264 protein-coding genes, 13 tRNA genes and 21 pseudogenes (2 of these 298 only partly in view) are annotated in these 230,686 nt (G+C 26.7%); 212 read left to right on the top strand and 86 right to left on the bottom strand.

The genetic code is table 4. The features are described from left to right. A protein-coding gene (locus tag ACZ91P_RS12510) for a hypothetical protein (protein ID WP_465156603.1) crosses the window boundary here: on the top strand, window positions 1-93 show its final stretch. 963 nt of this gene lie to the left of the window's left edge; the window shows 93 of its 1,056 coding nt (coding positions 964-1,056); its start codon lies off the left edge, out of view; the stop codon is at window positions 91-93. Between the two features lie 29 nt (window positions 94-122). On the opposite strand, the gene ACZ91P_RS12505 is transcribed toward ACZ91P_RS12510, so the two are convergent. Both ACZ91P_RS12505 and ACZ91P_RS12500 read right to left on the bottom strand, forming a co-directional pair. Continuing rightward, window positions 123-614, bottom strand: a complete 492-nt coding sequence (locus tag ACZ91P_RS12505) for a lipoprotein (RefSeq protein ID WP_465156601.1) — start codon at window positions 612-614, stop codon at window positions 123-125. A 12-nt stretch (window positions 615-626) separates the two neighbouring features. After that, a complete protein-coding gene (locus ACZ91P_RS12500) occupies window positions 627-1,535 on the bottom strand; it encodes a hypothetical protein (RefSeq protein WP_465156599.1) in 909 nt (302 codons plus the stop codon). A 973-nt stretch (window positions 1,536-2,508) separates the two neighbouring features. Here ACZ91P_RS12500 and ACZ91P_RS12495 point away from each other — a divergent pair. The 7 genes from ACZ91P_RS12495 to ACZ91P_RS12465 all read left to right on the top strand — a co-directional run bounded on the left by ACZ91P_RS12495 (window position 2,509) and on the right by ACZ91P_RS12465 (window position 6,519). Continuing rightward, the gene (locus ACZ91P_RS12495; RefSeq protein ID WP_465156597.1) at window positions 2,509-3,576 is read left to right on the top strand and encodes a hypothetical protein; all 1,068 of its coding nucleotides are present in this window, start codon (window positions 2,509-2,511) and stop codon (window positions 3,574-3,576) included. A 394-nt stretch (window positions 3,577-3,970) separates the two neighbouring features. After that, window positions 3,971-4,537 carry a hypothetical protein gene (locus ACZ91P_RS12490; protein ID WP_465156595.1) on the top strand — a complete coding sequence of 189 codons (567 nt, stop codon included), beginning with the start codon at window positions 3,971-3,973 and terminating at the stop codon, window positions 4,535-4,537. A gap of 8 nt (window positions 4,538-4,545) precedes the next feature. Further along, window positions 4,546-4,875 (top strand): hypothetical protein, encoded by a 330-nt coding sequence (locus ACZ91P_RS12485; protein WP_465156594.1) that lies wholly within the window; start codon window positions 4,546-4,548, stop codon window positions 4,873-4,875. 233 nt (window positions 4,876-5,108) lie between these two features. After that, window positions 5,109-5,432 carry a hypothetical protein gene (locus tag ACZ91P_RS12480; protein WP_465156592.1) on the top strand — a complete coding sequence of 108 codons (324 nt, stop codon included), beginning with the start codon at window positions 5,109-5,111 and terminating at the stop codon, window positions 5,430-5,432. A gap of 23 nt (window positions 5,433-5,455) precedes the next feature. Then, window positions 5,456-5,905 (top strand): hypothetical protein, encoded by a 450-nt coding sequence (locus ACZ91P_RS12475; RefSeq protein WP_465156590.1) that lies wholly within the window; start codon window positions 5,456-5,458, stop codon window positions 5,903-5,905. Window positions 5,906-5,929: 24 nt separating this feature from the next. Next, window positions 5,930-6,097 carry a hypothetical protein gene (locus tag ACZ91P_RS12470; RefSeq protein WP_465156588.1) on the top strand — a complete coding sequence of 56 codons (168 nt, stop codon included), beginning with the start codon at window positions 5,930-5,932 and terminating at the stop codon, window positions 6,095-6,097. Window positions 6,098-6,231: 134 nt separating this feature from the next. Then, window positions 6,232-6,519: a hypothetical protein gene (locus tag ACZ91P_RS12465; RefSeq protein WP_465156586.1), complete on the top strand. Its 288-nt coding sequence runs from the start codon at window positions 6,232-6,234 to the stop codon at window positions 6,517-6,519. Window positions 6,520-6,537: 18 nt separating this feature from the next. On the opposite strand, the gene ACZ91P_RS12460 is transcribed toward ACZ91P_RS12465, so the two are convergent. The 6 genes and pseudogenes from ACZ91P_RS12460 to ACZ91P_RS12435 all read right to left on the bottom strand — a co-directional run bounded on the left by ACZ91P_RS12460 (window position 6,538) and on the right by ACZ91P_RS12435 (window position 9,672). Further along, complete coding sequence (locus tag ACZ91P_RS12460) at window positions 6,538-6,723, bottom strand: hypothetical protein (RefSeq protein ID WP_465156313.1); 186 nt, start codon at window positions 6,721-6,723, stop codon at window positions 6,538-6,540. Then, window positions 6,716-6,904 carry a hypothetical protein gene (locus tag ACZ91P_RS12455; RefSeq protein WP_465156311.1) on the bottom strand — a complete coding sequence of 63 codons (189 nt, stop codon included), beginning with the start codon at window positions 6,902-6,904 and terminating at the stop codon, window positions 6,716-6,718. Before ACZ91P_RS12455 ends, ACZ91P_RS12460 begins: the two co-directional genes overlap by 8 nt. Before the next feature lie 4 nt (window positions 6,905-6,908). Beyond that, window positions 6,909-7,415, bottom strand: a complete 507-nt coding sequence (locus ACZ91P_RS12450) for a hypothetical protein (protein ID WP_465156584.1) — start codon at window positions 7,413-7,415, stop codon at window positions 6,909-6,911. Further along, window positions 7,415-8,095, bottom strand: a complete 681-nt coding sequence (locus ACZ91P_RS12445; RefSeq protein WP_465156582.1) for an ERF family protein — start codon at window positions 8,093-8,095, stop codon at window positions 7,415-7,417. The genes ACZ91P_RS12450 and ACZ91P_RS12445 overlap by 1 nt, the downstream gene beginning before the upstream one ends. 240 nt (window positions 8,096-8,335) lie before the next feature. Next, a pseudogene (locus tag ACZ91P_RS12440) lies at window positions 8,336-9,316 on the bottom strand (IS30 family transposase). A gap of 203 nt (window positions 9,317-9,519) precedes the next feature. Further along, window positions 9,520-9,672 carry a hypothetical protein gene (locus ACZ91P_RS12435; RefSeq protein WP_465156580.1) on the bottom strand — a complete coding sequence of 51 codons (153 nt, stop codon included), beginning with the start codon at window positions 9,670-9,672 and terminating at the stop codon, window positions 9,520-9,522. On the opposite strand from ACZ91P_RS12435, the gene ACZ91P_RS12430 reads away from it, so the two are divergent. The 4 genes from ACZ91P_RS12430 (at window position 9,653) to ACZ91P_RS12415 (ending at window position 12,469) form a co-directional block, all read left to right on the top strand. Further along, on the top strand, window positions 9,653-10,606 hold the full coding sequence (locus ACZ91P_RS12430) for a hypothetical protein (protein ID WP_465156579.1): 954 nt from the start codon (window positions 9,653-9,655) through the stop codon (window positions 10,604-10,606). The two genes, ACZ91P_RS12435 and ACZ91P_RS12430, sit on opposite strands and share 20 nt — an antisense overlap. Next, complete coding sequence (locus ACZ91P_RS12425; protein ID WP_465156577.1) at window positions 10,549-11,061, top strand: hypothetical protein; 513 nt, start codon at window positions 10,549-10,551, stop codon at window positions 11,059-11,061. The genes ACZ91P_RS12430 and ACZ91P_RS12425 overlap by 58 nt, the downstream gene beginning before the upstream one ends. Window positions 11,062-11,514: 453 nt before the next feature. After that, window positions 11,515-11,922, top strand: a complete 408-nt coding sequence (locus tag ACZ91P_RS12420; protein ID WP_465156575.1) for a hypothetical protein — start codon at window positions 11,515-11,517, stop codon at window positions 11,920-11,922. Window positions 11,923-11,941: 19 nt separating this feature from the next. After that, the gene (locus ACZ91P_RS12415; RefSeq protein WP_465156573.1) at window positions 11,942-12,469 is read left to right on the top strand and encodes a hypothetical protein; all 528 of its coding nucleotides are present in this window, start codon (window positions 11,942-11,944) and stop codon (window positions 12,467-12,469) included. A gap of 34 nt (window positions 12,470-12,503) precedes the next feature. On the opposite strand, the gene ACZ91P_RS12410 is transcribed toward ACZ91P_RS12415, so the two are convergent. The 14 genes from ACZ91P_RS12410 to ACZ91P_RS12345 all read right to left on the bottom strand — a co-directional run bounded on the left by ACZ91P_RS12410 (window position 12,504) and on the right by ACZ91P_RS12345 (window position 21,720). Next, complete coding sequence (locus ACZ91P_RS12410; RefSeq protein ID WP_465156571.1) at window positions 12,504-13,124, bottom strand: hypothetical protein; 621 nt, start codon at window positions 13,122-13,124, stop codon at window positions 12,504-12,506. Between the two features lie 370 nt (window positions 13,125-13,494). Beyond that, on the bottom strand, window positions 13,495-14,553 hold the full coding sequence (locus ACZ91P_RS12405) for a hypothetical protein (protein WP_465156569.1): 1,059 nt from the start codon (window positions 14,551-14,553) through the stop codon (window positions 13,495-13,497). Then, the gene (locus ACZ91P_RS12400) at window positions 14,553-15,458 is read right to left on the bottom strand and encodes a hypothetical protein (protein ID WP_465156567.1); all 906 of its coding nucleotides are present in this window, start codon (window positions 15,456-15,458) and stop codon (window positions 14,553-14,555) included. The genes ACZ91P_RS12405 and ACZ91P_RS12400 overlap by 1 nt, the downstream gene beginning before the upstream one ends. Window positions 15,459-15,461: 3 nt before the next feature. Next, window positions 15,462-15,704: a hypothetical protein gene (locus tag ACZ91P_RS12395; RefSeq protein ID WP_465156565.1), complete on the bottom strand. Its 243-nt coding sequence runs from the start codon at window positions 15,702-15,704 to the stop codon at window positions 15,462-15,464. Between the two features lie 13 nt (window positions 15,705-15,717). Continuing rightward, the gene (locus tag ACZ91P_RS12390; RefSeq protein ID WP_465156563.1) at window positions 15,718-15,987 is read right to left on the bottom strand and encodes a hypothetical protein; all 270 of its coding nucleotides are present in this window, start codon (window positions 15,985-15,987) and stop codon (window positions 15,718-15,720) included. Window positions 15,988-16,002: 15 nt separating this feature from the next. Further along, a complete protein-coding gene (locus ACZ91P_RS12385) occupies window positions 16,003-16,557 on the bottom strand; it encodes a hypothetical protein (RefSeq protein WP_465156561.1) in 555 nt (184 codons plus the stop codon). After that, complete coding sequence (locus tag ACZ91P_RS12380) at window positions 16,557-16,940, bottom strand: hypothetical protein (protein ID WP_465156559.1); 384 nt, start codon at window positions 16,938-16,940, stop codon at window positions 16,557-16,559. The genes ACZ91P_RS12385 and ACZ91P_RS12380 overlap by 1 nt, the downstream gene beginning before the upstream one ends. A 42-nt stretch (window positions 16,941-16,982) precedes the next feature. Beyond that, window positions 16,983-17,252, bottom strand: coding sequence for a hypothetical protein (locus ACZ91P_RS12375; RefSeq protein WP_465156557.1), 270 nt, complete (start codon window positions 17,250-17,252; stop codon window positions 16,983-16,985). Further along, the gene (locus ACZ91P_RS12370; protein ID WP_465156555.1) at window positions 17,246-17,680 is read right to left on the bottom strand and encodes a hypothetical protein; all 435 of its coding nucleotides are present in this window, start codon (window positions 17,678-17,680) and stop codon (window positions 17,246-17,248) included. The genes ACZ91P_RS12375 and ACZ91P_RS12370 overlap by 7 nt, the downstream gene beginning before the upstream one ends. An 86-nt stretch (window positions 17,681-17,766) precedes the next feature. Further along, entirely contained in the window at window positions 17,767-18,858 is a 1,092-nt protein-coding gene (locus tag ACZ91P_RS12365) for a hypothetical protein (protein WP_465156553.1), read from the bottom strand. 39 nt (window positions 18,859-18,897) lie between these two features. Beyond that, a complete protein-coding gene (locus ACZ91P_RS12360) occupies window positions 18,898-20,124 on the bottom strand; it encodes a hypothetical protein (protein WP_465156551.1) in 1,227 nt (408 codons plus the stop codon). 487 nt (window positions 20,125-20,611) lie between these two features. Beyond that, window positions 20,612-21,010: a hypothetical protein gene (locus tag ACZ91P_RS12355; RefSeq protein WP_465156549.1), complete on the bottom strand. Its 399-nt coding sequence runs from the start codon at window positions 21,008-21,010 to the stop codon at window positions 20,612-20,614. Continuing rightward, a complete protein-coding gene (locus ACZ91P_RS12350; RefSeq protein WP_465156547.1) occupies window positions 20,991-21,374 on the bottom strand; it encodes a hypothetical protein in 384 nt (127 codons plus the stop codon). Before ACZ91P_RS12350 ends, ACZ91P_RS12355 begins: the two co-directional genes overlap by 20 nt. A gap of 61 nt (window positions 21,375-21,435) precedes the next feature. After that, complete coding sequence (locus ACZ91P_RS12345; RefSeq protein ID WP_338988664.1) at window positions 21,436-21,720, bottom strand: hypothetical protein; 285 nt, start codon at window positions 21,718-21,720, stop codon at window positions 21,436-21,438. A gap of 1,863 nt (window positions 21,721-23,583) precedes the next feature. Here ACZ91P_RS12345 and ACZ91P_RS12340 point away from each other — a divergent pair. The 12 genes from ACZ91P_RS12340 (at window position 23,584) to ACZ91P_RS12285 (ending at window position 32,792) form a co-directional block, all read left to right on the top strand. Continuing rightward, the gene (locus ACZ91P_RS12340) at window positions 23,584-24,066 is read left to right on the top strand and encodes an LSm family protein (protein WP_465156545.1); all 483 of its coding nucleotides are present in this window, start codon (window positions 23,584-23,586) and stop codon (window positions 24,064-24,066) included. 19 nt (window positions 24,067-24,085) lie between these two features. Continuing rightward, the gene (gene nusA, locus ACZ91P_RS12335; protein ID WP_465156543.1) at window positions 24,086-25,501 is read left to right on the top strand and encodes a transcription termination factor NusA; all 1,416 of its coding nucleotides are present in this window, start codon (window positions 24,086-24,088) and stop codon (window positions 25,499-25,501) included. Window positions 25,502-25,520: 19 nt separating this feature from the next. Next, window positions 25,521-25,796: an RNase P modulator RnpM gene (gene rnpM / locus ACZ91P_RS12330; protein ID WP_465156541.1), complete on the top strand. Its 276-nt coding sequence runs from the start codon at window positions 25,521-25,523 to the stop codon at window positions 25,794-25,796. Between the two features lie 2 nt (window positions 25,797-25,798). Beyond that, the gene (locus ACZ91P_RS12325; protein ID WP_465156539.1) at window positions 25,799-26,104 is read left to right on the top strand and encodes a L7Ae/L30e/S12e/Gadd45 family ribosomal protein; all 306 of its coding nucleotides are present in this window, start codon (window positions 25,799-25,801) and stop codon (window positions 26,102-26,104) included. A gap of 23 nt (window positions 26,105-26,127) precedes the next feature. After that, a complete protein-coding gene (gene infB, locus ACZ91P_RS12320; RefSeq protein WP_465156537.1) occupies window positions 26,128-27,981 on the top strand; it encodes a translation initiation factor IF-2 in 1,854 nt (617 codons plus the stop codon). Window positions 27,982-28,060: 79 nt separating this feature from the next. Next, the gene (locus tag ACZ91P_RS12315) at window positions 28,061-28,516 is read left to right on the top strand and encodes a DeoR family transcriptional regulator (RefSeq protein ID WP_465156535.1); all 456 of its coding nucleotides are present in this window, start codon (window positions 28,061-28,063) and stop codon (window positions 28,514-28,516) included. A gap of 37 nt (window positions 28,517-28,553) precedes the next feature. Further along, a complete protein-coding gene (locus tag ACZ91P_RS12310; protein WP_465156533.1) occupies window positions 28,554-28,682 on the top strand; it encodes a hypothetical protein in 129 nt (42 codons plus the stop codon). Between the two features lie 23 nt (window positions 28,683-28,705). Then, complete coding sequence (locus tag ACZ91P_RS12305) at window positions 28,706-30,769, top strand: fructose-specific PTS transporter subunit EIIC (RefSeq protein ID WP_465156531.1); 2,064 nt, start codon at window positions 28,706-28,708, stop codon at window positions 30,767-30,769. Between the two features lie 70 nt (window positions 30,770-30,839). Further along, window positions 30,840-31,772: a 1-phosphofructokinase gene (gene pfkB, locus ACZ91P_RS12300; protein ID WP_465156529.1), complete on the top strand. Its 933-nt coding sequence runs from the start codon at window positions 30,840-30,842 to the stop codon at window positions 31,770-31,772. A gap of 388 nt (window positions 31,773-32,160) precedes the next feature. After that, on the top strand, window positions 32,161-32,277 hold the full coding sequence (locus ACZ91P_RS12295; protein WP_465158999.1) for an ATP-binding cassette domain-containing protein: 117 nt from the start codon (window positions 32,161-32,163) through the stop codon (window positions 32,275-32,277). A gap of 18 nt (window positions 32,278-32,295) precedes the next feature. Further along, a complete protein-coding gene (locus tag ACZ91P_RS12290) occupies window positions 32,296-32,460 on the top strand; it encodes a hypothetical protein (protein ID WP_465156527.1) in 165 nt (54 codons plus the stop codon). A gap of 62 nt (window positions 32,461-32,522) precedes the next feature. Next, complete coding sequence (locus ACZ91P_RS12285; RefSeq protein ID WP_465156525.1) at window positions 32,523-32,792, top strand: hypothetical protein; 270 nt, start codon at window positions 32,523-32,525, stop codon at window positions 32,790-32,792. On the opposite strand, the gene ACZ91P_RS12280 is transcribed toward ACZ91P_RS12285, so the two are convergent. Continuing rightward, window positions 32,789-32,953, bottom strand: a complete 165-nt coding sequence (locus ACZ91P_RS12280; protein WP_465156523.1) for a hypothetical protein — start codon at window positions 32,951-32,953, stop codon at window positions 32,789-32,791. The two genes, ACZ91P_RS12285 and ACZ91P_RS12280, sit on opposite strands and share 4 nt — an antisense overlap. 240 nt (window positions 32,954-33,193) lie before the next feature. On the opposite strand from ACZ91P_RS12280, the gene ACZ91P_RS12275 reads away from it, so the two are divergent. The 11 genes and pseudogenes from ACZ91P_RS12275 (at window position 33,194) to ACZ91P_RS12225 (ending at window position 40,833) form a co-directional block, all read left to right on the top strand. Next, complete coding sequence (locus ACZ91P_RS12275; protein ID WP_465156521.1) at window positions 33,194-33,457, top strand: hypothetical protein; 264 nt, start codon at window positions 33,194-33,196, stop codon at window positions 33,455-33,457. Between the two features lie 137 nt (window positions 33,458-33,594). Then, the gene (locus ACZ91P_RS12270; RefSeq protein ID WP_465156520.1) at window positions 33,595-34,056 is read left to right on the top strand and encodes a PTS transporter subunit EIIC; all 462 of its coding nucleotides are present in this window, start codon (window positions 33,595-33,597) and stop codon (window positions 34,054-34,056) included. Next, window positions 34,057-34,578: a PTS transporter subunit EIIC gene (locus ACZ91P_RS12265; RefSeq protein WP_465156518.1), complete on the top strand. Its 522-nt coding sequence runs from the start codon at window positions 34,057-34,059 to the stop codon at window positions 34,576-34,578. 180 nt (window positions 34,579-34,758) lie between these two features. Continuing rightward, window positions 34,759-35,172 (top strand): PTS transporter subunit EIIC, encoded by a 414-nt coding sequence (locus ACZ91P_RS12260; RefSeq protein WP_465156516.1) that lies wholly within the window; start codon window positions 34,759-34,761, stop codon window positions 35,170-35,172. 239 nt (window positions 35,173-35,411) lie between these two features. Continuing rightward, a complete protein-coding gene (locus ACZ91P_RS12255; RefSeq protein WP_465156514.1) occupies window positions 35,412-35,645 on the top strand; it encodes a hypothetical protein in 234 nt (77 codons plus the stop codon). Window positions 35,646-35,757: 112 nt separating this feature from the next. Beyond that, a pseudogene (gene rlmN / locus ACZ91P_RS12250) lies at window positions 35,758-36,794 on the top strand (dual-specificity RNA methyltransferase RlmN). Window positions 36,795-36,796: 2 nt separating this feature from the next. After that, window positions 36,797-37,558 carry a PP2C family protein-serine/threonine phosphatase gene (locus tag ACZ91P_RS12245; protein WP_465156512.1) on the top strand — a complete coding sequence of 254 codons (762 nt, stop codon included), beginning with the start codon at window positions 36,797-36,799 and terminating at the stop codon, window positions 37,556-37,558. Between the two features lie 94 nt (window positions 37,559-37,652). Beyond that, complete coding sequence (locus tag ACZ91P_RS12240) at window positions 37,653-38,669, top strand: protein kinase domain-containing protein (protein WP_465156510.1); 1,017 nt, start codon at window positions 37,653-37,655, stop codon at window positions 38,667-38,669. 6 nt (window positions 38,670-38,675) lie between these two features. Then, window positions 38,676-39,545: a ribosome small subunit-dependent GTPase A gene (gene rsgA, locus ACZ91P_RS12235; protein ID WP_465156508.1), complete on the top strand. Its 870-nt coding sequence runs from the start codon at window positions 38,676-38,678 to the stop codon at window positions 39,543-39,545. Between the two features lie 12 nt (window positions 39,546-39,557). Beyond that, on the top strand, window positions 39,558-40,238 hold the full coding sequence (gene rpe / locus ACZ91P_RS12230; RefSeq protein ID WP_465156506.1) for a ribulose-phosphate 3-epimerase: 681 nt from the start codon (window positions 39,558-39,560) through the stop codon (window positions 40,236-40,238). Then, on the top strand, window positions 40,225-40,833 hold the full coding sequence (locus ACZ91P_RS12225; protein ID WP_465156504.1) for a thiamine diphosphokinase: 609 nt from the start codon (window positions 40,225-40,227) through the stop codon (window positions 40,831-40,833). Before rpe ends, ACZ91P_RS12225 begins: the two co-directional genes overlap by 14 nt. A gap of 40 nt (window positions 40,834-40,873) precedes the next feature. Here the strand turns inward: ACZ91P_RS12225 and ACZ91P_RS12220 are convergent. The 3 genes from ACZ91P_RS12220 to ACZ91P_RS12210 all read right to left on the bottom strand — a co-directional run bounded on the left by ACZ91P_RS12220 (window position 40,874) and on the right by ACZ91P_RS12210 (window position 41,999). Further along, window positions 40,874-40,958 (bottom strand) — tRNA-Leu (locus ACZ91P_RS12220). 103 nt (window positions 40,959-41,061) lie between these two features. Further along, window positions 41,062-41,259 (bottom strand): 50S ribosomal protein L28, encoded by a 198-nt coding sequence (gene rpmB, locus ACZ91P_RS12215; protein ID WP_465156502.1) that lies wholly within the window; start codon window positions 41,257-41,259, stop codon window positions 41,062-41,064. A 434-nt stretch (window positions 41,260-41,693) separates the two neighbouring features. Further along, on the bottom strand, window positions 41,694-41,999 hold the full coding sequence (locus ACZ91P_RS12210) for a hypothetical protein (protein ID WP_465156500.1): 306 nt from the start codon (window positions 41,997-41,999) through the stop codon (window positions 41,694-41,696). A 284-nt stretch (window positions 42,000-42,283) separates the two neighbouring features. Between ACZ91P_RS12210 and ACZ91P_RS12205 the strand changes: the two genes are divergently transcribed. The 21 genes from ACZ91P_RS12205 to ACZ91P_RS12105 all read left to right on the top strand — a co-directional run bounded on the left by ACZ91P_RS12205 (window position 42,284) and on the right by ACZ91P_RS12105 (window position 49,236). Continuing rightward, on the top strand, window positions 42,284-42,502 hold the full coding sequence (locus ACZ91P_RS12205; protein WP_465156498.1) for a hypothetical protein: 219 nt from the start codon (window positions 42,284-42,286) through the stop codon (window positions 42,500-42,502). A gap of 11 nt (window positions 42,503-42,513) precedes the next feature. Next, entirely contained in the window at window positions 42,514-42,852 is a 339-nt protein-coding gene (locus tag ACZ91P_RS12200) for an Asp23/Gls24 family envelope stress response protein (protein ID WP_465156496.1), read from the top strand. Window positions 42,853-42,963: 111 nt separating this feature from the next. Beyond that, a complete protein-coding gene (locus ACZ91P_RS12195; protein ID WP_465158998.1) occupies window positions 42,964-44,583 on the top strand; it encodes a DAK2 domain-containing protein in 1,620 nt (539 codons plus the stop codon). Between the two features lie 90 nt (window positions 44,584-44,673). Then, window positions 44,674-44,749 (top strand) — tRNA-Cys (locus ACZ91P_RS12190). Between the two features lie 41 nt (window positions 44,750-44,790). After that, window positions 44,791-44,867 (top strand) — tRNA-Arg (locus ACZ91P_RS12185). A 22-nt stretch (window positions 44,868-44,889) separates the two neighbouring features. After that, window positions 44,890-44,966: transfer RNA gene (locus tag ACZ91P_RS12180), tRNA-Pro, on the top strand. 16 nt (window positions 44,967-44,982) lie between these two features. Then, window positions 44,983-45,058: transfer RNA gene (locus ACZ91P_RS12175), tRNA-Ala, on the top strand. 31 nt (window positions 45,059-45,089) lie between these two features. Next, window positions 45,090-45,166: transfer RNA gene (locus tag ACZ91P_RS12170), tRNA-Met, on the top strand. 1 nt (window position 45,167) lies between these two features. Then, window positions 45,168-45,244: transfer RNA gene (locus ACZ91P_RS12165), tRNA-Ile, on the top strand. Window positions 45,245-45,276: 32 nt separating this feature from the next. Further along, a tRNA-Ser gene (locus ACZ91P_RS12160) sits at window positions 45,277-45,369 on the top strand. A 50-nt stretch (window positions 45,370-45,419) separates the two neighbouring features. Continuing rightward, window positions 45,420-45,494, top strand: a tRNA-Met gene (locus ACZ91P_RS12155). Window positions 45,495-45,496: 2 nt separating this feature from the next. Then, window positions 45,497-45,572 (top strand) — tRNA-Asp (locus tag ACZ91P_RS12150). A gap of 5 nt (window positions 45,573-45,577) precedes the next feature. Further along, window positions 45,578-45,653, top strand: a tRNA-Phe gene (locus ACZ91P_RS12145). Window positions 45,654-45,870: 217 nt separating this feature from the next. Next, window positions 45,871-46,440: a hypothetical protein gene (locus ACZ91P_RS12140; protein ID WP_465156494.1), complete on the top strand. Its 570-nt coding sequence runs from the start codon at window positions 45,871-45,873 to the stop codon at window positions 46,438-46,440. A gap of 23 nt (window positions 46,441-46,463) precedes the next feature. Further along, window positions 46,464-46,682 (top strand): hypothetical protein, encoded by a 219-nt coding sequence (locus ACZ91P_RS12135; protein ID WP_465156492.1) that lies wholly within the window; start codon window positions 46,464-46,466, stop codon window positions 46,680-46,682. Window positions 46,683-46,790: 108 nt separating this feature from the next. Continuing rightward, window positions 46,791-47,351: a hypothetical protein gene (locus ACZ91P_RS12130; protein WP_465156490.1), complete on the top strand. Its 561-nt coding sequence runs from the start codon at window positions 46,791-46,793 to the stop codon at window positions 47,349-47,351. A gap of 6 nt (window positions 47,352-47,357) precedes the next feature. Continuing rightward, window positions 47,358-47,627: an amidohydrolase family protein gene (locus ACZ91P_RS12125; RefSeq protein ID WP_465158997.1), complete on the top strand. Its 270-nt coding sequence runs from the start codon at window positions 47,358-47,360 to the stop codon at window positions 47,625-47,627. A gap of 44 nt (window positions 47,628-47,671) precedes the next feature. Beyond that, window positions 47,672-47,854, top strand: coding sequence for a 6-phosphogluconolactonase (locus tag ACZ91P_RS12120; protein WP_465156488.1), 183 nt, complete (start codon window positions 47,672-47,674; stop codon window positions 47,852-47,854). Between the two features lie 11 nt (window positions 47,855-47,865). Continuing rightward, window positions 47,866-48,219, top strand: coding sequence for a sugar phosphate isomerase family (locus tag ACZ91P_RS12115; RefSeq protein WP_465158996.1), 354 nt, complete (start codon window positions 47,866-47,868; stop codon window positions 48,217-48,219). Between the two features lie 32 nt (window positions 48,220-48,251). Continuing rightward, window positions 48,252-48,413 (top strand): hypothetical protein, encoded by a 162-nt coding sequence (locus tag ACZ91P_RS12110; RefSeq protein ID WP_465156486.1) that lies wholly within the window; start codon window positions 48,252-48,254, stop codon window positions 48,411-48,413. Between the two features lie 211 nt (window positions 48,414-48,624). Further along, complete coding sequence (locus tag ACZ91P_RS12105; RefSeq protein WP_465156484.1) at window positions 48,625-49,236, top strand: hypothetical protein; 612 nt, start codon at window positions 48,625-48,627, stop codon at window positions 49,234-49,236. A gap of 48 nt (window positions 49,237-49,284) precedes the next feature. Here ACZ91P_RS12105 and rpsD read toward each other — a convergent pair whose 3' ends face one another. Beyond that, a complete protein-coding gene (rpsD, locus tag ACZ91P_RS12100; RefSeq protein ID WP_465156482.1) occupies window positions 49,285-49,899 on the bottom strand; it encodes a 30S ribosomal protein S4 in 615 nt (204 codons plus the stop codon). Between the two features lie 291 nt (window positions 49,900-50,190). On the opposite strand from rpsD, the gene ACZ91P_RS12095 reads away from it, so the two are divergent. From ACZ91P_RS12095 to ACZ91P_RS12065, 7 genes are all read left to right on the top strand, one after another. Next, window positions 50,191-51,906 carry a septation ring formation regulator EzrA gene (locus ACZ91P_RS12095; protein WP_465156480.1) on the top strand — a complete coding sequence of 572 codons (1,716 nt, stop codon included), beginning with the start codon at window positions 50,191-50,193 and terminating at the stop codon, window positions 51,904-51,906. A 15-nt stretch (window positions 51,907-51,921) separates the two neighbouring features. Next, the gene (gene thiI, locus ACZ91P_RS12090) at window positions 51,922-53,121 is read left to right on the top strand and encodes a tRNA uracil 4-sulfurtransferase ThiI (protein WP_465156478.1); all 1,200 of its coding nucleotides are present in this window, start codon (window positions 51,922-51,924) and stop codon (window positions 53,119-53,121) included. Between the two features lie 161 nt (window positions 53,122-53,282). Beyond that, window positions 53,283-53,453, top strand: coding sequence for a hypothetical protein (locus ACZ91P_RS12085; protein ID WP_465156476.1), 171 nt, complete (start codon window positions 53,283-53,285; stop codon window positions 53,451-53,453). 64 nt (window positions 53,454-53,517) lie between these two features. Continuing rightward, complete coding sequence (locus tag ACZ91P_RS12080; protein ID WP_465156474.1) at window positions 53,518-56,565, top strand: DNA polymerase III subunit alpha; 3,048 nt, start codon at window positions 53,518-53,520, stop codon at window positions 56,563-56,565. After that, complete coding sequence (locus tag ACZ91P_RS12075) at window positions 56,566-57,081, top strand: copper homeostasis protein CutC (RefSeq protein ID WP_465156472.1); 516 nt, start codon at window positions 56,566-56,568, stop codon at window positions 57,079-57,081. A 242-nt stretch (window positions 57,082-57,323) separates the two neighbouring features. Next, the gene (gene pta / locus ACZ91P_RS12070; protein WP_465156470.1) at window positions 57,324-58,304 is read left to right on the top strand and encodes a phosphate acetyltransferase; all 981 of its coding nucleotides are present in this window, start codon (window positions 57,324-57,326) and stop codon (window positions 58,302-58,304) included. Between the two features lie 18 nt (window positions 58,305-58,322). Then, on the top strand, window positions 58,323-59,513 hold the full coding sequence (locus ACZ91P_RS12065) for an acetate kinase (protein WP_465156468.1): 1,191 nt from the start codon (window positions 58,323-58,325) through the stop codon (window positions 59,511-59,513). A 91-nt stretch (window positions 59,514-59,604) separates the two neighbouring features. On the opposite strand, the gene ACZ91P_RS12060 is transcribed toward ACZ91P_RS12065, so the two are convergent. Both ACZ91P_RS12060 and ACZ91P_RS12055 read right to left on the bottom strand, forming a co-directional pair. Continuing rightward, window positions 59,605-60,186 carry a phosphatase PAP2 family protein gene (locus ACZ91P_RS12060; RefSeq protein ID WP_465156466.1) on the bottom strand — a complete coding sequence of 194 codons (582 nt, stop codon included), beginning with the start codon at window positions 60,184-60,186 and terminating at the stop codon, window positions 59,605-59,607. 14 nt (window positions 60,187-60,200) lie between these two features. Beyond that, the gene (locus ACZ91P_RS12055; protein WP_465156464.1) at window positions 60,201-60,464 is read right to left on the bottom strand and encodes a hypothetical protein; all 264 of its coding nucleotides are present in this window, start codon (window positions 60,462-60,464) and stop codon (window positions 60,201-60,203) included. 535 nt (window positions 60,465-60,999) lie between these two features. Between ACZ91P_RS12055 and ACZ91P_RS12050 the strand changes: the two genes are divergently transcribed. From ACZ91P_RS12050 to ACZ91P_RS12030, 5 genes are all read left to right on the top strand, one after another. Continuing rightward, complete coding sequence (locus tag ACZ91P_RS12050) at window positions 61,000-61,728, top strand: hypothetical protein (protein ID WP_465156462.1); 729 nt, start codon at window positions 61,000-61,002, stop codon at window positions 61,726-61,728. Between the two features lie 77 nt (window positions 61,729-61,805). After that, window positions 61,806-62,945, top strand: coding sequence for a hypothetical protein (locus tag ACZ91P_RS12045; RefSeq protein ID WP_465156460.1), 1,140 nt, complete (start codon window positions 61,806-61,808; stop codon window positions 62,943-62,945). Between the two features lie 113 nt (window positions 62,946-63,058). Beyond that, entirely contained in the window at window positions 63,059-64,222 is a 1,164-nt protein-coding gene (locus ACZ91P_RS12040; protein ID WP_465156458.1) for a DNA recombination protein RmuC, read from the top strand. Between the two features lie 159 nt (window positions 64,223-64,381). Further along, the gene (locus ACZ91P_RS12035; RefSeq protein ID WP_465156456.1) at window positions 64,382-65,203 is read left to right on the top strand and encodes an aldo/keto reductase; all 822 of its coding nucleotides are present in this window, start codon (window positions 64,382-64,384) and stop codon (window positions 65,201-65,203) included. A gap of 52 nt (window positions 65,204-65,255) precedes the next feature. Next, window positions 65,256-65,861, top strand: coding sequence for a lipoprotein (locus ACZ91P_RS12030; RefSeq protein WP_465156454.1), 606 nt, complete (start codon window positions 65,256-65,258; stop codon window positions 65,859-65,861). A gap of 88 nt (window positions 65,862-65,949) precedes the next feature. Here ACZ91P_RS12030 and trpS read toward each other — a convergent pair whose 3' ends face one another. After that, window positions 65,950-66,972 carry a tryptophan--tRNA ligase gene (gene trpS, locus ACZ91P_RS12025; RefSeq protein ID WP_465156452.1) on the bottom strand — a complete coding sequence of 341 codons (1,023 nt, stop codon included), beginning with the start codon at window positions 66,970-66,972 and terminating at the stop codon, window positions 65,950-65,952. Between the two features lie 182 nt (window positions 66,973-67,154). Here trpS and eno point away from each other — a divergent pair, with 182 nt between their 5' ends. Together eno and ACZ91P_RS12015 are read left to right on the top strand one after the other, a co-directional pair. Further along, window positions 67,155-68,531: a phosphopyruvate hydratase gene (eno, locus tag ACZ91P_RS12020; protein WP_465156450.1), complete on the top strand. Its 1,377-nt coding sequence runs from the start codon at window positions 67,155-67,157 to the stop codon at window positions 68,529-68,531. A gap of 172 nt (window positions 68,532-68,703) precedes the next feature. Beyond that, window positions 68,704-68,880 (top strand): hypothetical protein, encoded by a 177-nt coding sequence (locus tag ACZ91P_RS12015; protein WP_465156448.1) that lies wholly within the window; start codon window positions 68,704-68,706, stop codon window positions 68,878-68,880. 126 nt (window positions 68,881-69,006) lie between these two features. Here the strand turns inward: ACZ91P_RS12015 and ACZ91P_RS12010 are convergent. The 3 genes and pseudogenes from ACZ91P_RS12010 to ACZ91P_RS12000 form a co-directional block, all read right to left on the bottom strand. Next, window positions 69,007-69,764: pseudogene (locus tag ACZ91P_RS12010) on the bottom strand (FGGY-family carbohydrate kinase); the annotation flags it as partial. Window positions 69,765-70,799: 1,035 nt separating this feature from the next. Continuing rightward, window positions 70,800-71,108 (bottom strand): hypothetical protein, encoded by a 309-nt coding sequence (locus ACZ91P_RS12005; protein WP_465156446.1) that lies wholly within the window; start codon window positions 71,106-71,108, stop codon window positions 70,800-70,802. A gap of 327 nt (window positions 71,109-71,435) precedes the next feature. Further along, complete coding sequence (locus ACZ91P_RS12000) at window positions 71,436-72,008, bottom strand: UPF0236 family transposase-like protein (protein ID WP_465158994.1); 573 nt, start codon at window positions 72,006-72,008, stop codon at window positions 71,436-71,438. A gap of 1,218 nt (window positions 72,009-73,226) precedes the next feature. Between ACZ91P_RS12000 and ACZ91P_RS11995 the strand changes: the two genes are divergently transcribed. From ACZ91P_RS11995 to ACZ91P_RS11925, 15 genes are all read left to right on the top strand, one after another. After that, window positions 73,227-73,511 carry a hypothetical protein gene (locus ACZ91P_RS11995; protein WP_465156444.1) on the top strand — a complete coding sequence of 95 codons (285 nt, stop codon included), beginning with the start codon at window positions 73,227-73,229 and terminating at the stop codon, window positions 73,509-73,511. Next, window positions 73,466-73,918, top strand: coding sequence for a hypothetical protein (locus ACZ91P_RS11990; protein ID WP_465156442.1), 453 nt, complete (start codon window positions 73,466-73,468; stop codon window positions 73,916-73,918). The genes ACZ91P_RS11995 and ACZ91P_RS11990 overlap by 46 nt, the downstream gene beginning before the upstream one ends. Window positions 73,919-73,936: 18 nt before the next feature. Next, window positions 73,937-74,335: a hypothetical protein gene (locus ACZ91P_RS11985; protein WP_465156440.1), complete on the top strand. Its 399-nt coding sequence runs from the start codon at window positions 73,937-73,939 to the stop codon at window positions 74,333-74,335. A gap of 11 nt (window positions 74,336-74,346) precedes the next feature. After that, window positions 74,347-74,589 (top strand): hypothetical protein, encoded by a 243-nt coding sequence (locus ACZ91P_RS11980; protein WP_465156438.1) that lies wholly within the window; start codon window positions 74,347-74,349, stop codon window positions 74,587-74,589. Window positions 74,590-74,821: 232 nt separating this feature from the next. Continuing rightward, window positions 74,822-75,322, top strand: coding sequence for a hypothetical protein (locus ACZ91P_RS11975; protein WP_465156436.1), 501 nt, complete (start codon window positions 74,822-74,824; stop codon window positions 75,320-75,322). Beyond that, the gene (locus tag ACZ91P_RS11970; RefSeq protein ID WP_465156434.1) at window positions 75,315-76,049 is read left to right on the top strand and encodes a hypothetical protein; all 735 of its coding nucleotides are present in this window, start codon (window positions 75,315-75,317) and stop codon (window positions 76,047-76,049) included. Before ACZ91P_RS11975 ends, ACZ91P_RS11970 begins: the two co-directional genes overlap by 8 nt. Before the next feature lie 98 nt (window positions 76,050-76,147). After that, a complete protein-coding gene (locus ACZ91P_RS11965) occupies window positions 76,148-76,672 on the top strand; it encodes a hypothetical protein (RefSeq protein WP_465156432.1) in 525 nt (174 codons plus the stop codon). Between the two features lie 103 nt (window positions 76,673-76,775). Continuing rightward, a complete protein-coding gene (locus ACZ91P_RS11960) occupies window positions 76,776-77,213 on the top strand; it encodes a hypothetical protein (RefSeq protein WP_465156430.1) in 438 nt (145 codons plus the stop codon). Window positions 77,214-77,368: 155 nt separating this feature from the next. Then, window positions 77,369-77,596 (top strand): hypothetical protein, encoded by a 228-nt coding sequence (locus tag ACZ91P_RS11955; protein ID WP_465156428.1) that lies wholly within the window; start codon window positions 77,369-77,371, stop codon window positions 77,594-77,596. 102 nt (window positions 77,597-77,698) lie between these two features. Further along, on the top strand, window positions 77,699-78,259 hold the full coding sequence (locus tag ACZ91P_RS11950; RefSeq protein ID WP_465156427.1) for a hypothetical protein: 561 nt from the start codon (window positions 77,699-77,701) through the stop codon (window positions 78,257-78,259). Between the two features lie 186 nt (window positions 78,260-78,445). Further along, complete coding sequence (locus ACZ91P_RS11945; protein ID WP_338990188.1) at window positions 78,446-78,628, top strand: hypothetical protein; 183 nt, start codon at window positions 78,446-78,448, stop codon at window positions 78,626-78,628. A 45-nt stretch (window positions 78,629-78,673) separates the two neighbouring features. Beyond that, the gene (locus ACZ91P_RS11940) at window positions 78,674-78,913 is read left to right on the top strand and encodes a hypothetical protein (RefSeq protein WP_465156425.1); all 240 of its coding nucleotides are present in this window, start codon (window positions 78,674-78,676) and stop codon (window positions 78,911-78,913) included. A 13-nt stretch (window positions 78,914-78,926) separates the two neighbouring features. Further along, on the top strand, window positions 78,927-80,180 hold the full coding sequence (locus tag ACZ91P_RS11935; RefSeq protein WP_465156423.1) for a hypothetical protein: 1,254 nt from the start codon (window positions 78,927-78,929) through the stop codon (window positions 80,178-80,180). 145 nt (window positions 80,181-80,325) lie between these two features. After that, window positions 80,326-80,739 (top strand): hypothetical protein, encoded by a 414-nt coding sequence (locus tag ACZ91P_RS11930; RefSeq protein ID WP_465156421.1) that lies wholly within the window; start codon window positions 80,326-80,328, stop codon window positions 80,737-80,739. Between the two features lie 140 nt (window positions 80,740-80,879). Continuing rightward, the gene (locus tag ACZ91P_RS11925; protein ID WP_465156419.1) at window positions 80,880-82,631 is read left to right on the top strand and encodes a hypothetical protein; all 1,752 of its coding nucleotides are present in this window, start codon (window positions 80,880-80,882) and stop codon (window positions 82,629-82,631) included. 134 nt (window positions 82,632-82,765) lie between these two features. Here ACZ91P_RS11925 and ACZ91P_RS11920 read toward each other — a convergent pair whose 3' ends face one another. The 3 genes from ACZ91P_RS11920 to ACZ91P_RS11910 all read right to left on the bottom strand — a co-directional run bounded on the left by ACZ91P_RS11920 (window position 82,766) and on the right by ACZ91P_RS11910 (window position 84,171). Further along, on the bottom strand, window positions 82,766-83,044 hold the full coding sequence (locus ACZ91P_RS11920) for a hypothetical protein (protein WP_465156383.1): 279 nt from the start codon (window positions 83,042-83,044) through the stop codon (window positions 82,766-82,768). Between the two features lie 9 nt (window positions 83,045-83,053). Further along, window positions 83,054-83,254, bottom strand: a complete 201-nt coding sequence (locus ACZ91P_RS11915) for a hypothetical protein (RefSeq protein ID WP_465156417.1) — start codon at window positions 83,252-83,254, stop codon at window positions 83,054-83,056. 131 nt (window positions 83,255-83,385) lie between these two features. Then, a complete protein-coding gene (locus tag ACZ91P_RS11910) occupies window positions 83,386-84,171 on the bottom strand; it encodes a hypothetical protein (protein WP_465156415.1) in 786 nt (261 codons plus the stop codon). Between the two features lie 401 nt (window positions 84,172-84,572). Here ACZ91P_RS11910 and ACZ91P_RS11905 point away from each other — a divergent pair. The 17 genes and pseudogenes from ACZ91P_RS11905 to ACZ91P_RS11825 form a co-directional block, all read left to right on the top strand. Next, window positions 84,573-85,550: pseudogene (locus tag ACZ91P_RS11905) on the top strand (IS30 family transposase). Between the two features lie 715 nt (window positions 85,551-86,265). After that, the gene (locus tag ACZ91P_RS11900) at window positions 86,266-86,943 is read left to right on the top strand and encodes a hypothetical protein (RefSeq protein ID WP_465156413.1); all 678 of its coding nucleotides are present in this window, start codon (window positions 86,266-86,268) and stop codon (window positions 86,941-86,943) included. Between the two features lie 131 nt (window positions 86,944-87,074). Continuing rightward, window positions 87,075-87,662, top strand: coding sequence for a hypoxanthine phosphoribosyltransferase (gene hpt, locus ACZ91P_RS11895; protein WP_465156411.1), 588 nt, complete (start codon window positions 87,075-87,077; stop codon window positions 87,660-87,662). 38 nt (window positions 87,663-87,700) lie between these two features. Next, window positions 87,701-88,357: an ECF transporter S component gene (locus ACZ91P_RS11890; protein ID WP_465156409.1), complete on the top strand. Its 657-nt coding sequence runs from the start codon at window positions 87,701-87,703 to the stop codon at window positions 88,355-88,357. Between the two features lie 486 nt (window positions 88,358-88,843). After that, on the top strand, window positions 88,844-89,530 hold the full coding sequence (locus ACZ91P_RS11885) for a GDSL-type esterase/lipase family protein (RefSeq protein ID WP_465156407.1): 687 nt from the start codon (window positions 88,844-88,846) through the stop codon (window positions 89,528-89,530). A 37-nt stretch (window positions 89,531-89,567) separates the two neighbouring features. Continuing rightward, window positions 89,568-90,143 carry a dephospho-CoA kinase gene (gene coaE / locus ACZ91P_RS11880; RefSeq protein ID WP_465156405.1) on the top strand — a complete coding sequence of 192 codons (576 nt, stop codon included), beginning with the start codon at window positions 89,568-89,570 and terminating at the stop codon, window positions 90,141-90,143. Continuing rightward, window positions 90,143-90,862, top strand: coding sequence for an RsmE family RNA methyltransferase (locus tag ACZ91P_RS11875; protein WP_465156403.1), 720 nt, complete (start codon window positions 90,143-90,145; stop codon window positions 90,860-90,862). The genes coaE and ACZ91P_RS11875 overlap by 1 nt, the downstream gene beginning before the upstream one ends. Before the next feature lie 12 nt (window positions 90,863-90,874). Continuing rightward, window positions 90,875-91,441: a hypothetical protein gene (locus ACZ91P_RS11870; protein ID WP_465156401.1), complete on the top strand. Its 567-nt coding sequence runs from the start codon at window positions 90,875-90,877 to the stop codon at window positions 91,439-91,441. Between the two features lie 43 nt (window positions 91,442-91,484). Next, on the top strand, window positions 91,485-92,147 hold the full coding sequence (locus ACZ91P_RS11865; protein ID WP_465156399.1) for a lipoprotein: 663 nt from the start codon (window positions 91,485-91,487) through the stop codon (window positions 92,145-92,147). 52 nt (window positions 92,148-92,199) lie between these two features. Continuing rightward, on the top strand, window positions 92,200-92,676 hold the full coding sequence (locus tag ACZ91P_RS11860) for a Gfo/Idh/MocA family protein (protein WP_465156397.1): 477 nt from the start codon (window positions 92,200-92,202) through the stop codon (window positions 92,674-92,676). Window positions 92,677-92,975: 299 nt separating this feature from the next. Continuing rightward, window positions 92,976-93,134 carry a hypothetical protein gene (locus ACZ91P_RS11855; RefSeq protein ID WP_465156395.1) on the top strand — a complete coding sequence of 53 codons (159 nt, stop codon included), beginning with the start codon at window positions 92,976-92,978 and terminating at the stop codon, window positions 93,132-93,134. Next, window positions 93,121-93,787, top strand: a pseudogene (gene deoC, locus ACZ91P_RS11850) (deoxyribose-phosphate aldolase). The gene ACZ91P_RS11855 and the pseudogene deoC overlap by 14 nt, the downstream one beginning before the upstream one ends. Before the next feature lie 144 nt (window positions 93,788-93,931). After that, window positions 93,932-94,660 (top strand): aldose epimerase family protein, encoded by a 729-nt coding sequence (locus tag ACZ91P_RS11845; RefSeq protein ID WP_465156393.1) that lies wholly within the window; start codon window positions 93,932-93,934, stop codon window positions 94,658-94,660. Window positions 94,661-95,685: 1,025 nt separating this feature from the next. Continuing rightward, window positions 95,686-95,835 (top strand): hypothetical protein, encoded by a 150-nt coding sequence (locus ACZ91P_RS11840; protein WP_348735186.1) that lies wholly within the window; start codon window positions 95,686-95,688, stop codon window positions 95,833-95,835. Next, window positions 95,835-96,083, top strand: coding sequence for a hypothetical protein (locus tag ACZ91P_RS11835; RefSeq protein ID WP_465156391.1), 249 nt, complete (start codon window positions 95,835-95,837; stop codon window positions 96,081-96,083). The genes ACZ91P_RS11840 and ACZ91P_RS11835 overlap by 1 nt, the downstream gene beginning before the upstream one ends. A gap of 334 nt (window positions 96,084-96,417) precedes the next feature. Next, the gene (locus tag ACZ91P_RS11830) at window positions 96,418-97,056 is read left to right on the top strand and encodes a DNA adenine methylase (RefSeq protein WP_465156389.1); all 639 of its coding nucleotides are present in this window, start codon (window positions 96,418-96,420) and stop codon (window positions 97,054-97,056) included. A 177-nt stretch (window positions 97,057-97,233) separates the two neighbouring features. Further along, a pseudogene (locus ACZ91P_RS11825) lies at window positions 97,234-97,584 on the top strand (DUF3627 domain-containing protein); the annotation flags it as partial. 165 nt (window positions 97,585-97,749) lie between these two features. Here the strand turns inward: ACZ91P_RS11825 and ACZ91P_RS11820 are convergent. Then, window positions 97,750-98,727: pseudogene (locus ACZ91P_RS11820) on the bottom strand (IS30 family transposase). 406 nt (window positions 98,728-99,133) lie between these two features. Between ACZ91P_RS11820 and ACZ91P_RS11815 the strand changes: the two are divergent. The 3 genes from ACZ91P_RS11815 (at window position 99,134) to ACZ91P_RS11805 (ending at window position 100,539) form a co-directional block, all read left to right on the top strand. Continuing rightward, window positions 99,134-99,919: a hypothetical protein gene (locus tag ACZ91P_RS11815; protein WP_465156387.1), complete on the top strand. Its 786-nt coding sequence runs from the start codon at window positions 99,134-99,136 to the stop codon at window positions 99,917-99,919. Between the two features lie 131 nt (window positions 99,920-100,050). Further along, window positions 100,051-100,251 (top strand): hypothetical protein, encoded by a 201-nt coding sequence (locus ACZ91P_RS11810; protein ID WP_465156385.1) that lies wholly within the window; start codon window positions 100,051-100,053, stop codon window positions 100,249-100,251. Window positions 100,252-100,260: 9 nt separating this feature from the next. Further along, entirely contained in the window at window positions 100,261-100,539 is a 279-nt protein-coding gene (locus ACZ91P_RS11805; protein ID WP_465156383.1) for a hypothetical protein, read from the top strand. A gap of 134 nt (window positions 100,540-100,673) precedes the next feature. Here the strand turns inward: ACZ91P_RS11805 and ACZ91P_RS11800 are convergent, their stop codons facing one another. From ACZ91P_RS11800 to def, 15 genes are all read right to left on the bottom strand, one after another. Then, window positions 100,674-101,399: a hypothetical protein gene (locus ACZ91P_RS11800; protein ID WP_465156381.1), complete on the bottom strand. Its 726-nt coding sequence runs from the start codon at window positions 101,397-101,399 to the stop codon at window positions 100,674-100,676. Beyond that, window positions 101,362-102,984, bottom strand: a complete 1,623-nt coding sequence (locus ACZ91P_RS11795) for a hypothetical protein (RefSeq protein WP_465156379.1) — start codon at window positions 102,982-102,984, stop codon at window positions 101,362-101,364. The genes ACZ91P_RS11800 and ACZ91P_RS11795 overlap by 38 nt, the downstream gene beginning before the upstream one ends. After that, window positions 102,984-104,237 carry a hypothetical protein gene (locus ACZ91P_RS11790; protein WP_465156377.1) on the bottom strand — a complete coding sequence of 418 codons (1,254 nt, stop codon included), beginning with the start codon at window positions 104,235-104,237 and terminating at the stop codon, window positions 102,984-102,986. The genes ACZ91P_RS11795 and ACZ91P_RS11790 overlap by 1 nt, the downstream gene beginning before the upstream one ends. Before the next feature lie 13 nt (window positions 104,238-104,250). Then, entirely contained in the window at window positions 104,251-104,520 is a 270-nt protein-coding gene (locus tag ACZ91P_RS11785; RefSeq protein WP_465156375.1) for a hypothetical protein, read from the bottom strand. A gap of 15 nt (window positions 104,521-104,535) precedes the next feature. Then, a complete protein-coding gene (locus ACZ91P_RS11780) occupies window positions 104,536-105,471 on the bottom strand; it encodes a hypothetical protein (protein WP_465156373.1) in 936 nt (311 codons plus the stop codon). A 12-nt stretch (window positions 105,472-105,483) separates the two neighbouring features. After that, window positions 105,484-105,795, bottom strand: a complete 312-nt coding sequence (locus ACZ91P_RS11775) for a hypothetical protein (protein ID WP_465156371.1) — start codon at window positions 105,793-105,795, stop codon at window positions 105,484-105,486. Between the two features lie 9 nt (window positions 105,796-105,804). Then, the gene (locus ACZ91P_RS11770) at window positions 105,805-107,019 is read right to left on the bottom strand and encodes a hypothetical protein (RefSeq protein WP_465156369.1); all 1,215 of its coding nucleotides are present in this window, start codon (window positions 107,017-107,019) and stop codon (window positions 105,805-105,807) included. Window positions 107,020-107,113: 94 nt separating this feature from the next. Beyond that, a complete protein-coding gene (locus tag ACZ91P_RS11765; RefSeq protein ID WP_465156367.1) occupies window positions 107,114-107,971 on the bottom strand; it encodes a hypothetical protein in 858 nt (285 codons plus the stop codon). Window positions 107,972-108,357: 386 nt separating this feature from the next. Next, window positions 108,358-108,816: a hypothetical protein gene (locus tag ACZ91P_RS11760; protein ID WP_465156365.1), complete on the bottom strand. Its 459-nt coding sequence runs from the start codon at window positions 108,814-108,816 to the stop codon at window positions 108,358-108,360. Between the two features lie 11 nt (window positions 108,817-108,827). Then, a complete protein-coding gene (locus ACZ91P_RS11755; protein ID WP_465156363.1) occupies window positions 108,828-108,986 on the bottom strand; it encodes a hypothetical protein in 159 nt (52 codons plus the stop codon). A 219-nt stretch (window positions 108,987-109,205) separates the two neighbouring features. After that, window positions 109,206-109,697 (bottom strand): hypothetical protein, encoded by a 492-nt coding sequence (locus ACZ91P_RS11750; protein WP_465156361.1) that lies wholly within the window; start codon window positions 109,695-109,697, stop codon window positions 109,206-109,208. Then, window positions 109,652-109,936: a hypothetical protein gene (locus ACZ91P_RS11745; RefSeq protein ID WP_465156359.1), complete on the bottom strand. Its 285-nt coding sequence runs from the start codon at window positions 109,934-109,936 to the stop codon at window positions 109,652-109,654. Before ACZ91P_RS11745 ends, ACZ91P_RS11750 begins: the two co-directional genes overlap by 46 nt. Before the next feature lie 518 nt (window positions 109,937-110,454). After that, on the bottom strand, window positions 110,455-110,694 hold the full coding sequence (locus tag ACZ91P_RS11740) for a hypothetical protein (RefSeq protein ID WP_465156357.1): 240 nt from the start codon (window positions 110,692-110,694) through the stop codon (window positions 110,455-110,457). A 353-nt stretch (window positions 110,695-111,047) separates the two neighbouring features. Further along, the gene (locus ACZ91P_RS11735; RefSeq protein ID WP_465156355.1) at window positions 111,048-112,808 is read right to left on the bottom strand and encodes a ribonuclease J; all 1,761 of its coding nucleotides are present in this window, start codon (window positions 112,806-112,808) and stop codon (window positions 111,048-111,050) included. 168 nt (window positions 112,809-112,976) lie between these two features. Then, the gene (def, locus tag ACZ91P_RS11730; protein ID WP_465156353.1) at window positions 112,977-113,558 is read right to left on the bottom strand and encodes a peptide deformylase; all 582 of its coding nucleotides are present in this window, start codon (window positions 113,556-113,558) and stop codon (window positions 112,977-112,979) included. Between the two features lie 100 nt (window positions 113,559-113,658). On the opposite strand from def, the gene ACZ91P_RS11725 reads away from it, so the two are divergent. The 3 genes and pseudogenes from ACZ91P_RS11725 (at window position 113,659) to ACZ91P_RS11715 (ending at window position 114,902) form a co-directional block, all read left to right on the top strand. Then, window positions 113,659-114,015 carry an RsmD family RNA methyltransferase gene (locus tag ACZ91P_RS11725; protein WP_465156351.1) on the top strand — a complete coding sequence of 119 codons (357 nt, stop codon included), beginning with the start codon at window positions 113,659-113,661 and terminating at the stop codon, window positions 114,013-114,015. Between the two features lie 71 nt (window positions 114,016-114,086). Beyond that, window positions 114,087-114,663, top strand: a pseudogene (gene gmk / locus ACZ91P_RS11720) (guanylate kinase). A 17-nt stretch (window positions 114,664-114,680) separates the two neighbouring features. Further along, window positions 114,681-114,902 carry a transcription antitermination factor NusB gene (locus tag ACZ91P_RS11715; protein ID WP_465156349.1) on the top strand — a complete coding sequence of 74 codons (222 nt, stop codon included), beginning with the start codon at window positions 114,681-114,683 and terminating at the stop codon, window positions 114,900-114,902. Window positions 114,903-115,008: 106 nt separating this feature from the next. Here ACZ91P_RS11715 and ACZ91P_RS11710 read toward each other — a convergent pair. Next, window positions 115,009-115,407 (bottom strand): annotated as a pseudogene (locus ACZ91P_RS11710) (transposase); the annotation flags it as partial. 123 nt (window positions 115,408-115,530) lie between these two features. Next, window positions 115,531-115,905 (bottom strand): UPF0236 family transposase-like protein, encoded by a 375-nt coding sequence (locus ACZ91P_RS11705; RefSeq protein WP_465156347.1) that lies wholly within the window; start codon window positions 115,903-115,905, stop codon window positions 115,531-115,533. Window positions 115,906-116,539: 634 nt separating this feature from the next. On the opposite strand from ACZ91P_RS11705, the gene ACZ91P_RS11700 reads away from it, so the two are divergent. The 9 genes from ACZ91P_RS11700 (at window position 116,540) to ACZ91P_RS11660 (ending at window position 122,188) form a co-directional block, all read left to right on the top strand. Next, entirely contained in the window at window positions 116,540-117,139 is a 600-nt protein-coding gene (locus tag ACZ91P_RS11700; RefSeq protein WP_465156345.1) for a phage terminase large subunit, read from the top strand. Window positions 117,140-117,196: 57 nt separating this feature from the next. Further along, window positions 117,197-117,664, top strand: coding sequence for a hypothetical protein (locus tag ACZ91P_RS11695; RefSeq protein ID WP_465156343.1), 468 nt, complete (start codon window positions 117,197-117,199; stop codon window positions 117,662-117,664). A gap of 48 nt (window positions 117,665-117,712) precedes the next feature. Continuing rightward, window positions 117,713-117,841 carry a hypothetical protein gene (locus ACZ91P_RS11690; protein WP_265575310.1) on the top strand — a complete coding sequence of 43 codons (129 nt, stop codon included), beginning with the start codon at window positions 117,713-117,715 and terminating at the stop codon, window positions 117,839-117,841. Continuing rightward, complete coding sequence (locus tag ACZ91P_RS11685) at window positions 117,841-118,119, top strand: hypothetical protein (RefSeq protein WP_465156341.1); 279 nt, start codon at window positions 117,841-117,843, stop codon at window positions 118,117-118,119. Before ACZ91P_RS11690 ends, ACZ91P_RS11685 begins: the two co-directional genes overlap by 1 nt. After that, entirely contained in the window at window positions 118,112-119,503 is a 1,392-nt protein-coding gene (locus ACZ91P_RS11680; protein ID WP_465156339.1) for a hypothetical protein, read from the top strand. Before ACZ91P_RS11685 ends, ACZ91P_RS11680 begins: the two co-directional genes overlap by 8 nt. A gap of 32 nt (window positions 119,504-119,535) precedes the next feature. Next, window positions 119,536-119,679, top strand: a complete 144-nt coding sequence (locus ACZ91P_RS11675; RefSeq protein WP_465156337.1) for a hypothetical protein — start codon at window positions 119,536-119,538, stop codon at window positions 119,677-119,679. A 32-nt stretch (window positions 119,680-119,711) separates the two neighbouring features. Next, a complete protein-coding gene (locus tag ACZ91P_RS11670) occupies window positions 119,712-120,638 on the top strand; it encodes a hypothetical protein (RefSeq protein ID WP_465156335.1) in 927 nt (308 codons plus the stop codon). Continuing rightward, entirely contained in the window at window positions 120,614-121,825 is a 1,212-nt protein-coding gene (locus ACZ91P_RS11665) for a hypothetical protein (RefSeq protein ID WP_465156333.1), read from the top strand. The genes ACZ91P_RS11670 and ACZ91P_RS11665 overlap by 25 nt, the downstream gene beginning before the upstream one ends. A gap of 174 nt (window positions 121,826-121,999) precedes the next feature. Continuing rightward, a complete protein-coding gene (locus tag ACZ91P_RS11660; RefSeq protein ID WP_465156331.1) occupies window positions 122,000-122,188 on the top strand; it encodes a hypothetical protein in 189 nt (62 codons plus the stop codon). A gap of 310 nt (window positions 122,189-122,498) precedes the next feature. Here the strand turns inward: ACZ91P_RS11660 and ACZ91P_RS11655 are convergent, their stop codons facing one another. Together ACZ91P_RS11655 and ACZ91P_RS11650 are read right to left on the bottom strand one after the other, a co-directional pair. Continuing rightward, window positions 122,499-122,669: a lipoprotein gene (locus tag ACZ91P_RS11655; RefSeq protein ID WP_465156329.1), complete on the bottom strand. Its 171-nt coding sequence runs from the start codon at window positions 122,667-122,669 to the stop codon at window positions 122,499-122,501. A 19-nt stretch (window positions 122,670-122,688) separates the two neighbouring features. Next, on the bottom strand, window positions 122,689-122,829 hold the full coding sequence (locus tag ACZ91P_RS11650) for a hypothetical protein (RefSeq protein ID WP_465155577.1): 141 nt from the start codon (window positions 122,827-122,829) through the stop codon (window positions 122,689-122,691). Between the two features lie 881 nt (window positions 122,830-123,710). Between ACZ91P_RS11650 and ACZ91P_RS11645 the strand changes: the two genes are divergently transcribed. The 7 genes from ACZ91P_RS11645 (at window position 123,711) to ACZ91P_RS11615 (ending at window position 128,158) form a co-directional block, all read left to right on the top strand. Continuing rightward, window positions 123,711-123,893: a hypothetical protein gene (locus ACZ91P_RS11645; RefSeq protein ID WP_465156327.1), complete on the top strand. Its 183-nt coding sequence runs from the start codon at window positions 123,711-123,713 to the stop codon at window positions 123,891-123,893. 5 nt (window positions 123,894-123,898) lie between these two features. After that, a complete protein-coding gene (locus ACZ91P_RS11640) occupies window positions 123,899-124,687 on the top strand; it encodes a hypothetical protein (RefSeq protein ID WP_465156325.1) in 789 nt (262 codons plus the stop codon). Window positions 124,688-124,693: 6 nt separating this feature from the next. Further along, complete coding sequence (locus ACZ91P_RS11635; RefSeq protein WP_465156323.1) at window positions 124,694-125,632, top strand: hypothetical protein; 939 nt, start codon at window positions 124,694-124,696, stop codon at window positions 125,630-125,632. Next, window positions 125,622-125,759 (top strand): hypothetical protein, encoded by a 138-nt coding sequence (locus ACZ91P_RS11630; RefSeq protein ID WP_465156321.1) that lies wholly within the window; start codon window positions 125,622-125,624, stop codon window positions 125,757-125,759. Before ACZ91P_RS11635 ends, ACZ91P_RS11630 begins: the two co-directional genes overlap by 11 nt. 7 nt (window positions 125,760-125,766) lie before the next feature. After that, a complete protein-coding gene (locus ACZ91P_RS11625) occupies window positions 125,767-127,071 on the top strand; it encodes a hypothetical protein (RefSeq protein WP_465156319.1) in 1,305 nt (434 codons plus the stop codon). 23 nt (window positions 127,072-127,094) lie between these two features. Next, window positions 127,095-127,736: a hypothetical protein gene (locus ACZ91P_RS11620; RefSeq protein WP_465156317.1), complete on the top strand. Its 642-nt coding sequence runs from the start codon at window positions 127,095-127,097 to the stop codon at window positions 127,734-127,736. 134 nt (window positions 127,737-127,870) lie between these two features. Then, entirely contained in the window at window positions 127,871-128,158 is a 288-nt protein-coding gene (locus ACZ91P_RS11615; RefSeq protein WP_465156315.1) for a hypothetical protein, read from the top strand. Window positions 128,159-128,174: 16 nt separating this feature from the next. Here ACZ91P_RS11615 and ACZ91P_RS11610 read toward each other — a convergent pair whose 3' ends face one another. From ACZ91P_RS11610 to ACZ91P_RS11550, 13 genes and pseudogenes are all read right to left on the bottom strand, one after another. After that, a complete protein-coding gene (locus ACZ91P_RS11610) occupies window positions 128,175-128,360 on the bottom strand; it encodes a hypothetical protein (RefSeq protein WP_465156313.1) in 186 nt (61 codons plus the stop codon). Then, a complete protein-coding gene (locus ACZ91P_RS11605) occupies window positions 128,353-128,541 on the bottom strand; it encodes a hypothetical protein (protein WP_465156311.1) in 189 nt (62 codons plus the stop codon). Before ACZ91P_RS11605 ends, ACZ91P_RS11610 begins: the two co-directional genes overlap by 8 nt. A 223-nt stretch (window positions 128,542-128,764) precedes the next feature. Next, the gene (locus ACZ91P_RS11600; protein ID WP_465156309.1) at window positions 128,765-129,052 is read right to left on the bottom strand and encodes a hypothetical protein; all 288 of its coding nucleotides are present in this window, start codon (window positions 129,050-129,052) and stop codon (window positions 128,765-128,767) included. Beyond that, complete coding sequence (locus ACZ91P_RS11595) at window positions 129,052-129,237, bottom strand: hypothetical protein (protein WP_348736449.1); 186 nt, start codon at window positions 129,235-129,237, stop codon at window positions 129,052-129,054. Before ACZ91P_RS11595 ends, ACZ91P_RS11600 begins: the two co-directional genes overlap by 1 nt. Window positions 129,238-129,285: 48 nt before the next feature. After that, window positions 129,286-129,684, bottom strand: a pseudogene (locus tag ACZ91P_RS11590) (ERF family protein); the annotation flags it as partial. Window positions 129,685-129,715: 31 nt separating this feature from the next. Beyond that, window positions 129,716-130,369 (bottom strand): hypothetical protein, encoded by a 654-nt coding sequence (locus ACZ91P_RS11585; RefSeq protein WP_465156301.1) that lies wholly within the window; start codon window positions 130,367-130,369, stop codon window positions 129,716-129,718. Window positions 130,370-130,626: 257 nt separating this feature from the next. Continuing rightward, window positions 130,627-130,776 (bottom strand): single-stranded DNA-binding protein, encoded by a 150-nt coding sequence (locus ACZ91P_RS11580; RefSeq protein ID WP_465156299.1) that lies wholly within the window; start codon window positions 130,774-130,776, stop codon window positions 130,627-130,629. Between the two features lie 2 nt (window positions 130,777-130,778). Beyond that, window positions 130,779-130,916: a hypothetical protein gene (locus ACZ91P_RS11575; RefSeq protein ID WP_465156297.1), complete on the bottom strand. Its 138-nt coding sequence runs from the start codon at window positions 130,914-130,916 to the stop codon at window positions 130,779-130,781. A 1-nt stretch (window position 130,917) separates the two neighbouring features. Then, window positions 130,918-131,091, bottom strand: coding sequence for a hypothetical protein (locus ACZ91P_RS11570; protein ID WP_338988935.1), 174 nt, complete (start codon window positions 131,089-131,091; stop codon window positions 130,918-130,920). 192 nt (window positions 131,092-131,283) lie between these two features. Beyond that, window positions 131,284-131,568: a hypothetical protein gene (locus ACZ91P_RS11565; RefSeq protein WP_465156295.1), complete on the bottom strand. Its 285-nt coding sequence runs from the start codon at window positions 131,566-131,568 to the stop codon at window positions 131,284-131,286. A 521-nt stretch (window positions 131,569-132,089) separates the two neighbouring features. Then, a complete protein-coding gene (locus ACZ91P_RS11560) occupies window positions 132,090-132,329 on the bottom strand; it encodes a hypothetical protein (protein WP_465156293.1) in 240 nt (79 codons plus the stop codon). Window positions 132,330-132,624: 295 nt separating this feature from the next. Then, entirely contained in the window at window positions 132,625-132,852 is a 228-nt protein-coding gene (locus tag ACZ91P_RS11555) for a hypothetical protein (protein WP_465156291.1), read from the bottom strand. A 131-nt stretch (window positions 132,853-132,983) separates the two neighbouring features. Beyond that, window positions 132,984-133,424, bottom strand: a complete 441-nt coding sequence (locus ACZ91P_RS11550) for a hypothetical protein (RefSeq protein ID WP_465156289.1) — start codon at window positions 133,422-133,424, stop codon at window positions 132,984-132,986. A 305-nt stretch (window positions 133,425-133,729) separates the two neighbouring features. On the opposite strand from ACZ91P_RS11550, the pseudogene ACZ91P_RS11545 reads away from it, so the two are divergent. The 3 genes and pseudogenes from ACZ91P_RS11545 to ACZ91P_RS11535 all read left to right on the top strand — a co-directional run bounded on the left by ACZ91P_RS11545 (window position 133,730) and on the right by ACZ91P_RS11535 (window position 135,790). Next, a pseudogene (locus tag ACZ91P_RS11545) lies at window positions 133,730-134,664 on the top strand (IS30 family transposase). Between the two features lie 207 nt (window positions 134,665-134,871). Then, window positions 134,872-135,336, top strand: coding sequence for a UPF0236 family transposase-like protein (locus ACZ91P_RS11540; protein ID WP_465156287.1), 465 nt, complete (start codon window positions 134,872-134,874; stop codon window positions 135,334-135,336). A 1-nt stretch (window position 135,337) separates the two neighbouring features. Beyond that, entirely contained in the window at window positions 135,338-135,790 is a 453-nt protein-coding gene (locus ACZ91P_RS11535; RefSeq protein WP_465156285.1) for an ABC-2 transporter permease, read from the top strand. A 109-nt stretch (window positions 135,791-135,899) separates the two neighbouring features. On the opposite strand, the gene ACZ91P_RS11530 is transcribed toward ACZ91P_RS11535, so the two are convergent. Then, a complete protein-coding gene (locus tag ACZ91P_RS11530) occupies window positions 135,900-136,049 on the bottom strand; it encodes a hypothetical protein (protein WP_465156283.1) in 150 nt (49 codons plus the stop codon). A 43-nt stretch (window positions 136,050-136,092) separates the two neighbouring features. On the opposite strand from ACZ91P_RS11530, the gene ACZ91P_RS11525 reads away from it, so the two are divergent. The 9 genes from ACZ91P_RS11525 to ACZ91P_RS11485 all read left to right on the top strand — a co-directional run bounded on the left by ACZ91P_RS11525 (window position 136,093) and on the right by ACZ91P_RS11485 (window position 148,668). Then, complete coding sequence (locus tag ACZ91P_RS11525; RefSeq protein WP_465156280.1) at window positions 136,093-137,229, top strand: hypothetical protein; 1,137 nt, start codon at window positions 136,093-136,095, stop codon at window positions 137,227-137,229. Between the two features lie 63 nt (window positions 137,230-137,292). Further along, on the top strand, window positions 137,293-139,257 hold the full coding sequence (gene uvrB / locus ACZ91P_RS11520; protein ID WP_465156278.1) for an excinuclease ABC subunit UvrB: 1,965 nt from the start codon (window positions 137,293-137,295) through the stop codon (window positions 139,255-139,257). 39 nt (window positions 139,258-139,296) lie between these two features. Beyond that, window positions 139,297-140,220: an HPr(Ser) kinase/phosphatase gene (gene hprK / locus ACZ91P_RS11515; RefSeq protein ID WP_465156276.1), complete on the top strand. Its 924-nt coding sequence runs from the start codon at window positions 139,297-139,299 to the stop codon at window positions 140,218-140,220. Window positions 140,221-140,241: 21 nt separating this feature from the next. Then, entirely contained in the window at window positions 140,242-141,447 is a 1,206-nt protein-coding gene (locus ACZ91P_RS11510; protein ID WP_465156274.1) for a prolipoprotein diacylglyceryl transferase, read from the top strand. Next, window positions 141,431-142,372, top strand: coding sequence for a thioredoxin-disulfide reductase (gene trxB, locus ACZ91P_RS11505; protein ID WP_465156272.1), 942 nt, complete (start codon window positions 141,431-141,433; stop codon window positions 142,370-142,372). Before ACZ91P_RS11510 ends, trxB begins: the two co-directional genes overlap by 17 nt. A 63-nt stretch (window positions 142,373-142,435) precedes the next feature. Continuing rightward, window positions 142,436-143,674 (top strand): phosphoglycerate kinase, encoded by a 1,239-nt coding sequence (locus ACZ91P_RS11500; protein ID WP_465156270.1) that lies wholly within the window; start codon window positions 142,436-142,438, stop codon window positions 143,672-143,674. Between the two features lie 120 nt (window positions 143,675-143,794). Continuing rightward, on the top strand, window positions 143,795-146,185 hold the full coding sequence (gene secA / locus ACZ91P_RS11495; protein WP_465156268.1) for a preprotein translocase subunit SecA: 2,391 nt from the start codon (window positions 143,795-143,797) through the stop codon (window positions 146,183-146,185). A 64-nt stretch (window positions 146,186-146,249) separates the two neighbouring features. Next, the gene (gene whiA / locus ACZ91P_RS11490; RefSeq protein ID WP_465156266.1) at window positions 146,250-147,185 is read left to right on the top strand and encodes a DNA-binding protein WhiA; all 936 of its coding nucleotides are present in this window, start codon (window positions 146,250-146,252) and stop codon (window positions 147,183-147,185) included. 64 nt (window positions 147,186-147,249) lie between these two features. Continuing rightward, on the top strand, window positions 147,250-148,668 hold the full coding sequence (locus tag ACZ91P_RS11485) for an APC family permease (protein ID WP_465156264.1): 1,419 nt from the start codon (window positions 147,250-147,252) through the stop codon (window positions 148,666-148,668). Here ACZ91P_RS11485 and ACZ91P_RS11480 read toward each other — a convergent pair. Further along, a complete protein-coding gene (locus ACZ91P_RS11480) occupies window positions 148,594-148,992 on the bottom strand; it encodes a rhodanese-like domain-containing protein (protein WP_465158993.1) in 399 nt (132 codons plus the stop codon). The genes ACZ91P_RS11485 and ACZ91P_RS11480 overlap by 75 nt on opposite strands. A 131-nt stretch (window positions 148,993-149,123) precedes the next feature. Here ACZ91P_RS11480 and tpiA point away from each other — a divergent pair, with 131 nt between their 5' ends. From tpiA to ACZ91P_RS11400, 16 genes are all read left to right on the top strand, one after another. Further along, window positions 149,124-149,861, top strand: coding sequence for a triose-phosphate isomerase (tpiA, locus tag ACZ91P_RS11475; RefSeq protein WP_465156262.1), 738 nt, complete (start codon window positions 149,124-149,126; stop codon window positions 149,859-149,861). Between the two features lie 122 nt (window positions 149,862-149,983). Beyond that, on the top strand, window positions 149,984-151,516 hold the full coding sequence (locus tag ACZ91P_RS11470) for an ABC-F family ATP-binding cassette domain-containing protein (protein WP_465156260.1): 1,533 nt from the start codon (window positions 149,984-149,986) through the stop codon (window positions 151,514-151,516). Beyond that, entirely contained in the window at window positions 151,500-151,823 is a 324-nt protein-coding gene (locus tag ACZ91P_RS11465; RefSeq protein ID WP_465156258.1) for a GIY-YIG nuclease family protein, read from the top strand. The genes ACZ91P_RS11470 and ACZ91P_RS11465 overlap by 17 nt, the downstream gene beginning before the upstream one ends. A 23-nt stretch (window positions 151,824-151,846) precedes the next feature. Continuing rightward, a complete protein-coding gene (locus tag ACZ91P_RS11460) occupies window positions 151,847-151,996 on the top strand; it encodes a hypothetical protein (protein WP_465156256.1) in 150 nt (49 codons plus the stop codon). Then, a complete protein-coding gene (locus ACZ91P_RS11455) occupies window positions 151,984-152,472 on the top strand; it encodes a hypothetical protein (protein ID WP_465156254.1) in 489 nt (162 codons plus the stop codon). Before ACZ91P_RS11460 ends, ACZ91P_RS11455 begins: the two co-directional genes overlap by 13 nt. A 43-nt stretch (window positions 152,473-152,515) precedes the next feature. Beyond that, window positions 152,516-152,839 (top strand): hypothetical protein, encoded by a 324-nt coding sequence (locus ACZ91P_RS11450; protein ID WP_338991858.1) that lies wholly within the window; start codon window positions 152,516-152,518, stop codon window positions 152,837-152,839. Between the two features lie 144 nt (window positions 152,840-152,983). After that, a complete protein-coding gene (gene uvrA, locus ACZ91P_RS11445) occupies window positions 152,984-155,821 on the top strand; it encodes an excinuclease ABC subunit UvrA (RefSeq protein WP_465156252.1) in 2,838 nt (945 codons plus the stop codon). 9 nt (window positions 155,822-155,830) lie between these two features. Further along, window positions 155,831-156,955: a folylpolyglutamate synthase/dihydrofolate synthase family protein gene (locus ACZ91P_RS11440; protein ID WP_465156249.1), complete on the top strand. Its 1,125-nt coding sequence runs from the start codon at window positions 155,831-155,833 to the stop codon at window positions 156,953-156,955. Between the two features lie 3 nt (window positions 156,956-156,958). Further along, complete coding sequence (locus ACZ91P_RS11435) at window positions 156,959-157,663, top strand: folate family ECF transporter S component (protein ID WP_465156247.1); 705 nt, start codon at window positions 156,959-156,961, stop codon at window positions 157,661-157,663. A gap of 165 nt (window positions 157,664-157,828) precedes the next feature. Beyond that, window positions 157,829-159,076 carry a DnaD domain protein gene (locus ACZ91P_RS11430; protein ID WP_465156245.1) on the top strand — a complete coding sequence of 416 codons (1,248 nt, stop codon included), beginning with the start codon at window positions 157,829-157,831 and terminating at the stop codon, window positions 159,074-159,076. A gap of 28 nt (window positions 159,077-159,104) precedes the next feature. After that, entirely contained in the window at window positions 159,105-160,016 is a 912-nt protein-coding gene (locus tag ACZ91P_RS11425; RefSeq protein ID WP_465156243.1) for an ATP-binding protein, read from the top strand. 306 nt (window positions 160,017-160,322) lie between these two features. Further along, window positions 160,323-160,721 carry a substrate-binding domain-containing protein gene (locus ACZ91P_RS11420; RefSeq protein WP_465156241.1) on the top strand — a complete coding sequence of 133 codons (399 nt, stop codon included), beginning with the start codon at window positions 160,323-160,325 and terminating at the stop codon, window positions 160,719-160,721. A gap of 33 nt (window positions 160,722-160,754) precedes the next feature. After that, complete coding sequence (locus ACZ91P_RS11415) at window positions 160,755-161,219, top strand: substrate-binding domain-containing protein (protein ID WP_465156239.1); 465 nt, start codon at window positions 160,755-160,757, stop codon at window positions 161,217-161,219. Between the two features lie 3 nt (window positions 161,220-161,222). Beyond that, a complete protein-coding gene (locus ACZ91P_RS11410) occupies window positions 161,223-161,978 on the top strand; it encodes a PstC family ABC transporter permease (RefSeq protein WP_465156237.1) in 756 nt (251 codons plus the stop codon). Between the two features lie 100 nt (window positions 161,979-162,078). Then, the gene (locus tag ACZ91P_RS11405) at window positions 162,079-162,567 is read left to right on the top strand and encodes a hypothetical protein (protein WP_465156235.1); all 489 of its coding nucleotides are present in this window, start codon (window positions 162,079-162,081) and stop codon (window positions 162,565-162,567) included. Continuing rightward, window positions 162,534-162,788: an ABC transporter permease subunit gene (locus tag ACZ91P_RS11400; RefSeq protein WP_465156233.1), complete on the top strand. Its 255-nt coding sequence runs from the start codon at window positions 162,534-162,536 to the stop codon at window positions 162,786-162,788. Before ACZ91P_RS11405 ends, ACZ91P_RS11400 begins: the two co-directional genes overlap by 34 nt. 641 nt (window positions 162,789-163,429) lie before the next feature. Here the strand turns inward: ACZ91P_RS11400 and ACZ91P_RS11395 are convergent. The 12 genes from ACZ91P_RS11395 to ACZ91P_RS11340 form a co-directional block, all read right to left on the bottom strand. Continuing rightward, window positions 163,430-164,563 carry a hypothetical protein gene (locus ACZ91P_RS11395; RefSeq protein WP_465156231.1) on the bottom strand — a complete coding sequence of 378 codons (1,134 nt, stop codon included), beginning with the start codon at window positions 164,561-164,563 and terminating at the stop codon, window positions 163,430-163,432. Continuing rightward, entirely contained in the window at window positions 164,563-165,816 is a 1,254-nt protein-coding gene (locus ACZ91P_RS11390) for a hypothetical protein (RefSeq protein WP_465156229.1), read from the bottom strand. The genes ACZ91P_RS11395 and ACZ91P_RS11390 overlap by 1 nt, the downstream gene beginning before the upstream one ends. After that, window positions 165,764-166,099 carry a hypothetical protein gene (locus tag ACZ91P_RS11385; RefSeq protein WP_465156227.1) on the bottom strand — a complete coding sequence of 112 codons (336 nt, stop codon included), beginning with the start codon at window positions 166,097-166,099 and terminating at the stop codon, window positions 165,764-165,766. The genes ACZ91P_RS11390 and ACZ91P_RS11385 overlap by 53 nt, the downstream gene beginning before the upstream one ends. 374 nt (window positions 166,100-166,473) lie before the next feature. After that, entirely contained in the window at window positions 166,474-166,980 is a 507-nt protein-coding gene (locus ACZ91P_RS11380; protein ID WP_465156225.1) for a hypothetical protein, read from the bottom strand. 53 nt (window positions 166,981-167,033) lie between these two features. Further along, complete coding sequence (locus ACZ91P_RS11375) at window positions 167,034-167,435, bottom strand: hypothetical protein (protein WP_465156223.1); 402 nt, start codon at window positions 167,433-167,435, stop codon at window positions 167,034-167,036. Between the two features lie 12 nt (window positions 167,436-167,447). Continuing rightward, window positions 167,448-169,007, bottom strand: coding sequence for a hypothetical protein (locus tag ACZ91P_RS11370; protein ID WP_465156221.1), 1,560 nt, complete (start codon window positions 169,005-169,007; stop codon window positions 167,448-167,450). 73 nt (window positions 169,008-169,080) lie between these two features. Next, complete coding sequence (locus ACZ91P_RS11365; RefSeq protein ID WP_465156219.1) at window positions 169,081-170,301, bottom strand: hypothetical protein; 1,221 nt, start codon at window positions 170,299-170,301, stop codon at window positions 169,081-169,083. A gap of 17 nt (window positions 170,302-170,318) precedes the next feature. Continuing rightward, window positions 170,319-170,777 (bottom strand): hypothetical protein, encoded by a 459-nt coding sequence (locus ACZ91P_RS11360; RefSeq protein WP_465156217.1) that lies wholly within the window; start codon window positions 170,775-170,777, stop codon window positions 170,319-170,321. Window positions 170,778-170,951: 174 nt separating this feature from the next. Then, window positions 170,952-171,188 (bottom strand): hypothetical protein, encoded by a 237-nt coding sequence (locus tag ACZ91P_RS11355; protein ID WP_465156215.1) that lies wholly within the window; start codon window positions 171,186-171,188, stop codon window positions 170,952-170,954. Beyond that, window positions 171,188-171,469, bottom strand: coding sequence for a hypothetical protein (locus tag ACZ91P_RS11350; RefSeq protein ID WP_465156213.1), 282 nt, complete (start codon window positions 171,467-171,469; stop codon window positions 171,188-171,190). Before ACZ91P_RS11350 ends, ACZ91P_RS11355 begins: the two co-directional genes overlap by 1 nt. Then, window positions 171,447-171,932: a hypothetical protein gene (locus ACZ91P_RS11345; protein ID WP_465156211.1), complete on the bottom strand. Its 486-nt coding sequence runs from the start codon at window positions 171,930-171,932 to the stop codon at window positions 171,447-171,449. The genes ACZ91P_RS11350 and ACZ91P_RS11345 overlap by 23 nt, the downstream gene beginning before the upstream one ends. After that, complete coding sequence (locus ACZ91P_RS11340) at window positions 171,896-172,180, bottom strand: hypothetical protein (protein ID WP_465156209.1); 285 nt, start codon at window positions 172,178-172,180, stop codon at window positions 171,896-171,898. Before ACZ91P_RS11340 ends, ACZ91P_RS11345 begins: the two co-directional genes overlap by 37 nt. A 1,281-nt stretch (window positions 172,181-173,461) precedes the next feature. Between ACZ91P_RS11340 and pstB the strand changes: the two are divergent. From pstB to ACZ91P_RS11270, 14 genes and pseudogenes are all read left to right on the top strand, one after another. Next, window positions 173,462-174,231, top strand: a pseudogene (pstB, locus tag ACZ91P_RS11335) (phosphate ABC transporter ATP-binding protein PstB). A gap of 172 nt (window positions 174,232-174,403) precedes the next feature. Further along, window positions 174,404-175,402 (top strand): type I glyceraldehyde-3-phosphate dehydrogenase, encoded by a 999-nt coding sequence (gap, locus tag ACZ91P_RS11330; protein WP_465156207.1) that lies wholly within the window; start codon window positions 174,404-174,406, stop codon window positions 175,400-175,402. A gap of 189 nt (window positions 175,403-175,591) precedes the next feature. Continuing rightward, a complete protein-coding gene (locus tag ACZ91P_RS11325; RefSeq protein WP_465156205.1) occupies window positions 175,592-176,047 on the top strand; it encodes a hypothetical protein in 456 nt (151 codons plus the stop codon). Window positions 176,048-176,204: 157 nt separating this feature from the next. Continuing rightward, complete coding sequence (metG, locus tag ACZ91P_RS11320) at window positions 176,205-177,785, top strand: methionine--tRNA ligase (RefSeq protein ID WP_465156203.1); 1,581 nt, start codon at window positions 176,205-176,207, stop codon at window positions 177,783-177,785. A gap of 22 nt (window positions 177,786-177,807) precedes the next feature. After that, a complete protein-coding gene (gene mnmG, locus ACZ91P_RS11315) occupies window positions 177,808-179,685 on the top strand; it encodes a tRNA uridine-5-carboxymethylaminomethyl(34) synthesis enzyme MnmG (RefSeq protein WP_465158991.1) in 1,878 nt (625 codons plus the stop codon). Window positions 179,686-179,700: 15 nt separating this feature from the next. Further along, complete coding sequence (cysS, locus tag ACZ91P_RS11310) at window positions 179,701-181,038, top strand: cysteine--tRNA ligase (RefSeq protein WP_465156201.1); 1,338 nt, start codon at window positions 179,701-179,703, stop codon at window positions 181,036-181,038. Between the two features lie 4 nt (window positions 181,039-181,042). After that, window positions 181,043-182,337: pseudogene (gene trmFO / locus ACZ91P_RS11305) on the top strand (methylenetetrahydrofolate--tRNA-(uracil(54)-C(5))-methyltransferase (FADH(2)-oxidizing) TrmFO). A gap of 83 nt (window positions 182,338-182,420) precedes the next feature. Beyond that, entirely contained in the window at window positions 182,421-183,155 is a 735-nt protein-coding gene (gene rlmB / locus ACZ91P_RS11300; RefSeq protein WP_465156199.1) for a 23S rRNA (guanosine(2251)-2'-O)-methyltransferase RlmB, read from the top strand. Window positions 183,156-183,189: 34 nt separating this feature from the next. Further along, window positions 183,190-183,465, top strand: coding sequence for a hypothetical protein (locus ACZ91P_RS11295; RefSeq protein WP_465156197.1), 276 nt, complete (start codon window positions 183,190-183,192; stop codon window positions 183,463-183,465). Between the two features lie 347 nt (window positions 183,466-183,812). Beyond that, complete coding sequence (gene rpmG / locus ACZ91P_RS11290; protein WP_004028373.1) at window positions 183,813-183,962, top strand: 50S ribosomal protein L33; 150 nt, start codon at window positions 183,813-183,815, stop codon at window positions 183,960-183,962. Between the two features lie 11 nt (window positions 183,963-183,973). Beyond that, the gene (gene secE, locus ACZ91P_RS11285; RefSeq protein WP_465156195.1) at window positions 183,974-184,411 is read left to right on the top strand and encodes a preprotein translocase subunit SecE; all 438 of its coding nucleotides are present in this window, start codon (window positions 183,974-183,976) and stop codon (window positions 184,409-184,411) included. Window positions 184,412-184,442: 31 nt separating this feature from the next. Beyond that, on the top strand, window positions 184,443-185,096 hold the full coding sequence (gene nusG / locus ACZ91P_RS11280; RefSeq protein WP_465156193.1) for a transcription termination/antitermination protein NusG: 654 nt from the start codon (window positions 184,443-184,445) through the stop codon (window positions 185,094-185,096). A gap of 46 nt (window positions 185,097-185,142) precedes the next feature. After that, entirely contained in the window at window positions 185,143-185,736 is a 594-nt protein-coding gene (locus tag ACZ91P_RS11275; RefSeq protein WP_465156191.1) for a DNA-3-methyladenine glycosylase, read from the top strand. A gap of 9 nt (window positions 185,737-185,745) precedes the next feature. Beyond that, entirely contained in the window at window positions 185,746-186,324 is a 579-nt protein-coding gene (locus ACZ91P_RS11270) for an HNH endonuclease signature motif containing protein (RefSeq protein WP_465156189.1), read from the top strand. A gap of 35 nt (window positions 186,325-186,359) precedes the next feature. On the opposite strand, the gene ACZ91P_RS11265 is transcribed toward ACZ91P_RS11270, so the two are convergent. Then, window positions 186,360-186,800, bottom strand: coding sequence for an isochorismatase family protein (locus tag ACZ91P_RS11265; protein ID WP_465158989.1), 441 nt, complete (start codon window positions 186,798-186,800; stop codon window positions 186,360-186,362). A gap of 159 nt (window positions 186,801-186,959) precedes the next feature. On the opposite strand from ACZ91P_RS11265, the gene rsmG reads away from it, so the two are divergent. The 28 genes and pseudogenes from rsmG to ACZ91P_RS11125 all read left to right on the top strand — a co-directional run bounded on the left by rsmG (window position 186,960) and on the right by ACZ91P_RS11125 (window position 211,034). Continuing rightward, complete coding sequence (gene rsmG, locus ACZ91P_RS11260) at window positions 186,960-187,634, top strand: 16S rRNA (guanine(527)-N(7))-methyltransferase RsmG (RefSeq protein WP_465156186.1); 675 nt, start codon at window positions 186,960-186,962, stop codon at window positions 187,632-187,634. A gap of 83 nt (window positions 187,635-187,717) precedes the next feature. Continuing rightward, entirely contained in the window at window positions 187,718-188,488 is a 771-nt protein-coding gene (locus tag ACZ91P_RS11255) for a ParA family protein (protein WP_465156184.1), read from the top strand. Further along, the gene (locus tag ACZ91P_RS11250) at window positions 188,478-189,374 is read left to right on the top strand and encodes a ParB/RepB/Spo0J family partition protein (RefSeq protein ID WP_465156182.1); all 897 of its coding nucleotides are present in this window, start codon (window positions 188,478-188,480) and stop codon (window positions 189,372-189,374) included. Before ACZ91P_RS11255 ends, ACZ91P_RS11250 begins: the two co-directional genes overlap by 11 nt. A gap of 33 nt (window positions 189,375-189,407) precedes the next feature. Beyond that, entirely contained in the window at window positions 189,408-190,508 is a 1,101-nt protein-coding gene (ychF, locus tag ACZ91P_RS11245; protein WP_465156180.1) for a redox-regulated ATPase YchF, read from the top strand. Window positions 190,509-190,631: 123 nt separating this feature from the next. Continuing rightward, window positions 190,632-190,979: pseudogene (locus tag ACZ91P_RS11240) on the top strand (2-C-methyl-D-erythritol 2,4-cyclodiphosphate synthase); the annotation flags it as partial. 26 nt (window positions 190,980-191,005) lie between these two features. Then, on the top strand, window positions 191,006-192,454 hold the full coding sequence (gene gltX / locus ACZ91P_RS11235) for a glutamate--tRNA ligase (protein WP_465156178.1): 1,449 nt from the start codon (window positions 191,006-191,008) through the stop codon (window positions 192,452-192,454). A gap of 7 nt (window positions 192,455-192,461) precedes the next feature. Further along, window positions 192,462-193,691: an HD domain-containing protein gene (locus ACZ91P_RS11230; protein WP_465156175.1), complete on the top strand. Its 1,230-nt coding sequence runs from the start codon at window positions 192,462-192,464 to the stop codon at window positions 193,689-193,691. Window positions 193,692-193,709: 18 nt separating this feature from the next. Further along, window positions 193,710-194,264 carry a DNA-directed RNA polymerase subunit delta gene (gene rpoE / locus ACZ91P_RS11225; RefSeq protein WP_465156172.1) on the top strand — a complete coding sequence of 185 codons (555 nt, stop codon included), beginning with the start codon at window positions 193,710-193,712 and terminating at the stop codon, window positions 194,262-194,264. A gap of 84 nt (window positions 194,265-194,348) precedes the next feature. Beyond that, a pseudogene (locus ACZ91P_RS11220) lies at window positions 194,349-195,909 on the top strand (CTP synthase). Window positions 195,910-195,977: 68 nt separating this feature from the next. Further along, entirely contained in the window at window positions 195,978-197,279 is a 1,302-nt protein-coding gene (locus ACZ91P_RS11215; RefSeq protein WP_465156169.1) for an adenylosuccinate synthase, read from the top strand. Further along, window positions 197,279-198,571, top strand: coding sequence for an adenylosuccinate lyase (gene purB, locus ACZ91P_RS11210; RefSeq protein WP_465156166.1), 1,293 nt, complete (start codon window positions 197,279-197,281; stop codon window positions 198,569-198,571). The genes ACZ91P_RS11215 and purB overlap by 1 nt, the downstream gene beginning before the upstream one ends. Window positions 198,572-198,587: 16 nt before the next feature. After that, the gene (gene pth / locus ACZ91P_RS11205; RefSeq protein ID WP_465156163.1) at window positions 198,588-199,157 is read left to right on the top strand and encodes an aminoacyl-tRNA hydrolase; all 570 of its coding nucleotides are present in this window, start codon (window positions 198,588-198,590) and stop codon (window positions 199,155-199,157) included. Next, window positions 199,147-199,629, top strand: a complete 483-nt coding sequence (locus ACZ91P_RS11200; RefSeq protein ID WP_465156160.1) for an SAM-dependent methyltransferase — start codon at window positions 199,147-199,149, stop codon at window positions 199,627-199,629. The genes pth and ACZ91P_RS11200 overlap by 11 nt, the downstream gene beginning before the upstream one ends. Window positions 199,630-199,793: 164 nt before the next feature. After that, on the top strand, window positions 199,794-200,054 hold the full coding sequence (locus ACZ91P_RS11195; protein ID WP_465156158.1) for a hypothetical protein: 261 nt from the start codon (window positions 199,794-199,796) through the stop codon (window positions 200,052-200,054). Between the two features lie 402 nt (window positions 200,055-200,456). Continuing rightward, window positions 200,457-200,792, top strand: a complete 336-nt coding sequence (locus tag ACZ91P_RS11190) for a hypothetical protein (RefSeq protein WP_465156156.1) — start codon at window positions 200,457-200,459, stop codon at window positions 200,790-200,792. A 70-nt stretch (window positions 200,793-200,862) separates the two neighbouring features. Beyond that, window positions 200,863-201,738, top strand: coding sequence for a hypothetical protein (locus tag ACZ91P_RS11185; RefSeq protein ID WP_465156154.1), 876 nt, complete (start codon window positions 200,863-200,865; stop codon window positions 201,736-201,738). Window positions 201,739-202,106: 368 nt separating this feature from the next. Beyond that, a pseudogene (locus ACZ91P_RS11180) lies at window positions 202,107-203,233 on the top strand (arginine deiminase). A 96-nt stretch (window positions 203,234-203,329) separates the two neighbouring features. After that, window positions 203,330-204,335, top strand: a pseudogene (argF, locus tag ACZ91P_RS11175) (ornithine carbamoyltransferase). Between the two features lie 35 nt (window positions 204,336-204,370). Then, window positions 204,371-205,144 carry a hypothetical protein gene (locus ACZ91P_RS11170; RefSeq protein WP_465156152.1) on the top strand — a complete coding sequence of 258 codons (774 nt, stop codon included), beginning with the start codon at window positions 204,371-204,373 and terminating at the stop codon, window positions 205,142-205,144. Further along, window positions 205,129-205,326: a hypothetical protein gene (locus tag ACZ91P_RS11165; RefSeq protein WP_465156149.1), complete on the top strand. Its 198-nt coding sequence runs from the start codon at window positions 205,129-205,131 to the stop codon at window positions 205,324-205,326. The genes ACZ91P_RS11170 and ACZ91P_RS11165 overlap by 16 nt, the downstream gene beginning before the upstream one ends. A gap of 63 nt (window positions 205,327-205,389) precedes the next feature. After that, window positions 205,390-205,857 (top strand): annotated as a pseudogene (locus ACZ91P_RS11160) (hypothetical protein). A 36-nt stretch (window positions 205,858-205,893) separates the two neighbouring features. Next, window positions 205,894-206,826, top strand: coding sequence for a carbamate kinase (gene arcC / locus ACZ91P_RS11155; RefSeq protein ID WP_465156146.1), 933 nt, complete (start codon window positions 205,894-205,896; stop codon window positions 206,824-206,826). 368 nt (window positions 206,827-207,194) lie between these two features. Further along, entirely contained in the window at window positions 207,195-207,518 is a 324-nt protein-coding gene (locus ACZ91P_RS11150) for a hypothetical protein (protein ID WP_465156143.1), read from the top strand. Between the two features lie 17 nt (window positions 207,519-207,535). Further along, on the top strand, window positions 207,536-207,742 hold the full coding sequence (locus ACZ91P_RS11145) for a hypothetical protein (RefSeq protein WP_465156140.1): 207 nt from the start codon (window positions 207,536-207,538) through the stop codon (window positions 207,740-207,742). Between the two features lie 59 nt (window positions 207,743-207,801). Further along, entirely contained in the window at window positions 207,802-208,620 is an 819-nt protein-coding gene (locus ACZ91P_RS11140) for a hypothetical protein (RefSeq protein WP_465156137.1), read from the top strand. Between the two features lie 151 nt (window positions 208,621-208,771). Further along, window positions 208,772-209,888, top strand: a pseudogene (gene ald, locus ACZ91P_RS11135) (alanine dehydrogenase). Between the two features lie 554 nt (window positions 209,889-210,442). Next, complete coding sequence (locus ACZ91P_RS11130) at window positions 210,443-210,805, top strand: hypothetical protein (RefSeq protein WP_465156135.1); 363 nt, start codon at window positions 210,443-210,445, stop codon at window positions 210,803-210,805. Window positions 210,806-210,938: 133 nt separating this feature from the next. Next, window positions 210,939-211,034 carry an IS3 family transposase gene (locus ACZ91P_RS11125; RefSeq protein WP_422397511.1) on the top strand — a complete coding sequence of 32 codons (96 nt, stop codon included), beginning with the start codon at window positions 210,939-210,941 and terminating at the stop codon, window positions 211,032-211,034. A 194-nt stretch (window positions 211,035-211,228) separates the two neighbouring features. Here the strand turns inward: ACZ91P_RS11125 and ACZ91P_RS11120 are convergent. After that, window positions 211,229-211,891: pseudogene (locus ACZ91P_RS11120) on the bottom strand (HAD-IIB family hydrolase). A gap of 900 nt (window positions 211,892-212,791) precedes the next feature. On the opposite strand from ACZ91P_RS11120, the gene ACZ91P_RS11115 reads away from it, so the two are divergent. The 6 genes and pseudogenes from ACZ91P_RS11115 to ACZ91P_RS11090 all read left to right on the top strand — a co-directional run bounded on the left by ACZ91P_RS11115 (window position 212,792) and on the right by ACZ91P_RS11090 (window position 217,640). Further along, entirely contained in the window at window positions 212,792-213,130 is a 339-nt protein-coding gene (locus ACZ91P_RS11115) for a hypothetical protein (protein ID WP_465156132.1), read from the top strand. Between the two features lie 374 nt (window positions 213,131-213,504). Beyond that, complete coding sequence (locus ACZ91P_RS11110; RefSeq protein ID WP_465156128.1) at window positions 213,505-213,630, top strand: hypothetical protein; 126 nt, start codon at window positions 213,505-213,507, stop codon at window positions 213,628-213,630. Between the two features lie 38 nt (window positions 213,631-213,668). Beyond that, the gene (locus ACZ91P_RS11105; RefSeq protein ID WP_465156126.1) at window positions 213,669-213,791 is read left to right on the top strand and encodes a hypothetical protein; all 123 of its coding nucleotides are present in this window, start codon (window positions 213,669-213,671) and stop codon (window positions 213,789-213,791) included. A gap of 83 nt (window positions 213,792-213,874) precedes the next feature. Further along, a complete protein-coding gene (topA, locus tag ACZ91P_RS11100) occupies window positions 213,875-215,869 on the top strand; it encodes a type I DNA topoisomerase (protein ID WP_465156123.1) in 1,995 nt (664 codons plus the stop codon). A gap of 117 nt (window positions 215,870-215,986) precedes the next feature. Next, the gene (locus ACZ91P_RS11095; RefSeq protein WP_465156120.1) at window positions 215,987-216,310 is read left to right on the top strand and encodes a S1 RNA-binding domain-containing protein; all 324 of its coding nucleotides are present in this window, start codon (window positions 215,987-215,989) and stop codon (window positions 216,308-216,310) included. Window positions 216,311-216,366: 56 nt separating this feature from the next. Further along, a pseudogene (locus ACZ91P_RS11090) lies at window positions 216,367-217,640 on the top strand (glucose-6-phosphate isomerase). Window positions 217,641-217,676: 36 nt separating this feature from the next. Here the strand turns inward: ACZ91P_RS11090 and coaD are convergent. After that, window positions 217,677-218,099: a pantetheine-phosphate adenylyltransferase gene (coaD, locus tag ACZ91P_RS11085; RefSeq protein ID WP_465156117.1), complete on the bottom strand. Its 423-nt coding sequence runs from the start codon at window positions 218,097-218,099 to the stop codon at window positions 217,677-217,679. Between the two features lie 241 nt (window positions 218,100-218,340). Between coaD and ACZ91P_RS11080 the strand changes: the two genes are divergently transcribed. From ACZ91P_RS11080 to dnaB, 12 genes are all read left to right on the top strand, one after another. After that, on the top strand, window positions 218,341-220,008 hold the full coding sequence (locus tag ACZ91P_RS11080) for a ribonuclease J (protein ID WP_465156115.1): 1,668 nt from the start codon (window positions 218,341-218,343) through the stop codon (window positions 220,006-220,008). A 102-nt stretch (window positions 220,009-220,110) separates the two neighbouring features. Next, on the top strand, window positions 220,111-223,113 hold the full coding sequence (locus ACZ91P_RS11075) for a DNA translocase FtsK (RefSeq protein ID WP_465156113.1): 3,003 nt from the start codon (window positions 220,111-220,113) through the stop codon (window positions 223,111-223,113). A gap of 159 nt (window positions 223,114-223,272) precedes the next feature. Next, window positions 223,273-224,139: an energy-coupling factor transporter ATPase gene (locus ACZ91P_RS11070; RefSeq protein WP_465156109.1), complete on the top strand. Its 867-nt coding sequence runs from the start codon at window positions 223,273-223,275 to the stop codon at window positions 224,137-224,139. Continuing rightward, window positions 224,127-225,044 carry an energy-coupling factor transporter ATPase gene (locus ACZ91P_RS11065; RefSeq protein ID WP_465156106.1) on the top strand — a complete coding sequence of 306 codons (918 nt, stop codon included), beginning with the start codon at window positions 224,127-224,129 and terminating at the stop codon, window positions 225,042-225,044. Before ACZ91P_RS11070 ends, ACZ91P_RS11065 begins: the two co-directional genes overlap by 13 nt. 5 nt (window positions 225,045-225,049) lie before the next feature. Beyond that, window positions 225,050-226,021 carry an energy-coupling factor transporter transmembrane component T family protein gene (locus ACZ91P_RS11060; RefSeq protein WP_465156103.1) on the top strand — a complete coding sequence of 324 codons (972 nt, stop codon included), beginning with the start codon at window positions 225,050-225,052 and terminating at the stop codon, window positions 226,019-226,021. Next, entirely contained in the window at window positions 226,021-226,761 is a 741-nt protein-coding gene (locus tag ACZ91P_RS11055) for a tRNA pseudouridine synthase A (protein WP_465156100.1), read from the top strand. Before ACZ91P_RS11060 ends, ACZ91P_RS11055 begins: the two co-directional genes overlap by 1 nt. 126 nt (window positions 226,762-226,887) lie before the next feature. Beyond that, window positions 226,888-228,003 (top strand): hypothetical protein, encoded by a 1,116-nt coding sequence (locus tag ACZ91P_RS11050; RefSeq protein ID WP_465156097.1) that lies wholly within the window; start codon window positions 226,888-226,890, stop codon window positions 228,001-228,003. Between the two features lie 92 nt (window positions 228,004-228,095). Then, window positions 228,096-228,172, top strand: a tRNA-Ile gene (locus ACZ91P_RS11045). Window positions 228,173-228,190: 18 nt separating this feature from the next. After that, a tRNA-Ala gene (locus ACZ91P_RS11040) sits at window positions 228,191-228,266 on the top strand. A gap of 181 nt (window positions 228,267-228,447) precedes the next feature. Beyond that, window positions 228,448-229,257, top strand: coding sequence for a hypothetical protein (locus tag ACZ91P_RS11035; protein WP_465156094.1), 810 nt, complete (start codon window positions 228,448-228,450; stop codon window positions 229,255-229,257). Window positions 229,258-229,378: 121 nt separating this feature from the next. Beyond that, a complete protein-coding gene (rplI, locus tag ACZ91P_RS11030; protein WP_465156092.1) occupies window positions 229,379-229,828 on the top strand; it encodes a 50S ribosomal protein L9 in 450 nt (149 codons plus the stop codon). Between the two features lie 3 nt (window positions 229,829-229,831). Continuing rightward, on the top strand, window positions 229,832-230,686 hold the 5' portion of the coding sequence (gene dnaB / locus ACZ91P_RS11025) for a replicative DNA helicase (RefSeq protein WP_465156089.1). It continues 522 nt past the right edge of the window; 855 of the gene's 1,377 nt are visible here — the first part of the coding sequence; the start codon lies at window positions 229,832-229,834; its stop codon lies off the right edge, out of view.

Below are 230,686 nucleotides of genomic sequence, written 5' to 3'. Positions count from 1 at the left end.
AAAGATATAACAATAGATGTTTCTAATCCAAATGTTTTGGGAATTAGAAATAAAGGCGATAGTACAGTTAAAATTACAATTAAACCAAGATAAAAATAAAAAGAGATGTAAAATCTCTTTTTCTATTCTCCGTTAACTTTTACATTACCATCATTATCAATTATTAAGTCGGGTAATTTTTGTTCTTCACCATTTCAACGATAGATTGATTTAAAGTAAGTTCCATCGTCTTTATTTCAACTACTATATTCTTTATTTGCAATTGTATGTAAATCATTACTTACTCTGTGTAATTCTGCATTACTATATGATTTATCTATTAAACTATTGGTTCTGTCTAAACCAACATCTTTATATTTTTTTAATGTTCATTTATCTAATTTTAGGCCTTTTCATATAATAAAATAATATTTATTATTGCCAATTTCTTTAAATGGTTTTTCTTTGGGCACTATTCATTCTAAAATACCATCTTTTGTAGTTATTTTATTCTTTTCTTTTTCTTTTGCTAATTCTTCGGGTGTATATTCTTGTTGTGTATTACAAGCAACTAAACTTGTGGTACTTGTTCCTACTAATGATATTGTACTAATGATACTTAATAATTTTTTCATATTTTAATTCCACTATACTATAGCTGCTATTAATTCTGGTTCTGCCATTTCTCAAATTGATGAAAAAATACTAATAGCTTTTTCACAAAATAATTGAAAAACATCTTCATGTATTAATACGCTACCGTTTTCTATTTGATTAAATAAAATATTAAAAATTTGTTCCCCTGTCATTCAAATTTCTGTAGTTTGATCTATAATAAATTCAGCTTCACTGTCTCTTAATGGATCTCTAACATAATAAGTATCTTCAAGTATATTTTCTTTATTTGGTTTGATTCCAACAATTAATGCAGCATGAGGGTTGCTATTATATGCTTCTTCTTCTTCATCATATTCTTCATTAAATAAACCACCAAATATAACAGGAGTTTGTCTAGAAAGAGATTCCCATATTAAATGTCTTATCCACATTCTTTTTTCTATATCATTTAATCTATTTCAAAATAATTGTTTTAAATCAATTTTATTTAAATTAAATACGAAACTTTTCTCAATTATCGGGTTTATTTTTAACATTTCAATTACATTTGATAATGAAATACCATCATTTTCATTTTTTTGAAAAAAACTTACAATTTCTTTTTGTTCCGTTTCTTTAAGATCTTTATTATTAAGAATATTATTATCAAATATATTTTTTAAAATTGCCATAACACACCATGAATCAGTTATTTGAAATTGCATTGGTTTTTTCATGCTAGTTTTTCTTAAATCAATTAACACATCTTCTAATATTGGATATGTTATTTCTTGTCTTTTAACTCTATTTAAATTTTTTAAATTATTTGTTTGTAAATAACTAATTTCATTATTTTCTAATTTAGTTTCTTCTTTTTGATAAGGACTAGCGGCAATTGTTGTTGGTACAGCGCTTCCACTAATTGTTAATACACTTAATAAACTAAGTAATTTTTTCATACTTGTTTTTCTCCTTTTCTTTATCTTGAAACCTTTTATCAAGATTTACCAGTATTGTATATGTATATATATATATATACAAGCAAAATTAGCGCTTATTTTAATAAATTTATCTTTTAAAATACTCTTAATTACGCGTTTTAAGGGCTAAATTAGCAATAAAATATATTAAGTTTATTTTTTTTTTTTTTTTGTATTAAAGTATTGTATTGGTAAAATAGTATGATATTATTATTTTAGTTAAATAAAAAATAAAATGACCCTACATTATTCTTGCCTTATGTTATATACTAATAAATAATTATTTCAATTTCATTATAATACTTTTATATTATTTGTTTAGTATTTGTATACAAAATATATTGTAATTGTGAACTATTGGTATATAATTAAAAGCATAGGTTTAATCTTTTTTCCGTAAAAAAGACTTATGCTGACTTGTTATTCGAACAAGAATAAAAAAAGAGAGGTTTATAAAATGGCACTTACAAAAGAACAATTAATCGAACAAGGTTTAAGTGAAGAAATTGCAGATAATATTTTAAATGAATTTCATAATGAAACAAAACAAATTAAGATATGATTGAAAAATCAACTGAAAATAAGAATGATGAAATTGAAACTATTAAAGAAAAAGGAGCATATACTCCTGATGAAATTAAAAAAATAACTGATTATACACTTAAAAACCTTAGATAATAAGGGAGTGAAATATTATGGCAACAATTAATTTGCCACAAGTATCTTTTACATACAAGGTAATACAACAGGTCAAAAAGCCTATGTTGATATGGTTAATGCATTATTGCGTGGACCTTTATATAATGAATATGCAAGTATTATGCAGTATGCAACAGCAACCGCAGAACAAGTTGCTTGATTACCAAATGCAGGATAAGTACTATATAATTTAACTCATCGTGTAGTATGACAAGATGATTATTCATTACCAAATGGTGGGACAACTCAAACAATGGGATTAACAAGAATTCCAGTTCCTATTAATAAAAGATTTAATTTAAAATTAATGAATGAAGCTTTTGACTTAGCATTAATAGAACAAAATAAATTTGTTAATTTAGAATGTGAATTAATTCAGGCTATTTATGATTATTGTTTAGCAGATGGTCAATATGAAGTAATTCCATTTCGTAGTTATATAGCTGAAAATGCTGATGATGCAAATAAAGCATTCTTTACATTAAATGAAACTTTGATTGAATTAACAAATCAAATTAGTAATTTATATTTTGGTTTACCAACAGATAAAATGTTTATGGTTTTAGGACGAAGAGAATATTTAGGATTAACACCTGCTTATTTAAAAGTAATTGGTTCACAAGCTCAATTAAAAGCAATGGTTAATGGTGAATTATATGAAAATACTGCAATGGGTATTCCAGTATCAAAAAGCTTTTATTTAGAAAAAACATATACAAAAGGACAAGTTAATCGTGATAAAGGTTATAATTTTACTAATGTAAATGGTTTAATTATTAATAAACAAGTATGAGCTTATCCAATTAATATGGATACTATATTAGTATCTAATTTAGAAAATAAACCTTTAATAAGTAAATTTGTAAATTTAATTAATAGAGTTAATCAAGTTAAAAATAAAATATTAAAGCCAATTAATTATATTAGTGATAAATATAATAAAATTACAAATAAAGTTGAAGATATTTATCAGTGATTAAATCTATTTACTTATTTAGATTTAATTAAAAAAGGTCATAAAAAAGAAATACAACAAATATTAAGTCAATTAGAAAAAGATAATAATATTAAAAATAGAGAACAATTTAAAAATGAAAATTATTTAAATACTAATTGACAACCTTTAAATAGTAGTTGACTTGATAGTGGTATATTTAATATTATAAATAAGTTAACTTTAACAGGTAATTTAACTATTTTAATATATACAAAAACAGCAAAACATCCGAAATTTTATAGTCCATATGTTTATCCTAGTGTTCCAGTTGAAATTTGAAAATTATTAAGTAATGCTGTATCTAATGCAGGAACTTTATTTTAACGTTATTGATTAAGAAAATGATTACCTAGTCATTTAAGAAATTATATTAAAAAACGATTACCGCAAGCATTAAAAGAAAAATACCCCAAAGGAACTACTAAATTAACATTACCAACAGTTCAAAAATTACAACAAATTAAAAACTTTATTAATAATTTAAAGATTGGACATTTTAATTTTAATTTTGCTGGTGAAATTAATAATAAAAAATGGTATCGTGAACGTCGAAGTGATGTTAAAAATATTAAGAATTTATATAAAACACCAGTTAAAAATATGTTTTAGAAAACTAATCAAACTATTAAAACAATTAAGAAAAGAAGAACAAGAATTAATAGTTATAAGTCAAGTAATTTAAAAAATAAATATCGTAATCAATTAAGAGGTGTTTTATATGGAAAATAATTTAAGTAATTTGTTATTTATAACAGTTGAAGATGTTAAAGAAAGTAAACTTTGACAACCTATTAATGATAGAAAACAATCTGCTTATAATGATAATTTAATTTATAATGCTATTTTAAAAACTAGTTTATGAATGGATAGATTATGAGGTGGGACAATTTCCGATAAAATTAATAAAAAAGATTTATTTCCATGAGTAAAAAAAGATAATACTGGTTTAATTGAATATGATAAATGATTAAGTTATATTCAATCTGCTTGTTTATTAGCAGTTATTAATTGATATTTACCAAAAGGAGTAAATGATTTAACTGGTAGTGCATCATTTTCACAAGGTGGAGTTGCATATTCACAAACTAATGACCCTGAGGCAAATGAAAATATTACTCGTGATGTTAAAAATGCTTTAAAATTAGCAGGTGAAATTATTGATATTATATCTAGTAAAACAGTATCTAGACCTTATAATTATAGTTTAGATAATTATTCTCATCCATGAGAAGAATATAAACATATTAGTAAAAAACTTTTTATCCAACATTATTATTTTGATTAAAAGAACGATTGCAAACAGATAATTCAATAAATATTTTTTATCCAACTGTTAATGATTTTTCTAAAATTGATTATAACGAATATATTAAACTTATTGTTCCATTTGATAATGATAGTATTTATTATGAAAATAATGTCTGAAAAACAAAACAAGGTGGTGATATCCCAACAAATATTATTAAAGATAGTGATTTAAATAAAAATTATATTGAAAAAGTTGATGGTAAATATATTGTAAAAACATCACAAGATATTAATCTTAAACAAGATAAATTAATAAGTGGAACAAATATTAAAACTATTAATGGTAATTCATTATTAATGGTAATTCATTATTAGGTAGTGGTGATATACCTATTAATGATGATAGTTGAGAATTAATTAATTATCCAGAAGCAAACGAAAAATTAACATTTAAAATTCCAAATTATGATTTAAAAAAATATTACTATAAAATATCAATTTCAATAACAGATTATGCATCTGCTAATAAATTTGTAACATATTATTTTGAAACAATATCACAAAAATCAATTTTTATATTTTTAGCAGATAATTCATATGAAAGAATAATGATTAAGCAAGATGGATCAATTAAAAATGAAACAAATAATATTGTTATTAAAGATTTAACAATTAAAAGAAAATTAATAAATAATAGCGAATTAATGTCAGATGAACCACATTCTATTTATAATCGTGATATGGATACTGATTTTTCAAAAGAAACATCGGATTCTTATGATATAGTGATAAGAAAAATAAATAGTGCAACAACTATTAATGAATTAAACTTACTTGAAAAACACCCAGTATGAAGAATTATTTCAAATAATAGAAATGATATTAAAGAATTATTTAATAAAAAATGATTAGAATTAAATAAAAATGAATAAAAAATTAAATGAGGTAAATAATTATGAAACAAGATAAAACAACTTGATTAAAGGATGCCTTACCTTGAAATTGATTTAAAAAAGACCCTATTCCGACTTATAATTGAACTCATAAAGATATTAGAGAATGAGAAAGGAAATATAAAATTCGTAGTTGAGTAGTTAGTTTTTATACATTGATATTTTTAGCATTAAATTGTTGATTAGAATATGGCATGATTAATGCAATAAAAGATAATATTAATTGATATAATTATGGTCAATATTGAGGTAATGGAATTGCCATATTATTAACACCTTTATTTACACACGGAATTCAGGATATATTTGTTGCTAGTAGTAAACCAAAAGTAGATATGAAAATTGATATTCCACGATTAAAAGTTTCTAAAACGGGATTAGTATTTACAATATTACCTTTAATTACTTTAATAATTTCTTTAATTATCATTTGAATTGATAAATCAAAATAAAAAAAAGACCATTTACGACATTGTTTGGACTGCCGTATTAATCCGTGTGTCATTCAACCACGAATAGCAAAACAATGAAATAATTTAGATGGCATAACAGAAGAAAAATTAAAAAATATACAAAATGAAAATATTAAAAAACAAAAACAAGAAGAAAATAAACAAGAATTAAATATAAACAATAATAATTAAATTTTATTAAAATAGACTATATATAGGGGCGGTTGATATTTTTGGGTGGTTATATAGTTTATTTTATAAATTATTTTGTTCTGAAAGGATAGATGGCCACTGTTTGAGTAAGGATAAGAAAGGAATTAAATAAAATGAATGAAACATTAATGATTGCTTTACTTGTGTTAGCAGGTGCAGGTGGAATGGGTAGTCTTGGTATTCTTGGATTATCTGCTAAAAAAATTAAAAAATATAAAGCAGAAATTAGAGAATTAAGAACTGCTGTTATTGCCCACGAAAAACATTTACTAGGACCTGAATATGCAACAAAATTAGCATTAAAAATAGGTCAAATTAAAAATGTTAAAAAGCAAGTTAAAGTAAACAACAAAAAACAAGAACAAAAAGATGCTATTAGACAACTAACAAATAGTATTTAAAAAAATAACCAATTAAGGTTATTTTTTATTTGTTTTTAAGATAATTAAATTATTTTCACCATATTTATTGATTAAATATTCTCAGTCTCAGGTTGAATTGATATTTACATCTTCAATATCAGTACCAGTTATATATTCACCAAGGGGATTTTTACAAGGGCGATTACCTTGTTCTGAACGATAACATAAAATATATTTATTCATGTTTATCAACGCCTTTATTGTGTTTTATATAAAAATTAATAAGATATTCTATTCGTTGTGAATAAGTAAAGTCATTGAATTCATTTCAAACTTTTTCTTCATTTTCATTTAAGTAAATATTAACATTACGAATTTTGCAAGAATAATATTTTCCTGTTTTTTGATTAAATGAATGTTTCATAATATTAACCCTTATAATTAGCAATAATAATGGCATCTCCTATATGATGAGATATTTTTTCATTATTATATTTTCAACCTTTACCATATTGATAAGTTAAATTATTATCTTTACTAAATTCTTGAATACAATTATATTTACTTAAATTTTCTATATTTTTAACAACTGATTTAGTATGGCGTGGTGATATTCAATTAATATATATTTCTCATTCAGTAAAATATCATTCTGCTTCTCCTAATAATCTTAATAAATCATCGCGGTCTTTTGAACCATTAGCATTTGTGTATAAGCAATTTTCAATATTCACAATTGCTGTGCAACTTTCAAGAATTAAATAGTTATTTTCATCATCAGCATAATAATATTTATCTACTAAATCATAAATAAATTCATAATGTTTTTTTCAATCTTTATTTATAACTTCTTTTTTGTCTAATAAAATATTATCTTGATATATAAGAATAGCAGTAGTACCAGTACCTGATGGGTCAATACCAATTTTTATCATTATCTTAAAAATCTTTCTTTAAATTGATAATAAAAATCTTCACTTTGTTTTCTAATCAGAACTGGTGATAATTTTTCAACATTTAATTCTTCTTTTAATCAATTTTTACCTTTTGAAATAATATCTTGTTTTATTTTTGTATTTGTAATAAAATCTTTAATATTATTAAAATGCTGTTCACTCATTCAATTTGGATTTAAATTGTTAATAATTTCTTTAATAACTTGATTACTATTTTCTTTACTTATTTCAGTAGAATCAGGGTCTAATTCATCGGTTGCTATTCCAAAAGTTTTACATAATCAATAATGAGCCCTATAAGTTAAAGCACTACCAATTGCTTTTACAATATCTGAATTTTGTGCTGATAAAATAATTCCTAATTCTAATTTTTCACTACCTTTATAAAGTGTTAATAATCCTTTTGAATAATAATTTGTTAATTTTCCACCTTTACTACTTTGTGTTTCTGTAAAAGTTGGTTCTCCAACTGCTTGAATAGTATAAGTTATACCTTGTTTACGTAATTGTGGTTTTAAAGTTTGATAGAGGTCACTTTCTGTAAAATAATTATAATTATTATGTTCATTTCTGGCATTTTTACCAACAAAAAGATTTATATCAGATTGAATTTCTCCAATACTTTCAATTAATGTTTTTGTTTTAGTTTCTTGTGGCATTTTCTCATTCCTCTCTTTCTTGTCAGATTAAAATTGCTTCTTTAATTTGTTCTAAATTTTGTTTAGTAAGGCGCTGTGTAGATATAAACGGCAAATTTATATCTTGTTAAGTTAATAATAAAATATTTTTAATAAATTGCAACAACTTTTTCAGAAAAAATTAAATTTTTGTAATTTTATCTTATTTTATTCATATTTAAGCACACTAAAAAATAATTTATTAAATTTTAACTAATAAATTTATTTAAAATTTTGTAAAAACATTGTCTTTGCACTTAGTCAATTTAAACATGGTCGGAGTTTATCATTTATAACATTAACTACTCAATCTATCATTTTTTGACTAATATTATTAAAATCAATTCCCTTAGAAAGTCAATATCTAAATTCACCGTTCATATGCTCAATTAATGGTTTTTGTTGTGGTTTACCGGAGTCACAAAAATAAACTTGTGTCTCAGCAAATATTTCCATTTCTTTTCATTTACTAAATTCTTTTCCACGATCTGTTATTATTCCTTTAATTTTTCCAATTAAATTATTATTTTTAGTAATATCTTTAAATTTTTCTAAAACTTCATTAGCAGTATTATTTTTTAATTTCATTACAAAATAATTTTTACTTGATTGTTCTACTAAAACTAAATTACTAGATTGATGGTCTTTTCCTACAACAGTATCCATTTAAAATCATCCAACATTAGAAACTTTATTTTCAATATCTCAAATTGATTTAAAGTTAATTAATTTACCACGATTATCAGTTTTTCCTTTTGTTTTATATTTTTTACCACGATGGGGTAAATTTTCTTTTTTTAATCCAAATTCACCTAAGCGAATTCATTTATACAATGTTTTAACACAAGCAGGAAATTTAACACCAAACTCCAAGAAATAACGATAAATTAATTGTTTGGGTGTATCGTGGTATTTATTAAATCTTATTTTAATAAAATCTAACTGCTCTTTTGTAAATCTAGGTAGTTTTTTAATGCATTTTTTACGTTTTTGTTTATAATCTTTTTGTGCTTGATATGGATTATAATCTTGTATATTTTTAAATCGATTTATTTCTCTTTTAACAGTATTAACTCCACGACCCGTTTGTCGTCATATTTCAGATAAATTAATTGTGCCATTTTTCTTTTTACAAGTATCAAATAATAATAAATCCTTAAATAAATCTCATTCATCAAATATTAAATGTTTAAATTTTCTCATTTTTATACAAATTCCCTTCATTTTTTCTTATAATCTATTATATATAAAATAAAGAGGTTAATAAATATGCAACAATTTAGTAAAGTTAACAACAAAAAACGGATTACTAGTTATAAATATTTAAATAAAAAATATGATTTGAATTTTAGTGACTATAATTTTGGTTTTGATTAAGAAGTATTTAAAGACTTTGTTGGTGATAGTTATGCCCGATATTTTACTTCACCAACTTTTTTTAAGTTTGTTTCAGCGGGTCCTGGTACTAATAAAACATGAAATCATTTAGCAGAAAAATTATTTTTTGCTTGTAATTTTACTGATGCTTCATCTAATATTTTGTGAAGATACGCCAACACCCACGAAGATACTACATTTGGCGATACAATTAATGTGTGTAACTATCTATATGATAAATATGGGATTGATATAGGACCCAACAATGAAAATGGCATTGTTTGACCTAAAAATGTTAAAGAAGGTGGCGAAATTGTTTTTCCTAGTGGTGTTCGAATTGCTTTTGCGGGTTATTCTAATGGTAATAAAATTATGGGGAAAGTTGGTAAAGGTAGTGGTATTATATCAGCATGAACTGACGAAATGATACATGCTGAAGAAAAAGAAATATTAACTGATAAAGAACTAGATAAAAGATATAATAATTTAAGAGTTTCAATGTTTCGTTCTAAAAGTTTAAAAGTATCTTATGAAAAATATACTGATGATGATGGTAAAAAACAATATAATTTAGATAATCCTATTCCTATAAAAGAATTATCTTGGACATTTCAAGAATGAGATAATATAACAAAAAAATATATAACAGTAACAACATATTTTCATAAAACATATTCTAATCAATTTACTTTTAATCCTTTTGATAAATACCATGTTTTTTATAAAAAATTTGTAACACCATTTTTACCTTTAAATGAAAGAATTAAAAATATTTTAAAAGAACACAATCAGGTATATTCAGAAAACAAACAAGCATTTAATGGTTCGGGTATTTTTAATTTGCGTTTAACTATGGGTGCTGTTTGAAATAAAATACCTGATATTACTAAAAAAATTGTTTTAGCAAATAAAGAAGAACGACCCGATTTATTTGAACTTGAATACTACGGTTTTGAATATAACGATAATGACCCCAGTATTTATGTTTTACGAAATTATCGTAAATATATTAAAGAATATAATTTACAAGATTTTTATAATGTAGTTAAGACCACACGGTGTTTTTATTTAGTGGTTATAAAATTAATGAAAATAATGAATATGATAAATATTTAATTGAAGAAAATATTGTTACACCAAAAAACGCAATGAATTTAAATGAAATAGTTAAACATTACGGGGAATGAATAATTAATACATTTGATAAATTTGATGGTTTTGAATATGCTACATTTCATTATGATATTAATGCACACGACTTTATGCAAAAATTACAAGAAGATATTTACCCTTATTTGGGTTATAAAATTAAAATGTTTAAAGCTAAAAAACATCAGACATCCCTTAACAAAGAAGCAGGTATAATCAATCGTGTGACATGAATAAGAAAAATGTTTGTTCAAGGCAAAATATATGGCATGTTGGATAACTTCCCATTTTTAGATAAGTGTATTAGTGAACTAAGATTTAATGATACCAAAACAAACACACCTGATATTAAAATGTACCATGACCCATATGATGCTTTGTTTTATGGTTCTTATCCGTATCATTTTAAAATGGGAATTTAAAATATTTATGTTAATACTATTGAAATAAAATTAAAGAATATTTCACTTAACTTTTATCTATATGTTTATTAAATCTGAAATAGCAGATTTTTTTAGGTTTTGGGCGAGCGGTTGATTTTCTTAAATTTTTGTGATAAAATAATTTACAAGTTAAAAAAGATTTTGAGGTTCTTTCAAACAAATTTGGGAACCTTTATAAAATTCTTCGCTTAACGCTTAGAATTTTTCCCAAGTATTTTAAAAAGCGCGGCAAAAGTTTTTTTAAACTTTAAGGCATTTTTCACAAACTTATGAAAATAACCGCGAGCCCAAATTAGTAATAAAATATAATTATAATAACAATCATTCTAAACAATCTCCTTTCTAAAACATATTTAAAAATGCTTATATATATATATAATGTCAATAGATCTTGATAAAAAGTTTCAAGATAAAAAAGGGAAAATACAAATAATGAAAAAACTTTTAAGTTTATTAAGTGTATTAACAATTAGTAGCTCTGCAATCCCAACAACAATTGCTGCAAGGCCTTATCAAAAAGAAAATAATAACAACAATCTAAGAGAAACAATGGAATCAGATTCAAATAATTTAGAAACTTCAAATAGAAATAAAAGAGAAGATGAAATTACTTACGTTTCCGAACTTTTAGATATTAACTTAGAAGTAGCAGTATCAACTGTTGCTCAAACAGAATCTTTATCTTGTGGCCCAGTAATAGCAGAGTCAATTTTAAGATCTTTAGGTCTTAGAAATTTTAGAACGCCAGATACTCTATTATATTCATGTCAACAACATTTAATTGGTAATATGGAAACAACATTGCAAACAGTAGCTAATTTCATTAGCTTTAACAATTAGAGTTGTTAAATGTGATTAAATGAAAAAAATATTAAGTCCTTTAAGTTCAATCACTTTAATTTGAACAAGTAAAACAAGTTTAGTTGCTTGTAATACAACACAAGAATATACAAAAGAACAATTAGCAAAATTAAAAGAAGAAAATCAAATAAATACAAATAAGCAAGAAATAAAAGACAATTTAGAATGAATGGCGCCCCAAGAAAAACCATTTAACAAAATTGATAATAAATGATATTTTGTTGTGTGGCATGGTAATGTAAATGATGATTGAAAAATTATTAAATTTAAATATGATAAGTATGAAAAAAATAAAGTACTTGATAAGTATAATAATTATGAACTTCAATTATTTCAAACCGGAAAAGCAGGACAAGGTTATTGAAAAAGTATTTGTTTAGTTGATAATAATGGAATATCCAAATATTTTGCGTGAAGTTTTTATCCTAATTATTTTAAATCAGTTTATCGTTGAAATAATGATAGTAAACCAAACACACTAATTATTGATCCAAAAACCGGACAAATAAAAGTTAAAAGAGAATAAAAAAATATAAAAAGTCATTTATTAAAATGACTTTTTATATTTCTAATGTAATTAATGAAATTTTTTCATTATTTTTATTAAATAATTGTAAATTATTAATATTAATTTGTTCTTTTTCAGTAAAAATTGTAATATCATAATTTCCATAATCCCATATCCCAGATATTTCAATTTGATTTAAAATAAATAGTTTAACATCATAAGTTATTTTAATACTATTTTCAACTAAATTTTTAGTCATACTTGTCCAAACCGCCTTAGAATAAATTAATCTATATCGTTGTGAAAAATAGTTTAAATATTCTTCTATTTTGTAGTTAGAAACAATTAAATTAGTTAAATATTTGCCATATTCTCCATCTGATAATTTAATTTCAGCAGGAATAAGAGAAGGAATACTATTTGTTTCTAATTTATTTGTTATTGATAATCAATTAAAATAATTTGCTTCTAATTGATAAATGGGGTTTTCTGAAATATCATTATTTTTAACATTTACTTTAATTTCATTATTTTTGTTGTTATTAATATTAACTTGTTGCTTTAAATTTCAATCTGTAATTTGCCCAGTTTTAGGTGAAATAAAAGGTAGATTTGGCTCAATATCATTATTTCAACGATAAACTGATTTAAAATAATAGGATAAAAACTTCACGCAAAATATTTGGATATTCCATTATTATCAACTAAACAAATACTTTTTCAATAACCTTGTCCTGCTTTTCCGGTTTGAAATAATTGAAGTTCATAATTATTATACTTATCAAGTACTTTATTTTTTTCATACTTATCATATTTAAATTTAATAATTTTTCAATCATCATTTACATTACCATGCCACACAACAAAATAATATTTATCATCAATTTTGTTAAATGGTTTTTCCGTTGCATTAACTTCTTCTAAATAATTTATTGATGTTGGTGGAGTAGAGCCACCACTAAAATTAAAATATGATGAATTTAATTTAACTTTACAATGTTCAAATTCTCAATATCCAGTTTCTACCTCTCTTGGATTAAATATTAATTCAAAATAATAAGGGGCAAATAATTTAACATCATCATTATAGCCTTTATTAATTGCATATTTACTATATTTGTAGGATTACCTTTTTTATCGTATTTTGCCCCTTGAAATTTTCTATCATAATTATATCGATATGTTAAATAATTTAATAAAACTTTTTCTAAACCATTATTTTTTATTAAACTTAAAATATCATCTGGTTGAATATATATTTTTGCAATAAACCACGGTAAAAAACTTTCGGTAAATCAATATTGAAATATTCGTACATTAGGTTTTGTTTCAATTGGCATTGATAGTAAGGGTACTAAGTTAGCATTTTGAATAATTGATTGTGGATAAGAATAAACACCATTGATATTGCCTCAACACTTAATATTTCCAAATAACATTGATTTAGGGTATTTAATTTCAATGCCAGTAAATACTGTATCTTCTGGCAATGATTTTTGTAAAACTAAATGAATACTATTCTGATTTTTTCACTTAAAATCAGTTATTTTAACTAAGTGGGTAGATTTAATAATATCAATGCCTTCAGGTGAATAAGGACGCTTATATTCTTCAATAATATAACATTCATTTTTATTGTTTTCGGTAATTGGTTCATTAATAGAAACTATTTTTAAGTCATAGGATTCTAAAAATTCTTTATCTTGTTTTGAAATATCATTGATTAAAATATCTTTTTCATCAATCATTACATAACTTGTGCTATTATCTTGGACTGTGGTGTTTTGTTGAATTTGTAATTTAAAATTAAAATCACTAATTTCATAACCAGTTATTTTAATATATTCATCTTTGTCAATAAAACCTATTTTAACGCTATTTTGAGAATAGTTTAAGGTTGCTTTTTGTTTTGTCTTAACAAGATTATTAATTTTATAAATATATAAGGTTCTTGCACGGGCTTCTGTAAATAATTGTTCTAAATCGGGGTCGCTGTACTGCGATTGACTAGCAAAATCTAACGGAATACTATCAATTGAATAGTCAATTGGTTCATCTTTTTCTGCTAATTGTGCTAACATTTTTTCAGATGGTTTTAACATTATTCTTGTTCTCCTTCTTCATTATGAATATTGATAATAGTTTCGTTGTTTTTTAATTGTCTGTTTAAAGCAGCATTTACTGGTAAGCGAACATCAACAATATATATCATTTGTTCGTATGATGCGTTTGTTTGAATATTTACACCAGCAACTTCTGCCTGAGTTTGTTGTGCTCCCTTAGCAATGGCGGGAACATGATGTCGATTTATTTTATAGTAATTTGTTAATAATCAATCATATATTTTAGTTAATTGCTCACCTTTAAAATTACCAGCAATATAGTCTACTGGTTGAAAATTACTATCAGGGTCTCCTTCAACTAATAACAAGTCATTTTCAATAAATGATGCCAGCATTTTACTAATTTCTTGGTCAACCACACCAGTAACTCCATTAGTATTAATAGTAAATTTACCACTATTTAATAATGGATCTAACATTATCTTTTGAGCAATAATATCTAAAATACTAGCAAATTGTTTACCATAACGAGCAGAAGGCTCAAAATTAGGGTTATTAGGAATAATTTGAATTGGAATAAAATTAAGTGGTAATATTTCTTCTCTTTGTAAAGTTGTATAGTTATTTCATTTAACATCATCAATATATAAATCGGTAATAGTACTATATAATCGTGTTTTTAACTTTCTAATAACTTTAACTTGTTTAGTTACAGCATCAATCTCTAATTTTTCAGTAATAAAAATACTCTGGTCATTTTTAATATAAGGGTCATAATCAAAAGTGCAAGATACTAAATTACCTAATTCATCATACTGGTCATTGTAAAAATCAATAGTAATAAAATTAAGTTTTGAATTATTAGCAAAAATAAAATATGCACCGTTACCCTTCTTATTAATTTTATATTCGTTATATCAATTCTTATTGGTAAAGTCCTGCATTTTTTAAAAGCTATTAATTAATTTAGTATCTATTTTTTGATTAGTAAGTGGATTATAAATGCTAATTTCTAAATCTCGCGGATTTAAAAAATTAGCATTATCTTCACAAATTCTTTTTTCTAAAATCTCATTATGTTTTTGAACAGTAACATTTTTACGATTAGTAATCGTTGATGCTAAATTAAGATAATAACTATCAATATCATATTCTTTTTTTAATTTCTTTTTTGCTAATAACAATCCCATTTATATCACCTCTTTATTTTTTATCTTCTTTTTTAATAACATCTTCAATACTATCTTGTTTTTGTTGTTTGTTATGAGTTTTGATAAATCTAATAGTTTCAATAATTAAAACTATAATTCCTGCTCCAATAAGCATTGCTGAAACAATAACATATGCTGGTCAAGAAATATCCAATGTTTTTTCTCCGATAAAACAAATAATAATTCCGGCAATAAAAAACAATGATGAAACTCCAAAGATTTTCAAAAACATAATCATATCTTTAATAGTTACTTTTGGCATAATACCATCTCCTTCCTAACTTACTTTTTTTCTTTCAATATACAATCCTTTAATTTCAACACTATTTGATATTGATGATAATTTAAACTCACCGTCGGAAAATAATTGAATGGTAATTCAACGACTTGGATTATTTCCATATGATATTCCACTTGCTAATTGACCTTTAAAGTTTATATGCGTAATTATATATAGTTCTATCTCAAGCGTTGTATAACACCATAAACGATAATAATATTCTGACTTATTAAAATTTTTAATTTTATATCCTTTAGAATCTTGAACAAAATCACTAGTATCAACAACTTTTCAATCATTTGATATTTTAGGTAAATTTTTTTTCTGTAAATAAAATTTATCTAAATATTTAGTAGTACCAAATGTATAATCAGTACTTTCAATTCCCGCAACTGTACTATCAATAATCATATAATCAGCAGTATTTTTACCACCTTCAAAACTAGGGTCTCAAATTCTTAATTCCCCGTTTTCAGCATTAAAATCAGCATTAACACGACCACTACTATTAGGTAATAAAGTTATTTTATTTTGTTTTAAATCTGAAACCATTAATTCATAAGCAGTATTTTTAATAATTGTTTTATTATCAATTTTAATATCACTACCGCCACTTTGTTTTGTTTTTCAGACACCATTTTTTCATAAATAGTATCATTATCAAAGGGAATATTTATTTCATTATTGTTATTTTTAACAATAGTTTTATTGTCAATCTTAGTTTTTTCTTTTTCTATTAAAGCATCAACTTCTAATTGAGTATAATATGCTTCTAAATCAATCATTGTTAAATCAATACCTTCTTCTTGAAAAGTACGAAACATTTTCTTTAAAGTTGTTAAATTAGCCAATGATTTTGCATAGATAGGCAATAGACCTTGTCAAGTAATCATAGGGTCATTTTGCGATGAATAATTAATATCACCAACACTCATATTTGCCGAAGTAAAAAATTCAATTGGAATGCGGTTAAATGTTTAATGCTCAATCGTAATAAACACCATATTAATACAAATTTTCTTTAATAATGGATCTTTAAATGTTTCAAACTTTAGTTTTGAAAATGGATAGTTTAAGTAAGAATTAATCATATTTTGGGCTCTTAAAGCAAATGTTTTAAATCATAATTCTACATCACCTTTTAAAAACTTATTATAACGAACTGGAACTTGTGTAATTTTACCTGTCATTGGAATAAAATTATTATAATTTTCCAAAGTAATATTTTGTCATAATTCATTTAACATTTAATCATCTCCTTATCATTTACTTTTTTAGAATATATTTTCTTTAATATAAATTTTTTACTATTTAGTAATGTTTTTGTTTTAATTGTTTTGTTTAAATCTTGTTTTGTTCTGAGTTGTTTATATGCTTGAAATACTAGTCCATTACCTAACAAACTAGTAACCACACTATCTTCTAGCGTATTTAACAATTTATCTTTATTAAAGTTATTTTTAAATTGTTCTTGCATTTTTAATATCTTAGCAATTGTCCGATATATTTTAAAACTATCTTTTACTACTTGCTGATAAACAAGTGGGGCAAAAGAAACTAAATTAAACAAACTTGTTTTTTTAAATCCCCAACAAATAAACCACTCACTGTTCATATAGAATTTAAACCGTTCAGGAGCCAAAACAAACTGTTCTGCTTTGATTAAAGTTGTCATAACGACAATAGGGACATATTTAGGATTTTTATAATATATTGTTAAAGCAACTTCGCCCGCAACTGATAAAGGAACAATTTTAACTGCTAAAAAAAATCAGAACCATAAGCAAAAGGTAATAATTGACCTTTTTTAATAGCCTTAGTTTCAAATTTAGATAATATTTTTTTAGTTTTATCAGTAATTTTACTAATTACTTTTTGTTTAATAGTAATTATTTGTTTTTCAATTGGGGCTAATAATTTTTTAGTTACTTTTTGAATATAAAAATTTGGGTTTAAATGATTTAAAATTTTATTTAATTTAATTGGTGTTTGATGAAAAATATTTAATAATTTATTATTATATATTTTACTGTTCCTCATTAAATTAGCATTTAATAGTAGATTTTTACCAACACCTTTTTTATGAAGATTAGTCATAATGTTATATAATTCATTAGTATTAATTTTACTTATTTTATCAATATTTAATCCATATTCAGACAATCATTTATTAGCATTTATTTCATTTATGCGTGGTATTTTTTGAACTAATGTAGGACTTATTTTTTGAATATTTTTTTCAATTTTTAATAAATTATTAATTGTCTCTAAATTAGAAACTTTAAAACCTTTATAAAAATCATTTCGGGCTAATTTTCCAATTGTATATAATAAAGTTTCATTATTAGCCTGCTTTGTAAAATCAAATATTAATTTATCAGATAAAATCTTTTTACCTGTAACTTGCCTTACAACATCTTCTAAGTTATTAGCAGTTATTAAACCTAATTTTTCAAGTAGTTTAGTTTCTTTTGCTAATTTTAAAATTCTAGTTGTTCGAACAGCACGCGTTAATTTGCCAATTCCCCCAATTGCTGGTAACAAATTTAAGGCGGTACTTTTTGCTGTTACTTCTGATGTTAATTTATCATATATTTGATTTACGGCAAAATCGGTTGCTGTTTCTACTCCAAACGAGATAAATGCTGCGGCAAAATTAGATAATCCCGCACCAAGACCAACAGCCGAAGCAATACCACCAGTTAAAACTGATAAACCAAGAGCTAAAACTTGAATTCCTAAAAATTCTAATAACTGTAAACCAAAACTTTTTTCTTGTTGTTGGATTAACAATCTAGTTGGAATTTTTTTAACAGCATAAATAAGGGCTGTTTTAGATGTTCCAATTGGCATATCATTTATCAAACGAAAAAGTACTATTTTTTAGTACTATTAAGAATTTTTAATTTTAACATCAATCGGATTTGTTTGACCAGTAGCGTTGTTTTTATCTTCAATTTGCACTGCAACTGTTTTATCATTTGTAATATCAATTGGTCAATCTTCACTTTTACTTTCAATAAAGTAATCAAAATCATTTTCAGTTAAAGAAACATCTACTGCTTTAACTGCTTTTAAAACAACATCTTTAAATTGTGGTTTTAACTGTTCGGCTTTTGCTTTTGTTGGGTCTGTAACATGAATATTTGGTTTATTTATTTTATTAATTTTACTAATATCAATTTTTGAAACAATATGTTTAATAATTCCTTTTGGTTCAACCAGTGCTCCACCTAAATATAAAACTCTTTCCATAATCAAAGTATTACCCATTCCAGCACCCAATGCAGCTGCACCAACTCTTAATGGAGTATGGTCTTTTTTGTGTAAGATAAGAGGGTCATATTTTTTACTAAATTTAAAGGCAATTGCATTAACACCATCTGGTAAAAGAGTAATTGTTCCTTCTGTACCATTTTTATTAATAATTGGTAATTTTTTAGGAACCATATAATATGTTGTTTCTTCAACAGTTTTCATTGCTCCGCTTGTTTCAATTACATTGTTTATTTGGTCATTTGCTCCAAGTTGTAACTGTAATTTATTACGAATTCCACGAATAAAATCAGCCGAACCTAAAACAACTGTTTCTGAAGGGGTAAATCCATTTTCATATATTTTATTCATAATTTCATCGTGAATTTGTAAAACATTAGTATCATCTGCTTTTTGGCCTTGAATGGTTGTAACTACTCCTTTATTAATAATTTCTAAAATTTTATTACGTTTATAAGCAACCTCAGTATCCATTGCTTGTTCAATATCAGCAGCCCAAAGATTAGGGTCAAAATCACTTTCTACAGGGTCTAATTTACGAGCAAAAGTTAAAATTGTATCTAATTCAACAATTCCATCATCAAATTCTACTTCTGAATAATTTAATAATTTATCATCAGTATTAAATACTTTCTCATCTTTACCAAAACCTTCATTATATTTAATATTTTTCTTTCTTTTATATGATAAACTAAATTTACTTGCATCTTTTCATGCAAATAATGCTTCTCAACTAAATTTTTGTTGATAAGTTTGTAAATATCATTGTTCAAATGTTTCTTGATCTCGTTTTGTTGCTTGATTAGCAATATCTCCGAAAATTCTTTGTGGGTTTTGTGCCATAATTTACTTCCTTCTTTCTATTTATTAAATACATTGTCTGTATCTAAAATATTGTTTTCTTTGTTTTCTACTTTTGGTACGCCCCCAGTATTAACTGTTTGTACCTTAATTAATTCATCATAAACACTTTGCAATTGTGTTTTAATGATTTCAATATCATCAGTAATATAATAAGACTTTAATAAAACATTTTTAAATTCTTAATTATCAGTTAAAGAATTAATAAAGTCAATTACTTCAATTTGCTTTAATTGAATTGTTTCTTGTTCAATTTGTGAAGTTAATTCAGTATTTTTTGTTTGTAGTTCGTTGGTTTGCTGATTACTATTTTCTAAATTAATTGCATTAAATTCTTCAACTTCAGCAGTATTTTCTAAAATAATTTCAGCAGTTTTAATATCTAAACTACCATCTTAATTTTTAATAGGTTCACTATTTTCATTAATAAGAACATATTTTACATTTTTTAATGCCATTGTTTTTCCTCCTATTTTTTAATATTTGTATTTGTTCTTTTTCTAATCGCTTTTTGTATAATTTCAAAACTGTCTACTCTAAAAGACAAAAAATAGCGTTTAGTTTTTATATTTAACTGATTAAATACTGAGCCTTTAATTTTTATCTCATCATCTTTTTTTAATTTCAAAAACTCAGTTAAAATAGATGGGTTATATATTGATAATGTTGAGTAATTTAATCTTTCTCACTGACATTTAGCTGAACAAGCATCAACTTCAAAACCACCAGAAACCAGTGCCTTAATCTTAGTTTTAATCGGATTTTCATGTAATCTAACAGTTAATTCTAACTTATTAACTTTTTTATTTTTTATTTTAGGTTTATTAGTTATTGATTTTTTAGGTAAATTACTTTTTGTTTGTGCCATTTTTTTCTACTCCTTTTGCTAAAAAATACTGTAAATGTTTTCAAGCATCGTGTTCGTGTTCTGACATTTTAATATTTCCTTTATAAATATAATTTTTCTTAATGACTGGTGATTGTAAAATATATTTTAAATTAAATAGATATTTGCATAAAACTTTTAAACCACCAATAAATTTAGGAGTAGATAATGGATTTTTTATTTTTAAACCCTTATGAAGTTGATAATCTTCAATTATTACAATAACTTTATTTAAATAAGAACAAATTTTATTTTTAAACTCATTTAATATTAAATACATATTATTTATTACTTCTTTTTCATTTTTGGAATTAAAAGTAATATTATTAATTATTTTCTTTTGCAAAACATTATAAATAATAATACAAGTTTGTCCAATTCCAGCAGGTCAATTGCAATAATATATTTTAATTTATTTGTTTTATTTTTTTGTCAATTTGTAATATTTTTCATCCATCGGATGCTAAATCTAAAATATCGTTAATTTTATAATATTGCATATATGAAACAATAACATCTCACTTGTCTTTAAATAAATTTAAGTACATTTTGGCTCATTCTAAACATTGCAAATCATAATGCTTTTTATGATGTGAAATACGACAATTAATAGGTTGACAATTAACTCAATCAAATGATGTTGTTATTTCATTTCAAGTTTTATTAATATATTTACTTTTATATTCTGTCATTTATCTATACTCCTTAATTCTTTTTATTTGTTGTTCAAATTTCATCATTAATATCATTTACTGTTACCAGATAAGCTTGTATCATTAATTTTTGTAATTTATTTTTAATTTTTTTATTTCATTTTTTCATCAAATATTTTTCTTTCTGTAAAAAAATATAATATTCCTTTATTGGTTAATATTTTGATATTTAGTAAATAATTTATTTTAATATTTAATTACTTCGCCGCCGGCTCCACTTTGAAGGTGGGCGGGGGCGGATAGGATATTTTGATAGAGTTTACCCCCATACGGAAATAAACAAAAAACAGTTTACCCAGTTATTAATTACGCTTGATCCATCCCTACACAACTTTATATAAAGAAAATAACCTTTTGGAGTTCCAACCCTCTTGTTTTTTAGTGTCCGATATAGTTTTTGGGTTTAACAACACTCTTTTTATGAAAACAAGCCAAAAAACACATGCTCTGACATTTCGCGAGTGATTAATCTTGCCGAGAATTAAAGAAATAAATAGTAGTAGTAAATCCAATCGCTTTCACACTTTCTTTGAGGCTTTGTGCCATAGATGAGTTATCCATCTTTAAGCATCAAAATATTAAATTTTAAGTGCCGCATTATTCATCGGATAATACCTTTATTGAAAGGATTTATAAAAATATCGTTTATTTTGTGGAGGAAAAACAGAATTTAATCTGTTTTTTTATAATAAAAGTTCTAAATTTAAAGATACTATCCGATGAATAATGCAAATAAATTTATGTTTTTTAATATAAAAATAAAAAAAACAATCTCACAAGAGTTGTTTTTTGCCGGTTCATCGTACAGGACGCCTTTTAATAAAATTTTTACTTGTTTCCTGTTTAATTCTTCATTATATTTTAAGATAATGTGTTGATTATTATAACTTACTTTGTATAAATTTAATAATAAATAGAAAATAAAAATAAGAATCATTAACATTAGTTTAGTAATTAAAGATAAATGATTTAATGATATTAATAATAAAGGCATAATAAGAATAAAATAAACACTTAAAACTGAACAATAATAAATTCACTCTCTTTTTAAATTAACTACAATACTAGTTTGTTCTGTCAATGAACTAAAATTTTGGGAATAGGTACGGTTTTTCATTATTTTAAATAAAAATTTTTGTTTATCATTTTTAATTATATATAGTTGTAAATATCAATCCATAACATTAACAATTACACTGATACTTATTAATATTAAAATGTTAATAATAAATCAATGCCAATTAATCTTTCAACTATAATGAATTAAAAGTGAAAAAAATAAAATTATTAATATTGTTGTAATTAGACGCGATAATAAACTATTTTTAAAGTTATTTTTATTAATAATCATCAAAATCTTATTGATTTCAACAACCAGTTATAACTGGTGGAAATCATAGCATTCTAAAAATTACCCCATTTTTTAATCAAAATTGACGCCCTAGTAAACAACCTGCAACTTGAACTCCTCGTGTGTTGTTTATACATTAAAATAATTAATATTCTTTTCATTATTAACTTTCCTTTCCTTTTGAATTTAGCATTATTTTTAAAAATTATTGTGTTAGTAAAGTGAAAAATCATAACTTTCTCTTAAGTTTATTATAACAAATACAAGTCGTTTATATAGGGGCAAGATATCTTAGAAAAGAACTGAAAATATGATGTAACACTTTATTTTTATTCTACCTTTCCTAATTTATCTTCTTAATTTTGTTGCATTTTTATTAATAAGGTATTATAATAATAAAGTAATTAAAATAGGTCAAGAAAGAGCACAATTGTGCTCTTTCTTTAATGCCATAAATTTAGTTATGTTTGATTAAGAAAGGATGGTGTTGAATGGAACATTTTATACAACAAGAAACAAAATTGAAAGCAGCTTTGGAAAATTATTTAGCAAAGCAAAATTTAACTTTGTTTGCAATTAATTATTTACAAGAGTTTGACACAAATGTTGTACAAGTGTTAATTGAAGATAAAACAACTGTGCTTGATTTAGATCACCTAACAGTTATTAGTGAAGAAATTAATGAATTGGTTGATAGTCTTGATTTATTTTCAGAAGAATACTTGTTAGAGGTTTCAACAACAGGTGCTGAGCGACCATTACGAAATTGAAATGAACTACAACAACATGTTAAGGAGTATGTTTATTTAGAATTTAACGAAAAAGTCAATAATTTAGTTGAAGTTACTGGTGAATTATCAATGGTTGATCAGCAACAAAATCTTACTATTACTTATTTTGTTAAAGGTGCTCGCAAAACCTTACAAACAAATTATCAAAATATTAAATTTGCGCGTTGTGCGGTTAAATTTTAAGAAAGGAATGTTATATAGCATGATTGATGGTGCAAAATTATTGGCAACAATTGATGAAATTGTTAGTGAAAAACAAATTAGCCGTGATTTAATTTTAGATTCAATTAAAGAAGGAATTAGGAAGGCTTATGAAAAACATTTTGATCCAGAAGCAACAATTATTGTTGAGATTGATCAAAAAACAGGACAAATTAAAGTTGAAAAAGAATTAACTGTTGTTAAAAAAGTAGAAGATGATTTATTAGAAATTGGTCTAAATGAAGCCAAAGAAAAATATGGTGAGCAAATTACAATTGATAATAAAGTTTATGAATCAGTTAATTCAGAAGAATTTTCACGATTAGCAATTTTCCAAGTTGGCCAAATTATTAAACAACAAATTAAAGAAGCAGAAAAGGATTCAATTTTTGATGAATATATTATCCAAAAAGGGCACTTAATGACAGGTGTTGTTATTGCTGCTGAAGAAAAATACTTATTAGTTGAAGTCGAACGAACATTTGCTTATATTCCTCGAAAAAATTTGATCTTTTCTGACCATTTTGAAGTTGGCCAACCAATTACTTTTTTAGCAGAAGATGTTGTTAAATCAAAAAATGCAGGACAAATTACTGGTTCACGAACAAGCAATGATTTTTTATATCGTTTATTAGAACGTGAGATTCCAGAAATTTTTGAGCAAGTAATTGAAGTAAAAGCAATTGCTCGTGATCCTGGGCGTCGTAGTAAGATTGCTGTTTATAGTACAAATGAAAATATTGATCCAATTGGTGCTTGTGTTGGTAGCAAGGGCAGTCGAATTAATAAAGTAACAGCTGAATTACAAGATGAAAAAATTGATATTTGTATTTATAATGATAATAGTCAACAATTTATTATTAACTCATTATCCCCCGTAAAAGTAATTTCAATTACAACTAATGATGAAGGAAAAGAAGCTGACGTTGTTGTTCCTGATGAGCAATTATCATTAGCAATTGGAAAAGGCGGAAGTGCCGCAAAATTAGTTGCAAAGTTAACAAAATGAAAACTAAATATTATGAGTTATAGTGAAGCGTTAACGAAACAAGTTGAAATTTTATGAAATGGAAATTTAACAACTGATGAACTTAGTGCGTTACAAGTTAAATTAAAAGATAAAATTAAACCAAAAGCCAATGTTGAAACAAATACTGTTGATATAACAGCCAGTTTACCAGTTGAAGAATTTGAAATTATTGAAGAACAAATGGCTGAAGAAACAATGATTTTAGATGAAGAAAATTATCATGTTGATGATTTAACAGAATCAACTCCTAAAGTATTAGAAAATGAAATTCAAGAAATTGAAGACAATCTTTCTTATTTTGAGAGTGAACAATTTGAAAATCAAGATGATGATGACGATGAAATTAATTATAACGACTATGATAATTATTATGATCAAGATAAGTAATTAACTAGGAGGGATATCGATGACAAATCATAAAAAAATTCCCTTACGAAAATGTGTTGTTTCACAACAAATGTTACCAAAAAAAGAATTGGTACGAATTGTTAAGACATCAAACGGGGAAATTATTATTGATCCAACCGGAAAGGCCAATGGACACGGTGCTTATTTACGACCAACATTAGAGATTTATGAAAAAGCAAAAAAGAGTCACGCGTTAGAACGTGCTTTAAAAACAAAGTTAACCGATCAATTTTACGAAATGTTATATTGTGAAATTAGCGAAGGTTGAGATTAACGATGATAGATCAAAAAGGATATAGTTATCTTGGTCTAGCCAAACGAGGGGGTAAACTAATCAGAGGGGCTTGTTTGTTAACTGCCATTCAACAAAAAACTGTTTATTTAGTATTAACAAGCAGTGATGTTGGTGCTACGCAAGCAAAAAAATATCAACAAAAATGTTTTTATTATAAGATCCCTTATTTTAATTGCCTTGATTTCAATTTAACCCAACAAGCTTTAGGAACAAATAATGTTAAAATGATTGGTATTAGTGACCAACATCTTGCCCAACGGTTGCTGACATTATTAAATAATTCTTAAAATTCAAAAAGGAGGAGGAACAGATGAGTAGTCAAAATAACAAACAAAATAAAAAAACATTAGCTAAAAAGCAACGAAATCGGATTCAATCACAATTAAAAAGGGTCGAAGCACATGTTACCGAAGGAGTTTTTGTTTATGATGAGGAATTAACTATTGCTGAGTTTGCCCAAAAAATTAATAAACCCGTTAGTGAAATTATTAAATACTTTTTTAGTAAGGGGATAATGTTAAATCAAAATACTTTTTTAACTGAAGATCAATTGGGAGAGTTATGTTTAGAATTCGGGTTAGATTTTAAACGTGAAAAATCAGTAACACATGAAAACTTAATTGAAAGTTTTGAAGTTAATGATGACCCTGCTTCGTTAGAAAAACGACCACCAATTGTCACAATTATGGGCCATGTTGATCATGGGAAAACAACTCTATTAGATACCATTCGTAATACTAATGTGGTAAGTACAGAACATGGGGGAATTACACAACATATTGGGGCTTATCAAATTAAAACGAAACATGGTGAAAAGATTACCTTTGTTGATACTCCTGGACATGAAGCTTTTACACAAATGCGCGCACGAGGGAGTGCAGTAACAGATATTGTTGTCCTAGTTGTTGCCGCTGATGATGGTGTAATGTTGCAAACTAAAGAAGCCATTGATCATGCCAAAGCAGCTGGCGTACCAATTATTGTTTTTGTTAATAAAATGGATAAAGTTGGAGTAAATTTAGATAATATTTTAATGCAATTATCACAAGAAGAATTAACTCCAGAAGAGTGAGGAGGAACAACTCCTTATGTTAAAGGAAGTGCTAAACAAAAACAAGGAATTGATGAATTATTAGATACAATTTTATTAATGGCTGATTTAATGGAATTAAAAGCAAATCCAAATCGTTTTGCGTTAGGAACAGTGCTTGAATCACACTTAAATCGTGGCTTAGGACCAGTTGCAACACTATTGGTGCAATCAGGAACATTGAATATTAAAGATGCCTTAGTTGTTGGTTATACTTTTGGTTATGTTCGTGATTTATCTGATGAGAGTGGTAAAAAAATTAAATCAGCAGGACCATCAACTCCAGTTATGATTCATGGTTTAAATGAAGTACCAAATGCTGGTGACCGTTTTATGGTTTTTCGAGATGAAAAATTAGCACGTGAAATTGCTTTAAAACGAAAAACAATTGATACAATGAATAAACGTTATAAAAATCAAAATTTCTCGTTAGAAAGTTTATCAGCCCAAATTAAAGATGGACAATTAAAACAAATTAATATTATTTTAAAAGCTGATACTCAAGGAACAGTTGAAGCGGTAAAAGCAAGTCTATTAAAAATTAATATTCCAGGTGTAAGAATTAATGTTTTACGAGCAACTGTTGGGGCAATTTCTGAAAGTGATGTAACATTAGGTTTAGCTAGTCAAGCATTTATTGTTGGTTTTAATGTTCGTCCAACAGCTCATGTTCGGAAAAAAGCCGAAGATGAAGGTGTTGCAATTCGTTTGCATACAATTATTTATAAATTAACTGAAGAAATAGTTGCCGCAGCGGAAGGAATGTTAGATCCAGAAATGGTTGAAGAAGTGTTAGGACAAGCGGAAGTACGTCAAATTTTCCGTCATTCTGATATTGGAACTATTGCTGGTTGTTATGTTACTGATGGTATTATTCCACGAAAATCACGAGTTCGAGTTTTACGTGATGGAGTTATTGTCTATAGTGGTAAATTGGCATCATTAAAACATGTTAAAAATGATATTAAAGAAGCCAAAACAGGGGCTGAATGTGGGTTAACAATTAAAAACTATAATGATTTAAAAGAGCAAGATGTTATTGAAGCTTATACTGAGAAAGCCGTTACAAAGTAATGGTTTTTTTGGTTGTTTTATGTTATTTTTGGTTGTTTTTGGTTAAAAATAATATATAATTACAATTGGTGAGAAGATATTGCAGTTATCACCAACAACATTACGCCGTGATTTAACGGAAATGGAGCAACAAGGGTTATTAAAACGAGTCCATGATGGTGGTATTAAATTACAAAAGAGTTATGAGGTTCGGATAGAAAAACAATTAAATGAAAAAATCCAACAGCATGCAAAAGAAAAATATTTAATTGCTCGCCATGCGGTTAAAAAAATTAAACCAAAAATGTGTCTTTATTTGGATGTTGGTTCATTAACCTTAGCATTAATTAAGTTATTACAAACAGCAGATGATTTAATAATTATTACTAATTCAATCTTCCATGTAGAACTATTAGCTTTAGGAGGATTTAATAATGTTTATGTCTTGGGAGGAAAATATAAACACCAAACAGGAGCATTATATTGGTTGAGAAGCCATTACGACTTTACAAAAATATCAAATTGATTGTGCTTTTTAAAGCGTGAATGGGATTAATGGTCAGGATTTATCTACGACCGACCCAGATGAAGCAATGATTAAAGCAGAGGTTATTAAACGAGCAACAAAAAGTTATATTCTTGTTGATTCATCAAAATTTAACATTAAATCATTAGTAAAATTCGCTTCTCGTTCGGAAGTTGAAATTATTACAAGTTCATAGAAAGGATCAAAGGATAAAAAAATATGAAAATAATTGATTATTTTACTGAAGCAACAACCTTTTTAAAAACTTCTGCGACAGATAAAGCTGAAGTCTTTGCAACATTAGCAACAGCATTAGTTAACAATGAAACAGTTACTGATTCAGCAAAGCTAATTAAAGCTTTAGAAAAACGTGAAACAGAAGGTCCAACGGGGGTTGGTGATGGTTTAGCAATTCCCCACTGTTCAAGTAGTAGTGTTACTAAACCATCAATTGCAATTATGACATTAGAAAAGGCAGTTGATTGACAAAGTTTAGATAACAAACCAGTTGATATCATTTTTATGATTACTACGCCAGAACAAGGAGGAGAGCAACATTTACAAGCACTAGCAAAATTAGCTGGTTTTTTAGGAAAAAATGAAGTTGTAACCCAAATTCGTGCGGCAAAAACTTTTGCTGATATTCTTAAAGCATTTATTGAACCATTTACTAACCACGATAAAGTGAAAACCAATGGTCACTATGATGTTATTGGTATTACAGCTTGTCCAACTGGAATTGCCCATACTTATATGGCAAAAGAAAAAATGGAAGAAGCAGCAAAGACAATGGGCTTAACAATTAAAGTTGAAACGCAAGGGCGTAGCGGTAATGAAAATGTTTTAACAACAACCGACATTGCTAATGCAAAAGCAATTATTCTTGGGATTGATAAAAAAATTACGGGAATGGATCGTTTTAAGGGTGTTTCATATTTAGAAACAAGTACAAAAGATGTTATTTACCATGGCTCTAATGTTATTCAAGATGCTTTGAATGGTAAACGTTTAACAATTGGCAAAGGTGGCAAAGGTGGTAACCATGAAGTTGGTGAATTAAGTTTAAAAAACTTTAAAGATGTAACAAAAAACCTCTTAGGAGGAGTTTCACGAATGTTACCATTTGTGGTTGCTGGAGGAATTATTTTAGGAATTGGTTTCTTATTAGATTCAGGTAAAACAGGAAAAGATTTTGGAGTAACTCGTGATATTGCTGCATGATTTTCAGGATTAGGAAAAGTAATCTTTGGTATGATGGTTCCAATTTTAGGTGCTTATGTATGTTACTCGATTGTGGGATCACAAGGATTATTACCCGGAATGACAGCAGGATTAATTGCTAATGCTCCTGGAATGTTATATGATGCAGAAAATAAAACGGGATGAGCAAATACATGAGGGCGATTATTCCCTGATTCAATTTCAAACTTTAACTCAGGATTTTTTGGAGCCTTAATTGGTGCTTATCTTGTTGCCTTTGCTGTATATGGATGTCAAAAAGGATTTGCTCGGTTCCACCCATCACTACGAGGAGTTCGTGATATTGTATTAATCCCTGTTCTAACAGCTTTAGCAGCAGGAGTCTTAATGTTTGGTTTAAATATCCCACTAGGATATTTAAACTACGGTTTAAGTTTAGGTTTAAAAGCAATTGCTGATTATAATTTAAATGCTTTAATTGGAATTATTATTGGTTTAATGATGGCTGCTGATATGGGTGGACCAATTAATAAAGCTGCCTATGTGTTTGGAACCTTAACAATTGATGCTACACAAACAGCTTATGAAGGAATTCGCTCAACGAATGGGGGAACAGTCTTTATGGCTTGTGCAATGTTAGCAGGAATGGTACCACCATTAGCATTAGCCCTATGTACAAGAATGTTTAAAAAATATTGAACAAAAAAAGATGTTGAGCAAGGAAATACTAACTATTTCTTAGCCGCATGTTTTATTACCGAAGGGGCAATTCCATTTGCTGCTGCTGACCCAAAACGAACAATTCCATCAATTATGGCTGGAAGTGCTATTACTAGCACAATTGTTAGTGGTTTTGGTGTAACCTTAGCAGCACCGCACGGAGGGGTTTTTGTCTTTCCGCTATTGCAAATTCAAGATAATGGTAAAAATTGATTTAGTATTGCTAATCATGGTGCTTCAATTGGAGTAGCAGTCTTAATTTCAGTTATTGCACTAATTATTGGAAGCTTTATTAGTGCCTTGATTCTTGGATTTTGAAGAATGCATGATGTTAAAAACAATAAAATTACTTTAGCAATTTAATTTAAAAAGTAAAAACCCAACTCATTGGGTTTTTATAATACTAAAATAAAAAGGGAAGGAGTACGAAAAAATGATTTATACATTAACATTAAATCCCGCAATTGACCAAGTTATTGAAGTCTCTAATTTCCAGGTAGGAGAAACTAATAAAGCGATTAGTGAGTATGAGGTAATTGGTGGCAAAGGAATTAATGTTGCCGTAATGTTGCAACATTTAGGATATTCAACTACAGCATTAGGCTTTTTGGGGCGTGATAATATGGAAATGTTTAAACATTATTTGATAGAGCAAAAGGTTGGTGCTTGTTTTCATGAAGTTAATGGCAAAAACCGAACTAATATAAAAATTAAAAGTTTAGAAATAAAACAAGAAACAGAATTAAATGGTCTTGCTTTTTCTGTTAGTGCTGATGATGTTATGGCATTGTTAACAATTCTTAAAACAGAATTAACCAAAAATGATTGTTTAATTATTTCTGGTTCATTACCACGCAATTGTCTATCTGATTTATATCAAACAATTAGTACTTACTGTGAAGAAAATGAAATCTTACTTGTTGTTGATGCAACAAAGGATGTTTTATTATCAACTTTATCAGCTAAACCATTCTTAATTAAACCAAATTTAGCGGAATTAAATGAACTATTTGAAACAAATTACCAATTTACTCAAAAAGCAGAAATTGTTGCTTTAGGAAAAAGATTGCAAGAACAAGGGGCACAGAATGTTTTAATTAGTAGTGGTAAGGATGGGAGCATTTTAATTACTCCAACAAATGTTTATGTTGGTAATACTGCAACAGGACAATTAATTAATTCAGTTGGCGCTGGTGATTCAATGGTTGCTGGATTTGTTGGAGCATATTTAGCAACAGATGATTATCAAGAAGCAATGTTAACTGGTATTTGTGCTGGATCAGCGACAGCATTTAGTCAAGGGATTGCTGACAAATTGTTAGTGGAAAGTTTAAAACAACAAATCAAAATTAGTACTTTTAAATAAAAAAATGATATTTAATAATATCATTTTTTTATTTTATGTCATATTGTTCATTGCTGTTACAATTATGGTTTATGCCCAAAATATATCTTTTTAAATCTTGTTAATGAATATTTATGATACCAAAAATTGTTGGAATTGAGAATTTTACTTTCCTAAGATCAATTATAATACTTCTTTGGAGAGTATAAAATGAAATCTTTTTTCTTGAAAATGGTATAGTTTGGCAAATTACGCTTTATTTACGATAAAGTTAAAATGAAAATCTTTTCCTTAATGGTAAAATAAGGAAAAATTTACTTTAAAGTAGGAGGATTTTATGGCAATTATCTTAGAAGCCAAAGCTATTAGCAAAAAATACCATTAAAAATTTTTTTAAAAAGATGTTAATATAATCCATCAACATGAAAAAATTGGTTTAATTGGTGCTAATGGAAGTGGTAAAACAACATTAAGCGAGATTATTGCTGGTGTGCGAAAGCCTAATAATGATGAAATTATTTATTAACCAAATTTAACCACTGGAATGCAGTTTCAAAATTCCCAATATCCACCTGGGTCAACAATAATGGATATGATTAAATATTATTGTAAAGTATTTCAGTTATCTTTCCAGCAGGATGAAATTAAACAATTAATTAGCACTTATCAGTTAACAGAAGTTGCTAAAAAAAGATTGTTAAATTATTAGGAGGTCAGCAACAGCGATTAAACATTTTATTGTCAGTTATTCATCAGCCACAATTACTAATTTTGGATGAAGTTTCAACTGGCTTAGATATTGCAGTTAAAGAAACTATTTTTCAATTTTTAGAACAAAATATTATTAATCAACGAGCAATGTTGCTCGTATCAGACAATATGGAAGAAATTGAACGTTTTTGTGAGCGGGTTATCTATTTATCTGCAGGAAAAATTAAAGCTGATTTAGCAGTAACTGATATTCTTCAAAAGTATGGTAGTGTTTTTAACTATACAAAAGAGATGTTTGAAAATGAACAAAATAAAGACTCTTTTAATTAAGAGTCTTTATTTTTATTAGCACTTTGATTGTAGTCTTCGGTAATTGCGTTAGCCGCCTTAATCTTATTTTCTAAATTTGGATGAATTTTTAATAAACTTCGAAAAATGATATCAGATATTAAAATTTGAAAAGTATTTTTATTATATGTTAACAGAGACAACATAGAAACTGCTTTCATCAACCGTACCATGAAAGTTATTTTCATAATATTAACTAATTCTATTTTACAACATATTATACGAATAATAAAGTGGAAAATAATTTGTTAATTTAATAAAAAATGCAAATTATGAATATTTTTCAATAAAATTATTCTATAATGTAATTATAAAATAATGAAAATTTATATAAAAATCCAAATGTAAGCAAGTTATTTTAATAGAAAGAGTAAAAAAAGACAATGATGTTAAGTTTATCGCCACAACATATTACCTATTTATCAATTTTAATTTTTGGAATTATCGTGGGGACAATATTGTTAATTAATTGAATTTTCCAAAAGAAACGATTAGCTAATAGCGGAGATTATTATGCTAAAAATAATAAAAATTTAGATTTATGAAATTATATTAAACGTAATATTGCGTTATATAGTTCTTTTTTTTATTATGTTATTAGTATTTCCGCTTTTTTTATTGGTTTTATAAAATTATCATTATTTTAAAAAAAGAAAAAACTTTGCTTTGTAGTAATTAACCTAACTTTAAGTTAGTTAAATTATATAATTATTTAGGAAATATTAATTTATTATTTTAAAAGGAGAAATCAAAAATGAGTGAGAAAGCCAAGCTTAAACCTTTTATGTCAAAGGCTTGATGAAAACAATCAAATCAAAGGACAATGGGGACTTTAAGTAAATTAAGTAAAGCATTTTTATTACCAATTGCGTTGTTAACAATTGCTGGAATCTTCTTAGGAGTTGATGCGACTATTTCATCAAAAGTTGATCCTGCTTCAGCAGCTTGATACTTTGGAAATTTTTTAAATAAAATGGGAGATATTACCTTTGGCAATTTGCCAGTATTATTTTGTATTTCTGTTGCAATGGCCTATACGGAGGATGCTGGAGTAGCAGCATTGACTTCAGTGGTCGGGTTTTTAGTTTTTAATGCAATTCAGTTGTCATTATTAAATGAGGCATATGCTCATATTCAATATGTTGTTAATATTGAGAGGGGTGCTTCACCAATTATGGGATTAACTGTTGAAGGTTTAACATCAGCCAGTCCAACTTTACTAACGGGTGAACAATTATTGGAATAAATGAGAACCAATGATATTTATAAAGAATTAGTGAAAGGGAATGTTACTGTCACAATTGTTAGTTCAGCACGAGTAACTGATCAATTTAACTTGTTATTTTACACTGGTCAAACATGAGCAGTTCAAAATAAATTATTAACTTCTAATTTAGGAATTAATTCATTAAATACTGGTGTTTTTGGAAGGATTTTTGTTGGAGCGATTGCGGCTTTCGCTTATAATCGTTTTCATAAAACACAATTACCTTCAGCGTTGAGTTTTTTTAGTGGGACAAAATTAGTTCCAATTATTATGTTTATGGCAGTAATTCCATTAGCTTTTATTTTTATGATTATTTGACCATTAATTGAAACTGGACTAGCATGATTTGAAAATAACTTAGGAAAATTACCAGTAGGGTTAGATTCTTTAATCTTTGAGATTTTTGAGCGATCATTAGTGCCATTTGGCTTACATCATGTGTTCTATTCACCATTATGATGAACACAAGCCGGGGGGAAGTATGGCAGATTTAATCGCTAATGTTTCAAAAGACCCTTTAAGTTATATGGCTTTCCTTAAAGATTTACAAGGAGCTGGGGTTATATTGATGCTAATATTGATTTAAGTACAATTACAGTTAGAGCAGCACAAGCAGCAATTACTAGTTGAGTATCAGAACTAAATGCTTCAACAATAGCAGCAGTTGGTGATTAAACAATTATGTATAAAGTTATTGCTAATCCAAAAATTACCTTTACAATGGTTCAACATATGGAGTTAAATTTAGGACGATTCCAAACTGGGAAGTTCCCATTTATAATGTTTGGATTATCAGCAGCAGCAGGAATGTACTTTAGTGTTCCAAAAGAAAATCGAAAACAAGTAATGGGAATTTACTTTTCAGCAGCCTTTACTTGCTTCTTAACAGGAATTACAGAACCAATTGAATTTACTTTCTTATTTGTAGCACCATGGTTATTTTATGGTGTTCATATGCCTTTATGTGCAATTTCATTTATGTTAATGGGATTATTACATGTGCATACATCAATGACCGTTTCAGGTGGATTTATTGACTTTATTGTCTTTGGTATTATTCCATTTGTTGGTGGTAAAGGAACAAACTTCTATTAAATTTTTGCAGTTGGAATTACATATATTGGAATTTATTTTGCAGCTTTCTACTTCGCAATTAAATATGGGAAAGTTCAAATTCCTGGTCGTGATGGTATCACAAAACTATATACTAAAGCTGATTTTAAAGCAAAAAAAGTACTAATGAAACAACTTCATCAGCACCAGCAAAGGGTGATGCGGCAAAAAGAGAAAGAGCACGTAAAATTATTGAATTTTTAGGTGGTGCTGATAATATTATGGCAGTTGACTCATGTGCATCACGTTTACGAATTACAGTTGTTGATAGTAAACTTGTCAATCAAGATGGAATTAAAGGATTAGGTGGCAGCACCGGAATGCTTATTCGTGGTCAATCGGTTCAAATTATTTATGGTGGAGAACAAGAAGTAATTAAACCGTATATGCGTGAATTATTAGCTGAAATGCGTAATAATAAAGAGACAGCGAATTTAAATTCAAAACAGGGTTAAAATTAAATAGATATCAAAAAAACATTAATTTTTTAATTAATGTTTTTTTGTCTATTTTAACAAATGCTATTTTGTGATAAAATTATAATATATAAAAATGGAGTGGAAAATAATGACATCAATTTTTGGATATCCAAAAGAGGAATTACAATTAGATTTAGTTGCGCATGGTTTTAAGAAGTATTTAGCAGAGCAAATCTTTGATTGAATATATGTCAAAAACATATATTCTTTTGATGAAATGACAAATATTTCTAAAACTGATCGTAATAAATTACAAGAATACTATACGATTGAGCCATTAAAAATTGTTGTTCAACAACAGTCAAAAGATGGAACAGTAAAGTTTTTGTTTCAGTTAGCAGATGGTTATAAAATTGAAACAGTTTTAATGCCTCAAAGTTATGGTAATTCTGTTTGTGTTACAACACAAGTTGATTGTAATATGGCGTGCACTTTTTGTGCCTCAGGACTATTTAAAAAACCCAGAATTTATCAAATGCCGAAATTGTTCAACAAGTTATGATGGTTAATCGTTATTTAGCAACAACAAATGAACGTGTAAGCCATGTTGTTGTAATGGGAATTGGCGAACCATTTGATAATTTTGATAATACGCTTAAGTTTGTCATCATTATTAATGACTCAAAAGGTTATGAAATTGGTGCGCGCCATATTACAATTTCTACTTGTGGGTTAGTTCCAAAAATTAAACAATTTGCAGAATTAAAGACCCAAGTTAATTTAGCAATTTCATTACATGCTCCAAATAATACGATTCGTAATCAATTAATGCCAATTAATAAAGCTTATTCAGTAGAAAAATTAATGGATACAGTTCGTTATTATATTGAGTTAACTAATCGGCGTGTTACTTTTCAGTATATTTTAATTGAGGATGTTAATGATAGTCGTGAAACAGCATTAGAATTAGCAAAGTTAATTCAAGGATTAAATGCTTATGTTAATTTAATTCCTTATAATACAGTTGCAGAAAATGGGTGTCAACGCAGTACAAAAATTAATCAATTTTTTTAAACTTTATAATAGCAAAAAATTAATTGTATTGTTCGTCGTGAATTTGGGCACGATATTGATGCTGCTTGTGGTCAATTACAAGCTAAAAATGAAGGGATTATTAGAAAATAATTATGCAAATACGGTTTGGATACAAAACTGATATTGGTGCTTATCGTAGTAGTAATCAAGATTACTTTGATTTTGCCAATAATAGTTTTAACAATTATATTGCCATTGTTTGTGATGGGATGGGTGGTCATCAACATGGCGAAGTTGCCAGTAAAATGGCTGTTGATAGTTTGGTGGAACATTTTAAACGGACAAATTTTAATCATTTGTCCGATGAAGAAATTAATAAATGGTTTCGTCAAACAATTTTAGCAATTCAACAGGAAATGGTTACTTATGCTCAAATTTATCCTGATACAAGTGATATGGGAACAACAGTTGTTGCTGCCTTAATTGCTAATGGAAAAGTATATGTTATTAATATTGGTGATTCACGGTTATATAAATTACATCATGATAAAATTTATCAAATTACTACTGACCAAAATATGGAAAATTCAACAGAATATCGAGAAAAACAAGAATTAGAATTTCAAGGTCAATATAAAAAACAATATAATATGCATACTTTTTGAAAAGTATTAACAAGTGCTTTAGGACCAACAAAGAATTTAAAAATTGATACTTATGTTATTGAAGATATTAAAGGACAGTATTTATTAACCACCGATGGAATTCATGATTATGTTGATAAAATTGATTTAATTGAAACATTAAAATCAGCAAATAAATTAAACGATAAGGTTAAAATTTTAATTGATCGGGCATTAGAAAATCTATCAACTGATAATTTAACCGGAATTGTTTTTGAAATAACAGATTAAAGCACTGTTATTTTTATTTGTTGTTTTTTTTCTTTTTAGTTTTTTGTGTTATGATGTTTACAAGTTAAAATAATAAGGTAAAAGGGTGCAGAAAATGGAACAAATCACAATTGGAACAGTGTTACACAATCGTTATCAGGTTTTAGCTAAAATTGCAGATGGTGGTATGGCTGAAGTTTTTGAAGGATATGATATGTTATTAAAGCGGCATGTTGCAATTAAAATTATGACATTAACATTATCAAAAAATAAAGAAGCAGTAGAACGTTTTAATAAAGAATATAATTCAATTGCGCAGTTTTTCCATAATAATGTGGTTAAAGTTTATGGTTCATTTCAGGCGTATGATCGTCATTGTTTAGTTTTGGAATTAGTTAAAGGTTATACTTTGAAAGATCGTTTACTAACATTAGGTCCTTGCACTGTTAAAGAATTATTATATTTTTTTGATGAAATTAATTTAGCTATTACGGAAGCTCATCATAATGATATTATTCATCGTGATATTAAACCAGAAAATATTTTGATTTCATATGATGGTAAAATCAAGGTTGCTGATTTTGGGGTTGCAATTTTAGAAAATAGTGAAGATTTAGAATGTGGCAAAATCATTGGAACATCAAAATATATGGCACCAGAAATTGTCCACCAATCAAAACCAGCAACAAAACGCAGTGATATTTATGCTTTAGGCATTATGTTATATGAGTTAGCTGTTGGGATGGCTCCTTTTGTTGGAAAAAATCCAACTTTTGTTGCAGTTAAACATGTTAAAGAATTGCCACTACGACCACGGTTAGTAAATCCCTTAATTCCACAAAGTTTAGAAAATGTTATTTTAAAAGCAATTGCGAAAGATCCAAGTGAGCGGTTTCAGACAGTAGTAGATTTTAATACTAGTTTACAAGCAATTGAAACATCAGAACATCGCTCGGAAAAACCTTTAAAGTTATCAAATATGTTTGAAGTAAAAGGTAAGCAGTGTAAGATTTATGATCGGTATTATTCTTATCCATGATTTTTAAGAATTAAGGTTGCTTGATGATTTAGTTTCTTACTAGTTTGTTTCATTATTGCCTTAGTTTGTCTTTGCTTGTTTTTACCAGGGTAGAATAATATGCATGAAACAGGAATGATTATTTGCATTGTTAGCGAGTTTTGTTATGTTAAAAATGATATTGACCATCAAATTTATGCTTGCAAAGCAAAAGGATTATTTCGTCATCAAGAAATTAAACCAGTTGTTGGTGATTATGTTCAATTTGAAATTCAAAATGACAAGCAAGGAATTATTTATCAAATTGAACCGCGTAAAAATGAATTATACCGGCCACGAATTGCTAATGTTGATCAAGTTATTATTATTACAGCAATGGCAGAACCGGCTTTTAATTCATATTTATTAAATAAATATTTAGTATTTATTGAATACAAAAGTTTAAAACCAGTTATTGTTTTTACTAAAAAAGATTTAGTGAAAACAGATGAACTTTATCAAAAATATTTTAACTGATATCCAAAGTTAGGTTATGAAGTTTATTTTATTAGTAATAAAAAAGATGATAAAAAAGTATGACAACAATTTGAACAACTTTTTCAGAATAAAATCACAGTGTTAACTGGGCAAACTGGTAGTGGGAAAACATCAACTCTAAATACGCTATTACAAGCAGAGATAATTAAAACGCAAGAAATTTCTAAAGCATTAGGCCGCGGTAAACATACAACGACGGCTAGTGCATTATATGAGTTATTAGATGGAATGATTGCTGATACACCAGGTTTTTCAACATTTGATTTAAGAGATTATAAAAAAGGAGGATTAGCCCGCTCTTATCATTTATTTAATCAATATGCTAATGAATGTAAGTTTCGAACTTGCTTGCATTTACATGAGCCACATTGCAAAATAAAAGCATTAGTTCAAGCAGATGTTATTCCACAATTTTTTTATAATGATTATGTTTGCATTATGCAAAAACAATAGAAAGAGGTAATGATGAAAAAATATTTTGTTGCACCAAGTGTTTTAAGTGCAAATTATTTAATCCTACAAGAAGAGTTAGCAGCAATTAAGAAAGCAGGTGCTCAATGAATTCATTTTGATGTAATGGATGGTGATTTTGTACCAAATTTAACTTTTGGTTCAAAGATTTTAGCTGATATTACTAGTTATAGCGATTTATATCTTGATTGTCACTTAATGGTTAAAATTAAAAATAGTAGTGTTGAAAATTACTTGCTGCCCTTTATTAAAGCAGGTGCATCAGCAATTACTTTGCATTATGAAGCATTAATTGAACCACAATTAACTGAATTTTTAAGTTTACGAACAAAATTAAACATAAAAATTGGGTTAGCAATTAAACCATCAACTCCAGTTGAAATTATTTACCCGTATTTAAATTGTCTTGACTTAGTCTTAGTAATGACAGTAGAACCTGGTTTTGGTGGTCAAGCTTTTATTCCAGCAGCAGCAGCAAAGATTAAAATTTTACGACATTATCTTGATCAAAATAATGGCAAAACACTAATTGAAGTTGATGGGGGAATTAATGCTGAAACTGCAACCCTTTGTAAACAATATGGGGTTGATGTGTTAGTAGCGGGTAGTTATTTATTTGGCCATGTTGATTTAGCAGCAAGGTTGAAAGGATTATTAGCAGATGAAAGCAAATAAAGTTTTAATTGTTTGTTCAGAAACAAATTTAGATTTACAGCAGTATCAAGATTATTATAAAATTGGTGTGGAACGAGGTGCCTTAGATTTAATTAAAACTTTTGATACTTTTGATCTTTTTTGTTGTGACCAAGATAGTTTAACAACAACAGAAGCAAAACTAATTACTAGTAAAGCAAAAGAGTTATTAATAGTTTCCCAAATTAAAGATTATATTGATGGTGAATTAGCCTTACAAGAAGCGTTAAAATTAAAACCACAAGAAATTATTTTTATTGCACAAGGTAATCGCTTTGATATGGAGTTAAGTTGTTTTAACTTTATTTATCGCTATAATATTATTTTTATGAATGATAATACTTATGCTTATTTATTAAAACCAGGAATGAATGAAGTTTATCAAAAGGCAGGTTATCGTTATTTTTCATTATTTAGTTTGCAAGCAGCAACTGTGACAATTAGTAATTTAAAATATAATGTTAACCAATTAAAATTGTCAGAATTATCGCTTAATGCAGTTAGTAATGAATTTCTTACGTCAGTCGGGAATATTGATGTTTTAACAGGACAAGTTGTTGCAATTTATAGTAAATAAAAATCGGTTTTAAAAACCGATTATTTTTTGCTTTAAAATTTGGTACCCATGATCGGGCTCGAACCGATACGAATTTCTTCGGTAGATTTTGAGTCTACTGCGTCTGCCAATTCCGCCACATGGGCATTTGTACCTTTAAATTTTATCGTATTTTAGAGAAAAAAAGCATAAATTTTAAAATTTATGCTTTCTTTTTTATTATTTTGTGACTGTGTCCTTGAACTTTATTTATTGCGCAATTTGACCTTTACGCTTTAATGCTTTTAAAGTTCTTGTTGCAACACGTAATGTTTTAACTTCACCATCAACAATAATGCTTACTTTTTGTAAATTAACATTTCATTTACGACGAGTTGCATTTAACGCGTGTGAACGTTTGTTTCCTTGTAAAGCGCTTTTACCAGTAATTTCACATTTTCTTGCCATAATTTCACTCCTTTATATCTACATACAATAAAATAATAACTAATTTTTAAATTAAAAGCAAGTATAAATATAATTTGGGTGAGTATAATTTTTATAAAAACCTTTAGTTTTTGCTAAATTTAAATTAAAAAATGGATAAAACTATTGTTAAGAGTGTTATCTATCTTTATCTTATCTTGAATTTTCTTCAACTTGTGTTACCTGTTCTGGTTGATTTTCTTGTTAATTCATATTTTTTACTTGTTTGTTAATTGTAATAATACTCTTTTTTTGTAAATCTGTTAAATGTGGTTTGGGAGGAACAGGTGGTTTGCTTTTTTGATTGTCTTGTGCTTGAATCGTACTTGGTCCTGTTTGTGATTCTAAATTTAATAATTCTTGATTAGATAATTTTAAACGTGGTGGTTTTGCAATTGGATTTATTTTTGATTTAGTTAAATATCATTGGGTATTTTTTGTGCATCAATTATTGCTTTGTCTGTATTTAATACAAAGTTATTAAGTTTAGTTCTTAAATTTTGATAAGTACCACAAATTGTTTCAATAATTTCTTTTCCATTTGGAATAATTTCTTCATTTTTATGTTGAAAATGAGGAAAAATTACTTCTTTATATAATTCATTTGCAACATTTTTAATATCTGATAATTCTTCTAAATTTATTGTTTCTTTTAGATTTTTATCTTTTTTTATTATTTTAAGATATTTATTTTCTAACTTGTTAAAATCTTTTAAAATCACTATCCACTTTATCTAAAATAAATAAAAATTTTATTTTGTTAATATGTTTACACCTTTTTTATTGTACAGTAACGTTATTTACTAATTAAAATAGTCATACACTACTTAATATAATAACTCATTTTATTAAAAAATAATATTTTTTATAATATCGTAAGTTATTTTATAATTGAAAATTGTTTAGTTACTTAGTATTTAGTAAATATTTTACTTAATGATTGAATTTTAAAAGGTGGTAATTAACTTTAATTTATAGTAAGATTACATCTAGGAGGGAAAATGTTATGATTGAAATGACAGTACAAAAAACAAGTGAACAAGGGAATAATCATTATTCTTTTACTCAAACTTTATCATTTGATAATACAATTGGAGGAAAACGTAATCAAGAATCATTAAACCATAGTATTGCTCATGCAATAGCTTCTTTAAGAGTACAACATGGATTTTCTTGAGAGGATATTAATGAATGTATTAAAATTAATAATGTTAATTTAGTTTAGTGGTGATTTTTATGATTGAAAAAATTAATGTAGCTAAAATTGCAGATTTAGTTCATGCAGCAGTAATTACAGTTCCTGGGGTCGCTGGATTCGCAAAGGTTGATGATACTGAAAATAATGAAGATAATGTGATAATGCTACTTAAAGATTACCCACAGTCAATTAAATTGAGACAAGATGGTCGTAATTTTTATATAGATATCTTTATTATTTTGCTAAAAGGAGTAAATATTAAAGATATTGCCCGAGAAATACAAATTAGGATTAAATATGAATTAGAAAAACTGGATATTTATTCGAACGATATTATGATTTATGTGAATGTAAATATTCAAGACTTATTAATTTAGGTAGGAAATTTATTAAAATGAGATATTTGAATGATGCAAGATTTACAGTTATATCACTTAGGAGAACTAAAAAAGGGAAATTAATTGATGAAAAATGTAAAGGTGATAGAAATGGAATTTAATGCAAAATCTTTTAAAGATTCACTGATCAGCGGTTATAATAATTTATATAATTTTTATCCAGAAATTGATAAATTAAATGTTTTTCCAGTTCCTGATGGCGATACGGGAACAAATATGAATTTAACGATGACTAATGCTGTTAAGGAAATTAATGAACTCAATTCGGAGTCAATTAGTAAGGTTGCTGATGTTTTTGCACGTGGCTTAATTATGGGAGCTCGTGGTAATTCAGGTGTTATTTTGTCACAGATCTTTCGTGGTTTTGCCAATGGTTTAAAAGAATTTGATGAATTAAATTTTGATTCAGTTAAAGCAGGAATTTCACAAGCAAATGAGGTTGCTTATAAAGCGGTAATGAAACCGGTTGAAGGAACAATTTTAACTGTAATTCGTGAAACTGCGGAACATGTTTCAACATTAGAAAAAGAAATTCCTGTTCCAGAGTTATTCCAAAATATTGTTGATTTTGCAACTGAGTCATTGAATCATACTCCGGAGTTACTGCCAGTTTTAAAAGAAGTTGGTGTTGTTGATTCAGGTGGTTTTGGTTTAGTAAAAATATTTGAAGGCATTACAGAATATTGAAAAACAGGAAAAATTGTGCCACAACGAAAAAAACAGGTTGAAAATACTGGTGAAAATGTTGTTATGGATTTACAAAATGAAGAATTTGGTTATTGTACTGAAGCAATTGTAATGTTAGATCATAAGCATATTAATAAAATTAATGTAATGCAAATTCGCCAAACATTAGAAGATCAAGGTGGAAAATCAATTGTTGCAGTTGTTGATAATGATATTTTAAAAGTTCATGTCCATACTTTACTTCCTGGTTATATTTTAACTTTTTTACAACAACATGGTGAGTTTAAGAATATTAAAATTGAAAATATGAATTTACAAGCAGCCAAACATGTTAAAACAATTAAAATTGATCGGCAATTGAAAAATCCGGCCGCTATTATTGCTGTCACACCATCAAATGGCATTGCTAATTTTTTCAAAACTGATTTAAATATTCAATTTACAGTTAATGGTGGAGCATCAATGAATCCATCAACGGATGATTATTTAAGTGCAATTGAAGCAGTTGATGCGGTTGATGTCTTTATTTTACCAAACAATAGTAACGCAATTTTAGCAGCGCAACAAGCAGCAAAAGTTGAACGTAAGTCCAATGTCTATGTTGTGCCAACAACATCAATTCAAGAAGGAATGGTAGCAGCTTTATCATTTGAACCGGGAGAGACACCGAAAAAGATTTATTCAACATTAAAAGCAAGTCTTAAAAATGTGACAAGTTTGTCAATTACTGTTTCAGCAAAAACAACTTCAATTGATGGTGTTAAAATTAACAAAGGAGAATATATGGGAATTATTAATAAAAAAATTATTTGTTCATTTCCAACCTTATCACAAACAATGAAATACTTGTTTGGCCGAGCAATTACAAAATCAACAGAAATTGTTACAATTTTTGCTGGTGAAGAAGCAGAAACACTCGATATTAATGCAATTCGAAAATATTTAGATGAAAGTTTTGATGTTGAATATGAATTTATTGATGGTGATCAAACATTATACCAGTTTTTAATTGCTGTAGAATAAATAAAAATAATAGAATGAATTTAAGTTTTTTATTTATTTATCTTGAAATGAATTATGAATATGATAATATAGTAGGGGTTTAGATTTTATGGCACTATAGCCAAGGTGGCTAAGGCATGGGACTGCAACTCCCCGATCGTCGGTTCGAATCCGACTAGTGCCTCCATTTAAATCTGCTCAACATTTAAATACTGCTTTATTTCTTATGCGCCCATAGATCAATTGGATAGATCGTTTGACTACGGATCAAAAGGTTGAGGGTTCAAATCCTTCTGGGCGCGCCATTTATTTAAATGTTATTTTTTTCGGAAAGTAGCTTAGCTTGGTAGAGCACTCGGTTTGGGACCGAGGGGTCGCAGGTTCGAATCCTGTCTTTCCGACCATTTTTTATACTATTTTGGGCCCGTAGCTCAGCTGGGAGAGCACCTGCCTTGCACGCAGGGGGTCAACGGTTCGATCCCGTTCGGGTCCACCATTAACTTTAGTAAAGCAATTAAACTTGATATGGCGGGATAGCTCAGCTGGTTAGAGCGCTCGGCTCATACCCGAGAGGTCAAGAGTTCAAGTCTCTTTCTCGCTTCCATGGACCCTTAGCTCAGTTGGTTAGAGCATCCGGCTCATAACCGGATGGTCACTGGTTCAAGTCCAGTAGGGTCCACCATTTATTATTTAGTTGCTTTCCAAGCATTTTTTGGAAGATTACCCAAGTCTGGTTGAAGGGATCGGTCTTGAAAACCGACAGGCGGTGAAATCCGCGCGGGGGTTCGAATCCCTCATCTTCCGCCATTTTTTAAAAAAACTTGCAATTAAAAGTTAAGTTATGATAGTATTAAAATTGTGGGGTGGAGCAGTGGTAGCTCGTTGGGCTCATAACCCAAAGGTCGCAGGTTCAAGTCCTGCCCCCGCAACCAATGGTCTTGTAGTGAAGTGGTTATCATGCCTCTCTGTCACAGAGGAGATCGCGGGTTCAAGTCCCGTCAAGACCGCCAATCGTGGTTCAGTAGCTCAGTTGGTAGAGCATTTGATTGAAGCTCAAAGTGTCGGCAGTTCAATTCTGTCCTGAACCACCATTGAATTTAGTTAAAAATAACCCTAGACTCTAAATTAATCGTAGATTAGTTTAGAGTTTTTTATTTTTGTTATATAATTAATAAAGGTGATGGGAATGTTTTCAAGATTGACAAAAGATATAACCTTTTATTTAAAACGTGAAGAGTGAAAGTTTGCGTTAAATGAAGACAATTTTAAATATAACCACGCTTTGTCTTAGACCGTTATCAGAAAAAGATGGGAACTAAGAATTTCCGTAATTTTAAATATTGAATTTTTAAACGTTGAATTTTAAAAAATTTTGCTTATACCCAAGATTTTATTCATCGGTTTTATAAATATCAACGGAAATTAGATTTAGTGCTAACTGGTCGTGAACAAGAGTTTATTTATAATGTTGAAGAAGTTAATTTTACATTATGACGTCCCTTAAAAGTTTTACCAGTGGCATTTGATTTACAACCAAAGGAAAAGTGCCATTTTAAAAATAATTCTATTAATATTCATCTTTTTACAACCCATAAAGATATTAAGTTTTTTTGTAAGGGTGTTCTATTAATTACTAATAAGCGGTTTATTATTGATGGTTTAGATAAGAATAATAATAAGAAAGTAGTTCAATTTAATTTAACAGATATTTCAAATGTTGAATTTATTGATATTGGTGTTAAAATTACGGTTGGAAAGCAAACTTATTTGATTCGGGAAAATAATCATATGTTAATTTTAGCATTGCTTTTTCGTTACTTGGGGCATAAGAAAGTTATCTTTGATCTTAAAAAACTACCACTAAATTTTAAGTTTTAAGATAGAAAGATGAGAGAGACAAAATGATTTTAAAAAATGCGAAAATAATTTGTGAAGAAGAAGTAATTTCAAATGGTTGAATTGAAATTAAAGATAATAAAATTATTAAAATTACAGCAGGTCATACTGACCAAAGAGGTTATGATTTACAACAAGCAATTATTATGCCTGGTTTTATTGACTGTCATGTGCATGGTGGATATGGTGAAGATACTGAAAAAGGCACAATTGCTAGTTTTTAAAAATTTGATCAAGCAGTACCACAAGAAGGAATTGCCAAATATTGCCAAGCAATTATTACTGGCAGTGATGATACTTTAACAAAAATTTTAACGGTATATCAAGATTATATGAAAAATTATAATAAGGGCCCGCAAGCACGACAAATTGGTGCCCATTTAGAAGGACCTTTTATTTTCCATAATTTTAAAGGTGCACATGATGAAACATTATTACAAGAACCAAACATTCACCTGTTAGAAAAATGAATAGAAGCTTCAAGTAATAACATTCGGATTGTCACATATGCGCCTGGAGAAGAAAATGGTACTTTTACAAAGTTTTTATTAGAACATCAAATTTTACCATCAATTGGACATTCAAATGCAACATATGATTTAGTCGCAAAACGAATAGCAATGGGAGTCCACCATGTAACACACTTATATAATGCTATGAGCAAATATGATCATCGTCAGCCTGGTGTTGTTCCTGCTGCATTAAATTTTGATGAAATTTTATGTGAATTAATTAGTGATGGAATTCATATTAATCCAAACATCATTAATTTAACTTATAAAATTAAAGGAGCAAAAGGAATTTGCTTAGTAACTGATGCAATGCTTGCAAAAGGATTACCTGATGGTGAATATCAATTTGGGCCATTGCCAGTTGTTAAAACTGGACAATAAGTTGTCATTAAAGGCGCAACTACAATTGCGGGGTCAGTTGCAACCTATGATTATTGTGTTCGTAATTTTCAGCAGTTTACTAATTGTTCATTCCAAGATTTAGCATTAGTTACTAGTACTAATATTGCTAAACAATTAGGAATTTATTCAACGACTGGTTTAATCGCTGTTGGTAAATTAGCAGATTTAGTTGTGTTAGATGCTGACTTAAAAGTTTTAATGACCTTATGTGAAGGTGAAATTGCTTATTCACAACATCATTTAACACAAAAATAGAAATTTGTTTTAATAAATTATAAAACAATAGGGAGGAATAAAAAATGAAATTAATTATTGTTAAAGATAAAAATGCAATTGGGAAAGTTGTTGGACAAATTTTTGTAAATTATGTGCAGCAAAATCCAAAAGTTGTTTTTGGTTTAGCAACTGGTTCATCACCAGAAACAACTTATCAATATATTATTGAAGATTATAAAAAAATAAGACAGACTGTAATAAAGTAACAACTTTTAACTTAGATGAATACATTGGTTTAGAACCAAGCCATCCACAAAGTTATCGTTACTTTATGAATGAAAAATTATTTAATCACTTAAATATTAATAAAAAGCATACTTATGTACCATTAGGGACAGGTGATTATATTGCTTATGCGAAAGAATATGATAATTTAATTGCAAAAGCAGGGGGAATTGACTTACAATTATTAGGTCTTGGTACTAATGGGCATGTTGGTTTTAATGAACCACCAGCAGATTTTAATTCTTTAACAGGTGTTGTTGATTTAGTTCCTTCAACAATTGAAGCTAATGCTCGTTTTTTACTTCACCAGGTGATGTTCCCAGCAAGCAGTGTCAATGGGCATTAAATCAATTTTAAATGCAAAAAAAATTATTTTAATTGCTAATGGTAAAAAAAGCACACGCGGTTAAGCAACTAGTTGAAGGTAAAATTAGTAAGTTATGACCTTGTACAGCTTTGCAAATGCATCAAGATGTTAGTGTTGTAGTTAATAAAGGAGCTGCTGGATTATTACAAACACGAGGAATTAATCTTAGTTAAAAATGAATTGAAAGAAAATTTAATAATTTTAACAAAAACCTTTTTTGTTCAAAGAAATACTTTTTTAGCAGAAGTATAACAATATCAGTGAAAAAAATTGGACCTAGTAATTATTCAAAATAGTTTTTTATTAAAACTTTTTTGAGTGATACACTTTATAAGTACTATTTACTAAATAGATAATAATTAAAACACGCTCTTAATTTCAAGATTGGGAGTATGCTCTATCACTGAAATTGAACAATTATTATCACAGTCATATGCTGAATGAGTTAATTATTTATTAAAAAAATATGGGCCAGTTGCAAAAGATTACTTTTCTGATTTTGGTTATACTAAAAAGACAAGTGAAATCACGCGGGGAAATGAAGGCTTATATATTCATCATATTGATGAAGAAAAAGCAATTATGTTATCAACTGCGACATATGCAAAGAAAAATCCATTTGATTATCAAAAAGCTGATCATTTAGTCTATTGCAATTTATTAGAATATTTAGTTTTACATATTAAAATTGTTGAATATCCAAATCCAGCCCAAAATCCGGGTGAAACCTGTGGGGTAGGCGGAATCTATAATTATATTGTTCCTGAATTAAATGATATTTATAGTGGAATTGTTTATAAACAAGCTTGAAAACAAAAAGTGACAGAAATTATTTTGCCACTTAAAAATGATTATTTTAAATGCATCAAACAACTAGTAAATCTTAATTTTGATTATGCTTTACTAAAATCTTTTAATACTAAATATGGTTTGTGAAGTAATGATAAAAATAAACAAATCTATAAAAGATTGAAAAAACTAGGAGCAACAAGCTAATATGTAAAACTTTAATAAATAAAAAAAACATCTCAAAAGAGATGTTTTTTAAACTAAACGGTTGTATCATTCAACAATTAGTGCTTCATTAATATTACTATTTAGTTCTTCACGAAGAGGGAAACGAACATATGTTCCTGTCATTTTAGTTTTATCAAATTTAACAAATTCTAATGTACTAACTTGACTATCTAAACTTTCTAAAATCTTAACATTTTTTTGTGAACTTTCTTTTACACTAATCACATCACCAGGTTTACAATTATACGATGGAATATCAACTTTCTTTCCATTAACAAGAATATGAGCATGATTTACTAATTGACGAGCTCCTGCTCTTGTTTGTGATAGTCCCATACGATGCAGGATGTTATCTAAACGTGATTCTAACATAATTAAGAAGTTTGTTCCGGCAATCCCTTTCATTTTTTTTGATTTACTGTAAGTGTTACGGAATTGACGTTCTGTTAAACCATACATATAACAAACTTTTTGTTTTTCATGTAATTGTAATCCATAATTTGATAATTTTGAACGACGTTGTCCATGTTGACCAGGTGGTGTTGTTCTTTTTTTCCCTTTTGAAAACTCTTTGTCGTTTTCTAAGATACTAAAACCATATCTTCTTGCTTTTTTAAATATACTTCCACGATAACGTGCCATTAAAAAAACCTCCTATATATCATTATGACATACAAAAAAATTCATTGAATTGCTCTAATAAAGGAAATTTTTTGCTTCGCCCGAACAGCTAGGGTTACTTTAACATTAAATCTTAATTAATAAAAAACTAAGAACATTACTATGCAATTCTGCTGCTTCTCTGTATTGTCTAGAAAATATTGTATAATAAAATCAAGGATAATTCAATATTTTTTTCTAATTTTTAATGTAATATCTTTTGCAAGTGCTATAATTCAATTGATATATAGTAATGATTGGGGGCTAGGCAAAATGGAAAATATTATTAATAATCCAATTAAATTAATATTATTAATTTTATTTTTTGTCTGCTTGTTACTATTAATAATAACATTAGTGTTCTGAGGGCAAAAGCGTTATTTAAAAACAATTGAAATTAAAGTTTTACAAAAATTTGATATTTTAAAACGATTACCGTTAAAACATAAAATTTTTCGGATTTCTGAAATTGCTCGTTATAATAATCGCTATGCAAAAGACTTGATTATCTGACGAACAAAGTATGAAATTATTTATGAGAAAAAATTAATAAGTTGTTTAGAAGTATTTCGTAAATTATATCAAATTAATAAAACAACATCCAAGAAAATGCCGAAAGTAGCAGTACAAAAAATTATTCCGTTGTTAAAAGAATTAACTTTATTGGAAGAAGAAGCTCGTCGGTTATTAGATGAAATTAACAGTCAATTGCGAATTGAATTATTACAACGAGATTATATTTTGGCACATAAGAAAATGTTTAATTTTTTGTTAGAAGATGCAGTTAAATTGCAAATGAATGTATCTTTAGATTCTAAAAAAATTAGTGATTTTGAACGAAATATTGAAAGTATGTTTGATGAATTTGAAGATTATTTAACAGCGGGTGATTTTGTTAAAACAGAACAAATTTTATCCAATATTACTACTTCCTTAACTATTTTTGCTGAAATTTTAGACAATATTCCACAAATTAAAACCTTGTTAACAAAAGTGGTTCCAAATAAACTTTCTTTATTAAAAGATAAATATGTTCTTTTTAATAAAGATGAAAGTAGTCGTGATTTATTAAAGTATAGTTTTGATGAATTAATTCAAAAGACTGATAAAACTAAAATTTTAATTTCTAAATATATTGATAACTTGCAATATAAAAAAGCAACCAAGAAAACAATTGAAATTATTAATCAAATTAGTTATTTTGATCAAAGTATTGAACACCAAAAAGCAATTATTTCATGTTTTAAAAAATATTATCAAGTTGTAATAGATTATATTAATAAAATTGAACGGAGTTTTAATGCAATTTCTCGACAAATTGAGGCATTACGTAGTTCATCAACATTAACGGCACATGAAGAAGGCATTTATCGTGAAGCAATGGGAAAAACAAAAAATTTAACACATGATACTAACCGCTTAGTCTTAGAAATTAATCGTAATGGTCGCGATTATGTTAATTTTAATCAAGAATTAGTACATTTATTAGAAAATGCTGTTGTAACTCAAGAAGCATTAGAAAATGTTGTAAAGATTATTGAAAAGCGTAATTTTGCAGAAACTGAAATTCGAAAAACAATTCATTTGTTAGAAGTGGTTTTGTTACAAGCTGAAGTCCGCTTAAATCAATTACAATATAAAAAATTATTAACAAAATATGAAAAAGCAATTAGTGATTATCGACAATCCTTGGAAAAAATTAAACGAATATCATTTGATGTTAATAATCCTAGTGAAGTTGATGAAGTAACAGGTAAACTAAATCGTTTGAAAACAGAAGTTTTAAAATTGTTTGAAAAAATTAAAAATAATATTTTATTAGATTTATTATCACAAGAAACATTAGTTTATGCACAAAAATTTATTTTAACAAATGATGATGTTGATGACCAGTTACGTAATGCTCAGATTGCTTATCGCGATGGTGATTATGATGACTCATTATTTTTAGCGTTAAAAATTATTCATGAAGAACAAGGAAAAATATAGAAAATGGAGTATAAAATGAATTTTGATGTAATATTAATTCGTTATGGAGAATTAACAACCAAAGGGAAAAATCGTAATTATTTTACAAGAGTTTTAGTTAATAATATTAAAACAAAATTAACAGGATATGAAAATCAATATCAAATTAAAAAAGAATTTGATCGTTTATTTATTGAACTATTAGATGCAACGGTTAGTATGGAAATTGTTAACATTGTTAAAAATGTTTTTGGTTCTTCATCGTTATCATTAGCCAAAAAAGTTGCTTGTGATTTATCAGAGATTGCTAATTGTGCAATTAATATCGTAAATTATTATCAACCAGCAACTTTTAAATTAGAAGTGCGCCGAAATGATAAGACTTTTCCACTGACATCAACGGAAATTAAGCAACAATTAGCACCAAAAATATTACAACAAACAAAGGTTAAAGTTGATGTTCATCAATCAGTTTTGCAAATTGATATTGAAGTACGCCGAACATTTACATATGTTTTTGTTAATAAGATTAAAACAATTGGTGGTTTACCAGTTGGAATATCTGGGCGAGGATTAGTAATGTTATCAGGAGGAATTGATTCACCAGTTGCAGCTTTTTTAACAATGAAACGGGGAATGAATATTGAATATTTACATTTTGCGACACCGCCACATACGACAGAAAAAGCATTACAAAAGGTTAAAACTTTAGTTCAAAAATTAAATTATTACGCTGGTCAAAATCAGCAACGATTGCATGTGGTTAATTTTTCAATGTTACAACATGAATTAATGCATATTCCTGATGCTAGTTATCGAATTATTATTATGCGAAGAATGTTTTATCGTATTGCTAATTTATTAGCTAAAGATTTAAAATGTCAGGCAATTATTACTGGAGAATCATTAGGACAAGTTGCTTCTCAAACAATTGAAAGTATTAATACAATCAATGATGTTTCTACATTGCCGATTTTGCGGCCAGTATTGTGTTTTGATAAAAATGAAATTATTGATATTGCAAAACAAATTGATACTTATCAAACATCAATTTTACCGTTTGAAGATTGTTGTAGTTTATTTGTTCCAAAGAATCCTGTTACAAAACCACGTTTAAAACAAGCAGAATTTCAAGAAAAGAATTTAATGTGAACAGAAATTATTGATGTTATAATTAAAAAAAATATAACAACATATGTGGTTGGTAAGGATGTGATTTATGAAGAAGAAAACTAGTTTTTTCAAAAAAGAAAGAAGTAGCAAAACAATTAGTTAATAAATCTGAATTACAAAAAGCAAAACAATCACGAACAAACTTATTAGAAGAAACAATATTAATTGATGAAGAATTTTCAATTATTCGTGATGTTAAAGATAAAGATATTAAAATAATAAATATGAAGAAAGAACAAAATTCTTTTTATAATGAAAATGCAATTGATTTAGAAAAAGAATTATTAAAAGAAATCGTTCCAAAGAAAAAAGCCCGTTTATGACGTTATTTAGTTTTTGGGATCTTAGCGCTTTTAATTGTAATTATGATCATTATTATTGCAATTAAATTATAAAATTAGGTCACAATTGTGGTTTTTATTTTCTTTTTCGCTAGAATGATAGGAGAGTGAGGTAGCAATGATGACAATTTCCCATTTAAATGTTCGAACAAGTTATAGTTTATTATCATCTTTAATTACTTTTGATAAATATTTTAATTATGCTATGACAACTAATTTATCATCATTGGCAATTTGTGATAATAATATGTTTGGGGTTTATGAATTTCACCAGCTTTGTCAAAAAAATAAAATTAAACCAATTATTGGCTTAAATGTTATTATTTTTTTGAATGATATTCCTTATAATATGAATTTATTTGCTCGTAATCAAAATGGTTATTTTAATTTAGTTGAAATTTCATCTTTAATAATGATTAATGCTGAACATAAGCAAAATGTAACATTAGAGGAAATTAGTAAATTTTTAACAACAGATGTTAAGATTATTATTAATTATACAACAGATAATTATCAACCTGAGTTATATCAAACGCTAAGAAAAATTTTAAAAGTTGGAACGGATTTATATTTAGGTATTAATAATGGGAATTTATCGTTGTTAGAGTCGTTGCAAGCATTAGTTGCAAATGAACAAATTATTTGAAATAATAAAGTACAATATTTTACAAGTGAAGATTTTACTGCTTATAAAGTTGTTGATACAATTAAAACACAAACTTTATTTAAAGAAAGTAAGATGAAAGATTTATATGGTTGAGTTTCACCACCGCCCCTTTATCAACAATATTTTGACAATATTAAAACATTTATTACGACAATTGATGTTTTTCCTTTGCATAAAGGGACTATTTTTGATAATTTATTATGTTATCCAACCCCAGAAGGGCAGACCGCACAACAGTTTTTACAAGAAATTTGTCAAACAGCTTTAAAACAAAAAAAAATTAATGGTTCTAAAACAACATATCTGCAACGATTAACTTATGAATTAACGGTGATTAATAAAATGGGTTTTAATGATTATTTTTTAATTGTATGAGATTATGTTCGTTATGCAAAACAACAAAATATTTTTGTTGGTCCTGGCCGCGGTAGTGCTGCTGGTAGTCTTGTAAGTTATTTATTAAATATTACAACAATTGATCCAATTGCTTATAATTTACTTTTTGAACGATTTTTAAATCCAGAGCGAAAAAGTTTACCAGATATTGATATTGATTTTGAAGATGATAAACGAGAAATGGTTGTTGAATATTTATTTGAAAAATATGGTAGTGAACATGTTGCCCATATTATTACTTTTCAAACAATTGGGATGAAAATGGCAATTCGAGATATTTGTCGAATTTTTGATATCGCAATTGAAGAAGCAGATAAAATGAGCAAAGCAGTTCCATTAGAATATAATTATCATTATGAAGAAGCAATTAATGCTAATCCTCTTTTTGAAATTTATCAGAAGAAATATCCCCAAGTGTTTTTGCATTTAAAAAAAATTATTGGTTTACCACGTCAAACAGGGACCCATGCAGCAGGTGTTGTTTTAACACAACAACGCTTACAAACAATTATTCCAATTAAAGAAGGCTATAATGGAATTTATCAAACACAATATTCAATGAATTATTTAGAAGAATTAGGAATTCTAAAAATGGATTTATTAGGATTACGAAATTTAACAATTTTACATGATGTGATTGATAATATTTACCAAGAAACAAAAGTAAAATTAAATATTGACACCTTACCATTAAATGACCAAAAAACTTATCAATTATTAGCGCAAGGGGATACAAAAGGGATTTTTCAATTAGAATCACCAGGGATGACGAAGGTTTTAGTTGATATGGTTCCAGACCAATTAGAAGATATTGTTGCAACGTCTTCATTATATCGTCCTGGTCCACAAGATAATATTCCTTTGTTTATTAAACGAAAAAAAAATTTGGTAAAAGTTACTTATATTGATGAACGTCTAACTGAAATTTTAGTACCAACTTATGGCATTATTGTTTATCAAGAGCAAGTTATGCTAATTGCTCAAAAAGTTGCTAATTTTTCACTAGCTAAAGCTGATGTGCTTCGTCGTGCAATGGGGAAAAAAGATGCATCAATTATGAGCCAAATGAAAACTGAATTTATTGAAGAGGCTGTTAAAAATCATTATGTTGAAAAAATAGCACAAGAAATTTGAGAATTAATTTATAAATTTGCTGACTATGGGTTTAATCGGAGCCATGCAGTTGCATATTCATTGTTAGGTTATCAAATGGCCTATTTAAAAGCAAATTATCCTTCCCAGTTTTTAGCTAGTTTATTGACACATGTTATTGGGGATGAACATAAAACAAATGATTATATTGCTTTAGCAAAAAAGAATCATTTAACAATTGTGCCACCAAATATTAATGCTCTATATTGACAGTATCATACAATTGATAATCAAATTTGTGTTCCATTATTAATTATTAAACAAATTGGTTTTGCTTTTTTTAATAAAATTGCCCAAGAGTATCAAACTAATGGGATGTTTATGGATTTATATGATTTGTTTATTCGTTTATATAAGAAAGGCTTAAATCGAAAAACTTATGAGGCATTATGTTTTTCTGGAGCATTAGATGTTTTTAAGTTGAACCGGATTACCTTATTTAATAATTACCACCGGATTCTTACTTATATTGAGTTGATTAAAACACAAGAAGAGAATGAAAATTTGATTGTTGATTTTTCATTAGCTGAAAAACCAGAACTAGTAATTGAACCAAACGATGAAGTTATATGTCTAGAAAAAGAATATGAATTTTTAGGATTTTATTTATCGAATCATCCATTAAAATATATTCGTGAAAAAGCAGGGTACCAAGATAAAACAACATTAATTAGTAATTTACGTTTAAGTTTAGGATCAACAAATATTTTAGTTCTCGTGAAGCGAGTAAAAGTAATTACTGATAAAAACAACAATAAAATGGCATTCTTAGATTGTTATGATGAAAGTGGCGAAATTAGTATTACTGCTTTTGCTGGTATTTATAAAGATTATGCTAATTTGTTAAAAACTAATAATGTCTTATTATTAAATATTAAGTTAGGAGCATATAATAATAAAATTAATGGGATTATTAATCGCATTAAATTTATTAGTGGAGAGCAAGAATAAATGTTTATTGAAGTTATTGCAAGAAACTACGAAGAATGCCAAATTATTGAACAAGCTGGAAATATTGACCGAATTGAATTATGTGCTGATTTATCGCGCGGAGGGTTAACACCATCTTATGCAGTTATTCAAGAATGTACTGAACGAATTAAAGTTCCTATTCGGATAATGGTTCATCACCGTGATGCTGATTTTTATTGTCCGGCTGATGAATATTTTCAACTTAAAAAAGATATTGCTTATATTAAAACAACAAAGGCAGAAGGTATTGTGGTCGGTATTTTAACACCTACGCATCAAATTGATTTATTACGGATGGAAGAATTAATTGCCTTAGCACATCCATTAGCAATTACTTTTCACAGGTCTTTTGATTTAATTGAAGATAAAATTACTGCTATTCAACAATTAGTTCAATTAGGAATTAGCACAGTTTTAACCCAAGGTGGGATAACTCCAATTATGAAAAATTTAGTAACTTTACAAAGTCTTCGGAATTATGGTGTTCAAATTTAAGGAGATAGTGGTATTAATTTGACTAATTATCGCGAAATTAGTCATTATTATGATGCGATTCATCTTGGCAGTGCTGTGCATTATGACGGGACTTGAAATACTGCCCTTGATATAGTAAAACTTCAACAATTAAAATAGGAAAATTTTTAATTAATTATAATTAATTTGCTACTTTTTCTAAAAACTTTTAAAAAAGTAATATAATTATTTGGTAATGATTAATAGCAGAAAGGAATAAAAAAATGAACATTTTAAAAAACATACTTGAAAAAATTAATACCTTTTCTCACAAAATAAAAATTATTTTTCCAGAAGGAAATTCTGAACTAATTCAAACAGTAGCGAAACAATTAATTGGTACAAATATTACGCCAATTCTTGTTTTTGCAACACGAGCAGAAGTTCCTATAACAATTGATGAATTACAAAGCGAAGTTATTGTTGCCGAAGAGCAAAATGAAACAGAATTAGCAGAATATTTCGTTGAATTACGAAAAGGAAAAATTTCATTATTAGAAGCTAAAGAATTAGTTCGTGAATGTAATTATTTAGCAATTTTATGAGTTAAAAAAGGTCTTGCTGATGGAATGGTTGGTGGGATTACTTATGATACAAAAGATATTATTGGTCCAGCATTGCGAATTATTAAAGCAAAACCAAGTGTAAAATTAGTTTCATCATTTTTTTTTATGGTTCGAAATAATGAATGTTATATTTTTACTGATTGTGCTTTGAATATTGATCCAACGGCTGAGGAATTAGCAGATATTGCTTATTTAGGATATGAAGCTAGTCAAGTTTTTGGTTTTCAAAAGCCAAACATGGCATTATTATCCTTTTCAACAAAAGGTTCATCAGGGCGTGGGACTTCTGTTGATAAAGTCCGTACTGCTTATGAACTTGTCCAAGCAAAGAATTTAAAAAATTGTTCTGTTGATGGTGAGTTTCAATTTGATGCCGCGTGAGATGATGCTATTCGTAATAAAAAAGCGCCGTCATCAGTCTTAAAAGCACCTGTTGATATTTTTGTTTTTCCAAATTTGGATGCGGGAAACATTGGATATAAAATTGCCCAACGATTAGGGGGATTTGAAGCAATTGGTCCAATTGTTATTGGATTAGACCGCCCAGTTAATGATTTATCACGTGGTGCTACTATTAATGACATTTACAATACTGTTTTAGTGACAGCATATTTATGTATATATAAATCAAATGATTAGAAAGGAAAAAAAAGAAAAATGATTTTAGTAATAAATGCGGGTAGTAGTTCAATGAAATTTCAATTATATAAAGTTGATTCAGCAAAAAATTATGAAGTAATTTGTAAAGGATTAGCTGAACGAATTAACATTGATGGAATTTTTACCCTTAAATTTAATGGTCAGGAGTTTCAAACAAAAGAAAATTTTTCAGACCATAAAGCAGCAGCGAAAGTTTTAATCGCTAAATTAAAAGAACATCATATTATTCAAGATTTTACTGACATTCAAGGAATTGGACATCGAATTGTGCATGGTGGTGAAAAGTTTACACAATCAATAATTATTAACGATGAAGTATTTGCAGAAATTAAACGAATGGTAACATTAGCTCCGCTGCATAATCCACCAGCAATTGCTGCCATTGAAGCTTTTCGTAAGATTGTTGATGTTCCAAATGTTGCAGTATTTGATACTTCATTTCATACAACAATTCCTGAAGAAAATTATTTATATTCAGTTCCCTATGAATGATATAGTAATTATCAAGTCCGTCGTTATGGTTTTCATGGCATTTCTTATCGTTATATTACAAAACGATTAGCTGAAATTTTACAAAAACCAATGACTGAAGTTAATGCAATTATTTGTCATTTAGGCAATGGTGCTTCAATTTGTGCAGTTAAAAATGGTAAAAGTTTTAATACTTCAATGGGTTTAACCCCATTAGAAGGATTAATTATGGGGACACGAAGTGGCGATATTGACCCTTCAATCCACCAATTTATTGCAAATCAAACTGGTGCAACATTAGATGAAATAACTAATATTTTAAATAAAGAATCTGGTTTATTAGGAATTTCGGGAGTATCATCTGATTTACGTGATGTTTTTAAAAGTAACACGGATAATCAACGTAGTAAATTAGCATTGTTAATGAGTACAAAAAGAATTGCAAAATATATTGTTAGTTATGCTAATGATTTAAAAACAAAACCAGATGCAATTGTTTTTACCGCTGGAATTGGTGAAAATTCTGATGAAATGCGCCAATTAGTTGTTAATGAAGTTACTTTATTAAACTTAAAATTATCTTCGTCAGCAAATCAAAGGTCATATGAAACGGAAAATCTAATTTCAATTCCAAAAGCAGATGTTCTTGTTTATGCAATGCGAACAAATGAAGAAGTAATGATTTGTGAAGATACTTATCATTTAATTAATTCATAAGATAATTTTATTATTATTTAAAATATAATTCTTCACGATGAAAAGGTTTAGATGCTATTAGCATCTAAACCTTTTCATTTTAGTCCATTTTTTAAATTAAGTGTTTTGCAAAAATTTTATTAATACTAAAATGAACAACTAAAATTATGGCAGTTGAAAAAATAAAGGTAAATGCAGTGTCAGAAATCCAGTGGAATCTTTCCATTACAACAGCAAAATTTATTGCTAAAACATGAATTAATCAAATAATAAAACATAATTTTATTTTTCAGTTAATTTTATTGTTCTGCTTATTTTTTAAAAATAAAAGAATAATTGAGCCAGTACAATATGTAGCATTAATATGACCACTTGGGAAAGCGTATTTTCATGAAGTTTTAAATGTTGGCATATTAACATTACTAAATAAACCAATTGGTGGTTTTCACCAAGGATATTGTCATTCTGAGGGAATATTATTAAGATAACCGTTACCTAAGTTATATCCAAAATGAAAACCCGATTTAAGATAAGCAGCTAAGAATTCAGGATGGGCATCAATTAAATCACCCAAAATAGCATTATAATAATAGATTCGATGTGTTGCACCTTTTAAAATCACAATAATAATATATGTACTAATTAAAAGACTTAATCCTTTAGTTGCTTTTATTCATGTTTGTTCTGTTAACAAACGGTTAGTTTTAACTAACCCATAGCAAACATAATAAAAACCAATTCCAATAAGAATGATTGGTAAAGAAAAACTAAAATAGCACTTGTTAATTTATACTTATAATTATCAAATAGAAGATAGTCAATTCCAGGTCCAAAGCCTTCGTTAAGACTTGGAATTAAGGCTAAATTAACAATATTACCAATAAGTCATGCTCCTATGGCTAGGAAATAATAGATTATAGTAATCAAATAATTTTTTATAAATTTTTGCTTTTCTTGTTTTATTTTAAGCAAAAACCATGTTTCTAATAATATTGTTAGATAAATGATAATTACAATAACAATTTCAGTATTTCCTAATTGATCATAAAAACGGACTCAATATTTAACAAATTCATTTGATAAAGGTTTTGCAAGTTCAGCAGCAATTTGGTAGTCAATTTGATATCATCCCGTTGCAATAAGAACTCCTAAACTAATAAGAGAAATTATGAATAATGGAATTGCAAAAAAATAAATATTTCATTTTTTAATAAAAAAGATGTTATTTTTTTTGTTGCATATAGTTTCCTCGTTTTTTCTTTCATTGTTGTTAATTAAATAGGAATTTAGTAAAAAATATAGGTTCTTTTCTTTTTAATTATATATTAAAAAATAAAATTTTAATTTTAATTTTAAAACTTTTCACGGTATAATTACTTAGAACATGTTATTAATAATTAAAATGATAATTATAATTACTTTAATTATTGGTTCACAATAGGGTTTTAAATTAAATATAATAAAAGATATAATTTAAAATAAAAGGAAATATGTGTGGGTGATTAAAATGAAAACAGATTTCAAAAAGTATTTTCAAGTATTTTTTAATATATATTTTATTTTGTTTACTTTATATTTTGGAATTTCGTTATTTTTGCCTTGTTTTGTACCACATTATACAAATTGAGCATTTGTTAGTATTTCATTAAATTTAACTTATATTGTTTTAATAACGGGTGCTTTTTTATTTTTCTTAGCTGTTTTAATCCAAATTTTAAGTGATTTTAAACATTATAAACGGATCATCTTACAATGATATAATATTTTAAAAGTTAATGTTATTGTAATTTTATTATGATTAGCAAATATTTTTTGATTATCATACACTATTTATTGAAATATTACGATAACAGGATTACTTAGTCGTTTTACACAGTTTTATTTTCAACTTTATCAATCAATTTTAATTTCGTTTTATTTCTTTTATGCTTTATTTATTATTTCCTTTTTTATTGCTTTAGTCATATTACGGATTTATTTAATTTATTGGTATAAAATTAATGATTTAATTTATTTTAATCCGTTTCTTAATCTAAAATTATTTTTAAATATTTTGGAACCGTATCTTTTTATGCGATATCGAATTAATATATTAGTTATTTTTTTATTAAAAAAACTAATTATTATTTCATTTATTATTGCAAATATTATTAAAACATATCGATTAATTCTTTTTAAAAAGGAAATAACCCCACCACAACAGGGCAGTATTATTACCAAAATTTTAACAAAATAATGTTTTTAAAATTAATAAACTAATTTTAATATTAACTATGTAATAAAAATTATTGAAAAACAAAGGAGAATAAAATAATGAAAAAATTAATGATGATTTTAGCATCAGTATCACTAATAAGCCCAATTGTTGGGACAGCAATTGCATGTCATAGTCCTAAAACTGGGGCTGAAATTAATACAACAGGAATACCAACTGTTGGTACTATTAAAGCAAATTTAAAAAAAGCAGGTTATAATGTTGATAACTTAGATGTTGATTTAGCGCCAGGAATGAAAACAGCAATTATTCGTTTTATGCCAGATGTTCCAAATCGCCCATTTTTAACAAAAAAAGTTGATTTAAAATGAACAACAAATGATATTAGTAAAATTATTACTGTTACATCATTGCCATATGATAATGGTTCTGGTACAAAATTAACCATCGATGAAGTGTTAACTGTTGTTAATAGTTTAAATGGAACAAATTTTACTTTTTTTGATATTGAAATAAATCTTGATCAAGAAATTAGTCAATGAGTAATTACGCCAAAAACAGGTGGTAATTTTATTGGTTCAGCAGTTGAAATTGTTAATGAACCAATTACATTTTCGCAAGAATTTCCATTAAAAAATATTGGTGATATTTATCTCGTTGATGCAGTCTGAGCAGATTATAAAAAAGACCCTGAGGGTACAACAATGAATATAACAGCAGCAATTATGGAGTTTGTTGGGGACCGAAATCCTTTCGCAAGTTTATATAAAGATGCAATGTTAAAAGCGATGATGGGAGCTTTAGATCGTGGAATTGAAATATCAATTAATCAAGATAATGGGGAAGGGACTTTAAAAATTACAACGGAAGTTGAGCATGTTATTAATCATTCAACACTAACTGCCAATTTTACAGTCAAGACAACACCACGTAAGTTTTTAACGCAAGATAATGTTAAACCAACAGAAAAATTAATCCCTGTTAAATTAGATAAGATTTATACAAAAGAAACTGAAAACGAACTTCGTTATGATCTTGTTACAAAGCTATTAGGAAAACAATTTGCTGATCAATATCAGGAGATTTGATATAATGAAATTTGAGTAACTTTTAATGAGGATGGTAAAGGAGCAACTATTGAGGCTAAACCAGGTTCAAAAATTTTAGCAGCTTCTGATACTTTAGCTTCTTTAATGACAAAAATCCCAGCTTATAAATTAAATGTTACATTTGAATAAAAAGAAAAAATAAACTCATTAATCTTATGAGTTTATTTTTTTATTTGAACAGGCTATAATTAAAATTATTGCGGAATACAATAAAACATTAAAATATTTAGGGGGGGAATACAATGACAACAATTTCATATGTTTTATTAGGAATTATTTTAGTTATTTTAGTTACTTTTCTAATAATTTATTTAGTAAAAACACATAAAAAACCGCTTGTAAATAATGATTCAGCATTATTACAGAAAGATATTCAAGCATCAAAAGAATTATTAGAGAAACAAGGATTAGGATTACAAAATCAACTTTCTGAACAAAAAAGAGAATTATTAACTTTAATTAGTGAATTTCAAACAAATTCAGTTAAAAATGATACTAAATTTAATCAAAACTTAACAATTTTAAACGAAGGATTAAGTAATTTTCAAAATAACTTGTCAAAGCAAGATACTGACTTAAAAAATAATTTAAACCATCAAGGTGAAATTATTTCTAAATCATTTACTGATGTTTTATCAAATTTAAAAGTTTTAAAAGAATCAACTACAACATTAAAAGAAGTTGAAGAAAAAGTTAAAACTTTAAATGATATTTTTTTAAATAATAAAAAACGAGGTAATTTAGGTGAATATTTATTAGAAAAAGTTTTAAGTGATATGTATGGTGAAAGTCATCAAGGATGAGACCGCCAATATAAATTGCCGACAGGAACTGTTGTTGATGCATTAGTTAAAACTGGTGGAGCAAAAGAAAACATTGCTATTGATGCAAAATTTCCATTAACAAATTATAATAAATACTTAGAAGCAAGTGATACCGCAATTAAAAATAAATATTTAAATCTTTTTAAACAAGATTTAAAAGATCGAATTAATGAAGTTGCTAAGTATATTAATCTTGAAAATGAAATTTCAAGTGCAATTATGTTTGTTCCTTCCGAAGATTTATTCGCATTTATTTATGGCCAATTTCCAGATGATATTATTACTTTTGCATTTAAAAAACGGGTGTGAGTTACTTCACCAACAACATTATCAGCAATTTTATTTGTTTTAAAAAAACATATGCGTGAAGTTGCTTTTAATCAAAATATTGAAGTTATTAAAACTAATTTATTAAAAATAAAAGGCGAATTTGATCGTTGAGTTGAACGTTGACAAGAGTTTACGAAAAATTTTGCAAAATTTAATACTAATATTGAACAATTAAATATCACACATAATAAAATTCATAGTCAATATCAAAAAATTTTAAATGAGCAACAGTTAGAACAACCAGCATATTAAAATGAATGACGATAAAAGAAAAATATCTTAGAAGTAAGATATTTTTTAATAATTTTTGAAATTAATTGTTAACAGAATTTCAATTTTGTTTTCCTTGTTATTGATTTTAATTAAAGTTATAATTATGTAAAGGTCAAAACAAGGAAAGGAAGAATAAAAATGAAAACACTAACAATGAAATTAAAACTTTTTAATGGCGTTGAAATCCCATTAATTGGGTTAGGTACATATAAAATGACTGATGAGCATGAAGTTTATCAAGCTGTTATTGCCGCATTACAAAATGGTTATCGTCATATTGACACTGCTCAAATCTATGGAAATGAAGAATTAATTGGCAAAGCAATCAAAGATAGTGGTGTTCCACGAAAAGAAATCTTTTTAACAAGTAAGATTTGAAATGCTAATCATAAGTACGATGTGGCATTACATGAAGTAGATAACATACTAACACGATTAGATACGGATTATTTAGATTTATGTTTAGTTCATTGGCCCACTGCCGAACGAAATGAATGTTTTCGTGCGTTAGAGACAGAGTATAAAGCAAAAAAAATTCGTGCAATTGGAGTCAGCAATTTTGAAGTTAGCCATTTACAAGAGTTAATTGCAATTAGTAAAATCAAACCAATGGTTAATCAAATTGAATTTCATCCTGGTTTAAATAATACTGATGTTGTTAAATTTTGCCAAGCAAACAACATTATTATTGAATCATGAGCAACTTTAATGCAAGGACAATGTATGACAAATTCAACTGTTCTTAAAATTGCAGAAAAACACCAGAAAAGTACTGCCCAAATTTGTTTAAAATGAGCAATACAACAAAATATTGTTGTTATTCCAAAATCAACCCATAAGGAACGTATTATTGCTAATAGTGAACTAGATGATTTTATGTTAGATGATGAAGATATGGCAGCATTATTTGCTTTACCACAGGTAAGATTAGGAGCTGATCCAAATAATTTTAATTTTTAATCACTATTTTTTGTTATAATTTAAAAGATAGTTTATCAAAAGGAATGATTCGATGAAAAAATTGCTTAGTTTTTTTGGAACGATGATAATGTTTACAACTTCAAGTATTTTAACGATTAGTTGTATTTATCCAGAACATTATTATATTCCAACCCAAGATGCAACATTGCAGCCAGTGGTTGGCAAGTTTTTAACACATTTTATGTTACAACCCATTAATGATCAAGATGAATATTGAGTAAAACATCAAAATGATAATACAATTTTCACAATGTTTTCAAAAGAAAGAAAAGCTCATACTTTATGACCAATTATTAATTATTATTTTAATAATCCTTCAAATGTTCTAGCATTTGAGCTACCAACAACTAATGTTTTATTTAAAACATATATTGCAAGTATGTCAACCCATTTTCCAACAGCTAATCAATTATATCGTGATTTTATTTTGTTTCCGTTAATTCGTAATACAACGGAGTATACTTATACGACGGGACAAACAACAATGGAAGAATATATTTTAGATGGTAGCCATTTTTCAACAACGATTTATTATTTAACAATTAGTTTAAATTCAAATGTTTTTTGAAGTTATGAACTTAATAAAGATTTACAAGAATATTTAATTAATTATATTCAGAATCATTGTGAGAATTAAATGAATTAAAATACCAAATTCAAAACTAAATATAACAAAAATAAACACATAAATTTTATACTTTATGTGTCTATTTTTTATTTAAAGGCTACTTTTTTTTATAATTTAATCCAACAACATTTTTAACTTTTGTTATTTTTTTATTAGCAATTGCTCGTGCTTTTGTTGCTCCTAAATCAATTAATTCATCAATTGTTTGATCTTGCATTAATTTGTGGTATTTTTTTTGAATTGGTTCTAAAACTTCAATAATTGTATTGGCAACTTGTTCTTTTAATTGGTCATAATCGTGTTGAACAAATTCCTTAACAGCTGCTTCAATTGTTACTTTTTTTAAAACAGCATAAATTGTTAAAAGATTACTTACGCCTGGTTTTTGCTCAGGATTATAAGCAATTTTTCCTTCTGAATCAGTTACGGCACTACGGATTTTTTTTCGAATTATTTCGGGTGCATCTAATAAACCAATAAAAGACTTAGGATCATTGGAAGACTTACTCATTTTTTTAGTTGGATTTTGTAAATCCATAATTTTACCACCAATTGGCGGAATAAAGTCGGTCGGAATTTTAAATAAATCTTGTTGATAACGATTATTCATTCGTTCGGCAATATTTCGTGTTAATTCAATGTGTTGTTTTTGGTCTTTTCCAACTGGAACTAAATCAGCATCATATAATAAAATATCCGTGGCCATTAAAGTTGGGTAAGTTAATAATCCGGTTGGAATAAATTCAGTTCCATTTTCTGCTTTCATTTTTATTGATTTGTCTTTAAATTGTGTCATTCGTGATAATTCCCCAATAGTTGTATTGCACAATAAAATATGTGCTAATAAGGTAACTTCTAAGACATCTGATTGAACAAAAATAATTGCTTTTTGTGGGTCCAAACCACATGCATAATATAATGCAACCATATTTTTAATGTTATTTCGTAATTCTTCTTTGCTAATTGGAATTGTAATTGCATGTAAGTTTGCCACAAAAATAATTAAATTATTATCTTTTTGTAATTCAATAAAATTTTTTATCGCCCCAATATAATTTCCTAAAGTTAATTGTCCTGTCGCAGTAATGCCTGAAACAATTGTTGGTTTTTTTTGTTCCATATGTTCTCCCTTCTTGTCCAAATTTAATAACATATTTAATAATATCATAGCAAATATTTTAGTTTTTCCAAAAGAAAAACAATAAAAGTAGTATTTTTCTTGGATTTTCAACCGATTTTGTTTACTATTTTTTGAACAAATAATATAATAACATTATACACTTAGAAGGAGAGTAAAAAATTATGTCGAGAATTGAGAAAATTAATGCTCGTGAAGTAATTGATTCACGAGGAAATCCAACTATTCAAGTTGAAGTTTGAACAGAATTTGGCGGATATGGTTCAGCAATGGTACCATCAGGAGCTTCAACTGGAAGTCGTGAAGCATTAGAATTAAGAGATGGTGATAAAGGACGTTACCAAGGGAAAGGTGTTTTAAAAGCAGTTGGGAATGTTAATACAAAAATTGCCGAACAACTGGTTGGAATGGAAGCAACAAACCAAGTTGAAATTGATCATGCCATGATTACATTAGATGGAACTGATTTTAAAAAGAATTTAGGTGCTAATGCAATGCTAGGAGTATCAATGGCTGTTGCAAAAGCAGCTGCTTCGGAATTAGAAATGCCATTATACAAATATTTAGGTGGTGTAAATGGGAAAAAACTACCTGTTCCAATGTTGAATATTATTAATGGAGGAGAACATGCTGATAGTGCAATTGATTTCCAAGAATTTATGATTATGCCAGTTGGAGCTGAAACTTTTAAAGAAGCTTTAAGATGATCATCAGAAATTTTTCATACTTTAAAAAAATTCTTACATGATAAAGGTGATATTACTGCTGTTGGTGATGAAGGTGGTTTTGCTCCGCATTTTAATTGAGCATATAAAGATCAAACTTTAGTTTCATTTCAAACAAAAACACCAGCTGAGGTTGCCTTAGATTTAATTGTTGAAGCAATTGAAAAAGCAGGATATAAATCAGGCAAAGAAGGTGTTATGATTGCAATGGATTGTGCTTCATCAGAATTATATTTTGATGATAAAAAATATCACTTTAAGAAAATTGAAAAAGTTACTGGTAAAAAATATGCCATGACAACAGAAGAATTAATTAAATATTTAGACAAATTAGTTGATAAATACCCAATTATTTCAATTGAAGATGGTTTAGCAGAAGGTGATTGAGCTGGTTTTGAATTACAAGTAAAAACAATGGGACATAAAATTCAAATTGTTGGTGATGACTTATTTGTTACAAATCCAAAAATTACAGCAGAAGGGATTGCTCGTAACGCCGCAAATTCTGTTTTAATTAAATTAAACCAAATTGGAACAGTTACTGAAACAATTGATACAATTCAATTAGCACAAAAAGCAGGTTGAACAGCAGTTGTTTCACATCGTTCAGGAGAAACAGAAGATTCAACAATTGCTGATTTAGCAGTCGCTTTAAATACTGGTCAAATTAAAACAGGAAGTATGTCACGAAGTGATAGAATTTCAAAATATAATCGTTTATTAGCAATTGAAGATGATTTAGGAACAGTAGCTGAATATGATGGAATCAAAACATTTTATAATTTAAAAAAACATGTTGCTGATTTAAAAAAATAACCTTATAAAAGGTTATTTTTTTATTATGATTATATAAATATTTATGGTGATAAAAGAACGTAACAATACCAAATATTTGAAATTTTAAAAAATAGTTGAAACATCGTTTTGATACTATATGTAATAATATGATAGTATTATATTGTATTGGAGAGGGGTAATAAAAATAAAATTGGCGAGCAATAATTTAAAAAAACAAATTAATAGTAAAATTAAAAATATGGATATTGATTTGAAATATGAAAAGAAAAAATTAGAAATTAATTCTCATAAAATTGTTGTCTCCATAAATGAAATTAAAAACAACCCTATTTTTAAAGAATTATTTATTAATTTATCAGATAAATAAAAAATGTGAGTAAAAATATACTCACATTTTTTTATCTTAAATTTAAAAATATGCTATAAAATTTGATATCATATGCATTTTATTTAAAATTAAAAATATTTTAACTTACTTAATAAGCGTATTAATTTATTCGATCTCTTTTAATCAGTTTAAAGTACGCTTAACAGCAACTTTTCATCCTTTAAATAATTTTGCTACAATTTCTTGTTTTAATTTAGCATGATATTTTTTCTAACAGCGGATATTTTTTTAATTTCTGCTGGTGATGTTCAGAATCCAACAGCTAATCCGGCTAGAAAAGCAGCTCCCATGGCTGTGGTTTCAATATTTTGCGGGCGAATTACTTCAACTTGTGAAATATCAGATTGAAATTGCATTAAATATTCATTTTGACTAGCACCAACGTCAACTTTAATTCGTTTAATTGGCTGTTGTAAATCTTCAGCCATGGCAGTAATGACATCATATGCTTGATAAGCAAGTGATTCTAATGTTGCTTTAACTAAATGTTCTCGTTTTGTTCCACGCTCTAATCCAAAAATTGCACCACGTGAATAAGAATCACAGTAAGGTGATCCTAACCCGGTAAAGGAAGGAACAACATAAACTTGCTGGTCACCTTGAACAAGATTAGTATATCAATCTGTTTCACTAGCATGATAAACAATTTTAATTTGATCACGAAGTCATTGAATAGCAGCTCCAGCAACAAAGACTGACCCTTCTAAGGCATAAGTAATTTTGTTTTGATAATCTAAGGCTATTATTGTTAATAAGCCATTTTTTAATGTAACTGGTTTTTCACCAGTATTCATTAAAATAAAACATCCCGTTCCATAAGTGTTTTAAACTTCCCCTGGCTCTAAACATAATTGCCCAAATAGTTATATGATTTAATAACTTGTAAAAAATAACATTCATAACAGCAATTACAACTAAAATTATAATAATTGCTATAATCGGCCATTTTAAAGCACTTAAATCATTTCCTCTTGCTTCAGGATTATCAGCGTTTCGCATTATTGAAATTAAAATAATAATTAATTTTCAAATTGCAAAAACAACTGCCAAACCCATTATTACTCCCAAAACAACATTGCTTCATAATATAACAACATTCATTATTCCACTAAAATCTTCTGTGTTGTTTGATTTCATATTTTCATCCTCCTTTGTTGTTTTAAAAATTTGCTTTTACTGAATTTGTTTCTTTTTTTATAATAAATATTTTTCTTTTTTCGATAATATTGCTGTTGATTATTAAAGTAATTTTTAATGATTATGAAAGGATTCATGAATTGGGATACCTATAAGAACAAAAAAATAATATATTAATATTGTTTTCATTATAAATATTATGAATATATTTACAAAATGGGCAATTAATCATTTCTGCACCTCTTTCTAAAAACAAGATATTAATTATCTTGTTTTGTGTTATTTTAATTATTTATGTTGTTTTTCTTTTTTATTTTCAATTAGTTCTCAAATAAAAAATAACAAATCAAATATTATTTTTCCAATAAAAAGAATATCCACAGCAACAAGTATAATGTATATCATTAAACAAAAAAAAGCTATCTGTATTCCTCATTCGTTATACTGAAAACTAAATCATGGTCATATTTTAAAATAAAAAAACAAAAATGTTGTTATTGTTATCAATAAACTCGTTAAACAAATTTTAAAAATATCATTTTTTCATACTTTTTTAAAAAATTTTTTCACATTAAATTATTGGCTGTATGTATTATTTAAGGGTTTTAATTAATATCTTAAAAATTGTGGAATAAAAATACCACTTACTTATTTAAGTTATATTACTTTTAATTTTATTGTCAACAATATTTTAACATTTTTTAAATTTTTCCACGACAAAAATACATGTTTATTAAAATTATTTAATTTATTAGATAAAATTAATAAAAATATAAGTTTGGTTGTAAATTATTATTTACAAAATTATTAACTGAATAATTAATTCTATTTTCTTCTAATGGTTTATTAGTATTAAATAAATTAATTTTATTTTTAAAATTTATCATACTAGTATTTAATTTATTTTTAAGAGTTTTTTCATGATAAGTTGCTTTTTTAACCAAAACACCTTTACAGTAATGTGATATATCACCCTCAATATGACAACCAATATTATTTCATAATGTTTGATTTCTGACACCTTCTTCATTATTTTTAATTAATTTAATTGTTTCTTTTAAGAATTTCATTTTTGATTCTTTTATAAAAGAAGCACTGTTTTCTAAGCGTTCTAATAATTCTTCATATTTACCATTTAAAAAATAATCGACTGCTTTATGGTATGTTTCTCTGTTTTCTTTGTTTTTACTTTGTTAAGGATATAATTTTTTAAATCTACTTGTAAGATGAAATTTATCTATCGTGTAATGTACTTTATTTTTAGGAAAATATTCTTAAATAAATTTTGCCATATTTTTAAGTTCAAGGTGCACCATCTCCTAATACCATAAATTCAATATTGTCATTAATATCATAATAACTTGTAATTAATGTAAGTAATTTACTAACAAAATTAATTAATTTACTATTTTTTTAATATATTCTGGAATATTATCTAGTTCTATAACTCCTAATTTATTTGCAATTACAGGTCTTTTTTTAGTTGATTTTGTTTTATCAAAACCAGTATGAACAGTTGAAAATATACTATGTTTTTTTATTTTTTCTTTCCCCTTTTTATTTTCATTTCAAATTTTTAAATAAGTTCCATCAATTTGAATATATAAAGTATGAGGTACATTTATTTTTTTATCAGTTTTATTAATATAATATTCTTTATCAATTTTTGCATTTTTCATAATATTTGAAATTGTTTTTATACAAATTTTTACATGTTTCATAGTATCTAAAATATCTTGATATGTTTTTTTATTGCCAATAAATGATAATATTTTTTCTTTAACATAATTATCTATTCTTTGTCATTTTTTAATTCCTAAAAGTTTATCCAAAGGAAAAATATATTCTTCTTTACCTGTTTCTTGATTAATTTTATAATATTTTCTTCTTTTAAAAGTTATTTTCCCATTTAAAATAGTTAATTTTCTTGGTTTTATTTCTTTTACTTTATAATTTTTAAATTCTTTTAAAGTTTTATCAATTTTATAATTTTTAAAAATTCATTCATCACAATCTTCTAAACTTTGTTGAATAATTTCAATACTTTGTATATTTAATAAATTAATAAAATTCTTTTAAAAATTGTTATCAACATTTATTATTTTTATACCCTCTTTTCTATAGTTTAGGACTTTAGCACAAAAATAATGAAAATGCAAAAAAAGATATTATTTTTTATTTATTGTGTTATAAATAAAGTTTTAATTATTAGCAAATTAATTTAACTGAAAAAAGTAAAATAATTTACTTTTTTTTATTTTGATGTGTAAATTGTAAATTCAAATGTAGCACTTTATTGAAAAAGAATAAAGTGCTTTTTATTTTGTAAAAAATACTTATATTTATTGGATTAATCGTTAGATAGTATCTTTTACACTTAATAAAATATGTTTTTTCAGAAAAATCCATCCTTTCTCTTTTCTTAAAAAATTTTGAATAATTGTTTTATTTAGTTGTTAATTAATTGTTAAATATAATTACTAAAAAATATATTTAATAAACAAAGAATTAAAAAAGATAATGAGATAAAAAAATAAAGATACTATCTAACGATTAATCTAAAATTTAATCTTTAAAACTTAATATTTTTTGATGCTTAAAGATGGATAACTCATCTATGGAACGAAGCCTTAAAGAAAGTGTGAAAGCGATTGGATTTACTACTCCTATTTATTTCTTTAATTCTCGGCAAGATTAATCACTTTCGAAATGTCAGAGCATGTGTTTTTTGGCTTGTTTTTATAAAAAGAGTGTTGTTAAACCGAAAAAAACAATATCGGACACTAAAAAAACAAGAGGGTTGGAACTCCAAAAGGTTATTTTCTTTGTATAAAGTTGTCTAGGGATGGATGAAGCGTAATTAATAACTGGGTAAACTGTTTTTTGTTTATTTCCGTATGGGGGTAAACTCTATCAAAATATCCTATCCGCCCCCGCTCACTCCCCAAAGTGAAGCGAGCGACGAAGTAATTAAATACTAAAATAAATTATTTACTAAATATCAAAATATTAACCAATAAAGGAATATTATGTTTTTTTACAGAAAGGAAAATATTTGATGAAAAAATGAAATAAAAAAATTAAAAATAAATTACAAGAATTAATGATACAAGCTTATCTGGTAACAGTAAATGATATTAATGATGAAATTTGAGCAACAAATAAAAAGAATTAAGGAGTATAGATAAATGACAGAATATAAAAGTAAATATATTAATAAAACTTGAAATGAAATAACAACATCATTTTATTGAGTTAATTGTCAACCTATTAATTGTCGTATTTCACATCATAAAAAGCATTATGATTTGCAATGTTTAGAATGAGCCAAAATGTACTTAAATTTATTTAAAGACAAGTGAGATGTTATTGTTTCATATATGCAATATTATAAAATTAACGATATTTTAGATTTAGCATCCGATGGATGAAAAATATTACAAATTGACAAAAAAATAAAACAAATAAATTAAAATATATTATTGCAATTGACCCTGCTGGAATTGGACAAACTGGTATTATTATTTATAATGTTTTGCAAAAGAAAATAATTAATAATATTACTTTTAATTCCAAAAATGAAGAAGAAGCAATAAATAATATGTATTTAATATTAAATGAGTTTAAAAATAAAATTTGTTCTTATTTAAATAAAGTTATTGTAATAATTAAAGATTATCAACTTCATAAGGGTTTAAAAATAAAAAATTCATTATCTACTCCTAAATTTATTGGTGGTTTAAAAGTTTTATGCAAATATCTATTTAATTTAAAATATATTTTACAATCACCAGTCATTAAGAAAAATTATATTTATAAAGGAAATATTAAAATGTCAGAGCACGAACACGATGCTTGAAAACATTTACAGTATTTTTAGCAAAAGGAGTTGATAAAAATGGCACAAACAAAAAGTAATTTGCCTAAAAAATCAATAACTAATAAACCTAAAATAAAAAATAAAAAAGTTAATAAGTTAGAATTAACTGTTAGATTACATGAAAATCCTATTAAAACTAAGATTAAGGCTCTTGTTGCTGCTGGTGTTGAAGTTGATGCTTGTTCGGCTAAATGCCAGTGAGAAGGATTAAATTACTCAACATTATCAATATATAACCCATCTATTTTAACTGAGTTTTTGAAATCAAAAAAAGATGATGAGATAAAAATTAAAGGCTCAGTATTTAATCAGTTAAATATAAAAACTAAACGCTATTTTTTGTCTTTTAGAGTAGACAGTTTTGAAATTATACAAAAAGCGATTAGAAAAAGAACAAATACAAATATTAAAAAATAGGAGGAAAAACAATGGCATTAAAAAATGTAAAATATGTTCTTATTAATGAAAATAGTGAATCTATTAAAAATGAAGATGGTAGTTTAAATATTAAAACTGCTGAAATTATTTTAGAAAATACTGCTGAAGTTGAAGAATTTAATGCAATTAATTTAGAAAATAGTAATCAGCAAATCAACGAACTACAAACAAAAAATACTGAATTAACTTCACAAATTGAACAACAAATAATTCAATTAAAACAAATGAAGTAATTGACTTTATTAATTCTTTAACTGATAATGAAGAATTTAAAAATGTTTTATTAAAATCTTATGATATTACTGATGATATTGAAATCATTAAAACACAATTGCAAAGTGTTTATGATAAATTAATTAAGGTACAAACAGTTAATACTGGGGGCGTACCAAAAGTAGTAAACAAAGAAAACAATATTTTAGATACAGACAATGTATTTAATAAATAGAAAGAAGGAAGTAAATTATGGCACAAAACCCGCAAAGAATTTTCGGAGATATTGCTAATCAAGCAACAAAACGAGACCGAGAAACATTTGAACAATGATATTTACAAACTTATCAACAAAAATTTAGTTGAGAAGCTTTATTTGCGTGAAAAGAAGCAAATAAATTTGGTTTAACATATAAAAGAAAGAAAAATATTAAATATAATGAAGGTTTGGGAAAAGATGGACAAGTATTTAATACCGATAATAATCTTCTAAAATATTCAACAGTAGAATTTGAAGATGGAGTTGTTGAATTAGATACAATTTTAACTTTTGCTCGTAAATTAGACCCTGTAGAAAATGATTTTAATCCTAATCTTTGGGCTGCCGATATTGAGCAAGCAATGGATACTGAGGTTGCTTATAAACGCAATAAAATTTTAGAAATTATTAATAAAGGAACAGTTAAAACTATTCAAGGCAAAAAAAGCAGATGATACAAATGCTTTACAAATTCATGATGAAATTATGGATAAAATATATGAAAACGGCTTTACTCCATCAGAAACAATTGTTTTAGGTTCGGCTGATTTTATTCGTGGAATTCGTAATAAATTACAGTTACAACTTGGAGCAAACAACCAAATAAATAGTGTAATCACAACAAGTGGAGCAATGAAAACTGTTGAAGGAACAACATACTATATGGTTCCTAAAAAATTACCAATTATTAATAAAGATGGTTCAGAAGGAACAATTGAATTATTACCAGATGGTGTTAATGCAATTGCCTTTAAGTTTAGCAAAAAATATGATCCTCTTATTTTACACAAAAAAGATCATACTCCGTTAAGAGTTAATGCTGCTGCGTTAGCTACTGGAATGGGTAATACTTTGATTATGGAAAGAGTTTTATATTTAGGTGGAGCAGTGGTTGAACCAAAAGGAATTATTAAACATATTGTTTCAAAAATTGATATTAGTAAAATTAATAAATTAGATAAACCAACTATTCATGTTGCAGACCCAACAAAAGCAACAGCCGAACAGTTAAAACCACAATTTAAAGATGTTGTTTTAAAAGCAGTAAAAGCAGTAAATAGTTCTTTAATTGAAAGTGATTTTGATTACTTTATTGAAAGTAAAGGTGAAGACTGACCAATTAATATTACGAATGATAAAACAGTTGCAGTTCAAATTGAAGGTAAAAACAACGCTACTGGTCAAACAAATCCGATTGATGTTAAAATTAAAAATTCTTAATAGTACTAAAAAATAGTACTTTTTCGTTTGATAAATGATATGCCAATTGGAACATCTAAAACAGCCCTTATTTATGCTGTTAAAAAAATCCAACTAGATTGTCGATCCAACAACAAGAAAAAAGTTTTGGTTTACAGTTATTAGAATTTTTAGGAATTCAAGTTTTAGCTCTTGGTTTATCAGTTTTAACTGGTGGTATTGCTTCGACTGTTGGTCTTGGTGCGGGATTATCTAATTTTGCCGCAGCATTTATCTCGTTTGGAGTAGAAACAGCAACTGATTTTGCTGTAAATCAAATATATGATAAATTAACATCAGAAGTAACAGCAAAAAGTACCGCCTTAAATTTGTTACCAGCAATTGGTGGAATTGGTAAATTAACGCGTGCTGTTCGAACAACTAGAATTTTAAAATTAGCAAAAGAAACTAAACTACTTGAAAAATTAGGTGTAATAACTGCTAATAATTTAGAAGATGTTGCAAGGCAAGTTACAGGTAAAAAGATTTTATCTGATAAATTAATATTTGATTTTACAAAGCAGGCTAATAATGAAACTTTATTATATACAATTGGAAAATTAGCCCGAAATGATTTTTTAAAGGTTTTAAAGTTTCTAATTTAGAAACAATTAATAATTTATTAAAAATTGAGAAAAATATTCAAAAAATAAGTCCTAAATTAGTTCAAAAAATACCACGCGTGAATGAAAAAATGCTAATAAATGATTGTCTGAATATGGATTAAATATTGATAAAATAAGTAAAATTAATACTAATGAGTGATATAACATTATGACTAATCTTCATAAAAAAGGTGTTGGTAAAAATCTACTATTAAATGCTAATTTAATGAGGGGCAGTAAAATATATAATAATAAATTATTAAATATTTTTCATCAAACACCAATTAAATTAAATAAAATTTTAAATCATTTAAACCCAAATTTTTATATTCAAAAAGTAACTAAAAAATTATTAACCCCAATTCAAAAACAAATAATTACTATTAAACAAAAAGTAATTAGTAAAATTACTGATAAAACTAAAAAAATATTATCTAAATTTGAAACTAAGGCTATTAAAAAAGGTCAATTATTACCTTTTGCTTATGGTTCTGATGTTTTTTTAGCAGTTAAAATTGTTCCTTTATCAGTTGCGGGTTAAGTTGCTTTAACAATATATTATAAAAATCCTAAATATGTCCCTATTCTCATTATGACAACTTTAATCAAAGCAGAACAGTTTGTTTTGGCTCCTGAACCGTTTAAATTCTATATGAACAGTGAGTGGTTTATTGGTTGGGGATTTAAAAAACAAGTTTGTTTAATTTAGTTTCTTTTGCCCCACTTGCTTATCAGCAAGTAGTAAAAGATAGTTTTAAAATATATCGGACAATTGCTAAGATATTAAAAATGCAAGAACAATTTAAAAATAACTTTAATAAAAATAAATTGTTAAATGCGTTAGAAGATAGTGCAATTACTAGTTTATTGGGTAATGGACTAGATTTCAAGCATATAAACAACTCAGAACAAAACAAGATTTAAACAAAAAAATTAAAACAAAAACATTAATAAATAGTAAAAAATTTATATTAAAGAAAATATATTCTAAAAAAAGTAAATGATAAGGAGATGATTAAATGTTAAATGAATTATGACAAAATGTTACTTTGGAAAATTATAATAATTTTATTCCAATGACAGGTAAAATTTACAAAAGTTCCAGTTCGTTATAATAAGTTCTTTAAAGGTGATGTAGAATTATGATTTAAAACATTTGCTTTAAGAGCCCAAAATATGATTAATTCTTACTTAAACTATCCATTTTCAAAGCTAAAATTTGAAACATTTAAAGACCCATTATTAAAGAAAATTTGTATTAATATGGTGTTTATTTTAATTGAACATTGAACATTTAATCGTATTCCAATTGAGTTTTTTACTTCGGCAAATATGAGTGTTGGTGATATTAATTATTCTTCACAAAATGACCCAATGGCAACATGACAAGGTCTATTGCCTACCTATGCAAAATCATTGGCTAATTTAACAACTTTAAAGAAAATGTTTCGTACTTTTCAAGAAGAAGGTATTGATTTAACAATGATTGATTTAGAAGCATATTATACTCAATTAGAAGTTGATGCTTTATTAGATAAACTTGTTATAGAAAAAATTAAAGATGAAAAACTTGCAAAAATAAAATAAGAAATTTTAGATGAATTAAAAAAATCAATTGTTATACCAAAAGTTCCAGATTGAGAAATTGTTGATACTAGTGATTTTAAAGTTGGTCAAAAAGGATATACTATTCCTAATTTTGATAAAGAAAATTATATTTATAGAATTTGAGCCTCAGGAAAAGATAGCAAAGGAGATTTAAAAAGTCAAGGGATGTTGCAAACAAGGCATAGTTTTAGACAAACAATAGGTGTTATATATGATCAAATAGGTGTTAATAGTGCATGTTTAGCATTATCTATTAATCCTGATGGATTGATTAATATTGGAGTTAATGGTCCAGCAACATTTAGACCTTTGGGATTTGTGTTTATTGAAAGAAAAAAAGTAAATTAGAAAGGAGATGTTATTATTCCAAAAGTAGAAGTTAAAGATGTAATTATGTTTTTGAAAATATTTGGAATTTCATCATTGTTTTTTATTGCAGGAATTATTATTTGTTTTATAGGAGAAAAAACATTAGGTATTTCTTGACCAGCATATGTTATTGTTTCAGCAATGCTTATAGGAGCTGGAATTATAGTTTTGATTATTGAAACAATTAGATTTATCAAAACACATAACAAACAACAAAAACAAGATAGTATTGAAGATGTTATTAAAAAAGAAGATACAAAATAAAGAGGTGTTATAAATGGGATTATTATCAGCAAAAAAGAAATTAAAAAAAGAATATGATATTGATGGTTATTATCTTAATTTAGCATCAACGATTACTAATCGTAAAAATGTTACTGTTCAAAAACATAATGAGATTTTAGAAAAAAGAATTTGTGAAGATAATGCTAATTTTTTAAATCTGCGAGATTTAGAAATTAGCATTTATAATCCACTTACTAATCAAAAAATAGATACTAAATTAATTAATAGCTTTTTAAAAATACAGGACTTTACCAATAAGAATTGATATAACGAATATAAAATTAATAAGAATGGTAAAGGTGCATATTTTATTTTTGCTAATAATTCAAAACTTAATTTTATTACTATTGATTTTTACAATAACCAGTATGATGAATTAGGTAATTTAGTATCTTGCACTTTTGATTATGACCCTTATATTAAAAATGATCAGAGTATTTTTATTACTGAAAAATTAGAGATTGATGCTGTAACTAAACAAGTTAAAGTTATTAGAAAGTTAAAAACACGATTATATAGTACTATTACCGACTTATATATTGATGATGCTAAATGAAATAACTATACAACTTTACAAAGAGAAGAAATATTACCACTTAATTTTATTCCAATTCAAATTATTCATAATAACCCTAATTTTGAGCCTTCTGCTCGTTATGGTAAACAATTTGCTAGTATTTTAGATATTATTGTTGAAAAGATAATGTTAGATCCATTATTAAATAGTGGTAAATTTACTATTAATACTAATGGAGTTACTGGTGTGGTTGAGCAAGAAATTAGTAAAATGCTGGCATCATTTATTGGAAATGACTTGTTATTAGTTGAAGGAAACCCTGATAGTAATTTTCAACCAGTAGACTATATTGCTGGTAATTTTAAAGGTGAGCAATTAACTAAAATATATGATTGATTATTAACAAATTACTATAAAATAAATCGACATCATGTTCCCGCCATTGCTAAGGGAGCACAACAAACTCAGGCAGAAGTTGCTGGTGTAAATATTCAAACAAACGCATCATACGAACAAATGATATATATTAGAGAAATTAAATTAACTGAATTTATTATTAAGTTAATTAAATATGATAATGCTATTTTAAACAGTAAAACATTCAATATTAAAAATATTGACGAGTTAATTGTTGATGTTCGCTTACCAGTAAATGCTACTTTAAACAGACAATTAAAAAACAACGAAACTATTATCAATATGCCTAATGAAGAAGGAAAACAAGAATAATGGCAAAATATTGTAAAAATTGTGAATGTCCAGTTAATTTAATTAACTCTGATTATTGTTTATTTTGTAATACGGTCTTATTGAAAAATGACATCTAAACATATAAACAATTTAGAAAAAATAAAAGAAAAAGAGGAAAAGAATAATGTTGAAACCATCTGAAAAAATGTTAGCACAATTAGCAAAAAATGATGAACCAATTAACTATTCAATTGATAGTATTCCATTAGATTTTGCTAGTCAATCGCAGTACAGCGACCCTGATTTAGAACAATTATTTACTGAAGACCGTGCTATAACCTTATATATTTATAAAATTAATAATCTTGTTAAGACAAAGCAAAAACCAATCTTAAACTACTCTCAAAATAGCGTTAAAATAGGTTTTATTGACAAAGATGAATATATTAAAATAACTGGTTATGAAATTAGCTATTTTAACTTTAAATTAGAAATACAACAAAATACCACAGTACAAGATAATAGCACAATTTATGTAATGATTGATGAAAAAGATATTTTAATTAATGATATTTCAAAAAAGACAAAGAATTTTTAGAATCCTATGACTTAAAAATAGTATCTATTAATGAACCAATTACCGAAGACAATAAAAATGAATGTTATATTATCGAAGAATATGAAAGACCTTATTCATCTGATGGTGTTGATATTATTAAATCTATTCATTTAGTTAAGGTGACTGATTTTAAATGAAAAAACCAAAATAGTATTCATTTAGTATTACAAAAATTATTACCCGAAGATACAGTATTTACTGGGATTGAGATTAAATACCCTAAATCAATGTTATTTGGAAATATTAAATGTTGAGGTAATATTAATGGTGTTTATTCTTATCCTTCATCAATAGTTGAAAATGCTAATTTAGTACCGTTGCTATCTATGTCTATTGAAACAAAACCTAATTTAAGAGTATTTCAATATTGATTTACCGAAAGTTTTTTACCGTGGTTTATTGCAAAAATATATATTCAACCAGATGATATTTTAAGTTTAATAAAAAATAATGGTTTAGAAAAAGTTTTATTAAATTATTTAACTTATCGTTATAATTATGATTGAAAATTTCAAGGTGCAAAATATGATGAAAAAGGAAATCCCACTAATAAAGCGGCTGAATTACGTCAAAAATTTGAAGGACAAAAACCAGAAGATGTTATTGATGGTTTATTTGAAAATTGAAAATTAGACAATCCAAGTGAATTACATAAAAGATATGTAAAAAGAATTAAACAAGTGATATACATGTTATCAAATTATACATATAGTAAATATGCAATTAATAAAGGCTATAATGATGATGTTAAATTATTTGCCCCTTATTATTTTGAATTAATATCTAATCCAAGAGAGGTAGAAACTGGATATTGAGAGTTTGAACATTGCAAAGTTAAATTAAATTCATCATATTTTAATTTTACTGGTGGTTCTATTCCAACAACACCAATAAATTATTGAGAAGAGGTTTATTCAAATGACAAACCATTTAATGAGAAAGATGATAAATGATATTTTGCTGTGTGGCGTGGTGATAAAAATGCTGATTGGCGTATTATTAAGTTTAAAAATAATGAAATGACTATTAAAATTGATAATTCTAATAATCGGCAATTGCAGAAAACTGATTTAGGTATGGGAAGAGATTTATATATTACAAATGATTCAGGGTTTGTTAAATATGTGACACATTGAACAGATGATAATGGTTCTTACTTTAAATCAGTTTATCGTTGAAATAATGATAGCGAACCAAATACACCGTTTATTTTACCTAAAACAGGACAAATTACAGATTGAAATTTAAAAAATCAAAATAATATTAATAAAAATGATGAAATTAAAGTAACTGTTAAAAACAAAGATATTTCAGAAAACTATATTTATCAATTAGAAGCAAATTACTTTAATTGATTATCCATAACAAGTGAATTAGAAACAAATAATATACCTTCTCTTATTCCTGCTGAAATTAAACTATCTGATGGTGAATATGGCAAATATTTAACTAATTTAATTGTTTCTAATGACAAAATAAAAGATTATTTAAACTATTTTTCTCAATGAAATAAATTACTTTATTTTAAATCAAATTGAGTGAGTATAACTAAAAATTTAGTTGAGGACAGTATTAAAATAACTTTTTTAAAACACGAAAAACTATTTAATTTAAATCAAATCGAAATATCTGGCATATGATGTTATGGGAATTATGATATAAATATTTTTATTGAAAAAATAAATGAAAAAATTACTGAAGGAAAAGATATTAACTTAGAATTAATCAAAAATTGTCCTATCGGAACTAAAGTCAGTGGAAAAGACAGAAATACATATTTACAATTAATCGAAGATAATGAATGATATTTGTATAAAAATGGCATTGAAAATGAAAACTCATATTCAAATATCGCAGTTGTTAATTTTTAAAAAAAATCAAATAGTTTAATATTTTCCTATCCACCCACAAAAGAACAAATTAATATTAATAATTTAAAATTATTTAATAAAAATAATGAAAAATTATCATTAATTACATTAGAAATATAAAAAGTTATTTAGATTTATAAATCTAAATAACTTTTTAATTTATTTTCAACATATATATTTGGTTCGCTATCATTATTTCAACGATAAACTGATTTAAAGTAAGAACCATTATCATCTGTTCAATGTGTCACATATTTAACAAACCCTGAATCATTTGTAATATATAAATCTCTTCCCATACCTAAATCAGTTTTTTGCAATTGCCGATTATTAGAATTATCAATTTTAATAGTCATTTCATTATTTTTAAACTTAATAATACGCCAATCAGCACTTTCATCAACACGCCACACAACAAAATATTATTTATTATCAATTTGATTAAATGGTTTTTCTTGATATGCTATTCATTCTAAAATACCATTTTTTGTTTTTATATTATTTTTTTCTTTTAAATCTGCTAATTCTTTTTTGCTATATTGTGGTTTATTAAAAGCAACTAAATTTGTTGTATTTGTTCTAATTAAAGTATTTGTTTCCAAAAGACTTAATATTTTTTTCATATTTTAATTCTACTATACTATAGCTGCTATTAATTCTGGTTCTGCCATTTCTCAAATTGATAAAAAAATACTAATAGCTTTTTCACAAAATAATTGAAAAACATCTTCATGAATTAATACGATACCGTTTTCTATTTGATTAAATAAAATATTAAAAATTTGTTCCCCGTCATTGAAATTTCTGTAGTTTGATCTGGAATAAATTCAGCTTCACTGTCTTTTCATGGATCTCTAACATAATAAGTATCTTCAAGTATATTTTCTTTATTTGGTTTGATTCCAACAATTAATGCAGCATGATAAGAGCTATCACATCCTTCATCATTATATTCGTCGTCATCAAATAAACCACCAAACATAATAGGAGATTGTCTAGAAAGAGATTCCCATATTAAATGTCTTATCCACATTACTTTTTCTATTTCATTTAATTTATTTCAAAATAATCGAGTTAAATCAATTTTCTTTAAATTAAATCCCAAATTTTCCTGAATTATCGGGTTTGTGTTTAATATTTCAATTACCTTTGATAATGAAGCGCCATCATTTGCATTGTTTGGAAAAAAACTTGCAATTTCTTCTTGTTCTATTTCTTTAAGATCTTTATTATTAATAATATTATTACTAAATATATTTTTTAAAATTGCAATAACACATCATCAATCATGTATTTGAAATTCCATTGGTTTTTTCATGCTAGTTTTTCTTAAATCAATTAACACATCTTCTAATATTGGATATGTTATTTCTTGTCTTTTAACTCTATTTAAATTTTTTAAATTATTTGTTTGTAAATAACTAATTTCATTATTTTCTAATTTAGTTTCTTCTTTTTGATAAGGACTAGCGGCAATTTTTGTTGGTACAGCAGTTCCACTAATTGTTAATACACTTAATAAACTAAGTAATTTTTTCATTTTTTATAATTTCCTATCTTTTATCTTGAAACTTTTTTCAAGATCTATTGACATTATATATATAAGCACTTTTAAATCTATTTTAGAAAGAAAATTATACAAATGATTATTATTGTGATTATATTGTACTAAATCTGGGCTCGCGGTGATTTCCATAAGTTTTGCGAAAAATGCCTTAAAATTTAAAAAATTTTTTGCCGCGCTTTTCAAAATATTTGGGAAAAATTCTAAGCGTTAAGCGAAGAATTTTATAAAGGTTCCCAAATTTGTTTGAAAGAACCTCAAAATCTTTTTTAACTTGTAAGTTATTTTATCACAAAAATTTAAGAAAATCAACCGCTCGCCCAAAACCTCAAAAAACTATAAATTAACTTTGTATATAAAAGAAAGGATTTTTTAAAATGGATAAAACAAAGCATCATTTTACTTTTAAAGAAAGAATAATATTAAAAGATTTATTAGAACTTGATTCTTTAAAAAGAAAAAATGGTAAATCCAATATATCTAAAATAGCAAAAATATTGCATAAAAATCGCAATACAATTAGACGAGAAATAAAAAGGTTAAATGATAATGAATATGACGCTAAATTAGCACACGAAGATTATTTACAAAAACGACAAAAATGTTTTAAAAAATAATCATTATTGCTAAATATTTTAGAATGACTAGATGAAAAATATAACAAATTTCATGATTCACCAGAACAAATCTGTAAAAAATATGAAAAAGAGTTTGGTGTTAAATTTCCCATATGTTTTAAAACTTTATATAAATATATTCATTTGGGATTTTTAAATTTCAAGAAAGATAATTTGTATTTTCACGGTAGAAAATATAAAACAAAAAATAGGATTCATAATCGCGGGAAAATAAGAAATTTTAGAATTATTGAAGAAGCAAAACATGATAAATATGAATTTGGTTGATTTCAAATGGACACTATGGTTGGTAAAAACAATAGTATTTGTTTAGTTTTAATCGAAGAATTAACGAAATTTAAAATCATTGAACCATTAAAAGAAAAAACAACAAAAGAAGTTACAAAGGCATTAAAACGAATTTTTTCTAATAGATTTTTTAAAGATAGATGCAAAGGAATAATAACAGATCAAGGCAAAGAATTTGCTGATTGAGAAAAAATTGAAAAAATAACAAATGCTAAAGTATATTTTTGTGATGCTGGAACTCCAACTCAAAAACCCAAAGTTGAAAGAGCAATTCGTGATTTTAGACATTGATTTTCCAAAGGAATTGATTTAAGTATTTATTCAAGAAATTATTATCAAGAAGTTGCTAATATAATAAACTCTAAACTTAAAAAATCTTTACATTGACTATCTTCAAAAGAATTTTTTATACAAATGTTTAATTTTTAATATAATTACCTATAAAAATTTTAATCATTTTATTTTTTAGTGTGCCAAAATTCATAAATTTAAAACAAAACTACTAAATTTTTTTAAAATAAATTATATTGAACATTTATTTTATTGGTGTTATAATAAAATTAAGTAGAGTGTTACACTTCATAGTACAATTTACATAATTATATTTAACAATTAACTAACAACTAAATAAAACAATTATTCAAAATTTTTTAAGAAAAGAAAGGATGGATTTTTCTGAAAAAACATATTTTATTAAGTGTAAAAGATACTATCTAACGATTAATCCAATAAATATAAGTATTTTTTACAAAATAAAAAGCACTTTATTCTTTTTCAATAAAGTGCTACATTTGCATTTACAATTTACAGATGTTTTTATTTTTATTTATAGTATGTAAAGAATAAGGTCAAAGTATTAAACATATCAAATTTAAGGAATTATTATTAATGAAAAAATGAAAAAAACTAATTTATACTATTAATACTGCATTGATTTTACTAGTAATATTTTTACTGAGTTTTATTTTATGAATATTATATACTGTGTTTCACCTAAGCCTAAGCAAGGGAAAAACAGCATTGATTTAGAATATCAATATGTTCTCCTAATTCAACTTGATTTTATTAAAGTGGTTATAATGGCTTATGAATTGATAATTATCAAACAACATATCTTGAAAAAAATTTAACAAATGCTTTTTAAATGCAAGCACAAAATACTGATTTACCATTTTATACGCAAGAAGTTTTTAAGTCTTATGAAGAATTATCTAATTTTTGATATGATGAAACAAAACAAGGATGACAACAAGTTATTAATACTTTTTGTCCAGATTATCAAGAAGAATTAAAAGCATTATTAGTAAAATTTTATAATTTTATTAATAATATTTGATCAAAAGATATTGTTAAAAAATTTGTTAGAATATTAAGAATTAATGATAATCGTGGTTCGGTTGTTGGTTCTACATATTGAGAAGGGTTTAAACAAACTATTACACTTGAACGAAATATCTTGCTTTGTAGTCATAAAGTAAACGAATTTAACTTTTGGCGAAATGGCTGATGAAGCTCTGGTGAAATTTTTAATGTTATTTTTCATGAATTGGGGCATACCGTTGATATTAATTTTAGTCGTCAAGTCAATGTTATTAAAGAAATTAAAGTTTTTTTAGCAAATAAAATTGAGAATAGCCAAGGTTTAACGCAAAAACAAATTTTAAATTTATTTTATTTAAGTAGTTATTCTTTTAATAATCTTGATGATTTTGTTGCAGAAGGATTTGTATATTTATTTTTAGCAAGTTATACTTTGAAAATAAAAGCGTGAGAATTATGACACGAATTTTGAGCATCCTATTTACCAAGATTAATAAAATAAATTACATTTAGTTTTAAATTTCTGGATTATTTTTTTAAGATTAAGTATCTTTTAATTAAGCATTAATTGTATTATAATATACTATAATTATATTATTAAAATAAATTATTAATATTTAGTGAGGCAGAAAAATGAAGATACATCCCCTTGTAAAAGAAATTTTAATTACTACTGAAGAAATTGATGAAAAATGTTTTGAATTAGGCCAACAAATTAGTCATTATTATCTTAATGAATATCCAGCAAAAGATAATACGATTTTATGCTTAGGATTATTAAAAGGATGTATTCCTTTTATGGCAAAATTTATTTCTTATTTAGTTGGTATTGAATGTGAAACGGAATATATGGTTGTTTCATCTTATTTTGGTGGTATTAAGAGTAAAGATACGCCCCAAATTTTACTTGATTTACCAATGCCAATAACAAATCGCGACATTTTATTAGTCGAAGATATTATTGATAGTGGTAAAACAATTAAAATGATTAAAGACTATTTATATCTAAAAGGAGCACGTAGTGTAAAAGTTGTTACTTTATTAGATAAAAAAGCTGGTCGGAAAGTAGATTTAGTTGCTGATTGATATGGATTTGATGTTCCACCTGCTTTTTTAATTGGCTTTGGTTTAGATTATCAAGAACGTTTACGTAATTTGCCATATATTGCGATTGCTGATCAGAAAAAAATAGCAACATGAAAATGAGACATAAAGGACTAATAGACAATTAAATGATTTAGTTATCATTGGAGGAATAAATGAAAAAAGTAACGACAAGAATGATTACAATTAATAGTATTATTATTTCAATTTTTTTATTGTTTGCTTTAGTTCCATCATTAGGATATATTACGATTGGTCCAGTTAGTTTAACCTTAATGCATATTTTATTTTTAATAGGAATGTATGCTTTATATATTACAATGAATTTAAATTTAATTTGAGCAGGTTTAATTTATGGTCTTATTTTTGGTTTATCCTCATTAATTCAAACATTAATTTCACCAGGTCCAACTAGTTTTATTTTTCTTAATCCATTGTTTTCTGTTGTTCCACGGGTTTTAATGGGACTTTGTGTTGGTGTTTTAGCTTATTTTTTAACAAAAACTTCGGTTAAAATTGAAACAAAAATTTATACTAATCAAATTACAGAATTGACTTGATACCAACGACATTATTTAAAAATTTATAATATTATTATTGCTTTTACTGCAGCTACGTTAAATACTATTTTTGTTTTAGTTTTTATATATTTTATTGGTCCTTTAATTTATACTGACCCAGATCAACAACACTTTTTTCACACTTTTACTTGAATTATTTTAGCAACGAATTATTTACCAGAAATATTGTTAGCGGTTGCTATTTTTCCACCAGTTGCATATGCATTAAAAAAACTTTATAATAGTAATTAATATATTGAGTGCACTTTCAGTTTGAATTGTATTATTTAATAGAAAATTATAAAATTAAAATAGAAAGAAGCGAAAAAACAGTGAAACAATCAACAGGTCTTATTTTTATAAAAGTTATTTTATTTTTGTTATTATCTCCAATTTTATATTTTTGATATCTATTATCATGATTATTAGCTTATTTTTTTACTCGATTTCATTCATCAAGTGAGTTTACAGCGCAATTACAAAATAATAATAATAATGAATGACTAAATATTATTGTAATTATTTTGTTATGAATTTTTTGTTCATTTATTATTTCATTTTTATTTTTATTTTATTCTTTAGCGCAATACTTACGAGTTTATCAAACATTGCCTAATGCATTACGTGGTTTATTTGGTTTAGCATGGATTATTTTATTTTTTCAGAAAGTTTTAAAAATTAAATCTTAATTATAATGAAGTAAGATAAAATAATGGTATAATAGAGAGGAAGGTTTGGATGAAAAAGAAAATTGCAATTTTAGGAGATTCACTAGCTTTTGGTTATTTACCGATGGGAACTGGCAAAATGGCAGATGCTGATAATTGACCAGTAAAATTAGAAAATTTATTAACAAAATATTATCAAACAGGAGAAATTAAAATTCAAACTGATGCCCAACCAGGACGAACAATTATTAAGCCATTAATTGATTTTGGTTTTCCCCAAGATAATGGAATCGACAATTTATCAGTTTTATATAAAAAAACACATCCAATTGATTTATTCATGATTTTTTTAGGAACAAATGATTATTTTGGTTATGATGCTTATGCAAAATTAAAAGAAATCCTAGATTATCCAATTGAAACAAAAATTGTTGATTCATTAGGGGAATTGATTAATAAAATGAAAGTATTGCATAAAGATAATAAAAAAGAAGTGAATTATCATGTTTTAGTAGTTTGCCCACCAAAAGTATTATCATTGCATGATGGTGAATTGTTGACATCCTTACCAGAAGCTTATCAAAAATATTGTGCAAAATTAAATATTCCTGTTGTTAATTTACAATTATCAGCAAATCCACATCCCGAAGATCAAAATGAATATGATGGTATTCATTATACACCAATGGAAACAATGCCTGTTGCCCAAACCATTTTTGATGTTATTGTTGCAGAAAATTTATTAAATTTAAATTAATTTTAGTAACAAGCAATTAGAAAGGAATTAAACATAAATGATTATTGGTGTTTATGGTTATATTGAAGTAGGAAAAACAAGTGCCTGTGAATACTTACAAAATAAATATGATTTCACTTATTTAAATGCGGATAAAATTGCAAAAGAAATTATGCAAGAGCCAACCGTTTTACTTTTTTTAGAGCAAACTTTTCCGGGAATAGTTATTAATGGTGTTGTTAATCGTGATCGTTTACGAACAATTATTTTTACTAATCCTCTTGCTAACAATAAGTTGAATAATTATTTATGACCAAAAGTTAATCAACAAATTATCACAATTATTAATAATAATCCAAACCAAAAATTTTTAATTGAAGCAATTGGTTTAAGCACATTAGCGCTTTCTTTTACAGCAAAAATATTTATTACTGCTAGTAAAAAGAACATTATTACGCGAATTAATGCTCGTGATCAACAATCATCAGAACAAACAGAACAGTTATTAAAAATTCAAGCAACTTTTTTTAAACAGATAAAACCCGATTATAAAATAACCACTAACAAATCACTGCCAGAACTGTACCAAGAATTAGATAAGATAATGGAAGACATATTAGGAGATGAACAATAATGCACCGTTTTGCTGCCAATCAATTAGAAAATAATTACTTTATTTTAGCTGAAGATGATGTTAAACAAATTAAACAAGTTTTGCGTTTAAGAGACCAAACACAAATTATTTGCATTTATAATGGTGAACATTATTTAACGATATTAGAAGTACAAACACCACAAAAGTACTTATTTAAATTAATTAAAAAATTACAGCAAAATCATGAAAGTCCAATTAAAGTGCGATTAATTGCAGGTCTAATTCGGAATGCAAAATGAGATTATTTATTACAAAAAGCAACAGAATTAGGAGTTAATGAAATTATTCCCTTTCAGTTTAGTCGTTGTGTGGTACAATTAAAAGGTGAAAATAATTTTAAAAAGATTGAACGTTGAACAAAAATTTGTAAGGAAGCAGCAGAACAATCTTACCGTAATCAAGTACCGTTCGTAAATGATGTTGAAAGTGATTTAAAGGTGTTACAACAATATCAAAGTGATGTTAATCTTGTTTGCTATGAAAACGTTGCAGAAACATTATCAATAAAACAGTTTTTACAACATGATTTTAAAACAATTACAATTGTAATTGGCCCTGAAGGTGGATTTGCTCCACATGAAATTGCGGTTTTATCTTCATATCAATATAACCCCATTTCATTAGGGCAACGAATTTTACGAGCTGAAACAGCACCAGTTGCACTTTTAGCAATGATTATGTATGAAAAAGAATTATAGGAGAAGGCAAAGATGACAAAAGTAGTATCGATTAAAGCACTAGTTAGTGTTGCAAATATAATATTATATACAGCTTTAGTACTAATTTTTCTAATTTTAGGATTACAAAAATGAGATATTGCAGCAGTAACTGGCTACAAAATTGGCTATGTTTTAATTGGTTTTGCTATTATTATTTTTATTATTTATCATTTAGTTCGTATTCATGAGTTAAAAAAGACACCATTTCAATTATTACGCAAACATATTATTTTTATGCAAATTTTTTATATTGGTCAATATTTGATTTTTGTGATTAGTTTATTTTTTTTAATTTTAGCTAATACAAAAGTTTTAAATCCAGCCCAAATTTTTTTTTGATATGTATGATTTCCAACAGTCTTTGTTGGTACAATTGCTTGTTCAATCTTGGAATCAATTGTTCGTGTTGAAGAACGAATTTTTATTGTTAAAAAAAATTGACAAGATTCAGAACAATGAGCAAAAGAACAGGAAAAAAATAATACTATTTTAACAAATGAGCAGCAAGCAAAAAAGAGCGAAAATCCTTTGTTTGATGATGATAAAAATAATAATTAGTTTATAATTAAAAAAAGAGAAATTAATAACGGAGGATCAAAAAATGAAAAAAATATTAAGTTTATTAGGAGCAATAATGATTGGGACTACTATTGGATCAAATGTTGTTGCATGTGTTCCTCCAAGAAATGGTGAGAACAATAATAATATTGTTGGGGACAAATTAGACTTGAATTCATTTTCTTATGATAAAATTATTGCCAAAAAATTTAGTTTAAAAAAAGATAATGCAATCGTTAATGATGAAATTAATTTAACTTCAGCAATTACAAAAGGAATTCAAAATTTATCTCCAGTATATTTGCCTTGAGATGAAGTTAATATTACGGTTAACTTTTTAAATGATAAATTTACTTTTAATCAAGTTTATGTCAAAATGGAAGCAAAACCAGATGCAAAATCAGTAAAAGGTTCAGTAATGTGAGGAAATTTAGAAACAAAATCTTATGTTGATCTTCGTCCAAATTTAAAAAATTGATTATCATTAGCATCACCAAAATTAGAAGTTAAAGATCCAAGTAAATTAGATGCTGTTGCTACTAAGACATTAGGTGGCCCAGCCTTTAACCAAAGTAATTTGGATGGTCTTGGTGGCTTACAAGGAATATATCATGAAGACCAAAAACGTTATATAGTTTCAGTTAAAAGCGGTCAAAGTAACTTTTTCCTAACAAGTGAAATTATTTTTAATGTTAATATGAAATAACTAATTTACCAACACTTAACAAAAATGAAAGGTACATACGTGAGGTGCTTTTATGTTAAAGATTGGAACCATTGGTACAGGCAATATTGTGAGTGAATTTATTGATGCTTGTCGTGATGTACAAGGAGTTAAAATTACTTCCCTTTATTCACGTAGTTTAGAAAAAGCTAAATTTTTTGCTTCAAAAAATAATTTATTAGTCCATATTGTAGATAATTTTGAAGATATGTTAGATTATATTGATATTATTTATATTGCTTCACCAAATGGTTTGCATTATCAACAAGCAAAGTATTTTTTGCAACAACAAAAGCATGTTTTAGTTGAAAAACCGGCAACTTTTTTTGCACATGAATTAATTGAATTAAAACAAATAGCAGAAATTAATAATGTTTTTTTGATGGAAGCTTTTAAACCCTTACATTTGCCAGCTTATCAAATTTTACAAACAAATGTTAATAAAATTAAACCTTTTTTAGCTTGTTTTCATTGTAACCAGTATTCAAGTCGAATGAAAGAAGTTTTATAATTTATCCTGTTGAATTAGCAGTTGCTTTATTTGAACCAGTCAAAGATGTTAAAGCAATGAGTCATAAGTTAAAGAATGGTATTGATATTAATAATGCTGTTCTTTTACAACATAGTAATAATATTTTAACTAGTATTGTTTGTTAAAAAGCATCGACAGGCATTAGTCCTAGTGAAATTTTAAGTTATGATACTACAATTAATGTTATTAATCTAACAAAATTAGAAGCAATTACAAAATATAATCGCCTTACAAATCAAACAACAGTTTTACCATTAGGATCAGAACATAATAATAAAATGTACTATGAATTACAGTATTTTATTAATATAATAAATAGTGAGAACTATTCGGAAATGAAGCGGTTATTAGATTACTCAATTGCGGCGATTCGTGTTTTAGAAGCAGTTCAAATTAATGAAGAACAACAGGGAGAATTATTAAATGAAATTAAATAAATATATTGATCATACTTTATTGAAACCAGATGCAACTATAGTAGAAATTAAAAAATTATGTGCTGAAGCAAAAGAATATGATTTTACATCCATTTGTATTAATCCAACTTATATTCAATTAGCGCATAATTTATTACAAGATACTACAGTTAATGTTTGCATTGTGGTTGGTTTTCCATTGGGGGCGAATGCTACCAAAACAAAAGTGACAGAAATTTCAACAACATTAGCCGATGGAGCAACAGAAATTGATATGGTAATGAATATTAGTTAGTTTAAATCAAATAATTATGATTTAGTTCGTGCCGATATGGCAGCATGTAAAAAAAAGAAGCTGGGCAACAATATTGTAAAAGTAATATTAAAAACATGCTTATTATCTGATACAGAAATTATTAAAGCGTGTCAGTTAGCAGAAGAAGCAGGTCTTGATTTTGTTAAAACTTCAACAGGTTTTAGTAAAGCAGGTGCAACGATTGCCAATGTTAAACTAATGAAAAAAAACAGTTGGAGAACGTATGCAAGTTAAGGCAGTTGGTGGAGTTCGTACTAAAGCTGGTGCTTTAGCAATGATTACAGCAGGAGCAACGCGAATTGGAACAAGTGGAGGTGTTAATATTATGAAAAATAAACCACATCGAACAGGTTATTAGTTGACATAAAGCAGCAAAGGAAAATAAAAAATAATGTATTTTTTAAAAAAACAAAAATTTAGAAGCAACTCTTAGTTCTGATCCGTTTGAATTAATTTCATTAAAAAAAGCTGGGAAGGAATATATTTATCAACAAGATAGTACATGAAAAAATCGTGACCAATTTGCTTTCCAATCACAGGAAAGTTAATTAATAATGAATATCAATTAGCAGATAAAATTTATACGATGATGGGGCACGGTTTTTTTCGTGTAATTACTGCTTGAAAAGTTCTTACTTATACAGCATATACATTAGTGGTTGAATATAGAGCAACAAAAGAATTTTTTCATCAGTATCTATTTTTGTTTAAATTGGAAGTAACATATCAATTAGAAGCAAATAAATTAATTAATAAAGTTAAGATTACTAATCTTGACTTAAAATCATTGCCATATAATTTTGGTTGACATCCAGCATTTATTTGTGATGAGCATACTGGTAAAATTATTTTTGATAATCCACAAATAATTAGCCATATTCCTGATGTGACTTTTTTAGGTTCAGAAATGAAGAAAGAAACAAATTCTCAGTTTTTAATAAATCAATATGATTTTACAACTGGCCAATGTTATGCGTTACTAAAACAAACAACAAACAAAGTTTTAATTGTTGATTCAACTCGAGAAATTAGTTTAACAACAAAAGGTTATCCAAATGTATTAATTTGAAAATGTCAAAATGATGCAAAATATATTTGTGTTAAATCATGAGATGGCCATCAAGATAACATTAATTATCAAACAATTCCACTTGACCAAAAACCATGAATTAATAAGTTACCATCACAACAAACAAAAATATATTGTTTAGAAGTAGAATTTAAAAAATAAAACCTCTTAACAAGTAAGAGGTTTTCATCAAAAATGAATATATTATGTAAAAAATTACAATAAGTTAGCAGGGGGATTTGCTTGGTGTTTAAAGAGGATATTAAGCTGTTCCATATAATCTTAGATTCTTATTGTAAGAGGTTTTTCATTCTTATGTATTAGTTTATAATTTCAGCAGTATTAATTTTGATAACTAAAGTACTAACCATTTTTTATTCATTTTTTAGCATCATAAAAATGAATAGGTGCCACATTATTATTTAACAAATATTTTATAGTTTTGAATAATTTAAGGTTTATATTCTGGTAACATATGGTAAACAAAAACACATTAGATTTTTGTTTTTCATAAAAAGTTATTTCACAAGTAGTTTAAATAATAATCTTGTCAACACCATTAGTATTATCCCGCAAAAACTTGACAAATGATTTTCTTTTTTATTTATTTATGTTTTATTTTGTTGTTAATATTATTAGACTAATTTTATAAAAAACGTGTTGAATGTGATGAGGATGAAAAAAGGGATAAAAATATTGTAGTACCTAAGTGTTTATTTGGCTGTGATGCTTTATTTGAAAAAGGATTTATTTATGTTGACAATGATGGAATAATAAAGAAGGATTTTAATAAAAATGCTACTAGTTATACGAAATCTTTTATTAATAAAATTATTATGAAAAAATGTAATTTATAATGAATCTGTAAATTATAAATACCAACCGATAAAAAGTTAACTATCAATTTAGTTAACTTTTTTAAGTTAGTTTTAAGGAGTTGAAATTATGAAAACAAAGCAATATTTTATTTTGCGGTCGTTAGTGAAAAAGTATGGTAAAGATAATGTTATTAATACTGTCAATAAGATTGCAAATGATATTGAAATTAAAAAGTAAAAGAATAAATTGTCCCGCCTAATTTATTAGCGGGTAATTTATTCAATAATGTTTTTAAGTGGAGCAAAGCGACAACGAGCGGAGCGAGTTTGCAAATTTCAATTTTTTAATTTATTGAAAGGAGATATATTATGCCAGTATGGTTAACATGAATATTTAGTATTGTTATTATTTTAGGAATTCTTGCTTGAATTGGTTTATCGATTTATCAAAAAATTCGTCAAATTCGAGGTAAGAAAAAAGACAAAAAAGAAATTGAAAACAAGGAGGATAAAGAATAATGTTAGGTATGTATTTAACAACAGCTGTTAATTTTCTAGCTACAGATACTCCTACTATTTCAGGTGGAATGGATTCTATTTGAAGCGGTTTGGGACAAGCAATGATGAAAGTCAAAGATGCTGTTTATGCTGTGTTACCACAATTAATGACCTTTTTAGGTGATGCTTGAATTATTTTAATTCCATTTGGAATTTGAGTAATTATTAAAATATTAAACTTTTTCCGTGTCATGGTTAAAGACTTTTAATATTTATTATAACTGATCCATTTTATATTTTAATAGCTATTAGTTAAAACTAAGTAGTTATTTTCAGTGTGCTTTAATTTTTAATTTTATATATTTAACAATGTTTATTATAATACATATACATTATTTAAACATTAGTATAACAATGTTTATTACAATACATATAGATTATTTAAACATTTTATAGTAAAGGAGGATTAGAATGAAATTTATTAGTCCGTTGTCTTGGCGAGGTGGAAAAGCTAAACACTTTGATAAAATTAAAGCATAATTACCGGCTAAATTTGATAAATTTATAGATTTATTTTGTGGCGGTGCTTCAGTTCACTTAAATGTGTTAGATCAGCAGTTATGTAACAAAGTAGTTTTTAATGATTTGCATACTAGTTTAATTGAATTTTGACAATATGGTATTCATTTAATTGAATTGGATTATTTGAAAAAATTAGCATATCCTAATTCAAAAACTATTAATGAATTGAAAGAAAAAATGTTTGATGATTATTGTTTAAATTTTGGTGAAGAATTTTTAATTAAGAACGCATTACCATTTAATGATGAAGAATGAGGTACTTGAACAGATAAAAGATTACAACAAAATTTTAATGTTAATAAATTATTGAGAATTCAAAATGTTAGAAGACTATTAGTTGATCCTAAAAATAATATTGAGTTCTATAATAATTTGGACTATAAAAATATTATTAATAAATATTATATAAATAAAAATATTGTTTGATATTTAGATCCATCATATTTTTATAATGAAGGAAGAGTTTATAAACATTCAAAAATGAACTTTTATGAACTAAAAGATAATATTTTAAATATTAAAGGTAAATGAATTTTAAGTATTGATAATTCTGAATTTATATTAAAGACTTGTTTAAAGAATTTAATATTAATGAATTTAAATGAGTTTATAGTTCTACTAATTGTCATAATAAAAAGCCAAAACTTGGCCAAGAATTAATTATTACAAATTTTATGTAGTGTGATTAATTATTAAACTTAAATCTCAAATTTGTCATTCTATTTTGAATAAAAAATTTGTTGATAGTTTGTTTTGAGTAATGTATCATAAACCAAGTTATAAAAGTTGTTTTAATACGGCATTGTGTAAATATAATATGGAAAGTAAGGTGTTTTTATGAGTTTTTATAAGAAGAATATTAACGTACAAAATTATTTTATTCGAACAGAATTTATAGTTTTTCAAACTGACAAAGCTTAGTTTATAAATTTACCTAACCACAATAAACATATTGGTTTTTGATTAAATAATAATTTTATTTATTTTAGTAAAAAACATTCTGATCAAGTAGCTATTGGTTTGATTTATGATAATTCTTATCCTATTGTGAAATATGATGAAAATTTAAAACGACATGTTTGGAAATATTTAACTGGAACACAAATAATTAATTTGTATAATCAATATAAACAAAATTATTTTATACAAATGAAAAAAGCATTATTCCCTGGTGAACCTCAAAAAGTGTAAATTGTACTACGAAGTGTAACATCCTACTTAATTTTATTATAACACCAATAAAATAAATGTTCAATATAATTTATTTTAAAAAAATTTAGTATTTTTGTTTTAAATTTATAAATTTTGGCACACTGAAAAATAAAATGATTAAAATTTTTATAGGTAATTATATTAAAAATTAAACATTTGTATAAAAACTTCTTTTGAAGATAGTCAATGTAAAGATTTTTTAAGTTTAGAGTTTATTATATTAGCAACTTCTTGATAATAATTTCTTAAATAAATACTTAAATCAATTTCTTTGGAAAATCAATGTCTAAAATCACGAATTGCTCTTTCAACTTTGGGTTTTTGAGTTGGAGTTCCAGCATCACAAAAATATACTTTAGCATTTGTTATTTTTTAAATTTTTTCTCAATCAGCAAATTCTTTGCCTTGATCTGTTATTGTTCCTTTGCATCTATCTTTAAAAAATCTGTTAGAAAAAATTCGTTTTAATGCGTTTGTAACTTCTTTTGTTGTTTTTTCTTTTAATGGTTCAATAATTTTAAATTGGGTTAATTCTTCGATTAAAACTAAACAAACACTATTATTTTTGCCAACCATAGTATCTATTTGAAATCAACCAAATTCATTTTTATCATGTTTTGCTTCTTCAATAGTTCTAAAATTTCTTATTTTTCCACGGTTATCAATTCTATTTTTTGTTTTATATTTTCTACCATGAAAATACAAATTATCTTTCTTGAAATTTAAAAATCCCAAATGAATATATTTATATAAAGTTTTAAAACATACCGGAAATTTAATACCAAACTCTTTTTCATATTTTTTACAGATTTGTTCTGGTGAATCATGAAATTTGTTATATTTTTCATCTAGTCATTCTAAAATATTTAGCAATAATGATGATTTTTTAAAACATTTTTGTCGTTTTTGTAAATAATCTTCGTGTGCTAATTTAGCGTCATATTCATTATCTTTTAACCTTTTTATTTCTTGTCTAATTGTATTGCGATTTTTATGCAATATTTTTGCTATTTTAGATATATTGGATTTACCATTTTTTCTTTTTAAAGAATCAAGTTCTAATAAATCTTTTAACATTACTCTTTCTTTAAAAGTAAAATGATGCTTTGTTTTATCCATTTTAAAAAATCCTTTCTTTTATATACAAAGCTAATTATATAGTTTTTTGAGGTTTTGGGCGAGCGGTTTATTTTCTTAAATTTTTGTGATAATGTGATAAAATGACTTACAAGTTAAAAAAGATTTTGAGGTTCTTTCAAACAAATTTGGGAACCTTTATAAAATTCTTCGCTTAACGCTTAGAATTTTTCCCAAGTATTTCGAAAAGCGCGGCAAAAGTTTTTTTAAACTTTAAGGAATTTTTCACAAACTTATGAAAATTCCGCGAGCCCAGATTTAGTACAATATAATCAGAATAATAATCATTTGTATAATTTCCTTTCTAAAATATATTTAAAAGTGCTTATATATAATGTCAATAGATCTTGAAAAAAGTTTCAAGATAAAAGATAGGAAATTATAAAAAATGAAAAAATTACTTAGTTTATTAAGTGTATTAACAATTAGTGGAACTGCTGTACAAACAAAAATTGCCGCTAGTCCTTATCAAAAAGAAGAAACTAAATTAGAAAATAATGAAATTAGTTATTTACAAACAAATAATTTAAAAAATTTAAATAGAGTTAAAAGACAAGAAATAACATATCCAATATTAGAAGATGTGTTAATTGATTTAAGAAAAACTAGCATGAAAAAACCAATGGAATTTCAAATACATGATTGATGATGTGTTATTGCAATTTTAAAAAATATATTTAGTAATAATATTATTAATAATAAAGATCTTAAAGAAATAGAACAAGAAGAAATTGCAAGTTTTTTTCCAAACAATGCAAATGATGGCGCTTCATTATCAAAGGTAATTGAAATATTAAACACAAACCCGATAATTCAGGAAAATTTGGGATTTAATTTAAAGAAAATTGATTTAACTCGATTATTTTGAAATAAATTAAATGAAATAGAAAAAGTAATGTGGATAAGACATTTAATATGGGAATCTCTTTCTAGACAATCTCCTATTATGTTTGGTGGTTTATTTGATGACGACGAATATGATGATGAAGGATGTGATAGCTCTTATCATGCTGCATTAATTGTTGGAATCAAACCAAATAAAGAAAATATACTTGAAGATACTTATTATGTTAGAGATCCATGAAAAGACAGTGAAGCTGAATTTATTCCAGATCAAACTACAGAAATTTCAATGACGGGGAACAAATTTTTAATATTTTATTTAATCAAATAGAAAACGGTATCGTATTAATTCATGAAGATGTTTTTCAATTATTTTGTGAAAAAGCTATTAGTATTTTTTTATCAATTTGAGAAATGGCAGAACCAGAATTAATAGCAGCTATAGTATAGTAGAATTAAAATATGAAAAAAATATTAAGTCTTTTGGGAACAAATACTTTAATTAGAACAAATACAACAAATTTAGTTGCTTTTAATAAACCACAATATAGCGAAAAAGAATTAGCAGATTTAAAAGAAAAAAATAATATAAAAACAAAAAATGGTATTTTAGAATGAATGGCACCACAAGAAAAACCATTTAATCAAATTGATAATAAATAATATTTTGTTGTGTGGCGTGTTGATGAAAGTGCTGATTGGCGTATTATTAAGTTTAAAAATAATGAAATGACTATTAAAATTGATAATTCTAATAATCGGCAATTGCAAAAAACTGATTTAGGTATGGGAAGAGATTTATATATTACAAATGATTCAGGGTTTGTTAAATATGTGACACATTGAACAGATGATAATGGTTCTTACTTTAAATCAGTTTATCGTTGAAATAATGATAGCGAACCAAATATATATGTTGAAAATAAATTAAAAAGTTATTTAGATTTATAAATCTAAATAACTTTTTATATTTCTAATGTAATTAATGATAATTTTTCATTATTTTTATTAAATAATTTTAAATTATTAATATTAATTTGTTCTTTTGTGGGTGGATAGGAAAATATTAAACTATTTGATTTTTTTTAAAAATTAACAACTGCGATATTTGAATATGAGTTTTCATTTTCAATGCCATTTTTATACAAATATCATTCATTATCTTCGATTAATTGTAAATATGTATTTCTGTCTTTTCCACTGACTTTAGTTCCGATAGAACAATTTTTGATTAATTCTAAGTTAATATCTTTTCCTTCAGTAATTTTTTCATTTATTTTTTCAATAAAAATATTTATATCATAATTCCCATAACATCATATGCCAGATATTTCGATTTGATTTAAATTAAATAGTTTTTCGTGTTTTAAAAAAGTTATTTTAATACTGTCCTCAACTAAATTTTTAGTTATACTCACTCAATTTGATTTAGAATAAAGTAATTTATTTCATTGAGAAAAATAGTTTAAATAATCTTTTATTTTGTCATTAGAAACAATTAAATTAGTTAAATATTTGCCATATTCACCATCAGATAGTTTAATTTCAGCAGGAATAAGAGAAGGTATATTGTTTGTTTCTAATTCATTTGTTATTGATAATCAATTAAAGTAATTTGCTTCTAATTGATAAATATAGTTTTCTGAAATATCTTTGTTTTTAACAGTTACTTTAATTTCATCATTTTTATTAATATTATTTTGATTTTTTAAATTTCAATCTGTAATTTGTCCTGTTTTAGGTAAAATAAACGGTGTATTTGGTTCGCTATCATTATTTCAACGATAAACCTGATTTAAAGTAAGAACCATTATCATCTGTTCAATGTGTCACATATTTAACAAACCCTGAATCATTTGTAATATATAAATCTCTTCCCATACCTAAATCAGTTTTCTGCAATTGCCGATTATTAGAATTATCAATTTTAATAGTCATTTCATTATTTTTAAACTTAATAATACGCCAATCAGCATTTTTTTCACCACGCCACACAGCAAAATATCATTTATCATCTTTCTCATTAAATGGTTTGTCATTTGAATAAACCTCTTCTCAATAATTTATTGGTCTTGTTGGAATAGAACCACCAGTAAAATTAAAATATGATGAATTTAATTTAACTTTGTAATGTACAAACTCTCAATATCCAGTTTCTACCTCTCTTGGATTAGATATTAATTCAAAATAATAAGGGACAAATAATTTAACATCATCATTATAGCCTTTATTAATTGCATATTTACTATATGTATAATTTGATAACATGTATATCACTTGTTTAATTCTTTTTAGATATCTTTTATGTAATTCACTTGGATTGTCTAATTTTCAATTTTCAAATAAACCATCAATAACATCTTCTGGTTTTTGTCCTTCAAATTTTTGACGTAATTCAGCCGCTTTATTAGTGGGATTTCCTTTTTCATCATATTTTGCACCTTGAAATTTTCGATCATAATTATAATGATAAGTTAAATAATTTAATAAAACTTTTTCTAAACCATTATTTTTTATTAAACTTAAAATATCATCTGGTTGAATATATATTTTTGCAATAAACCACGGTAAAAAACTTTCGATAAATCAATATTGAAATACTCTTAAATTAGGTTCTGTTTCAATAAGCATAGATAGCAACGGTACTAAACTAGCATTTTCAACTATTGATGAAGGATAAGAATAAACACCATTAATATTACCTCAACATTTAATATTTCCAAATAGCATAGATTTAGGATATTTAATTTCAATACCAGTAAATACTGTATCTTCAGGCAATGGTTTTTGTAAAACTAAATGAATACTATTTTGGTTTTTTCATTTTTTAAAGTCAGTTATTTTAACTAAATGCGTAGATTTAATAATGTCAACACCATCGGGTGAATAGGGGCGTTTATATTCTTCAATGATATAACATTCATTTTTGTTGTCTTCTGTAATTTGTTCATTAATAGATACTATTTTTAAGTCTAATGTTTCTAAAAATTCTTTGTCTTGTTTTGAAATATCATTAATTAAAATATCTTTTTCATCAATCATGACGTAACTTGTGCTATTATCTTGGACTGTGGTATTTTGTTGAATTTCTAATTTAAAATTAAAATCACTAATTTCATAACCAGTTATTTTAATATATTCATCTTTGTCAATAAAACCTATTTTAACGCTATTTTGAGAATAGTTTAAGGTTGGTTTTTGTTTTGTCTTAACAAGATTATTAATTTTATAAATATATAAGGTTCTAGCACGGTCTTCAGTAAATAATTGTTCTAAATCAGGGTCGCAGTACTGCGATTGACTAGCAAAATCTAATGGAATACTATCAATTGAATAGTCAATTGGTTCATTATTTTCTGCTAATTGTGCTAACATTTTTTCAGATGGTTTTAACATTATTCTTGTTCTCCTTCTTCATTAGGCATATTGATAATAGTTTCGTTGTTTTTTAATTGTCTGTTTAAAGTAGCATTTACTGGTAAGCGAACATCAACAATTAACTCGTCAATATTTTTAATATTGAATGTTCTACTGTTTAAAATGGCATTATCATATTTAATTAACTTAATAATAAATTCAGTTAATTTAATTTCTCTAATATATATCATTTGTTCGTATGATGCGTTTGTTTGAATATTTACACCAGCAACTTCTGCCTGAGTTTGTTGTGCTCTCTTAGCAATGGCGGGAACATGATGTCGATTTATTTTATAGTAATTTGTTAATAATCAATCATATATTTTAGTTAATTGCTCACCTTTAAAATTACCAGCAATATAGTCTACTGGTTGAAAATTACTATCAGGGTCTCCTTCAATTAATAACAAGTCATTTTCAATAAATGATGCCAGCATTTTAATAATTTCTTGGTCAACCACACCAGTAACTCCATTAGTATTAATAGTAAATTTACCACTATTTAATAATGGATCTAACATTATCTTTTCAGCAATAATATCTAAAATACTAGCAAATTGTTTACCATAACGAGCAGAAGGCTCAAAATTAGGGTTATTAGGAATAATTTGAATTGGAATAAAATTAAGTGGTAATATTTCTTCTCTTTGTAAAGTTGTATAGTTATTTAATTTAGCATCATCAATATATAAGTCGGTAATAGTACTATATAATCGTGTTTTTAACTTTCTAATAACTTTTACTTGTTTAGTTACATAATCAATTTCTAATTTTTCAGTAATAAAAATACTCTGGTCATTTTTAATATAAGGGTCATAATCAAAAGTACAAGATACTAAATTACCTAATTCATCATATTGGTCATTGTAAAAATCAATAGTAATAAAATTAAGTTTTGAATTATTAGTAAAAATAAAATATGCACCTTTACCATTCTTATTAATTTTATATTCGTTATATCAATTCTTATTGGTAAAGTCCTGCATTTTTAAAAATTTATTAATTAATTTAGTGTCTAAATACTGTTTATTAATTGGATTATAAATGCTAATTTCTAAATCACGTAGATTTAAAAAATTAGCATTATCTTCACAAATTCTTTTTTCTAAAATCTCATTATGTTTTTGAACAGTAACATTTTTACGATTAATAATCGTTGATGCTAAATTAAGATAATAACTATCAATATCATAACTCTTTTTTAATTTCTTTTTTGCTGGCAACAATCCCATTTATAACACCTCCTTATTTTGTTTCTTCTTTTTTAATAACATCTTCAATACTATCTTCTTTTTGTTTTTTGTTATGTGTTTTGATAAATCTAATTGTTTCAATAATTAAAACTATAATTCCAGCTCTGATAAGCATTGCTGAAACAATAACATATGCTGGCCAAGAAATACCTAATGTTTTTTCTCCTATAAAACAAATAATAATTCCTGCGATAAAAAACAATGATGAAACTCCAAATATTTTCAAAAACATAATTACATCTTTAACTTCTACTTTTGGCATAATAACATCTCCTTTCTAATTTACCTTTTTTCTTTCAATAAACACAAATCCCAAAGGTCTAAATGTTGCTGGACCATTGACTCCAATATTAATCAATCCATCAGGATTAATAGATAATACTAAACATGCACTATTAACACCTATTTGATCATATATAACACCTATTGTTTGTTTAAAACTATGCCTTGTTTGCAACATCCCTTGACTTTTTAAATCTCCTTTGATATTTTTTCCTGAGGCTCAAATTCTATAAATATAATTTTCTTTATCAAAATTAGGAATATTATATCCAGTTTGACCAACTATAAAATCACTAGTATCAACAATTTCTCAATCTGGAACTTTTGGTATAACAATTGATTTTTTTAATTCATCTAAAATTTCTTCTTTTATTTTTGCAAGTTTTTCATCTTTATTTTTTTCTATAACAAGTTTATCTAATAAAGCATCAACTTCTAATTGAGTATAATATGCTTCTAAATCAATCATTGTTAAATCAATACCTTCTTCTTGAAAAGTACGAAACATTTTCTTTAAAGTTGTTAAATTAGCCAATGATTTTGCATAGCTAGGCAATAGACCTTGCCATGTTGCCATAGGGTCATTTTGTGAAGAATAATTAATATCACCAACACTCATATTTGCCGAAGTAAAAAACTCAATTGGAATACGATTAAATGTTCAATGCTCAATCGTAATAAACACCATATTAATACAAATTTTCTTTAATAACGGGTCTTTAAATGTTTCAAACTTTAATTTTGAAAATGGATAGTTTAAGTAAGAATTAATCATATTTTGGGCTCTTAAAGCAAATGTTTTAAATCATAATTCTACATCACCTTTAAAGAACTTATTATAACGAACTGGAATTTGTGTGATTTTACCTGTCATTGGAATAAAATTATTATAATTTTCCAAAGTAACATTTTGTCATAATTCATTTAACATTTAATCATCTCCTTATCATTTACTTTTTTTAGAATATATTTTCTTTAATATAAATTTTTTACTATTTAGTAATGTTTTTGTTTTAATTGTTTTGTTTAAATCTTGTTTTGTTCTGAATTGCTTGTATGTTTGAAATGCTACTCCATTACCCAATAAACTAGTAACCACACTATCTTCTAGCGTATTTAACAATTTATCTTTATTAAAGTTATTTTTAAATTGTTCTTGTAATTTTAATACTTTAGCAATTGTTTGATATATTTTAAAACTATCTTTTACTACTTGTTGATAAGCAAGTGGGGCAAAAGAAACTAAATTAAACAAACTTGTTTTTTAAAATCCCCAACCAATAAATCATTCACTATGCATATAGAATTTAAAAGGTTTGGGGGATAAAACAAATTGTTCTGCTTTGATTAAAGTTGTCATAACGACAATTGGGGCATATTTAGGATTTTTATAATATATTGTTAAAGCAACTTCACCCGCAACTGATAATGGAACAATTTTAACTGCTAAAAAAACATCAGAGCCATAAGCAAAGGGTAATAATTGTCCCTTTTTAATAGCCTTAGTTTCAAATTTAGATAATATTTTTTTAGTTTTATCAGTAATTTTATTAATTACTTTTTGTTTAATAGTAATTATTTGTTTTTCAATTGGGGCTAATAATTTTTTAGTTACTTTTTGAATATAAAAATTTGGGTTTAAATGATTTAAAACTTTATTTAATTTAATTGGTGTTTGATGCAAGATATTTAATAATTTATTATTATATATTTTACTGCTCCGCATTAAATTAGCATTTAATATTAGGTTTTTACCAACACCTTTTTTATGAAGATTGGTCATAATGTTATATCACTCATTAGTATTAATTTTGCTTATTTTATCAATATTTAATCCATATTCAGACAATCATTTATTAGCATTTATTTCATTTATGCGTGGTATTTTTTGAACTAATGTAGGACTTATTTTTTGAATATTTTTTTCAATTTTTAATAAATTATTAATTGTTTCTAATTTAGAAACTTTAAAACCCTTATAAAAATCATTTCGGGCTAATTTTCCAATTGTATATAATAAAGTTTCATTATTAGCTTGTTTTGTAAAATCAAATATTAATTTATCAGATAAAATCTTTTTACCTCTAACTTGTCTTACAACATCTTCTAAATTATTAGCAGTTATTATACCTAATTTTTCAAGTAGTTTAGTTTCTTTCACTAATTTTAAAATTTTAGTTGTTCGAGCAGCACGCGTTAATTTTCCAATACCACCAATTGCTGGTAGCAAATTTAAGGCAGTACTTTTTGCTGTCACTTCTGATGTTAATTTATCGTATATTTGATTTACGGCAAAATCGGTTGCTGTTTCTACTCCAAATGAGATAAATGCTGCGGCAAAATTAGATAATCCCGCACCAAGACCAACAGCCGAAGCAATACCACCAGTTAAAACTAATAAACCAAGAGCTAAAACTTGAATTCCTAAAAATTCTAATAACTGTAAACCAAAATTTTTTTCTTGTTGTTGGATTGACAATCTAGTTGGATTTTTTTAACAGCATAAATAAGGGCTGTTTTAGATGTTCCAATTGGCTATATATCAAACTAAAAAGTACTATTTTTTAGTACTATTAAGAATTTTTAATTTTAACATCAATCGGATTTGTTTGACCAGTAGCATTGTTTTTACCTTCAATTTGAACTTCAACAGTTTTATCATTTGTAATATTAATTGGTCAGTCTTCACCTTTACTTTCAATAAAGTAATCAAAATCACTTTCAGTTAAAGAACTATTTACTGCTTTTACTGCTTTTAAAACAACATCTTTAAATTGTAATTTTAACTGTTCGGCTGTTGTTTTTGTTGGGTCTGTAACATGAATATTTGGTTTATCTATTTTATTAATTTTACTAATATAAATTTTTGAAACAATATGTTTAATAATTCCCTTAGGTTCAACTACTGCCCCACCTAAATATAAAACTTTTTCCATAATCAAAGTATTACCCATACCAGTACCCAATGCAGCTGTACCAACTCTTAATGGAGTATGGTCTTTTTTACGTAAGATAAGAGGGTCATATTTTTTACTAAATTTAAAGGCAATTGCATTAACACCATCTGGTAATAGAGTAATTGTTCCTTCTGAACCATCTTTATTAATAATTGGTAATTTTTTAGGAACCATATAGTATGTTGTTCCTTCAACAGTTTTCATTGCTCCGCTTGTTTCAATTACATTGTTTATTTGGTCATTTGCTCCAAGTTGTAACTGTAATTTATTATGAATTCCACGAATAAAATCAGCCGAACCCAAGACAACTGTTTCTGATGGGGTAAATCCATTTTCATATATTTTATCCATAATTTCATCGTGAATTTGTAAAGCATTAGTATTATCTGCTTTTTGGTCTTGAATGGTTGTAACTACTTTTTTATTAATAATTTCTAAAATTTTATTACGTTTATAAGCAACCTCAGTATCCATTGCTTGTTCAATATCAGCAGCCCAAAGATTAGGGTTAAAATCACTTTCTACAGGGTCTAATTTACAAGCAAAAGTTAAAATTGTATCTAATTCAACAATTTCATCATCAAATTCTACTTCTGAATAATTTAATAATTTATAATCATTATTAAATACTTTCCCATCTTTACCAGAACCTTGATTATATTTAATATTTTTCTTTCTTTTATATGCTAAACTAAATTTACTTGCATCTTTTCACGCAAATAATGCTTCTTAACTAAATTTTTGTTGATAAGTTTGTAAATATCATTGTTCAAATGTTTCTCGATCTCGTTTTGTTGCTTGATTAGCAATATCTCCGAAAATTCTTTGTGGGTTTTGTGCCATAATTTACTTCCTTCTTTCTATTTATTAAATACATTGTCTGTATCTAAAATATTGTTTTCTTTGTTTTCTACTTTTGGTACGCCCCCAGTATTAACTGTTTGTACCTTAATTAATTCATCATAAACACTTTGCAATTGTCTTTTAATGATTTCAATATCATCAGTAATATCATAAGACTTTAATAAAACATTTTTAAATTCTTCATTATCAGTTAAAGAATTAATAAAGTCAATTACTTCAATTTGTTTTAATTGAATTGTTTGTTGTTCAATTTGTGAAGTTAATTCAGTATTTTTTGTTTGTAGTTCGTTGATTTGCTGATTACTATTTTCTAAATTAATTGCATTAAATTCTTGAACTTCAGCAGTATTTTCTAAAATAATTTCAGCAGTTTTAATATCTAAACTACCATCTTCATTTTTAATAGGTTCACTATTTTCATTAATAAGAACATATTTTACATTTTTTAATGCCATTGTTTTTCCTCCTATTTTTTAATATTTGTATTTGTTCTTTTTCTAATCGCTTTTTGTATAATTTCAAAACTGTCTACTCTAAAAGACAAAAAATAGCGTTTAGTTTTTATATTTAACTGATTAAATACTGAGCCTTTAATTTTTTTCTCATCATCTTTTTTTAATTTCAAAAACTCAGTTAAAATAGATGGGTTATATATTGAAAATGTTGAGTAATTTAATCCTTCTCACTGACATTTAGCCGAACAAGAATCAACTTCAACACCACCAGCAACCAGTGCCTTAATCTTAGTTTTAATCGGATTTTTATGTAATCTAACAGTTAATTCTAACTTATTAACTTTTTTATTTTTTATTTTAGGTTTATTAGTTATTGTTTTTTAGGTAAATTACTTTTTGTTTGTGCCATTTTTATCAACTCCTTTTGCTAAAAAATACTGTAAATGTTTTCAAGCATCGTGTTCGTGCTTTGACATTTTAATATTTCCTTTATAAATATAATTTTTCTTAATGACTGGTGATTGTAAAATATATTTTAAATTAAATAGATATTTGCATAAAACTTTTAAACCACCAATAAATTTAGGAGTAGATAATGGATTTTTTATTTTTAAACCTTTGTGAAGTTGATAATCTTCAATTATTACAATAACTTTATTTAGATAAGAACAAATTTTATTTTTAAACTCATTTAATATTAAATACATATTATTTATTGCTTCTTCTTCATTTTTGGAATTAAAAGTAATATTATTAATTATTTTCTTTTGCAAAACATTATAAATAATAATACCAGTTTGTCCAATTCCAGCAGGGTCAATTGCAATAATATATTTTAATTTATTTGTTTTATTTTTTGGTCAATTTGTAATATTTTTCATCCATCAAATGCTAAATCTAAAATATCGTTAATTTTATAATATTGCGTATATGAAACAATAACATCTCACTTGTCTTTAAATAAATTTAAGTACATTTTGGCTCATTCTAAACATTGCAAATCATAATGCTTTTTATGATGTGAAATACGACAATTAATAGGTTGATAATTAACTCAATAAAATGATGTTGTTATTTCATTTCAAGTTTTATTAATATATTTACTTTTATATTCTGTCATTTATTTTTTCCTCCTAGTTTTAACTCGCTGGCACTCACTCCCAAGTGAAAGTGTCAAGCGAGAATTAGTTATATAAGTATTTATCTATTTACTTACTACGCCATCCGCCTCACTGGGGGTGAGCGGTGGCGATATGTTAATTGTTTGAATGTTTAATAATCCACAGTTGTTTTTTAATATTGACGCCAGACATATATATGTCTTCCTTTATCCATGCCCATTTGTGCTTTTGCTCTGGGATTTGACGTTCAGTTTTTAAATTAAAAATTAACTCGCATTTTAAAGGACCAAATGCTATAAAACTCCAACCAACCACACTTTTCGCAAATTTAATTGTAAAGTCACTATCTCTATTTTTATTGTCGTTTGATATTAACTTTGGACTTATCACGACTATCGCTTAGTTCTAATGAACCAGCGCCGATTTACATTTTTCCTCATACACTATTTCAGTACTTGCCTCGGCCGGCTGTGGAATAAAAACACTTAGTTATTTAAAATAACCGTTCCGCTCTGCATTAAGTTGTTTTATAAAATTTAAGTTTTAATAAACCAGTTTCATAATCAAAGATATTTTTTGAATTTTCTAAGCGTTTATAAAACCGCTTTTGTGTTTTATCTTTTACTTTATTCAATAAATCTTTATGTTTTTCACAAGTTCATAAAACTTTATTTGATAAAAATTTTTCGGTAATGAATGATATTGCTTTATAGCAATTATCAACATCACATATTGTTTGTTGCTTATTAATTTTCATTTCCTACTCCTTCCTTTATTAAGTTTTTTTATTAGCAAATTAATTAACTGAAACAGAGAAAGGACAACACCTTAAAATTGGAAAAAAACAGGTACACTTTATAAAGATTTCTAAGATATTTAATAAATGTTTAAACAACTTAAAGAGGGTATCAAAAAGTTGTAATAAAAAGTTTCTATTTTAAGAATTTAAGATGCTGTCCTTTCTCTGAATCAATTAATAATTTTGGTTTTACAAATAAAAAAACCATTTTAGTAAATGGTTTATTATTTTTATTCAATTTCTATGTATTTGTTAAAACCCTTCTTTTTTCCATGCGACCAAAAAATAAAAGAGTATTTTTACATATTCTTTTATTTTTTATTTAAAATTACTGGAATAATCAATGGATTACGACGTTTATAACGGTAAATGAAAGGAGATAATGATTGCTTAATAGCATTTTTAAGAGCGCCAAAAGTTGGTTTTTGGGTTTTTAAAACTTCATTAACTGCTTCGGTTGCTAAACAAATTGATTCATTAATAATATTTCCAGATTCTTTAACATAGAAACTTCCTCTTGAAATAATGCGTGGTGGTGTTAGTAATTGATTATTTAGCGAATCAATTGAAATAACAACAGCAATTAACCCATCTTTTGATAAAATTTCACGGTCACGAACAACAGCGGTTGTTTGCCCTGATAAATCTTTTCCATCAACATAAACAGCTTCAGCTTCAATTCTTTTACCAATTGCTGCTGTTCCATTTAATAGTTCAATTTGATCACCATTAGCACAAATAAAAACATTATCTTTTGGGACATTGACACTAATTGCTGTTTCACCATGTTGGCGAAGCATACGATAGTCACCATGCATTGGCATAAAGTATTTTGGCTTCAATAGGGTAAATAATAATTTTTGTTCTTCTTGTGAAGCATGACCAGACGTATGGATTTGATTTAAAGGACTATTTTCTTGCACAATAGCACCAGCACGAACTAGTTTATTAATAACTCGTTCAACATCAGCTTGATTGCCGGGAATTGGTGATGATGAAAAAATAACAGTATCACCAGGAATAATAGAAATATGTTGATGTTGATTATTTGCAATTCGGGATAATGCTGCCATTGGTTCACCTTGGCTTCCAGTACAAATAATTAATATTTCATTATCTTTATAGTTTTTAGCATCATTAGCTTTAATAAATGCCTTATCAGAAATTTTTAAATGTCCCATTTGACGAATAATTTTAATAATGCGATCTAAACTTCTACCAAACACTAAAATTTTTCGTCCATATTTATTTGCAATTTCAACAATATGTTGAATTCGATGAACATTTGAAGCAAAAGTTGAAATTAAAATTCGCCCCTTAGCTTTAACAAATAATTCACCAATATTTTTAATAATTTTTGTTTCAGTTTGAGTGTAACCCTCAACTTCAGCATTGGTACTATCAGCCATTAATAACATAACACCTTCTTGCCCCATATTTGCCATTCGTTCAATATCAGCACGATGTCCTAATGGTGTTCAGTCAAATTTATAATCACCAGTTGAAACAACTTTTCCATTTGGAGTAACTACTGAAATTCCAAAGGCATCAGGAATACTATGGTTAACAGCAAAAAAGTTAATTTTAAAGTTTTTTGTTTTAATAACACTCATATTATCAACTTCTTTAACAATTGTTGTTTGTTCCAATTTTGCTTCTTTTAGACGATCACGAATTAAAGCAGCTGCTAATCGTGGTGCACAAATAATTGGAATATTAACTTCCCGTAATAAATAGGGAATTCCACCAATATGATCTTCATGGCCGTGTGTAATAAATAATGCTTTTATTTTTCGTTGGTTTTCTTTTAAATAATTATAATTAGGAATAACAGCATCAACTCCAAGCATTGTTGAACTTGGAAATTTAACTCCTGCATCAAGCATAATTAACTCTTCATCATGCTCGATACAATATGTATTTTTTCCAACTTCTTCTAATCCACCTAAAGCAAACACTTTTGTTGGAATTTTATTTTTAACAACATTTTGGATTGGTTGTTTTGTTACTATACTAGTTGGTTTTGTAACTATTGCTTTGTTTTTACTTGTTTTTTTCTTTTCTTCATTCATTGAAATTATCACCTCATAATTCTAAAATTAACGCATAGTTTTTTCTTTATTAAATTGGATATTATTAAAAAGAAAAAAATTAATTTACTAGTATCCAAGAAATTATAACATAAAGATTAGTAAGATTATCAAAAAAACTTTTGTTTTAAAAAAAGTTAAATATTATTTTTATAAAATAATTCAATCACTTTTTTTCATTCAAGGTTCGGTTTTATTAATTAAATCATAATAAAGCTTTCCTTCTAAATGCCCTTGTTCATGTTGAAAAACAATTGCTTCAAGACCATGGGCAGTAATTGTTACTTGTTGTTGTTTTAAATAATCATAACCTTCAATAATAATTCGAAAACTACGAGGGACAAAACCTTCTTTATCACCATTAACGCTTAAACAACCTTCGCCTTCTTCTATACAAGCTTTTTGTTCACTTTTTCCAATAATTTTAGGATTAATCATTGCATGTTCAATTATTTTTTTATCTCCTGTTTCGTCATCTGTCTCTTCAATTCGAATATAATACATTTTAAGATTATGTCCAATTTGAGGAGCGGCTAAACCAACAGCTGGTCTAATTGTATGACCACTATTTTTTTGCGGATCTTGGGAATATCTTACAAAATCAATTAATTTTTGCATTATAAGTTCATTTTCAGGTGCTAATGGTAAAGAGACATCAATTGATGGTTGTCGAATTGATGGTGTATCATCAAATACTAGTCAGTCTTTAGTTGGTATTTCATTTTGCAACACTAAAAATCACCTCTTAAAAAATTATAACATATTCAGCAATTATTAAAGAAAATTCTAAAGTTTTAGTATAATAAAAAAAAGAAAGAGAAGGGTTAAGAAGATGCGCGTAATTAGTGGAAAATATAAGGGTTATAAAATTAAAACATTAGATGGAATGAATACCCGGCCAATGACGGCACGTGTTAAAGAAGATACATTTAATATTTTAGATAATTATTTTATTTATGAAAATAAAATTGGATTAGATATTTTTTCTGGAAGTCGTCAATTAGGAATTGAATGGTTATCAAGGGGGTTACAACAATGTTATTTTAATGATTCGCACCAAGGTGCCTCCAAAATTATTGAAACTAATTTAAATAACTTAAAAATAAATAATGCAAAGGTATTAAATTATGATTATAAAGTTTTATTGAATAACAATATTAAATGTTGTCATTTGATCAATTTAATTTAGTTATGTTACGTTGTAAAACATATAAAAAAAGTATTTGTATATATTAAGATTAGAAAAAGGAGAACGTTAATGTGCAGAAAGAGGGTTTTTTAATTATTTTTTCTGGCCCATCAGGAGTCGGAAAAGGGACAATATGCCAAGAACTTTTTAAATATGAGGAGTTGAATTTGGCTTATTCAGTTTCAATGATAACAAGAACAAAAAGGCAGGATGAAATTGAAGGGGTAAATTATTTTTTTTGTTGACCGACCAACATTTGAAGCTGCAATTAAAAAAGATGAATTATTAGAATATGCTGAATTTGTCGGTAATTATTATGATATACCAAAATCATATTGTATTGAACAAATTAATAATGGAAAAAATGTTTTATTAGAAATTGAAGTACAAGGTGCAACACAAGTGTTACAGAAAGTAACTGATGCAGTTTCAATTTTTTTAATTCCACCAAGTTTAGAGGAATTAAAAAAACGAATTCGAGGCCGAAAAAGTGAATCCGAAGAAGTATTACAAGCACGATTAGCAAAAGCAGCTGATGAACTTCCATTGCAAAGTAATTATAATTATGTTGTGGTAAATAACACTGTAGAACAAGCAGTTGCAGAAATTAAAACAATTTTAGAACAAGAAATTGCTAATCGTTCGTAAGTTTAAAGGATTAAGAAATGCAAGCAAGAGAAATAGCATGAAATATCTTATGAAAAATTTTTGCAAAAAATAAGTTTAGTAATCATTTATTATCAAATATTGTAGAACAAAATGATGATTTTACTGACCAAGATAAAACTTTAATTTATCGAATTGTTTATGGTACTTTAAAAAATAAATTGTATTTAGAATATATTGCTAATCAATTTATTGAATCTGTAAATTGTACTATAAAATAAATGTTCAATATAATTTATTTTAAAAAAATTTAGTAGTTTTGTTTTAAATTTATGAATTTTGGCACACTGAAAAATAAAATGATTAAAATTTTTATAGGTAATTATATTAAAAATTAAACATTTGTATAAAAACTTCTTTTGAAGATAGTCAATGTAAAGATTTTTTAAGTTTAGAGTTTATTATATTATCAACTTCTTGATAATAATTTCTTGAATAAATACTTAAATCAATTCCTTTGGAAAATCAATGTCTAAAATCGCGGATTGCTCTTTCAACTTTGGGTTTTTGAGTTGGAGTTCCAGCATCACAAAAATATACTTTAGCATTTGTTATTTTTTCAATTTTTTCTCAATCAGCAAATTCTTTGCCTTGATCTGTTATTGTTCCTTTGCATCTATCTTTAAAAAATCTGTTAAAAAAAATTCGTTTTAATGCGTTTGTAACTTCTTTTGTTGTTTTTTCTTTTAATGGTTCAATGATTTTAAATTGCGTTAATTCTTCCATTATAAAGTATGAGGTACCTTTATTTTTTATCAGTTTTATTAATATAATATTCTTTATCAATTTTTGCATTTTTCATAATATTTGAAATTGTTTTTATACAAATTTTTACATGTTCCATAGTATCTAAAATATCTTGATATGTTTTTTATTGCCAATAAATGATAATATTTTTTCTTTAACAGAATTATCTATTCTTTGTCATTTTTTAATTTCTAAAAGTTTATCCAAAGGAAAAATATATTCTTCTTTACCTGTTTCTTGATTAATTTTATAATATTTTCTTTTTTTAAAAGTTATTTTCCCATTTAAAATAGTTAATTTTCTTGGTTTTATTTCTTTTACTTTATAATTTTTAAATTCTTTTAAAGTTTCATCAATTTTATAATTTTTAAAAATTCATTCATCACAATCTTTTAAACTTTGTTGAATAATTTCAATACTTTGTATATTTAATAAATTAATAAAATTCTTTAAAAAATTGTTATCTACATTTATCATTTTTATACCCTCTTTTCTATAGTTTAGGACTTTAGCACAAAAATAATGAAAATGCAAAAAAAGATATTATTTTTTATTTATTGTCTTATAATTAAAATGTTAATTATTAGCAAATTAATTTAACTGAAAAAAGTAAAATAATTTACTTTTTTTATTTTGATGTAAAATATAGGTAATAAAAAAAGAACCAAGTTGGTTCTTTTGTTATATTTTCAGGATTAATTACTCTTTTATTTAATCATATTGTTTAAATAATAGCAATTTTAATATGCAAAAAGGAGTAAAAAATGAAAGAATTTAATCCAAAAAAGCAAGTTTAAGCACATTTAAGCGTAAAATAGAAGAATTTTGAATCGATAAAAAACCCAATCAATTATATAAAGAACTTGAACAAGAATTAAACTTAAATAATCAACAACCAATAATTGTTAATTTACAAACGGATATTAGAGATATTAAAAAAGAAAGTGATAATAATTCTTAATCATTTTACTTATTTGTTAGAAATTCCTTATTGGTTATTACAAAATAGTAGTATTGGTAATAAATATCCATTTGCTAAAAATATGAGTTAGTTAATGAAATTAATCAAATTGGGACACGATATAGTGGTAAGACTATTTCAAATATAAAAATGTTTGGTGAATTATTAAAAATTAGTTTATTAATTAAAGAACCAATTTGTATTATTGCTAGTATGTATTGGAGTAAAGATTTAAAAGATAGTGTATTTCAAAATATATGAAATATGTTAGATGAAAATAATATACCTTATACTATTAATTTATCAAATTTTACTTTTACTTTATCAAATGGTAGCAAAATATATTGTAAAGGTTTACATTCACCAAGTCGAAAAGAAAAATTAAAAGCTTTTGCTGATTTGAATAAATATAAATTAGTTATTGATTGAAGAGAAGAATGTGACCAATTTCAACAAAAAGATTTAAGTGATTTAGAATTTGCTATTCGTGGTTATCAAAATAAAATAACAATTAATACCTGTAATCCTGAAAGCTTAAAAAGATATATTGTTGGTTATTGTAATGAATTATTACCTTTTAATGAAGAAATAATGCGTAGTAAATATGAACAAATTAAATATATTGAAAAATGAAATATGAAGATTATTATTCATTATTCTAGTTGAAGACTTAATTATGAATTACCACAAGATAAAATTAATAAGCAATTAAGGTTAGAGCAATTAGATGTTGAAAGATCAAGAGTATAAAGTTGAGGTTTGCCTGGTAATACTAGTGGTTAAATCTTTGCGCGATATATTGATATTATGCATGCAACAGATATTATTCAACCAACTAAATTATTAGGTGATGTTGATTTAGCAAACTCTACTAATCCCAAAGGACATACAACAGCGGCGAGCTTTTGAATATATAATTCATTTGATAAAAAAGCATATAAAGTAGCAGAATATACACACTCAAATGCTACACAACAATTTAAAGGACCATTAGAACAAGTAAAAGATATTTTAGAGTTTTATAACAATCAATTAAACCAATATTTTAATTTAATTCAGCAAGGTATATCAATTAATGTTGATGATAGTGCTTATGCAACATTAGAAAGTTTAAATAGAGAAAAATATAATTATTTTTTTGGTCAATATATGCATTTTAAACCAGCACAAAAGCAGAAGTTTAAAATAAAACATCGTGTAGAAGCATTTACAATGTTAATAAATACTAATCAATTAAAATGATTATGAGAAAAATGTCCTGTAAGTAAAACTTAATATGAATTAATTCAATGAGAAGATAAACCAGATTCCAGAGAAGAACGAATGTTAGACTTATATGATGATACATTTGATAGTGATTTTTATGCTTTACATTTTGAATTAATACCAATGGTTAAACATAATAGTTCAGCAGATTATAAATTATGACAACAAAGGGAGTGATTAACTTAATGAAAAAAGATATATATGTAATACATGATGAGCGTGTAATAAATGCAAAAAGACTATATATGTCTGTTTGCGGACAAGTTAAAAAAAGACTTTGTCAAGAATTAAAAAAAGATAATATCGCAATATGTAAATTAAATTTATATAACGAATATATTAAAAAATATCAAAAAGTTAAAGTATGTGTACAAGTTTTAGCAAATGAACCTAGTTTATTAACAGTAAATATAATTAATTATGCACTTATCTTAAATTTAAAGGAGCAAAATAACTATGAATAATACTTTCCCTAGTTTACCAAACTTAAATGATATTAATAGTGTTTTAAAATTTTATAATTATGATTGAACTATTAATTTAGCCAATATTATTGCTCGTCATCAAATGCGATTAATAAATGGTAAAGATATTTTATTTAAGTCGCATTGTAAAGATATTTTAGAAAAATTAAATTGATGATATGAAACTTATAAAATAAAAGAAAAATTAGATAAAAATGAATTAACAGCAAGTTTAATGGGTAAAACTATCTTTGGTTTATTAGAAACTAGTGATGGAAATATTGATTTATGAATTAACCCCTTTAACTTTACATCAGGCGTAAGTAAAATAAACGAAATTGAACAAGGTGCTGATATTTGATTAAATTATCATCAATCAGATAGTGGTTTTATTTTAAATTTAATTTGTACCAAAGATAAAATAGTTATTAAAGGTTGACCTAAAAATAATGAAGTAGTTGTTGGACAAAGTAAAACACAAATTAAAGATGATGTTAGACCTGTTTTAGTACAAGAATTTAAAAACAAATTAGGTATAGTCCCCTTTTGAAAAATGATAAATGAACCTAATCCTTTATTTTTATCAACATCAACCACTTTAAATTCATGACCTACAATGGCAAATTGTTATAAATTACAATTTGATTTAGAAGATAGTTTTAATATTAAATCAAAAGAAAGATGAGCAAATTGTACGCATTGATATGGGGTATTAGATGATGATTTAATGACTGCTTATAACAAAGGCAATAAAAAAGTATTACAAGATGCTTTTGATGATATTTTTATTCAATCAGGTAAATCAGCCGTAGATGGTCAATTATCCCAATCTTTACAAGTAGTACAAGGGGCACCAACCTTAGAAACATATACACAAGACCAAAAAGCAATTATTGAAGAAGTATATATAGCATGTAATTTTTCTAGTCCTTTTGGTGATGCCTTAGATAGTGAAAAAAATAAAACCCAATCATTAATAAAAAAAACAAAAGATTTAGAAAAACAAGCATATTTACAAGCATATCGTAAACAATATTATACTAAAATGTTTGATACAGTTTTAAAATATTATGGTTTATGAGATGGAAATGGTGAACGCCCTTATGGATTTGATTTTGTTAGTGCTAGTTTAGTAGATCAAATTCGACAAAATGAATTAATTACTGCTAGATTAGATAATGGTACAATGGAACCAATAAGAGCAATTACTGAATATGATAATATTGATGAATTAGAAGCAACCAAATATTTTGAAAAAGTAGAAGCATGACAAGATAAAATGCAAGCCAAAGAAATAGAACATAATAATAAATTACTAGAATATGATGAAACTGGTAATAATCAAAATGCCTTACAAGGTAGAACAGAAATTAAGGAGAATTAACAAATGCAAAAAATTAGTCCAGAAGCTATGCAATGATTAAGAACAGAAGCAGGTGCTACTGCAATAGATATAATAGTTCATATATTCCTGATACTGAGACAGGTTGAAAATCTAATAATGCTAAACCAAGTGATTATGGTAGTTATTCAAGAATATTTGATAATATTGAAAATTAATTGATGGTGAAAACATTTATGATATTAATAGAATGTTAGAATACTTAAATCAATATAAATTAAGTTATTTTATTAATAATGATAATAAATCTGATAACTTTTATACAAAAGAGGTTAAAGTTGGTAAATATTGAGATGCTTATATGGTTGATGATGTAAGTTCTATTAAATTTGGTGATACTAAATTTGAACAAGTATTTACACAGCAATCAACTGAAAGACAATATACTTTATTAATTTTAGATGAAGATATTACTAAATTAAATATTAATGATTATTATAATTTTTATACTGTATTTAATGACCGTGGTTTAAATATTGGTGGTGGTGATATTAATTCTGCACCCCAAGATAGACAATGATTATATCCATCAAATGTTATTAATTATTATTCCGTAGAAGATGGTGATTTCTTGTGACAAGAAATTACTTTTTCAAGTATTAATGACAAAATTAGTAATAGTGGTTTATCAGTACGACAATTTATTCAAACAAGTGCCCCAGATGAAGGTTATTGTTTTCCTAAAATAACTTATGATGAAAAACTAAATAAAGGTATTGTTGAATTAGATGAGATTTTATTAAAAGACCCAGGTGTTAGAGCAATGGCAGTTAAATTTTATGGTAATCCTATCTTTTTTGATATGCCTGTTATTGGGAGACCAATTATTAAAGGTGAATTTAATAAAAAAGTAATGAATTCTCGTGATTTATTAATGTATAACATGTTTCCTGCACCACCTGATAAAATAAATACTTATGCTTCACCCGAAGTAAGTTGATATAACATTCAAGGTATTCAACCAACTATTATTACTGGATATAAAGATTGAAAAGAACATATTCAATCAATGTCTGATTTTTGAATTGAAAAAAATAAACAACTATTAAGGAAGAAGACAAAAATTCTAAGCCTTATTGGTCTAAAAATTGAATGATTACTCCACCAGATAAAGTAAAAGTAAATAGTGGAACTATTAATAATATTATTAGTACCCAAGCCTCATCATATTTTAGAAGAAAAGATGAATTCAATAATACAGTTGGTAATGTTCAAATTGAATATAATAAAATGGGTAAATGTAATGTTTGAGATATTTTAAATATGAATAATTTTATTAATCGCCAAATTACAGTATTACCTTTAAACTATACGCAAAAATTAGTATTTAATCCTTTTACGATACCTGCTATTGGAAAGTTTTTAAACTTTGTTTCGTTTGGTATTCCTTGGGACTGAATTGGTAATTTAACAATTACCCAAGATGATAAATGACCTAATTTCCTATGACTTAATGGCTTTATGAGTGCTAATGTTTATAGTTTTTATAATGATGCCTTTTGAGGTGATAAGTCTGCTGGTAAAGGTTATTTACCATTTGAAATATTTTGAGAACAAGGAAATGATAAAATTGGTGCTAATGCTACTAGTTTTAGTTTTACTACTTTATTAACTGATAAAATACAAGGCAATGTTTTTGAAAAAGATGGTAAACCAACAGAACGAATAACTTATTCAACTTATAATTTAAAACAATTAAACCCTAAAACTAATCATATTTATTTAATTAATGAATTAGTAAGAGCAGTAGATGCTCAAACACCAGTTAGTGATAGTGAAAAAGATAATGATTACGAATTCTTACAAACACCTGATGGTACAAATTGTAGTTATATAATTGATATGTTTTCAATACAAGCATTATATAAAGGTAATTTTGAAATTATCTTTTATGCAGATAATCCATATATTAATAATGAAGAAGATTATTTACGCTTATCAGTATGGAGTTTTCGTGGTAAAACAAAAAGCGTATTAAATAATTATTTACGTGATATGACAACTAATTATAAAACTAGTTTCTTATTACCACACGACTATGAAATACCAACATTTAATTACCCTGAATATGTTCTTCCACCAGTTCCATATAACTATCAACCTTATACCAAAGATATTTGAGATGCAAATGCAATTCAACCATTATTAACTAAAATTACAGCACCAGCACAATGTAAGAAAAAAGAAAAAGATAGATGAGATGTTAATTTATTTGATAATACAGCCAAATATAATGGTTATTATGAAATAGAAATTGATTTAAAACAAATTGACCCAACAATTCAAAGTATTAGTAAATTCTAAGATGCTTATAAAACAATTGAAATAAGTAATCTTAATAATTTACAAGTTTCATGTTCTGAACCCAAGATACAATGATTTATTCCTAATAGAAATGTTAATATAAATGGAGGAATTAATAATTGTAGTAATAATATATGTTCATTAACAGATTTTTCTGTACCAAGGTTGGAGGGTTTGCCACAAGTTGATAATGTTAATTTTGAAAATACAATAACTTTATATACTAAAAATATAAAAGTAAATGATATTCAAACATTTTCTACTGCATATACTAATGGATTGCCACCCAATAGTTATACAAATCGATATGTTGATGATAAAAAAAGAATAACTATGTTATTTTCATTGCAAATAACTGCTTAGTCTAGTAATATTAATAATAAAATTAAAGAAACATATTTACAGGCATATTATACTAATGATGTAAAATTAAAAATTAGATTTTCAAAAACATTACTACCTAAATTATTATTTGGTCTTCTTGAAACAAGATTTAATTCTTTTGGTAATATTCAAGATATAAAATTAAATGTTTCTAACTGAGATAGATTAGGAATTAAAAACAATAGTAATAATCCTATTAAAATTACATTTAAACCAAAATAAAAAGAGAAATTAAATCTCTTTTTATTTTATTCTTAATTAACTTTTATATTACGATTTTCATCAATACCTAAATTAGGTAATTTTTGTTCTTCACCATTCCAGCGATAAACTGAATTAAAGTTTTTATTTTCTTTAATTCTTCTGGTGTATATTCATGTGTTTTATTACAAGCAACTAAACTTGTTGTACTTGTTCCTACTAATGAAATTGTACCAATAATACTTAATAATCTTTTCATTTTTTTAAATTCTTTCTATTTAAATTAATTGTGCAGCAGGCAATTTAAAATTAGGTATTTCTAAATCAAAAACAGGACAGAAAAATAAATAATAAAATTTTCCACTAATAGAAAAATTATTAATTATTTTTTCAGATGATAAATCAACAGGAAAGTTCATATTTTTTATTTTTACCATTTCGTATTTTAAAAGATATTTACTGTTATTATTAAAATTAGGATTTAATCTATCATATTCTTCATAAATTTTTGGTAATAATGCTGTAATTAATTCTTCTTCTGTAACATTTTTAACATCTTTAGCAATTATTTTTTCTGGTGTATTAATTTTTTCTACTTTAAAATTTAATGAAACACCATCAGAACTGGCATTAGGACTAGGACTACTTACAAAAAGTTCATTATTGCTAGTATTTGTTTCAACTTTAAAATGAATTGTTTTTTGGCCACTAAAATTGGCTATAGTAATTACTGCACTATTTTCAGTAATATTTGTAACATTGATGTTTTTTGTATCTAACTGTGGATTTAATTCTATTATTGCTTCTTTAATTTGTTGTTCTGTTGGCTTGTTTAATCCATTATTAGTTTTAAATATATGTTTATCTTGATTATTTTGTGTATCTCTTTTTTAGTTATATTTAAACCTGTTCAATTTAATTCAGATAAATCTTTAATAATTTTTTTTGATAACTACTAGTGGCAATGACATTAGGTATTCATGTTCCTACAATTGTTAAAGTACTTAATAAACTTAGTAATTTTTTCATACTTGTTTTTCTCCTTTTCTTTATCTTGAAACTTTTTATCAAGATTTACTTGCATTATATATATACAAGCAAAATTAGCGCTTATTTTAATAAATTTATCTTTTAAAATACTCTTAATTACGCGTTTTAAGGGCTAAATTAGCAGTAAAATATATTAAGTTATATTTTCTTCTTTTCTTTTTTTCTCTATATTAATAGTTGTATTACTAAAATAATAGTGTAAAATAATGTTAACGGTTTATCCTTTTAACAAAAAAGTAATTTACGGTTTATGCTTTCCGCCTTAAAAAGACTTATGCTGACTTGTTATTCGAACAAGAATAAAAAAAGAGAGGTTTATAAAATGGCACTTACAAAAGAACAATTAATCGAACAAGGTTTAAGTGAAGAAATTGCAGATAATATTTTAAATGAATTTCATAATGAAACAAAACAAATTAAAGATTTAATTTAAAATTAATGAATAAGGCTTTTGACTTAGCATTAATAGAACAAAATATTAAAAATGGTGTTATTGCTGATGCTATTTCTAGTGTTGTACAGAATAAATTTGTTAATTTAGAATGTGAATTAATTCAGGCTATTTATGATTATTGTTTAGCAGATGGTCAATATGAAGTAATTCCATTTCGTAGTTATACAGCTGAAAATGCTGATGATGCAAATAAAGCATTCTTTACATTAAATGAAACTTTGATTCAATTAACAAATCAAATTAGTAATTTATATTTTGGTTTGCCAACCGATAAAATGTTTATGGTTTTAGGACGAAGAGCCTATTTAGGATTAACACCTGCCTATTTAAAAGTAATTGGTTCACAAGCACAATTAAAATCGATGGTTAATGGTGAATTATATGAAAATACAGCAATGGGTATTCCAGTATCAAAAAGCTTTCATTTAGAAAAAACATATACAAAAGGACAAGTTAACCGAGATAAAGGTTATAATTTTACCAATGTAAATGGTTTAATTATTAATAAACAAGTATGAGCATATCCAATTAATATAGATACTATTCAACAAGTTTTAGATAATAATACTGCTAACCCTAAATGAATTAATAAAGTACAATATGCAACACCAACAATTTTATATCCAAAAACATGTAAAATTATTTTGGAAAAACAACCAAGCCAAGATGAAACTACTGCCGCTAAAAGTAATCTAAATAAAACTTTTAGAGTTCCAGTTGATTATCTAATTTCAGCATCAAAACCAGAATTAAAACCAAATAATCAAGGTTAATATAAAATGAATTTACTAATATTACGCGTTTTAACTTTATTAGTATCTAATTTAGAAAATAAACCTTTAATAAGTAAATTTGTAAATTTAATTAATAGAGTTAATCAAGTTAAAAATAAAATATTAAAGCCAATTAATTATATTAGTGATAAATATAATAAAATTACAAATAAAGTTGAAGATATTTATCAGTGATTAAATCCATTTACTTATTTAGATTTAATTAAAAAAGGTCATAAAAAAGAAATACAACAAATATTAAGTCAATTAGAAAAAGATAATAATATTAAAAATAGAGAACAATTTAAAAATGAAAATTATTTAAATACTAATTGACAACCTTTAAATAGTAGTTGACTTGATAGTGGTATGTTTAATATAACTAATAAATTAACTTTAACAGGTAATTTAACTATTTTAATATATACAAAAACAGCAAAAAATCCGAAATTTTATGGTCCATATGTTTATCCTAGTGTTCCGGTTGAAATTTGAAAATTATTAAGTAATGCTGTATATAATGCAGGATCTTTATTTTGTCGTTATTGATTAAGAAAATGATTACCTAGTCATTTAAGAAATTATATTAAAAAGCGATTACCACAAGCATTAAAAGAAAAATATCCCAAAGGAACTACTAAATTAACATTACCAACAGTTCAAAAATTAAATCAAATTAAAAAGTTTATTAATAATTTAAAGATTGGACATTTTAATTTTAATTTTGCTGGTGAAATTAATAATGAAAAATGGTATCGTGAACGCCGAAGTGATGTTAAAAATATTAAGAATTTATATAAAACACCAGTTAAAAATATGTTTTACAAAACTAATCAAACTATTAAAACAATTAAGAAAACAAAAACAAGAGTTAATAGTTATAAGCCAAGTAATTTAAAAAATAAATATCGTAATCAATTAAGAGGTGTTTTATATGGAAAATAATTTAAGTAATTTGTTATTTATAACAGTTGAAGATGTTAAAAAAAGTAAACTTTGACAACCTATTAATGATAGAAAACAATCTGCTTATAATGATAATTTAATTTATAATGCTATTTTAAAAAACTAGTTTATGAATGGATAGATTATCAGGTGGGACAATTTCCGATAAAATTAATAAAAAAGATTTATTTCCATGAGTAAAAAAAGATAATACTGGTTTAATTGAATATGATAAATGATTAAGTTATATTCAATCTGCTTGTTTATTAGCAGTTATTAATTGATATTTACCAAAAGGAGTAAATTATTTAACTGGTAGTGCATTATTTTCACAAGGTGGAGTTGCATATTCACAAACTAATGACCCTGAGGCAAATGAAAATATTACTCGTGATGTTAAAAATGCTTTAAAATTAGCAGGTGAAATTATTGATATTATATCTAGTAAAACAGTATCTAGACCTTATAATTCTAGTTTAGATAATTATTCTCATCCATGAGAAGAAGAATATAAACATATTAGTAAAAAAACTTTTTATCCAACATTATTATTTTGATTAAAAGAACGATTGCAAACAGATAATTCAATAAATATTTTTTATCCAACTGTTAATGATTTTTCTAAAATTGATTATAACGAATATATTAAACTTATTGTTCCATTTGATAATGATAGTATTTATTATGAAAATAATGTCTGAAAAGCAAAACAGGGTCGCGATATTCCAACAGATATTATTAAAGATAGTGATTTAAATAAAAATTATATTGAAAAAGTTGATGGTAAATATATTGTAAAAACATCACAAGATATTAATCTTAAACAAGATAAATTAATAAGTGGAACAAATATTAAAACTATTAATGGTAATTCATTATTAGGTAATGGTGATATACCTATTAATGATGATAGTTGAGAATTAATTAATTATCCAGAAGCAAATGAAAAATTAACATTTAAAATTCCAAATTATGATTTAACAAAATATTACTATAAAATATCAATTTCAATAACAGATTATGCATCTGCTAATAAATTTGTAACATATTATTTTGAAACAATATCACAAAAATCAATTTTTACATTTTTAGCAGATAATTCATATGAAAGAATAATGATTAAGCAAGATGGCTCAATTTCAAATGAAACAAATAATATTGTTATTAAAGATTTAACAATTAAAAGAAAATTAATAAATAATAGCGAATTAAGGGCAGATGAACCGCATTCTATTTATAAGCGTGATATGGATACTGATTTTTCAAAAGAAAAATCGGATTCTTATGATATAGTGATAAGAAAAATAAATAGTGCAACAACTATTAATGAATTAAACTTACTTGAAAAACACCCAGTATGAAGAATTATTTCAAATAATAGAAATGATATTAAAGAATTATTTAATAAAAAATGATTAGAATTAAATAAAAATGAATAAAAAATTAAATGAGGTAAATAATTATGAAACAAGATAAAACAACTTGATTAAAGGGTGCCTTACCTTGAAATTGATTTAAAAAAGACCCTATTCCGACTTATAATTGAACTCATAAAGATATTAGAGAATGAGAAAGGAAATATAAAATTCGTAGTTGAATAGTTAGTTTTTATACATTGATATTTTTAGCATTAAATTGTTGATTAGAATATGGCATGATTAATGCAATAAAAGATAATATTAATTGATATAATTATGGTCAATATTGAGGTAATGGAATTGCCATATTATTAACACCTTTATTTACACACGGAATTCAGGGTATATTTGTCGCTAGTAGTAAACCAAAAGTAGATATGAAAATTGATATTCCACGATTAAAAGTTTCTAAAACGGGATTAGTATTTACAATATTACCTTTAATTACTTTAATAATTTCTTTAATTATCATTTGAATTGATAAATCAAAATGAAAAAAAGACCATTTACGACATTGTTTGGACTGCCGTATTAATCCGCGTGTCATTCAACCACGAATAGCAAAACAATGAAATAATTTAGATGGCATAACAGAAGAAAAATTAAAAAATATACAAAATAAAAATATTAAAAAACAAAAACAAGAAGAAAATAAACAAGAATTAAATATAAACAATAATAATTAAATTTTATTAAAATAGACTATATATAGGGGTGGTTGATATTTTTGGGTGGTTATATAGTTTAATTTATAAATTATTTTGTTCTGAAAGGATAGATGGCCACTGTTTGAGTAAGGATAAGAAAGGAATTAAATAAAATGAATGAAACATTAATGATTGCTTTACTTGTGTTAGCAGGTGCAGGTGGAATGAGTAGTCTTGGTATTCTTGGATTATCTGCTAAAAAAATTAAAAAATATAAAGCAGAAATTAGAGAATTAAGAACTGCTGTTATTGCCCACGAAAAACATTTACGAGGACCTGAATATGCAACAGAATTAGCATTAAAAACAGGTCAAATTAAAAATGTTAAAAAGCAAGTTAAAGTAAACAACAAAAAACAAAAACAAAAAGATGCTATTAGACAACTAACAAATAGTATTTAAAAAAAACCAATTAAGGTTATTTTTTATTTGTTTTTAAGATAATTAAATTATTTTCACCATATTTATTGATTAAATATTCTCAGTCTCAGGTTGAATTGATATTTACATCTTCAATATCAGTACCAGTTATATATTCACCAAGGGGATTTTTACAAGGGCGATTACCTTGTTCTGAACGATAACATAAAATATATTTATTCATGTTTATCAACGCCTTTATTGTGTTTTATATAAAAATTAATAAGATATTCTATTCGTTGTGAATAAGTAAAGTCATTGAATTCATTTCAAACTTTTTCTTCATTTTCATTTAAGTAAATATTAACATTACGAATTTTGCAAGAATAATATTTTCCTGTTTTTTGATTAAATGAATGTTTCATAATATTAACCCTTATAATTAGCAATAATAATGGCATCTCTTATATGATGAGATATTTTTTCATTATTATATTTTCAACCTTTACCATATTGATAAGTTAAATTATTATCTTTACTAAATTCTTGAATACAATTATATTTACTTAAATTTTCTATATTTTTAACAACTGATTTAGTATGGCGTGGTGATATTCAATTAATATATATTTCTCATTCAGTAAAATATTATTCTGCTACTCCTAATAACCTTAATAAATCATCGCGGTCTTTTGAACCATTAGCATTTGTATATAAGCAATTTTCAATATTCAGAATTGCTGTGCAACTTTCAAGAATTAAATAGTTATTTTCATCATCAGCATAATAATATTTATCTACTAAATCATAAATAAATTCATAATGTTTTTTTCAATCTTTATTTATAACTTCTTTTTTGTATAATAAAATATTATCTTGATATATAACAATAGCAGTAGTACCAGTACCTGATGGGTCAATACCAATTTTTATCATTATCTTAAAAATCTTTCTTTAAATTGATAATAAAAATCTTCACTTTGTTTTCTAATCAGAACTGGTGATAATTTTTCAACATTTAATTCTTCTTTTAATCAATTTTTACCTTTTGAAATAATATCTTGTTCTATTTTTGTATTTGTAATAAAATTTTTAATATTATTAAAATGCTGTTCACTCATTCAATTTGGATTTGAATTGTTAATAATTTCTTTAATAACTTGATTACTATTTTCTTTACTTATTTCAGTAGAATCAGGGTCTAATTCATCGGTTGCTATTCCAAAAGTTTTACATAATCAATAACGAGCCCCATAAGTTAAAGCACTACCAATTGCTTTTGCAATATCTGAATTTTGTGCTGATAAAATAATTCCTAATTCTAATTTTTCACTACCTTTATAAAGTGTTAATAATCCTTTTGAATAATAATTTGTTAATTTTCCACCTTTACTACTTTGTGTTTCTGTAAAAGTTGGTTCTCCAACTGCTTGAATAGTATAAGTTATACCTTGTTTACGTAATTGTGGTTTTAAAGTTTGATAGAGGTCACTTTCTGTAAAATAATTATAATTATTATGTTCATTTCTGGCATTTTTACCAACAAAAAGATTTATATCAGATTGAATTTCTCCAATACTTTCAATTAATGTTTTTGTTTTAGTTTCTTGTGGTATTTTCTCATTCCTCTCTTTCTTGTCAGATTAAAATTGCTTCTTTAATTTGTTCTAAATTTTGTTTAGTAATATTAACTTTTTCTTTAATTACTATTTTTAATTTTGGATTTATAATTATCATTAATATTTTTTTATTATCTATACAAAATTCTTTTTCTAATAAATAATAAAGTTTTAATTGTCAAATATAGCGTTCAATATCCGTTTTCTCATTAGAACTAGTAATTTTTCAATCACATATTACATATTCATTATTAGTTGTTATTCCAATAAAATCAGTTGTACCACACATTAAAGGACTATAAAGTGTTTTTTCAGTTTTATAATATTTAAATTTAATATCTTTAAAAGTTTCTTGATATAATTTTGTAAAATTTTTAAATAATTCACGATGTGATTTTATATCACAATCAATAAATTCAATTAATTCATCATCAAAATTATTTTTTATTCAACAATCAATCATATTGTGTATACATATTCCACGAGTTTGTGCTAATTTTAAAATATTCTCATCAATTTGCGAAAAATCTTTTGGTACTAAAATATTAACAATTTGACTTACACTTGGTATTAAAATACTATACTTATGTAATTCATCATTATAAATATATAATGGTTTTAAATCTAATCTCATAAAATTGTTTCATCATTACCAATATTTTGATTATCATTATTAAATAATTCTTTTTTATCAGATGAATTAAATTCTATTTTTTCTTGTGGTTTTTCAGATTTTTTTAAATCATTATTTGTATGTAAAAATTCATAATTAGATACTTGAACTATTCATTCAGTTTTATTATCTTTATTTTTAAAAGATTTTAAAACACCAGTAATTGCTATTTGACTACCTTTTTGACAATATTTTTGTAAAGTAATTGCTTGTTTATTTTAAACTTGACAAGGAATAAAATTAGTTTCTTTTTGTTTTGAATATGGGCGAGTAATTGCTAAATTAAAAATAGTATATTCTTTTCCATTACTTGTTTTCTTAATTTTAATATCTTTTCTTGTTATACCAATTCCAATAAATTTATTCATTATTAAATTTCCTCCAAATTCTTTTCTTCAATTAAACTATGAATATAGTAATAAGCACTTTCTTCTGAATGACATTTTTCTAATGCTTCATTAAATAAATCTTCTTCGGTATAAACTTTGCCATTTTCATCTTTTCACATATTATTCACATCCTTGTCATTTAATATTTTCATTTTCTAAATCAATAATAGTTGTTAATCATTCTTGTTGATTTTCAACATTAGCAGTAGTTTTTGCTTCTTCTAATGTATAAAAACAGCTGGTTTTAAAATCACTATATTTACTTTTCATTACCAATAAGTATCTTTTATTCATAATTTAATTCCTCCTAATAATTCTTTTTAGTATTTAATGCTCAATGTTCATCTGTAATATCTTCAAATAATACTGAATAACTTTTAAGTATTAATTCACTTAATTTATTTTCTTGATTGCATTCTTTATAAAAACAATAACCTCAATATCTTTTTTAATACAAGTTTTATTTAACTTTTTCATATAAACCTCCTAAATTACTCCTTTGATTTTTTTCTCAAATTGCAATATTTTTCAACCATCAGAAGCTAAATCTAAAATATCGTTAATTTTGTAATATTGCATATAAGAAGCAATAACATCTCACTTGTTTTTAAATAAATTTAAGTACATTTTGGCTCATTCTAAACATTGCAAATCATAATGCTTTTTATGATGTGAAATACGACAATTAATAGGTTGACAATTAACTCAATAAAATGATGTTGTTATTTCATTTCAAGTTTTATTAATATATTTACTTTTATATTCTGTCATTTATTTTTTCCTCCTAGTTTTAACTCGCTGGCACTCACTCTCAAGTGAAAGTGCCAAGCGAGAATTAGTTATATAAGTATTTATCTATTTACTTACTACGCCATCCGCCTCACTGGGGGTGAGCGGTGGCGATATGTTAATTGTTTGAATGTTTAATAATCCACAGTTGTTTTTTTAATATTGACGCCAGACATATATATGTCTTCCTTTATCCGTGCCCATTTGTGCTTTTGCTCTGGGATTTGACGTTCAGTTTTTAAATTAAAAATTCACTCTCATTTTAAAGGACCAAATGCTATAAAACTCCAACCAACCACACTTTTCGCAAATTTAATTGTAAAGTCACTATCTCTATTTTTATTGTCGTTTGATATTAACCTTGGACTTATCACGACTATCGCTTAGTTCTAATGAACCAGCGCCGATTTACATTTTTCCTCATACACTATTTCAGTACTTGCCTCGGCCGGCTGTGGAATAAAAACACTTAGTTATTTAAAATAACCCCGTTCCGCTCTGCATTAAGTTGTTTTATAAAATTTAAGTTTTAATAAACCAGTTTTATAATCAAAGATAATTTTTGAATTTTCTAAGCGTTTATAAAACCGCTTTTGTGTTTTATCTTTTACTTTATTCAATAAATCTTTATGTTTTTCACAAGTTCATAAAACTTTATTTGATAAAAATTCTTCGGTAATAAATGATATTGCTTTATAGCAATTATCAACATCACATATTGTTTGTTGCTTATTAATTTTCATTACCTACTCCTTCCTTTATTAAGTTTTTTTATTAGCAAATTAATTAACTGAAACAGAGAAAGGACAACACCTTAAAATTGGAGAAAAAACAGGTATACTTTATAAAGATTTCTAAGATATTTAATAAATGTGTAAACAACTTAAAGAGGGTATCAAAAAGTTGTAATAAAAAGTTTCTATTTTAAGAATTTAAGATGCTGTCCTTTCTCTGAATCAATTAATAATTTTGGTTTTACAAATAAAAAAACCATTTTAGTAAATGGTTTATTATTTTTATTCAATTTCTATGTATTTGTTAAAACCCTTCTTTTTTCCATGCGACCCATTTATTATCAATTTGATTAAATGGTTTTTCTTGATATACTATTCATTCTAAAATACCATTTTTTGTTTTTATATTATTTTTTTCTTTTAAATCTGCTAATTCTTTTTCGCTATATTGTGGTTTATTAAAAGCAACTAAATTTGTTGTACTTTTTCCAATTAAAGTGTTTGTTCCCAAAAGACTTAATATTTTTTTCATATTTTAATTCTACTATACTATAGCTGCTATTAATTCTGGTTCTGCCATTTCTCAAATTGATGAAAAAATACTAATAGCTTTTTCACAAAATAATTGAAAAACATCTTCATGAATTAATACGATACCGTTTTCTATTTGATTAAATAAAATATTAAAAATTTGTTCCCCGTCATTGAAATTTCTGTTAATGAAGCGCCATCATTTGCATTGTTTGGAAAAAAACTTGCAATTTCTTCTTGTTCCATTTCTTTAAGATCTTTATTATTAATAATATTATTACTAAATATATTTTTTAAAATTGCAATAACACATCATCAATCATGTATTTGAAATTCCATTGGTTTTTTCATGCTAGTTTTTCTTAAATCAATTAACACATCTTCTAATATTGGATATGTTATTTCTTGTCTTTTAACTCTATTTAAATTTTTTAAATTATTTGTTTGTAAATAACTAATTTCATTATTTTCTAATTTAGTTTCTTCTTTTTGATAAGGACTAGCCGCAATTTTTGTTGGTACAGCAGTTCCACTAATTGTTAATACACTTAATAAACTAAGTAATTTTTTCATACTTGTTTTTCTCCTTTTCTTAATCTTGAAACTTTTTATCAAGATCTATTGACATTATATATAAGGACTTTTATAAATAAATTTTAGAAAGGAAATTGTTTAAATGATTATTATTGTGATTATATTGTAGCATCAATCTGGGCTCGCGGAATTTTCATAAGTTTGTGAAAAATAACTTAAAGTTTAAAAAAACTTTTGCCGCGCTTTTCAAAATACTTGAAACTATATAATTAACTTTGTATATAAAAGAAAGGATTTTTTAAAATGGATAAAAAAAGCATCATTTTACTTTTAAAGAAAGAGTAATGTTAAAAGATTTATTAGAACTTGATTCTTTAAAAAGAAAAAATGGTAAATCCAATATATCTAAAATAGCAAAAATATTTCATAAAAATCGTAATACAATTAGACGAGAAATAAAAAGGTTAAAAGATAATGAATATGATGTTAAATTAGCAGACGAAGATTATTTACAAAAACGACAAAAATGTTTTTAAAAATCATCATTATTGCTAAATATTTTAAAATGACTAGATGAAAAATATAACAAATTTCATGATTCACCAAAACAAATCTGTAAAAAATATGAAAAAGAGTTTGGTGTTAAATTTCCCATATGTTTTAAAACTTTATATAAATATATTCATTTGGGATTTTTAAATTTCAAGAAAGATAATTTGTATTTTGACGATAGAAAATATAAAACAAAAAATAGGATTGATAATCGCGGGAAAATAAGAAATTTTAGAACTATTGAAGAAGCAAAACATGATAAATATGAATTTGGTTGATTTCAAATGGACACTATGGTTGGTAAAATAATAGTGTTTGTTTAGTTTTAATCGAAGAATTAACGCAATTTAAAATCATTGAACCATTAAAAGAAAAAACAACAAAAGAAGTTACAAAGGCATTAAAACGAATTTTTTCTAATAGATTTTTTAAAGAAAGATGCAAAGGAACAATAACAGATCAAGGCAAAGAATTTGCTGATTGAGAAAAAATTGAAAAAATAACAAATGCTAAAGTATATTTTTGTGACGCTGGAACTCCAACTCAAAAACTCAAAGTTGAAAGAGCAATTCGTGATTTTAGACATTGATTTTCCAAAGGAATTGATTTAAGTATTTATTCAAGAAATTATTATCAAGAAGTTGTCAATATAATAAACTCTAAACTTAAAAAAACTTTACATTGACTATCTTCAAAAGAAGTTTTTATACAAGTGTTTAATTTTTAATATAATTACCTATAAAAATTTTAATCATTTTATTTTTTGGTGTGTCAAAATTAATAAATTTAAGAAAAAACTACTAAATTTTTTTAAAATAAATTATATTGAACATTTATTTTATTGATGTTATAATGATAACAAATAAACTGCTACACTTCATAGTACAATTTACAGCCATTAATTGTATCGCCAAATGTAGTATCTTCATGAATATTGACATATCTTCTAAAAGAAGATTATATAGATGAAGAATTAGGTTTAAAAAAATACGAAAGAATTGAAATAAATTTAAAAAATAAATATATGTCTTTTATAGGTGATGGAAAAAGATATAAAGATATTTTACATACAACAGAGAATGCAAATATTAGTGAAAGAACAATATCTAATATTTTTAAAAATGCCGATTTAGAAGAAACCGATTACATTAGTAATAAAAATAACAATAAAATTAAAATTCCAAATAATGTTTTATATATTCAAATTGACGGAGCTTTTGAACCAATGCGAGAAAATAAAAAAAATGAAAATAAAATATTTCTTGCGACTATGCATGTTGGTGTTGATCAAGAAAAGTCAACAAAAACCAGAATAAAAATGAAAAAGAAAAAAGGCGTTTTTCAAATGATGAATAAAAATAATAAGAATAAAAATAATAAATCTAATTTTGCAAGTTAATATGTTTATTCAAGTTTCAATTTTATTACTAATGTTATTACCAATTGGGTTTTGACAATTAGGTTCAGCATTTTGATTATTATATTTATTTGCTTTATATGTTGGCTTTATCTTTACTTTTATTGTTGGCGGAATTTGATTAGCAATTCCAGATGAAGTATCATCACGAGTGTTAAATATGGTTGTTTTAATGTTTAACTTTGCTTGTGGCTGAATTTTATTTCCAGCTTTTATGTCAAATCCATTCTATAATGCATCATCAAACATTATGCCGTTTACTTATGCAATGCATAATATGGGCAATATTATTTATGGAATTGCTTCTGGAGCAGGACAACTATGATATTATAAAGCAGATATTATTAAGAACTGTTTAGTGTTACTCGCAATGGTGATTGTTATGATTGCAATAACATTAATCACTTTACATATTCGTTTCTTGCGAGCTCATTAAAGATCAGAAGAAAGATATTAAAGAAAAAGTTCAAGAAATCTTGTTTACTAACATTAGTAAAAAGTATTCTTACACAAAACTAAGTAAAAGACAAATTAAAAAAATGGAACTAAATACAATTGATTAAGGAGGTATAGAAAATAAAAAAATTATTATCATTATTAACAACATTTTCTTTATCATCAGCAATTGGAATTAATGTTATTGCTTGTCAAACTAATCCATTTCATGATTTTTCTGGTAATAATCAAGTTGCCAAAACAGCTGCTCCAGCCGTAATTAATGCAGTTAATAACTTTTTAATGTATAACGTTTTATATATGAAAGGCGATTCAGCAGCAGAAAATAAGTTTTATTATAATTATCAAAACATTTCACAAAATCAATGAATGCATTATCCATCGTTAAAGTTATGAAATCCATGAACAAATTATGGCCAAGGGACAGCCGCAGTTAATTCTTTGGCGGTTGTAGTTTATAGTGTTACTTTGTTGGGAAATGAAAAAGATAAACCAACGGGTATTAATGGAGCAGTTGCCCGTATAATGCAGGCTGCTGATGGAACATTGTTTCAAACATCTCAAAATTTATTACCATCAGCAGAATTTATTGATACTGCAATGGTTAATAAAGCAAAAGTTAGTGCAGAAGCAAAGCAAACATTAAAGGGTTATTATCAAATCAATGGTAAAGCAAAAATTCATCAATATAATTATTCAGTTTTACCAGATTTAGGGGCAGTTGATTTTACCATATTAAAAAAGGATTATTTCACAACCAATGAAAGTGAATCTAATATTAAAGGATTTAAGAGTAATTTAACGATTAATAATACTGTGGGTGATTTAAAAAAAGCTGTTCAACAGTATGTTGAAGGAAAATTAGCACTAGCAGTTAAAAAAGATGAAATTCAATATAAAGTTGAAAAAGAAACTGATGATACAAAAAAACTATTAGAACAAGCATATAATGTTATTATTTCAGCACCAGAAAAAGCAACAAGTGTTACTAAAAAAAATGAAATTACAGTTAAGGTTGTTGGTGAACCAATGCTTGATTTATATTTAACAAAGTTTGCAAATAAAATTCCAGATCCTTCATTTTTAAATAATAATTTTAAAGAAGAAGATTTAGAAAAAAATGTTAAAACAGCTGTTATGGAATGATTGCCAAAAGAATACGGTGCTGGAGTTTCTTTAAATACAGCAATTAAGCAGAAACCAACGGGAGCAACTGGTGCTGAGTTAGTAAAGGGAGAATATATTGTAACAATTACACCAGATGGGGGAAAAGTAACGGGTAGTTATGAAATGAAAGTGCAAGTATGCAATTTACAACCAATGAAACAATTGTTCTTTATTGAGTTGGTGTTGATATTCCTGTTGTTAATATTACTAATAGCTAAAAAAGTAAAAGGAATTTTACTTTTTTATTTTTAAAGTAATTATAAGGAAGATTGATATAATTATAGAAAAGCAAAATTATAAAGGAGTAGTGAAATAGTGTTTAAATTAACATCAAATTATTTGCCAGCAGGTGATCAACCCCTGGCAATTGAAAAATTAACTATCAATTTATTAGTAAATAAAAAACATCAAGTTTTATTAGGAGCAACGGGAACTGGAAAAACATTTACAATGGCAAATGTTATTGAAAATTATCAAAAACCAACATTGGTGATGGCACATAATAAAACATTAGCAATGCAATTATATGTTGAGTTAAAAGAAATGTTTCCAGAAAATCGTGTTGAGTATTTTGTTTCAAACTTTGATTTTTATCAACCGGAAGCTTATTTGCCAGGAAAAGATTTATACATTAATAAAGATGCTCGCCAAAATATTAAGTTAGACATGATGCGGTTAAGTGCTTTTAATGCTTTAACAACTCGTAAAGATGTTATTGTCGTGGCTTCTGTTGCTGCAATTTATGGAGCACAAGATCCAAATGAATATAAAAAATCTTTTTTGCAAATTAATCGTAATCAAAAAATTAGTAAAAAAGATTTAGCCAATTTTTTAGTATCTTCAGGATATGTTCGTAATGATATTGAATTGATTCCAGGTAGTTTTAGTGCTAAAGGTGATGTAATTAAAATTGTTCCAGGGTGAAATGTTAAAACTTTTATTCGCATTGATTTGTTTGGAAATGAAATTGATGATTTAGCTTATATTGATGGAATTACTGGTGATGTTACACAGCGGTTATCAACATTAACAATTTTTCCAGCGCAAGATTATATTACTTCTCCAGAACGCTTAGCTGAAGCAATTAAACGAATTGAAGCAGAATTAAAAGTTCGCTTAGATGAATTAGAAGCAGCTGGAAAAATTGTTGAATTACAACGTTTAAAACAACGAACTGAATATGATTTAGATTTACTTCGTGAAAGTGGAATATGTTCTGGAATTGAAAACTATTCACGACATTTAGATTTACGAGAAGAAGGTGAAGCGCCGTATACTTTGATTGATTTTTTGGGCCAAGATTTTTTAACTATTATTGATGAATCACATATGTCATTGCCGCAAATTCGAGCAATGTATAACACAGATCGAAGTCGAAAAGAAACCTTAGTAAATTATGGTTTTCGTTTAAAAAGTGCATTAGATAATCGTTCCTTAAATTTTGATGAATTTAATCAAAAATTAAAAAATGTTATTTATGTTTCAGCAACTCCGGGTGATTATGAATTAGGTTTAGTAAATAATGAAGTGGTTGAACAAATTATTCGTCCAACGGGATTATTAGATCCAACCGTAGAAGTAAAATCAACAGTAGGACAAATTAATGATATTATTGAACAAGTAAAAATTCGTCGGAAAAAAAATGAACGTGTTTTTATTACTACTTTAACAATTCGGATGTCAGAAGATTTAACAAGTTACTTACAAGAACAAAATGTTAAAGTTGCATATTTACATAGTGAATTAAAAACTTTAGAACGTAGTCAAATCTTATTGGATTTACGAAAAGGAGTTTATGATTGTATTGTTGGTGTTAACTTAATTCGTGAAGGAATTGATATTCCAGAAGTATCATTAATTTGTATTCTTGATGCTGATAAGCAAGGATTTTTACGAAATGAACGAAGTTTAATTCAAACAATTGGTCGTGCTGCAAGGAATGCGGTTGGGCATGTTATTTTATATGCTGATAGTGTTTCTGAATCAATGCAAAAAGCAATGCGAGAAACTGCTCGCCGTCGGCAAATTCAAGAGGCATATAATTTGAAATATCATATTACTCCAACAACAATTATTAAGAATATTCGTGATTATACTAATATTAAACGTCAAAATGATAAATTACATAACATTAAAAATAAAAAATCAAAAGAATATAAAACAGCTAAAGAAGGATTACTACAAGATTTACGAAAAGAAATGTATGAGGCAAGTAAAAAACTTGATTTTGAACGAGCTGCAGAATTACGCGATATTATTATTCAAATTGAAGCAGAATAATGATTTGTGATAGTATTAATTTACAGGGAGGAACTGGGAATGACAAAGTTTATTGTAAAAGATATTGTTGATAAATTTGGCTACGAAGTGTTAGCTGGAAGGGAAGGTCTTAAACGACCTATTAAAATTTATGGTCTTAATCGACCAGGATTAGAATTAGCTGGCTTTGATTTTGAAAAAAATAATAGTAATCGTCGGGTAGTTTTGTTATCAAATAAAGAGCAATTATTTGTGAATACCTTAAGTGAAAAAGAAAGAAGAGAGCGCTATGAGTATATTTTAAATGAAAATATTCCAATGATTATTTTAACGGAAAAATTTACTGATAAATTATTATTAGAAATTGCGGAAAAACATAGTTGTCCAGTTGTTCGTGCAAGCAATATTACAACAAGTCGTTTATATCAAATGGTATTAGAATTTTTTGATGAACATTTCGCACCAGTAACAGAAGAACATGCATCATTAATTAATGTTTTTGGGAAAGGAATTTTATTAAAAGGAAAATCAGGAATTGGAAAATCAGAAATGACATTAGAATTAATTAAAAAAAATCATTTGTTTGTTGGTGATGATCGGATTATTATTCAGCAACGAAATAATAGATTATATGGGCAATCACATGAAATGTTAAAAAATTTAATTGAAGTCCGTGGTTTAGGAATCTTAGATTTAAGTAAAATTTATGGTTTGCAAGTGTTATTAGATGAATCAAAAATTGATTTAGTAATTGAATTAATTCATTTAGATGATGAACAATATAAATCAATTGACCGATTAGGATCTAAGTATAAACATATTAAAATTTTAGATACAAAGGTACCAATTGTAACAATTCCAGTTACATATGGGCGTAATGTTAGTGAATTAGTTGAGACAGCAGTTTCAAAATTAAAATTAGATGAAGCGGGAATTTCTTCGATGCAAATTTTACAAGATCGTTTTAAAAAATATTCAAAATAGAATTGAGAAGGAGTTTATAACGTGAATTTAGCAACATGAATTGTTCACGATACTTATGGAAATTGATTTCGTCCTTATTGATTTTTAATTTTTTGTGGTTTTGCAATTACCATTATTTTATCATGAATTAATTTTCGTAAACGTGATATTCCAACGCAAGGATTTTACTGAGGAATTTTTGTGATTACACCGATTGCTTTATTAGGGGCTAGTTTTTTTGGTAAATATGATGTTAAAAATCCAATTTTCTTTTTTACATTATTTGCTTTCTGAGAACCAGGAATGAGTATTTATGGGGGGCTAATTTTTGGTTTAATTGCCGGCTGAATTTGATTTGGTTTTGAATCACGAAAACATAATATTTCGTTATGAGTATATGCTGATTTAATTGTTCCAAATATTTTGTTAGCACAAGCAATTGGGCGATGAGGTAATTTTTTTAATCATGAATTATTAGGAGCACCAATTGCACGCGAACAATTAATGTGATTGCCAAGTTTTATTCGTGATAATTTATTTAAATGATATGTCCCAACTCCGGTACCAAATAATTTTCATCCAAAAGAGGCAATTGGGATTAACGGAAACCCTGTTGACCCAACTGATTTTAATAATGTGCAATATTTTCAACCAATTTTTCTATATGAATCATTGGCTAATATTTTATTATGATTCTTGATTGTGATTGCATTACCATTAATATTTCGTTATAGTTATTATTGAAGGTTTAAAAAAGAAGAACCCGATTTTATGCAGTTATCGTGAAAAGGTGTTTGAGCAAAATGATACTATGATATCAAACCCGATCCAATGGTTGTTAATAATTTATCACAACAAGTAAATTTGAAAAAAGTTTATTTTAAAAATAAACATAAGATGACAAAAAAACAAGTGATGAAAGCACATTGGAAATATTGTGGTGCACGATTAAAACAAATTTTTACAGCTGATGTCCGAGAATTAGAAAAAATAGAAAACCCTCATCGTTTAAAAATTTTCCGTTGTGGAATTAAAACTGGGATGTATATTGCTGGTTATAATTTCATTCGGATTATTTTAGAAACACAACGAGATGATCATAATTTATTTTTAAAAAATATGCGAACATTGGATTATGTTATTCTTAGTTTAATGATTGTAATTGGTATTATTTTAATATTATTTGCCCAATGGATAGCTGTTATAAAATGAAGAAAAGGCGGATGATTATATGAAAAACAATACTAATGAAATATATGATATTTTAATTATTGGAGCTGGTCCTGGTGGGATGACAGCAGGAATTTATGCTGCACGAGCAATGGCAAATATTGCAATGATTGAAAAAGGAGCACCAGGAGGAAAAGCAACAAAGACAAGTGAAATTGAAAATTATCCTGGTTTTGATAATATTCAAGGCTATGAATTAGCCATGAAAATGTTTGAACAAACCCAAAAATTAAAAATCCCATATATTGCTGATCGTGTGACAAATATTATAAGACAAGATAATTTGTTTAAATTAGAGTTATTTTCAAAAAAAATCTTATTAGCAAAAGCAGTTATTGTTGCAACCGGAACAGTTGAACGTAAATTAGGAGTGCCTGGTGAATTTGAATTAGAAGGACATGGAGTTTCATATTGTGCAGTTTGTGATGGCGCTTTATATAAAGAAAAAGATGTAGTTGTTGTTGGGGGAGGTTATGCTGCTCTTGAAGAAGCTCTTTATTTAGCGCGCTTTGTTAATAAAGTTTATCTAATTCATCGTCGTGATGAATTTCGTGCTGATAATAATATTGTGAATAAAGTAAAAGCACATCCTAAAATTAATTTTATTGTTGATACAATAGTAACTGAAATTAAGGATATGACCGAAAAACGGGTGACAATAGTTGTTATTAAAAATGTAAAAACAGGTAAAATTGATAATTTACCAGTTAGTGCTATTTTCCCATATATTGGGGCGATTCCAATTAGTGATTTTGCAAAAAACTTAGGAGTTTTAAATGAAGAAGGCTATTTTATTGTTAATAATAAATGTTTAACAGCATTGCCAGGATTATATGCCGCTGGTGATGTGACAAATACAACATTACGACAAATTGCAACTGCGATTAGTGATGGAGCAAAAGCAGCGCAATTTGCCTTAGAATACCTTAATAGTTGTCATTAAAAAGGTATTTTTTGCGGTAAGATATATATTGGATAAAGATGAAAAAGAAAGTGAGAAGGATTTATGACAAACAAAAAAGAATTAAAAGATGTTCAAGTTAAAGGAAAAAAAGTTTTAGTCCGTGTTGATTTTAATGTTCCAATGAAGGATGGGCAAGTTACTGATGATAATCGGATTACTGCAGCTTTATCCACAATTAAATATTTGTTAGCACAAGAAGCAAAAGTAATTTTATTTTCTCATTTAGGGAAAGTTAAAACAGCTGATGATTTAGAAAAACGTGATATGGCGCCAGTGGCAAAGGTATTAGAACAAAAATTAGGACAACCAGTTAAGTTTATTAATGCTTTTGAAGGAAAACAATTGGAAGAAGCTATTGATGAAATGCATAATCAAGATGTAATTTTATTTCAAAATACACGCTTTGCTGATATTATTAATAGTAATGGTCAAATTAGTGTTGATAGTGATGGTAAAGCAACTGCAAAACGAGAAAGCAAAAATGATCCTGCTTTAGGGAAATATTGAGCAAGTTTAGGTGATGTTTTTGTTAATGATGCATTTGGAACTGCGCATCGTGCTCATGCTTCAAATGTTGGGATTGCAGAAAATATTGCTGAATCATGTTTAGGATTTTTAGTGGAAAAAGAAGTAAAAATGTTGTCACAAGGAGTAGACAATCCAGTTAAACCATTTGTTGCTATTATTGGTGGCGCAAAGGTTTCTGATAAAATTGGGGTAATTGAACATTTATTAACAAAAGCAGATAAGATTTTAATTGGTGGTGGAATGGCATATACTTTTTTTGCTGCTCAAGGTCACAAAATTGGAAATTCATTATTAGAAGTTGATAAAGTTGAAATTGCTAAAATCTTTTTAGCAAAAGGAAAAGGAAAAATTATTTTACCAATTGATGCATTAGAAGCACCTGAATTTGCTGATGTACCAGCAAAAGTTACAACAGGTTTGGAAATTGATGATGGTTATATGGGATTAGATATTGGTTCCAAAACAATTGAATTATTTAAAAAAGAATTAGCGGATGCAAAAACAGTTGCTTGAAATGGACCAATGGGAGTTTTTGAATTTAAAAATTATAGTATTGGAACAAAAGCTGTTTGTGAAGCAATTGCTGAATTAAAAGGAGCCTTTACTTTAATTGGAGGAGGCGATTCAGCTGCAGCGGCAATTCAATTAGGATATAAAGATAAATTTACGCATATTTCAACTGGTGGTGGTGCTAGTTTAGAATATATGGAAGGAAAACCACTGCCTGGCATTGAAGCTGTTCAAAATAAATAATATAATAAAACGACAAAATGTCGTTTTTTTGTCAAAATGGAATAACTATGCCAACTATTGTTTTTTATGATAGAATAAATGTGAATGTTTATAATTATATAGAATAGAGGAGATAGTTGAATGGCAGTTAGCGATCGTAAAATTGTAAAAAAACATGGGAAAATAGCAGATAAAATTATGGCGTTAGATGAAACAATGCGAGCATTGTCTGATGATGCATTAAAAGAAAAGACAAATGAATTTAAAACGAAGTTAGCAGAAGGTGCTACATTAGATGATATTTTAGTTGAAGCATTTGCTGTTGCCCGTGAAGCAGCTCGTCGAATTTTAGGATTACATGCTTATCGTGTCCAACTAATTGGGGGCATTGTTCTTCATGAAGGTGATGTGGCTGAAATGAAAACAGGAGAAGGAAAAACTTTAACTGCTTTAATGCCAACATATTTGAATGGTTTAACTGATAAGGGTGTTCATGTTATTACTGTTAATGAATATTTATCAAGACGGGATTCAGAAATTAATGGTCAAGTTTTTAGTTTTTTAGGTTTAACAGTTGGTTTAAATTCTCGTGATATCACTAAAGATGCAAAAAGAGAAGCATATAGTTGTGATATTACTTATACTACTAATGCTGAATTAGGATTTGATTATTTACGAGATAATATGGTAAAAGTTTACAGTGAGAAAGTCCAACGAGGATTAAATTATGCCATTATTGATGAGGCTGACTCAATTTTAATTGATGAATCAAGAACACCATTAATTATTTCGGGGGGACGTCAAAACCGAACACCGCAATATCAAGCAGCTGATCATTTTGTAAAATCATTATCACGAGAGAATGATCTTGAAATTGATTTAGAAACAAAACAAGTTTATTTAACTCCAGAAGGAATTACTAAAGCAGAAAAAATATTTTCAATTAATTCTTTATTTGATATTAAAAATACTGAATTATACCATTTAATCCTAAATGCTTTAAAAGCTAATTTTGTTTTTAAAAATGGTGTTGAATATGTTGTTCAAAATAATGAAATTATTTTAATTGATCAGTTTACTGGCCGTTTAATGCCGGGACGTGCTTATAGTGATGGTTTGCAACAATCATTACAAGCAAAGGAACGTGTTGATATTGAAGAAGAAACAGTGACAATGGCAACAATTACTTACCAAAACTTTTTCCGATTATATAATAAATTAAGTGGGATGACTGGTACTGCAAAAACAGAGGAAGAAGAATTTATTAAAATTTATAATATGCGTGTAATTCAAGTTCCGACTAATCACCCATTAATTCGTCGTGATGAAGCTGATTATATGTTTGCAAATCGTGATGTAAAAATGCAAGCAATGATGAAAGAAATTATTGCCTTGCATGAAAAGGGACAACCAATTTTAATTGGAACAACTTCAGTTGATTCATCAGAAATTGTGTCGCATTATTTAGGAAATTCTAACTTAAAATTTGAAATGTTAAATGCGAAAAATCATGAGCGTGAAGCAGACATTATTGCAAAAGCTGGTGAAAAAGGAGCTATTACTTTAGCAACAAATATGGCTGGTCGGGGAACAGACATTAAGTTAGGTGATGGTGTTAAAGAAATTGGAGGATTAGCTGTTTTTGGGGTTGAACGAAACGAAGCACGTCGAATTGATAACCAGTTACGAGGGCGAGCAGGACGACAAGGAGATCCTGGTTTTTCACGGTTTTATGTAGCTATGGATGATGAATTAATGAAGCGTTTTGGTGGGGATCGCCTACGTCGAATTTTTGCTCGGTTAGGTTCGGATTTTATTCAATCACGAATGTTAACAAGAGCAATTTCTAATGCACAAAAAAAAGTTGAGGGAATGAATTTTGATCAACGAAAACATATTTTAGATTATGATAATGTTTTAGCACAACATCGTGAAGCAATGTATGCACGACGTGATCAAATTTTAACAGCAACTGATTTAAAACCAATTATTAAAAAAATGCAATATTCGGCAGCTTATGATTTAACCAAAATGTTTGGTAATGAATCGCATGAGGAATGATTTATTCATTATGATGACTTAATTAAGGGGATTAGTGATAAAGTTGTTGCAGCTAATGTGTTAGATAAAGCATCCATGGAAAAAATGAAGCGAGAAGAAGTTGCAAAATATGTGGCAACAAAAATGAATGAATTTTATTTAGCGCGAACAGAAGATGTTCCTGCTGATGTTATTAATCAAATTGAACGAAGTGCAATTATTACTTCGTTTGATGATTATTGAACAAAACATATTGATCAAGCAAGTAAATTACGAAGTGCAATTTATTTACGAAGTTATGCTCAAACAAATCCATTACACGCTTATGTTGAAGAAGCTGCAAAATTATTTGAGCATATGCAATTATCAATTGCACATGAAGTTGTAATTAAATTAGCAAATGTTGTTATTCGCAAAATTGATGGTGATATTAAAGCTGAACCGTTTCATGATTTAGAACAAGAAATTCGAGAATTTAAACAAAAAGGGTAATTAATAAACCACTATGCTAAAGTAGTGGTTTTTCTGTATTATTAAATTAGAATGGGGGATAAAGATGAGCTTTGCGTTGGAAGCAAAAGAGGAAATTGTTAGAAAAGAATTTGACCAAATGTGTCAGAAAGCTTTTTTAACTGGTTTTGTTAAATATAATATGACATTAAATATTAGTAATCATTTTTTTAACTTTGAAGTAACCTCAATTAGTAATCTAATTATTCGAACAATTTATACGTTTTTAAAAAATTTATATCAAGTTAAAATTGACATCATTATTGTTCAAGGTACAAAATTAAAAAATAGCAAAACCTTCAGTTTACGAATTAAAGAACGAGCTACTGAAATATTAAAAGACCTACAAATTTTTGATGCAGAAACTAATCAAAAAATTGTTGCCATTCCATCAGAATGAAATGAACGACAACAACGTGCTTATATTGCAGGCATTTTTGTTGCTTGTGGTAGTGTTAATTCACCAGAAACAAGTAATTATCATTTAGAAGTTCAGTTTAATGATGAAGTTTCAGCACAATATTTTCAAAAATTATTGCATAAATTTCATTTTCCATTTAAGATAATTGTTCGTCATGATCGTTATGTTTGTTATTTAAAAAAATCAATTTTAGTTTCAGATTTCTTAAAATTAATTGATGCAATTAATAGTGTCCTTGCTTTTGAAAATACTCGTATTTCAAGGGATATGGTTAATAGTATTAATCGTTTAAATAATATTGAAATTTCAAATCAACAAAAAGCAATTAAAGCTGGGGAAGAACAAGTTGCAATGATTAATTATTTACTTGAACATGATTTGTTTGATGAACTAAATGAAAATACCAAAAAAGTAGCTTTATTACGAATTGCTTATCCCGATGCATCGTTGCAAGATTTGTCAGCATTATTAGAAAATGAAACTAGTATTGAAATTTCAAAATCGGGAGTAAACCACTTATTTCGTGAAATTAAGAAAAAATATTATGAAAATATAAAATAATTTATGTTATAATTCACTTATTATTTTTTATTAAAATAGGTCATTAAAAATGGAGGAAAAACTAATGGGAAAGCCTAAAAAGCACGTTAAATTTTTTGAATTTTTAACTGTTTTTTCAACAGCGGTTGGAATTACAATTGGAATTGGAATTTATTTAAAAAATGATACTTCAGAAGGACATCTTTTATATTTTACTCAAAATCCTTATTTATCAATTGGATTATGGATTTTAGTTGGAATTTTAGGAATGGCAATGATTATGGTCTTTATTGAAGTTACATCAGTAAAAACTAAAAGTGGACATGGGACATTACCATCATGGGCTAATATTTTAATTGGTCGGCAAGTTGGTAGTTTAATAGCATTATTTTATATCTTTTTTTATTTCCCAATTTTATTGGGTCTTTTCCCAATTTTTAGTATTAATGCAATGTTTGATGCACTAGAAGTGCAAAGCATTAGTAAGGAAACACAACATATAATTGCGATTGCTGTTGGACTTGTTATTTTAATTTTATTTTACTTAATAAATATTTTTTTCCGAAATGTTGGTAAATGAGTTCAAACAATTGGAACATTTATTAAATTTATTCCTTTACTAGTTAGTCTAGTTATAGGCTTTGTTGCTCCAATTGAAAATAATGTTTTTGATAAATATAGGGAATTAAAGTTTGGTAACTTCTTTATGGGGATTTTACCAGTATTATTTTCATTTGATGGTTTTATTTATGCTGCAGGATTACAAAAAGAAGTTTCTAACAAAAATGTTGTTCCAAAAGCATTATTTGCTGCAATGTTATTTATTACTATTTTTTATATTTTAGAAGTTATTTCTTTATTTTTAGGAACAAATGATGGTAGTGTTTTTACTTTATTTAAAAATCTCCTTGGTGGTCCAATTGCAAAAGTCTTAATGTGATTTATTATGTTAACAGCATTAATGAGTATTAATGGTTTAACCTTTGTAGCTCCTTCATTTGGACATACAGTGCAAGAAGAAAATCTTGTTTATATTGGAAAGAAAGAATTAAGTTATCAACAAATTGGTTTGATTCAAATGGCAATTACTGTTTGTTTCAATTTAATATTACTGGGACTTAGTCTTGGCGTTATAGGTGATCCAATGTATTTATTAGATCTTTCTTCTAATGCCGTTAGTTTTACTACTTTTCTATGTTATATTAGTTTAATTATTGCTGTTTGTGTTAATCGTTATACAAAGCGAGTAGAAGTAGCAAAAGTAAAAGGAATGTATTATTATGCTGGTTTTTCTCTTTTCTTGCTAATAGATTTAATAGGTTATATTATGTATAATTTCTTTGCTTATAGTAGTAATCATAAAACTTTATATAGTTTATTAATTATTATTGGGGGAACATTAGTAATATGAGGTATTAATGAATTATTATTATGGCATAAAGCAACACCACCTACTGGTGAAGTAAAAATAAAAACCCCATTGATTAATAATGTTAATCAATAGGATTATAAGTAAGAATTTTATCAAGTTCATCAGTTTGATGAACTTTTTTCATCCACCAAGAAGAATATAAACTTTAAAATTATGTTTTTTTAATAAACGGTATAAATCTAAATGAGAATGGCCAGCACTTGAAACAAAAAGAATTTTTTTATTTTTAGTTACTTTTTTTGAATAAATTAAACGAAAAAGATGATGAGGAATATTAATACTATTAATAATATGACTTTCAATTCATTCTTCTTTTGAACGAATATCAATAATTAACCATTTATCTGAATTATTAATTTTTGGTAGTCTTTTAATTGATTTAGTATTGTATTTCATTTCAAATGCTGATAAAAACATCTTTTGACCTCTATGAAAACATTATAACATTAAGAAAGTTAATATTTTATTAAGAAATCATTAAAATTTAAGTATATAATTAAAATGTTAGATAGAAACGAGGGAGAAGAATGCGAAAACCAATTATTATTGGAAATTGAAAAATGCATAAAGCAACGGATGAAACAATTGACTTTTTAAAACAAGTTGATAATGTATGTCATGATTTAAAACTTGAAGCTGGTATTGCAGTACCATTTGTTAATTTAGCAGTGGCAAAACAACATGCGCATCATTTAATTATTGCGGCTCAAAATTGTCATTATGAAGATTTTGGGGCTTTTACTGGTGAAATTTCAGTTGAAATGTTGCAATCTTTAAAGATTACGCATGTTATTATTGGACACTCAGAACGTCGTGAAATGTTTAATGAGACAAATGAAACAATAAACTTAAAAGCAAAAAAAATCTTAGCAAAAGGGATGATGCCGATTATTTGCTGTGGTGAAACATTACAACAATATGAAAACAATGAAACACAGCAAATTGTTGAAACACAAATTGAAAAAGCATTACAAGGTATTGATTTTGAAGATGCAAAAACAATTGTTATTGCTTATGAACCAATTTGAGCAATTGGAACAGGGAAAACAGCAACAGCTGAGATTGCACAAAATGTTTGTGCAATAATCCGAGCAAAAATTGCTAATCTTTATGATGAAGTAGTAGCAAATATGATACGAATTCAATATGGAGGTAGTGTTAAACCGGAAAATATTCAAGAATTATTAGCTCAACCAGATATTGATGGTGCTTTGGTTGGCGGTGCTAGTTTAGAATCAAAAACTTTTTTAGGGTTAGTAAAATAATTAATAATAAAAAATAATAAATAAGATTTTATTTTCAGAAGTTAACTTTGATAGATTTAACTTTTTTTATTTTTCTTAAAATAAGATATAATTATATCTTGGAATAAAGGATTGAGGTTAAAATGAGTTTAATTAATATTGAAAATTTAAGTCATGCTAATGGTGGGAAAGTTTTATATAAAAATTCAGCAATTCGAATTAATAAAGGTGAACATTTAGCTTTAATTGGAGCAAATGGAACAGGGAAAACAACATTATTAAGTATTATTTATGGAAAACTTACTCCTGATGAAGCAGATATTAAGTTGCATCCAAGGGTAAAAATTGGTTATTTAGACCAACACCAAGAGTTAGATGGAACATTAACAGTTGATCAATTTTTAAAATTAACATATCAACATTTATTTGAAATTGAGGAAAAAATTCATGCAATTTATGAAAAAATGAGTCTTAATTATGATGAAGATGAACTTGTCAAAGCACTGAAATTACAAGAACACTTAGATCAAAATGGTTTTGAAACAATTGATAAGGAAATTCGTAGTTTAGTTGATGGTTTAGGAATTGATCCAGAAAAATTGAATGTTAAATTATCCGAATTATCAGGTGGTCAACGAGGAAAAGTTATCCTAGCAAAGTTATTATTATCAGAAAATGATTTTTTGTTATTAGATGAACCAACTAACTTTTTAGATTTAGAACAAGTTGAATGATTAGCCAAATTTTTACAAAATTATGAAAAAGCGTTTCTAGTTGTTTCTCATGATATTGATTTTATTAATAAAGTAGCAAAAGTGATTTATGCTATTGAAAACCTAAGCATTAATGGCTATGTTGGTAATTATCAACAATATTTAGCATTAAGTGAATTAAAAAATGAACAATATGATAAAGCACAAAAAGGTCAAGAACGTCTAATTAAAAAATTGGAAACTTATGTCGCAAAAAATAAGGCGCGTGCTTCAACAGCAAGAAGCGCCCAGTCACGACAAAAACAAATTGATAAAATTGAGGTAATGGATAAACGGCATGAATTAACAAAACCAAAATTTGTTTTTAAATATAAGAGACCAGCTAGTACGACTATTATTAGTGCAGAGCAATTAGCAATAGGATATCAGTTTCCTTTAATTAAGCAATTAACATTTGATATTCGTGATGGTGAAAAATGTATTGTGCGAGGATATAATGGAATTGGAAAAACAACCTTTCTAAATACTTTAGCAGGAAATATTCCTAAGTTAGGTGGAACATTAAAAATTGGTAATGGAGTAGTTATTGCGTATTTTCATCAAATTGAACAATTAATGGATATGACACCAATTGAATATTTAAAAAACTTATATCCAGACTTGGAAGAAGGGCGAATTCGAAGTATTTTAGCCAACTTTGGCGTTAAAAGTACTTTAATGCAAAATCAGATGACAAAGTTGTCGGGTGGTGAACAAACAAAGGTTCGGTTATCGGTATTATCTTTACAACCATGTAGTTTACTAATTTTAGATGAACCAACAAACCATATTGATGTTTTGACCAAAGAAGCATTGTTAGAAGCAATTCAAGCCTTTAATGGAACAGTTCTAATTACAACGCATGATATTAATTTAAATGTTAATTGAGCTGACAAAGTGCTTAATTTTGAAACGATGGTTTAGCAATATGATGCAAAAACATTATTTTTATGTCTTATTCTGTGCTGATGAAACACTCTATGCTGGTTATACGGTTGATTTAAGACGGTGCGAAAAAGAAGATAATATGGGCATTGGGGCAAAATATACCGCTTTAGCAAAACGACGACCAGTCAAAATAATTTATAGTGAAGAATATGCAACTCGTTCTGCAGAAATGCAACGTGAAGTCGCTTTTAAGCAATTATCACGGTTAGAAAAAATTATCTTTTTGCAAAAACATAATATTAATTTACCATTTGTAATTTCATCAGATATGGTAAAATCATAATAGGAGCATGAAGCGGGGGTAGGATGGATAGTAATATTAAAGTTTTAGTTGATGAATTAACTAAACTATATCATCGTTATCAAACAGAATCACTGCGTAATGATATTATGATTTTAATGACAAAAATAATCAAATTTTTATTGGTTATGTCGTACGAGTTTTGTTTATTGTAACAGTAAAGGTTGAAGAAAATATTGATTTAACAACGGATTTATCAAATTTAGTTGCTAAAGGATATACAACTGGTAATCATCGTAATATTTTTCGTCGCAAAAAGTCAAAAAATACTAATGATTTTGAAAAAGAAGTTGAATTTTATATTAAACGAAATTATTTTGATGATGAATATGAGCGTTTACAACGATTACTTTTAAAAAGGAAGGCCAAACTAATTGGCCCCGTAAATGATTCTTTAGCAGGCTTTAATTATGAAAAAATATTAACTAATGCTATTCAATTATTAGATAATCAAGAATTAGTATTAAGATTACAAAATGTTGTAATTCTAATTTTAAAACCATTTGAAATTGAAAAAAATGAATTTTTAACGAAAGAAACATTAATTAGTAAGCAATTGCTTGCAATTAATGAACATCGTGCTAAATATTTGAAGCAATATAACAAATTATTTCTTCAAACAAATAATTAATTTATATAGTACAATATAAGTAGTTTAAACAAGGGAGGAAGTTATGAAACCAGAATTAAAGGAATTATTATTAAAAATTAAAACTAAAATTAATGATGATAAACTTTTTCGTGATTTTATTGGCGAAGTTCTAAATGAAGCTAATTACAATAATTATTATGAACAATCAGTTGCTGATGAAGAAATTGCAGAGCAATTAGTTGAAATCTATTTTATTGAAAATTATAGTAGTGATGAAGAAGTTTCAGATCTAAAAGAAAAAATCATGAAAATTTTATTCTTTTTAGAAGGACAAGAAGAATTAATTAAAGAATATGCTTATTTTGTTGAAACCAAAGTAAGTCAAATTGTGACAGAACTTAACTAATTTTATTAATCTGACAGTTAATGTTAGATTTTTTAAATTTAGATTTAATCATTTGTACATATTAAAAATTTACAATTTTCTTTTTTAAAAATAAGATTATTTTATGATGCTAATTTACAAAAAACTAATTAAGAGGGTGAGAGAATGAGAAAAGATTGAATCGTTGTTAAAGGCGCTCGAGAGAATAATTTAAAGAATATTGATGTTAAGGTACCTAAAGATAAATTAGTTGTTTTTACTGGTTTATCAGGAAGTGGAAAATCATCATTAGCTTTTAATACCATTTATGCAGAAGGAAGACGCCGTTATATTGAAAGTCTATCAAGTTATGCTCGCCAATTTTTAGGTGGAAATGAAAAACCTGATGTTGATGCAATTGAAGGTTTGTCACCAGCGATTTCTATTGATCAAAAAACAACTAGTCATAATCCTCGCAGTACTGTTGGAACAGTTACTGAAATTTATGATTATTTACGTTTATTATATGCTCGCGTTGGGACACCATATTGTATTAATGGTCATGGGGTTATTAAATCAGTAACAGTTAAAGAAATAATAAATAATTTAAAACAACTTTTAACAGAAGGTGAAAAATTTATGATTTTGTCGCCAGTAGTTCGTGATAAGAAAGGTAGTTTTAAAGATTTATTTGCACGTTTAAAACAAGAAAGTTTTATTCGTGTCAAGGTTAATGATGAAATCAAAACTTTAGATGAAGAAATTGAATTAGATAAAAATAAACGACAAAATATTGATATTATTATTGACCGTTTGATTTATAAAGAATCAGCAGATTTATTAAGTCGAATTCATGATGCAATTGAAGTAGCGTTAAAATATGGTAATGCATTAGTAAAAATTGATTTTGCTGATCAAAAAAAGGAAATGCTTTTTTCAACTAATTATTCATGTAGTATTTGTGGTTTTGTTATTTCGGAATTAGAACCACGATTATTTTCATTTAATTCACCCTCAGGAGCTTGTAGTGAATGTAAAGGATTGGGAATAAAATTAGAAGTTGATGAAGATTTATTGATACCTAATCGGTCATTATCAATTTTACAATGGGCAATTATTTATTTAAAAAATATTGTTAATACAACAAATATTGAATGGAAAAAGTTTAAAGTTTTAGCTAATCATTATCATATTGTGTTAGAACAACCCGTCAGTGATTTGACAAAAGAGCAACTAGAATATTTGATTCGTGGTAGTGATGAACCAATTGAATATAATTTAAAAACAGCTGGTGGGAACATTATGCGGGGATATGATTATATTGAAGGAATTGGGCAGTTAATTGAACGTCGCTATACGGAAACATCAAGTGAATCACAACGTAAATATTATAAACAATTTATGACAGATAAAAAATGTGGAACTTGTTTAGGAAAGCGATTAAATGAAATTCCTTTATCAGTTAAGATTAATAATATTAGTATTTCTGAATTTACTGATTTATCTGTTGAAGATGAATTAAAAGAAGTTTTGAATTTAAAATTAACAGAATCACAACAAGAAATTGCACGATTAATTATTAATGAATTAGTTAATCGTTTGGATTTTTTAAGTCGTGTTGGATTAGGTTATTTAACGTTATCACGTAATACTTCAACATTATCAGGTGGAGAAGCTCAACGAATTCGATTAGCAACGCAAATTGGTAGTCAATTAACAGGGGTTTTGTATGTTCTCGATGAACCTTCAATTGGATTACACCAACGAGATAATGATAAATTAATTGAAACATTAAAAAGTTTACGTGATTTAGGAAATACTTTAATTGTTGTTGAGCACGATGAAGATACGATTCGTGCTAGTGATTATATTATTGACATTGGTCCACGTGCAGGAATTAATGGGGGGCAAGTTGTTGCTGTGGGAAGTATTGATGATATTCAACAAAACCCAAATTCAATTACTGGTAAATATTTAACTGGTGAATTAGCAATTGATGTGCCAAAAAAACGGCGTGGTGGTAATGGCTTAGTATTAGAAATTAAAGGAGCACGAGAAAACAATTTAAAAAATATTAATGTTACAATTCCTTTAAATAAATTTGTTTGTTTAACAGGTGTTTCAGGAAGTGGTAAATCAACTTTAATGAATGAAATTTTATGAAAGGGTATTAAGAAAAATTTAGGGTTAGCAACTGAACGACCAGGGGCACATGATAAAATCGTTGGGATTGATAACATTGATAAAGTAATTAATATTTCCCAAGATCCAATTGGGAAAACACCACGGAGTAATCCAGTAACTTATACATCAGTTTTTGATGATATTCGTGATTTATTTGCCAATACAAATGAAGCTAAAGCACGAGGGTATTTGAAGGGTCGTTTTTCGTTTAATATGCCAGGTGGACGTTGTGAACATTGTCAAGGTGATGGAATTATTAAGATTTCAATGCACTTTCTACCAACGGTTTATGTTTCTTGTGAAGTTTGTGAAGGGAAACGTTATAATGATGAAACATTATTAGTTAAATTCAAAGATAAAAATATTTATGATGTTTTAGAAATGACAGTTGACCAAGCTTGTGATTTTTTTGCGGCACAACCAAAAATTAGTCAGAAGTTAGGAACAATGCAAGAGGTTGGGTTAGGTTATATTAAATTAGGTCAATCAGCAACAGAATTGTCTGGTGGAGAAGCCCAACGAGTTAAGTTATCAACCTTCTTGTTAAAACGGACAACGGGAAAAACTTTATTTTTATTAGATGAACCAACAACGGGATTACATGTTGATGATGTTAAAAGATTGTTAGTAGTTTTGAATAAAATTGTTGATAATGGTGATACTGTTATTACGATTGAACATAATTTAGATGTTATTAAAATGGCTGATTATATTATTGATTTAGGACCAGAAGGTGGCGTTGGTGATGGCATGATTGTTGCAACAGGAACACCAGAACAACTTGTTTTAAAAAGTGGCACTAGTTATACAGCGCAATATTTAAAACCTTTATTAAAGTAAGAGGTTACAATGGATGTTAAAAAACAACTTTTTAAGGCAACGTTTTTTCAAAAAAAATATAATTTGGCAAAATTATTAACAGAAAAATATGCGGATGCACAAAATAAAATTAAAGTAATTAATGTTGTTGGTACAAACGGAAAGGGATCAGTTTCAAATTACTTACACCGCCAGTTAATGTTAAAATATCACCGGGTAGGTCTTTTTACATCACCAGCATTTTCAAAACATAATGAACGAATTAAAATTAATAGCAAGATGATTAGTGATAGTGATTTAAAACGAATTATCAAAGAAATTAAAAAAGAAATTAAAACTTATCAATTAACTTTTTTTGAAATTTGAGTTTTAATTTGTATTAAATATTTTTTAGAGCAAAAAATTGATATTGCAATTATTGAAGCTGGAATTGGTGGCTGTTTAGATGTAACGAATGTTTTTAATAATCAATTAGCTGTTTTATTAACTTCAATTGATTATGAACATACTGAGATATTAGGCAATACTTTGGATAGTATTATTCAAAATAAAGTTAGAATTGCAAAAAACAATTGTCAACTTTTTATTAGTGCTAGTTGTAAAAAACATTTTAATTTAATTGCAAAATATTATAATTCGGATAATATTATTATAAGTGAAGTTTACCCACAAGCAATTAATTATTACCAAGAATTTAATGTTGGCTTAGTTATTAAGTTTTTAAAAATTTTTAAGTTTAAAATTAATTATGAGCTTTTTAAAGTAAACCCAGTCTTAGGACGTTTTACCCAACTAAGTAAAAATCCGTATTTTATTATTGATGGAGCACATAATCCAGAAGGAATTCGTGCCTGTATTCATACTTTTGAAATGTTACATAATTTGAATCGAAATGAAGTATTAGTATTGTATGCTTCTTCACAAAAAAAAGATTATATGCAAAATTTAATTTTATTGAAGGAACATTTTGACAATAATTTATATATTACGGAATTTCAGCATCCAATATCCTGAGACATTAATAATATTAAGATACAGAACAAAGTTAAAAATTGGAAAAAATTATTATTACGAAATAAAACAAAAAATATTTTAGTTTGTGGGTCTTTATATTTTATTCCATTGGTTTATCAGTTTTATTTAGAGAGGGTGTAAAATATGCTATATATATTAACAAATATTGGTGCTTGTTTAGGAATTGCTATTTTATTTTATGTTGGGGTATTATTAGATTATAAAAATTGAAAAAAAATTAGTATTTTAACAATTACAATTATAAGTTTATTAATTACATTATCTGTTATTTTAACAAATGTCATTAGTTATACTATTCCGTTTTCATTTATGGGAGGGGGAGTAATTCAATTAGCATTAGGTAACTTTTTAATTTTTGTGATTGGAATGTTATTTGGACCATTTTTGGGTGTATTGAGTGGTCTTGCTACTGATGCTTTAGGGGCTTTGGCAAATATTGGTGGAACATATCATAGTGGTTTTTCCTTTAATCTTGCTTTATATGGTTTTTTAGGAAGTATGGTTTTTTTATTTAAAAGTGATAAATTTTGAATATTAAAAACAATTATTTTATATGCAATAGGGTTTGCTTTAATTTCATTTGCATTTAATGTTTTATGATTATATGCAATCGGTCTAAAACAAGTTCTTTTCCCAATGGCTTTTGTTATTAAAGCAATTAAGTTTCCAATTCAATTGGCAATTTATTTACCAATCGTTATTTCAAGTTTTACTATTTTATATAAATTAATTACTTCACGTCATAATCTTGCTTTATGATGCACCCAAAAAGGATTATTAGTTTTAACACCAATTAAATTTAAAAAACAGAAAAAATATAATAGTTAAAAGTTGTTTATATGTGGAAAAGTTTTAAAAACTTAATAATTATAACTGTTTTATTTAAAAAAGATTGTGGATAAGTCAGTTAATAGCATTATTTTAACAAATTATATTTACTTATTAATTGTTCATTGTAATATTATTAATGATTAAACAAAGAGGAACGGGAAAATGATGGAAAAAGAAACTACTTATTTAATTAAACAAGAATATCAATTGTCAGATGATGAACGTATGTTACTTTTATGTTTATATCGGCCAATTATTGGCGATAAAGCACATATGTTATATATTGCCTTAACAGCACAAGATTTCATCTTAGAATTAAATACTAAATATCATTTAGAGAATCTTTTAACATTATTACAAATATCATATGATGAATTTTTAGTAGCAAAAAGTAAATTAGAAACAATTGGTTTATTAAAGATTTTAAAACGTGAAAAAGGAAAGCATTATATTTTAAAACCACAATTACCAATTTCCGCAATTGCTTTTTTTGAAAATCAAATTTTAAGAAATTATTTATTGAATATTGTAGGAGAAAAATCTTTTGCAATTATTAAAGCTAAATTTATTGTTAATCAGCAAGAGGGTAAACAGAAGCATAATGATTTATCTGGTCAATTAAGTGATGAAACAATGACATTTGATTTTGTTTATATTGATAAATACTTAGCATCAAAAAATGCAAATCATAAATTATATTTACCATATCGTGAAAAAATTATCCAGTTAGCAAATTATTACAATGTTTTAACAAATAATCTTGCTATTTTTATTTATAAAAGTATTGAGTTAACTGCCAAAGAACGAATTTTTAATTATGAAACATTTCAACATTTACTATCTGATTTTCAACAAAAAGCAATATTAAAAAAACAATTTAATGGAGAACAATTAAATTTAATTGTTAATGATGAAAATGTTATTAAACCAACTAATATGTTAGAAGCAAAAATTAATGAAATGGTTTCAATTGATCCAATTCAATATTTAACTTTACTACGAGAAAATAAGAAGCCAACACCAATTGAAATTGAATTAATTCGCGATTTAATTATTAATTATTCATTGAGACCAGGGGTAGTTAATTGCTTAATTGAATATGTTTGATTTAAAAATGCTCATCGAATTGAAAAAAAGTATTGTGAAAAAATTGCAAACACTTTTCATCAATTACAAATTAATACTGTTGATAAAGCAATGGAGCATTTACGCGATGCTTATGCAAAAACACAAAAAAGTAAAGTTACAAAAGATGCTATTAAAGCAAAAACATATCAATGGAAAGAAAAAGCAGTTAAACATAATATGGCTGAATTAGAATATAATAAAATTTATGAACAAAAACGGCAAGAACAAGGAATTAAAAAAGTTGATCTTACACAATTATTAGATGATTTAAAAAATTTATAATAGTAAAAATGAAAGAGAGATGGGGGCAATGTCAAAACTAAATTTATTAAAACAACTTCAAAACAATGCAGAGTTAATACTTAATTTACAAGAAATTGCGTTTGATATTAATAATTATCAACAGTTTGAGACACTCTTTCAAGAATATTTAAAAAATTATCATCAATGTGAAAAAACATCATTTTTATCTTTATGCCAACAATCCTTTAAAGGATACAAATATTATATTAAAAAAGAAAATAATAATTTGTTTTTAACACGAGTTGAATGTAATCATACAATAGCTATTAAAGAAAAAAATAAAATTAAAAATAATTATCTTTATTATGACTTTAGTGATGAATTATTAAAACTACGATTAAATGATATTAAAAAAGATGAAAATTTTAATAATATGCATCTTATTATTGGCGAAATGGTTAAATTTGTTAAAGGTCAACGAAAAAAAGGTTTATATATTCATGGCCAGCCAGGAGTTGGCAAAACTTATTTATTAATTCGCTTAGCTAATGTTTTAGCAAATAATAATCGTAAAGTTGCTTTTATTTCAGTAATTAATTTAATTAATCGAGTAAAGGAATCATTTAATCTTTTTAATAGTGAATCATCATTAGTAGAAATTTTATTAGGAGCGGATGTTTTATTTTTAGATGATATTGGTGGAGAAACAGTTTCTCCATGAGTTCGTGATGATTTATTATTTCGTATTCTAAATGACCGTATTAGTCGTCGACTGCCAACTTTTTTTTCATCAAATTTTACAACAACAGCTTTAACAACGATTTATGCAAATGTTAAAACTGAAATTAATGATAAAGAAATTAATAAAGTAAAAGCATTAAGAATTGTTGATCGGATTCGAGGGTTAGCAACCGAATTAGAATTGTTGGGAAATAGTAGGAGAACTGATGAGGATTATGTGGAAAAGTTAACAGTCTAGGAATGTTGTCTGTTGGGGGGTGCTTGCTACAAATAATTTTAATTAAGATTGGAAGTAATTAACAATATAAAGTTTTTAGTTAATAAAGTATTTATAAAGAAGGTACTATATTAACTTTTTAATTTTATGGAATTTTTTTGCTAATTTATTTTAAAATGGAAATAAATTTGATAAAATATTACTTTTCTTGCATTTTGCTTTATTTTAAGTAATTATTATTCCATAAACAGTTTTTATGATTTCTATTTTAACTGTTTAATAGTGAGTAATATTAATAAATTACTAAAATAATTTGGAGGATATGATTTGAAAAAAATTTTATGATTACTATCAACACTAATGTTAAGCGGTACGAGTGCTATTAGTGTTATTAGTTGTCAACAAAAACAAACTTTTTTGTTTGGTGGTTCAACTTCGGTCCAAGGATTAATGAATTCTGTTTTAAAAAAATTTAACCAAGAACATAATATTAGGGTTGCTTATAATAGTAGTGGCTCTAGCGGAGGTGAAACAGGAATTAAAAACAATACCTTAGTTTTTGGTTTTACTTCACGAGCTTTAAAGACAGAATTTAGAAAAGATCCATATGCTGGTTTAAAATTTGCTGTTGACGGCATTTTGTTAATTGCTAATTTACCATCAGATTGTCAAGGATCAAATTTAGAGTTAGATTTGATTAGTAGTAAAGTTGACGTTTTAAAGTAAATTTATGAAGGGGAAACAAAAACTTGAGGTGATTTGTTAGAATGTCAATCAACAACAAAAGTTACCCCTATTAATCGTGAACAAAATTCAGGTACACGTGATGTTTTCCAAGAAAAATTACAAATTAAAGAATTTGATTTGCAATTACGAATAGCTAATAATACTGCAGCAGCAATTAAGAAGGTAAAGGATAATTCAGGGTCAATAGGATATGTTTCATATAGCGCTAAAAAATTAGTAGAGGAAAATAAGTTGAGTATTTTAAAATATAAAGGAATTGTAGCATCGCCAACAACTTTACAAGAAAATTATGAATTAAAGCGTTATTTTGAATTAACATTTCATTTAAAGGGTGATAATTTATCATTAGTTAAGAATTTTTTATTATTTTTAAAAAATGAAGCTAAGGGACAATCAATCATTCAAGCTGATAAATTAATTCCAGCTTGAGAATGATATGGTACAAATCCTTTTTCTGATTTATCCACATTAGATTAATTTATGAATCAAATTAGTACAAATATTTTTAAATGCAAGCAAATTACTGATCATCTTGCAAAAGTAATGATTAGTTTATTTTCATTGTCTGCGATTATTGCTGTATTTTTAATTATTTATTTCATTGTTATTAGTGCTATTCCTGATTTACGTTATCAAGGATTTTGAAACTTTTTAACAGGGACGAAGTGAATTATTAATAATGAAACAGGAGAATACCAATTTGGCGCTTTAGCATTTATTCTTGGTACTATTTTAGTTTTAACATTAGCGATTATTATTACTGCACTATTAGCAATTTTAACCGCTCTTTTTGTCACAGAATTTTTATCAAGACAAATAAGAAATATTATTATTTTTGTTATTGAATTATTAGCCGGAATTCCGCCAGTTTTATTTGTGGTGTTTAGACGAGAAACAATTGGTATGTTATTTGTTCGGGCGGGAGCTAGCGGACCAACAAATTTATTAACAGCAGGGGTTATCCTAGCTCTTTTAGCTTTGCCAACCATTTTTGCTATCGGGCCAAATGCTTTTTTAAGTGTTCCGAAATCATATCGTTTTGCAGCTCTAGCAATGGGTGCATCTCGTACATATACTGCTTTTAAAGTGGTAAAAACAGCTGCAAGAACAAAAATTATTGGTGCTGTTATTTTTGAAATGTGCCGTGTTATTGGTGAAGTTACTGCTATGATTTTATTAACAGGAATGGCGGCACAAATTCCTAATTTAAGGCAAGGATTTTGAAGTTTTTTTTAGTCCAATTGCAACATTAACAACCCAAATTGGAATTGAATTACCTGAACATGTTGCTAGTTTACATCGTTTAGCTTTATTTGCTTTAGGCTTAATTCTATTAATGATGGTTTCAATTTTAAATATTATTATTTTAACTACTTATAAAATTCAACGACAAAAAGAACAAGGGAAGCATTTAATTCGTAGATGAAAGCGAAAACATTCTCAACGAGCAAGCAATTCATTAGCAGAAGGAAGTAATTCAACTTGATTAACAGACAAAGATTTTCTCATGTTAATTAATAAAAAGATAAAAACTAATTATTATAATAAAACAATAAATTATTCTCGAATTTTTTGAATGATATTAACTTGTTTGCTTATACTTAGTTTTTCTGCATGGATTATTTTAAATATTATTATTAATGGTTTTGCGGCAATTAGTTATTTAGCACAGTTTGATTCAAGCTCTTTTATTGGTTATTATGAGTTACCAACACTTATTATTTTAACTTTTATGTTAATTTTCACGGGAATTTTTTTTCAATTCCGATTAGCATCATTACAGCAATTTATTTGAGTGAATATGCGCGAAAAAATAGTCGATTAGTAGCATTAATTCAATTTTCAACTGATGCTTTAGTTGCAACACCATCAATTGTTTTTGCTATTTTTGGATATGTTGTTCTTGTTGTTGGGTTGGAACTTGGACATAATTTTTGATCAGCCGGGTTAATGTTTTTTATAATGACGTTGCCAATTATTATTCGAGTAGTTGAGCATGCCCTGCATGATGTTCCTCAAGAATATCGTGATGCTGCTTTTTGATAAATAGGGTTTTCTGAAATATCTTTGTTTTTAATAGTTACTTTAATTTCATCATTACCATTAATATTATTTTGTTGCTTTAAATTTCAGTCTATAATTTGCCCTGTTTTAGGTGAAATAAATCGTGTATTTGGTTCTTTATCATCATTTCAACAATAAACAAATTTAAAATAATTATCATTTTTAACTCATAAATGTGTAAAACCAGTAAATCCCGGTTGGTGTATATATAAATTAACAGCACGTACACCAAAATAACTGCCTAAAATTAAATAATATTGATCTTTTAAATTATTAATTGTCTTTTGTGAAGAACCTACATCTGTATCATTTTTAAATTTAATAATACGTTAATCAAAATTTTCATCACCACGTCATATTACAAAATAATATTTATTATCTAATTGTTTAAAAGGTTTTTCATTTGCATCAACGTTATTTCAATAATTTATTGGCTGTGGTGGAATAGACCCGCCACTAAAATTAAAATATGATGAATTTAATTTAACTTTATAATGTTCAAATTCTCAATACCCAGTTTCTAGTTCTCTTGGATTAGATATTAATTCAAAATAATAGGGAGAAAATAATTTAACATCATCATTATAACCTTTATTAATAGCGTATTTACTATATGTATAATTTTATAACATATATATAACTTGTTTAATTCTTTTTACATATGTTTTATGTAATTCACTTGGATTGTCTAATTTTCAGTTTTCAAATAAACCATCAATTACATCTTCTGGTTTTTGTCCTTCGAATTTTTGGCGTAATTCTGCTGCTTTATTAGTAGGATTACCTTTTTCATCATATGTTGCCCCTTGAAATTTTCAATCATAATTATAACGATATGTTAAATAATTTAATAAAACTTTTTCTAAACCATTATTTTTTATTAAACTTAAAATATCATCTGGTTGAATATATATTTTTGCAATAAACCATGGTAAAAAACTTTCCGTAAATCAATACTGAAATATTCGTACATTAGGTTCTGTCTCAATTGGCATTGATAATAAAGGTACTAAACTAGCATTTTCAACAATTGAAGATGGATAAGAATAAACACCATTCACATTTCCTCAACATTTAATATTTCCAAATAACATAGATTTAGGGTATTTAATTTCAATTCCAGTAAATACTGTGTCTTCTGGCAATGATTTTTGTAAAACTAAATGAATACTATTCTGATTTTTTCACTTAAAATCAGTTATTTTAACTAAGTGGGTAGATTTAATAATATCAATGCCATCAGGTGAATAAGGGCGTTTGTATTCTTCAATGATGTAACATTCATTTTTGTTGTCTTCTGTAATTTGTTCATTAATAGATACTATTTTTAAGTCTAATGTTTCTAAAAATTCTTTGTCTTGTTTTGAAATATCATTAATTAAAATATCTTTTTCATCAATCATTACATAACTTGTGCTATTATCTTGGACTGTGGTGTTTTGTTGAATTTGTAATTTAAAATTAAAATCACTAATTTCATAACCAGTTATTTTAATATATTCATCTTTGTCAATAAAACCTATTTTAACGCTATTTTGAGAATAGTTTAAGGTTGGTTTTTGTTTTGTCTTAACAAGATTATTAATTTTATAAATATATAAGGTTCTTGCACGGGCTTCTGTAAATAATTGTTCTAAATCAGGGTCGCTGTACTGCGATTGACTAGCAAAATCTAACGGAATACTATCAATTGAATAGTCAATTGGTTCATGATTTTCTGCTAATTGTGCTAACATTTTTTCAGATGGTTTTAACATTATTCTTGTTCTCCTTCTTCATTAGGCATATTGATAATAGTTTCGTTGTTTTTTAATTGTTTGTTTAAAGTAGCATTTACTGGTAAGCGAATATCAACAATTAACTCGTCAATATTTTTAATATTGAATGTTTTACTGTTTAAAATAGCATTATCATATTTAATTAACTTAATAATAAATTCAGTTAATTTAATTTCTCTAATATATATCATTTGTTCGTATGATTCGTTTGTTTGAATATTTACACCAGCAACTTCTGCCTGAGTTTGTTGTGCTCCCTTAGCAATGGCGGGAACATGATGTCGATTTATTTTATAGTAATTTGTTAATAATCAATCATATATTTTAGTTAATTGCTCACCTTTAAAATTACCAGCAATATAGTCTACTGGTTGAAAATTACTATCGGGGTCTCCTTCAACTAATAACAAGTCATTTTCAATAAATGATGCCATCATTTTACTAATTTCTTGGTCAACCACACCAGTAACTCCATTAGTATTAATAGTAAATTTAACACTATTTAATAATGGATCTAACATTATCTTTTCAGCAATAATATCTAAAATACTAGCAAATTGTTTACCATAACGAGCAGAAGGTTCGAAATTAGGGTTATTAGGAATAATTTCAATTGGAATAAAATTAAGTGGTAATATTTCTTCTTTTTGTAATGTTGTATAGTTATTTCATTTAATATCATCAATATATAAGTCGGTAATAGTACTGTATAATCGTGTTTTTAACTTTCTAATAACTTTTACTTGTTTAGTTACAGCATCAATCTCTAATTTTTCAGTAATAAAAATACTATGGTCATTTTTAATATAAGGGTCATAATCAAAAGTGCAAGATACTAAATTACCTAATTCATCATATTGGTCATTGTAAAAATCAATAGTAATAAAATTAAGTTTTGAATTATTAGCAAAAATAAAATATGCATCTTTACCATTCTTATTAATTTTATATTCGTTATATCAATTCTTATTGGTAAAGTCCTGCATTTTTAAAAAGCTATTAATTAATTTAGTATCTATTTTTTGATTAGTAAGTGGATTATAAATGCTAATTTCTAAATCTCGTGGATTTAAAAAATTAGCATTATCTTCACAAATTCTTTTTTCTAAAATTTCATTATGTTTTTGAACAGTAACATTTTTACGATTAGTAATCGTTGATGCTAAATTAAGATAATAACTATCAATATCATATTCTTTTTTTAATTTCTTTTTTGCTGGTAATAATCCCATTTAGTATCTTTTCTTTATTTTTATCACCCTTTTTAATAACATCTTCAATACTATCTTGTTTTTGTTGTTTGTTATGTGTTTTGATAAATCTAATTGTTTCAATAATCAAAACTATAATTCCAGTTCCGATAAGCATTGCTGAAACAATAACATATGCTGGTCAAGAAATACCTAATGTTTTTTTTCCTATAAAACAAATAATAATTCCTGCGATAAAAAACAATGATGAAACTCCAAAGATTTTTAAAAACATAACTACATCTTTAATATTTACTTTTAGCATAAAATCATCTCCTTTCTAACTTACTTTTTTTCTTTTAATATATAATTTAGTCATTTTAGCAGCAGCATTTTTTGAATATATTATAATTTTTCCATTATTTCTTAATTGTGCAATTTGATTTTCATTACCAGTAGTTGTTATTCCACTTGATATATTTCCTGTAAATCCTTTATAAGTTGATAAATAAAAACTATTTAAAAATTGATTATTAACTTATACTTTATATTTATATTTATTTTTATCTCAATCTTTTATTTGATATTCACTAACATTAGGAGTTCAATCAGTAATATCTACAATTTCTCAATCACTACTTTTAATTTGATAATGTTCATTAATATATTTTGTAGTTGGTAATGTGTCATCAGTTATTTTTAATTCTGATGTTGTACTTTTTTAATAATTTCAAAGTTAGCAGTTATATCATTATTTTTAAATGAAGGGTCTCAAATTTCTAATTCACCTGTTTTTTGATTAAATGAAGCATTCGCTTTACCACTTTGAGTAGGCATTAATTTAATTCCAATTTGTCGTGTTCTCATATAATTAACAAACTCACCGCCACTAGTTGGATCATCAATTGCTAATTCATCATTGTAACCGTTTGTTACAGATATTTTACCTTTATTATTACCACCCTCAGTAATAACAAAATCATTATGATTTAATGTTTTCATTATAGAATCTCGATTAATAATATTAGCAGTATTAGATTTTCAAACTTTATTAGTTTTATCATAAAAAATAGTATCATTATCAAAGGGAACATTTATTTTATTATTGTTATTTTTAACAATAGTTTTATTTTCAATCTTAGTTTTTTCTTTTTCTATTAAAGCATCAACTTCTAATTGAGTATAATATGATTCTAAATCAATCATTGTTAAATCAATACCTTCTTCTTAAAAAGTACGAAACATTTTCTTTAAAGTTGTTAAATTAGCGAATGATTTTGCATAGGTAGGCAATAGACCTTGTCAAATAATCATGGGGTCATTTTGCGATGAATAATTAATATCACCAACACTCATATTTGCCGAAGTAAAAAATTCAATTGGAATGCGGTTAAATGTTTAATCGTAATAAACACCATATTAATACAAATTTTCTTTAATAATGGATCTTTAAATGTTTCAAACTTTAGTTTTGAAAATGGATAGTTTAAGTAAGAATTAATCATATTTTGGGCTCTTAAAGCAAATGTTTTAAATCATAATTCTATATCACCTTTAAAAAACTTATTATAACAAACTGGAACTTGTGTAATTTTACCTGTCATTGAAATAAAATTATTATAATTTTCCAAAGTAACATTTTGTCATAATTCATTTAACATTTAATCATCTCCTTATCATTTACTTTTTTTAGAATATATTTTCTTTAATATAATTTTTTTACTATTTAGTAATGTTTTTGTTTTAATTGTTTTGTTTAAATCTTGTTTTGTTCTGAGTTGTTTATATGCTTGAAATGCTAGTCCATTACCTAACAAACTAGTAACCGCACTATCTTCTAACGTATTTAACAATTTATCTTTATTAAAGTTATTTTTAAATTGTTCTTGAATTTTTAATATCTTAGCAATTGTCCGATATATTTTAAAACTATTTTTTACTACTTGCTGATAAACAAATGGGGCAAAAGAAACTAAATTAAACAAACTTGTTTTTTTAAATCCCCAACCAATAAACCACTCACTGTTCATATAGAATTTAAATGGTTCAGGAGCCAAAACAAACTGTTTTGCTTTGATTAAAGTTGTCATAACGACAATAGGGGCATATTTAGGATTTTTATAATATATTGTTAAAGCAACTTCACCCGCAACTGATAATGGAACAATTTTAACTGCTAAAAAAACATCAGAACCATAAGCAAAAGGTAATAATTGACCTTTTTTAATAGCCTTAGTTTCAAATTTAGATAATATTTTTTTAGTTTTATCAGTAATTTTACTAATTACTTTTTGTTTAATAGTAATTATTTGTTTTTCAATAGGGTCTAATAATTTTTTAGTTACTTTTTGAATATAAAAATTTGGGTTTAAATGATTTAAAATTTTATTTAATTTAATTGGTGTTTGATAAAAAATATTTAATAATTTATTATTATGTATTTTACTGCCCCGCATTAAATTAGCATTTAATAGTAGATTTTTACCAACACCTTTTTTATGAAGATTAGTCATAATGTTATATCACTCATTAGTATTAATTTTACTTATTTTATTAATATTTAATCCATATTCAGACAATCATTTATTAGCATTTTTTTCATTCACGCGTGGTATTTTTTGAACTAATTTAGGACTTATTTTTTGAATATTTTTCTCAATTTTTAATAAATTATTAATTGTTTCTAAATTAGAAACTTTAAAACCTTTATAAAAATCATTTCGGGCTAATTTTCCAATTGTATATAATAAAGTTTCATTATTAGCCTGCTTTGTAAAATCAAATATTAATTTAGAAGATAAAATCTTTTTACCTGTAACTTGCCTTACAACATCTTCTAAATTATTAGCAGTTATTACACCTAATTTTTCAAGTAGTTTAGTTTCTTTTGCTAATTTTAAAATTCTAGTTGTTCGAACAGCACGCGTTAATTTACCAATTCCACCAATTGCTGGTAACAAATTTAAGGCAGTACTTTTTGCTGTTACTTCTGATGTTAATTTATCATATATTTGATTTACGGCAAAATCGGTTGCTGTTTCTACTCCAAACGAGATAAATGCTGCGGCAAAATTAGATAATCCCGCACCAAGACCAACAGCCGAAGCAATACCACCAGTTAAAACTGATAAACCAAGAGCTAAAACTTGAATTCCTAAAAATTCTAATAACTGTAAACCAAAATTTTTTTCTTGTTGTTGGATTGACAATCTAGTTGGATTTTTTAACAGCATAAATAAGGGTTGTTTTAGATGTTCCAATTGGCATATCATTTATCAAACGAAAAAGTACTATTTTTTAGTACTATTAAGAATTTTTAATTTTAACATCAATCGGATTTGTTTGACCAGTAGTGTTGTTTTTATCTTCAATTTGGACAAAAACCTTGGTATCATTTGTAATATTTATTGGTCAATCAACACCAGCACTTTCAATAAAGTAATCAAAATCACTTTCAGTTAAAGAACTATTTACTGCTTTTACTGCTTTTAAAACACCATCTTTAAATTGTAGTTTTAACTGTTCGGCTGTTGCTTTTGTTGGGTCTGCAACATGAATAGTTGGTTTATCTAATTTATTGATTTTACTAATATCAATTTTTGAAACAATATGTTTAATAATTCCTTTTAGTTCAACCACTGCTCCACCTAAATATAAAACTCTTTCCATAATCAAAGTATTACCCATACCAGTACCTAACGCAGCAGCACCAACTCTTAACGGAGTATGATCTTTTTTGCGTAAAATAAGAGGGTCATATTTTTTGCTAAACTTAAAGGCAATTGCATTAACACCATCTGGCAATAATTTAATTGTTCCTTCTGAACCATCTTTATTAATAATTGGTAATTTTTTAGGAACCATATAGTATGTTGTTCCTTTAACAGTTTTTATTGCTCCACTTGTTGTGATTACACTATTTATTTGGTCATTTGCTCCAAGTTGTAACTGTAATTTATTACGAATTCCACGAATAAAATCAGCCGAACCTAAAACAATTGTTTCTGATGGAGTAAAGCCGTTTTCATATATTTTATCCATAATTTCATCATGAATTTGTAAAGCATTTGTATCATCTGCTTTTTTGCCTTGAATAGTTGTAACTGTTCCTTTATTAATAATTTCTAAAATTTTATTGCGTTTATAAGCAACCTCAGTATTCATTGCTTGCTCAATATCGGTAGCCCAAAGATTAGGATTAAAATCATTTTCTACAGGATCTAATTTACGAGCAAAAGTTAAAATTGTATCTAATTCAACAACTCCATCTTCAAATTCTACTGTTGAATATTTTAGAAGATTATCATCGGTATTAAATACTTGTCCATCTTTTCCCAAACCTTCATTATATTTAATATTTTTCTTTCTTTTATATGTTAAACCAAATTTATTTGCTTCTTTTCACGCAAATAAAGTTTCTCAACTAAATTTTTGTTGATAAGTTTGTAAATATCATTGTTCAAATGTTTCTCGGTCTCTTTGTGTTGCTTGATTAGCAATATCGCCAAAAATTGTTTTTGGATCCATATTTTTATTCCTTCTTTCTATTTATTAAATACATTGCCTGTATCTAAAATATTGTTTTCTTTGTTTTCTACTTTTGGTACGCCCCCAGTATTAACTGTTTGTACCTTAATTAATTCATCATAAACATTTTGCAATTGTGTTTTAATGATTTCAATATCATCAGTAATATCATAAGATTTTAATAAAACATTTTTAAAATCTTCATTATCAGTTGAAGAATTAATAAAATCAATTACTTCAATTTGTTTTAGTTGAATTGTTTGTTGTTCAATTTGTAAAGTTAACTCAGTATTTTTTGTTTGTAGTTCGTTGATTTGCTGATTATTATTTTCTAAATTACTTGAATTAAATTCTTCAACTTCAGCAGTATTTTTTAAAATAATTTCAGCAGTTTTAATATCTAAACTACCATCTTCATTTTTAATAGGTTCATTATTTTCATTTATAAGAACATATTTTACATTTTTTAATGCCATTGTTTTTCCTCCTATTTTTTAATATTTGTATTTGTTCTTTTTCTAATCGCTTTTTGTATAATTTCAAAACTATCTACTCTAAAAGACAAAAAAATAGCGTTTAGTTTTTATATTTAACTGATTAAATACTGAGCTTTTAATTTTTATCTCATCATCTTTTTTTAATTTCAAAAACTAATTTAAAACAGATGGGTTATATATTGATAATGTTGAGTAATTTAATCCTTCTCACTGACATTTAGCCGAACAAGCATCAACTTCAACACCACCAGCAACAAGAGCCTTAATTTTTGTTTTAATAGGATTTTTATGTAATCTAACAGTTAATTCTAACTTATTAACTTTTTTATTTTTTATTTTAGGTTTATTAGTTATTGATTTTTTAGGTAAATTATTTTTTGTTTGAGACATTATTTAACATCCTTATTAGATAATTTGTCATATTTTGAACTGTCAACTAATATTCAATCGATAGAACCTGTTGAATATGGATTTTTGTAAAAATCTTCTTTATATAATTGTTGTTGTTTTAATTCTTCAATTTCACTACCTAAATTTTGATTAAAATTATGTGCCATATCTATTTGTTGTTTGAAACTATTTATTTCTTGTTCTTTTTTAGCAAGTTCTTTTTTAAGTGTTTCATTTTCTTCTTTAAGTTTGTTAAATTTAATTGATTCTGTTATTGTCATTATTTATCACTTTCTTTTTTAAAAAATATTGTAAATGTTTTCAAGCATCTAATTCCTGCTCTGTCATTTTAATATTTCCTTTATAAATATAATTTTTCTTAACAACTGGTGATTGTAAAACATAATTTAAATTAAGTAGATATTTGCATAAAACTTTTAAACCACCAATGAATTTAGGAGTAGATAATTGATTTTTTATTTTTAAACCTTTGTGAAGTTGATAATCTTCAATTATTACAATAACTTTATTTAAATAAGAACAAATTTTATTTTTAAACTCATTTAATATTAAATACATATTATTTATTGCTTCTTCTTCATTTTTGGAATTAAAAGTAATGTTATTAATTATTTTATTTTGTAAAACATTATAAATAATAATACCAGTTTGACCAATTCCAGCAGGGTCAATTGCAATAATATATTTTAATTTATCTGGTTTATTTTTTTGTCAATTTGTCATATTTTTCATCCATCTGATGCTAAATCTAAAATATCGTTAATTTTGTAATGTTGCATATAAGAAGCAATAATATCTCATTTGTTTTCAAATAAAATTAAGTACATTTTTGCTCATTCTAAACATTGCAAATCATAATGCTTTTTATGATGTGAAATACGACAATTAATAGGTTGACAATTAACTCAATCAAATGATGTTGTTATTTCATTTCAAGTTTTATTAATATATTTACTTTTATATTCTGTCATTTATCTATACTCCTTAATTTTTTTATTTGTTGATTAAATTTCATCATTAATATTATTTGCAGTTACTGGATAAGCACATATCATTAATTCTTGTAATTTATTTTAGTATTTAATTACTTCACCGCCCGCTCCACTTTGGGGAGTGAGCGGGGGCGGATAGGATATTTTGATAGAGTTTATCCCCATACGGAAATAAACAAAAAACAGTTTACCCAGTTATTAATTACGCTTCATCCATCCCTGCACAACTTTATATAAAGAAAATAACCTTTTGGAGTTCCAACCCTCTTGTTTTTTAGTGTCCGATATTGTTTTTTTCGGTTTAACAACACTCTTTTTATGAAAACAAGCCAAAAAACACATGCTCTGACATTTTGCAAGTGATTAATCTTGCCGAGAATTAAAGAAATAAATAGGAGTAGTAAATCCAATCGCTTTCACACTTTCTTTAAGGCTTCGTGCCATAGATGAGTTATCCATCTTTAAGCATCAAAAAATATTAAGTTTTAAAGATTGAATTTTGGATTAATCGTTAGATAGTAACTTTATTTTTTTATTTCATTATCTTTTTTAATTCTTTGTTTATTAAATATATTTTTTAGTAATTATATTTAATAATTAACTAACAACTAAATAAAACAATTATTCAAAATTTTTTAATAAAAGAAAAGATGGATTTTTCTGAAAAAACATATTTTATTAAGTGCAAAAGATACTATCTAACGATTAATCCAATAAATAAAAGTATTTTTTACAAAATAAAAAGCACTTTATTCTTTTTCAATAAAGTGCTACATTTGCATTTACAATTTACAGTCTTAAATATTTTTGTTAAAGTTATTGGTTTATTTGAAAATAATCACCAACCAAAATGGTGAATAACAATTAGTATTTTAATTAAATGTTATTGTGGTTCTTTGCTAACTAAAAAAATGCTTGGAAAAACGACTTCAAAAAAATTCACATAACTCAAAAAAGTTAAGAACATCATAACAAAACTAATAGATTACGATAATCAATTACTAAAAGAATATCAAACAAAGTTAACAAAATTAAAAACCCAATTAACAAATACGCATCAGCAGAAAAAGAAGGATAATTATCAGCTATCAATTAGTGCTTTAGAACAAAAGATTCAAAATTTACAAGAGGAAATGGAACAAATTTATGATAACAAAAACAACAAAATCTTTTAACAATAAAATTAAAGAATGATTTAAAAAAATTTTTCGCCGCTTAATAAATCAACATCAACATACATTATTAAAAAATCCAACTCCGTTACAAAAAAATACTGTTTTAGGAATTGAGAAATTTGATTTTTATTATAATTTTGGAACCAAACAAGCATTGTTTAATATTAACTTAAATATTTTGCAAAACAAAGTAACAGCTTTAATTGGACCATCAGGATGTGGAAAATCAACTTTGTTACGAGCAATTAATTGAATGAATGATTTAATTGAAGGTACAAGAGTTAATGGTACAATTATATATAATAATTGTAAAAACATTTATCAGTATCATCAAAATATTATTTCATTGCGAACAAAAATTGGAATGGTTTTTCAAAAACCGAATCCATTTCCAAAGTCAATTTATGAAAACATTGCCTTTGGATTAAAAAGTTTAGGAATTTTTGATAAAAGAATTCTCGACCAAACGGTGGAATCATCATTACAACAAGCCGCATTATGAGATGAGGTTAAGGATAACTTGCAGGATTCAGCATTAAGTTTGTCGGGAGGACAACAACAACGATTATGTATTGCTCCTGCAATTGCGTTAAAGCCAGAAATTTTGTTAATGGATGAACCAACAAGTGCATTAGATCCAATTGCAACTGCGAAAGTTGAAGAGTTAATTTTGGATTTAAAAAAGAATTTTACAATTATTATTGTAACGCACTCTTTACAACAAGCGGCACGAATTTCTGATTATACTGCATTTTTTGAATGGGACAGTTAATAGAATATAATAAAACAGCATTATTGTTTTCTCATCCTCGTGAATCAAAAACAGAAGATTATATTACAGGTCGTTTTGGTTAAAAAGATTAAATTTATTATTTGGTTCTATTTTGATGATAAAGTAACCTTTAATTTGGATATTTTCTAATTTTCTTGCAAATTGACTCTATAGGTTATAAAATATATAGTAAGTATGCAATATTTTTATTGCAGACTAAGAAGGTATCAAATATATGTAAAGGAGAAAAAGTAGATGACAAAAATTGCAATTAACGGGTTTGGGCGTATTGGCCGTTTAGCTTTTAGAAGATTATTTGACGAAAAAAATGTTGAAATTGTCGCAATTAACGATTTAACTGCAGCAAAAACTTTAGCAACATTATTAGAACTTGATTCAGCCCAAGGAGGATGAAAAAGAGGAAAAATTTCTTCAGAAGAAGGCGTTATTATTGTTGATGGGAAAAAAATAAATGTTTATGCCAAAAAAGATCCTGCTGAGTTACCATGAGGTAAATTAGGCATTGATGTTGTTGTTGAATCAACAGGATTCTTTGCTGATCGTGCTGGTGCTTCAAAACACCTTACAGCCGGAGCAAAAAAAGTTTTAATCTCAGCTCCAGCAAAAGGAACCGATGTTAAAACAATTGTTTATAATGTAAACCATAAGAAAATTAAAAAAGAAGATACTATTATTTCAGGGGCAAGCTGTACAACTAACTGTTTAGCACCAATGGCAAAAGTATTAGACGAAAAATTTGGAATTGAAAAAGGATATATGACAACTGTTCATGCGATAACAAATGATCAAAGATTGTTGGACTTAGCACATGATGATTTAAGAAGAGCACGTGCTGCTTTTTCAAATATTGTTCCAACTAAAACGGGAGCAGCAGCAGCAGTTGCATTAGTATTACCACAATTGGAAGGTCGATTTGATGGAATGGCTTTACGTGTTCCAACTATTACTGGTTCAATTGTTGACTTAGCAGTTGAATTGAAAAAAACAACAACAGTTGAAGAAATTAATAATGCAATGAAAGCAGCAGCTTCAGAAACTTTTGGTTATAATACACAACCAATTGTTTCATCAGATATTATTGGTGAAACACACGGATCAATTTTTGATGCAACATTAACAAAAATTATTGAACGTGATGGTAAACAATTAGTTAAAGTATATGCATGATATGATAATGAAATGTCATATGTATCACAAATGGTACGTACATTATTATACTTTGCGACAGTCTAATTAAAATATACAAAACACTAAAATATTTTTTAGTGTTTTTTTATTTTTCTAAAAAAAGATATTTCTTATGCTATGATATTTATATAAGAATTACTCTTATAAAAATAATCTAACAAACTATAGTTAATATCCGTTTGTTTATTTACTATTGATAATGGAGACAATTAAAGCAATTAAGGAGAGCAAAAAATGAAAAATCCTATTTTAGAAAAGCATTTTAGTAATATTCGTGATCAACTAAAATTAGTTTTAAATACAGAAAAAATTCATGACTCAACAAACCCAATCCAATTATTATTTGATAATGTTCTTTTAATTCGGAACAATGGACGCGTTATTACCGATGAGGATTTTACATATCGTTTAGAATTAGCCTTGGCAGATACTTATAAAACACTGTCATTACGAATTGATTCATTATTACAAAATGCTAAAACATTAGCTTTTAGTTATTTTAAAGAAAAATTAGATATTAAAAAATGACGTGATGATTTATATGCTGATGCTGTTGAAATATTAAATGAAAAATATACTGATAAACTAATGCAAATAGATTTTATTTATATTCCTTATCAGATAACAGAAATGTTAAATGAAGGTTTACGCAATATTTCTTCACGAAAATTACATGAAGTAACAGCATAAAAATAAGTTTTATTTATGAATAAATAGTTATGGAAATAACTATTTTATTTTAGTAATTTTCAAAGACCTTAATTGTCTTTAAAAAACCCTTATTTTATTGGCAAAAATGCGATATAATTTATATTATTAAAATGTATAACAATGAGAGGGATATATTATGAGTCAAAACAAGAAATTATTTTATGTTACAACCCCAATTTATTATCCAAGTGCGCAATTACATATTGGACATGCATATACTACTACATTAGCTGATATTATTAATCGTTATAAAAAAATGGCTGGTTATGAAACTTTCTTTTTAACAGGCAGCGATGAACATGGTGAAAAAATTGAAAAGAAAGCAAAAGCAGCAGGGGTAACACCATATCAATTTACAACAATGATTGTTTATAATTTTAAATTATTATGAAATAAATTAGGAATTGAATATTCAAAGTTTATTCGTACTACTGATAAAGAGCATGAAGTTGGAGTCCAAAAAATTTTTAGTAAATTATATAATAATGGAGATATTTACTTAGGAGAATATGAAGGTTTATATTGTGTTAGTTGTGAAGAATTTTTAACTGAAGCACAAATTGATAAAGTAACAAACCAGTGCTTAGTTTGTGGTAATAAACCACAAAAAGTAAAGGAAGAAACATATTTTTTTAAAGTCTCAAAATATAGTCAATTTTTAATTAATTATTATAATAATCATCCTGGTTTTATTGAACCAGAACCAAGAAAAAATGAAATGTTAAATAATTTTATTTTACCAGCCTTAACTGATTTATCTGTTACTAGAACAACTTTTTCCTGAGGAATTAAAACCTTAGAAAATGATAAACACATTATTTATGTTTGAATTGATGCATTATCAAATTATTTAACAGCATTAGGTTATTTATCAAATGATGAAACATTATTTAATAAATTTTGAAATAATGAGGATGTTGAGATTTTGCAACTATTAGGAAAAGAAATCGCTCGTTTTCACACGATTTATTGGCCAAGTATGCTAGAAAGTTTAGGGTTACGTCATCCTAATAAACTTTTATCGCATGGTTGAATTTTATTTAAAGATACTAAAATGAGTAAATCAATTGGAAATGTTGTTGATCCATTATATTTAATTGATAAATATGATCGAGATACATTACGGTTTTATTTAGGATATGAAATTCCAACTGAAAATGATGGAAAATTTTCTTATGAAATGTTTTTAGAATCATATAATGCTCATTTAGTTAATAATATAGGGAACTTGGTATCACGAGTAAGTAATATGATTAGTAAATATTTTAATGGTCAGTTAGTAAAACAACAACAATTGGATAATGTGCTAATTAAAAGTTGTATCCAAGCGGTCCAGAATTATCAGCAGGCAATGGATGCTTATCAAATTTCAGCAGGACTAAACATTATTTTGGAATTATGTAATAAGGCGAATAAATATATTGAAGAAAATAAACCTTGAGAGTTAGAAAAAAACGAAAAGATGGAGCAATTATATGAAACTTTAGCAAGTTTAGCTTATACTATTATTGTTAGTGCTTTTTTATTGCAGCCAGTTTTAGTTGATAATGCGCAAAAAATTGCCGATTATTTTAATGTTAATTTAACTGATTTAACATTTGAAACAATTTTAACGCAAGAAATCATTTATAATAAAACAATAGAGAAAAAAGAAAACTTATTTAATCGTGTTAATGTAGAACAAGAATTAAAACAAATTGAAGCAGAATTAAATTAATAAAACTAGTAAAGGAGGGAGTTTAATGAAAAAATATGATGTAATTGTAATTGGTGCTGGTCATGCTGGCGTCGAAGCAAGTTTAGCTGCAGCAAGAATGAAAAAAAAGACATTATTAGTTACTTTGCATAAAGATAAAATTGCATTAATGCCATGTAATCCCTCAATTGGTGGTCCAGCTAAAGGGATTGTTGTTCGTGAAATTGATGCCATTGGTGGTGAAATGGCAAAGGCAGCTGATGCAACAGCTTTACAAATGAAATTATTAAATTCTTCACGTGGTCCTGCTGTATGAGCATTACGCGCTCAATCAGATAAGATTGAATATGCAAAATATATGCAAAAAGTAATTGAAAAGCAAGATAATTTAGATTTATATGAAGGAGCAGTTCAATCTTTATTGGTTGATGATCACAATAATTGCTATGGAGTAATGTTAAAAGATCAAACACAATTTTTTGCAAAAAAAGTTATTTTAACAACAGGAACATATATGCAATCTTTAGTGTTACAAGGAATGACAAAAAAAGCAGAAGGACCTGATGGCGACATTACAACAGCAGGATTATCAACCCAGTTAAAACATTTAGGGTTTGAGTTATTTCGTTTAAAAACTGGTACACCAGCACGTGTTCTTAATACTTCAATTGATTATAGTAAAGCACAACCAGAATCAGGGAGTGATTTGCAACTAGCTTTTTCTTATTCAACAAAAACCTTTACACCGTTACAAGAGCAAGAATTATGTTGATTAATTCATTCAACACCAAAAACACATAATATTGTGCAAAAAAATTTAACAGCATCATCAATGTATTCTGGAAATGTAAAAGGAACAGGGCCACGTTATTGCCCAAGTTTTGAAGATAAAATTGTGCGGTTTGCTGATAAACCACGTCATCAAATTTTCTTAGAGCCAGAATCAAAGAGTTTAAATACAATTTATGTGCAAGGATTTTCAACTTCAATGCCAATTGATGTACAAGAAAAGATGCTACGTTCCTTGCCAGGATTTGAAAATGTTGAAGTTTTAAAATGAGCTTATGCAATTGAATATGATGCAATTGTACCAACACAATTAAAACATACGTTAGAAACAAAAAAAATTAAAAATTTATATACGGCGGGTCAAATTAATGGAACAAGTGGCTATGAAGAAGCTGCTTGCCAAGGTTTAATGGCTGGAATTAATGTTGTTTTAAGTATTGACCAAAAAGAACCTTTCATTTTACGTCGTGACCAAGCTTATATTGGAGTGCTAATTGATGATCTAATTACAAAAGGGACAGAAGAGCCTTACCGCTTATTAACTTCTCGTGCTGAATATCGTTTATTATTGCGTAATGATAATGCTGAAGAACGATTAAAAAATTATGCTTATCAATTTAGTTTAATTGATCAAAAAAGTTGAATTGAATATCAAAATAATGTGCAAAGTTATAATGAAATAATGCAATTGTTAAAAGAAACTTATTTTACGGCAAAATCACCATTAATTCAAAAACTAACTAAATTAGGTGTTGTCAACATTACAGAACGCATTTCTGGTTATAATTTATTAAAACGACCAAATATTGAGTTAAAATATTTAGAGGAGGAGTTACCACCGTTAAATAATTTAAAATCATTTTTAAAACAAAATTTATTAATTAATATTCGTTTTGAAGGATATATTAAAAAAGAACAAGAAATTGCTTTAAAAACAATTAAGTTGGAAAATAAATTAATTCCAGTTAATTTGAATTATGATTTGGTAGATAACTTGGCACTTGAAGCACGAGAAAAATTTAAAAAGATTAGACCAATTTCAATTGGTCAAGCGAATCGAATTTCAGGAATTAATCCAGCTGATATTCAAATGCTGTTATTTCATTTAAAAAATGGAATTGGATGCAAATAGATAAGAGGGTGAAGTATGAAATTATATAATACTTTGACTCGTAATTTTACAGATTATGGTCAAGCAAAAAAAATTAATATTTATGGTTGTGGACCAACTGTCTATAATTACATTCATATCGGTAATGCCCGTGCAATTATTACTGTTGATTTATTAGTTAGTTTTTTACAATTTCAACATATTGAGGTTAATTATATTCAAAATTACACGGATATTGATGATAAGATTATTGCTAAAGCAGCAACAGAACATAAAACTGAACAAGAAATTGCAGAATTTTATATTAAAACTTTTGAAGAAGATGTTTTTAATTTAAATGTTAGAAGACCAGCAAAGCGAGTACGAGTAACAGACCATGTTAAAGATATTATTACTTTTATTCAAAAATTAGTTAAACTTAATGCTGCATATGAAGTTAATGGTAGTGTATATTTTGATATTGCAAAATATCAAGCACAATATGGACAATTAGCTAATAAAAAAATTTCAGAATTAGAAACTAATATTCGAATTGAACATGATGCTAATAAGCATAGTCAATATGATTTTGCTTTATGAAAGCAAACAACCGAAGGAATTTCTTTTCCCTTTTATGATCAAACGGGTAAATTATATCAAGGTCGCCCAGGTTGACATACAGAATGTGCTGTCTTAATTGATAAATTTTTTCATAAAAAAAGAATTGATATTCATGCCGGCGGAATTGATTTAGTTTTTCCTCATCATGAAAATGAACGAATTCAATTTTTAGCAAAAAATAATAAGGAAATTGCAAACATTTGAATGCATAATGGGCATTTAAATGTTGCTAATAAAAAAATGAGTAAATCATTAAATAATACTATTTTAGTTCGTGATTTTATTAAATTATACGGAGCAAATATATTACGTTATTTGTTATATGCGACTAATTATACACAACCATTAAATGTAACAGAAACTTTAATTATTAGTGCACAAGGTGAAATCGAAAAGATTTTTAAAGTCTTAAAAGCAGTAAATTTATATTTAGCTGAATATAACTTAAATTATAATTTAGCACAACATGGTGACAATGTTAAGAAAGTTCTTACTGAGTTAGCAAATAATTTAAATAGTCCAAATGTTTTAACTATTATTAGTAAAATGACTAAAATTATTAATACTCAATTACGTGATAAAAAACTTAATTTGCAACTTGCTAGTGATTTTTATAATATTATTTTTAATATTATGAATTTTAATTTTAAGTTACCAGTGATTAGTGGTGAAATTCGTAAATATTTATTAGAATGAATTAAGTCAAAAAAAAATAAAGATTTTGTCAAAGCAGATGAGCTTCGTAAGGTTTTAGTAGAAAAAGATATTTTGTAACGGAATGAAACAAAAAGAAATTAATATTATTGGTGCTGGGTTAGCAGGTTGTGAAATTGCTTACCAATTAGCAAAACGTGGTTTAAAAGTAAAATTATATGAAGCAAAAACATTATTTAAAAATCCAGTTCAAAAATTAGATACATTTGCAGAATTAGTTTGTTCTAATTCTTTTCGTAGTGTTTCAAGAGAAAATGCAATTGGAATTTTAAAAGAAGAATTAAAGTTATTAAATTCTTTCATTTTAAAAACAGCTTATGATGTTCAAGTTCCTGCTGATGATGCACTTAGTGTTGACCGGGAGTTATTTTCACAAAAAGTTACAGCAACTTTAATAAAACATTCTAATATTACCATTATTTATGATGAATTTATTAAAATAGATCCAAAAAAATTACTATTATTGCTGTTGGACCATTAGTGACAACAAATTTTGCTCTTGAGCTTAAAAAGTTAGTTGGTAAGAAAGTATTGTATTATTATGATGGTTCAGCCCCAATTGTAACAAAAGCTAAAATTGATTTTTCAAAAGCATATTATGGCGCACGACATTCAGAACAAAAAGATTATATTATTTGTCCATTAACAGAAGATGAGTTTAATCAATTACTTACAGAATTAGTAACGGCAAAACGAGTTCCTATTGCAGATTTTGAAAAATATTTTAGAGCTTGTCAACCAATTGAGATTATGGCACAAACATAACGAAAAATTCTTTTGAATGGACCAATGAGTAATAATAATTTACCAGACAAAAATGGTAAGCAGCCATTTGCAGTGATTCAATTACGACAAGATAATGTCATTGATAGTTTATATAATATTGTAGGTTGACAGACGAATTTAACATGGCCAGAACAAAAACAAATTATTACACAATTTATTCCAGGTTTAGCAAAAGTAGATATTGTTCGATATGGAGTTTTACATAAAAATAATTATATTAATTCACCAAAAGTTTTAAATCAATTTTTACAATATAAACAAAATAATAATATTTTTTTTGCTGATCAAATTATTGGGGTAGAAGGTTATTTAGAATCAGCGGCAGCAGGTTTATTATGTGCTTTAAATGTCTATTAATATGTAATGGATTTACCATTAATTAAATTTCCTTCAGAAACTGTATTAGGAGCATTAGTCAACTATGTTACAAATTCAAAACAACGAGATTTAAAACCAATGAAAGCAAATCTTGGCATTATGCCAACTTTAACAACTAAGTTTAAAAATAAACCAGAGAAAAATTTAGCACTTTATTCTCGGGCAATAAAAAAAAAAAAAAAAAGAAACTATTAAAAAATATAAAATTAAATTATAATACTTATAAAGAAATTTATTAATATAGGTTATGAATAATAAAACAGGAAAAGGAAGAAAATATGCAAGTATATATATACATTTACGGAATTAATCCTGTTTTGGAGTCATTACTAAATCCAGCAGTGAAAATTAATAAACTTTATTTATTACCACAAGGGAAAAATAATGATTATTATTTGAAACTAGCTAAAAGTCGTCAAATTAAAGTTGTCTTTTGTTCAACAGATAAAATGACAGCTCTTGTACAAACTAGTAAGCATCAAAGTCTGGTATTGGAAATTTGCAAGCCAGAAAATTATTCATTAACTGCAATAACAACAAAAGCATTACAAAATAGGCATCCATTTTTATTAGTCCTTGATCAAATTTCTGACCCACATAATTTTGGGGCAATTTTGCGTACTTGTGATTTGTTTAATGTTGATGGGGTTATTATTCTAGAAAAACGCCAAGTTGATATTAATGCTACTGTTGTCAAAACCTCTGCAGGTGCTTTTAATTATGTTCCAGTTTGTCGAGTAAATAATTTAACTAATGCAATTGAATATTTAAAAAAACAAGGGTTTTGAATTTATGCAACAAGTTTAACTACAACAGCCCACAATGTAAGTGAATTAAAATATGATACGCCAATTTGTCTAATCGTGGGTAATGAAGGAACAGGGATTAGCGCAAAATTATTAAAGCATTCTGATTTTAATATTTATATTCCAACAACAGGTCATCTTGATTCTTTAAATGTATCGGTTGCTAGTGCTATTTTAATTTATCAAATTAAAATGTTGCAACAATAAAATTTAATTTAGAAAGGATTTGACTATTGTTACGATGAATGAATATGAATTACTTTATTTATTTCAAGAAGGTCATAATCAAACAGCATTATTTAGTTTATATAAATTATATGTACCCTTTCTAGAAGATGTTAAGCGCCGAACTTTTTATAAGTATTTTGGTTTACCAATTGAATTAGCTGATTTAGAAAGTTTAAAGTATTTTTCAGTATTAGAAAGTGCCAAAATGTATAATCCCCATTCGTCAAAAAAATTAAAAGATTTTATTTTTCAACGTTACACATGAGATATTCATAAACAAATTCGTTAATTTTTTAATATAAAAAATAAAGTTTTAAATTATTACATTAAATTAACTAATGAAAATATTACTAATCAAGATGAAAATTTTTCAAATAAAATTGCTTGTTTTGATGAACAAAAACAAATTATTAAAATATTTTATCAACGATTATCACCATTAGAAAAAGAAGTATTTCGGTTATGATTTGCTGGTGAAAATATTTATAATATTCACCACTTATTAGGGTTAAATTATCGGCAAGTTGATAATGCAATGCAACGAATTATGCAAAAAACAAGAGATTTTTACAAAAATAGTTAATTAAATATATGAATATTGTTGTTAATATACTATAATTAATTATGGTGAATATTATGCGCGAAAAGATTATATTAGTATGTTCAGAATGTTTAAATCGAAACTATACAACATTTAAAAACAAAATGACACAAAAAGAACGATTAGAAATAAATAAGTTTTGTAAAACATGTAATAAACATACTAAACATAAAGAAACAAGGTAGAGGTGTTTGCAATGAAAAAAAATGAAAAATCAAAAAAGAATGTTAAAACAGTTTTAACAAAAGAAGAAAAAAAAGCGTTAAAAATTCAAAAGAAAAATGAAAAAGCAGTGCTAATTTTTCAAAAAAAAGCAAGTAAAACAGCACCAATTCAAGTTGGGACAAAAAAAGTAAGCACAACACCAGAGGTTGATGAGAATGGTGAACCAATTAAAAAAGGTCTTTTTAAGCGTAAAAATTCAAATAAAAGTAAAAAAACAAATTGAAAATTAGCTTTTCGTGAATTTCCTGTCAAAATGGCAAAAGAAGTCACAAGAATTCGATGAACAAGTAAGGGTAGTTTAGGACGCAAGTTTTTAATCACAATTTTATTTATTATTGCTTTTGCGGTGTTTTATTTAGTATTAGATTTAGTTTTATATCATTTACTAACTGTTGCTCGCATTATATAATAGATAAGTTTAAAAGGAGTAAAGTAAGGTAATGTTAGGAAAAAACACAATAACAGATGAAATCATTGATAATGATAAAAGTGAAGACAGAGAATCTTTAGAAGATGTTACAAAGTATCCTGGAAAATGATATGTAATTAATTGTTATTCTGGACATGAAGACCGTGTTCGTGATGACTTAATTCAACGGGTAGAATCATTAAATATGAAAGATGTTGTTTTTGATATTAGAGTTGTAAAAGAGATAGTTTCAGCCAAAAAAGGTGGAAAACTAATAGAAAAAGAAAAAAATGTTTATCCAGGTTATATTTTTATTAATATGATTATGAACGATGAAGCTTGATATATTGTTCGGAACACAACAGGGGTTACTGGATTTATTGGCTCATCAGGGCGAGGAACAAAACCTTTTCCTTTAACAGATCAAGAAGCAAGGACAATGCTTTCAAAATCATTGGCAGCTAAAAAAACAGCAACACAGCAAGGGAAAAAAGTTAAAAAAGTATTTGTGGCAAACTTTGGAGTGAATGATTATGTTCGAATTTTATTAGGAACTTTTACTGATATGGAAGGACAAGTAACAAAAATTGACACTTCAAAAGGGATTGCGATAGTAAATTTAGAAATGTTTGGTCGTTTGACACCTACTGAAGTTGAATTTGACCAATGTAAAAAAATTGGTTAGGTTAGCATAGCAAATTAATATTAATTTTTGTTATGCTTTTTTTAAAATGATAAATGTAAACCGTTTAACTGAGGATACTTTTTTTATGCGAAATGCTATTGTTGTTGCACGCGAACTATTAGGAAAATATTTAGTTCGAATTATTGATGGGAAAAAAATTATTTGTAAAATTATTGAAACTGAAGCTTATGATGGACCCGAAGATGATGCTAATCATGGTTTTAATAATAAACGTAGTTCTCGTAATGAAACACTTTTTTGAAAAGGTGGCTTTGCACATGTTTTTCTCATTTATGGGATGTATCATTGTTTTAATATTGTTACTGACCAAGTTGATTTTCCAAGTGCAGTTTTATTACGCGCTGGTGAAATTATTATTGATGAAACTGTTCCTGACTTTGTTTCAACACCACGGTTAGCAAATGGTCCTGGAAAGTTATCACGCTATTTAAAAATTACTAAAGCTGATGATGGACTTTTTTTGCTAGAAAGTTCAGTTTTATATCTTGCTGAAGATACAGCACCAACTGCAATTGAAATTGCAACTACACCACGGGTCAACATTGAGTATGCAACAAATTTTAAATTAAAACCATATCGATTTTATATTACAGATCATAAAGCAGTTTCGAAAAAATAAGAGGTTAAAATGAATAAAGCAAAAAAAGCAGAAACTTGAAAGGTTCACCGGGAATTTCCTTATCTTGAGATTAGCAATATGGGGCGTGTTCGTAATATTGTAACAAAGAAAGTTAAAGAATTAAAGAAGCCAAAAAATACTAATTATTATTTAATTCGTCGTCGTGAAGATGGAAAAACAAAAACAAGGCCATTACATAAGTTGGTTGTTGAGTTATTTATTGGTTCAGTTCCGCCAAATATGACAATTGATCATATTAATGGTAATCCTCGTGATAATCGAGCAGAAAATTTAGAAATTGTTTCAAAACGAGAAAATACAATTCGGCAAATTAGGATGTGATCACATCCGCATAGTTTTTATAATCGAGATCTAGTGGAAGCACATAGTGAGAAACGATGAATGTATCGTGGTGAACTATATAATTGAATTGAAATCTTAAAGCTATTGCATGCTCAAGGAATTATATACTATCAAGTGAAATGAAAAGGAAGTAGTAAAGGGCGAATTGGTCAATTACCAAATGGTGAAACAATTATGCGTGTCAAAAATATTGATTCTAATAATGGTGATGGTGATGATTTTTAAAAAAACTATTATGTTGTTTATTCATAATAGTTTTTTTAAAAAATAATTTGTGGTTTAAGTCCAGCACTAGCATTTAAGTCAATAATACCATGATAGTTTAATTTAATAGCATCAACAAGTGTTGCTGATATGCAAACATCTGTAGCAACACCAACAATGACTAAGTTAGTAATCTTGTGTTCTTGAAGAAATTCATGTAATCCATTTGAAGTATGATTATGACTAAAAAAACCACTGTAGCTATAAAAATCTTGTTGTGTTCCTTTTAAAATAATATGGTTAAATTGCGATGTAGTTAATTTATATAACTCACTGCCAAATGTATTTGCAATGCAATGTGAACCTCATTTAGCAAACGAACAATGATTATTAGGATGAAAATCTTTTGTCGCAATAACTAAATTACCATTCTGATGAAATTCATGAATTAAAGCAACAATTTTTTCATATAATTTTTCTGCTCCTGGAACATATAACGCTCCTTTAGGATCAACAAAGTCATTTTGATAATTAACGACACAATTAAGGCTTTTTTATTCATTTCATAATCCTCTCAATTATTTTTTAAATGTTTATATATTACCATATATATTGTTATAATGTTAAAAGAAATTAAAAATTCTAGGGGGATATTGATGATTAAATTAATTAAAACAGCGCTACCAGAATTAGAAATTACACCTGAGCAAGAAAAACAGTTACAATTATATTATCAATATTTAGTTGAACAAAACCAAATTATGAATTTAACTACAATTATTAATAAAGACGAGATTTATCTTAAACATTTTCTTGATTCAGGATTATTATTAAAAGAATTCTCATTGTGAAAGGAGATGACAGTTAGTGATGTTGGCAGTGGGGCTGGTTTTTCAGGGTTGGTTTTAAAAATTCTTTGCCCAACAATTAAATTAACAATTATTGAAGCATTAGAAAAACGATGCTTATTTTTACAACGATTAGTGATGAAGTTACAATTAAAAAATGTTGAAATTATTCATGCTCGAGCAGAGGAATATAGTCGAGAGCATGCTGAATCTTTTGAACTTGTTGTTTCTTGTGCTGTTACTAATTTAGGGGTGCTTTTAGAATTAGTAGTACGAATGGTTAAAACATCGGGAAGGATTATTTGTTATAAAGGGCCAAATGTTAAGGCTGAATTACAAGCAGCGCAAAAAACTTTATCATTTTTAAATTTAAAATTAGAAAAAATTCAACATGAAACAATTCCACAACTTGGTGAACGGAACATTTGTTATTTTATTAAAACAGAGGCAACTGCAAAACCATATCCTCGTCGGTTTAATTAAATAAAAAAAATTCCAATTGGATAAAGTGTTATATAATAATAATGTATAAAATTATCAAATGCAACGGAACAGAAAGGACAATTATGGGAAAAATTATTGCAATCACAAACCAAAAAGGCGGCGTTGGTAAAACAACAACTTCGATTAACTTAGCGGCCGGATTGGCACGTACTGGACGAAAGATTTTATTAGTGGATATTGATCCCCAAGGAAATGCAACAACGGGGACAGGTGCTAATAAAGAAGAAATTCATGAAAGTATGTATGATGTTTTAGTTGGACAAATCCCATTAAAAAATATTATTATTTCAAATATTATGACTAATGTTGATTTAGCACCAGCAACCATTTCATTAGCGGGAGCAGATATTTATTTAATGGAAAGAACAGAAGATAACCAAAGCATTTTATTAGAGCGGATTAAACCGGTTCGTGATAAGTATGATTTTATTTTAATTGATTGTCCCCCTTCCTTAGGATTAATTAATCGAAACGCACTAGCTTGTGCTGATTCTGTTTTAATTCCAATTCAAGCAGAGTATTATGCTTTAGAAGGTTTAGCACAGTTATTAACAACAATTCATTTTGTACAAAAAATGTTTAATAAAAGTTTAGCAATTGAAGGAATTGTTTTAACAATGTTTGATTCACGAACAAAATTATCATTTGAAGTGATGACAGAAGTTAAAAAATATTTTAATGAAAAAGTTTATCGAACACATATTCCAAGAAATGTTAAAATTAGTGAATCACCATCACATGGTTTGAGTATTTTTGAATATGATAAAGGTGGTGCAGGTGCAGTTGCTTATGAAGAATTAGCGAGAGAGGTGTTGGCAAACAATGGCAAGTAATACTAAGAGTCGATTAAGTTCAAAAGGGTTAGATAAAATTTTTGGTGAAGGAATCAACGAAGTAATTAAAGGGATTGAAAGCAATGATGCATTAAAAGAGACAGCGAATGAAATTGTATTAGCGGAAATTTTTCCTAATCCGCATCAACCCCGCAAAAATTTTAATGAAAAAGAATTAACAGAATTAGCACAGTCAATTAAAGAATATGGTTTAATTCAACCTATTATTGTAAAAAAAACGAATAATGGTTATTATTTAGTTGCCGGAGAGCGTCGTAGTCGGGCTGCCAAATTAGCAGGATTAACAACGATTCCAGCAATTGTTGTTGATTTTAATGATCAGCAGATGAAAGAAGTTGCTTTAATTGAAAACATTCAACGGGTTGATTTAAATTCAATTGAAGAAGCTAATGCTTATAAAGAATTAATTGAGTTACTAGGATTAACCCAAGAAGAATTAGCACAACGAATTGGAAAATCACGAAGTCATGTCACAAATACGATGCGATTATTAAATTTACCAACTGAAGTGCAAACCTTGTTATTAGAAAATAAAGTAACAATGGGGCAAGTTAAACCATTAATTAGTTTAAATGTTGACAAAAATGAATTTAATAATCTTATTAATAAGATTATTAATTTAAATTTAAATGCGCGTCAGGTTGAAGAATTGGTCAAAGAATATAATCCAAAAATAACGAAACCATTAATTGAAAATTCAGAGAAGGATTTATCAAAACGAGCTGTTAATGAATTTTTGGAAAATAAAATAATGCGAAAATTAGGAACAAAAGTAGTTATTGATACTGACAAAATTGTTATCAAGTATACTGGAATTAAAGATTTAAACCGTATTTTAGAATTATTAGGTTTAATTGATGATTAATTAGATGATTAATTAATAGTAAGGAAGAACATAATGGCATTAAAAATGGGAATAGTTGGTTTACCAAACGTTGGTAAATCAACTTTATTTAACGCAATTACAAATTCACAAGTTGAAGCAGCTAATTATCCATTTGCAACAATTAATCCAAATGTTGGGACGGTAGAAGTTCCTGATGAACGAATGGATACTTTAATTACTCTTTGTGCTCCGCACAAAGCAATTCATAGTACCTTTGAATTTTATGATATTGCTGGATTAATTGCGGGAGCTAGTAAAGGTGAAGGTTTAGGAAATGCTTTTTTGCAAAATATTCGCGAAACTGATGCAATTTGTATGGTCATACGTTGTTTTGATAATAAAGATATTACCCACGTTGAAGGAACAATTGATCCAATTCGTGATATTGAAATTATTAATTTAGAATTAATTATTTCTGACCAAGAACAAATTAAAAAACGAATTGATAAAATTAGCAAAAAAGCACAAACTTTAAAACAAAAAGAAGATGTTTTTGAGTATAAATTATTATTAAAGTTAGCAACAGAATTAGAACAAAATAAATTATTAAAAGATTTAACATTATCAGATGATGAACTAAAAGTAGTAAAGAATTTTAATTTATTAACAATTAAACCTTTTATTTATGTTGCTAATGTTGCAGAAAGTGATTTAAACCAACCAGATAATTTTTATGTTAAAACAGTTAAAGAATATGCTCAACAACAAGCAATTGAAGTCGTTGTTATTTGTGCTAAAATTGAAGAAGAATTATCAGCATTAGAACCAGATGATTGGAAATTATTAATGGCTGATTATGGCATTAAAGAAGCTGGTTTAAGTCAATTAATTAAAAAATCTTATGCTTTATTAGGCTTACAAACATTTTTTACTGCTAACAAGCAAGAAGCACGAGCATGGACTTTTAAAAAAGAAGCAACAGCATCAATGTGTGCAGGAATCATTCATTCTGACTTTGAACGTGGTTTTATTCGCGCAGAAGTTTATTCGTATGATGATTTAGTACAATATGGTAGTAAAAAAGCTGTAAAAGAAAATGGTCGGTTACGAAGCGAAGGAAAAACTTATGTTATGCAAGACGGCGATATATGTTTTTTTAAATTTAATGTTTAGGGAGAAATAATAATGCGAATTGGCAATAGTTATGATTTACATAATTTAAAAGTAGGAACTGGTTTTTATTTAGGGGGAATTTTTATTCCATGCCAATACCAAATTTAGGCTGCTTCTGATGGTGATATTTTGTTACATACAATTAGTGAAGCAATTATTGGAGCCTTAGGATTAGGTGATTTAGGAGAATGGTTTGATGAAACAAATAAAAAACTTAATTCACAATTAATTTTAAAAAAAGCATTAACATTAATGACTGAACAGAATTATCAAATTAGTAATATTGATGCATCAATTATTATTGATGAACCACACTTGCAAAAGCATAAAAAAGCAATTAAAACTAATTTACAAAAATTATTACAAATTACGGCTGAAAAAATTAACTTAAAAGCAACAACTACTGAACAAAATTTTCCAAATATTATCCAAAGTTATACAACATTATTACTTTTAAAGCAAAATGATTAAATCAAAAGCTAGAATGGGGGATTAAAATGAAACAAAAAGTCAGATTACGTTACGCACCAAGTCCAACGGGATTTTTACATATTGGTAATACAAGAACAGCATTATTTAATTATTTATTTGCAAAACATTATGATGGTGTTTTTGTTCTACGAATTGAAGATACAGATATTGAACGAAATGTTGAAGGAGCGATTGCGTCACAATTAGATAATTTACGTTGATTAGGAATTGAACCAGATGAAACAATTGATCGCCCAGGGACTTATGGACCATATCGACAATTAGAACGGTTAGAACTTTATCAAAAATATGCACAAAAATTATTAACAACAAAAAAAGCATATTATTGTTTTTGTACACCAGCTGAACTTGAAAAAGACCGTGAAGCACAATTGGCAAAAGGATATCTTTCACCACGTTATAATCGCAAATGTTGACAATTAACTTCTGAACAAATTGCTGAAAAATTAGCAAAACAAACCCCATATAATTTACGTTTTTTCGTTCCTGATGAAGCAAGTTATGATTTTAATGATTTAGTCCGCGGTCCTGTTCATTTTAAAGGAAAAGATCTTGGCGATTGAGTTATTTTAAAATCAAATGGAATTCCAACTTATAATTTTGCGGTCGTAATTGATGATATGTTAATGGAAATTAGTCATGTTGTTCGGGGAGAAGAACATATTTCTAATACACCAAAACAATTAATGATTTACGAAGCATTTAATGCTAAGCCACCAATTTTTGCTCATTTAACCTTAATTGTTAATGAGCAACATAAAAAGTTATCAAAACGAGATAGTCATTTAATGCAATTTATTAGCCAATATTGAACATTAGGATATTTACCAACAGCAATTTTTAATTTTATTAGTTTATTAGGATGATCGCCTCCGGGCACTGTTGAAATTTTTAGTCATGATGAATTAATTAAAATTTTTGATGAAACGCGGTTTAGTAAATCGCCAAGTATGTTTGATGTTAAAAAATTAACTTGAATGAATAATTATTATCTTAAAGCAATGAATGATGAGGATTATCTAACTTTTGTTCGACCTTTTTTAGCAGAAAGCTATGATTTAACAAAAAAAACATCAGAATGAGTAAATATGTTATTATTAATTTATAAAAAAGAACTTCAATATGGGGCAGAAATTGTGACCTTAACAAAACCATTTTTTGAACCAGCAACAAAGTTATCAATGGCAACGCAAGCAGTGTTAACAGAATTGAGCGGTTATGAAGAAATGATAACATCTTTTAAAACAGCGTTAAGTCAATTGCCAGTTTGAGATGAACCAAATATTAAGCAATTAATTAGTAAAATGGGGGAACAATATACTATGAAAGAAAAGAATTTATTTATGCCAATTAGAATTTTTACTTCTCATCAAGAACATGGACCAGAACTAGCCAAGGTTATTTATTTATTAGGGAAAGAAAAAGTAATTAATAATATTACTAAATTACAATAACGAAAAAATGAAATTACCACTAACAATCCGAGATAGTGTTCATGGCGATATTGAAATTAATGAAGAAATTACCGTAAAATTAATTAACACTTTAGAATTTCAACGATTGCGTCGCATTAGTCAATTAGCAGGGGGACAATTTGTTTTTCCAAGTGCGTCGCATACGCGTTTTTCACATTGTATTGGTGTTTATCATTTAGTTAGTAAAATGTTAGAAACAGCAAGTTTTCAAGAAATGTATAGTACGCATAAACGATTATTGGTTAAATTAGCAGGATTACTGCATGATATTGGCCATGGTCCATTTTCACATACATTTGAAATGACTAATCATGTCACAAAACAGAATATTAGTCATGAAAATTATTCGTCTTTATTAATTAAAAATCCAACAACAAATATTAATAAAATCTTAGCGGTTGAATTTAGTTCAGAAGAAATTAATGAACTATGTATGATAATTGAAAGTAGACATCCGGACGGGGTTTTATCATCGTTAGTATCTTCACAATTAGATGCTGACCGAATAGATTATTTATTACGTGATGGACAAACAAGCGGTGTAGATTATAGTCATGTTGATACACAGTGAATTATTCGGCATTTATTTATTAAAGATAAAAAGATTGTTTTTCCGTTAAAAGTACAGTATGCAATTGAATCATTTTTAATTGGCCGGTATCATATGTATAAGCAAATTTATTTACATCCACTAAGCATTGGATTTGATTTAACTTTTCAAATGATGTTCAAACGATTGTATGATTTATATCATAGCAATTATCAATTTAAAAATAAAGTAATAATTACTTTATTAATTCCAGTGTTGGAAGGAAAAATGATGAGTCCAGATCAATATTGTACATTAGATGATTATACATTATTTACATATTTAAAAATGTTAAAAAATGAAAATGATGAAATTTTAGTTACATTAATTGAAATGTTTACGACACGAAATTTTTTGCAAAAAATAAACCCAGCAAAAAGAAATTTCGAAGAAATTAAAAATAATTTGATAAAAAAATATAAAAACCATTATAATTACTTTATGGTTGAATATAACCTAAAACCAATTAAATTATATGATAGTGATACTAAAGCAATTTATATTGATACACCCAAAGGAATTAAATGCATTATGGAAGTTTCAGAAGTCTTAGCATTTAAAAATAATAGTAAAAAGACAGCAACAACAATTTGTTTTTCAATTGGAGAAAAATATGAGAATGATTAATAAGAAAGATTTAAATTAATGAACGATAATATAGAGTTATTAAAATTAGTGTATTCATATTTAAAAAAGAAAAAAAATAGCGATACTTTTGAAAATATTTGAAATGATATTGCATCAAAAAGTGATGTAACAGTTCAAGGAGCCAGCAAAGAAGATGTCATTGCAGAATTATATACTGATTTGGTGTTAGATAATCGTTTTGTGTTGACAAGTGAAGGTATGTGAGGGTTACGTGAATTCTTAAAGTATGATGAAATTAAAAAACAATATGATTATACTGACCAATTTGAAACAACAAAAGAATTTGAAGATATTGATTTAGATGAAGATGATGATGGAGAAGATGAAGAGGAAAATGATGAAGAAGAATCATTAATTGATACTCTTGATTTTGATGATACATTAGATGATGATAACGAGGAAGATGATTTTGTTGAAATAGAAGTTGATGATGATTTAATTGAAAATGATTATTCTATTGATGATGACGATGAAACAGTAGCAGCTAAATTGGGTATTACAGAAGAAATTGACTGAAAAGCTCTTGAAAAAGAAATGGAAGAAAATAATTAATACCAAGATTAAAGAGTGTTAGAAGTGACAACCCTGTTAATTTCTAAACTTTTTTTAATTTGAGGATGAAAGGATGATAAAACAATGGCAAAATATATTTTTGTAACTGGTGGAGTTGTCAGTGGCTTAGGGAAAGGCATTACAGCTTCTTCAATTGGTGTTTTATTAAAAGCAAGTGGATTAAATGTTTTTATGCAAAAATTTGATCCATACTCAATGTTGACCCGTGGTCTAGTTGTAATTTCAATTGCAATTGGTGCTGAAACAGATTTAGATTTAGGACATTATGAACGTTTTATTGATGAAAATTTAACAAAAGAATCAAATATCACTTCAGGACGAATATATAAAAATGTAATTGAAAAAGAACGCCGTGGCCAATATGAAGGTGGGATAGTTCAAGTTGTTCCCCATGTTACTAATGAAATTAAAAAGAAAGTTTATCATGCGGCATCAACATTAAAAACAGATATTATTATTACTGAAATTGGGGGGACAGTTGGGGATATTGAATCGTTGCCTTTTATTGAAGCAATTCGTAAAGTTCGCAAGGAACAAGGACGAGAAAATGTTATTTATATGCATGTTTCATTAGTTTCATATATTGCAGCATCAAAAGAATCAAAGACAAAACCAACGCAACATTCAGTGCGAGAACTATTATCACTAGAGATTCAACCAGATATTGTTGTTGCTCGAACTGAACAAGTTTTAGAGGATAATGTCCTTGAAAAAATTTCGCTATTTTGTAATATTGAAAAAAATAATGTTTTAGTAGCTACTGATGTTGCTAGTATTTATGAAGTACCATTAAAAATGTATGAACAAAATGCTCAAATAGTAATTAGCAAGTTATTAAACTTAAAAGTCACAAAAACTGATATGTCAGGATGAAAACAATTTGTTGAAAAAATTAATCACTCACAAGAAGTAATTGAGATTAAATTAGTTGGAAAATATATTGAGCTTCCAGATGCTTATTTATCAGTTAGTGAATCGTTACGAATTGCTGGATATGAAAATAAGGTTAAAATTAAAATTGATTGAATTAAAGCTGAAGATATTAATAAAAAAAATTATCAACAATTATTAAAAAATGAAAAAGGGATTTTGGTTCCTGGTGGTTTTGAAGGGAAAATTTTAGCATGTCAATTTGCTCGTGAAAATAACATTCCATTCTTCGGAATTTGTTTTGGGATGCAAGCAGCTGTAATTGAATTTGCCCGTAATGTTTGTCACATTCAGGATGCTAATTCTTCAGAATTAACAGAAACAAAAAATGCAATTATTGATATTATTAGTGGCAAGGATAAAACCAATGCTTTAGGAGGAACATTACGCTTAGGTAATTATAAGACAACTTTAGTTCCAAACACATTAGCACATAAGTTATATGGGAAAGATGAGATTTTGGAACGTCATCGCCATCGTTATGAAGTTAATAATGATTTTCGTGAACAATTAGCACAAGCAGGATTAGTATTTAGTGGTCTTTATGCTGAGAAAAAACTTAGTGGAAGTTATTGAAATCCCGAACCATCCTTTTTATCTTGCTGCACAATATCATCCGAAGTTTACTTCTCGGCCAAATAAACCAAATCCATTATTTAATGGTTTTGTGCAAGCAGTAATTAACAATAAATAAGATGAAAAATTTGAAAAAATAGATAGATTTATATTAAGATTAAACCGTAGAAAGGTTGGAAATAAGTTATGAGTGGTACAAATTATCGAACACTAGCGATTGTTGGGAGCCAGTGGGGTGATGAAGGAAAAGGCAAAATTACTGATTATTTTGCTCAACAAGCAGATGTTATTGTTCGTTGAGCTGGTGGTGATAATGCTGGACATACAATTGTCATTAAAGGAACAAAATATAAGTTAAGTATTATTCCTTCTGGTGTTTTTAATAAAAAATCAATTAATGTAATTGGGAATGGTTGTGTTGTTAATTTACGTAAATTAGTTAGTGAAATTAATTATTTACAAGAACATGGTTTTGATTGTAAAAATTTACGAATTAGTGATCGTACCCATTTAATTTTTCCATATCATATGAAAATTGATGAATTGCAAGAAGAGTATCGCCAAAAAGATTCAATTGGAACAACAAAAAAAGGAATTGGTCCTTGTTATCAAGATAAAGCAGAACGAATTGGGATTAGATTAGGTGATTTATTTGATGAAAAAAGATTTTTACAAAAATTAGAAAATAATTTAAAATTTAAAAATGAAGTTTTAACAAAAGTTTTTAATAGTGAAGGATTTGACCCAAAATTAATTTGAAAAGAATATTTCGCGTTATTTCAACAAATTAAAACACTAGTAACTGATACTTCAATTTTAGTTGATAATGCAATTAAAACGCATCAAAAAGTTTTGTTTGAAGGCGCACAAGGAGTAATGTTAGACTTAGATCATGGTACTTATCCTTTTGTTACGTCATCAAATCCAACAGCAGCTTCAATTCCGGTTGGTGTTGGGATTGCACCGCGTTATATTAATAATGTTTTAGGAATTGTTAAAGCATATAATACTCGTGTTGGAACCGGGCCATTTCCATCAGAAATTTTTGGTGAAGTTGAAACATATATTCGTGAAACAGGACGTGAATATGGGACTGTATCGAGGCGTGCGCGCCGAATTGGATGATTTGATGGTATTTTAATGAAACATTCGTTGCGAATTAGTGGTTATACTAGTATGGCAATTATGTTATTAGATGTTTTAACTACTATTAAGGAATTAAAAATTTGTATTGGCTATGAATATCAAGGACAACAAATTGATTATGTTCCAAGTACAATTAAAGAATATGAGATGTGTAAACCAATTTTAATAACAATGCCAGGCTGAGATGAGGACATTAGTAATGTTACAACATTTGAAGATTTATCACATAATGCTCAACAATATTTAATGAAGTTAGAAGAAATCGTTGGTGTTCCAATTAGTTTATTTTCTGTTGGTCCTGACCGTGAACAAACTATTTTAATGAATAAGGAGATTTTTTAATGATTGAACGTTATTTTGTTCCAGAGATTGGAAAAATTTGAAGTGATGAAAATAAATATAATACCTGAGCAAAAGTAGAATTATTGGTTTGTGAAGGATGGACACAATTAGGATTAATTCCCACAACAGATATTGAAAAAATTAAAACTAATTTAACAGTAAACTTACCACGAATGTTAGAACTGGAAGCTGAAACAAAGCATGATGTTGTTGCTTTTACTCGAATGTTATCAGAAACATTGGGACCAGAAAAAAAATGAATTCATTATGGTTTAACATCAACTGATATTGTTGATACTAGTCAAAATTATTTGATTAAAGAATCAAACTATATTGTTAAAAAATATATGCTTGAATTAAAAGAAGCGTTAAAAGAAAAAGCTCTTACTTATAAAAATCAATTAATTATGGGTCGTACCCATGGAATGTTTGCTGAACCAACCTCATTAGGATTAAAATTTTTACTTTGATATGCTGAATTAGAGCGTAATATTACGCGGTTTGATGCTGCAGGTTCAGCAATTGCTGTTGCAAAAATATCAGGTTCAGTTGGTAATTTTGCGCATGTTGAAGTTCAAGTTGAAGAATATGTGGCAAAACAATTAGGGCTAAACCTTGACCCAATTACAACGCAAGTAACATCACGTGATTATCATATTGCATTATTTACAAGTTTTAGTCAAATTGCTAGTTTGTTAGAAAAAATGGCGCTTGAATTTCGCCATTTCCAACGTTCAGAAGTGGCTGAAATTGCGGAAGGATTTAGCAAAAGTCAAAAAGGTTCATCTTCAATGCCACATAAAAAAAATCCAATTAATGCGGAAAATATTGCTGGTTTAGCTCGTTTAGTGCGTAGTAATATAAATGTTACATTTGAAAATAACTTATTATGACATGAACGTGATATTTCCCATAGTAGTAATGAACGAATTATTATTCCCAACACATATCATTTAGTAGTTTATTTATTGAAACGAATGATCGGTGTTATTAATAATTTGGTTGTTAGTCCGGAGAAAATTATTGAACATTTACAACAAGCCAATCAAATTTATTTTAGTCAAGTTGTTTTAACAAATATTTTAAAAGAAACTAATTATTCACGTGAAGAAGTTTATGATTTTATTCAAGAATGTACTTTAATCGCACAACAACAGCAAATTGATTTTAAAAATGTTTTGATTGATAATAATATAGCAAAATATTTAGCCTTACCAAAATTAGAAAAATTATTTGATAACAATTATTTTTTACGAAATATTGAACAGATTTATCAACGAGTGCTAAATTAAAAAAAGGAGCGAGATAATGAAGTTAATTGTGGGTTTGGGGAATCCAGGTAATGAATATACTTATACAAGACATAATATTGGTTTTTTATCCATTGCTAAGTTGGTAGATAAATTTAATTTAGCAAAGCCAAAAAATGCTTTTAATGCTTTAATATGAGAAACAACAATTAACAACGAGAAAGTTCTTTTTTGTCAACCACAGACTTTTATGAATCTAAGTGGATTTGCAGTTTATCAAATTAAACAATTTTATAAATTAACATTAGAAGATATTATTGTCATTTATGATGATAAAGATATTCCTTTCAATGTTATTAAGTTAAAAAAGAATGGTTCAAGTGCTGGTCATAATGGAATTAAAGATTTAATTCAAAAACTAGGTAGCGAAAATTTTTTACGGATTCGTTTAGGAATTGGCAAAGATTTCCAAATTCTAACCCGAAACTGAGTACTAGGAAAGTTTTCTCCTAGTCAGTTAGAACTTATTAATAATGATTTATTAGAAAGAGTTTATCAAATTATGATGCAATATTTAGAAAAAGCAACTAGTTTTGATAAATTAATGAGTCTTTATAATGGCAAATAAAATTAAACAATATAGTTTTAAAAGTAATAATCCGAAAATTTACTTAATTGCAACTCCAATTGGTAATTTGCAAGAAATGACACCACGAGCAATTGAAGTTATTAAACATGATGTTCAAAAAATTTATTGTGAAGATACGCGGAACACAATTAAACTATTAAATTATTTTAATTGTAAAAAACAGTTAATTTCTTTAAATAAAGAAAATGAAATGCAACGCTTAACAGAAATGTTAAATGATTTAGCACAAAACTTATCAATTGCAATTATTAGTGATGCCGGTTATCCACTGATTAGTGATCCAGGTTATTATGCTGTTAACCATATTTTGGAACATTATCCCTATGATGTAATTCCGATTAGTGGTGCTAATGCTGCTTTAAACGCCATTGTTAGTTCGGGTCTTAATCCGCACCATTTTTTATTTTTTGGTTTTTTAAATAAAGCAAAAACAAAAAAAATAATGAGTTAGAACAACTGCTATCATTTCCATATTCTATTATTTTTTATGAAGCACCGCATCGAATTTTAGAAACATTAAAAATAGTTAAATCAGTTTTTGGTGAGCGTAAAATTGTCATTGGTAAGGAAATTACAAAAATTAATGAGCAATGATATCGTGGACAGTTAAGTGAAGTGCTTTTGTTTTTACAACAAGAAGAAAATGCTGCTTTTGGTGAGTATGTCCTTGTTGTTGATGGGGCGGCGAATCTTCCAGTTCCTATTATTGCAGATGAAATTTTAGTTACCGAAATTGAACAATTAATTACAAAGCAAAATTATCGCGTTAAACAAGCAATTGATTTTGTTGCAAATAAATATAAAATTAGTAAAAATGTTTTATACAATAAATATCATCAACAAAAGGAGCACGATGGAAAAAACAGAACGAATTAAACACTTAGTGTTTTGTAGCATTCTCTTTAGCTTAGAAATTATTGTTTTACTCTTAACTTATTTTTATAGTTTAATTTATTATCAATTAAATTGATTAAGTTATTTATGATATTTTGTTAGTTGATGAAGTGTCCAAACTTATTTTTTAATTTTATTATTCGCCTTCAGAGGATTAATTTACTTTACAAAATTACAAAATTGTCATTTTGTAACAAACCAGTTTTTTATTTTATACATTGTCTTTGCTGCCTTGTTAACATTTTTTTTACACTTGGGACAGTTATCGGTGCCATTACTGGTAAAAAGTTTACTGCCAGTTGGCATAGCTTCGCAATTTATTGAATTAGTACAACAGTGCAGCATTGATTGTGTCCCGCGATTTTCATTATCTATTTTTGCATTGTGGTTGAAAAAGAATGTATTAATTATAAAAATTTTTATTTACAAAAGTTATATAAGTTTTATCTTCATCCATTTTTTTATACTATTTTTATTGCTGTTCGGGAAGGAGTTTTATTATTAATTCCAATTGATAAAAAATTGTGAAATTATAGTATGCCAGCAAATAACTACTATGTAACATATTTTTTTCAAGATTTTCGCCGGTTAGAATATTATCTTTTATATTTAATTGTCTTAAGTATCATTATTGCTTTATTAATAACATTCGTTGTTAATTTAAATAATTTATTAGTTAACCACCAAAAAATTAAAGAAAGTCAAGAAAAAATAAATTAAATTTAAATAATTCTTATTTTACGGTAAAATTGAAATACATAAAAATTATAGAAGAATAGAGGGATAAAAAATGACAGAACAGAGTAATTTCTGAACAGATGTTGAAAAAGGAATGATGAGTTATTTAACAAAATATATTAATCTTTTCGAAACAGACTATGCAAAAGACACAGTGGAAAAAAATCCAAAAATAGAAGCTTTTTTAGCAGGAGCAAAGTTTAAAACTAATTTTGAAGATTTATTTAACTTTGTGAAAACAGAAATCAAACCATTATTTGATGATATTAGAACAGAATATTTACAAGATAAAAAACCAGAAGAAATTGATCAGAAAAAAGTTACAACATTAATTGAAGTAAGCAAATTATTTAACGCAATTATTCCATTGCCACGATTTTTAAATGATTTTATGACTAGTGCAAAAGAAACTAGTCCGGTTGATTTAAATAAACTTTTTGTAAATATGATGAAAGTAGAAATTGGTGAGTTAATAAAAATTTATGATGATGAGATTAAAGAACTTGATCCAGCGCTTGATAAATGTTTAAAAGAGATTAATAATGCTAATGATGCCTTGGAAATTTGAAATTTAGTAAATCAATTAGGTTTATTTTTACAACGTGATATTATGTTAACTGATTTTTCTCCTGAAAAAGAAGAAGAAAAGTTAAAAGGACAATTAGCAAATATTGATCAAATTGAAAAAGATTATAATGATGGAAAAATTAAATTACCAGAATTTAATAAAGAAAAAATTATTGAAGAGATCCAAGCATATCATAATTTTGTCATTGCATTAAGTCCGGGAAAACGATTAGAAATTGCTGAAAAAACAACAGAATATCGTAATAAAGTCGTTCCTTTAGTTCAAATTATTCAATGCTTACATGATTTATTAATTAATATCTTAACTGCAACAAATATCATTAATACAGCAAAACAATAAAAATTTATTGTTTTTTTATTTCTAGTGATAAAAAAATAATAAAAAACTTTAAAGACTTGTTTTTAAAATTAAAAAAAATAATATAAAAGTATAAGGATAAAAAAAGTAAACAATGGCATTTTTATTTATGCAATATCGAAAAGTGTATTGCTTAAATATATTTGATAAAAGGATAGCATAATCAATTTTAAGTATATTTATTTAAATGGCATTAAAGGACATTACAATTTGATAGGTATTCTGTGTATTTAACAGCAATTTGCATTTTTTTAGTTTTGCATGTTTATCTTTAATTTTTATTAAAGGATTTTAATAAAAATGGACGTAAAAAGAGAAAGAGGACAAGTAACATGACATAAAAATATGGTATTAATGTTTATTCAGAAATAGGTAATTTAAAAACAGTATTGTTACATCGCCCTGGTGATGAATTAGCTAACTTATCACCAGATTTATTGGAACGATTATTGTTTGATGATACACAAGATTTAGCAGTTGTACAAAAAGAACATGACTTTTTTGCGCAAACTTTTAGGAACTTAGGTGTTGAGGTGTTGTATATTGAAAAATTAGTCGCTGAAGTTTTAGACACTGATTCAAAAATGCGGCAAGAATTACTAGAACAGTTTTTAAAAGAATCTGGTGCAAAAGAAGAATACATTAGTAAGTTACGTACTTATTTAGGCAAATTAGATAATCAAGATCTTGTTAATAAAATGATAGCATGGGTAACAAAATACGAGTTAGGAGTAGAAATTACAGATAATTATCCGCTAGCGGTTGATCCAATGCCAAATATTTTATTCCAACGTGATCCATTTGCATCAATTGGAAATGGAGCAACTATTCATAAAATGTTTACGGTTACTAGAAATCGTGAAACATTATTTTCTGATGTTGTTTTAAGACATCACCCCCGTTTTAAAGGAAAAATTAATTTTTGATATGATCGTAATGAAAAAGAAACTTTAGAAGGTGGAGACATTTTAGTTTTAAATGCAAAAACATTAATTATTGGTGTTTCACAAAGGACATCTCAATGAAAGCTATTAAAATAGTAGCAAAAAATCTAATTGAAAATAATTCAGTTAGTTATGAAAAAGTTATTGCATTAGATTTAAAAACAAAAAATCGTGCTTTTATGCATTTAGATACTGTTTTTACTAATATTGATTATGATAAATTTATCGCACATCCATTAATTTTTGAAGCAATGGGTGAGTTTAAAATTTTTGAAATTACAAAAAATGGAGTTAAAGAAATTAAAGAAACAATTAAAGATTATTTATCAGAAGAAGTTGGTAAGCCAGTTCAAATTTTTAAATGTGATGGAGAAGATCCAATTGTACAGGCAAGAGAACAATGAAATGATGGGACAAATGTTATTACAATTCGTCCTGGTGAAGTGATTGCCTATTCAAGAAATCAAATTACAATTGAAATTTTAAAACAAGCTGGTGTTAAAGTGCACGTTATTGATTCAGCTGAATTATAACGTGGACGTGGGGGACCTCGTTGTATGTCAATGCCAATTTGAAGAGAGGATATCTAAAATCTTAATATTATATTTTAAAAGGAGAGAAAAAATAATATGGCTGTAAATTTAAAAGGAAGAAGTTTTCTAACTTTATTAGATTTCACGCAAAGAGAAATCTATTATTTATTAGATTTAGCAAGACAATTGAAAAAATCAAAATATGCTGGAACTGAGCAAAAACCATTAGCTGGAAAATCTGTTGCTTTATTATTTGCAAAAGATTCAACACGAACAAGATGTGCTTTTGAAGTCGGAGCATTTGATTTAGGAATGCACCCTGTTTATTTAGGACCAAGTGGTAGTCAAATGGGGAAAAAAAATCAATTGAGGATACTGCAAAAGTATTTGGAAGAATGTTTGATAGAATTCAATTTCGTGGGTTTAAACAAACTGATGTTGAAGCATTAGCAAAATATTCAGGTGTTCCAGTATGAAATGGATTAACTGATGAATTTCACCCAACGCAAATGTTAGCTGATATTTTAACATTGCAAGAAGAAAAAGGACAACGCAATATGAAAGGGCTAAAATTTGTTTATTTTGGTGATTCTCGTTTTAATATGGCAAATAGTTATATAATTGTTAGTGCTAAATTAGGAATGCATTTTGTTGCTTGTGTGCGCCAAAGAATTTATGACCAAATGCAGAATTATTGAAAAAAGTAGAAGCAATTGCAAAAGAACATGGTGGGTCAATTACGTTAACTGAAGACCATAAAACAGCGGCAAAAGATGCTGATGCAATTGCCACTGATGTTTGAGTATCAATGGGAGAAGATCCTGCTGTTTGAGGAAAAAGAATTAAGGATTTAACACCATATCAAGTAACAATGGAAAAAATGAAACAACCAAAAGAAGATGCTATCTTTTTACATTGTTTACCAAGTTTCCATGATGGAAATACGGATACTGCGCAACAAGTGATTAAACAATTTGGTGGAATTGGCGAATTAGAAGTTGCTGATGAAGTTTTCCAATCAAAATATTCACGTGTTTTTGAAGAAACAGAAAATCGTTTACATACTATTAAAGCAGTAATGCTAGCAACAATTCGTGGCTAGGTTATTAATTATGAAAGGTTAAAGGGGGTGCAAAAATGGATGAAAAAAAGAAAAAAAAGTTTAAATTTAAATTGCGGACAGCATTTACAATTTTATTAGGAATTACGCTCTTAATTATTATTGTCTCTTGAATTCCAGGAACAACTGGTTCATGAAAAGATGCTGATGGTGAACTTCACAATGGTGAACCTGCCGGAATTTTTGACTTATTTTTAGCTCCGATGCAAGGATTTAAAAGTAAAATTGATGTTATTGTCTTTATTTTAGTTTTAGGAGGTTTCTTAGGCATCGTTATTGAATCAAAAGTATTAGATGCTGGGATTGGGCGTTTAGTAGCAAAAATGAAAGGCCGTAAAATTTGAATTATTCCAATTGTAATGTTTTTATTTTCAGTTGGTGGTACAACTTATGGAATGGGGGAAGAAACAATCGCTTTATACCCAGTTATTATTCCTGTTTTATTAGCTGCTGGTTTTGATGTGTTAACAGCGGTAATGACAATTTTATTTGGTGCTGGAATTGGTTGTATTGGTTCAACATTAAATCCATTTGTTATCCAAGTTGCTGTTGCTGCTGCTGGTGTGCCTGATTTAACATCAACAACAGGAATTATTTGAAGAGCCGTGTCATGATTATTATTGACAGCAGCTGGAATTTCATTTGTTGTTTGATATGCGTTACGTGTTCGTCGTACACCAGGGAAATCACCATTATTTGAAAAAAAGATTTTTATAAAGCAGAATTTGCAATTGTTGATGATTTACCAGCATACAATGGTAAACGAAAAGCAATTATGGCGATTTTTATAATTAGTTTTGTCTTAATGATTTTTTCATTAATTGGATGGGATAAATTTGGAATTCCTGTCTTTGTTAATTTTACAAAATTAGTTAGTGAGCATGCCCCATTTATTGCTAATTTCTTTGCTCCATTAGGGCAATGATCATTTATGGAAATTTCAGCATTATTCTTTATTGCATCAATTAATTAAAAAGGAGAAGAAAAATACGTTAATAGTTTTATTAGTGGTTCAGCTGATATTCTATCTGTTTGCTTGGTTATTGCCCTTGCAGCTGGGATTGGGTTTATTATGACAAATACTGGAATGCAAAACAAATTAGTTAGTGGATTATCTACACCAATGTCAACATTAGGGAAAACAGGCTTTATTATGGTAGCCTTCTTCTTCCTAATTATCTCATTTGTAATTCCATCTAGTTCAGGATTTGCCCAAACTGTTTTCCCAATTTTGGGTCCTGTTGCTACCCCATTAGCAACAGGTTTAACATCAGGAACAATTACTGCCTTTTAATTCGCAAGTGGAATTATTAATTTAATTTCACCAACAAGTGCAATTTTAATGGCAGCATTATCAATTTCAAAAGTTCCTTATGGTAGTTTTATAAAAACATCATGACCATTAATTGTTGGAATTATTGTTGCAACAATCATCTTGTTAGGAATTGTAACTTTATTACCAATTTCAAACACTACTCCTTGATTCTCAATGCCAATTGAGTAAGCAAGTTTTCATTTTAAGAGAAAGGATATGTAAATTATGGCAAGAATAGTTGTTGCGTTAGGAGGAAACGCATTAGGAAATTCCCCCAGTGAACAATACGAAATTGTAAAGGATACTGCGAAGGCAATGGTCGACATTATTGAAAATGGTGATGAATTAATTATTGTGCACGGGAATGGACCACAAGTTGAAATGATTAACAATGCTTTTGATGAAGCAGCTCATGTTAATAATAAAATTCCAATGATGCCATTTCCCGAATGTGGAGCAATGTCACAAGCCTATATTGGCTATCATTTGCAAAATGCAATTTTAAATGAATTAAATAAACATAAAATTAAGAAAAATGTTGTAACAATTGTAACACAAGTTGAAGTTGACCAGAAAGATCCTGCTTTTAATAATCCAACAAAGCCAATTGGCGCATTTTATCCTGAAGCAGAGGCAAAAGCATTAGCTGAAAAAAATGGCTTTACTGTTAAGGAAGATGCTGGACGGGGATGACGCCGAGTAATTGCATCACCACAACCAATTGATATTGTTGAAAAAGAAATTATCGAAGATTTAATTAAGCAAGGACATATTGTAATTACCGTTGCTGGTGGAGGTATTCCCATTGTGAAAACAGGGACTGCTTTTCAAGGAGTTCCTGCTGTTATTGATAAAGATTTTGCTAGTGCAAAGTTAGCAGAATTAATTAAAGCTGATAAATTGATTATTTTAACAGCGGTAGCAAAAGTTGCAATCAACTATGGAAAACCTAACCAAAAAGCATTAGATGTTTTAACTTTAACTGCAGCGGAAAAATATATTACAGAAAATCAATTTGCGTCAGGTAGTATGTTACCAAAAGTACAAGCTGCAATGAAGTTTGCTAGTTCTGGATTGCAAAAAATAGCAATCATTGCTGAATTAGCACAAGCTAAAGTAGCATTAGCTGGTAAAGTTGGTACAACAATTAGTAAATAAATTCATAGGAATTATTTAAACCTTTTTTAAAAAAATTACACTTTCTAGGAAGTAAAATTAAAAAAAGGTTTTTATTATCGTAAAGTTAATAAGAACAAGGGTTAAATAGCAATTAGAAATTTTTTTTAAAAAAAATATTTTTCTCAAAATTTGAGTAATAATTAAATTAAGAAAAAACAATTAATCAAACTGTTTATTAATAGCTTATAAAATAATAAAATTTAATACAACCATCATTTCAAGGAAGAAAAATGTGATATAATCAAGTCTAAAACAATAGAAGATATTAACTATTTTAGGCACAGAGGTAAAGAATGAAAGAGGATTTAAATAGTATTTAACATTAAATATTAACACAAGAAGATAATTTGGATAATTTTGTTACTGATTTATATTATTTTAGTACACTATTAAAAACCTTAAAAAAAGATTTTAAAAATCATTTAACAGATTTAACCAGGTTAAAAAAGAATAAAAAAATAACTACAGAAGAATATCAAACTAATTTAAAAATATTAAAAAATTTATATAAATCCAAAATGATGGAATTAAAACAAGATATACTAAAAATGGCTGATTTATGTATGCTTACATTTGAAAAAAATATTGCTTTTAAAAAAGCACATAAAATAGAAGTTTCAGCAGAACTTATAAAATTAAATAGTGAAATCAAAAGTTTAAAGAAAAAATAAGTCAAGAGCAAGCAACAATGTTACAAGCTCTAAAAGAAAAAAAGTTAAAAACCAAAAAACCAATTAGTACTAAAACTTTAGTCTTAATAAGCATTATTAGTTTACCACTATTAATTATTGGTACGTTATTAATTAATTATTTACTTTATTTTCCAAAAATAAGAAATGAAAGTTTTGATTTAACAAAAAAAGAATATTTAATTGCTTTTATTATTGTTTTATAACCTTAATAGTTATTATTGGTTATTTTATTTTAATGTTAAAAGTTATTAAAAAAACTTATATGGATCGTGAAAAAAATATTTTTAAAATAACTGCAATTGGTTTTGTTGGGTCATTTTTATATACAATTGGAGTTGGTAGTTTTGCGGTTGCAACGGCAGGATTAAAAGCAACAAAGATTATTAAAAATGATTCATTATTACCAGGAACACTAAATATTGGGTTAGGGATACCAAACTTAATTGCTGGAACCATTTTTGTTGCGGCAATTAATGTTGAAGTATTAACGTTAGTACTACTAGTTGTTGGTGCAATTTTAAGAAGTTTTGTTGGTGCTGAATTAACAAAAAGAGTTAGTGCCAAACATATTAGTTTAACGATGGCCATTGTGCTAACAATTGTTGCGATTTTATTGATTTTAACACAATTAGATGTTTTACCAAGTGGAAATAAAACTGGTTTAGAAGGATGACAATTAGGACTTGCCTTTCTTTTATTTATGGTTTATTGTGGTTTACAAGCATTCGGAATAGGGTTATATGCTCCGGCGTTAGCGACAATTGCATTATTAGGAATAGATATTAAAGTTGCTTTTCCAATTATGTCATTAGCATCAAAGTCAGCTTTTCCAGTTGCGGCATATTCTTATAATAATAAATATCAGCCCAAAACAGGTTTTGATTTAATGCTAGGAGGGGCTCTTGGTGTAGTATTAGCTTTTTTAACAGTTTTTGTTGGCATTGAAGTTGGATTAGATGTTAAGCCAGCTGTTTTTACTAATTATTTAAAATGATTAGCAGTTATTGTTGTTTTTTATGTATCTATTATGTTAATATTATCTTATTTAAAAATTAGAAAAAACCAGATACTAATAAATTAGCAACAAGAAAGACAATATTTTCACTTGAAAGTTATGATCAGTGAAATGAAAAATTAGTTAATCAACTTGATGATTATTTACTATCATATTATGACAAACGACAATTTTATAATGATTTAATGAATAAGTCATTAGGAAAGGAAACAAAAATATGAAAATAGGAATTCCAAAAGAAATTAAAGCACAAGAAAATCGTGTTAGGGTAACACCAAGCGGCGTGATTGAACTAGTAAAACAAAAACATGAAGTTTATGTTGAAAAAATGCTGGTCTTGGTAGCGGTTTTACTGATGATGATTATAAAAAAGCAGGAGCTATTATTTTAGATAATCCGACCGAAGTTTGAACAAAGGAAATGATTATTAAAGTGAAAGAACCATTAGAAAGTGAATATAAATATTTTTATGAAGGGCAAATTATTTTTACATACTTTCATTTGGCTTCAGATAAAGCATTAACTAAAGCATTACTTGATGCAAAAGTAACATCAATTGCTTATGAAACAATTCAACTTGAAGATAATTCATTGCCATTGTTAAGACCAATGAGTGAAGTTGCTGGAAGGTTAGCAGTTGCTAATGCAATGTATTTTATGTTTAAAACAACTAGTGGTAGTGGTTTATTAATGAATGGAACACCTGGAACAGAACGAGCGAAGGTTACTGTTATTGGTGGTGGTGTTGTGTTGCCGGAACAGCTGCAGCAAATATGACAGCAAGCATTGGCTGTGATGTTACATTAATTGAATTTAATGAAAATAGAATTCGACAATTGTATCACTTGTTTGGCAAATAAGTCCATATTTTAAAATCTAACCATGCTAATATTGAAAAATAAGTTTTAGCAAGTAATGTTGTTATTTCAACGGTTTTAATTCCAGGAGCATCAGCACCAAAATTAGTAACGGAAGAAATGGTCAAAAAAATGAAAAAAAATAGTATTATTATTGATGTTGCTATTGACCAAGGTGGCAGTGTTAAAACAATTACTAAGGCAACAAACCATGATAATCCAACTTTCATTATGCATGATGTCATTCATTACTCAGTAGCAAATATGCCAGGGTCAGTCCCAAGAACAAGTACGATTGCTTTAACAAATGCCACAATCCAATATGCTCTAGCAATTGCGAATACTGATTTTAAAACATTATGTAAAACACATCCGCCAATTCGAAAAGGAGTTCAGACAGTTGAAGGTAAACTTGTTTTTGCCCCAGTTGCGAAAGCACATAACTTGGAATATGTTGATGTATTATCAATTTGTTAATTATTAATTTAGTAAAGTAAAAAAGTGAACATCTAAAATAAAGTAGACATAAAAAATAAAAATTATATTAAAACTTTATTAAAAAGATGTTTTTTATATGAAAAAGTGAAAAAACAGTAAAATTATTTTAAAAGGAATATAATATTTCACGAAATACAATTTATTTATGAATTAAAACATATAATTTAAAAGGTGAAAAAAAGTTTAGAATGAGGTCACGAAACACAAGTTAAAAACATAAAAAGGAAACATTCTGTTACCAATACACCATTAGAGTTAATGACAAAAAAATTTATAAATATGCAAAATAATTTAAAAAATTATCAAAGTATTTATTCCTAAGTGTAAAAAAAGTATAAAAAAATTTATGAGTGATCTAATATTTATACAATTGTATTATTGTGTAAAGTATTTAAGGTTTCTAGAACTGGTTATCATAACTGATTATGATTGGGAAAACCAAAATATAATAAATGAAATAACTTAATTGCGGATATTATACAAACAATGTATCATAATTTTAACGGTATTTATGACTACAACATGATTATATTATGTTTAAAAAACTATATAATTTAAAAATGAAATTAACAGTTATAATCAGAAAGAAAAAATTTAATTGTAAAAAACTTTTTGGTCTATTAAGATATGAAAATATTTTAAATAGAAATTTTTCAACAACTGGAATTAACCAAAAAATTGGGACAGATATCACATATTTAACTATTAATAATAAAACATATTACTTATCAATAGTAAAAGATTTTCATACAAATGAAATTTTAGATTATCAAATTAGGAAAATGCTTGATATGCTTTTTATAATAAAAAATATAATTAATGCTTGAGTAAAAGCGAGAAAACCTAAAATATGAATTCTACAAACTTTATGTTTACAAACTTGTGTAAAAAAATAGGAATAACAATTTCAATGTCACGAAGAGGTTCTTCACCAGATAATGGTCATACAGATTCTTGATTTAAAACTTTTAAAATTGATTTTTTGAAACATTAAAACGTATTTTTAGAAATAAAGAATATGTATATTGAATGGTTTCAGAATATCTTAAATTTTATAATGAAATTAGATCACAAAGCAAATTAAAAGGATTGAGCTCTGTTGAACACAGAATAACTCAATCCTAAAGCAATTTTATTTTTTATGTACACTTTTTTCCATATTCAAAGTTTGCTTATTATTTATATCTACAATATTTCCATAAATACTTTTTTTATTTTTATACATAATAATCTATTTATATTTTTTTCTTCAAATTTTTGTTGTGTAGCATTTAATTTATATTTTTCTTGTTTATTTTTTAAAATAATTAATAATTGCTTTAAATATCAAAATGTTGGCGCAAATATTTGGTTGGACCATCTTCTTGATTTGATAATATAGTTTCATCAGCAATTGCTTTTAACTCATCAATAGCATTAGAAACAGCAAGTCCATGTCCTGCATCTCGAATTAATTAAAGATCATTATGTGAATCACCAAAAGCATAAGTATTTGCAACATCAACGCCTAAATGCTGCGCTAAAAATTGTAAGGCACTTCCTTTTGAAATTCCTTTGCAAGAAATTTGAAAAAATGTGTTCTTATAGTATGATACCACATCTAATTTAGGTCATAATTGTTGCAAGTCCTTAATGAAAGTTTTAGCTTGCTTATCATTTAAACCAACTTCCAATGATATTCCAATTGTTTTAATATTTTCGGTAATTTCTTCTGGGTTAGTCAGAATATGATAATTTGTTTGTGTTTATGTTGTTCATTTATGAGTTATTTCATTATATTCATTAACATAAGTACTATTTTTACTAAAAAAAGAAGTTTTATATTTTTGATAAGTAAAATTAAAAATTTCCTTAATTTCTTCTTTTGTCAACCTTATATCTAATAAAAAACTATTTGTTTTAAATGAATAAATGCTACAACCATTGTTTGATACAACATAACCACCATATTTATCCACGTTTAATTGTCGTGCAACTTCAATTGCATTTTTTGCTGCTCGTGCTGTTGACGGAATAAAGGGAATTCCTTTTGCTTAAATTAAGTTAACTGTTTCTAATGTAAGCGGACTAAAATTTCGGTTATTATCAAATAAAGTTTTATCTAAATCACAAAAAATTGCTTTGTTCATTTTTGTTAATTCCTCTCTGTAAGTTTTAATATAATTTAATTATTTAAAGATATGTATTTAATATTAGTTTGATAGTAATTTTATAGTCTAGTAAAATTATATATGAAAAATTTTTAAAATAGAAAAAATATTTCATAAAATATTTAATATTATTTTTTCTAATGAAAGTTTAATTCTTATTATTTCAATTTCAATCTGAAATTCACGATCAATTTTTTAATATTTATCAATTTTAATTTGAGTATCTAAGAAATATACATAATTAGGATTATTTTTATTTTGATATTCTGGTTTTATTAAATATTTTTACCGATAAAATGTGATTTTTCCATGTTGAAAAATAATTGTTCTTTGAAACAATCCTTTTAAAAAAACGCGTTTGGACATATTCAGATTTTAATAGTTTGTAATCAATTAATTCAATTGCAGATTTAATAATTCTTTCTAAAAAATAAATATTTTTATGTTGAAATCATTTTAATAAATTTTTAGGTGTAATTTCTACTTTAGCAAATTTAAATAAAGTAGGTAAATCAATTTTAAATTTATTTAGTAAGTTTGATATTTGGTTTATAATCATAAGATATAGGGTACCTTTCTAATTAATTTTTTAATAAACTAATTATAAATAAGATAACCCTTTTTTATTTTCCCCAAAAAATAAAACAGCATCTTTATTAATAACGCTAATAGAAGAAAACATTATTTTATGATATAATAAATATAAGCGATTAATATAAGTAGGGTAAACATATGTGTCAAAACAGTAAAAAGGGTCATAGCAGTAATTGTCACAATAATTGTCGGATTAATCACCATCCGAATTTTTTTAATTATTATCAATATCCTGTTTTTCCTTCTTATGGGTGTGGAACACCACCATTAATTCACTATTCAATTCCGCAACCTCCATATCCACCGTTATTTGCACAATATCAATATTCTCCAATTATTCAGTATCCAATGACAGGACTACAACTAAATCAAAGTTTGTCACTAGGACAACAATATCAATATAGCCCACATAATGTTGGACAAAATTTTAATAATTTAGCCAATAATGCTAGAATTAATGATAATTTTCAATATTAATCTCAACCTGTTAGAGAAGATTATTATTTATCTCCTTATAATTCTCGTATTCCATTAGGGACAGAATGATATTATAATGATTTTCGTTGTCCAAGTTTACCATTAAGTAATGATGTTAATAAGATTGCTGATGAAGATATTCATGATTTTTTAGGTGTCAAATCACCAGAATTTGATTTAATAGAATCTAATCCAGAAATAATAGAAACAGATGTTTTAGATGATGAAATAGCCTTTATTGATATTAATATAAAGTAAAGGATACAAAACCAGCTTTTGGGACATATAAGGATTATATAATTAAGACATCATTAGGGGAAAAACGAGCTAGTGAGATTTATCCAAAAATATTTCATGAATATGGTCATCTTAAAATGGATCATTATGAAGCAATGGCCCAATTTGGATTGACAGAAAAACAATATGATCAATTAATTGAAAATTTTTATCATGCAAAAGAAAATAAAACAAAAAAAATTAAAAAAATAAATTTGGAGTAGTTACTAAATCAAAATTTAATGCTAAAGCTTTTTGAATTATGATCAGTGTTTTAGGTGTTATTTTATTATTAATTGCAATAACTCTTATTTTGTATTTTACTGTTCCTAGTGTTACTGAAGGAATTGATACAATAATTGCTAAAATAAAAAAAATACTTTAATTTAGAATAATAAATTTCAAAATAGTTTTTTAAAATATTATGTATAATAATTATTGATGTGTTTTAAAAAAAGGAGAGAAAACATGGCACAGACGCTGGTAATAATGGAGTCCCCAACTAAAACAAAAGCAGTTGAAAAATATCTTGGCGAAAATTATTTAGTTTTATCATCAGAAGGACATATTCGTAATTTATCAACAAAAGGTGAGTATGGATTAGGAGTAGATATTAAAACCTTTGAACCAAGTTATAAAATGGAACGTGGAAAAAAAGAAATTGTTAAAAAATTAAAACAAGAAGCCAAAGCAGCAGATTTGGTTATTCTAGCAACCGACCCTGACCGAGAAGGAGAAGCAATTGCTTATCATTTAAATGAAGTCTTAAATTGTGGTGACAAATCTCGCCGTGTTCGCTTTAATGAAATTACAAAAGAAGCAGTGTTAGATGCATTTCAAAATCAAACAGATTTAGATATGAATTTAGTTCATTCACAAGAAACTCGACGAATTTTAGACCGTTTTATTGGTTTTCGCTTAAGCAAATTGTTACAGAAAAAGATTAAGTCAAAATCAGCAGGACGAGTACAATCGGTTGCTTTAAAGTTAGTTGTTGAACGAGAAAAAGAATGGCAAAATTTTGTGCCAGAGGAATATTGGACTGTTGAAGGATTATATAAAAAGGCAGTTGTTAAATTAACAAAATTTAAGGATGAAAAAATTGAATTAAAAGTAGAAGCAGATGTTCTAAAAGTTAAAAAAGTTTTAAAAAAAGATTTTGTTGTTGTTCAAATTAAAGAAAGTGAAAAACAGCGAAAATCACCGAATCCACATACTACTTCAACAATGTTACAAGAAGCAAGTAGTAAAATGGGTTTTGCTTCAAATAAAACATCATTAATTGCTCAGCAATTATACGAAGGAATTAAAGTTAAAGATAATATTACTGGATTTATAACATATCCGCGGACAGATTCAATTCGATTAAGTGATAAGTTTGTTCAGGATGCTTTTGACTATATTACAATTAAGTATGGAACAGAATATTTAGGCGAAGTTAAAACACCACCAAAAAATAAAAAAAATGTGCAAGATGCTCATGAAGCAATTCGTCCAACTGATTTAACAATGACACCAGAAGCGGCAAAAGAATATTTAAGTCGTGATCAACTACGCTTATATAAAATTATTTATAATCGTGCGTTAGCTAGTTTAATGGCGAATACAAAGTTATTAAGTAAAGCAATTATTTTAGATAATAATAATTATGAATTTCGGATGAGAGGAAGTACGATTCAATTTGATGGGTTTTTAAAATGTTATGTTTTAGAAGGTGATGAAGAAATTGCAAAGTTACCAATGTTAAAACCAAATCAAATTATTAATTTAAATGAATTATATGGAATTCAACATTTTACTAAACCACTGAGTCGTTACTCTGAAGCGAAATTAATTAAGACATTAGAGGAAATTGGGGTTGGACGTCCATCAACTTATGCACCAATTATGCGAACATTAAAAGATCGTGGTTATATTATTGCAGAAAACAAAGCAATTAAAGCAACTGAAAAAGGGATTTTAACAAGTGATAAATTACAAGAATATTTTAGTGATATTATTAACGAAACATACACTTCAACAATTGAAGAAAGTTTGGATGTGATTGCACACGGTGACGCAGAACCAAAACCATTATTAAAAGAATTTTGAGAACGATTTGAACCACGCATTGAAGCAGCAATGGAATTAATGGAAGAAATTCCAGTTGAGAAGGTGGGGATTGAATGTCCAGAATGTGGAAATGATTTAGTATATCGGTATGGAAAATACGGGAAATTTATTGCATGTTCAGGGTTTCCAAAATGTCGTTATATTCATCAAACTGGTCTAAAATTTGGTTTTTGTCCAGAATGCGGCGTTGGTGAAATTATTTTAAAATTTAATAAGCGACGTCAACGTTTTAAGGCGTGTACTAATTATCCAAATTGTAATTACACTGATTCATATAAAGAAGAAAAGACCGAACAAGAAGAAAATAATAGCGAAAATAATGGATTGTATCGAATTAATTTATTAAAATAATAAACGATACTTTTTTTATGCTAGATATTTATGCAAAATATTTTATTATTTAGAAAATGATTTTCATAGTTCTAGCGTTATAATTAGTACAGTTTCAGAAAGGGGATGTGACGAATTATGTATATAAAAGGAAGTAAAGTTCTTGCAAAAGTTACAAACATTACACCGTTTGGTGCATTTTGTGAATTAAAAAATGCTGTTGGATTAATCCACATTAGTGAGATTTCAGATTACTATGTAAGAGATATCAAAGAATTTGTTAATATTGGTGACAATGTTGAAGTAGAGGTACTAGACTATGACCCAGTTAAGAAACAAGTAAAATTAAGTTATAAGAATTACCGACCTGAATTATTGAAAAAGAATAATAGTCAAATTCAAGAAACAGGAGTAGGATTCCAAATGTTAAGTGAAAAAATTAATTCACTAACAAGTAAATAAATTAAAATTTTTACAAATGTAAGGTTTTTTAGATAGAAAGCAGGCATATTATTAAAATGATTAAAGTAGATTTTACTAATGCATTAGCCGAATCTGTTTTTAACAAATATTTAGGGCGAGTTAAAGATATTCACCAAATGATTCATAATAAAACAGGATTAGGAAATGATTCTCTTGGTTGAGTTGAGTGACCAAATAATTATGATCAAGCAGAGCTTGCAAAAATGAAACAAACAGCAAAGAAATTAGCTAGTGAAATTGATGTTTTATTGGTAATTGGAATTGGCGGGAGTTATCTTGGCGCGCGAGCAGCAATTGAAATGATTAATAGGTTATATAGTTAACAAAAAATAGAAATCATTTATATTGGAAATACAATGTCTTCAACTTATACAACACAAGTTTTGAAATATTTTCAAGACAAAAAATTTGGAATTTGTGTTGTGTCTAAATCAGGGACAACAACTGAGCCAGCAATTGCATTTCGTCTTTGCAAAGAGCTTTTAGAAAAAAAGAAGGAAGCCTAAAAGCAGCCAACTTAATTGTTGCTATTACAGATAAAGAGAAAGGTGCTCTAAAAATATTAGCTGATAAAGCAGGTTATCAAACCTTTGTTATTCCGGATGACATTGGGGGAAGATATTCAGTGTTAACCCCAGTTGGTATTTTTGCAATGTTAGTAAGTGGTATTAATGTTGATAATCTCTTTAAAGAAGCACAACAAACTTATCAAGATACTTTAATTGATGATTTTACTAATCATGCCTATAAATATGCTGTTGGACGTTATATTTTAAATCAAGAGGAAAAATATAAAGCAGAAATGCTTGTAACTTATGAGTTACAAATGCAAATGATTACCGAATGATGGAAAGAATTATTTGGGGAATCAGAAGGAAAAAATTCAAAGGGTTTACTACCATTATCGTGTGTTTTTTCGACAGATTTACATTCTCTTGGCCAATTCATTCAAGAAGGGACAAAAAATATTTTATTTGAAACAGTTATTGCAATTAAAGAACCACAAATTAATCTTAACCTGCCAAAAGCAGCAGTAGATACCGATGGTTTAAATTATCTCGCTGGAAGAAGATTGCATGAAGTAAATACCATTGCTGTTGAAGGCGTTGTTGCTGCTCATACAAAAGTTGGGCATATTCTAAATATTGTTTTAGAATTTGCAACAATGGATGATAAAATGTTTGGTTATTTAGCATATTGATTTATGAAAGCTTGTGCAATGTCAGCTTACTTGTTAGAGATAAATCCATTTGATCAACCAGGAGTTGAGATTTATAAACAAAATATGTTTAATTTATTAGGAAAATAAAACACAAAATAAAAAATATTGAAACTCAATATTTTTTTATTTTTTTAATTGCTTAATTTGGTTTAAAAAAGTTGAAGAAATTTCATTCAAATCATAATCGGCAATAAAAAAAATTGTTTCAAGATCTTTATTTAATTGTTTATTAGCAAAAGCTAATTCCATTTCATATTTTAAATCGTTATTATTTCGTAGGCCTCGAATAATATATTTAGCCCCTAATTGTTTAGCAAAATCACTAGTTAACATTTGGTCATTAATAACAATTTCAATATTTAAATTAAGATTTTGAGAAGCTATGGCAGCTTGTTCAGCACGCGTTTTAATGTTTGTTTGATTTGATTTTTCTAAATTATTCGTAATTACAACATATAATTTTGAAAAGAGAGTACTTGCTTTTTTAATAATATTAAGATGACCATCATGAATTGGGTCAAAACTACCTGGAAAAATTGCTTTCAAGATTATTTTCACATCCTTTTAAATATTATTATTTTAACTCAAAAAATGTGTTATGATAATATAAATATGATATTTTTCCGATTATTTGGATATTTTTTAAATAGTAATGTATAATAATTAAGATTACATTTATTTAGAGAGATTACATTTGTATTAAGGGGAAAAATGTATAAATACATTTAAAAAAAAGTAAATAAGTATTAATTAATGAACAGCGAATAGAAAGTAGACGATTTTAATTATGGCAAAAATTAATTTTTTCGCTCTTGGTGGATTAGACGAGCGAGGTAAAAATTTATACTGCATTGAGGTAGAACAAGATATTTTTATTTTTGATGCGGGAACAAAAAATCCGGAACGTGGAATTTTAGGAATTGATGTAGTAATTCCTAATTTTGATTATCTAAAGGAAAATCGTACTCGAATTAAAGGTGTTTTTATTACAAAACCTTCGGATGAATGTTCTGAAGCACTTACTTATATTTTAAAAGAATTGGCACTCCCAGTTTATGGAAGTGATTTAACTTGTAATATTTTAAAATTCCATTTACAACGTTTTAAAGTTCGTGGGAAAGAAGAATGTTTTCATGTTATCAATGCAAAAGATATTCTTGATTTTGGTTTATGCAGGGTTGAAGTATTTTCAACAACAACAAATATGCCAAATAGTTTTGGTTTTGCATTGCATACACCTGATGGCACAATTATTTATACTGGAGATTATATTTTTGATGCTAAAGCAGACCCTAATTTTGCAACAGATTTACAACATTTAAATCAAATTATTGCTAAAAATAAGGTACTATTATTTTTATCAGAAGCCTCATCAGCTTCACGCCGTGATTATACAGCACCAAACCATAAGATTAAAAATTATGTTGAACGAGCTGTTAAAGAAACAGAAGATCGTATTATTTTAGCTTGTTTTGATCAAGATTTACATAAAATTAGTGAGTTATTTGATTTAGTTCGTGAAAATAATATTTCAGTTGGAATTTATGGTCAAACTTTATTAGAGTCATTAAAAGTGTTATCGGATAGTAAAAAACTAAATTTCAATGGAATTAATTTAAAAGGATTACAAGAAGCAGTTAAAGAAGAAAAATCATTAATTATTGTAACTGGTAGTGGAGAACGTTTATATAGTCGTTTGATTAAAATTGCTTCTGGTAATGATGATATTCTAGATATTAAAGAAAGTGATACAATTATTTTAGCAACACCGCCAAACCCAGGAAGTGAATTAAATCATGCCAATGTTTTAGATGAATTAGCACGAACTGTCGCAAAAACAATTGCTTTATCGGATAAAAAAGTTTGAACAATGACAGCAAGTTATGAAGATGTTAAATTAATGAGTTCAATTATTAATCCAAAATATTTTGTGCCAGTGAAAGGTTTATATAAAGATTTTGTGCAAGCAAAAATAGCAGCAATTGAAGTTGGGATTAATCCAGAACATATTTTTATTGTTGATAATGGCGAAGGTCTTGAATTTATTGATAGTGAATATACGAAAAAAAGCAATAAGGTAAAAACCGCTGATTTATATGTTGATGGGATTGGCGTTGGTGACATTGGAGCAGTTGTTTTAAATGAACGAAAGCAATTAGCTACTGATGGAGTTGTTATTATAGGAGTTTCAATTGATAGTAAAACAAAGGAATTGGTTTCTTTAATTGACACGCAAATGCGAGGAGTAATTTATATTCAAGAAAATAATGATATTTTCCGTAAAATGCAAAAAGTTATTATTGAAATTATTGAGAAACATTATAAAAAAGCTGTTGTTGGTGAAATGTATGATGTCAATGAAGTAAAAAATGAAATTAGATCGACAATTAGTTCATTTGTTAAAACAGAAACAGGAAAAACACCAATTATTTTAGCAATTGTGAATGAAATTTAATTTTATGATATATTTATAGTAGATAAATATTTGAAGCTTTTAAAATGTATGGTCATATTTAAAGTAATTTCTAAATATTTAGAATTTTAGGAGGGCTGCACTATGGAAAAGAAATCTTATGATGATCAGTTATTAAATGATCAGAATGAGAAAACTGCAATCTTAAAAGTCAAAAAAAAGCAGCTTCGTAATGATTCTATCGGGTGAGTAATTGGGGCATTATTAGTAACGTTTTTTACTATTCTTGCCATAGGGCGAATTACTTTAATTGGGCAATTTATTGATGATGTTTTATTTACATTTGCATTTGGCTGGTTTAAGTATTTAATGTATTTTGTATGCCTAGTGCTAGGTTTGACAATTTTTATTGGAGTACGGATTCGATTAAAATCACGGGTAATTTGAATGGTGGTAACCTTTATTATTTTGTCCTGCTGATTGGTAAGTAGCATTTTGTTAATTTATCAATATGCTAAAGGGCAAATGGCGTATTTTGATAAAACTGTTTTTTTAGATGTTATTAAGAATTATTTGCAACGCTGACAAGATGCATCAATTTTTAATCCTAATTTAAACCATCCGATAACATTTGTTGGTTTTAATGGTGCTTGAATTACTTTATATGCTGGAGGGGGTATGATTGGCAATCTTTTAGCTGGGATTGCTAGTTATACTACCATTTTTGGTTCATTAATTTTGTGTTTATCAGTTTTTTTATTATGATGAAGTTGAGTCGCAACCGGAACGGCAATTGGGATGTTTTTACCAAAAAATGAACGTCAGCAACAAGGTGTACGTGTATTACGTTTATCAGCAAATCGACGTCAAAAGCAAAATATTTACCAAAATTTTAATATTCCTGATGAGGAATTATTTTCAGCTCGGCAAGTTATGCATACAACAGAAGCATCAGATATTACAATTCAAATGCCGTCATATACAGCCTTACATGACCAACATTTAATTGATGATTTAATTGCCGATGATTTTGTTGGTAAGAAAAAAATGAAACAAAATTATGTTCGTTTTGATAATCAAACTAGTTCTACACCAGAATTACGAAAAGAACCTTTTAATGCAAAAGAACCTTTTAATGATTATCATTCAGGGCCTTCACAGTCACCACATTCTTCGCAATTGCCGCACCGTTCACGAATGCAATTAACACCGGATCAATATATTCAACCACGTAATCGCCGTAGTAATAATACGCTTAATAAAAAACTTGATGATTTACCAGTGTATGGTTCTTCTTATGGAAAAGATATTAATATTGTTGTTGCACGCGATAAGTTGAATTCAGCAACTGATATCACGCCTTTTGGAAAAATTAATCGAGGTAGTAATTCAACAACTTTAAAGCAAACATCATTTTATGATGAACAATTACCAACAGAAGAATTTAATCCAACGCCATCAGAGCAATTTGAAACAGTTGATATTAATGAAGGAATTTATCATCGACAAAGTAATTCAGAATATCATCATCCATTAGAACTATATCAAGATGAATATTATTCGAATTATGAGCCACCATTAATGGATCAACAACATTTTGACATCCCGCATCAACGACCCCACCGTGTTATGAAACCCAAGTCAATTGAGATTAATAAAAAAAATAGTCAAACTATTTCGCGCAGAAATACTTTTAATAATCCACATTACAAATTACCAAATTTAGGTTTATTAAGTCCAAAGGAAGATAACCGTCGTAATAATGAACGAAATAAACTTGCTGCGCAAAAGAAAGCAGTGAAAATTAATCAAGTTTTTCAACAATTTAATATTGCTGCTAGTGTCCAAGGAATTAATATTGGCCCAACTATTACAAAATTTGAAGTTCAAATGCAACCAGGAGTGAAAGTTAGCAAAATTATGCATTTAGAAAATGATCTAAAATATGCTTTAGCGACTCAAAATGTTCGAATTGAAGCCCCAATTCAGGGAAAGTCAGCTGTTGGAATTGAAATTGCTAATGAAATTAGTAATAAAGTAACATTACGTGAAATTATGGAACGGTTACCATTAGAAAAACAAGATCGTAAATTATTAGTTGGCATTGGTCGCAGTGTGAACGGAGAAATTATTTTTGTTGAATTAGATAAAATGCCACATTTATTAGTTGCTGGTTCAACAGGTAGTGGAAAATCTGTTTGTATTAACACCATTTTATCATCACTAATATTACGAACAAAACCATCGGAAGTTAAATTATTATTAATTGACCCAAAACAGGTTGAACTAGCTGTTTATAATAATTTACCCCATTTATTAGCGCCAGTTATTACAGATACTAAATTAGCAAATTCTGCCTTAAAAAAAATAATTGCTGAAATGGAACGTCGTTATAGTATGCTATCAGAGCGTGGAGTCCGCAATATTGAATCGTTTAATAAAAAAGTTACAGCAAAAGATCGCTTACCTTATATTGTTGTTATAATTGATGAATTAGCTGACTTAATGATGACAGCTGGAAAAGATATCGAAGATTCAATTATGCGAATTACGCAATTAGCTCGTGCTGCTGCAATTCATATGGTGATTGCAACACAACGCCCATCAACAGATGTTATTACCGGGGTAATTAAAACAAATATTCCATCGCGAATTTCTTTTTCAGTTACCTCAGCAATTGACTCTCGCACAATTTTAGACCAAGGTGGGGCTGAAAAACTAATTGGGTATGGTGATATGTTATATGCGCCTGCCGGGCAAAATATTCCAACCCGTGCGCAAGGGGCATTTATTTCTGATGATGAAATCCAACGATTAGTTGAATTTTGCCGTGCTCAACAAGAACCTGATTATGATGAAGAGTTTTTAAATATTGAAATAAATAGTGAAACAGGAAGTAGCAATGAAAACGATAATATTGATTTATTGTATCAAGAAGTTAAACTTTTTGTGATTTTAAATCAAAAAGCTTCGACATCTTTAATTCAACGAAAATTCTCAATTGGATATAATCGTGCTAGTCGTTTAATTGATGCTTTAGAAGAAAATGGGATTATTGGTCCACAAAATGGAGCAAAACCACGGGATGTCTATGTTCAAAATATTGACTTAGATGATAATTCTTTTAATGATGGCGGTTATTGATAGAGCGCAGATAATTTACAAAAAAGTAATGATTTATTGTGTATTTATAATTTTTATATATAATTAATGGTATAATTGGAAAGATAAAATTTCAATTAATATTTTTAAATATTGAGTATATAATTAAAATATTATGTAAAAAAACATTAAGGATGAGAAGAAATGGTAAAAAAAACAAAAAAAATAAATGCAAAGTTAGAGAAACTAAATCATATTTCATTAAAATTAACTGATGTTGAATTTCGCTATCGGGAAAATCATCCTAATGCTGTTGATGGAGTTAGTTTTGAAATTAACCATGGGGAATATGTTACAATCATTGGACATAATGGTAGTGGAAAATCAACAATTAGTAAAATTATTATTGGTGTTTTACGCCCACAAAAAGGGAAAATTGAAGTTTTTGGTAATGAAGTTCATTTATCAACAATTACGGGAATTCGAAAATTTTTAGGAATTGTGTTCCAAAATCCAGATAATCAATTTATTGGATCAACAGTTCGTGATGATATTGCATTTGGACTTGAAAATCGCCAAATTCCGCAAAAAGAAATGCAAGCAATTATTGATAAAGCTGCGGCAAAAGTTGGTATGAATAATTTTCTTGCCCATGAACCACTAATGCTATCAGGAGGGCAAAAACAACGGGTTGCAATTGCTTCAGCACTAGCATTATCACCAGATATTATCATTTTTGATGAAGCCACAAGTATGTTAGATCCAAAAGGACGAAAAGAAATTAAACAAATTATGGTGGATTTAAAAGAATCACGCGAAAAAACAATTATTTCAATTACGCATGATATGGATGAAATTTTAAATGCTGATAAAGTGATTGTTATGAATAAAGGTCAAATGGTTAAATGTGGAAAACCACATGAAGTTTTGTATGATGAAGAGTTTTTGAAATCAATTCATTTAGATGTTCCTTTTGTTTCAAAAGTCGTTGATAGTTTACGCTTAAATGGTTTAAAAGTGAAAAATACACTAGATATTAGAGAGTTGGTGGATGAGATATGTCAAAAGTAAAAAAACAACCTAAAATTGAAGCATTACAAAATGTTGATATTACATTCACAAATGTGTCTTATGTTTATGCTCCTAAAACACCTTATGAATATACTTCCTTGCAAGATATTAATGTTGTTATTAAACCTGGGAAAATTACTGCTATTATTGGATCAACAGGAAGTGGCAAATCAACCTTAATTCAACATATCAATGGTTTATTAATTCCAACGACAGGAGTGGTTGATGCAAATGGTTTTATTATTAAAGCAAAACAAAAACGCATTAAAAATATTAAACAATTACGAAAATCAATTGGCTTAGTGTTCCAGTTTCCAGAATATCAATTATTTGAAGAAACAATTGAAAAAGATATTATGTTTGGTCCAGTTCACTTAGGTGAAAGTAAAGAAGTTGCTCGAGAAAATGCCAAAAAATACTTAGAAATGGTTGGTTTACCATTAAATTATTTAGAGCGTTCACCGTTTGATTTATCAGGAGGGCAAAAACGCCGGGTTGCGATTGCAGGAATTTTAGCGATGGAGGGTAATACTCTAATTTTAGATGAACCAACTGCTGGATTAGATCCTGAAGGTGAAGAGGATTTTATTAAGTTATTTCAACGGATTAATAAGGAACAAAATAAACGGATTATTTTAGTAACGCATAATATGGACCATGTTTTAGAAATTGCAGATGAAGTTATTGCTTTAAAAGAAGGCTGAGTTTTAAAAGTTGAATCACCATTTGAAATTTTTAAGGATAAAAATTTATTACAAGAATTATTAATTGAACCACCAAAAATTTATCATTTGATTTATCAATTGCAAGAAAAAGGTCTTGATTTAACAAATTTTAATATTCGTAATATTGACCAATTAGCAAAAAAAATTATTGAACATAAAGAACAAAAAAGAAAGGGATAAAAGAGATGCGCTTATCATTTGGACGTTATATTGCTTATAATTCCCCAATTCATCGAATGGATCCACGGGTAAAATTATTTATGTTGTTATCATTAATGATATCAATCTTTTTTTCAACTGGTTTTACCGGTTATGCCATTTTAGGAATAACAATCTTTAGTTTATTCTTTTTAGCCAAATTACCGCCAAGGTTATTACGAGCATTACTAAAACCAATCTTATTTATGTTTATTATTTTGTTGTTAATTAATTGCTTTTTAGTTACGGATGGTTATATTGGATGACATTGAGGTGGAAAAGCAACAGCAACAGGTCCTGTTGCTGCGGGAGGAAAAAGTTGATTTTCTTTTTCTGAAAAAGCTATTTTTAATGCCCTTTATATGGCATGCCGGATTTATTTAATGATTTTAATTACAACAATTTTAACGGCAACAACGCGCCCATTAGATTTAACTTTAGCGTTAGAAGATTTATTAAGTCCATTAAAACTAGTGCGCTTTCCAGTTCATATTTTATCAACAATTATTTCAATTGCCTTACGAATGATTCCAACTTTAATTGAAGAAGCGGGACGGATTATGAAAGCGCAAGCCTCACGTGGGGTTGATTTTAAAAATGGCCATTTTAAAGATAAAATTAAGTCAACAACAGCGTTAATTATTCCATTATTAGTATCAGCATTTCAAAAAGCTGAAGATTTAGCATATGCAATGGATGCTCGTGGTTATGACCCCCATGCCAAACGAACACGTTATCGTCATTATCGAATTCATTTTCCTGATGTGTTATTATTTATTTTTGGGGTTGGAATTGCTAGTATTATTATTGCTCAATCAGTAACAATGGGGCAATATGAAACTTTTTATCAAGTTTGACATTGAGATAACAATTCTAATGGATGAATATTTGGCAAAATTAAAACAGGATTTTTACAAATTCGAATTCCACATATTGATGAATTTGTTTTAGGATGATAATGTTATATTTATTATTAAGTATTGAATATGATGGTTATGATTATAGTGGCTGAGTTAAACAAAAAAATGCTCTAACAATTCAAGGTGAATTGGAAAAAGCATTTTTTGGTATTTGTCATCAAAAAATTTGAACTTTAGGAGCTAGTAAAACGGATGCTGGTGTGCACGCTTGTGATCAAAAGGTATTAGTAAAACTACCATTCCAACCACGACATTTAGCTTTTTTTATTAAAACCATTAGTCAAACTTTACCACCAAATATTAATATTAAAGGATATCAGTTTGTAGCTGAAAATTTTAGTGTTCGAACTGCAAAAGTAAAAGAATATGTTTATACAATTAATGATCAAGAGTATGATCTTTTTTACCACCGTTATGAACTTAAAGTTAATACACCATTAAATGGTAAAAAGTTACATCAAATTAGTCAAATTTTTGTTGGAACATACGATTTTGCTTATTTTGCAGGGGTTAAACCAACCGAGGATATTGCAACAGTACGAACAATTAACAAAATTTGGGTTAAACGAAACAAAGCAAAAAAAATTGAAATTCATTTTAGGGGGAAAAGTTTTATTCGTTATCAAATTCGCATGTTGACACAAAATATTTTAGCTTGTTATGCTGGCAAAGTTAGTTTAACTGAACTACAAGCACAATTAAACTACCCGCCTAAAGGAGCAACAACAAAATATTGTGCAAAACCATATGGTTTATGTTTGAAAAAAATTAAATATTAAAATAATTTTAATTAGTATTCTTTTCTTTAAAAAATAAATATGATATTATATATTATTTTACTTTTTTATGATACAATTTATAGTAACAGGTATGGGTAGAAAATAGAGCAAAATGAGGTGCAAAAAATGAATAATGGTTTTTATATTTTACCAAATGAAGAAGGATATTTAGTAAAGTCACATGATACTAATAGTGAAATTGCGCTATTTAGAAGTCGTCGTGATGCAGAAGTGTTTATTAGCACTTTAACATTATCACCAACTCCTGCCTTTTCAAATAATTACTCATCAGGAACTTCAATTCCCCAATATTCATCGCAACCTCAGCAAATTATTACGCCATACCCGACCAATGGTGCTTCACCACAAGTATTTTTTATTCAACAACCAGCTCCAGCGCAACAAGTAGCCCCACCGCCATATCCATTTTATCCGATGATGCCACCAACTTCGCAAATGGGAAGAATGTGTCATGGTATGTATCCAAATTATTATGGGCAACAAAATAATCCTTATGGACCATGAGGTTGTACTTGTGGGCATAATAATTCAGATTATAATGAACATTTTGAAAGAAATCCGCACATTAAAAATAATGAAGGTTTAAAACCAGGTTGAAATAATACCAGCAATGATTTGGATATAAAAAAAAATAATCAATTAAAAGATGATTCAGTTCCTTGAACACAGAAAAATGATAAATATTCAAATAATGGGTATGAAGAACAACTAGTTCAATCGCCGGTTGAAGAATATAATCCTCAAACAGTTATTAATCAAGGCCAAAATAATCCGGTTGCAACTGATGAAATATTAGGACAACAATATAATGATGTTCCAATTACTAATCCAGAGCCTATAATAACTCCAAATGTTTATTCAGAGGAAGTACAACAACAAGGAAATTATTCCCAACCAACCAACAATCAACCATACTATGAACAAGCTTTTGTTTCTAATCCGGTTTTTCTTAATCAACAATCAGAACAACCAGAACAATATGAGCAACCAAAACAAGTTACAAAACCAATTAATGTAGCTAATGATGATGAATTCTTTAATTTTGCTAATGAACAAGAATTTAATAACAATTCCAAAATTTCAAAAAAAGAAAAAAAACGTTTAATGAAAGAAGAATTAAAAGCAGCTAAAATGCAAACAAAATTAGAAAAACAGAATCCTAAAAAAGCAAAACGTAAAGGGGCACTTGATATTGAAGAATTAGACCCAATTGTAGAATAAAAAGCAAATTAATTTTGCTTTTTATTTTTTAAAATATTTTAAATTTATGGTTGTTTTTTAAATAAAATTAATGTTATAATAATTTAGGTTTTCGGGCTATAGCTCAGCTGGTTAGAGCGCACCCCTGATAAGGGTGAGGTCGATGGTTCAAGTCCATTTAGCCCGACCATTTTTTTATAAGAATTTTGGGCCCGTAGCTCAGCTGGGAGAGCACCTGCCTTGCACGCAGGGGGTCGACGGTTCGATCCCGTTCGGGTCCACCATTTCAAAATAGATTTAAACAATTAATTAAAAAAGCATATTAAATATTAATATGCTTTTTTAATTGAATTTAATGGTTGCTTGTTACTATTATCCTGAATTTTTGTGAGGGAGGGTTTAATATAATGGCTTTTTTTGGTATAATGTATATAATGCAAAACAGAATATAAACAGGGGTGAAGTATGTCAATTTTTGATAAAAATGAAAACGAAAGATATGCATATTTTTTAACAAATTTTAAAGAAATCCTTGCAGATTGAGTAGTTATGATTAATAATCAATTTATTAAGTCATCATTAGATAATTCATCAACTAAATTATTTGGAATGAATGTTGATAAAGCAATTTTATTTTTTGATATTAATTTAGATGCAAATAATGAATTACATGAATTAGGAATTATTAAAGAAAGTTATAGTATTGATTTAACAAATGATTTAGATTTGAATTTAGGGAAAAAAATAAATAAAAAAAACGAAGGAAAAAATTATGATTTAATTTATAATCAAATTGATAATTTTTTTATTCAAGATTCAGAATTATTAAAATTTTGTGAATATACATTAAATATTACTAATTTATCAATGGAAACGGATGGACCAACAATTAGTGCTTTGAATAATTACAAATCAGTTGCTTTTAATAGTTATCCAACAAAAATTTATGAATTATTAGATTGATTTGGTATTGAAATTGTTGATGCAATTAATAATGGATTAAAAGTAAAACGTTTTGGTGTTAAAGACAATAGTACTGGTAGTAATAGCAAGATAAGAAGAAAACCAAGATTAATGTCAAATAATGGTAATATTAGTGCTAAGTTAATTGATTTAAATAAGTTATTACCACTGTTAGAACGAGCTGAAATTAAAGATTTTAATCCTAAGTTAGAATATGATATTTTTAGTTTTTTGCAACATACAAAATATCGGAATTCTTTAACATATCAAGAAGATAGCGAAGCTGAAAAAAGTTTGGATAAAGTTTTTTAAAAAGCGGTGCTATCGTTATATTTATTAGATATTGGTTAAAAAGCGAAGAAAATAATTCGTTTTTTATTTATTAAAATTATTTTAAGAAGTTTTCCGTTATAATTTGTAGTAGGTGATTATGATGAAAGTTATTTTAATTAAAGATATTAAAGGAAAAGGAAAAGTTAATGATGTAATTGATGTTGCTGATGGCTATGCAAAAAATTATTTAATTAAAGAAGGTTTTGCAATTCCAACAACTTCTGCTAATTTGGCTAAATTAAATGTTGTTTTATCACAGCAAGCAGCACAAGAAGCAACAACAAAAGATTCTTTAGAAGAATTAAAAACAGTATTAGAAGAATTAACATTGAATTTTAAATTAAAAGTTCATAATAATAAAACATTTGGTTCTGTTTCTTTAACACAAATTGAAGATCGATTAGCAAAAGAATTTAACTTAAAAGTTGATAAAAAGAAATTTATTGATAATAATAATTTAACAAGTTTTGGGTTACATTACCTAAAAATTAAATTAGCTCCAAATATAATTGCATCATTAAAAGTGATGGTAGAAAAAAAGGAGAGTTAATTAATGGAAAACATCAATAAAACAGAATTAAATAAACTTAATGTTATTAATGATGCGGAAAAAAATGTTTTAGCAATAATTGCACACTCCATTACAGCAGCTGAAGAAGTTTTTTCAATTTTAACAGAAGAAGATTTTACTGTAATGAATTACAAAGTAATTTTCAAAACTTTACAAGAACAATTTTCAGCAAAGGTTGCTATTAATATTACAACATTAAGCAATTATATGTTAAAAAATAATATTTTAAATAAAATTGGTGGCATTGAATTTTTAACTGATTTATTTCAATCATATACAACAGATGCTAATTTATCTGAATATTTAGATATTATTATTAAAAATACAACCTCACGTCGATTAAAGGCTGTTGTTGATAGTATTAATCGTCAGATTGATGCTCATCAGCCAATTGATGAAGTTGTTAGTCACGCAGAAAAAGAAATCTTAGATGTTAAAAAGGAGCGAAAAGGGAATTTATTTAAAACTTCATATGATGAAGTTGATAAAGTACTTCAAAAAATTGAATTGTTAGAAAATTCCGGTGAAATTTTAACAGGAAGTCCAAGTGGTTTTCGTGATTTAGATCGTATGACATCAGGTTTTCAAAAAGGGGATTTTATTATTTTAGCGGCACGTCCTTCAATGGGAAAAACAGCATTAGCTTTAAATTTTGCTGTTAAATCAGCTGCTCAATCAAAAAAAGCAGTTGCTATTTTTTCAGTTGAAATGCCAGCGGAACAATTAATTCAAAGAATGCTAGGAAGTTATTCAACAGTTGATTCTGTTAAAGTTCGAACTGGTAAAGGGTTACAAACACGTGATTGAGAAAATATCACCAAGGCGGCAGATTTTTTA

The organism is Spiroplasma endosymbiont of Halictus nicosiae (assembly GCF_978018445.1).
Note: the sequence above shows the minus strand (reverse complement) of the source record. Positions and strands in the feature narration are given on the sequence as shown.